Genomic DNA, 225540 nt, shown 5'->3' with positions numbered 1-225540 from the left:
GTCAGGCCCACAACGCCATGCTTGGCGGCCACATAGGCGGACTTGCTGGCCGAACCGACCAGCCCATGGGCGGACGCGATGTTGATGATTCGGCCCCACTTCTGCTTTTTCATATGGGGCAAGGCGGCGGCCGTGCCATGGAACACCGCCGACAAGTTGAGCGCGATGATGGCGTCCCACTTCTCCGGGGGGAAGTCCTCGATCAACGCGGTGTACTGGATCCCGGCGTTGTTCACCAGGATGTCGATACGTCCGAACTGCGCGACCGTGTTGTCCACGAGCTGGCGCACCGCCGGCCCGCTGGACAGGTCGGCGCCGTCGTAGGCCGCCTTGATGCCATGCGCCAGGGCAAGACCTGCGCGGGTCTTTTCGATCTCCGCCGCGTCACCAAAGCCGTTCAGCACGATGTTCGCGCCCTGCGCGGCCAGCGCCGTGGCGATACCCAGCCCGATACCACTGGTGGATCCGGTGACGACCGCGACTTTTCCTTTCAGCATGATGACTCCTTGGCGGCAAACGTTGGGGGATTCCCGATTGAACGAAAACGACCGCGCCGACCGTGCGACGATCCGGCGATAGGCCGCGGTGGATCAAGGCGCCCCGGAAGTGTAGCCCTGCACGCGTCCGGGTTGCACACGCTCCACCAGCTTGATCAGTATGGGCACCACCGCCATGGAAATGGCCACCACCACCGATATCAGGTCGCGGTGCGGCGCGCTCAGCAAACCGTTGTCCCACGCTTCGTTGAAAATCGCGAAGCCGAACTCGCCCCCCTGCGCCAGCGCCATGGCGAACGGCAGGCGGTGGTACCGGGGCAAGCCGGACACCCGCGCGATGCCATACAGGATGAGGCCCTTCACCCCCAACAGCGCGGCCACGCCGCAGGTGATGAAGCGCCAGTGCACCTGCACGACCTCCAGGTTCACCGACATGCCGACGCCCAGGAAGAACAGCCCCAGCAGCAGGCCCTTGAAGGGTTCGATGGAGGTTTCCATGGCGGGGCGATACTTCGACTTGGCCAACAGCACGCCAACCAGGAAGCCCCCCAGGCCGGCAGACAGGCCGGCATGGTCGAACAATTGCGCGGTGCCGATCACCACCAGCAGCGTCGCGGCCGTGAACAGCTCCTGCAACTGCGCACGCTCCGCCCAGCTGATTACCCGCAGGCGGTAGCACACCAGCACGACGGCCACGGCGATCAACGCCGAGACAAAAGAAGGCGCCTTGGTGCCGCCTCCGCCAAGAACGCCGAGCAGAATCAGGATGGGAATGGCCGCCATATCCTGCAGGAGCAGCACGCCCAGCGCCGTGCGACCCATGGGGGTTCGGCTCAGATTCCGCTCGTCCAGCAGGCGCATGGCCACCGCCGTGGAGGAAAGCGCCAATGCCAGCCCGCAGATGACGGCACCGTGCAACGACATGCCGATAAGATGGCGCAACAAGCCGCCTATCAGCAGCGACAGCATCAGGGCGCAGGACACCATCTGCAGGATGCCGACACCGAAGACTTCGCGCCGCATCCCCCACAGCCGGGAAGGCTCCAACTCCAGCCCGATGACGAACAGCATCATGACGACGCCCCATTGGGAGATGTCGACGATGGCGGGCACGTCGGTCACCAGTTGCAAGCCGTAGGGACCGATCACCATCCCCGCCAGGAGATACCCCGGGATGGTGCCCAGCCCCAGTAGCTGGGTCAGGGGCACGCACAGAACGGCGGACAGCAGGAGGACGACGACGAGTTCCATGAGCGGCCTGGTGGAGCGGACAACACATTCTGACAAAAAATTACGCAGGCGGGCGCGTCGCTAATGGAGGAAAGCGCGCCGTGCCTAAAGTGGTCCGCGCGGACCGCCCGCCCCCGTGGCCGTACGTACACATGCCTGGAAATTGCTGGTAGAATAGCGGGCTTTGCTGAAACGCGCGCGCTTTATAGCACGAGTTACCCCGGCAAAGGCGTAGCAGGCCATCCTGGCTAGCCGCAGACATCCGGGGGTCAGCACCAAGGCAGTATGCGGTAGACATCTTGCGCTTCGACTGGAACGAGAGATGCCCTACCAGGATGTAGTACCCGCAAGTACCCACGGCGCCTGTTGATCACCCCGCCCTGGCCTGATCGGTGTATGCAATGCATGCCACCGCCCGCAGGCCAACCGAGGAAGCCGCCGCGGTTCAGAGACGTCACGGAGAGGTGGCAGAGTGGTCGAATGCGCCGGACTCGAAATCCGGTATACGTTTAGGCGTATCGTGGGTTCGAATCCCACCCTCTCCGCCAGATTGCAAAGCCCTGACTTCCCAGTCAGGGCTTTTTTCATGGCGATCGATCCGAGATTCCGTCGGTGCGCCCATCGGCCGGTGCGTGCCAATCGGCACGCACTGCATTTTTACGACTGGGTGGAGTCCAGGGAAGATCCCTAGCCGCGATGACGGCCCACGACGAAGTCGTCGATGATCTGGCTGGGCCGTTTCCTAGCGCCTTGGGGGTCGATGACCGGGCCGAACAAACGATCGAACAAGTCCATCTTCCAGTGCTTCACCGAGTAGCCGCGATAGGAATCGTGATAATCGACGCGATAATCGGAGCCTCTGCGATCATCCTCCACGGGCTTGTAGACGGAGAACACGTCGCCGGACGCCGGGGTCCCGAACATTTCGGCGCGCAGGCCGTCGGCCTGGATCACCGTGCCGCGCGGATCATAGGGACGGGGAGCGGAACTTATGCCAGTGGTGCGGTTCTTCACCGTATAAAACATCAGGTCGCCGTTGCCGGTGAACTCGATTTCGAAGCATCCGCGTGCGTGAACGTCGGCCTTATTCCCAAGGAATACGGCATCGCCTTTGACGGGACCACCGCTGTTGTGCACAGGACGGGCTTCCCACTCGTTCGTGGCGGCGAAATACGGTTTACCCGGCTGCAGGTCGGCATCGACGGAGTCGAAATCGAATTGGCGTTCGATCCAGTTCTCGGCCCAGGCACGATCCCGCGTATGTCCATGGTTTGATTCTCCTTGAAGGACCTGCTTGACTAGGTCGTCGTAATTGCCGGAGTTCTTCAGGCGTTCGATGGCAGCCTGCTGCAGGGCGCCATACAGGCCGCTTTTCCTGGTTTCGGCGATCACGAAATCGAACGCCGCCCATCCGGCTGGCTTGGAACCGGATAGCACGGAGGGATCGTCCTTCATGCGCTGGACCAAGGTGTGCAATGCCTGTTCCGCGCGCTTGAGCAGCGCGACCTTGTCCTGGACGTGCGTCGTCGCGTCCGAAGGAATGCCGCCCATCGCGCCTGGCGGGAATCCGGCGCCCCGACCGACTACGGGCTGGCCCGAGGCCGCAAATGACGGCGCTTCGTAGGAGGCGAATGCATACTGAACGCCACCCTGGGCGTTTGCCGGCACCTGGGGAAGACTCTTTGGTCCTGGCAAGGCATATCCCTGCGCCGGGCTGATGGCTGTGATAGACATATCGGAGTTCCTTATTCATGCATCGGTAGTGATGCGCGAATAGGTGGACCATCGCGATACACCGTTCTACGTTAAGAGGTCCGAATTCGCGAGGGCCAGATCCGCGCACATTCCCCCGTCGGCCTATTTCCCACCCTCCCGCATGTATTCCGCCAGTACCACTGCGTGGTTATGGACCTCGTCATGGGCCCCACCCGCTCAATGGTCTCGATGATCTGACTATCCAGGAACCTCGACTTCTTCATGCTGTAGAACTCCTCAATGAGAAAATTCCACTTCTGACTTCACCGCTTTTGCGGGGGATTACCACGCCAGTCACGACCTGGTGGCGGCGGTGGCTACTTCGTCTCTTGGACTTTGCGCTTGCGCCAAAGATATAGCCCGCTAAGCAGGATAACGATCATGATCAGGTCCAACGCGGCCCAGATGATCTTGAGCGGTAGGCCGGCGGTATCACCATAGTGCAGCGGTCGCGAGAACTGCAGCACACGCAGGTACCAGGGCATTTCCAGGACCGCCGTCAATCGGCCCGTACGCGCGTCCACCAGGACACCGTCAAAGAGGTGGGCGGCCAGCGGCGTTGCACCCTTGGCCCACAGCAAGTAGTGATGGGACAGGCCCAGGCCGGCATCGGGGAAACGCAGGGACTCCACGAGACGGCCGGGAACAGCGGCCTTCGCGGTGGCGTAGGCCTGTTGCACCGAGGCCAGTTGCGAGGAGCCGGGGGCCGGATTCCCGCCAGCCATGGCCACGGCAGTCCGGACGTCGTGGGACAGCCAGTAGCGGAACAAGGGAACCGCCAGTTCGTGGATGGCGCCGGTGACGCCCATCATGAGCGTCCAGACCAGCGTGACGATTCCCAGCAGATTGTGCAGGTCCAGCCATTTCAGGCGCGGGGCCCGCGCGGCACGGACGGTGCCAAACGGGGTTTTCTTCATGTACGGATGATAGAGGACGGCGCCCGATATCACCGCCACCGCCAGGAGCAGCGCCATGAACCCAAGATATAGCTGGCCGGGAAGGCGGGCGTAGAGGTCGATGTGCAGGCGCGTCATGACGTTCATGATGCGGGTCCCCGGACCTTCGCCGGCGCTGTCCATCGCCTGCAACAGCAGGCCTGTACGCGCATCGTACTGCAGCCGGATCGGGGATGCCCCGGACGGGGCCTCGTGGCCGGGTCCCAGCGCCATGATGACGCTGGCAGAGTCCCGGGCGACTTCGATCTCTACGATCCGGTGCGTGGGATAGCGTTGAAGAGTCTGGTCCACCAGACGATCGAGCGTAGGGGGGGACGTACCCGGCGTGACGCTCGGCCAGGACGGCGGAGCGTCCAGCCAGTCGACGATTTCGTCACGGAAGATCAAGGGCAGGCCCGAGACGCAGACCACCAGCATGAAAAGGGTACAGGCCAGGCTGGTCCACTTGTGGACCAGATACCAGGCCTTGCTGCGCACCGCCCGCGTGGGCAGTGGACTTCCGGCGGGCCGCCGCACTAGAACTCCGCGGTGACGGACAGCAGTACCGTGCGCGGCGCGGCCACCGTCAGGCCTTCGCGCGCGGCCGACTGCCAATAGCGCTTGTTGAACACGTTCTCCACCGTTGCCCGCAAGGTCACCGGTGTACGGTTGATGTTCATCGCATAGCGCGCGCCCACGTCGAAGCGGGTCCAGCTGGGGATTTGCTGCGTGTTCGCCGCATCGACGTATTGCGAGCTGGTGCGCAGCACGCGTGCCGTCAGGGTCAGGCCCTGCGCAAAAGGCGTATCCCACTCCGCGGAGGCGTTGAATTGCCAGCGCGGCACAGCTGGCGCGACATGGCCGTCGTTCACGCCGCCCTCCGTCTTGGTCAGGACACCGGCGGTGTAGGCCATACCACCCAAGAGCCGCACACGGCGTACGGGCTCGCCCTGCACCAAGAACTCCACGCCGCGGTTGCGCTGCTCGCCGGCGGCCTGGTAGCGCAGCGTCACCGGATCCAGGTAGGCGCTGGGCTGCTCGATCTGGAACGCGCTCAAGGTGGTCGCCACGGTGCCGAAGTCGTACTTGACGCCGACTTCATACTGCTTCGATACGTTGGGCTTGAAGGTCTCGCCGGCGTTCACGGCTTCCGCCGGTGCGGTGCCGCCCTGGCTCAGGCCTTCGATGTAGTTGCCGTACAGCGCCAGTTGCTGGGTAGGCTTCACCGTCAGCGCGATCGCCGGCGTGACAGCGGATTTTCCGTAATCCGATAATCGCTCGCCGGTGGCAGGGGCATAGTTCACCGATTGCACGCGTTGCTGGCGCAGCCCCCCGGTCAGTTGCACCGCGCCGTCCATTGCCGAGAGCGTGTCGGCCAGTGCAATGCTGTACAGCCGTGTCTCGCTGGTCTTACCCAGGTCGTTGGGCATGGCGATGGACGGCTTGGCCAGATCGGCGGGATCGTACAGGTCGGAGAACACGGTCGACGAACGCACGCGCGCCGACGAATAGTCGATGTCGAGGAAGCTGGCCGAGAGCACCGGCTCGTGCGCAATCGGGCCGGTATCGAAACGCCCGCGGATGCCGACCTCGCCGGTCTTGCTCCAAAGTCTTTCGTTCAGGCGGGCGGGCACAGAGCCTATCGTGCCGGCCGGGTCGAGCATGAGCCAGGTCGTCTGCAGGCTTTCGAAATCGTGCTTGCGCGCGCCCAGCGCCCCGTACACGGTCCAGTCGTCGGAGAGGTCGTATTCGGCGCGCACGTCGCCGGTCCACTCCTTCGCCTTCCAATAGGTCCAGTCGGGGAAGAAGTTACGCTTCGGATCCGGCGCGTGGCCGATGTCTTCGCCCGGAGGGGGCGGAAATAACAGACCGCTGCGCGCGTCGGTCACGCGGTTCTGGTAATTGATGTCACCCTCGATGCGGAAGCGGTTGCCGCGATAGTCCAGGCCGAGCGATAACGCGCCCATGTCCTCGCCGGCACCGGATATGTTCATGTCGCCGCCGCTGCGCAGCACATTCAGGCGCATGCCGGTGCGCTGGTCTTCGCCGAAACGGCGCGCGATATCCGCCTGCACGCCGAACTGGCTGTTCTCGATATAGGACAGCGTGACACGGTTCAGGGGATCGGCGCCGGCGCGCTTGGGCACCAGGTTGATCGAGCCGCCAACCGAACCGAACGGCGCCATGCCGTTGAGCAAAGCGTTGGGACCGCGCAAGACCTCGACGCGCTCGATGCCGATCAGCGAGGTGGCGTTGCGGGGAGAGATGCCATAGAGGCCGTTGTAGGCGACGTCGTAATTGAACAGCGTGAAGCCGCGGATGTTGAACTCGTCGCGGCCTGCGCCGCGCGAATAGGTATTGCGCACCGAAGGGTCGTTGAGCAGAACGTCGCCGATGTTCTGCGCCTGTTGGTCCTCGATCAGCTTGGAGGTGTACGAGGTCACGCTGAAGGGGGTGTCGAGGAAATCCCGATCGCCCAGCAGACCGATTCTGGCGCCGCGTGCCACCTCGCCGCCCGGGTAGGGTTCGTCGGCCGCCGCGGCGGCCGAGGCGGTCACCGACACGGTGGGCAAGATCGCCTCGGCGTGCGCGGGCCGCAATGCATAGCCGCCGTCGGTCTGGCGCACAGCTTCCAGGGCGGTGTTGTCGAGCAGTATCCGGAATGCGCCCTCGACGGTATATGCGCCGCGTACTCCGGGACTGGTTTTGCCGGCCGTCATGGCCGCGGGCACACTGAGAAGGATATCGGCCTGCTGGGCGAAACGGCTCAAGGCGCCCGCCAGGGGGCCCGCTGGGACGTCGTAGGCGTGAGTTGGGGCCGCTGCGGCGGCGCGTCCGCTGGCTTGCGCATAGACCGTGGCGACGCCGGCGTCCGTCATCAGGATCGCGCCGAGCACGGTCTTGCGCGCCATGCGGCCGACGGCGGCAGTGCGCGGCAATAGGCGGGAGGACAGTCCCAGGTGGACAGGTTGCGGCAGGCGGCGCATTGAACGGCTTTCCTTGGAATGGAGGTGGGCAAGGAGAGGTCCGCCGCTTGCGGGCATGGGGCGTCGGCCGGCCGTCACGGACGGGTATCGCCATATGGGCGTGGCAGGGCTCCGCGGGGTCCTCTTTCCCTGTTAATCGAACGAGCAGAGAAAAAGCGAACCGTGGCGTGAATTTTTCGGGAGCGTGCTCACCTGGGCTCGAGCGTCACCCACCATGGCAGCGTGCGCTGGACGCGTATCGGCAACTCCCGCTCGAGCATGGCCAGCGTCCGATCCATGTCGTTGGCCGGATAGCGGCCGACGACGCGCAGGCCGGCGACGCGGGGATCGACGCCTGTATACCCGGGGTGATAGCGGCCCAGTTCCGCGATGAGATCGGCGAGGGACAGATTCTCGGCCAGGATCACGCCGCGAGACCAGGCTTCGCGCGCGGGGTCGGCGGGGACGGCCATGGAGATGCCGTCGGCGGTGTAACGCGTTTGTTCGCCGGCACGCACGAGCGCAATGCGGCCGGCCAGGTTCTCGATGCGCACCTGCCCGTCATAGACCGCCAACAGGACATCGTCATCCGCCTGTCTTACCGTGAAACGGGTGCCCAACGCCTGCAGCCGACCGTAGCGGGTATCGACGAAAAAAGGACGTTGCCGGGCATCGTTGCCCGTTTCGACGAGGATTTCGCCACGGACCAGCGTTATCAGGCGGCGATCCTGCCTGAAATGGACATCGATGGCGCTGCGGGTGTTGAGCCGGACGCGGGTATCGTCGGCGAGGATGATCTCGCGTTGTTCGCCGACTCCGGTGGCATAGTCGGAACGCCACGCGGTCACGACGGCGGGCAAGGGCGTGAGCCGCCAGGCCAGCCAGCCCAGGAGCCCCACGCCGCCCAGCGCCAGGACGCGGCCGGCGGCCTGGCGGCGCGACGGCGCGCGGCGGGAGGCCACTTGTACCGCTTTCTCCGCGGCTTCGCGCTCACCATCGTTACGCAGCAGCGCAAAGCGCCGGCTTACAGCCTCGACGTGCGCCCAGGCGCGTCGATGTTCCGGCCGCGCGTCCAGCCAGCGTTGCCATGCGGCGTGCTGCCCGAGGCCAGTCTCGGCATCCTGCAATACCGCATACCACTCGGCAGCCACTTTCAGGCTTTCATAATCCGCTTGCACGGAGCGGTCTTCGGCAAAGACCGGCGGAAGCGAGGCCACCATGGCTAGGACCTGTGTGCACTGGAAGAAGTCAGCCCGGCATCGATCAGCGCGAGGTGCAGCATGGCCCGAGCCAAGTACTTCTGAACCATGCGCAGGGACACGCCCATATGGTCGGCGATCTCCCGCGTCGAAAGCCCATGTATCTGAGCCTGGATGAAGGCCGTGCGTACCGTTTCCGGCAGGCGGCCGAGCCACTCGCCGACCTCCATCAGGGTTTCGATGACTAGCGACTGGTGTTCCGGGGAAGGCACGTAGGCGACAGGTCGGGCCGCAAGGCATTCCAGCCAGGCCTGCTCTACTTCTCGCCGCCGCCAGAGATCCGTGCATAGACCCTGCGCCATGGCGCGCAGGTAGGCCCGCGCAGCGCCCCCGGTGGCAAAACCGTCGGGCGCCGGCTTAAGGATCAGGCGCAGGAAGGCGTCGTGCGTCAGATCGGCTGCGTCCGCGGCATTACCCAGGCGGCGCCGCAACCATCCCAGCAGCCAGCCGTGATGATCTCGGTATAGGGCGCTCAAATCTTGGTGCACAGGGGGCATGACGACAGACATCGGGCGAAAACCCTGGCGCAGCGCAAGCCGAGCCAAATAGAAATAGGAATAGTTATTGTTTATAACTGAAATTTCCTGTTTCGGGCAATGCCTCGTACGGGGCGGATCAGCCCGCGATCGTTACGGCCACTTGGGATAAAGACCCCATGGGCCGCCTTCGAACATTGCATTGAACATCCCACTACAGCGGAACGACGCGCCTGGCATATGCCCAGCGCCCCTTCTATCGGCGGGGCTGCTTCGCCATCTCCTCGCGCATATATTCCGCCAGCAGCACCGCTTGATTGTGGAATTCATCGTGTGCCCCATAGAGCAGGGTCACGCGGCCGTGGGCGACGAGATGACGCAGTTGCGCGACGGCTTTCTCGTTGCCGGCCAGTTCGGCGCGGTAGCGGTGCCGGAACTCCTGCCACCTGGCGGGGTCGTGATTGAACCACTGGCGCAATGCCGGACTGGGCGCGATGTCCTTCAGCCACAGCGCCAGCGCCGCGGTCTGCTTGCGCACGCCGCGCGGCCATAGCCGATCTACCAGGACCCGCGTGCCGTCGTCGGGATCGACGGGCTCGTAGATGCGCTTGATGCGGACATCGTGGGATGCGTGGGCCATGGACGGTCCCTCCTGCATTGCAGCTTCCGATCATTCCGCAATTCTGCAGTACGATGCGTGCCACCATGGCTAGAACACTACGCTTTTTCGCCACGGCTGCTTGCCTGATGCTGGCCACGCACGCGGCGCTCGCCGATCCGCGCTACGAGGCGTATCACAGTGGCGTTTATCTACGCTTTCTGAACACGCCGGAAGGCAACGTCGCGCGGACGGCTCCGCCGACGTTGGGACTGTCCTTCGGCGGTCCGTCAGTGCGCGCCGTGATGGATACCGGCTCGACCGGCATCGTGGTTTCGGCCACATCCATTCCGGGTGTGGAGCGGCTTCCGCAGCTCGGCCCCGGCACCCTCAGCTACTCCAGTTCCGGACGCATCATGCGCGGACACTGGGTGATGACGGCGGCGACGATCAGCGGCGCGAATGGCGCACACGTCACGACACAGCCCATGCCCGTGCTGGCCATCGACCGCATCGACTGCTTCAGCAATGCACGCGACTGCGAACCCACCGACGATCCGCGCCACGTCGCGATGGTCGGCATCGGGTTTGCCCGGGAAAGCGACCATCAGGCGCAAAGCACGCCGGACAAGAATCCTTTCCTGAATCTGCCGGGCATGGGCACCATGGGCCAGCCAGGCCTGGCGCGGCGCGGCTATGTCGTCACGCGGGAGGGCGTGCATGTGGGTCTGACCGTGGCGAACACACGCGGCAGCTACCGGTTCATCAAGCTGGACAAGGCGCCGGACGGACGCGACTGGAAGCCGCTGCCTGCTTGCATCACGGTGGCCCGGACGCAGCCAGCCTGCGGCACGGCCCTGGTCGATACCGGCGTCACGGCCATGTACCTGACCGTGCCGCCCGACCGCGCCGCGACCCGGACCGAAGCCGGCGCAACAGGCAGCCGCACGCTCGTGGCCGGCACCCCGGTCGGTATCCGCTTCGGACCGGACGACGGCCCGCAATCGCCGCGCTATGGCTTCACGGCGCAGGACCGGAACGATCCGGTGGCGCCGTCCCGCATCGTCCTGGTAGAGGGCCACGACAGGCCGACCTTCGTTAACACCAGCGTCCATGTGCTCAATGCCTTCGACTACCTGTTCGATGCCGATGGCGGCTACGTCGCCTTCCGCCGCCTCCCTCCAGGCGCGTCACAGGGTGGGATCGCGCAATGATGAAAATCAGCAGCCTCACGGCACTCGCACCGATGATGACCCGTACTATCGCCGCGATGGCGGCGTTCGGCCTGCTTCACGGGACGTCGGCCATGGCGCAGCCGGCCGGTGCCGGCCTGATGAAGGCCTGGCCCAAGGACGGACCCTGGTTGACCGAATTGCGCCGCGACGCCGACGGCAGCCATACCTGCATCACCGGGGCCGCGTTCAGTTCTCCGCATGCCTTCGTGCTGGAAATCGCCAGCCGGCCTGACATTTTCGCGCTGATGCTGATCGACAAAGAGGCAGGCGGGACTGGCGCCTCGCGCTTGGCGGTAACCCTGGACGGCGCGGAAGTCGCACGGTTGCCGATCGAGGTATCCGGCCCCGCGCGGCTGACACGCGCCGACGAGAGCACGGAGGTGCGTGCGCTTTTGCCGCGGCTTGCACAAGCGCATTCCGCGGGCATCGCGATTGGCGATACGACGTATGAAATCCAGCCCGGCGGACTGGCCGAGGCTGCGCGCTCGCTGGCCGCATGCGAACAGGAGGCCGGTATAAGGCCCGGCACGGCCGGTACGGGCGCGCAAGGGCGGACGCACTGACGCGTTATACCTGCATCGCAACGGCGAGCAACGGCTTGGCCCATTCCGGCGTGCGCCGGAGATCCGCCACGGCCGTCGGCCAGCGCACTTCACCCTTGGCCATGTCCAGCAACAGCCGTGGGTCTGGAACCGCGGTACCCGGCGGCGCTTCGGCGCTGTTGTCATACACGCGCAGGTACGCCAGGACCGGCATCAGGCCGACCAGGTTTGCGCGCGCGGTGATGTAGCGCTCGCGGATGCGGACTTCGGGAATGTCGTGGCCGCCCGCGGATACCCGGGCCCGTACTCGCGCGATGTGCTGCTCGGGGGAGCTCAATCCGCAGAACCACATGGCAACGTCGTGGGACGCCGCGGCGGCCTTCAGCCGGGCCGCGATGGTGTTGCCGCCCAGGGTGGTCTCAAAGGCGAAATTCCTGTTCTGGAGTACGGCCTCGTCGAGCCGCCGCACGCCTTCCTGCCACGCGACGGCATTGGCCTGCGCCTGTGTCGCGCCAGTGACTGCCATCCATTCCCGCGCATAGGTGTCGGGATTGAACCAGGCCAGCCCGGCCTGCCGCAGCAGGTGGCCGCCGACCGAACTCTTGCCCGCGCCATTGACGCCGGCAAGCACATACAGCAGCGGCCTTGCCATCAATAGCCGGTTCCGGCCTTGACCTTACCGTCCAGTTGGGCGGGCTGGTCGAAAAGACGGCGCAGGCGGTCGCCGGCATCGGGAGCGTCGAGCTCGGACAAATGCGTATCGAAGCGCTGGCGCAACATATCCAGTGCCGACGGCATATTGGAATTGGCCGCCTGGAGGGCCTGCACCATGGCGCGGTATTCGTCCGTGGAGAGAATCACCGCCTCGGGCTGGTTGTGGTTGGTGACCACCATTTTTCCGGTGCGCATGACACTGCGCATCACGCCACGCCAGCCCTGCTTCTTGACATCCGAGGCCGGTGTACGAGGCAAGGCCTCGATGGCGTCGATTCGAAGTGGAAGTGCCATGGCGATGCTCCTGTGGAAGGCTGCGGACCATTTTACCCATTTTGGGAAAAAAGGGTAAATTGGCCCTTCTGGCTCACCTTAAGCTGGCAACGTCACCGTCCCCACATTACCTGCCCACCCAGCATGCAACCCGCAGCCGCCCCGGAATCGCTCCAGCGCCCTCTTACCGCGATCGCCGAAGGCGACCCCATGGCTTGACCCTGGCGGATCGTGCACGTCACCGGATTCGCGGCGGTGCCGGCGTCGATGATGCCCTGCCCTGCCAGGTATCCCCATAATGCCGAGGCGGCGATGCCGGTCGCGGCGTCTTCCGGATAACCCGAGGCCTTGGGAAATTGACGCGCGTGCGCGGTCGGTGCCAGCACCCCGCCTTCACCGTCGAAGGCGTAGGGATACAGACCCGTGGAACCGATTGCTTCGCACACTGACTCGATCGCCGCGAAGTCCGGCCGCAGGGCATTCAGGGTGCGAACGTCCGGCAGGCGCACCAAAGTCTTCATCCGGCTGGTTGCCGCGTTGACCATGTCCAGCGCGTCGGCTGCGCCATCCGGGTCCGGCAGGCGCAGCACGCGCGCCACCGCCTGCCGCGCCGCTGCATCCAGGGGTTGTGTCCTCACGGCCGGCTGCGAAATCCATACGGTTCCCGTGTCATCTTCCCACTGGGCATCGACAACGCCACTGGCGGCTTCCACCGTGGCCTGGGCCGTCGCCCAGCGGCCCCATTGGCGCAAGGCCCAGAGCGCGCCGACGGTGGCATGTCCGCACATCTCCATTTCGTGCAGCGGCACGAAATAGCGCAGCCGCAGGTCGCAATCCGGCCGGCCCGTGGGCAGGATGAACGCGGACTCATAGCCATGGTCGCGCGCGACGGCACGCATGGCCTCCGTATCCATCCCGCGCGCATCGGCGACCAGGGGTACCGGGTTCCCGCCCTGTCCGTCCTGTACGAAGACCCGAATCAGAACCACTGCGTGCGGAGCTGGCCACTCCGGGCGCGCGGGTAGATGGGCAGGCTCAGCGAAGGCCTGGCCTGGCGAAATAGAACGATCAGTCAACGACAGCTCCCACGGATTGGGCGATTTCACCCCAGAACGGCACGTCATGCGCCACACGGTCGGCCAGCGCCTGGGCGCTGCCGGGTTGAACGGTCACCCCTTTGGCGGCAAGGTCGGCAGAGACGGCTGGATCCTCCAGCGCTCGCTGCAGGGCTTGGCTGAACCGGTCGACGATGGTCCCCGGCGTGCCTTTCGGAAACGCGATGCCGTACCAAAGGGACTGGTCGATGCCGGCCATGCCCTGTTGGGCGAAGGTCCGGACCTGGGGCAGCAGCGGTGTCGGCGCCGTGGTGGCGACCGCCGTCAGCTTGCCCGCCCGGACGTACGCCGTCAGCCCGACAGGGTTGTCGAACATCATATCGATCTGGCCGCCGATCAGGTCGGTGTAGGCGGGCGCAGCGCCGCGATAAGGGACATGCACCAAGGACAGCCCGGCAAGCTTCTGGAATTTCTCGCCCAGCAGGTGCGAAACCGTGCCCACGCCCACGGACCCGAACGTGCCATTCGGCGAGCGCCGCGACAAGGTAGAGACCAGGGATCGGACGTCGGCAGCCGCCACTGCCGGATTGACCGCCAGCACATAAGGCGATGTGCCGATCAGGCCGGCATAGCTGAAATCCTTGGCGGGGTCATAAGGCAGATGCTTGTACACGCTGGCGCTTACGGCATGCGTGCTGGTCGTCACCGCCAGCGCGGTATACCCGTCGGGACGCGCCCGCGCCACGAAGGCCGAGCCCACCGTTCCGCCCGCACCGCCGCGGTTGTCGATGATGACCGGCTGTCCCAGCAGCTTGGCCAGGGGAGCCTGCACCGCGCGGACCACCAGGTCGGTGCCGCCCCCCGGCGGGAACGGCACCACGAGCGTAACGGGTTTGACCGGCCAGTCCTGCCCCATGGCCGGCGTACTGGCAAGCAAGGCCGCCACGGCGATAAGCGTGCCGCGCGGGAAACTGGAAAGTGACGACATGAGAGCCCCTCCTGGCGCTGTTTGCCGCATGGTAGGGTCGTGCCGTCGCCACTTCCAACCCGGATGCGACAGCCGGTGATCCCGAACACGACAAGGCCAGGCGCGATACGCAACACGACGTCCCGCACCGCTTCACGTCTTTACAATGGCTGTTCCACCCTGGCAAACCACTCCGTCGTCGTCGGCTGCACTTCCCCTCGTCCTGCCCGCGGCGCGGCGCAAGTACCCGCGCGGCATAACGGAAGGACGCGATATGAACATACAAGCACGGATGTCCCCCAAGCTGCCGCTCGCCGCCCAGGCGGGGTTCGCGCTTCGCGTGGACCGTCAGGCTCCGTATGCAATGCAGTGGCACATGCACGACTGCATGATGCTGCTGTGGCCGCGCAGCGGTGCATTACAAAGCGCGTGGATGGATCCGCAGGCCGGCATGGCCGCCGATACGCCCGCGCCGGCGATCCTGCCGCGGCGCATGACGCTGGCGCGGGGATACGCGCTTCTGCTGCCAGCCGCCACCCCGCACTGCACCCGCTCGACAACGCAACGACAGCAGCATGGCGAGCTGTATCTGACACCGGAGTTCGTGCGGAATTGCGCAGCGCATGGACTGCTGCGACTGGACGCCGCGAGTGTAAGCATGCTGGACGCGTTATTGGCGCCGGCCATCAGCATGCGCAGCGCCGCCCTGCTGGTTCCTGCCGTCGTGGCACAGTTGGCCATGAGCCGGCCGGCGGCATGTCCGCGACCGGAGTTGCCGCCGTCACGCCGTATGGCCACGATGTTCCGGCAGGCCATCGATGACGGACATACCCCGCCCACGATCGAGCACATCGCCGGCGTTCTCGGCGTATCGACGCGCCACCTGCAGCGCTGTTGCCAGCAGGAGTTCGCCATGACGCCGGTCAGCTTGAGACGCACTCTGTTCGTGCGCGAGATTCGGCGCCTGCTGAAGGCGGGTTACGCACCTTCGAATGTCAGCGCGCGGTTCGGCTTTGCTCACAGCGGTCACTTGAACCGCCTGCTGCGCGGTGTGGACGGCTGATGGTGCCGATACGCGGACTGGCACTACCCGTCCCGGTTATCCGCCACGGTTATCGGCCACGTGGGCGCGCCACCGCCTCGACGAGGCGCTGGCACGCCGCGTCGTGCCGCCGCGTCTATCAGCCCTTTTGCTCGCCGCCGCCGTCGACGTCCGCGGTGGCGGTTTCCCGCTCCCCGGCCCGCTCATCGGAGGTCGTGTCGTCCTTGCTGGTCCTGGTCGCATGCCGCTTGGCGGCGGCCAGCTTGGCCTCATGCGAGTCGAAGCGATGCGCCTTTCCCATCGCGTGTGCGGCGCGGCCCCCTTGCGCCGCGATCCCTCGCAGCATCTCCGGATCCATCGCTGCAAAGCCCCTCGGCTTGCGTTCCCCTTTGCGTTCGTCGCTCATCGTGCGCCCCCATTGGTAAGTAACTTCGATAAGGCAACGGACGTGCCCACGCGGCGTATTCGAGGGATTCCCCTTGCCTGAGGCCTGTCACCCAAGGACGGTGCATACCCCGGCAGTTGGTCTTCCGACCACGGTCGTAGACGCACGGTTCGCGCGGCGCTCGCCCGACGGCGGGGGCGCCCGCTTTAGCAGTGAAGTTACGGATCGGCACCGCTTACCGCTTTTGTAGCGCTTACGGAATACATGCAATAAACGATCGCTGCCAAGGCCTTCCCTGCGGCCTGCCATCCAGCCGCTGCGGCCCGCAAAAAAACAAAAATTCCCGGCGTCACTTTTCGATGGACAGGCGACCCAATCCGCACGCAAACACGTTGGCGCGGGCGGTCTTTCATTCCTGTGGATGGTCCTTAGGGTGGGGAGTACGGACCCGCTGCGTCAGGTCTCTCGTTACTTAATATGTATCCCCTGCCTGAGGCGCGGCAGTGTGCGGCGGGTCGGGGCCCCCGCAAAGCAGTCACGCTACGGCTGGGCGGACGTATGGCCGCGCTGCTGCTGAGGTTACGAATTGAAGCAGGTCGGTTAGGGACGTTCAACACTGCAGTGCTAATTTCCTTCGCGGGTCGAACCGTTGTATTCATTGCAGCTGGTACGTTCTAGACCCACACACGAGCCTTCAAAGGCCACCGCTCACGCAGTGGCCTTCTTTTTTGGATTTTTACTTCTGCTTCGTGCCGGATTTGGCGTCATCCTTGATGTCTTGCGCCTGGTGGCGGGGATCCTCGCCGGAGAAGCCGCCATAGCTGCTTTGGCCAGGATCGGCACTGCGGCTCCGGATCGGTTCATCGGACGCCGCGGGATGCGCCCCTTCGCCCTTGGAGGGCAGAGGTTGCTTGGGGGTGGAATCGTGGCGCTTGTCGTCGTTCATCGATATCTCCTTGTAAGGCCCTGCGCCGCGCAGTGGCAGGAATATCGATGCAAGGGTCGTACCGGCACCCGCGTTTCAGGGCGTCGCGGGGAACTCCAGCTCCCGGCCTCCCAGCGCGGTCAGAAATTCCGTCACGCGTTGCGCAGCCTCGGGATCATGGCAATCGGCGATAACCAGCACGGGCCCGCCGATGCAGGGATTCTTGAATTGCTCGGCGTATTCGCCCGTCTGCTTGCCGTCATGAAGCTTGTTGCCCGTCACGAAATTGCCCTGTGTCGGCCCCGCCTCGTCGTCGCGCAGCTCGACGCGCGCCTCGATCAGGTCGGCGGCATGCCGGTGCACGACGCCATCGCGGGCACGCATGGCGTCGTCATAGGTTTCGAAGCGGAGTATCACGATGGTGTCCATGGCCGTCCCCTCAATGCAGTTTGACGCGCGGCTGGGACCGCCGTGTCAGCAGGCGCGCCAGCGCCAGGGATATCGTCCGTGACAGACCCAGCACGGTGCGGTGATGCATCAGATGCAGACTGGCGTACATCCAGCGCGCGATGGTCCCGCTGACGAAAAAGCCGCGCCCCAGCAGCGCCCCCATCAGGCTGCCGACTCCGCGTTCGCGCCCCAGCGCCACCAGCGACCCGCGGTCCTTATAGACGAACGGCGCACGGGGTTCCGCCCGGCCCGCGATGCGGGCATCCAGGCGGCGTTTCAGGTAGGCCGCCTCCTGGTGCGCCGCCTGCGCGCGCGCGGGGACCGTGCCTCCGTCGGCGCGTGGCGCAGCGGCGCAGTCGCCAAAGGCCAGGATGTGCGGATCCTGCGTTTGCAGAAAGCCATCCACTTCCAGTTGGCCGACGCGGTTGCGCGGCAGGTCCAGCGAGGCAAGTACATCTGGCCCTTCGATGCCCGCCGCCCACATGCAAAGGTTCGCCGGAAAGGTGCGGCCGTCCTTGGTGACGACCGTATCGGGCGTCACTTCCGACACCAGGCAGCCTGACTCTATCGCCACCCCGAGGCGCGTCAGGCGCTCCTGCGCGGCGCGCGCGAGCCTGTCCGGCAACGCCGCCAGGATGCGAGGAGCGCCTTCGATGATGCGGATGGCAAGATCCCGGCCCGGATCGAAATGCGACAGGCCGTATGCGGCCACCAGCCGGCTTGCCTCGTGCAATTCGGCCGCCAGCTCCACGCCCGTGGCGCCGCCTCCCACAATGGCGATATGCAGCTTGGCATCCGGATCGCGGGCCTTGGCCTGGTCCACCTTCACCATGGCCTGCAGCATTGTCAGGCGGAACTGCTCGGCGGATTCCGGCGTATCGAGCGTGATGGCGTATTCGCGCGCACCCCGCGTCCCGAAGAAATTGGATGTACTGCCGACCGCGACCACCAGCGTGTCGTAGGGGATATCGCGTTCCGGAAGCAGTACATCGCCGCTGGGCGTCGGCACGGCCGCCACGCGCACCATGCGGCGCGCGCGGTCGACACCGCGCATCGCGCCCAGGACGAAGCTGAAATGCGATAAGTTCGCCAGCATCAGGTAGGACAGCCCCTCCTGCTGCACATCGAGGGTGCCGGCGGCGGCCTCGTGCAGGGTCGGCTTCCAGATATGCAAGGTGCGGCTGTCGATCAGGGTGACATGGTGGCGGCCATGTTTGCGCCCCAGCTCGGTGGCGAGCTCGAGACCGCCGGCGCCGCCGCCGACGATCACCACCCGGTGTGGTGCCGTCGCGGCCTGGCGCTGGAGCGGGAACCCGCCCTCCGGGGACGCACGATAGGGAGGCTGAGCGCTTTCGCGCAAAAGTGCTGGAGTATCGGCCATCGGAACACCTTGACGCGGGCGCCGCTAGTCGGGCGGCGCGAATAAGGGACCGCGCGGCGAGCGGTCCGCTCGCCGCGCAATCCTTCGCGTCCAGCAAATTGTGTTCCGGTGGCGCTGTGTGCCCGCCGGGGCATCGCAGTACCGGCAGGCCCGCGGGATGGCGGCAGCCCCCTTGGCCCGCGGTCTCAGCCGCCCCCGGGGGACGCCTTCGCCGTCTGGGTCGTCTCGCTCCACCCACCACCGAGCGCCTTGTACAACTGCACACGGTTGAGCAACGATGCCAGCCCTGTCTGCACAAGGGCGAGTTGGGCGTCGAAGTAGTCGACCTGCGCGCTCTGTACTTGCAGATAGCTGTCGACACCGCCGCTGTAGCGCAGATTGGACAACTCCAGGGTGCGAGCCGAGGAAGCCTCCAGGGCGCGCAGCGATTGCACCTGCGCGCCGTAGGTCGCTTCGCCGGCCAGCGCGTCTGAGACCTCCTGGAAGGCCTGCTGGATGGACTGCTCGTACTGCGCCACGGCAATGCGCTCCTGCGCCCGCGCCACTTCCAGGCCGGCGCGGATGCTGCCCCCGGCGAAAATCGGCGTGGTGATCGACGGCGAGAAACTCCAATAACCGTTGCCGCCTTTGAACAGGTCCGACAAGGAAGGACTGGCCACGCCAAATAAGCCCGTCAGCGAAATGGTGGGGAAGAATGCCGCGCGTGCCGCGCCAATATTGGCGTTGGCCGCGCGCAGGCTGTTCTCCGCCGCCAGGATGTCGGGACGCCGTTCCAGCAGCGCCGAGGGCAAGCCGGTCGGGATGGACGCCAGGACCTGGGCATTGTCGAAGGGAGCCGGCGGCGGCAGATCGGCCGGCAACGGCGTGCCGACCAGCAACACGAGCGCATTGAGCGCCTGTGATTGCGTGCGCGCCAATTGCGCCAGATCGGCCGAAGCGGAATCCAGCAGGGACTTGGACTGGTTCAGGTCCAGCTCGGACGCGACACCACCGTCGAAGCGGCGCTTCACCAGGTCATAGGACTCCTGGCGCGAGTCCAGGGTCTTGCGTGTCAGGTCCAGCTGCACCTCGGCGGCGCGCAGGTTCAGATATGCCTGGGCCACTTCGCCGACCAGGGAAATCTGCACGCTGCGCTGGGCCTGCTCGGTGGCGAGAAACTGCTGGTATGCCGCCTCGGACAAGCTGCGCAAGCGACCGAACAGATCGATCTCGAAGGTCGTCAGCCCCAGTCCCGCCTGGTACTGGCTGCTGATGGACTGGCTGTCCGGCCCGCCCGGACGCAGGTCGCGCGGCAGTCGCTGCCGCGTTCCCTGCACACCGGCGCCGATGGCCGGCCACAACTGGCCCCGTTGCTGGCCCCACTGTCCGCGCGCGACTTCCACACGCTGCACGGCGACGCGCAGATCACGGTTGTTCTGCAGTGACAGGGCAACCAGGGCCTGCAGGCGCGGATCGCGGAAAAACTCGCGCCAGCCGATGTCCGCGGCCGCCACGTCACTGGCCCCCGACAGCGCCGCAGCGGGCTGCGTGCCGGCCGTCGATGCCTTGTCGTACCCGGAATACACGATTTTCGGCTGTTCCGGCCAGTCGGCCTGGATGGGCGCGGCTGGCCGCTCATACGTCGGCGCCAGGCTGCACCCCGCCAGGGCCGCCGTCATGGCCGTACCCAGCGCCGTGCGCCGAATGGATACCAGGGCGTTCATCATTTGCCCTCCTGACCGTCGGCGGCGGGCGTGGCTGTTCCAGCTTCCCGGGCCCGCTTCGCCGCTTGTTGCGCTTCAAATTCCCGGGCTTCCGCACCCAGCAGGCGCGGCTTGGTCTTGAACAGGCCCAGGACCACCACGAAGAACGTCGGCACGAAGATCACCGCGAACGGCGTCGCCGCGAGCATCCCGCCCAGCACGCCCAGGCCGACCGCACGTTGGCTGGCCGCGCCCGCGCCCGTGGCGATGGCCAGCGGGATGACGCCCAGGATGAAGGCCAGCGACGTCATCAGGATGGGACGGAAACGCAGCCGTGCCGCTTCGATCGTCGCCTCGTAAAGCCCCGCGCCGCGCGCGTACTGGTCCTTCGCGAACTCCACGATAAGAATGGCGTTCTTCGCGGCCAGGCCGATCACGGTCACCATGCCGACCTGGAAATACACGTCGTTGGACATGCCCATCGCGCTGACCAGCGCCACCGCGCCCAGCATGCCCAGCGGCACCACCAGCATGACCGACAGCGGGATCGCCCAGCTCTCGTACAGCGCGGCCAGCACCAGGAACACCACCAGCAGCGAAAGCCCCATCAGAATCGGTGCCTGGCCCGAAGCCTGGATCTGCTGATAGGACAGGCCGTTCCACTCGTAGCCGAAGCCGGGCGGCAGTTGCGCCACCAGGTCCTGCATTTCCTGGATGGCCTCGCCGCTCGTATGCCCCGGCGCGGCGTCGCCGCTGATGCGAATGGCCTCGTAGCTGTTGTACCGCACGATCTGCACCGGGCCCTGGCCCCATTTGGCCGTCACGAAGCTGGACAGGGGCACCATGCCGCCTTCGTTATTGCGGGCATTCAGCTTGAGGATGTCTTCCACCTGCATCCGGTACGGCGCATCGGCCTGCACCCATACGTTCTGCATGCGGCCGAAGTTGGGGAACTTGTTGATCAGCGCGCTGCCCACCGCGGTCGACACCAGCGTGGCGGCCTCGCCGAAATTCACGCCCAGCGCCGCCGCCTTCTCCCGGTCTATGGTCAGGCTCAGTTGCGCGCTCGGTCCCAGGCCGGAGATCCGCACCTGGGACAGCACGGGACTCTTCATCGCCATACCCATCAGCTGCGCCGTCGCGGAGGCCAGCGCATCGGTGCCGGCGTTGGCGCGGTCCTGCAGCCGGAAGTCGAAACCCGTGGCATTACCCAGGGACGAAATGGCGGGCGGAATCACGGTGAAGACCATGGCGTCATGGATGCCCATCAACAGATGATTGAGCGCCCCGAATGCGACGGCCTGTGCAGAGTCGTTGCGAGCCTTGCGTTCGTCGAAATCCTTCAACGTGGTGAACGCGATGGCGGCATTCAGGCCGTTGCCGTTGAAGCTGTAGCCCTGCACCGCGATGATGTTCTCGACCTGGGGCTGCGACAGGAAATACTGCTCGACCTGCTCCAGCACATCCACCGCGCGATTGGCGCTGGACCCGGACGGCAGCTCGATGTTGCTGATCACGTAGCCCTGGTCTTCCTCGGGCAGGAAGGACGAAGGCATGCGGAAATACAGCCAGCCCAGCAGCAGGACCAGGATCAGGTAGACCAGCATCATGCGGCCGCCCTTGTGCAGGATGCGCGATACCCAGTTCTGGTAGTGGTGCGTCCCGCTCTCGAAACGGCGGTTGAACCAACCGAAAAATCCGCGCCGCGCATGGTTGTGGTCCGGCGGCAGCGGCTTCAGGATGGTGGCGCACAAGGCGGGCGTGAAGCTCAGCGCGAGGAAGGCGGAGAAGAAAATCGACACCGCCATGGCCACCGCGAATTGGCGATAGATGACGCCGACGGATCCGCCCATGAACGCCAGCGGCAGGAATACGCTGACCAGCACCAGCGTAATGCCGGTGATGGCACCGGTAATCTGCGGCATCGCCCGCGAGGTCGCCTCCTTGGGCGACAGCCCTTCCGTGGCCATGATCCGCTCGACGTTTTCCACCACCACGATGGCGTCGTCCACCAGGATGCCGATCGCCAGCACCATGGCAAACATGGTCAGCACGTTGATGGAAAAGCCCAGCGCCAGCATGACCGCGAAGGCGCCCAGCATGGCCACCGGCACGACCAGCGCCGGAATGATGGTGTAGCGCACGTTCTGCAGGAACAGGAACATGACCAGGAACACCAGCACCATGGCTTCGAGCAGGGTATGGATCACATCGGTGATCGAGACCTCCACATAGGGCGCGGTGTCATACGGAATGGCGTACTGGATGTTCGCGGGAAAGTAGCTGGACAGCTGCTGCATCTGGGCCCGCACGCCCTTGGCCGTGGCCAGCGCGTTGGCATCGGGCGACAGGATGATGGCGAACGCGGCGGTCGGCTTGCCGTTCAGGCGGGCGCCGAAGAAGTAGTTGTCCGCGCCGATCTCGACGCGCGCGACGTCGCGCACCCGCACCAGCGAGCCGTCCGTATTGGCGCGCAGGACAAGGTTGCCGAAGCCTTCGACCGTCGCGAGTTGGCCGTTCGCGATCACGGTCGCCGTGGTGCGCTGGTCCCGCGGGTTGGGCGGACCACCCATATTCCCCGCCGCGATCAGGACGTTCTGCTGGCCGATCGCCTGGTTGACGTCCGACATACTGAGGCCGAAACCCACGAGTTTCTGCGGATCGACCCAGATACGCATGGCGCGCGGCGCCGCGAACAGTTGGAACTGGCCGACGCCCGGCACGCGGGACACCGGGTTCTGGATATTGCGCGTCACATAATCCGCCAGCGCGGTCTGGTCGAGGCTGCCGTCCGTCGACGACACCGTGACGATCATCAGGAAGCCGGTACTGGTCTGCTGGAACTGCAGGCCTTGCTGCGCCACCGCGGCGGGCAATTGTGCCGTCACGTTGGCCACGCGGTTCTGCACGTCCACCTGCGCCAGGTCGGGATCGCGTCCGGGCGCGAAAGTCGCCGTGATGGTCGACTGCCCGTTCGAATCGCTCACCGATTCGTAGTACAGAAGGCCCTTGGCGCCGTTGAGCTGGTCTTCGATCAGGCTGGTGACGGAGTCGGCGACTTCCTTCGCCGACGCGCCCGGATAGGTTGCCGTGATTTCGATGGCTGGCGGCGCAACGTTGGGATATTGCGAGACCGGCATGTTGGGAATCGCCAGGATCCCGGCCAGCAGGATGAACAGGGCGACAACCCAGGCAAAAATCGGTCTATCGATAAAAAATTGCGGCATGAGGGCAGACCCTGGAGACGATGCTCGTGAAGCAAGAGCGCGGCGCCATGCGCCGCGGCTCCATTACGACTTCTGTCCGGACGGCTGCGCCGACGGAGCGGGCTGGCCTGCGGGTGCCGGCCCTTGCCCTTGTTGCGGGGCAGGGCCTTGTCCGGGCTGCCCCTGCGGCGCGCCTTGGGCGGGCGCGCCCCGCCCGGCCGCCGGTGCGGCCGGCTGTCCGGCATTCCATTGCGACACCTTGACGGGCGCGCCTGGGCGGACCTTCTGGAAGCCCTCGACCACCACCACATCGCCTGCCTTGAGCCCGCTGTTGATGACCCACCGGCCCTTGATGGCTTCGCCTGTGGTGACGCTGACCTGGTCGATCTTGCCGTCCTTGACCAGCATCAGGCTTTGCGTGCCGTCCGGGGTGCGCTGCAAGGCCTGCTGGGGCACCAGCAACGCCTGGTCGTCGATACCCTGGGTAAGCCGCACGCGCACGTACATGCCCGGCAACAACACCTGATCCGGGTTGGGGAATTCGGCGCGCAGGTTCACCTGGCCGGTGGTCGGGTCCACCGTGATACCGGTGAAGAGCAGCTTGCCCGCATGCGCATATTCGGAACCGTCTTCCAATACGATCTGCGCCTGGGCCGCGTCGTTGCCTATCTTCTGCAACTGGCCTCCCGCGAAGGCTTTGCGCAATGCTGCAAGATCCGTCGTGGACTGGGTGAAGTCCACATAGATCGGATCGAGCTGTTGAACCAGGGCCATCTGCGTGGCGGAAGAAGCCTCGACCAACGCGCCTTCGGTCACCAGCGGTTTGCCGATGCGGCCGCTGATGGGCGATACCACGTCGGTATAGCCCAGGTTGATCGAGGCGCTTTGCACATTGGCCTTCGCCGCCGCGACAGCCGCGTCGGCCTGGCGATAGCTGGCCACCGCGTTGTCGTATTCCTGCTTGCTGACGGCATTCGCCTTGACCAGCGGCGCATAGCGGTCGGCCAGCGCCTTGGCGCTGAACAGGTCCGCCTGGGCCTGCTTCAACTGGGCCGCGGCCTGGTCGTAGGCCGCCTTGTATTGCGACGGATCGATCTTGAACAGCAGATCGTTTTCCTTGACGTCCCCGCCCTGCTTGAAGGTGATCTTCTGCACGATGCCGGTGACGCGCGCGCGGATCTGGGCGTCGCGCACCGCGTCCACGCGGCCTGGCAGATCGGCGATGCGCGGCGTGCGCTCGGGCTGCACCGTAATGACGCTGACCTGCGGCGGACCGGGGTTCATTTGCGGGCGTTCACCACAACCGGCCACCAGCAATGCGCCGAGGGTTGCAATAATCAGCGGCTTTGCTACGCGCTTGGAAATACCTGGGGGCGCAAAATGCATGGATTCCTCTCGACACCGGCATTCACGCTATGCCGTTTCTTCGATGAAACGGGCGCGAAAAGCCGGCGTCCAGGGGCCAAATGCACCCTTCGCCTCCATCCCCTTCGCCCCGTCGAGCCGGCGCTAATGTAACTCATCCCGGAAAATGTCACCATATTAGGTCGAACTGTGTCGATATAGCGCCACATTGCGAACACGTCAGGCGGCCTGCCTGACGGCAGGCGGGACGCCCTTCCGGTTACCGGTCGGGCAAAAGCAATGGCCGGGCGCTCCGCCCGGCCATTGACCCGCAACACCGCTCGAACGCCACGCGGGCGATGCTAGTCTCGCGTCTGGGTTTCCAGCGCGCGGTTGACGCGCAGCGCGAGCAACGTGCAGGCGACGCCCGACAGCAGGTAGACGCTGACCGCCGCCAGGCCGAACCGGACGGACAGGCCCAATGCCACCAGGGGCGCGAAGGCCGCGCCGAACAACCAGGCGAAATCCGAGGTCAACGCCGCGCCGGTGTAGCGGAATCGGCGGGCGAAATTGGCCGTCACCGTGCCGGAGGCCTGTCCATACGACAAACCCAGCAGGACGAAGCCGATCAGGATGAAGGCATCCTGCGCCACGGTGCCGCCGTCCAGCAGCCACGGCGTGCACACACTGAACACGCCGATCAGGCAGGCCAACAGGCCCAACGTCGTCCGGCGGCCGATATGGTCGGCCAGCCACCCCGAGGCGATGGTGCCCAGGATGCCCAGCCCGGCGCCCACCACCTGGACAGTCAGGATGGCGTTGATCGACTGGGTCGACTGCAAGGCCAGCCAGGACAGCGGGAAGATCGTCACGAGGTGGAACAAGGCATAGCTGGCCAGGGCCGCGAAGGCGCCGATGAAAATGTTGTAGCCCTGCGTCTTGATCATGGCCGCCGTGCCGATGGGTTCGAGTTCGCCCTCTTCTAGCAGTTGGGTATATTCGTGGGTCACGATGAGCCGCAGCCGGGCGAACAGGGCCACGACATTGATGGCGAAGGCAACGTAGAAAGGATAGCGCCATCCCCATTCGGAAAAGTCGTCCGCGCTCAGGCCCGTATGCAGGTAAAGGAACAGCCCGCCGGCCAGCAGGAAGCCGATGGGGGCGCCAAGTTGCCCGAGCATGGCGTACCAGCCGCGCCGCTCCGGCGGCGCGTTCAAGGCTAGCAGGGAAGGCAGGCCATCCCAGGCGCCGCCGTTGGCCAGGCCCTGCACGCAGCGGAATACCGCGAGCAATACGATCGCGCTTTCGCCCAGGCTGGCATAGCTGGGCAGGAAGGCGATGCCCGCGGTGGCGGTACCCAGCAGGAACAGCGCCGCCGTCAGTTTGAACCCCCGCCCCCAGCGCCGTTGGACCGCCATGAAAATGGCCGTCCCGAAGGGCCGCGCGATGAAAGCGAAGGAAAAGACGACGAAGGAGGCCAGGATGCCCTCCAGGCGCGTCAGGAATGGGAAGAAAACCTGGGGGAAGACCAGGACCGAGGCGATTCCGTAGACGAAGAAATCAAAGTATTCGGATGCTCGACCAATAACGACGCCGACCGCGATTTCTCCGGGGGCGACTTTGGAATGGTCGGCCGTGGTAAGCCTGGCGTCGTGCTCGAGGCTGCTCGAGGATGGGTGGGTGTATCCGGCCGTCATGGACATCTTGTTTCCTCGCGATTTGCTGATGCAGCGGTCTCGACGGACCGCTTTCTTCTGTGTTTACTACCACGCGGGCGTGCATTTTTACTGAAAATTGCTCTGCTTTGCGCCCAACAGGCCTTAGCATGGCATGACTTTTGGGCGACCGCCATAGGTGGGACAAAATGTCCACTTTCCGCAGTGCGTCAAAAATTGTACATTTCGCGTGTTTTTCTCTTCGCTGCTTACGTGGCGCTTACGCGTCCCGCCTAGCTTCCGCCCTATCCCTGTTTAGGCTTTCGTCGTCCGGCATGTCATCCTCCAAGCCCTCCCGCGGACTGCTCCTGCTTCCCCTCTTCGCCCTGCTTGCCCTGCTGGGCGGCTGCCAGGCGGTGGTGATGTCTCCGTCCGGGGATATCGCCGCGCAGCAGCGCGACCTGATCATTATCTCCACGGTGCTGATGCTCATCATCATCGTCCCGGTCATCATCCTCACGCTTGTTTTCGCCTGGCGCTACCGCGCCGCCAACACCGAGGCGAAATACGACCCGGAATGGCACCATTCCACGGTGGTCGAGCTGGTGATCTGGTCCGCCCCCCTCCTCATCATCATCGCGCTGGGCGCGCTGACCTGGGTCAGCACCCACAAGCTGGACCCCTACCGCCCCCTGGATCGCATTGCGGAAGGGCATGAGCTGCCCACCAACGTCAAGCCGCTGACGGTCGAAGTGGTGGCGCTGGACTGGAAATGGCTGTTCCTCTACCCGGAACAGGGCATCGCCACGGTGAACGAGCTCGTCGCGCCCGTCAACCGGCCCATCCAGTTCAAGATCACCTCGTCGACCATGATGAACTCGTTCTTCATCCCGGCCCTGGCCGGGCAGGTCTATGCGATGCCGGGCATGGAAACCCAGTTGCACGCGGTCATCAACAAGGCCGGTGTCTACGAAGGCTTTTCCGCCAACTACAGCGGCGCCGGGTTTTCCGACATGCGCTTCAAGTTTTATGGCATGACGTCCGCGGATTTCGAAAACTGGGTGCAGCAGACGCGCCAGGGCGGCGGAGAACTTACCCGCCCGGTGTACCTGAAGCTGGAGCAACCCAGCGAAAAAGACCCGGTGCGTCGCTATGGCAGCGTGGCGCCGGACCTGTACGACGCCATCCTGAACCGCTGCGTCGAGACCAACCGCATGTGCATCAAGGACATGATGGCCATCGATGCCAAGGGTGGCCTGGGTACGTCCGGCACGTACAACCTTGCCACCAATGCGACCACGCGCGTGCGCCTCGGCCTGGCCGACACATCCGCCCGCAATTACGTGGGTGCCGTATGCACGCCCGGCAACCCGGTAGGCGCGGGAGTCCTCGACAACCGCGTGCCGCTGTAAAGCCGTCCGTTCCTCTATTCGCCAGCGCCTCCCGTCACGGGAATCGAGATGTTTGAAAACCTAGACCTGACCAAACTGCTATTCGGCCGCCTTTCCCTGGAGGCCATTCCCTATCACGAGCCCATACTGGTCGTGACCTTCATCGTGGTGGCGCTGGGAGGCCTGGCGCTGCTGGGCGCCCTGACCTACTACCGCGTGTGGGGTTACCTGTGGCGCGAATGGTTCACCAGCATCGACCACAAGAAGATCGGCATCATGTACATCGTGCTGGGCATCGTGATGCTGCTGCGCGGATTCTCCGACGCCATCATGATGCGGCTGCAGCAGGCCGTCGCCTTCGGCGACGTGGCCGGATACCTGCCACCGCACCACTATGACCAGATCTTCACGGCGCACGGCGTCATCATGATCTTCTTCGTGGCCATGCCGCTGGTCACCGGATTGATGAACTACATCGTGCCGCTGCAGATCGGCGCCCGCGACGTCGCCTTCCCGTTCCTGAACAACTTCAGTTTCTGGATGACCGCGGGCGGTGTCGTGCTGGTGATGATGTCGCTGTTCGTGGGCGAATTCGCGAAGACGGGCTGGCTGGCGTATCCGCCGCTTTCCGGTATCGCGCAGAGTCCGGACGTGGGGGTCGACTACTACATCTGGGCGTTGCAGGTCGCTGGCCTGGGCACATTGCTATCCGGCATAAACCTGCTGGTGACCATCGTCAAGATGCGCGCACCGGGCATGCGCCTGATGAAGATGCCGGTGTTCACCTGGACCGCGCTGTGCACCAACGTCCTGATCGTCGCCGCCTTCCCGGTGCTGACCGCCGTGCTGGCCCTGCTGACGCTGGACCGCTACGTCGGCACGAACTTCTTCACGAACGACTTCGGGGGCAACCCGATGATGTACGTGAACCTGATCTGGATCTGGGGCCATCCCGAGGTGTACATCCTGATCCTGCCGGCGTTCGGCGTATTCTCGGAAGTGGTGTCCACCTTCAGCGGCAAGCGCCTGTTCGGCTACGCCTCCATGGTGTACGCCACGGTGGTGATCACGGTGCTGTCGTACCTGGTGTGGCTGCATCACTTCTTCACCATGGGTTCCGGGGCGAGCGTCAACTCGTTCTTCGGCATCACGACGATGATCATCTCGATCCCGACGGGAGCCAAGATCTTCAACTGGCTGTTCACCATGTACCGCGGCCGCATCCGCTTCGAGGTGCCGATGCTGTGGACGGTGGGCTTCATGATCACGTTTGTCATCGGCGGCATGACCGGCGTGCTGCTGGCGGTGCCCCCGGCGGACTTCGTGTTGCACAACAGCCTGTTCCTGATCGCGCACTTCCACAACGTGATCATCGGCGGCGTGGTGTTCGGCATGTTCGCCGGCATCAACTACTGGTTCCCCAAGGCCTTCGGCTACAAGCTGGATGATTTCTGGGGCAAGTGCTCGTTCTGGTTCTGGCTGGTGGGCTTCTGGGTGGCCTTCATGCCGCTGTACATCCTGGGCCTGATGGGGGTGACGCGGCGCATGAACCACTTCGACGACTCGTCGCTGCAGATCTGGTTCGTGATCGCCGCGTTCGGCGCTTTCCTGATTGCCCTGGGCATCGCCAGCTTCCTGATCCAGCTGGTGGTGAGCTACCGTCGCCGCGAGCAGTTGCGCGACGTCACCGGCGACCCCTGGCATGGCCGTACGCTGGAATGGTCGACGTCCTCGCCGCCGCCCGCGTACAACTTCGCCTTCACCCCGCAGATCCATGATGGCGACGCGTGGTGGCAAATGAAGCAGCGCAACTTCCGCCGTCCGACCGAAGGGTTCATTCCGATCCACATGCCGAAGAACACGGCTGCCGGCATCATCCTCGCGGGCCTGAGCACGGCGCTGGGCTTCGCCATGATCTGGCACATGTGGATCCCGGCCGTCGTATTCTTCGTGGCCCTCCTGGCCGTGGCGATCGGCCATACCTTCAACTACAAGCGCGATTACTACATTCCTGCGGACGAGGTCGTTCGCGTCGAAGCCGAGCGTACCCGTCTGCTAGCCAACCATGTCTAAATCTTCCGTCATCATGCAACCCGGCGCCGCGGCGTCGGCGGAGCCCCTCAGCTTTTACCTGACCGAGGAACATCACCCGAAGAACGGCACGCTGCTGGGCTTCTGGGTGTACCTGATGAGCGATTGCCTCATCTTTGCGTGCCTGTTCGCGGTGTACGGGGTGCTCGGCCGCAGCTACGCCGCCGGCCCCTCGGGCGCCGACCTGTTCGACCTGCCCCTGGTGGCCTTGAACACGTCCATGCTGCTGTTGTCCTCCATCACGTATGGCTTCGCCATGCTGGAGATGCAGCGCAACCGCCTGGCCGGCACGCAGATCTGGCTGCTTGTCACTGGCCTGTTCGGCGCGGTCTTCATCGGGCTGGAGCTGTACGAATTCGCCCACCTGATCCACGAAGGCGCCGGGCCGACGCGCAGCGCTTTCCTGTCGTCCTTCTTCACACTGGTCGGCACGCACGGCCTGCACGTGACCTGCGGCATCATCTGGTTGATCACGCTGATGGTGCAACTGGGCCGCTATGGCCTGACTTCCGCCAACAAACGCCGCCTGATGTGCCTGTCGATGTTCTGGCACTTCCTGGACGTTGTCTGGATTGGCGTCTTTACCTTTGTCTACCTGATGGGAGTGCTGCCATGAGCACGCATACCGGCACACTGGGCCATGGCGACCACGGCCATGACCATGACCACCACGACCACCATGACGATCACGACGACGGCGCCAGCCACAGCACCTTCAAGGGGTACATGACCGGCTTCGTGCTGTCGGTGATCCTGACCGCCATTCCCTTCTGGGTGGTGATGGGCAAGGTCTTCGAGGACTCCAGCACGACCGCCCTGGTCATCCTGGGCCTGGCGGCGGTGCAGATCGTGGTCCATATGATCTACTTCCTGCACATGAACGCGCGCTCCGAAGGCGGGTGGACCATGCTGGCGCTGATCTTCACACTGGTGCTGGTCGTCATCACACTGAGCGGCTCGCTGTGGGTCATGTACCACCTGAACGTGAACATGATGCCCACCATGCAAGAAATGAAGAACATGCCTTGACGACGCGGCAACCTCGTTCCTCCACCGCCCAGCCGGACGCCGCACCGCGCGTCCGGCGCCGCCCGGCCACACTGGTGTGCCTGGCGGTTGTGGCGGTTTTGCTTTTTTCAGGCTTCTTCGCCCTCGGCACCTGGCAGGTCCAGCGACGCGCCTGGAAGCTGGACCTGATCGCCCGCGTGGACCAGCGCGTCCATGCACCCGCGGTCGCCGCGCCCGGTCCGGATCGCTGGCCGCAGGTCAGTGCCGACAGCGACGAGTACCGGCATGTCGCGCTGGTGGGCCGTTACCTGTACGCCAAGGAAACGCTGGTGCAGGCCAGTACCGCGCTGGGCAGCGGCTATTGGGTAATGACGCCGTTGCGCCAGCCCGATGGCGCCGTGGTACTCGTCAACCGCGGTTTCGTGCCGGGCGACCAGCGCGACCGCATCGCCCATCCGGACACCGCGGCCAGGACCGACACAACGGTCACCGGACTGCTGCGCGTCACCGAACCGCACGGCGGCTTCCTGCGCCGCAACGATCCGGCCGGCAACCGCTGGTATTCGCGCGACGTCCAGGCCATCGCGGCCGCGCGCGACCTGTCCGATGTAGCGCCCTACTTCGTGGATGCCGCGGCGGATCCCCACGCGGCGCCGGACACATGGCCGGTGGGCGGCATGACGGTTATTGCCTTTCACAACAGCCACCTGGTGTACGCCGTGACGTGGTACGCGCTGGCGCTGATGGTGGCGGGCGCGGCGTTCTACACCGTGCGCGAAGAGCGCCGCCCGCGGCGGCCGGGCTAGCGAATACACTGGGCCGCAGGGAGAACGCGAAGATGACGCTTACGACGGAGCCGGCGGCGCTCGGCGCCGGGCCGCCGGCCCACCCACCCCGCCGCCGCAGACACGACACTACCGGCCACAAGAATATGCAGCAGCTGATCCAGCTGCGCTGGATCGCCGTGCTCGGCCAGGTCGCCACCATTTACGTGGTGTCCATGGGTTTCGGCGTACCGCTGCCGCTGAACCAGATGCTGCCCGTGCTTGGGGCGCTGGCCGTCTTCAACATCGTAGGCATGCTGCGCCTGCGGCTCGCGCCCGAAGTCACCAATAGCGAACTGCTGGTGGCGATGCTGGTCGATGTCGGCATGCTGACTGCCCAACTTTACCTGAGCGGCGGCGCCACCAATCCCTTTGTTTTCCTCTACCTGGTGCAGGTCACGTTGGGCGCCGTGCTGCTGCGGCCCTGGAGCACCTGGACCCTGGTGGCGGTCACGGCATTGTGCTTCATGCTGCTGGCCGCGGTGGGGCGTCCCCTGACGCTCCCGCTGGACCATGGAAACGGACTGGCCAGCCTGTACGTGCAAGGCATGCTGATCTGCTTCGCCCTGAACGCGGCCCTGATCGTTGTGTTCATCACGCGCATCCATGGCAACCTGCGCGCGCGTGACGCCCACCTGGCCCACCTGCGCCAGCGCGCGGCGGAGGAGGAACACATCGTGCGCATGGGACTGCTCGCCTCCGGGGCCGCCCACGAGCTGGGTACGCCGCTGGCGACCATGGCGGTGATCCTGGGAGACTGGCGGCATATGAAAGCAATCAAGGGCGATTTGCAGCTGTTGCAGGAAGTGGGCGAAATGCAGGCCGCGGTGGCGCGCTGCAAGTCCATTGTGAGCGGCATCCTGCTGTCGGCGGGGGAGGCGCGCGGGGAGGCGCCGGCGCAGACCACCGTGCATACCTTTCTGGACGACCTCGTCAATGACTGGCGGCTTACCCGCGCTGCCGGCGACCGCTTGCGCTACCGGAACACCTTCGGCGAAGACCTGCGCATCGTCTCGGATTCCGCCCTCAAGCAGATGATCTGTAACGTGCTGGACAATGCGCTGGAGGCCGCCCGGCACGACATCGAGCTGCACGCCGCCCGCGACAATGACACGCTGAGCCTGGAAATCGCCGACGACGGCCCCGGTTTCGCGCCGCAGATGCTCGCCACCTTCGGCAAGCCTTATCAATCCAGCAAGGGACGCCCGGGCGGCGGCCTGGGGCTGTTCCTGGTCGTCAACGTGGCCCGCACCCTGGGCGGCACCGTGACCGCCGACAACCGGCCCGAAGGCGGCGCACGGGTCACGCTGCGGCTGCCCCTGTCCGCCATCACGCTGGAAGATGGAGAGGCGCATGCCACAGCCGCCTGACGCCCCCGTGCGGGACAGCGCAGACGAACGGCTGCTGCTTATCGTCGAGGATGACGAGACCTTCGCGCGTACGCTGGGCCGTTCTTTCGAACGCCGGGGCTATCGCGTGCTGCACGCCACCGGCCTGGAAGGCGTCATCGCGCTGTTGCCCGATCACAAGCCCGACTATGCGGTCGTGGACCTGAAGCTCAAGGGCGAGGCATCGGGCCTGGCCTGCGTGCAGGCTTTGCATGCGCACCATGCCGACATGGTCATCGTCGTATTGACCGGCTTTGCCAGCATCGCCACGGCGGTGGAGGCCATCAAGCTGGGCGCGCGCCACTACCTGGCCAAGCCCTCCAACACCGACGACATCGAGACCGCGTTCGGGCGCGACCGCGGCGACGCGGAGGTCGAACTGACGGATCGCCCCACTTCCATCAAGACCCTGGAATGGGAGCGCATCCACGAGACGCTGGCCGCCACGGGGTTCAACATATCCGAGACTGCGCGCCGATTGGGGATGCATCGCCGCACCTTGGCGCGCAAGCTGGAAAAACAACGGGTGAAATGAGCGGCGGCGGCGTTCCAGCCGCCTCACCCGCCCTGCCACGCGCCTGCGCCGCCGGCGCGCTCGACGGCCGCCGCACACGCCTAGTGGCGCGTTTCCCCCTGCAGCCACCGACGCTTGTCGCGCATCGGCGCCGTGCCGAAGAGGCGGCTGTACTCGCGGCTGAACTGCGACGCGCTTTCGTAACCGACATGGTGCGCCACCACGGCGACGTCCGTATCGCTCATGAACATCATGCGGCGCGCCTCCTGCAGGCGTAGCTGCTTCTGGAACTGCAGCGGACTCATCGCCGTCACCGCCTTGAAGTGATGATGGAAAGAGGAAGGACTCATATGGGCATGGCGCGCCAGGTCCTCGATGCGCAACGGCCGCGCGTACTGCTCGCGCAATAGGCGTATGGCGCGCGCGATGCGGTGCGTATGGCTGTCCTTCATGGCAAGCTGCCGCAGCGCGGCACCCTGTCCGTTCATCAACAGCCGGTACAGGATCTCGCGCTTGACCATGGGCGCCAGGATGGGAATATCCGTGGGCGTCTCCAGCAAGCGGAGCAGCCGCAGCACGCCGTCCAGCAGGCTATCGCCGATGCGGTTCACATACAGTCCCCGCGACGCTTCATGATGCGGGGAAGGCGGCAGGTCGACGTCGCGGATCAGGGCGTCGATGTCCTCGATATCCAGGTCCAGGCGCAGGCCCAGGTAGGGCTCGGAGGGATGGCTCACCGTCACCTTGCCGATCACGGGAAGATCCACGGAAGACACCAGATAATGCAGAGGATCGTATTCATAGACCTCGCTGCCTACCAGCAGCCGCTTGGATCCCTGAGCGATCACGGCGAAGATCGGCATCTGCAGGCTATGGTGCGGTCCGTCTGGACAGGTGATGCGGTGCAGGTGCAGGCCGGGTACGGCTGTCGACATCGTGCCTTCCAGCGTTCCGGTGAGGCGCTCCAGCAGGCACACCAGTTCGCGCCGCGGCGCGCACAGCGGGGCCGCTTCCGCGGCATCCCCGCTCTCGCGGGAAAGGGAAGGATCGGTAATTTCGTTCAAGCCCATGGATGGTCACCGGAATGGAGCGGCGCCGGCATCGGCGGCGGCGCACAGCCTGCCGGGGCGCGTGGAATTTTGTGCAATGCAAGCATAGCGCCAGATGTTTTACAGGAAAGCGATATCCCTGCTGCCAGCATTGCTGCTGGAGGATCAGGCAGCAATCGAACAGTATTGAGCACCCATGGGCCCGCGGGCGGTCGCATACTTTGGACACATCGCTTCGCGTCCACCGACTTCAAGGAGTCCTTCCCATGCGTTACAGAAAATTCGGCAGCACCGGCCTTTTCGTCTCTGAGCTATGCCTGGGGACCATGACCTTCGGCGGTGAAAGCGGCACCATGTACGGGCAAATCGGCAACCTGGCCCAGAAGGATGTCGATACGCTTGTCGGCGCCGCCGTGGATGCCGGCATCAATTTCATCGATACCGCGAACGTATACGCGGATGGCCGTTCCGAAATGCTGACAGGGCAGGCTTTGAGGAACCTGAATATCCCGCGCGAAAACGTGGTGGTGGCATCCAAGGTGCTGGGCGAAACCGGCACCCGCGCCGTCAATTCGCGCGGACTGTCCCGCTTTCACATCATGGAAAGCGTCAAGGCGTCGCTGAAGCGCCTGCAACTCGACCATCTGGATCTCTATCAAGTACATGGCTTCGATCCCGCCACACCGATCGAGGAGACCCTGCGCGCGCTGGACACTCTGGTGCAGCACGGGCACGTGCGCTATGTGGGCGTATCGAATTGGGCGGCGTGGCAGATCATGAAAGCGCTGGGCATCTCGGAACGCCTGGGACTGGCCCGCTTCGAGTCGCTGCAGGCCTACTACACGGTGGCGGGCCGCGACCTGGAACGCGAGATCGTGCCCTTGCTGCGCAGCGAAGGGTTGGGCCTGATGGTCTGGAGCCCGCTGGCCGGCGGCCTGCTGAGCGGCAAGTACGGCCGCGACAAGCAGGCCGAGCAAGGCAGCCGCCGCACCACCTTCGATTTCCCCCCAGTGAACCGGGATCGGGCCTTCGACTGCGTCGACGCCATGCGCGGGATCGCCGAGGCGCACAAGGCCTCGGTGGCACAGATCGCCTTGGCGTGGCTGCTGCATCAGCCCGCAGTGACCACAGTCATCATCGGGGCCAAGCGCATCGACCAGTTGCAGGACAACGTGGGTGCCGCTTCGATTCAACTGACTGAAAGCGAACTCGCCACGTTGGAGGAAGTCAGCGCGCTGCCCGCCGAGTATCCGGGCTGGATGCTCGAACGGCAGGGCGGAGTGCGCCAGCGCCTCCTCGCGCACGGAACGCTGGCGTGAGGATCGCCTGCACCGGAACGATGCCGTGGTGACGCGGACGGACGGCAGTCGCCCCCGTCCGGCCCTACCGAAGCCGCGCGCCCGCCCGGCGCTCCCCCGCAGGCCACCGCACATGCTGTGATAAGGTAAACAGGGACATTTCGAGGAGGACTTCGAATATGGACCTTGTTCTGTCTTTGGAACATCCCTGGTTCGTGGTGGCCGGGAGCGCCCTGGCCGCCGTGGCCATCGCCATGGCGGTCCACCGTATCGGCGCAATGGTTTTGCGTCGCCTGACGCGCCATCGCCCCCTGCTCGGACGGATGGTGCGCGACGGCTATACGCCGGCCCGCTGGACCATTATCGCATTTGCCCTGCAACTGGTGTGGCAAGGCGCGCCGGACACCCTCCACGGCATTGTCGGTACGCGCGACATCACGCGGCTGGTTTTCATCGGCACGGTCACATGGCTGCTGGTACGCTGCTGCACGGCCATCGGCCGCGGCGTCGTCGCGCTGCATCCGGTCGACGGCGCCGACAACCTGACCGCTCGCCGCATTCACACGCAGACACAGGTGTTGATACGCTGCGCCAACTTCGCCATCCTGCTCGTCGGTGTGGCGGCCATGCTGATGACCTTTCCCGAAGTGCGCCAGATCGGCGCCAGCATCATGGCCTCGGCTGGACTGGTCGGTATCGTGGCGGGGCTGGCCGCACGTCCCGTGCTGGGCAACCTGATCGCCGGACTGCAGATCGCCATCACGCAGCCGATCCGTATCGACGATGTGCTGATCGTCCAGGGCGAATGGGGGCGGGTGCAGGAAATCACGGGCGCATACGTTGTCGTCCGGCTGTGGGACGAACGGCGCCTGATCGTGCCGCTGCAGTGGTTCATCGAGAATCCCTTCCAGAACTGGACACGCAGCACCGCCAGCCTTATCGGTTCGGTGTTCCTGTGGCTGGATTACCGCATGCCCCTGGAACCGCTGCGCAAGGAACTGGAGCGGTTGTGCGAGGACACCGATGAGTGGGACAGGCGCGTTTGCGTGCTACAGGTGACTGATACCAGCCCGCAGGCCATGCAGGTACGCGCACTGGTCAGTGCGAGCGATTCCAGCAAGGCCTGGGATCTGCGCTGCAAGGTCCGGGAAGGGTTGGTCGCGTATGTGCAGCGCCATCATGCGGACTGCCTGCCGCGGCTGCGTGCCGAACTGGGCAGCAGGCCCGACGTCGGCGGTCGCGCAGCCCATCCGCCGCGCGAGCTCTCGTCCCCTACGGTCTAGCGGCGCGCGCCTCCGTTCCGTTCAATATGCGGCGGCCGCGCGCGGCGTCATGACCGATAGAGGTTGCTCCAACTTGTATCGCTCCAGCGCGCGCATGCCCGCGGCCGCGGCCTCCGATGCGGATTCGCAATATCCGTCGCTTGCTACCAATGTCCCCTTTCCATGTTCCTTCGACAGCGCGAGATAGATATACCAGCCGTAATCGCCCGAGGCAGTTTGATCCACGTCGAGCGTGAGCCGGTATCCCTCGCCCATCGTCATATAGAGTTCCATGTTCTCCCCTTAGACACTGCGCTTCTATAGCATGCCGACGACGGGGCGTGGAACCGGAAAACTCCCTCTTGACTCGGCAACATGCCCGACCTCCGCGCATGCCATGTTAGTCCAGCCGCGCGCGAGGGCCAGCCTCTCCCTTGGGTGGCTCAGCTGTCAAGCAACGAACAGCACGATGCCCTTCCGATCATTGCTGATTTTTCGTTTTCTTTCGAAACATTCGCGCGTGCTTATAACGAATGCGGGTGATACGGTTGCACTGTCGTTCGCAATTGCCAATAAGCTGTACGGGCATCGCGGGCGGCCACACGTGCTTGTTTACGCCACGGCTTCGGCCGTGGCTTTTTCATATGGCAACACATGGGATGCAGCCTGCGCGGGTAATTTGCAACCAGTCGCAATAAGTAGCGGTTCTGCAACGGACCACGGGTGAGGGCGACGCTACCGGCCGGGGTCGCTACTTATACTTTGCCCACTTTCGGGATGGCTTCCGTTTCTCGTCTGTTCCGGGTGCTAGTGTCTTTCCGCAACGCAAAAGACGGCAGCGGAACAGCCCGGGGAATATCCGCCCCGATCGATAACCCGTCAAGCAAACCGGGCGCTTCGCGGAACGGAGACACCGCGATCGAACGATGAGGTCCATGTGCAAAGAGTAGGCAGCGTAGTGATCGTCGACGATCATCCCATGATCCGTTTCGCGGTCAGAACAATACTGGAGCAGAATGGCTGGGAAGTCGTGGCCGAAGCGTCGAGCGGCGTCGACGCATTGACTGCGGTGCGCCAGCACCATCCCGACCTGGTCATCCTGGATATCGGCATCCCGAAGATGGACGGCCTGATGGTAATCAGCCGCTTGCGGGGCGATAGCCAGGACCACAAGCCCGGCATCGTCGTCCTCAGCGCGCAGAATCCCGACCACCTCGCGGCTCGCTGCCTGCACGCGGGCGCCACCGGCTTCGTCTACAAGGGCAAGGAGCTGCAGGAACTGGTCTGCGCGGCCAAGGCGGTCCTGCAAGGCAATATGTACTTCCCCAGTGTGGCGCTGCACCCCTGCGGAGACCGCGGAGCGGCGCTCAGCGAAACCGCATTGATCGAGCAGCTATCGGATCGCGAACTGGTCGTCCTGCAGCATCTCGCTCGCGGCGCGCTGAACAAAACGATCGCGGCGACGCTTATGCTCAGCGAAAAAACGGTCAGTACCTACAAGAGCAGACTGCAGGAAAAGCTGAACGCCGCCACGCTCCTCGAACTGACGGATATCGCGCGGCGCAACGGCCTGGTGTAACGGCATGCGCGATGTCATGCGCAACCGCGCGGCCGGGCTGGTCCTCTCCATGCTGTTCGTCTGCGCCCCCATTGCATTGACCATGCTGGGACCGGACGACGCGTACTTCGACGACGACGGGCAGGCCGAGGCCCTCGTCACGCTGGCCGTCAAGGAGTGGCGCAACCTCGATCCCTCCACGGCAGCTATCGCAGTGCTGGGCGCGATGCTGACGGCCTGGAACGGGTATCTGAGGTCCGCCCGGCGCGCCGCTGAATCGGCCAACCGCGCGAAAAGCGATTTCGTGGCGACGATCAGCCACGAAATCCGCACACCCCTGAACGCCATCGCAGGCATGCTGGAGCTGGCGCAGAACAGGACCCTGGCCCCCGACGATGTGCAGGAATGCCTGCATATCGCGCACTGTTCGGCGCAGGCCCTGCTCGGCCTCATCGGGAATGTCCTGGATGTGGAGAAGATCGAGCACGGCAAGCTGACGTTGGCTCCCGAAGACACCGATCTGGTCGAACTGACGCAGGGAGCAGTGCGCATCTTCGAAGGGTTGGCGCACGGCAAAGGCATTGCCCTGCGCCTGCGCGTAAGCGAGAACGCGCGCGTCGCCGTTCAGGTAGACCGGGGCCGCTTCAAGCAGGTCGTGTCCAATCTGGTCAGCAACGCCGTGAAGTTCACGCATGCGGGCCACGTCGAGGTGCGCGTCGACGCGCGTCCCGCGGACGAGGCGCACCTGGCTGTCACGATCGAAGTCGTCGATACGGGCATGGGGATCGAGGCGGCGGACCAGCGCAAAGTCTTCGCGCCGTATACGCAGACATACGGTGGCGCCCGCGTCCCGGGCGGCACCGGCCTGGGACTGTGCATCGCGCAACGCCTGGCCCGGCTGATGGGCGGCACCCTGAAGCTGGAAGGAGCCCGCGGTGTGGGTTGCACCGCCCGCTTCGCCTTTGTCGCCGCCCGGGCGCGCCTGCCCGCCAGCAGTAGCGAGGTCCCGCCGCACTCGGACGGCGCGGCCTCGCCGCTGCGGGCCCTCGTCGTCGATGACAACGCGGCCACCCGCACGTTGCTGCGCAAGCAATTGGAGCGACTGGGCCATCGCGTGGTTCAGGCCGGCAGCGGCAACTCGGCCTGGCGGCTATGGCGCGCGGGCCTGTACGACCTGGTGGTGACCGATTGCAGTATGGTCGATGGCAGCGGCTATGCCCTGGCCCGTCGCATCCGCGACTGCGAAGCGCACCGCCGGCGCCTCCCCTGCACGATATGGGCCTACACGGCCAATGCGCAGCATAGCGAGGTCGAGCGCTGTCGCCAGGCGGGCATGGACGCCTGCCTGTTCAAGCCCGTGACGCTGGAGGGGCTGCGCCAGAAGCTGGCGCAACGGCTGCCGTGCGCGCAGCCGACATCTGGCGCGTGTCGCGAAGATCCCGGTTTCGACCTCGGCGCCATCGCGGCGCTGGCGGACGGGGACGCGACATTGGCCGAGCGCTTCCTGGCCGAGCTGCTCGACGCGAACGAGCGCGACGGCGCGGCGCTCGAGGACGCGTTGCGGGCGCAATCCCCGCGGGCCGTCAAGGCGGTACTCCATGCGATCAGCGGCGTCGCCCGCATGGTGGCCGCGACATCGCTGGCCAACGCCTGCATGGCCGCCCAGGATGCGCTGGACAGCGGCACGGCGGTCGACACCGGAACGGACATCAACCTGGACACGCCGGCCGGCGACCGCCGGGCCGGCCCCAGTGCGCGGCCCGACACGGGCGCGGCCAACGACCCAGCCGAAGCGCCGTGCAGGGCGGTCCTCGAGGAATTGGCCGCGTTGTCGCGCTCCGTACGCGTCTGGCTCGATACGGCGCCGGATGACAGCGACTACGCCTGATCCACCTCCATCAAGGAGGCCGGCACGAATACCGTGCCCGCCATCAGCCTGCGGGCGCTGCGGCTCAAGGTCACCTTGGTGACGGCCCACTGCCCCGCGCGTTCCTGCGCCTCGGCGCCGACGCGCAGCCGTCCGGATGCGTGTCCGAAACACAGGCTGGCGCGCGCGCCGCCGAGAATACGGCTGACGATGGTCCCGGGCACCGCCGCGGCCGCGGCGATCGCGACGGCACCCGTGCCGGTCATCGCGTGATGCAGCTGGCCCATGGACATGATGCGCGCGACGACATCGATCTGCGCGGCCCCGACCGGACTGCCGCTGGACGCGACATAGTCCACCGGCGGCCCGAAGAAGGCCAGCTTGGGCGTATGCTGCCGCGTGCTGCTTGCCTCCTCCGCTGTGCGCGCTGCGCCCATCGCCACCGCGGCGTGCGCACGTACGGCCTCCAATCTGGCGAGCAGCGGCGCGTCGCCGTTCACACGGGCCTGGTTCTCCGTGCCTGTCAGCCCCAGCGCCGCGGCGTCCACGAACACCGCGGGATTTCCTGCATCGATCAGCGTCGCCTCGATCGTCCCCACGCCGGGAACCTCGATCCTGTCGATGGGTCGGCCCGTCGGGAACATGCCGGCGCCGTGCGCATCGCCCGCCGCGCCGGGATCGAGGAATGTGATCGGGATCTCCGCGGCAGGGAAGGTCACGCCATCGAGCTCGAAGTCCCCCAGCTCCTGCACCTGCCCATCCCGCATCGGCACTTGCGCGATGATCCTGCGCTGGATGTTGGCCTGCCAGATGCGTACCGTGGCAACGCCGTCCGCGGGTGCCTGCACCAGGCCCCGGTGGACCGCGAAAGGGCCGACCGCCGACGTCAGGTTGCCGCAGTTACCGCTCCAGTCGACCAGGGCCTGGCCGATGGCCACCTGCCCGAACCAGTAATCGACATCGCAATCAGGACGGCTGCTGGGGCCGACGATGACAACCTTGCTGGTGCTCGATGTCGCGCCGCCCATGCCGTCGATCTGCTTTCCATAGGGATCGGGGCTGCCCGCCACCCGCAGCAGTACCGCGTCACGCCGTGCCGGGTCGGCCGGCAGATGGTGCGGAAGAAAAAAGACGCCCTTGCTCGTGCCGCCTCGCATGTAGAGGGCCGGTATCTCGATTTGTCTCGCTACGCTGTTCATCGACGTTCCACAATGTAAAGGACGACGTGCCGGACGCGGCGAGCGCCATCCGGGCTTGCCAGGATGCCGCCGCGGCCGCACGATGTTACTTCCGCCGCCACCCACGGCAAAGGGCGCCATGGCACCACATGGCATGGGCTTTGCTGCCGCCGCTGGTTTGCTGTCCCACGCCGATGCCGGCTGCGCCCGGTGAAGGAGTACGCACAATGGACCACGCCACGACGCCCGCACAGGCGAAGCCGCTCGACGATGGCGAAATCGAGGCCCTGGACGCCTACTGGCGCGCCTGCAACTACCTGGCTGTGGGAATGATTTACTTGCGCGCAAATCCCCTGCTGCGTGAACCGCTTGCGGCCGAGCATATCAAGCGCCGGCTGTTGGGGCATTGGGGGTCCGACCCCGGCCAGACCTTTGCGCTGGTCCACCTGAATCGGCTGATCCGCCAGCACGATCTCAACGTGATTTACCTCGCGGGCCCGGGGCATGGCGCGCCAGCCACGCTGGCCCATGCCTACCTGGAAGGCCGCTATTCCGAAATCTATCCGGACCGCAGCCAGGACGCCGACGGGATGCAGCGCTTCTTCCGCCTGTTTTCCTTTCCTGGCGGAATAGGCTCGCACTGCACGCCCGAAACGCCGGGCTCCATCCATGAAGGCGGCGAGCTGGGCTATAGCCTTTCCCACGGTTATGGCGCAGTGTTCGACAATCCGGACTTGATCGCGGCCGTGATGATCGGCGACGGCGAAGCGGAGACCGGCCCGCTGGCCACGTCCTGGCATTCCAACAAATTCCTGAATCCGGCGCGCGACGGCGCCGTGCTTCCCATCCTGCACCTGAATGGCTACAAGATTGCGAATCCGACCATCCTGGCCCGCATACCGCACGAGGAACTGACTTCGCTGTTGGAAGGCTACGGCCACCGCCCTTATTTCGTGGAAGGCGACGACCCCGAACGGATGCATCGCGAGATGGCGGCCACGCTGGAGCGCTGCATCGATGAAATCCAGGAGATCCAGCAGCGCGCCCGCACCGGGGGCGACCTGCGGCGCCCGCGCTGGCCCATGATCGTCCTGCGTTCACCCAAGGGGTGGACCGGGCCGAGGATGGTAGACGGCCACCACGTTGCGAACTTCTGGCGCGCGCACCAGGTTCCGGTCACGGACCCGGCCACGAATCCCGAGAGCCTGAAAATCGTGGAAGACTGGATGCGCAGCTATCGGCCCGAGGAACTGTTCGACGAGCGCGGCGCGCCGGTGCCGGGGCTGCGCGCGCTGGCGCCGTGCGGCGACCGCCGCATCAGCGCCAACCCGCACGCCAACGGCGGCCTGCTGTGCAAGGACCTGGACATGCCGGCCTTCCGCGGCTACGCCGTCGATGTCCCTGCCCCGGGACAGCGCTATCTTTCATCGACGCAGGTGCTGGGCGGCCTGCTGCGCGATGTCATGCGACGCAACATGACGAACTTTCGCCTGTTCGGCCCCGACGAGACGGCGAGCAACAAACTGACGGCCGTCTACGAGGCGTCCCCGAAGACCTGGATGGCTTCCATGCTGCCGGAAGACCAGGACGGCGGGGAACTGGCGCCCGACGGCAGGGTCATGGAAATGCTTAGCGAACATACCCTGGAAGGGTGGTTCGAAGGCTATGTGCTGACCGGTCGCCATGGCTTTTTCGCCAGCTATGAGGCATTCGTCCACGTCATCGACTCGATGTTCAACCAGCATGCGAAATGGCTGGAGAAGGCCAAGCTGGAGCTGGCGTGGCGCGCGCCCATCCCCTCTATCAATATTTTGATCACCTCCCTGGTCTGGCGCCAGGACCACAACGGCTTCACGCACCAGGACCCGGGATTTCTCGACGTCGTCTGCAACAAGAGCCCGGAGATCGTCCGTGTCTACCTGCCGCCGGACGCGAACTGCCTGTTGAGCGTCGCCGACCACTGCCTGCGCACGCGCGATTATGTGAACGTCATCGTCGCGGACAAGCAGCCGCACCTGCAATACCTGGACATGGATACGGCAGTCAGGCACTGCACCAAGGGCATCGGCATCTGGGAATGGGCGTCGACCGACCAAGGCGCGGAGCCCGATCTCGTCATGGCCTGCGCCGGCGACGTGGCCACCATGGAAGCCCTGGCCGCCGTGCAGATACTGAAGGACAAATTCCCCGGACTGAAGATCCGCTTCGTGAATGTGGTGGACCTCTTCCGCCTGCTGCCGGACACCGAGCACCCGCATGGCCTGCCCGATCGCGACTTCGATACCCTGTTCACCATCGGCAAACCGGTGATCTTCAATTTCCACGCCTACCCCGCGCTGGTGCACAAGCTCACGTACCGGCGCCACAATCACGACAACATCCATGTGCATGGCTACCGGGAGCGCGGCAACATCAACACGCCTTTCGAGCTGGCCATCGTCAACGAGGTGGACCGCTTCCACCTGGCGATGAAGGCCATCGACCATGTGCCGGAACTGCGGCTGCGAGGCGCCCATGTGAAGGAATGGCTGCGCGACCAGATCATTGACCACCTGGAATTCGCGCACACCGAGGGCATCGATCGCGACGACATCCGGGACTGGACCTGGACCTCCTGATCCACCGAGAGCCTAGCCGTCATGCCATCCCACGCAGCATCGATACTGGTATTGAACAGCGGCTCGTCATCGCTGAAGTTCGCGGTGTTCGACCGCGGCCCGGACGACGAGAAGACCCTCATCGAAGGCAAGGCGGAAGGCATCGGCCGTTCCGACGGCCGCTTGCGGATCAGGAATGCGCAAGGGGGGACGATCCACGACGAAGGCCATGGCATGGCCACGCAGGCCGACGCGCTGGCGACCCTGGGGCGCACGCTTGGCCAGGCGATGGGCGCGCCCCCGGCCGCCATCGGACACCGTATCGTGCACGGCGGCCCCCATCTACGGACCCATCAGCGCCTGACGTCCGCCGTCATCGCGCAGTTGCACCAGGCCGTGCACTTCGCGCCCCTGCACATCCCGGTCGCACTGGCGCTGATCGAACAGGCGCAAGCGACCTGGCCGGAGGCGCCGCATTTTGCCTGCTTCGACAACGCCTTCCATCGCACCCTTCCACCCCGCGCGAGCCGGCTGCCGCTGCCGGACCGGTACGGGAACGCCGGCGTGGTGCGGTACGGGTTCCACGGGCTTTCCTATGAATCGTTGGTCCATCGACTGGGGCCCGACCTGCCGCCGCGCGCCGTCTTCGCGCACCTGGGCAATGGCGCCAGCCTGTGCGCCGTCCAAGACGGCGTATCCGTGGATACCTCCATGGGCTTCACCCCGACAGGCGGCATACCCATGGGCACGCGCAGCGGTGACCTGGACCCCGGCGTGCTGCTTTACCTGATGCGCACCGAAGGCCGCAACGCCGACGACCTGGAAAACATGCTGAACCAGGAGAGCGGACTGGCGGGGCTGGCCGACGGCGAGAGCGACATGCAGGCGCTGCTAGCGCGCTGCGCGGCGAACGACGAACGCGCCGAACTGGCGGTGGAAGTCTTCGCCACGGCCGTCCGCAAGCAGATAGGCGCCTATGCCGCGCTGATGGGCGGTATCGATCTGCTGGTGTTTACCGGCGGCATCGGCGAGCACAGCGCCGACATCCGCCGCCGCATCGTCGCGGGACTCCAGTTCATGGGCATCGGGCCCGCGGTGCCCGGCCCGGGCGTCATGGTGGTTCCCACAGAGGAAGAGCGGCAGATGGCGCGCCACTGCCGTGCCCTGATGCTGAAGCCATGAGCGCGCGCGGCCGCAAGCCCGTTGCCGGCGCGGCGGTAAAGCAGCAGGGCGAGCCGGCCATGGGCATGGCCCGTGCTGGGATTTCCGCTCCAGGCCTGATGAATATCCTCCTCTTTTCTTATCCAGAAGGAGCGTGACATGACTCACCCGCAGAACGACGATACCCCCAAGCAGGCGGACGACCAGCGCCGCGAATCGCAGCGCAGCCACGGCGATGAGCAGCATCGCACCAAGAAAGACGGCCACGCGACGCAACTGGGCACGGGAATGGACCAGAACAGCAGCCGTCAGCAGGGCGCGGGCGCACGCCGGCAACGCTGACCGGCATGTCCGCCGGAACTGCGCCGTATCCGGACATACGCGACTGAACCTGTACGGGGATGCGGGCGGGCGCTATGCTTGCCCGCATCGACGATCAGGCCCGATGCCGCATCGGGGGAAGCCATATGTTCGGATTGGATGCCTTGACCTTGGCCCGGATACAGTTCGGGTTCACGATTTCCTTCCACATCATCTTTCCCGCGATCACCATCGGGCTGGCCAGCTACCTCGCCGTGCTGGAAGGCCTGTGGCTGACCACCCGGCGGCCGCTGTATCGCGAGCTGTATCACTTCTGGCTGAAGATCTTCGCCGTGAACTTCGGCATGGGGGTGGTCTCCGGGCTGGTCATGGCGTACCAGTTCGGCACGAACTGGAGCTACTTCTCCAGCTTCGCCGGAGGCATCACCGGCCCGCTGCTGGCCTATGAAGTCCTGACCGCCTTCTTCCTGGAGGCCGGCTTCCTCGGCGTGATGCTGTTCGGCTGGAACCGCGTCGGGCCAGGCCTGCATATGCTTTCGACCGTAATGGTCGCCATCGGCACGCTCATCTCCGCTACCTGGATACTGGCCTCCAACAGCTGGATGCAGACGCCGCAGGGCCATGAGATCATCGACGGACGCGCGGTGCCGGTGGATTGGCTGCGGGTGATCTTCAACCCTTCTTTCCCGTACCGGCTGGCGCACATGGTGGTCGCCGCCTACCTGAGCACGGCGCTGCTGGTGGGCGCCAGCGCGGCCTGGCACCTGCTGCGGGGAAACGCTACCCCGGCAGTGCGCAAAATGTTGTCCATGGCCATGTGGATGGCGCTGCTGGTGGCGCCCATCCAGGCCATGATCGGCGACATGCACGGACTCAACACCCTGCAGCACCAGCCCGCCAAGATCGCTGCGATCGAGGGCCACTGGCAGCAGCCCCCCGCCGGCGAAGGTGCGCCGTTGTTGCTGTTCGGCATTCCCGACATGGCCGCCGAAACCACGCGCTATCCCATCGAAGTCCCCCATCTGGGCAGCCTGATCCTGACCCACACCTGGGACGGCAAGGTGCCGTCGCTGAACGAGTTCGCGCCGCAAGACCGGCCCAACGCGACCGTGGTGTTCTGGACGTTCCGCATCATGGTGGGGCTGGGCGTGCTGATGATATTGCTCGGGCTCTGGAGCCTTTGGCTGCGCCGCGGCGGGCGGCTGTATACGCAGCGCGGCTTCCTGCGCTACGCGCTGTGGATGGGCCCGGCCGGACTCGTAGCCATACTGGCGGGGTGGATGACGACCGAGATAGGGCGCCAGCCCTGGATCGTGTATGGGATCATGCGCACCGCGGACGCGGTGTCGCCGCATGGCGCGGGACAGTTGGGCTTTACGCTGGCCCTGTTCGTGGTGGTCTATTTCATCGTGTTCGGCGCCGGCGTGGTCTACCTGCTGCAGCTGATCCGCACCGGTCCACGCCCCCATGACGACGCCGCTCCCCCGGAAGGCGGCCCCGGACAGGATCGTCAACCGATGCGGCCGCTGTCCGCGGCGCCGGACCGGCCACCGGCCCCATCCGCCGCATCCGCCGCATCGGCGACATCGACCACGGGAAGTTGAACAATGGGTATCGACCTTCCGCTGATCTGGGCCGTCATCATCCTGTTCGGCATCATGATGTACGTCATCATGGACGGCTTCGATCTGGGCATCGGCATCCTGTTTCCCTTCTTTCCGCGCAAGGAAGACCGCGACATCATGATGAACACGGTCGCGCCCGTGTGGGACGGCAACGAGACATGGCTGGTCCTGGGCGGCGCGGGACTGCTGGCCGCTTTCCCGACCGCCTATGGGATCGTGCTGAGCGCTTTCTACCTGCCGATTATCCTGATGCTGATCGGCCTGGTCTTCCGGGGGGTCGCCTTCGAATTCCGCTTCAAGGCGAGTGAACGCCGCCGCCACTGGTGGGACAAGGCATTCATCGGCGGGTCCGCGCTGGCGACATTCGCCCAGGGCGTGACCTTGGGCGCCTATATCGGCGGCATCGAGGTGCGCGAAGGCAGCTACAGCGGTGGGGCATTCGACTGGCTCACGCCGTTCAGCGTGTTCACGGGCGTGGCTCTGCTGGCCGCCTATGCCCTGCTGGGCAGTACGTGGTTGGTCATGAAGACCGAAGGCGAGCTGCTGGCGCGGATGCGGGTGGTCGCCCGGCGCGCCGCCTGGGCCGTGGCGTCGGCCATCGCGGTCATCAGCATCTGGACGCCCTTGTCCGATCCGCGCATTGCCGAAAGGTGGTTCAGCCTGCCCAATCTGTTCTACTTCGCCCCGGTACCGGCGCTCGTCGCGCTATTCCTGTATCTGCTGATGCGGACGGTGGGGCGCGACGCCCATGCTGCGCCGTTCGTGTGCGCGCTGGCGCTCGTGTTCCTAGGCTACACGGGCCTGGGAATCAGCCTATGGCCCAACGTAATACCGCCCGCCACGTCGATCTGGGACGCCGCGGCACCGGCCCAGAGCATGGGCTTTGCCCTGGTCGGCGCACTCTTGATCATTCCCGTGATCCTGATGTACACGGCCTGGGGATACTACGTGTTCCGCGGCAAGGTGCGCAGCGGCAGCGGGTATCATTAAGCGTCTCCATGCTGGCTGCGCCCATGCATGGGCGCCTGATGGAAACACCATGCGAATGTGGAAACGACTGGGCTGGCTCCTGGCGATCTGGGCCGCGAGCGTCGCCGTGCTGGGCGCGGTGGCGCTGCTCGTGCGCTGGGCGATGGGCCTGGCCGGGCTGTCGGCGCCCTGATCCGGCGTCCGTTGTCAGCGCGTCATGGCGCGGGCGAAATCGCTCTGCACATAGTGCTCCATGATCTCGCGCCCCGTGGCCAGCCATACGCCCTCATGCCGGCAGATATATTCGAGCGCCGAATCGAGCGCCCCGATGCGATGCGGCAAACCGGTCACGAAGGGATGCACGGCGATCGCCATGACGCGCGCCGACGTTTCGCCTTCCCGATAAAGTACGTCGAACTGCCGCTTGATCATGGCTTCGAACTCGGGCACCGAGACTTTCATGTCGTAATAGGCCGGCACATCGTTCGTCTGCACGCTATACGGCAGCGACACCATGGGCGGCGCGCCGACCTGCATGGTATAGGGCTGGTCATCGTTGATCCAATCGCAGACATAGCGGATGCCGGCTTCGGACAGGTATTCCAGCGTACGCCAGGTTTCGGCCAGGCCAGGGCCCAGCCATCCGACCGGCCGGGTCCCGCACGCCTGCTCGATACGGTCGACCACGTCCATGATGGCCCGGCGCTCATGTTCCGGCGGCATTTCATCGAGGCGCAGCGCGTTCGTACCGCCGTGCCCCAGGAACTCCCATCCCCGGCGCGCCGCCTCATCGACAATTTCGGGATGGTGATCGCAGAGTTCGCTGTTGAGCGCGGCGCTCGCGCGTATGCCATAGCGACTGAGCGTATCCATCAGGCGCCATACGCCCACCCGGTTGCCGTAGTCGCGCAGCGACCAGTTGCGCACGTTCGGGATTCTGGCGGTGTCGCGCGGCACCCGCTCGTTCAGCCGCCCGGGCATCACGTCGTCCAGGCCGAAGAACTCGACGTTGGGGTTGACCCACAGCGCCAGGCGCGCGCCGCCCGGCAGCGAGAATCGCGGCCGGGCGGGCATGGGGATATAAGGGAAAGGGCCGTAGCGGCGCGGCTGCATGGAGACTCCTTCAGGCGCAGCAATGAATGAACGAACTCACTCCGCCTTGATGCCGGCTTCCTTGATGAGTTTTTCCCACTTGGTCCGCTCGGCCAGCAGCAGGCGCCCGAAGTCTTCAGGCGAACCCCGCACCACGTCCTGGCCCATCGCGATAAAGCGTTCCTGGACATCGGGCCGCTGCAGAACACGATTGAGCGCGGCATTGATCTGCCGGATGATGGCGGGCGGCGTACCGGCCGGCGCCACCAGGCCATTCCAGGTGGTGGCCGTGTAGCCCGGTATACCGGCCTGGATCATGGTCGGAACGTCCGGCAGGGCCGCCGTTCGCGCTTCATCGGTGACCGCCAATGCGCGCAGTCTACCCGCCTTGATCTGCGGCACGGCCAGGGGCAGCACGCTGAACATCATTTGCACCTGTCCGCTCATCACATCCTGGATGGCGGCCGGCCCTCCGCGATACGGCACATGCGTCAGGCGTATGTCCGCATCGCGCTCGAAAAGCGCGCCGGCCAGATGCAGCGACGTGCCGATGCCGGAGGATGCATAGTTCAGTTCCCCCGGATGCTCTCTGGCGTACTCGATGAGCGCCGCCACCGAATCGACGGGCAGCGCGGGATTGACGACCAGCACGTTCGGCACACTGCCGACCATCCCGATGGGAACGAAGTCCTTGGCGGGATCGAATGGCAGGCTCTGGTAAAGGCTGGCGTTGGTGACCAGGCCGGGCGCGGCCATGAGCAGGGTGTGGCCGTCGCGCGGCGCCTTGGCGACGAAGTCCATGCCCAGGTTGCCGCCTGCGCCCGGCCGGTTGTCCACGACAACGGGCTGCCCCAACTCCTCCGCCAGCCCCGGCGTGATGGTACGCAGCAGCACATCCGCGCCGCCGCCCGCCGGGAACCCCAGCACGATCCTGATGGGATGGTCCGGATACGCACCGGCCGCCGCCGCGCAGAAGAGCAGTACCAAGCCACAAAGCAAGCGACGCAGGATCATGACTTCTGCCCCTCGGAGGATTCGTCGACGGGATCTGGTATCTCCGGCGGTGACCAGAAAAATTCGGCCGTATACTGATAGCGGTCTTCACGGAAATAGTTGTCCGTCCAGCGGATGGGCCTGCCGTCCTGCAGATACGTGTTCGCCCGGACATGCATGACAGGCGCGCCCAGCCCGATTCCCAGCATCTCCGCGACATGGGGTTCGGCACGACCGACAACGACGGTATGGATGCTTTTTGCAATCCTCAGGTCGAAGTCGTTCCACATGATGTCGTGCAGACTGCGATGCGCGAACTCGTCCGCCGCCCGGTACATTGCCTCGGGCAGATAACTTTCCACGACAGACAAGGGCTCGCCGTCCAGGTAATTCATACGGACCAGCTTCAGGACCTGCGCGCCTTCCCTGAGCTGCAGGAACGCGGCTACCGCTGGCTTGGCCCCGACCAGTTCCACGGAGACGATCGTCGGCCGGCTATCCAGGGTGGCGTGCAATGGATCGGAGAGATTGCTGACATATTTGCTGGGGCGCGCTTCCCCCACCCGTCGCGTCCCCACCCCGCGCTGGCTGCTCAACAATCCTTCTCTTTTGAGCAGGCTTAGCGCATGCCTTACCGTGGTCCGGCTTACCCCGAACTCCCGGCACAGTGTTTGCTCGGTGGCGAGCTGGTTGCCCTGTCCCCATTCGCCCGCCTCTATCCGCCGCCGCAGGACCTGGGCGATCTGGTGATAGACGGGCACGCCAGCGGATAGAAACTGCGTAGACATTCGTATTTGTTTATTGAGTGACCCAGCTTTGAGGCTGCACGCCCTTGGAAACGTTGCATCAGGTTTCCCACCATCCGACCAGAGGAAGGCCCTTCGGCAATGGCTTATTCTGATTCCATCCCCATCGTAGAGGCGGCCGCCCTGTTCCAATCCTCCGATCGATCCGCTAAACGGCGCATCATCGGTGAAATGCGCGCTGCATGCCTTGATACGGGCATGTTCTACGTGGATGGGCACGGTCTCCCCCCGCGAATCTTACGGGCAGTCTACATGTGCTCCACAGGTTTTTTTTCTTTACCGGCAGAATTCAAAACACATGTTTCGGTGAACGCCGACGGGCAAGGCTATATCGCGGCGCGACGGTCTGTGTTCGACAGCGCAAAGACCACCCCGGCGGGCGAATTCCATGCCTTGGGCGCCGATGGGATGGCGGGCGACGCGGTGAAGCGCTCCACGGAAGCGATCCCAGCGCCCGGGCATGGCGACCACGGGGCGGCTGTAATGGAAAAGTACTATCACCACGTGCTGGGCATGGGCTCGATGCTGCTGGACGCCTTGTCGCAAGTTAGCGGAGGGGCGGACGCTTATCGCTGCATGGCGCAACACCCGATGCTTTATGCGCAATTGCTATCCCGTGCGCCCGCTTCGGCACCGCCGGCAGGCCTGGCCACCCCCCCCGCGCAGCCGATGGTCATCCTTTGGCGTGATGGGGTCCGGGACGTCCGCATCTCCGGCATAAACCGCATAGGCGCCGTTCCCGCCGATCCCCCGGGTCCCTTCGCCGTGAAGGTGGCCGACATGATGGCCCGCTGGGCCAGCGACCTGTTGGTGAGCGCGCCGCATCTCGTCCTCGACGAGGCTGGCAACAAGCACTATCGCATTCCGGTCTTTCACGACGCGGATGACGACACGCTGGTGGACTGCGTCGAACGCTGCGCCAGCAAAGGCGGGGCGGCAAACCGCGCCCGATTGATGTAACGGCGCGCGGACAGCCGAACCCCGCGCCGGCTGTCGCCAGGATGGAGTCGCCCCGGGGTATTGCAATTTCCTGTACTGATCGGTACATTGACGGAAACCGGTAGACGACTTCGCCGGTACCCCCTCACCGTCACACTGCCGCAGGTGCCCCATGAACTCACGCCCGCCATTGCCGCCCTTTTCCCGCGAGACCGCCATACAGAAAGTCCGCCTGGCCGAAGACGGCTGGAACACACGTAACCCGGAAAAAGTCTCCCTGGCCTATACCGAGGACACGGTGTGGCGCAACCGCGCCGAATTCGCGCGCGGCCGCGACGAAGTGGTCGCCTTCCTTACCCGCAAATGGAAAAAGGAGCTGGACTATCGCCTTATCAAGGAGCTCTGGGCGCATGACGGCAACCGTATCGCCGTACGCTACGCATACGAATGGCACGACGATTCCGGCAACTGGTACCGTTCGTACGGCAATGAGAACTGGCAGTTCGACGATGCCGGACTGATGAAATTCCGCCACGCCTCGATCAACGACGTGCCGATCAAGGAATCGGAACGCAAATTCCATTGGCCATTAGGTCCGCGACCGTCCGATCATCCGGGGCTGAGCGAACTGGGCCTGTAATCCAACCGGCACGCCGCTCGGGGCGTGCCTCCAGGGACACGTCTGCATGGGAAAAACCGTCGCCGAACGCCGGGACATCATCCCGGCACTCGCCGAGATATTCCGCACCTACGGATATGAAGGGGCCAGCCTGACCCGGATCACGGAAGGCACCGGCCTGGGCAAAGGCAGCCTGTATCACTTCTTCCCGGGCGGCAAGGAAGAGATGGCGACAGCCGTTCTGGCGCATATCGATGGCTGGTTCCAGCAGCACGTCTATGCGCCATTGCGCCGGCCTGCGGAGCCCGCGGAGTGCGTGGCGCAAATGTTCGACGAGGTGTCCCGCTATTTCCTCTCCGGCCGCAAAGTCTGCCTGGTTGGCATGTTCGCCCTGGGCAACGAGCGTGACCGCTTCGCGGAGGCGGTATCCGCCTACTTCCGCGATTGGGCGGCCAGCCTGGCGAGCACGCTGCAACGCGGCAATGTGGCGCCCGATCAGGCCCACGCACTATCCGAAGAAATTGTCGGGGGCATTCAGGGCGCATTGGTCATGGCACGCGCCTGGCGGGAGCCGCAGGTGTTCGCGCGGATTACCGATGCCTTGCGGCGCCATGCCATGGCGGCGCTGGACCGAAGCGGCCCGGCCGGCTGACGCTACTCGCCGAAAAGATTGCGCTGGATCTGGTCCAGGTGCGCCGTCATCAAGCCTGCCGCCTGGCTGGCGTCGCGATCGCGAAGCGCATTGACCATCGCCCGATGCTGGTGCTCATACTCGGCGCGGCGGGCCGGCGTTAATGAATTGCGCTTCAAGCGGCCCCATTCGCCCTGCTCCCGGACCTGGTTCATCAGGTCCAGTATCCGGATGAAGAACGCGTTATGGGTGGCCAGGGCAAACGCCTTGTGCAGGGCGCCATCCCACTGTTCGAATTCCTCGATGGTGGCCGCGGCCTCGGATTGCTCCAGGCAATGCGTCATCGCCGCGAAATCGGCTGCCGTCGCGTTGCGGGCGATCAATCCGGGCAGGAGCGGCTCGATCAGCCTGCGCGCTTCCATAAGCTCGGCCGGGCTGACGTTGGTATCGGACTGCGCGGCCGGCCCGGGCTGAACCAGTGCCTCGGCATGTTGCGAGACGAACGTCCCGCTACCGACGCTTTGGGTGATAAGGCCACGCTCGCGCAAATCGGCCAGGACCCTGCGCACCGAACCGCGCGAGGCACCGAAACGCACACTCAATTCGCGCTCCGGCGGGAGCTTGACGCCCGCCCGCAGGCGGCCGCCCAGGATCTCTTCGAGCAGGTGGCGCGCAAGCGCCTTGGCGCCCGGCGACCTCAAGGCCTGCTCTGCGGGCCGGCCGGCCGGCGCGACCGTGATATCCAACGTATCCATGCGCGGCAGCATATCGAAAGAGTACCAATTGGTCAATATCTCTCGGCTTTGGCGCTTGCGCACCACGCACATTGGTACTAAATTACGGGCCTATTTTGACCAATTGGACCCAGGAGTTTTCATGAAATTTGCCCAGCTTTCCCATCAGGGCCAGCGCGTAATTGCAGTAGTGGACACCGACAAAAGCCAGTTTTGGCCCGTTTCCGAGCTGGTGCCGGGCTTCTCCGGCGACATGGTCCAGTTGGTCCAACAATACGAAGAAATCAAAAGCAAATTGCAACCCTCGGGCGCCGGCAGAGCGCTGGAAGGCGCCCGGATCCTGGCGCCCATCGATCAACCTCGCCGCAACATCTTTTGCGTGGGGAAGAACTACCACGAGCACGCCGCTGAATTCAGCAAGTCCGGCTTCGACAGCAGCGCCAAAGAAGGTGAACACGCGCCGGAGGCGCCCGTCGTTTTCACCAAGCCTTCGACCACGGTCATCGGCCCGGGCGACAAAATCCCTCCGCACAGCAACGTCGCCAAGCAACTGGACTATGAGGCCGAACTGGCGGTCGTGATCGGCAAGCCCGGCCGCGGCATCAAGAAGGCCGATGCCTTCAAGCATGTGTTCGGCTACACCATCGTGAACGACTTCACCGCGCGCGACCTGCAAAAGCTGCATCGCCAGTGGTTCCTGGGCAAGTCGCTGGACGGCTTCTGCCCCATGGGACCGTATGTGGTGACGGGCGATGCGCTGAACGCAGAAAAACTCGACGTGAAATGCTGGGTCAACGGCGAACTGCGCCAGAACTCGAATACCTCCCTGTTGATTTTCGACATCCCCACGCTGATCGAAACCATTTCGGCCGGCATCGAACTCCAGCCTGGTGACGTGATCGCGACCGGCACGCCGGCCGGCGTCGGCATCGGCTTCAACCCGCCCAAGTTCGTCAAGTCCGGCGATGTCATCAAGATCGAGATCCAGGACATCGGCGTGTTGGAAAACAGCGTCGCCTGAATCCGGCGCCCTATATCAAAGATCGAGGAGACACCAGCGATGAAACCTGTTCTGCGCGGCCTGGCGGTCGCGGGACTGGCCGCGGTCGCGGCATTCGGCGCCAGCGCGCCGGCCGTGGCGGCGCCCTATCCCAACCATCCCGTTACCATCATCGTGCCATTCGGCGCCGGCGGGTCGGCCGACGTCTACGCGCGGGTATTGGCGCAGCACCTCGGCCAGGAAACCGGCCAATCCTTCGTGGTCGAGAACCGGCCTGGCGCCGGTGCGGTCATCGGCACGCAGTACGTTGCCAAGTCCGCGCCCGACGGCTACACGCTGTTGATGATGTCCAATACGCAGACCGTCAACGAGTCCTTGTTGCACAACAAGCCGTACGCGCTGATGCGCGACTTCGTCGCGGTCGCGCCGGTCAACGAGGCTCCGCTGGTCCTGGTCGTCCGCGACAACCTGCCCATCCAGAGCGTGCAGGAGCTCATCAAGCGCGCCAAGGAAAAGCCGGGCCAGTTGAACTATGCGTCCTCCGGGACCGGCACGCCCTACCATATGGCCGGCGAACTGTTCAAAAGCATGGCCGGCGTCGATATCGTGCATATCCCGTACAAGAGCAGCGGCGGGGCGCGCACCGACGTGCTGGGCGGACAGGTCGACATGATGTTCGACGCGGTCAGCACCATGGCGGATCTGATCCAGTCCAAGAAGGTCCGCGCCCTGGCCACGACAGGGACGACACGCTCCAACGTGCTGCCTGGCGTGCCGACCATGGCCGAGGCTGGCGTGCCGGGATATACAGCCACCATCTGGCTGGGCATTCTGGCGCCCAAGGGCACGCCCAAGGAGGTGGTGGATTTCCTGAACGAGAAGATCACGAAGATCGCCAGCCAACCCGATGTGGCGTCCGTCTGGGCGAAAAGCGGTGTCACGCCGATGAAGATGACGCCAGCCCAATTCACGGACTACCTGAACGGCGACATCGACAAGTGGGGCAAGATCGTCAAGTCGGCCAACATCAAGGTGGATTGAACGCCATGACGGACGGCGCGGGTATCTCGTTCACGCTGAACGGCCAGGCCGTGCGGCTGCAGGTGGAAAGCGAGCGCTGGCTGCTCGATGTCCTGCGCAACGACCTCGATCTCAAAGGCAGCCACTTCGGTTGCGGGTCGGGCGAATGCGGCGCCTGTTTCGTCCTGATCGATGACCATGCCGTGCCGGCCTGCAATACGCCCATGTGGTCCGTAGCGGGCAAGCACGTGGTGACATCCGAAGGGCTGGGTACGCCGGCGTGCCCGCATCCGCTGCAAACCGCGTTCATCGCCGAACAGGCTGCGCAATGTGGCTATTGCACCTCCGGCATGCTGATCGCCGGCGCAGCGCTGCTCAAACGCTGCCCGCAGCCCTCCGACGCCGATATCCGCGCCGGCATGGAGCGCAACCTGTGCCGTTGCGGCACCCACGTGCGTGTCATGCGCGCCATCCACCGCGCGCAGGCATCGTCATGACCGCGGCCACACCGCTACCCTTCAGCCTGCAAGGCAACCCACGCCTGTCGACCTGGTTGCGCATCGACGCCGCGGGTTACGTGGAGGTCCGCTCCGGCAAGGTCGAACTCGGCCAGGGCATCCTGACCGCCCTGGCCCAGATTGCCGCGGAAGAACTGGACGTCGACTTCACGCGCGTGCGCATGGCGCCCGCCAGCACGGCGGGCAGTCCGGACGAAGCCGTGACGTCCGGCAGCCTGTCGATACAGCACTCCGGCGCCGCGCTGCGCCACGCCTGCGCGCAGGCGCGTGCCATTTTCCTGGCGGAGGCCGCTGCGCGACACGGCGTGCCGATGGACGCGCTGCGGGTGCTCGACGGGGTCATCCATCATGGTGAGCGGCCGCTGGCCAGCTACTGGGACATGGACGGCGACACGCTGCTGGACTGTGCCCTGCATGGCGATGTCACGCCGAAGGAACGCGCCCGCTATGCCATCGTGGGTACGGCCCAGGCGCGTGCCGACATCGCCGACAAGGTGTTCGGCCGCTTCCGCTTCATTCACGACCTCGTTCTTCCCGGCATGGTGCACGGGCGCATGGTCCGCCCGCCCTCTCCTGCGGCCGAGCTGCTGGACTGGGACGCGGCGACGGTATCGGGCTGGAAGGGCGTGGTCGCCGTGGTGCGGGATGGCTCGCTGGCCGGCGTGATCGCGGATACGGAATCGCTGGCCGAACGGGCAGCGGCGGCCCTGGCCGCATCGGCACGCTGGCGCGAGAGCCCGACGCTGCCCGATGCCGACGCGCTGCCCGCGTGGCTGAAGACACTGCCCACCGTGGATCTGCGCCTGGGCGACGCCGGGGAAAATCCGCGGCCATCCGACGCCACGGCGCCTGCCACCAGGACGCTGCGCGCCGCCTATAGCAAGCCCTTCATCAAGCATGGATCGATCGGCCCCTCCTGCGCGGTAGCCCTGGCACAGGGCGCGAACCTCGAAGTCTGGAGCCATACACAGGGAATATTCAACCTGCGCAAGGACCTGAGCCTGGCCCTGGGCCTGGCCGAGAGCGCCATCGTGGTGCGGCATATGCAAGGCGCAGGCTGCTACGGGCACAACGGTGCGGACGACGTGGCCTTCGATGCGGCGTGGCTGGCAGGCCACTGCGCGGGCCGGCCGGTACGGGTGCAATGGTCGCGCGCCGACGAACTGAACTGGTCGCCGCTGGGGCCGGCCATGTCGATGGCGCTGCAAGCCGATGTCGATGCGCGCGGCCAGGTCACCGCCTGGCGCCATGAGCTCTGGAGCCCCGGCCATGGCTTGCGTCCCGGCCGCGCCGCGTCGCCGACCTTGCTGGGCAGCTGGTACCTGGCCAGCCCCTTCGAAAGACTGGCGTCGGTGGACGCGCCGCGTGCCGCCGGGGGCGGCGCCGATCGCAATGCGGAGCCCATTTATCGCTTCCCCGCCAGCAGCGTCGTATGCCATCGGGTGCTCGACGTCCCCATGCGCACGTCGTCGCTGCGTGCGCTGGGCGCCTACGGCAACGTCTTTGCCATCGAGTCCTTCATGGACGAATTGGCGCACGCGGCAGGCGTCGATCCGCTGGCCTATCGGCTCGCGCACCTGCAGGACCCGCGCGGCATCGCCGTCCTGGAAAAGGCGGCCGCCATGGCGCAATGGCCGTCCCGCAGCGGCCCGCCTGGCGAGGGCCAGGGCCGAGGGATGGGTTTTGCCCGCTACAAGAATACCGGCGCCTATTGCGCCGTCGTGGCGGATGTCGACGTGCAGGAGCGGGTCCGCGTACGGCGCCTGTGGATCGCGGTGGACGTCGGCCTGGCGATCAATCCGGACGGCGTACGCCAGCAGATCGAAGGCGGCGCGCTGCAGGCGGTCAGCTGGACATTGATGGAATCCGCCCGCTTCGATCGCATGCGCATGCTGGGCGACAACTGGGAACACTATCCGATGCTGCGCTTTCCCGATGTCCCGGAAGTCGACATCGCCATCGTCCAGGACGCCGGCGGCGATCCGCTGGGCGCCGGGGAAACCTCCCTGGGACCCACCGCGGCCGCGATCGGCAACGCGGTATTCGATGCCTTGGGCGTGCGCGTGCGCGACCTGCCCCTCACCTTCGAAAACATAACTCACGCCATGCAGGCCTAGCGCGCATATTGCCGCACTAAAGCCCGGCACTCCGACAAACAAGGAACGACATGAATCTCACGCTTTTCAGCGGCGGCGCCGCCAAGGCCGTGGCCACGGGGCTGCAGGCCGACTTCGAGCAACGCCACGGCTGCACGCTGGCCGCGACTTTCGGCGCGGTGGGCACCATGCGCGACAACCTGCTCGGTGGCGCTCCTTGCGATGTGGTCATCCTGTCCGAGGCTTTGATCCGGGATCTGGAGCGCCAAGGCCACGTAGTGCCGGGTAGCGCGCGTCCTCTGGGGCGCGTCGAAACCGGCGTGGCGGTTCGCACGGGCACCCCACCTATCGCCGTGGGCGACGGCGAGGCGCTGAAGGCGACGCTGGCCAAGGCCCAGGGCCTGTACGTGCCTCACCTGACGCAGTCGACGGCGGGCCAGCACATCGCCGGCATGTTGCGCAAATTGGGCCTGGAAGAGGCATTGGCCGGCCGCATTCACGAGTATCCAAACGGCGCCGTGGCCATGGGTGAACTGGCCAGGTCTTCAGGCGAAGACATGATCGGCTGCACCCAGGTGACGGAAATCCTGTACACCCCGGGCGTGACGCTGGTCTCCGAACTGCCACAGGGCTATGGCCTGAGCACGGTCTATACCGCGGCGTGCTGCACGCGCGCGGCCGATCCGGCGCTGGCGGCCCGCTTCGTGGAAGCGCTGGGCGGTGATGAATCCCTGGCACTGCGCAAGCGGGCGGGCTTCGTCATCTAGCCGCTCCGACCGTGTCAGCCCCGGTTAGCGGTGAAACACCCGCCGCATGGCGAGTGCGGCGGCCGTGCCGATCACCAGGGTGAAGAGAATGGCTGCGACGGCGAGGATGGCCGCGTGGTCCGCGAAAGGCCCAGCGGCGGTCAGATAGAGCACCCAAGCCCCGTTGACCACGGCGAGCAAGCCGCAACCCGTCACGGTCGCGCCGACGCGACGGGCGCGTGCGAAAAATGCACCGCCCAATATGGCGATGGCCACTATCGTGGCCATGCCCCAGAACAAATTTTCGTAGGCCATTGCACTGCCGCCGTCACCGAAAAGCGGCAGTGTAACGGCAATCAGCCGTGCGGATATTCCGGCTCGCCGTTGTAGCGCACGCCGCGGATACCCTGGAACAGTTGGCGGCAGTTGAGCTCCGCCTCGTCCTGCGACGTGAATGTGCGTCCGCCGACCATGGGCCAGCATTTCTCCGGGGCGTTTCCACCTATCCGGCGGGTCCACACCTGGACGCGGTATTTGCGATCGCCCTCGGCTGCCACCGCGCAACGAATACGAAAGCCATTGACCGTGCGAGTTTCCATGTGCCCCCCGGATAAGTTAGGCCCGCCGGCCGGGATGGCGGCGGTTGAGGCGCATTGTGCCGTCCGCATGGGACGCCTTTATTGCCGACTCGAAACAAAGAGCGATAAAGATTGTCCAAGTGCTTAACGCCTGCGGACTGGCAGCTGTGCGCCCATTTGTGCGCCACAGAGTCCCCTTTGTTAGGCTTTGTAAGTTGGCCGCCAAAGCCGGACTACCGGTCACTTGTTTCACCGGATTTCGGGGTGCGTTTTAGCCCGCAGAAACGAACCACTCAAAAATACCCAAATCCACAAATGCGCACAGGACGGCAGGCGGCGTGTAGCGGATTGTCGCCTTTTGCCCGGGCGTGGCGGCTGCACGGGGTACCGGTTTGGCCGACAATAGGGGTGTCAATTTACATCGCTGCCCGGCAGCAAAGGCAGGTGCAATCATGATGAAACGTTGGATAGTCTCCGGCCTCGGCGCCGCAGCCCTCCTGGCATCGGGCGTCGCGTTGGCCCGTGTGGATGTGGGCATCTCGATCGGCGTACCACCGGTGATCATCGGTGGCCCGGTCTATGCCGCCCCGGCCGCGCCCGTCTACGTCGCCCCGCCGCCGGTCTATGTTGCGCCCGCGCCTGTCTATGTAGCGCCGCGCCCCGTGTATGTAGCCCCGCGCCCGTACTACTACCCAAGGCCGGTCTATTACCATGGCGGCCCGCGCTACTACCGCGAACGCTATGACGGCCATGGGCATGGCCATGGCCGTGGCCACGGGCGCCACTAAACGCATGCCACCGGGCGTCATTCGCGCCCTCTCCCAAAAAAGAAACCCGCCTCGGCGGGTTTCTTTTTTGCCGGGTGCGCGCCGCTCAGGGACGCAGCACGGAGAGCCCACCCATATAGGGCTGCAGTACCTCCGGCACCAGCACGCTGCCATCGGCCTGTTGGCAATTCTCGAGCACGGCCACCATGGCGCGCCCCACGGCCAGGCCCGATCCATTCAAGGTGTGCACGAATTCCGGCTTGCCCGCGGCGTTGCGGAAGCGGCCCTGCATCCGGCGCGCCTGGAAGTTTTCGCAGTTGGAGACCGACGAAATTTCGCGCCATGCGTTCTGCGCCGGCAACCATACTTCGAGGTCATACGTCTTGGCCGAGTTGAAGCCCATATCGCCCGTGCACAGCAGCATCACGCGATAGGGCAGGCCCAGCAGCTGCAGCACGCGTTCGGCATGGCCAACCATTTCGTCCAGGGCGTCATAGGAGGTTTCGGGCCGCACGATCTGCACCATTTCCACCTTGTCGAACTGGTGCTGCCGTATCATGCCCCGCGTATCGCGACCGCCGCTGCCGGCTTCCGAACGGAAGCAGGGCGTATGCGCCGTCAGCTTCATGGGCAAGTCGGCATCGGCCAGGATGGTGTCACGCGCGACGCTGGTCAGCGTGACCTCCGACGTCGAGATCAGGTATTGGTCTTCGCGCACATAGGGCCGTCCTTGCGCATCCTCGCGCGGATCGTCATCGCCGCCGCCCTTGGTGACCCAGAACATGTCGTCCTTGAACTTCGGCAACTGACCGACTCCGTACAGGGTCGAACTGTTGACGATGTAGGGGGTATAGCACTCCGTGTAGCCATGCTGGCCGGTGTGCAGGTCCAGCATGAACTGCGCCAGCGCGCGGTGCAGGCGCGCCGCCTGGCCGCGCATGAAGGAAAAGCGCGCACCGGACAGCTTGGCGGCCAGGTCGAAATCCAGGCCCAGCGCCTCGCCGACCGCCACATGGTCCCTGGGCTCGAAAGGCAGGGGCGCCGGATTGCCGTCCGGTGCCGCGGCCCCGGGGATCCAGCGGCGGACCTCGACATTATCGTCGCTCGATGCGCCCACCGGCACGCTGGGATGCGGCAGGTTGGGCACGACGCGCAACAGCTCGGTCAGGGCCTCTTGGAGGCCGGCCAGTTCTTCTTCGAGTTCCTTCAGCCGGCCCGGCAGCGCCTGTGATTCGGCCATGACGGCGCTGGCATCCTGCCCCTGGGCCTTCAGCTGGCCGATCTGCTTGGCCAGCGCATTGCGCCGCGCCTGCAAGGATTCGGTTTCGGTCTGCACGGACTTGCGGCGCGATTCCAGCGCATTGAAGCGCTCCATGTCGAATTGCACGCCGCGGGTCTTGAGCCGGTCGACGACGGTTTGCAGGTCTTTGCGCAGCAGGGTGGGGTCAAGCATGATTCTCGGGGGACGGGGGTTGCGAATGGCAAAGCCGGGAAGGCTCTACCGCTTGTCGGTCCTGGCCTGGGCGTCGAGGTCGCGCAGGAAGGCCAGCTTTTGCTGGATTTTAGCTTCCAGGCCGCGGTCGGTCGGCTCATAGAAACTGGGGTTCATGCCGTCGGGGAAATAATGTTCGCCCGCCGCATAGCCATGCGGCTCGTCATGCGCATAACGGTAGGCATGGCCGTGTCCCAACTCCTTCATCAGGCGGGTAGGCGCATTGCGCAGGTGCGGCGGCACCGGGGCGCTGCCATTCTGCTCGGCAAAACGCCGCGCGGCGTTGTAGGCGTTGTACACGGCGTTGGACTTGGCCGCGCACGCCAGGTACACCACCGCCTGGGCCAAGGCCAGCTCGCCTTCGGGCGAACCCAGGCGTTCGTAGATATCGGCCCCGTGCAGGGCGATTTCCGTCGCGCGCGGGTCGGCCAGGCCGATATCCTCGATGGCCATGCGCACGATACGGCGCGCCAGATAGCGCGGGTCGGCGCCGCCGTCGATCATGCGGGCGAACCAGTAAAGCGACGCATCGGGATCCGAGCCGCGCACCGACTTGTGCAGCGCGCTGATCTGGTCGTAGAAGGCGTCGCCGCCCTTGTCGAAGCGCCGCAGGTTCTGCGACAGGGATGTTTCCAGCCATTCCGAGTCCACCGTGTCGCGATGGGCAGCCTGCGCCGACTCGGCCACGACCTCCACCGCGTTGATCAGCCGGCGCGCGTCGCCATCGGCCCAACCGGCGAGTTGGTCGCGGGCGCTGTCGTCGAAGCGGATAGGCGGGTCGTTCTGCGCCGTCGCGTTGAGCTCCTCGAGTGCGCGGTCGATGAGTTGCGCCAGTTCTTCGCGGGTAAGCGGTTGGAGTACGTACACCCTGGCCCGCGACAGCAATGCGGAATTCATCTCGAACGACGGGTTCTCGGTCGTCGCGCCGATGAAGGTGAACAGGCCGCTTTCCACATAGGGCAGGAAGGCGTCCTGTTGCGCCTTGTTGAAGCGGTGCACCTCGTCGACGAACAGAATCGTGCGCCGCCCCTGGCCTTGGGCCACCTGCGCGGTAACGACGGCGTCACGTATGTCCTTGACACCGCCCAGCACGGCGGAGATGGCGATGAACTGCGCGTCGAAACCATCGGCCATCAGTCGCGCCAGCGTGGTCTTGCCGACACCCGGCGGCCCCCAGAAGATCATCGAATGCGGCCGGCCGGACTCGAAGGCAACGCGCAGCGGCTTGCCCTCGCCGAGCAGGTGCGACTGGCCCACCACATCGGCAAGCGTGCGCGGCCGCAGCCGTTCGGCCAGGGGTACATGGGCCCGGAACGCCGGGTCCCCGGCGAACAGATCATTGCTCATTGGGAGAAAGCGGGATAAGGCGGAGTCGAGGGTGTATTACACCAGATATGGAAACCGCTGCTGGCCTGGCCTCTCCGGGAAAACCCCGGCTGGTTCTGTAAATTATTTTCAGGATAATTGAAAAACACCAAAAACCCGGTAAAAGTTTTCAGGATAGCCAATGCAGGACGCCTCCCTCTACCCGCCTCTCGATCCCTACGGCAAAGGCCTGGGCGCCCTGCCGGAGGGCGCCGCCCCCGCGGACGTGGGCCGGCTGGGCTGGAACCTGCTGGCCGAAGACGTCAGCCTGCCCGTCGCCGTCCTGTACGAATCCCGCGTCCGCCACAACCTGGGCTGGATGCAGGCCTTCATGCAGGCCTATCAGGTGCAACTGGCGCCGCATGGCAAGACCACCATGAGCCCCGCCCTGTTCCATCGCCAGCTCGATGCCGGCGCCTGGGGCATTACGCTGGCGACCGCCCCGCAGGTCCATGCCGCCTACCACCATGGGGTGCGCCGCATCCTGATGGCGAACCAGCTGGTCGGCAAGGCCAATATGGCCCTGACCGCGCAATTGCTGGCCGATCCCGCCTTCACGTTCTACTGCCTGGTGGACGACCCCGCCAATGTCGCGCAACTGGGCCGCTACTTCGCGGAACAGGGCCGGCGGCTGCATGTCCTGATCGAACTGGGCGTCGAGGGCGGCCGTACCGGCGTGCGCGACGACGTCGCGCTGCGGCGGGTCACCGACGAAATCGCGCGCTGGCCGCAATCCCTGGCGCTGGCTGGCGTGGAGATCTACGAAGGCGTGCTGTCCGAGGAAAGCCGCATCCGCGCCTTCCTGCAGCGCGCCACGGCGACCCTGCGCGCCTTGCAAGCCGACGGTGCCCTTACCGCGCAAGGCCCCGCCATACTCACCGGCGCCGGCTCGGCGTGGTTCGATGTCGTGGCGCAGGAATTCTCCGGCCTGGACATCGGCCGGCCGCTGGAAATCGTATTGCGTCCAGGCTGCTACCTGAGCCACGACGTCGGCATCTACCGCAGCGCGGCCGAACGCATCGGCCGCGAGAACGACGTGGCCCGCGCCATGGCGCCCGGGCTGCTGCCCGCCTTGCAGGTATGGGCCTATGTGCAGTCGCTGCCGGAACCGGGCCGCGCCATCATAGGCCTTGGCAAGCGCGACGCCGCTTTCGATGCGGGGCTGCCCGTTCCGGCGCGCCACCATCGTCCCGGCCGTTCGGCTCCCACGGACACACCGTCCGGCTGGGAACTGACCGCGATGATGGACCAGCACGCCTTCATGCGCATCGGCGCCGATAACGACATCCAGGTCGGCGACATGATCGGCTTCGACATTTCGCATCCGTGCCTGACTTTCGACAAGTGGAAGCAGGTACTGCTGGTGGACGACCACTACCGTGTCGTCGATATCGCCCAGACTTTTTTCTGACTCCGTTTTTTTCCGACTCCGTTTATCCCGCACGGCGGCGCCTGCCGTCCCGAACTTCTGGAGCACGCTAAATGAACGCATTGGTCTCCCGTCGCCGCGACGGGCTGAAAACCCTGTTGCTCGCCGCCGCGCTGAGCGTCGCCGCGTTGGGCTGTCCCGCCGGCGCCGCGCCGGTCAAAGGCGGCACGATCTCCGTCGCCACCATCGGTGAACCGCCCACGCTGGACCCGATGGCCAGCACGGCCGACCTGGTGGGGATCATCAGCCAGCATATCTACGAAACGCTTTACACCTTCGACGCCAAGTGGAATGTGACGCCGCTGCTCGCGGAGAAACTGCCCGTCATCAGCAGCGACGGGCTGACCTACACCATACCGGTACGCACCGACGTGACCTTCCACGACGGCAGCAAAATGACGGTGAATGACGTCATCGCATCCCTGCAGCGCTGGACGACCACGGCATCGCGCGGCAAACAGATCGCGTCCCTGATCGCGGGCATCGATGCACCGGACGACCACACGGTGCGCATCACGCTGAATCAGCCGTACGCACCGCTGCTGGCTTTGCTGGCGATGAACAACGGCGCGGCCGTCATCATGCCCAAGGCGCGCATGGCGGCGACGATCACCGAATACATCGGCACCGGCCCCTACATGGTCAAGGCACGCGTGCCAGACCAATACCTGCAACTGGCGCGCTATCCCGGCTACAGCGCGCGCAGCGGGGAACCCGACGGCTACGGCGGCGCGCGCATGCAATACCTGGACGAAATCCGTTTCGTGCCCGTGCCCAATGCCAATACCCGCGTGGAAAGCGCGGTGGCCGGCCAGTACGACTACGTCGACGCCATTCCGGTGGAGTCGGCCGCCAAGCTGAAGTCCGGCAGCTCGCAAGCCCTCTTGCTCAAGCCCTTCGGCTGGCCGCGGCTGGTGCTGAACACGCGCCAGGGCATCATGGCCAACGTGAAGATGCGCCAGGCGGTACAGCTGGCGCTGAACGAGGAAGACATGCTGGCGGCGGCCTTCGGCAGCACCGACTACTACGCGGTCGACGGCGCCATGTATCCCAAGGGCTATCCCTGGCACACGGACAAGGGCGCAAAGGCCGTCTACAACAAGGCCGATGCGGCGGGCGCCAAGAAGCTGATCGAAGCGTCCGGCGTCACCGACCGCACCATACGCATCCTGACCAGCCAGCAGTACGAATTCCATTACAAGATGGCCCTGGTCGCGGCCGAATATCTGAAGCTGGCCGGCTTCAAGGTGGACATGCAGGTTGTCGATTGGGCCACGTTGACACAGCGCCGCCAGGATCCCGCGCTGTGGGATATCTTCATTACGCACAGCCCTTTCCTGCCCGAACCGGCGCTGATCGATTTCCCGTCCAAGACTTCACCGGGATGGTGGGACACGCCGTTGCGCGACAAAGTCCTGACCGCCTTCAACCGCGCCACCACCCAGGATGAACGCGTGCAGCGCTGGGCCGACGTACAACAGGCCATCTTCGACGAGGTGCCCTTCATCAAGGTGGGCGACTTCAACGCGGTGGCCGCGAAGTCGCCGGCGCTGGAAGGCGTGACGGCCGCGCCGTGGCCGTACTTCTGGAATGCCTGGAAGGCGCCCAAGTAAGCCGCGCATCGAGGAAATCCCGTGCTGTCCTATCTGTTCAACCGCCTCGTCGGCCTGATCGCGGTCATGCTGCTGGTGGCCACGATCGTCTTCGTAATCATCCGCGTGACGCCCGGCGATCCGGCGGCCGTCATGCTGGGTCCCGAGGCCAGCCAGCAGGATATCGCGGCGTTGCGCACCCGGCTGGGGCTGGACCAGCCCCTGGCCGTCCAATACGCCAGCTGGCTCGGCCAGTTGGCGCGCGGCGACCTGGGCCAGTCCATCTTCCTGAACAAACCGGTCCTGTCCGCGCTGGCGGACCGCGCGGAACCGACGTTCTGGCTGACGCTCATGTCGCTCATCATCGCGACGGTCATCGCCTTGCCGGTGGGTATTCTGTCCGCCGTGAAGCGTGGCACCACGCTGGACCAGTCCGTCCTGAGCTTTTCGATGTTCACCTCCAGCGTGCCGAGCTTCTGGCTCGGGCTGCTGCTGATGCAGGTGTTCGCGGTCAAGCTGGGCTGGCTGCCCGTGTCCGGCTATGGCGGTCCGGATGCCTCGTTCGGTACGCGGCTCAGCCACCTGGTTCTTCCCGCGGTGGTGCTGGGTCTCGTCAATTCGGCGCTCATCACCCGTTTCATCCGCGCCAGCATGCTCGACGTCCTGCGCGACGACTATGTCCGCACGGCGCGCGCCAAGGGGTTGCCGGAGCGCAAGGTCATCGTCAAGCATGCGGTGCGCAACGCGCTCATTCCCATCCTCACCGTTCTCGGCCTGACCACGGCCCTGCTGATCAGCGGCGCGGTAGTGACGGAAACCGTCTTCGGGCTGCCGGGGGTGGGCAGCCTGGTGGTGTCCGCGGTTCTGCGCCGCGACTATCCTGTGATCCAGGGCGCGCTGCTCGTCGTCGCGGCGATCTATGTATTGATCAATCTCATCATCGACCTGCTGTACCTGCTGGTCGATCCGCGGATACGCTACTGATGACCATGGCTTCCTCCACGCATGCCGGCGGCGACCGCTGGCAGATCCTGCGCCTGCTGATGGCGCGCAAGACGGTGCTGTTGAGCCTCGTCGTGCTGATCGTGCTGGTCGCGGCCGCGCTGCTCGCGCCCGTGGTCAGTCCCTACGACCCGTACAAGCTGTCCATCGTCAATCGGCTCAAGCCCCCGGGCGCCGCGCACTGGTTCGGGACGGACGATTTCGGCCGCGATGTCTTCAGCCGCGTCATCTACGGCGGCCGCCTGTCCCTGACGGTGGGCTTCGCCGTGGTGATGCTGTCCAGCGTGCTGGGCATCGCGCTGGGCCTGCTGGCCGGTTTCTTTCGTCGTGCCGACAAATTCGTCTCGCGGCTGATCGACGCCATGATGGCCTTTCCGGATATCCTGCTGGCCATCTCGCTGGTCGCGGCGCTGGGCCCATCCGTGTTGAACGTGGTGATCGCGCTGGGCATCGTCTATACGCCCCGCCTGGCGCGCATCGTGCGCGCCTCGACCCTGGTGATACGGGAACTGCCGTTTGTCGAAGCGGCGCGCGCGCTCGGCGTGTCGACACGACGCATCGTTACCGTGCATGTGCTGCGCAACCTCGTCTCGCCCATCCTGGTGCAAGGCACGTTCATCTTCGCCTACGCAATCCTCGCCGAGGCTGGCCTGTCCTTCCTGGGCGTGGGCGTATCGCCGGACATCCCCACCTGGGGCACGATGATCAGCGCGGGCCAGCAATACATGGGCTCGGCCGACTGGATCATGATTTTCCCGGGGATCGCCATCGTGCTTTCGGTGTTGTCCCTGCAATTGGTTGGCGACGGGCTGCGCGACGTGCTGGACCCGCGCCTGCGCAAGGAGCTGTAGATCATGACGGCAAGCACACGCGACGTCGTCCTTTCCGTGGAAGACCTGAAGACCTCGTTTCACAGCCGGGATGGCATCGCGCGTTCCGTAGACGGCGTCACCTTCGACCTGGCACGCGGCGAAACCTTGGCCATCGTCGGCGAGTCCGGCTCGGGCAAATCCGTGACCAGTCTTTCGATCATGGGGCTGCTGCCCAAGCCGTCCGGCCGCATCGAGGCGGGCCGCATCCTGTTTCGCGACCGCGCCGGCGCGGAGCATGACCTGGCGCGCGCATCCGCGGCGCGCATGCAGGACATCCGCGGCAAGGAGATCGCCATGATCTTCCAGGAGCCCATGACCAGCCTGAATCCGCTGTACACCGTGGGTGACCAGATCGCCGAAGCCGTGCTGCAGCACGAAGGCGGCTCGCGCGCTGCGGCGATGGCGCGTGCCCTGGAGATGCTGGAACGCGTGGAGATCCCGGCCGCCGCGCGCCGCGTCAACGAGTATCCGCACCAGATGTCGGGCGGCATGCGCCAGCGCGTCATGATCGCGCTGGCCCTGGCCTGCAATCCCTCCGTGCTGATCGCCGACGAACCGACCACGGCGCTGGATGTGACGGTGCAGGCGCAGATCCTCGACCTGCTGCGTCGCCTGCAGGCCGAACTGGGCATGAGCATCCTGTTCATCACGCACAACCTGGGCGTGGTCGCCGAGATCGCGCACCGCGTGGCCGTCATGTACGCCGGCCGCGTAGTGGAGGATGCCGACGTCTATGCGCTCTTCGAGCGTCCCAGCCATCCGTATACCCGCGGCCTGTTGTCCTGCATCCCCACGGACGCCCTGCTGGCGAGCGGCGGCCGCCTGCAGGCGATCCCCGGCAACGTCCCCAGCGTCCTGGCCCTGCCGCCCGGCTGTACTTACGCGCCGCGTTGCGGCCTGGCGTCGGACGCCTGCACGCGAGCCGTGCCCGAACTGGCGGCGATACGCCCGCATCATCGCGCCCGCTGCATCAAGGTGAATCCCGCATGAATGCCGTCCCGCATGCCGTCCCGCATGCCTTCCACGATCCTGAGCCCCTGCTGCGCGTGCAGGACCTGCGTGTGCACTTTCCCACCTCTTCGCGCCGCGGCGCCCCGGTGGTCAAGGCCGTCGACGGCGTCAGCTTCGAGGTGCGCCGCAACAGCATCGTGGGGCTGGTGGGCGAATCCGGCTCCGGCAAGACCACCACGGGCCGGGCCCTGCTGCGCCTGCTGCCGGCGAGCGGTGGCCGCATCCTGTTCGACGGCACCGACCTCACCGCCCTCAACGAAACGGCGATGCTGCCTTGGCGCCGCCGCATGCAGATCGTGTTCCAGGACCCGTATGCGAGCCTCAACCCGCGCATGACGGTCGCCGAGATCATCGGCGAAGCCCTGGATACGCATGGCCTGGCGCGCGGCCGGCGCGCGGAACGCATCGCGGAATTGCTGACGCGGGTCGGTTTGAACGCCGACCACGCCCGGCGCTACCCCCACGAGTTTTCCGGCGGCCAGCGGCAGCGCATCGGTATCGCGCGCGCGCTCGCGGTCGAGCCGGAGTTCATCGTCGCCGACGAACCGGTATCGGCGCTGGACGTGTCGGTCCAGGCACAGGTCCTCAACCTGCTGCAGGACCTGCAGCGCGACCTGGGCCTCGCCATGCTGTTCGTGGCGCACGACCTGGCCGTCGTGAACTACCTGTGCGATGAGGTCGTGGTGCTGTACCTGGGCCGCGTGATGGAGCGGGGGCCGACCCGGCGTGTCTATGCCGCACCCCGGCATCCGTATACGCGCGCCCTGCTGTCCGCCGCCCCGGTGCCCGACCCGCGCGCGCCGCGCAACCGCATCCTGCTCAAGGGCGACATCCCCAGCCCCATGGATCCGCCGTCCGGCTGCGTCTTCCGCACCCGCTGCCCGCACGCCATCGACGCCTGCGCCCGGACCGTTCCGGAACCCACGTCGTTCGGCGGGGGGCACATGGTCGCCTGTCTGCGAGCCGGGGAACTGGCTTGACCCCGGAACCGCCATCGCCTTGGAACGCGCCATGAATACGATACGCGACATCGTCTACCAGATCCGCAGTTGCCGCGACACGCTGAGCGTTACCGAGCGCAAGGTCGCCGACGCCATCCTGGACGACATCGTCACCGCGGCCGGCGCGACCGTCGACCAGCTCGCCGGCAAGGCCGGCGTGAGCATCGCCACGATCTCGCGCTTCGCGCGTTCCGTCGGCTGCGAAGACACGCGCGACCTGAAGATGAAGCTTGCGCAGGCCAGCGCCGTAGGCACACGATTCCTGGACAGCGGCGTGCCGGCCGAGGAGAGCACCTTCTATGCGCGCATCTATGCCGATATCGAAAGCACGCTGCGCGCCCACCTGCCCATGTATACGGAGGCATTGTTCGAAGGCGCCATGGAGATCGTGCGCGGCGCACGCATGACCTATGTCTTCGGCATGGGCGGCGCCTCCGCCGTGCTGGCCCAGGAAATGCAGTCGCGCCTGGTGCGGCTGGGCTACCCCGTCGCCGCGTACAGCGACGCCGTCCTGATGCGCATGGTGGCAGCCACGCTGGACGAGCGCGATGCGGTCATCATGCTGTCGGCATCGGGCCTGACGCCCGAAATGCTGTCGGGCGCGCGCATCGTCAAGCAGTACCGTGCCCGCATCGTCGCGCTGACGGACGCGACCGCGCCGCTCGCCGAACTCGCCGACGTCGTCATTCCGGTCCGCACGGACGAGACCGACTTCATTTACAAGCCTTCCGCGTCGCGCTACGCGATGATGCTGGCCATCGACCTGCTCGCCACCGAGCTGGCCATGGTCCGGCAGGAGGAAACCCGCGACCGCCTGCGCCGCATCAAGCTGACGCTGGACGAATACCGCGGCGGGCCGAATCGCCTGCCGCTCGGAGATTGATTCGATGTACGACACCCTGATCGGCCCGGTCCGCGTCCTGGACGGCAGCGGCGCAGCCGAATACCGGGCCAATGTGGCGCTGCTGGACGGCCGCATCGCGGCCATCGGCGTGCCCGACGACACGCCGGCACGCGCGCGCGTCGACGGCGCCGGCCGCGTGCTGGCGCCCGGGTTCATCGACGTGCACACGCACGACGACACCAACGTGATCCGCACGCCCGCCATGCTGCCCAAGCTGTCCCAGGGCGTCACCACTGTCGTGGTCGGGAATTGCGGCATCAGCGCCGCGCCGGTCCGGCTGCGCGGCGCCCCGCCGGACCCCATGAATCTGCTGGGCGCCGAGGCCGACTTCCAGTACCCGAGCTTCGCGGACTACACCGCGGCCGTCGAACGCGCGCGCCCGGCGGTCAACGTCGCGGCTTTGATCGGCCATACTGCCCTGCGCAACAACCACATGGACCGCCTGGACCGGCCGGCTACACCGGGGGAAATAGACGCCATGCGCGCGCAGCTGCGCGACGCGCTGGCACATGGCGCGATCGGCCTGAGCACCGGCCTGGCCTATGCATCCGCCTTCAGCGCCGACACCGAGGAAGTGAAGGCCCTGGCCCAGACCCTGGACGAGTTCGGCGCGCTCTACACCACGCACCTGCGGTCGGAATTCGCGGAAATCCTGGAGGCCATGCAGGAAGCGTTCGACGTGGCGCTGCATGCGCGCGTGCCAGTGGTGGTCTCGCACCTGAAGTGCGCGGGCGCCGGCAACTGGGGCCGGACGACCGAGGTGCTGGCCCGCCTGGAAAAGGCGGGCCGCATGCAGCCGGTGGGCTGCGACTGCTATCCCTATTCCGCCAGTTCCTCGACGCTGGACCTCAAACAGGTCACGGACGACTTCGATATCGACATCACCTGGTCCACGCCGCATCCCGAACAGGCGGGTCGCAAGCTGGCCGACATCGCACACGACTGGAACCTGCCTTTGCTGGACGCGGCGCGCCGCCTGCAGCCCGCGGGCGCCGTCTATCACGGCATGCGCGAGGACGATGTGCGGCGCGTGCTGGCGCACCGGCTCACCATGATCGGATCGGACGGCCTGCCCAACGATCCGCACCCGCATCCACGCCTGTGGGGCGCCTTTCCGCGGGTACTGGGACATTACAGCCGCGACCTGGGCCTGTTCCCCCTGGCCGAGGCCGTGCACAAGATGACGGGGCTGTCGGCGGCCCGCTTCGGGCTGCGCGACCGCGGCCTGGTGCGCGAGGGGCAGTGGGCCGACCTGGTGCTGTTCGACCCCGATACGGTGATCGACCGCGCCACGTTCGACGCGCCCCTGCAGGCGGCCGCCGGCATCGATGCAGTGTGGGTCAACGGTGTGCTGTCGTACTCGCGGGGCAAGGCCACCAGCGAGCGCGCCGGCCGCTGGCTGCCGCGCCAGGGCGACCTGCGCGCCGGCTTCCCGACCGCTTCCGATTGATACCTGACTTGACGCAAGGAGCTTCCCTATGAGCACTATTCCCGGGCCCGACGCCAATGGCATCACGCGCTATGGCGCGGCAGGCAGCACGGGCGGCGGCGGCAGCCACATGCCCTTCTCCAGGGCCGTGGCGGCCGACGGCTGGCTGTACGTGTCCGGCCAGGTGCCGATGGCGGATGGCGAAGTGGTGGAAGGCGGCATCGTGCCCCAATCCCACAAGGCCATCCGGCAACTCATGGATATCCTCGCCGAGGCCGGCTACGGCCCCGAACATGTCGTGCGCTGCGGCGTCTGGCTGGCCGATGCGCGCGATTTCGCCTCGTTCAACAAGGTGTTCAAGTCGTACTTCGGCGAGCATCCGCCGGCACGCGCCTGCGTGGAATCGCGGCTGATGGTCGACGCCAAGGTCGAAATCGACTGCGTCGCGTACAAGAAGCCCTGAGGAGAAGCCCTGCGGGCACTTCCCGCCCTCGCTAGGGTTTGTCGACGACGACGGAAGCCCCGCCGAATTCGTCCAGCAGGCGGTCGATGAGCGGGCTGCGCGCGTCGCGGCGGCTGACGCCATAGGCGTCGGAGCGGGCCCGTGCGCCGGCGAGCGGGCGGAACACCGCCCCGCGCAAGGCGGAATGGCTCAGGGCCTGCGGCACCAGCGCGACCCCGAGACCCTGCGAGACCAGCGACACCACCGCCAGCCAGTGGCGCGCCTCGTGGCGTACCTGCGGCCGGAAACCGGCCTCGGCGCATATCGACAGGATACGGTCGTGGTAGTCCGGCGACACACCCTGCCCGAACAGCACGAAGGTTTCGTCGCGCAGGTCGGACGCCCGCACGCTGGCCCTGCGGCTCAGCCGGTGCCTGGCCGGCAGGCAGCACACAAAGGGTTCCGACACCAGCAGGCGGCTTTCCAGTTCCTGCGGCATGCGGCTGGTATGGACGAAGCCCAGGTCCAGTCCGCCCTGCATCAACTCGGTGATCTGTTCGGCCGAGTTCATTTCGGTCAGCTTGACCCGCACGCCCGGATAGCGCCCCTGGAAGCCGCGCAGCGCCTGCGGCAGGCCCCGGTACAGCATCGCCCCGACGAAACCGATGCGCAGGTGCCCGACCACCCCGGCCGCGGCATCCCGCGCTTCCACGGCGGCTTCTTCGGCCTGCGCCAGTATCTTGCGTGCCGAGGCGCGCATGGCGTGCCCCGCGGCCGTCAGGCGCACCTCCTTGCTATTGCGTTCGAACAGGCGGGCGCCGACGCTGTCCTCCAGTTGGCGGATCGCCACCGACAGGGGCGGCTGCGAGATCGCCAGCCGTGCCGCCGCCCGCCCGAAATGCAGTTCTTCGGCCAGCACGGCGAAATAGCGCAAGTGCCGCAACTCCATATTTTCCCCACCGGAATCAATCATTCAACGATATTCCGCTCAAATCGTACAAGACATATTCGATATTGGATACCTATGATCGCCAGGCCTAGAATGCGCCGATAAAAGCAGCCAGGAGACACCGGCAATGCATGACGCTGCCCGCCCCCACCCCGTTCCGGATCGCCGCGGCGACAACTTCTACACCAGCGACGCCGAACTGCGCGCCCTGCTGCCGCTGTACCTGCCGGCCGACCTGCTGGCCCACATGACGCCCCATTTCGAGCGGCTGGGCGATATCGCCGGGGGCGAACTCGACGAGCTGGCCGGCGCCGCCGACCGCAATCCTCCGACGCTGCGATACCGCAGCCGCAGCGGCCTGGACGAACAGCGCGTCATCAAGCACCCTGCCTATGTCGACATGGAGCGGCTGGCCTTCAGCGACTTCGGCCTGGCGGCCATGTCGCACCGCACGGAAACGCTGGGCTGGCGTGGGCCCATGCCGCCGACCGTGAAGTACGTCCTGACCTACCTGTTCGTGCAGTCGGAGTTCGGCCTGTGCTGCCCCGTCTCCATGACGGATTCCCTGGCCCGCACATTGCGCAAGTTCGGCAGCCCGGAACTGGTGGCGCGTTACCTGCCCCGCCTGGCTTCGCTGGATTTCGACGCGCTGGCGCAAGGGGCCATGTTCATGACCGAACAGGGCGCCGGCTCCGATATCGCCGCCACCGAGACGCTGGCGCGGCCGGCCGCCGACGGCACGTGGACCCTGCACGGCGACAAATGGTTCTGCTCCAATCCCGACGCCGATCTGGCCATGGTGCTGGCGCGCACCGAAGGTGGACCGCCCGGCTTGAAGGGCGTCTCGCTGTTCCTGCTGCCCCGCGAACTGGACGACGGCACGCCGAATCACTACCGCATCATCCGCCTGAAAGACAAGCTGGGCACGCGCTCCATGGCGAGCGGCGAAATCCGCTTCGAAGGCGCGGTGGCGTACCTCGTTGGCGAACCGGGCCGTGGCTTCGTGCAGATGGCGGACATGGTCAACAATTCGCGCCTTTCCAACGGCGTGCGCGCGGCGGGCCTGATGCGCCGCGCGGTCGCCGAGGCGGAATTCGTGGCACGCGAACGCAAGGCCTTCGGCCGCGCGCTGCAGGACATGCCGCTGATGCGGCGACAGTTGGACAAGCTGCGGGTGCCCGCCGAACAGGCCCGCACGATGGTGTTCCAGACCGCCCGCGCGCTGGCGCGATCCGATGCGGGCGAAGCCGGGGCCTACCCGCTGTTGCGCATCCTGACGCCCTTGATCAAATTCCGCGCCTGCCGTGACGCCCGCAAGGTGACGGGCGATGCCATGGAGGTACGGGGCGGCTGCGGCTATATCGAGGAATGGAGCGACCCGCGCCTGCTGCGCGATGCGCACCTGGGATCCATCTGGGAAGGCACCAGCAACATCGTGGCGCTGGATGTGATCCGCGCGGTGAAGCGCGAAGGTTCGTTGCCGGTGCTGCGCGCGCATAACGAAGGTTTGCTCGACGCCGCGGTGCTGGCTCCCGCCTTTGCCGCCGCACTGCGCCACGCGCTGCACGCGGCCTGCGCATTGGCCGAAACGGCCGCCCGCGAAGGCGGCGATGTGCTCGCGCGCCAGGCGGCGTCGGGGCTGTATCACTGTACCAGCGCCATCGCCATGGCATGGGAAGCCACGGCCTGCGGCTCCGCCGACCGGCTGCGCTGGGCGCAACAGGCATTGCGGCATCGCGTGCTGGCCCGCGATCCGCTATCGCCCGATGAATTGCCCGCCGCCTGGAACGCGTCACCCGCCAGGACGGGCGCGATGCCGGTGGCGTGACCCCGCTGGATCAGCCTTGCACCCCACCACACAACACAACAATATCCGGAGACAAACCATGCGCAAACGCATGTCCCTGTGCCTTGCCGCGGCTTGCGCCGCCATGGCTGCATTTGCCGGCCAGGCCGCGGCGGCCGAAACCTTTCCCGCCCGGCCCATCACGCTGGTGATCCCCTACCCTCCCGGGGGGCCCACCGACGCCATGGGCCGCACCCTGGCCGCCGAGATCGCGCACTATCTGCCGCAACCCATGATCGTGGAGAACCGCGCGGGCGCCAACGGCAATATCGGCGCGGAATATGTGGCCCGCGCCGCCGCCGACGGCTACACCCTTATGTTCGGAACATCCGGGCCGCTGGCCATCAATGCCAGTCTCTACAGCGAAATCAGCTACGACCCGGTCAAGAGCTTCGCGCCAGTGATCTATGTGGGCTACCTGCCGAACATCCTGGTAGTGAATCCCAGCGTGCCCGCCAGGACGGTGCCCGAGCTGGTCGCCTATTCGAAGAGCCATCCCGGCAAGCTGGCCTTCGCTTCTTCCGGAACCGGCGCGTCCTCACACCTGGCGGGTGTGATGTTCAATGCGATCGCCGGCACGGACTTCCTGCACATTCCCTACAAAGGCACGGGACCGGCGCTGAACGACCTGCTGGGCGGCCACGTCGCCATGAGCTTCACCGATGTCCTTACGGCCAAGCCCTATGTGGAATCCGGGAAGCTGCGCGCGCTGGGCGTGACCACGGCCAAGCCTTCACGCGCGCTGCCCGCGGTGCCCACCGTCGCCGGGCAAGGCTACGCGGGCTATGACGTCAGCGTGTTCTTCGGCATCGTCGCCCCCGCCGGCACGCCGGCGGACCGCGTCGCGATGCTGAACAAGGCCTTCGTCCAGGCGCTCGGTTCCGACAAGGTCAAGGCGCTGTTCGCATCGCAGGGACTGGAAGCGGGCACCGACAGCCGCCCGGCCGCGCTGGGCGCCTTCATCGCCGATGAAAAAGCCAAGTGGGCCAAGGTCATCAAACAGTCGGGCATCCCGATCAATTGAATCGCATACACCCATGACCGTTTCCGTATCGACCGGCGCCCTGGCCGGCATCCGCGTGCTGGATATATCGCGCATCCTCGGCGGGCCGTACTGCGGCCAGATCCTCGGCGACCATGGCGCGGATGTACTGAAGATCGAACCGCCGCAGGGCGATGACACCCGGACCTGGGGACCGCCGTTCCGCGACGGCGTCGCCTCGTACTATCACGGCCTGAACCGGAACAAGCGGATCCAGCACCTGGACCTCGGAACGGTCGCGGGCCGCGACCGCCTGCTGGAACTGCTCGCGCAGGCCGACGTACTGGTGGAGAACTTCAAGATCGGCACCATGGAACGCTGGGGCATCGGCTACGAGGCGCTGGCGCAGCGCTTTCCACGCCTGATCTGGTGCCGGGTATCGGGCTTCGGCGCGGACGGCCCCCTGGGCGCGCTGCCCGGCTACGACGCGGCCGTCCAGGCCATGAGCGGCATCATGAGCGTCAACGGCGAGGCCGGCGGCGAGCCCTTGCGCGTAGGCCTGCCCGTGGTCGATATGGTCACCGGACTGAACGCCGTCATCGGCATCCTGCTGGCATTGCAGGAGCGGCATCGCAGCGGCCGCGGCCAATTCGTGGAGACCACGCTGTACGACAGCGGCTTGTCCCTGCTCCATCCGCATGCCGCCAACTGGTTCATGGACGGCCGCACCCCGCAACGCACGGGCAACGCGCATCCGAATATCTATCCCTACGATATCTTCCGCACGCGCACCGAACCGCTGTTCCTGGCGGTGGGCAACGACCGGCAATTCGCCAGCCTGTGCCAGGTGCTGGAGCGCCCGGAGCTGGCCACGGATCCGCGCTTCGACCGCCCGGGCGCCCGCTCGACGCATCGGGTGGAACTGAAGCGCCTGCTGGAAGACGCGCTATCCGCCTTCGATGCAATCGACCTGGTGGATCGGCTGATGGCGGCGAATGTGCCGGCCGCACCGGTATTGGATGTCGAGGCGGCGCTCACGCATCCGCACACCGTCCACCGCGAAATGCGGGTGGAGATCGGCCCCGGCTACCGCGGCCTGGGCGCGCCCGTGAAACTGAGCCGCACGCCTGCTTCCTACCGCCACGCGCCGCTTACGCCGGGAACCGATTTCGATACGGACGAATGACTACATATTGACCACGTCCACCCCCTTGGGCGGGGTGAACTGGAAGTCCTGCGCATTGATTTTGGGATTCGGCGTGATGTTGGACAGCTCGACCCGCGTGGTCTGCCCGAAGGCGTCGAGCAGCTCGATGCGGGCGGGCAGGTTGTCCTTGAAGCCGATATCCACGCGCGAAAAGCCGGCGTCCGTGTTGCGCGGCTTGGCGCGCAGCCATTCCAGCCCGTCCCTGGCCGGCAGCGCCGACACATCGAAGGACTGTTCCAGCGATCCCGAGCCGAACAGGATGGCCGCGGGAGAAGTACCGATGGCCTGGTCCACCTTGCGCACCGTGACCTGCGCGAGATCAGGATCGTACTGGTAGACCTGCTTGCCGTCGGCGACGATCAATTGCTCGTAGGGCTTTTGTACCGCCCACTTGAACTTGCCGGGACGCTGGAACGTGAACGTGCCGGTCTGGGCGGGCCGGGGCTGCCCTTGCGGCCCGCCCGTGGTGGACTGGGTGAAGGCGCCGGTGGCCGCCGTCACGGATGCGACGAAGGCATGCAACTGTTCCTGTGCCGTCGCGGCCAGCGCCCAGGCCGGCATCAGGGCGATCGCGGCGGCGGCCGCGAGGCAACGCATTGCGCGCATCATGCTTCCTCCCGCGCCGCGGCCGGGACCAGGATTTCGCGGTTCCCGTTGGATTGCATGGCGGACACCATGCCGGACTGTTCCATTTGCTCCAGCAGGCGCGCGGCGCGGTTATAGCCGATGCGCAGATGCCGCTGCACCAGCGAAATAGAGGCACGCCGATGCTTCAGCACCACTTCGCAGGCCTGGTCGTACATGGGGTCGGATTCGCTATCGGTGAACCCGGTCACGCTGCCCACACCGTCGCCGGTTTCGCCTTCCACCCCGCCTTCGAGCAAGCCCTCGACGTAGTTCGGTTCGCCCTGCGCCTTCAGATGTTCGACCACGCGATGGACTTCCTCGTCGGAAACAAACGCCCCGTGCACACGCACCGGCAGGCCCGTGCCGGGCGGCATGTACAGCATGTCGCCCTGGCCCAGCAGCGTTTCGGCGCCCATCTGGTCTAGGATGGTGCGGGAGTCGATCTTAGACGAAACCTGGAAGGCGATGCGGGTCGGTATGTTCGCCTTGATGAGACCTGTGATGACATCGACGCTGGGTCGCTGCGTGGCCAGGATCAGGTGAATGCCGGCGGCACGCGCCTTCTGCGCCAGCCGCGCAATGAGTTCTTCGATCTTCTTGCCGACCACCATCATCAGGTCGGCCAGCTCGTCGATCACGACCACGATGGTGGGCAGCGGCTGCAGCGGTTCCGGTTGATCGGGCGTCAGCGAGAACGGATTCGGTATCGGCTCTTCCCGCTTGATGGCGTCGCGGATCTTGGTATTGAAGCCGGCCAGATTGCGCACGCCCATCTTGCTCATGAGGCGATAGCGCTTCTCCATTTCGGCCACGCACCAGTTCAGCGCGTTCGCGGCCTGCCGCATATCCGTGACGACGGGCGCGAGCAGGTGCGGAATGCCTTCGTAGACGCTCATTTCGAGCATCTTCGGGTCGATCAGGATCAGGCGGGTGTGCGAGGCGTCGGCCTTGTACAGCAGGGACAGGATCATGGCGTTGATCCCCACCGACTTGCCCGAACCGGTGGTCCCGGCGACCAGCAGGTGCGGCATCTTGGCCAGGTCGGCCACCACGGGATTGCCCGCGATATCCTTGCCCAGCGCCATCGTGACCACCGACGAGCCGCTGTGATAGGTCTGCGAGCCCAGGATTTCCGACAGCTTGACCATCTGGCGCCGCGGATTCGGCAACTCCAGGCCCATCAAATTCTTGCCGGGGATGGTTTCGACGACGCGGATGCTGACCAGGCTGAGCGCCCGGGCCAGGTCCTTGGCCAGGTTCACCACCTGGCTGCCCTTGACGCCCGTGGCGGGCTCGATCTCGTAGCGGGTGATGACGGGACCCGCTTGCGCGGCGACCACGGTCACGGATACGCCGAAGTCGGCCAGTTTCTTCTCGATCAGCCGCGACGTGAACTCGATGGTTTCCGCCGAAACGGTTTCCTGCATCACGGGCGGCGGGTCCAGCAGGCTGATGGTGGGCAGGTCGCCTTCGCCAGCCGGCGGCGAGAACAGCGTCTGCTGCTTCTCCCGCTCCACGCGGTCGGACTTGGGCACCACCGTGATGGCCGGCTCGATACGCACCGGCTGCTCATGCACAAGCTTTTCCTGCTTGGCGACGACTTGTTCGGTGCGCACCGCCTGCGCCACTTCGCCCAGCTTGCGGTCCTGCCGCGCGTCCACGGATTGCCGGGCACGGCGGAACAGGCCTTCGATCCAGGCGCCGACACGTTCGGCGATGGTCAGCCAGGAAAACGAGAAAAACAGGCTCAGGCCGATTGCAAGCAGGACCAGGAACGCCAGCGTGCCGCCGGTGAATCCCACGGCATTGGCCAATTGCTCGGCCAGGGCATGGCCGATGACGCCGCCGGCGCCACTGCCGCCGTCCGCGCTGCCGGGCAGGTGCGTGCCGCGCGAATAGAGCCGCAGGGCTTCCAGCCCCATCGAGCCCACCAGCAGCATGGCGAAACCGACGCCCTGCTCCCAGCGCACGCGCGGCAGCGGTTCGCCCGGCCCCACGGCGGCAGTGCGCAGGTGGCCCGCCAGGCGCCGATAGCCGGCGCGTACCCGGTGCAACAACAGGACGACCCACCACCAGGCCGAGAACCCGAAGAGATAAAGCAGGATATCGGCCAGGTACGCGCCCAGCGTGCCGCCCTTGTTATGGACGACGCCGGCCGGTACGGAGTGGGACCAGCCCGGGTCTGCGGAGCTCCAGGTGGCCAACACCAGGGTCAGCCACGCCGCCATTGCGGCAAAGAGTATCCAGCGGGCTTCGCGCAGCAGCGAGGAAATCCGGGTCTGCAATGGGGACGGCCCATTGCGGGTGTTGCGCGAGGCGCGCGGAGAAGCAGTTGAAATACGTGGCATAGGCCTCATTATAATTGGGCGTCCACTTAGCCTAGCGTGCCCGATGACTACTCCGAAACATGCCCAATTGCTGATACTCGGCTCCGGCCCGGCCGGTTACACCGCCGCCGTCTACGCAGCACGCGCGAACCTGAAACCCTTGCTCGTCACCGGTCTTGCCCAGGGCGGCCAGTTGATGACGACGACCGAGGTCGATAACTGGCCCGCCGATGTCCATGGCGTACAAGGCCCGGACCTGATGCAGCGTTTCCAGCAGCACGCGGAACGTTTTAACACCGAAATCGTGTTCGACCACATCGCCAGCGTGGATTTCTCGCAACGTCCCTTTACGCTGACCGGCGACACCGGCAACGTTTACACCTGCGATGCGCTGGTCATCGCCACCGGCGCGTCGGCCAAGTATCTGGGGCTGCCGTCCGAAGAGGCCTTCATGGGCCGGGGCGTTTCCGGCTGCGCCACCTGCGACGGGTTCTTCTACAAGAACCAGGATGTGGTGGTCGTCGGCGGCGGCAACACCGCCGTCGAGGAAGCCCTGTACCTGTCGAATATCTGCCGCAAGGTCACCGTGATCCACCGCCGCGACAAATTCCGCGCCGAACCGATCCTCATCGACCGCATGATGGAAAAGGTCCACAACGGCAACATGGCGCTGAAGCTTTTCTCGGAATTGGAAGAAGTGCTGGGCGATGACAGCGGCGTGACCGGCGTGCGCGTCCGCAACAACCAATCCGGACAGACCGAGGATATCGCCGCGACCGGCGCCTTCATCGCGATCGGCCACCATCCGAATACGGATATCTTCAAGGGCCAGCTCGACATGAAGGACGGTTACATCATCACCAAGAGCGGCCTGTCCGGCATGGCGACCATGACGTCGGTCCCGGGCGTTTTCGCCGCGGGGGACGTGCAGGACCATGTCTATCGCCAGGCCATCACCAGCGCCGCCACCGGATGCATGGCCGCCCTGGACGCACAACGGTGGCTGGAGAATGCGGGGCAGTAAGGCCGGCCTGGGGGACCTGAAGCGCCTGCACGAGCAGGCGCAGGCCCAGCGCCGCCAGCAAACGGAAGCCGCACGCGCCAAAGCCGAAGCAGCCGCCGCAGCCGCGGCCCAAGCCGGGGCCGGCCGCGCTGCGCGACGCACCGATGCGCCCACCGACGCGCTGGACGACACGCGGGCCTTGCAACGCGCCTTGGGCGCGGTCACGCCCTTGCGGGCGCCCCAGCGCGTGCTGCACACGCCGCGCCGCGACCCTGACGCCATCCCTGTGCAACGCCGTGCGGCCGCGCTCGGCGAAACGCCCGGGCGCGCCGATGCGGGCGTTTCCGACGGCGGTGTCACGCATCTCCTTTCCGAAGGCGGCAGCGCGTACGTCCGCGCAGATGTCGCACCCGATACCGCCCGCAGGCTGCGGCGCGGCGAATGGCGCGCCGGCGCCGAGCTCGACCTGCACGGGTTGCGCGTGGAACAGGCGCGGCACGCCGTGCTGTCCTTTATCGACGAATGCGTGGAGCACGGCATACGGTGCGTGCGCATCGTGCACGGCAAGGGCTATGGGTCGGAGGGACTCACGCCGGTGCTCAAGGACAAGGCGCGCGCCTGGCTGGTACAGCGGCCCGATGTGTTGGCGTTTTCGCAGGCGCCGGAGCGCGAAGGCGGCGCCGGCGCGCTGCTGGTCCTGTTGCGGCAGGCCGCCGAGGCACGCAGATGAAATGGGTCTATCTGGCGACCGCCATCGTGGCGGAGATCATTGCCACCAGCGCCTTGAAGGCTTCCGACGGTTTTTCGCGGCCCTGGCCCGCCATCCTCACGGTGGCGGGATACGGCGTGGCCTTTTACTTCCTTTCCCTGACCCTGCGCGAGATTCCCATGGGCGTGGCGTACGCCATCTGGTCCGGCGTCGGCATCGCGCTCATCTCCCTGGTCGGCGCACTGTTCTTCGATCAACGCCTGGATGCGCCCGCCCTCATCGGGATGGCCCTGATCGTGGCGGGCGTTATCGTGATGAACGTGTTTTCCCGCACGGTAAGAGGCTAGCCCCCTTCGGCCCCGGCGGGCGCCTGGCGCTCGCGGGCGCCGTCGGCGACCGCCACGTCCGGTGGCGACGCGCGGCGCGGATCGCGCACATAATCGACCAGGGCTTCCGTGGCCGGATCGGGTCGGGGCGTAAGCAGGGACACCAGCACGATGGTGAGGAAGGCGGCCGGCGCGCCGAAAATACCGGCCGCCACCGGCTGGATACCCCACCACAGCGCCATGGGCTGGGTCATGGGAATGCCGAAGACGAGTTCGCGCAGCCAGGGATGGGTGTGCGCCATATAGGCGAAGGTCACCGCCAGGCCCACTGCCATGCCCAGCGTGGCGCCCCACTTGTTGGCGCGCTTCCAGAATATGCCCATGACCAGCGCGGGGAAGAAAGAGGAGGCCGCAAAGGAGAACGCCGCCGACACCATGATGAGGATGTCGGCGGGACGCCGCGCCGCGACCCAGGCGGCCGCGAACGCCACCACCAGCAACAGGATCTTGGACGCCATGACCCGGCGTGCCGACGTCATGCGCGGGGACACGACGCGGTACCACATGTCGTGGGACAGCGAATTGGACAGCGTCAGCAATAAGCCGTCCGCCGTGGACAGCGCCGCCGCCAGGCCGCCTGCGGCCACCAGGCCGGAAACGACGTAAGGCAGGCCGCCGATCTCCGGCAGCGCCAGCACGACCACATCGGCCCCCATGTGGATTTCGCCGAGCTGTACGATGCCGTCGCCATTCACATCCACCACGTCCATGAGCGAGGGACTGATGGCGCTCCAGGCGGCGATCCAATCCGGCAATTCGCTGAAGCGCGCGCCCACGACGTGGGTGTAGACGACATATTTGACCAGGATGGCCAGCGCCGGCGTAAGCATGTAGAGCAGCAGGATGAACAGCACGGTCCAGCAGACCGAGCGCCGCGCCGCGGCCACCGATGGCGTCGTGTAGGAGCGCATCAGGATATGCGGCAAGCCCGCCGTGCCCAGCATCAGGCACAGCACCAGGGCAAGGAAATTCGCGCGTAGTTCGCCCTGGCTTTCTCCGCTGGCGGCGGGATACGGCAAGGCTTGCGGCACGGGCGGCTGGGCGCGCGCGTGGAAGTCCATGCGCGCGCGATACCAGCGGTCCCTTGCCTCTTCCACACTGGCCGGATACGCGGCCAGTTCACGCTCCACCGAGCGTATCTCCAGCATGGGCGCATCGGCGGCGTTCAACTGCGCCAGATGGTCGCGCAGGCGCGCCTTTTCGGTGACCCAGGAGCCTGGCAGCGTACGCAGCAGGGTGTCCATGCGGTCGGCGCGGGCCTGCCAATCGCGGCGCACGGCCCGTTCAGCCGGATCATCCTGCAGACGGCTTTCCTGCTGGACCACCTGCTGCAGGGCCACGCCGGCGGAGAGCTGCGGCACCGCCATGCCGGTGAACTTGATCGACAGCCAGATCACCGGCACGACATAGGCGATGATCAGGATGATGAACTGGCCGACCTGGGTCCACGTCACCGCGCGCATGCCGCCGAGGAAAGAGCAGACCAGCATGCCGCCCAGCGCCAGGAAGATGCCGAGTTCGAATGAAATCCCCGTCATGCGGGTGGTGATGATGCCCACCCCGTAGATCTGCGCGACCAGATAGGTGAATGAACACAGTACCGCGCAGGCCACGCCGGCCAGCCGGGGCAGGTGCCCGCCGTAGCGGGCGCCAAGGAAATCCGGCAGCGTGTACTGGCCGAACCGGCGCAGATACGGCGCCAGCAGCAGCGCGACCAGGACATAGCCCCCGGTCCACCCCATGACGTAGGCCAGGCCCGCATAGCCGCTGACGTACAAGGTTCCCGCCACGCCGATGAACGAGGCCACGGACATCCAATCCGCCGCGGTGGCCATGCCGTTATAGAAGGCGGGCACGCGCCGCCCGGCGACGTAGTACTCGACGGCATCGGAAGTCCGGCAGACGATCCCTATGCCGGCATACAGGCTGAAGGTCACCAGCAGGAAGATATAGCCTATCCAGTTGCGCGGCATGCCCAGGACCTCGAGCAGCGCCAGCACCAGGATGAGCAGTCCGAAGCCTGCCGCATACAGCACATAGACACGCCGCAGCCGCAGGTCGAATTCCCGTGGGGTCTTGCCGCCGAACAACATCAGCCGTCCTGCAATCCGGTGGAGAAAACGGCAACGTGGCGCCGGCCTGGACCGCGGGCGGTCATGCGGACGTCACTTCGGATCGGCAGAATATCAGTCCTGGGCATCGACGCGATTCATGATGCGTGCATAGGCGACGATGATCAGCAGATACGCCAGGGGCGCGCCATAGGCGGCCATCCAATAGGAAAACGGCCATCCCAGGAAGGAAAAGGTCAGGCGGGCGGCGAAATAGGAAGGCACGAAGGTCAATACCGCCCACAGCACCAGCAGGGATACGATGAGGCGGGCATTGCGCCCCCAGTAGCCGGGGCGGTCGGGAACAGGGCCGGAATCGCGATCAGCTTCGCGATCGGCTTCGGATAAGCGCGACATCGGCATACAGGCCATCCCAGATGCGGGCATCGGCCCGGCCCCGGGCGATGCGGACCCTGAATGCGACAACGGCTGGCACTGCCTGGTGCCAGCCGTTGTGCGTTTGCTTTTCTTGGTACAGCTTTTATGTACCGGTGCCGCCCGGTTTCTGCCCTTTTGTGGGCATTTGTCTCCTCACCTGCATGGAACGGGATTCTGCACCATATCCGGGAGGGGAACACTAGGGGTATGCCCTAGGAAGGGGCATTCATCTAGTTCTACGAAGCACCAGGATGGTGCAGCGGCGCGTTTGTCGTCGAATGACCGCGCCGAAACCCCACTTTCGCGTCGACCGTAAACGTGCGTCGACTCGTCCGCCATCGACCGCCCAAAGCCGGCGGCCCGCACGAATTCCGGCAGGCCGGCCCGCCCCGGCACCGCGGGGTGGCATGTTGGCCCTCTATCCGGGCGTATCCCACGGTCCATCGCCGCTGTTCACTGCGCTTTTATAACCCCCTTCCATACGGCCGATTTATACGGCGTTTACACCGCCCCGCCGAAGCTTTATCCCGTTTTTACGGCCATCTCCCTAAGCTGCGGGTGTCCGCCGGCGAGCGCCTGCATGCCGGCATTGCCGCCACCGGCACCCGCTTTCCGGAGAAAACATGGACACCCTCTACCTTGCCGCATTCGCCGCCATGGCCGGCCTGAGCATGGCCCTGGCCGAGTTCTGCGATGCCCTGCAAAAGGGAGATCGCTCGTGAACTGGCTGTACCTCATCAGCGGCGCCCTGGCGCTGTGCCTGTTTATCTATTTGCTCGTCGCCCTGTTCCAGCCGGAGAGATTCTGATGAACGCCCGCTATCTGGGCCTGGTGGCCTGCCTGCTGGTTGTGCTGCTCATGCTCGCGCCCTGGGTGGGGCGATATATCCGCGCCGTCATGGAGGATGGCCAATCGCGCTGGTCGGCCTGGGGCCGGCCGCTTGAACGGCTGATCTACCGCGTGGCCGGCGTCGATCCCGCCAGCGAAATGGGCTGGAAGCGCTACGCGCTGGCCGTACTGGCCTTCAGCATCCTGGGTGTCGCGGCGGTGTATGTCCTGCAGCGCGCGCAGGGGCTGCTGCCTTTGAATCCGGCCGGATTAGGCGCCGTTTCGCCCGATTCATCGCTGAATACCGCCGTCAGTTTCGTCACCAACACGAATTGGCAAGGCTATGGCGGCGAAGCGACGATGAGCTACCTGACGCAGATGCTCGCCCTGACCGTGCAGAACTTCACCTCCGCGGCCACGGGCATCGCGGTGGTCCTTGCGCTGATCCGCGGTTTCGCTCGGCACAGCACCCAAACGGTTGGCAACTTCTGGGTCGACATGGTGCGCGGCACGCTGTACGTGCTATTGCCCATGGCCTTCGTGCTGGCCATCGTCCTCGTCGGGCAAGGTGTCATCCAGAACTTCAGTCCCTACCGGGAGGTGCCGCTGCTCGAGCCGGTCGCTTACACGCAGCCGAAAACCGATGCCGCCGGCCAACCCGTGCTCGACGCGCAGGGGCGTCCGCAGCTCGAAGCGGCGACAGCACGCACCCAGACGATCGCCATGGGGCCGGTGGCCTCGCAGGAAGCCATCAAGATGCTGGGCACCAATGGGGGCGGCTTCTTCAACGCGAATTCGGCGCACCCCTACGAGAACCCGACGCCCCTGTCCAACTTCCTGCAGATGCTGGCGATCCTGATGATTCCTGCGGCGTTGTGCTTCACCTTCGGCCAGATGGTGGGCGACCGCCGGCAGGGGATGGCCGTACTCGCCGCCATGGTGGTGCTCTTCATCGCCTTTGCGCTGTCCACGGGCCATTACGAATTCCACGCCAACACGATGCTGGCGCAGGCCGGCGCGGACAGCACGAGTTCCGCCCTGGCGCCCGGCGGGAATATGGAAGGTAAGGAAGCGCGCTTCGGCATAGGGCCCAGCGCCCTGTTCACGACCGTGACCACGGCGGCTTCCTGCGGCGCGGTCAACAACATGCACGACTCGCTCACCGCGATGGGCGGGCTTTCCCCGCTGCTCCTGATGCAATTGAGCGAAGTCGTATTCGGCGGCGTCGGCTCCGGCCTGTACGGCATGCTGGCCTTCGCCATCCTGGCGGTATTCATTGCCGGCCTGATGATAGGCCGCACGCCGGAATACCTGGGCAAGAAGATAGAGGCCTACGAAATGAAGATGACGTCCATCGTCATCCTGGCCACGCCCCTTCTTGTACTGGTGGGAACGGCCGTGGCGGTCTCCATGGCGGCCGGCAAGGCCGGTGTGCTCAACCCGGGCACGCACGGTTACTCGGAGATCCTGTACGCGCTGACCTCGGCGGCGAACAACAACGGCAGTGCGTTCGCCGGACTGTCGGCAAACACGCCCTACTACAACGGCCTGCTCAGTGTCGCGATGTGGTTCGGCCGCTTCGCCGTGATCGTACCGATCCTGGCGATGGCCGGTTCGCTGGCGGGCAAGCGCCGGCTCCCTGCGGGACCGGGCACCATGCCGACAACGGGCGCGCTGTTCGTCGTCCTCCTTATCGGCGCCGTTCTGCTGGTGGGCGCGCTCACCTACGTCCCGGCGCTGGCCCTGGGCCCCGTGGCCGAACATCTGCAACCCTGATCAGGCTGAACAATCATCATGGCCAAGCATACGACCAGCGACGCGGCGGCCGCCGTTGCCGCTCCCGCCCTGCCGCATGACGCGACGGGCCTGCCTTCGCCGCGTACCTTCCGCTTTTTCTCCCGCTCCCTGCTCATGCCCGCGCTGGCCGACAGCGTGCGCAAGCTGGCGCCATCGACGCAGTTGAAAAACCCCGTCATGTTCGTGGTGTACGTGGGCAGCATATTGACCACTTTCCTGTGGGTCATGGCCCTGCGCGGCCAGGCCGAAGCGCCGGCAGGCTTCATTTTCGGCGTCGCGGTGTGGCTGTGGTTCACCGTGCTGTTCGCCAACTTCGCCGAAGCGCTGGCGGAAGGGCGCGGCAAGCAGCAGGCGGCATCCCTGCGCGGACTGCGTACGACGGTGACGGCGCGTGTCCTGCGCGATTTCCGCGACGCCGACGCCGCCGGCGCCCACCCGGACGCGTATCGCCAGCGCGGCGTCGCACGCGCTTCCGGTGACCTGCGCAAGGGCGATGTCGTGCTGGTCGAGGCCGGCGAGACCATTCCCGGCGACGGCATGATCATCGCCGGCGTCGCCTCGGTGGACGAAAGCGCGATCACCGGCGAGTCCGCGCCGGTGATACGCGAGTCGGGCGGAGACTACTCCTCGGTCACGGGCGGCACGCGCTTGCTGTCGGACTGGCTGTTCGTGCGCATCGCCGCCGACCCGGGCGAGAGCTTCCTGGACCGCATGATATCCATGGTCGAAGGCGCCAGGCGGCAGAAGACGCCCAACGAGCTGGCCCTGACCATACTGCTGATCGGATTAACGGTCGTGTTCCTGCTGGTCACCGTCACGCTGTTGCCCTTCTCGATGTACTCCGTAGAGGTCGCCAAGGTCGGCCAGGCCGTCACGGTTACCGCACTGGTCGCACTGTTGGTCTGCCTGATCCCGACCACCATCGGCGGCCTGCTCTCGGCCATCGGCGTGGCCGGCATGAGCCGCATGATGCAGGCCAATGTCCTGGCCATGTCGGGGCGCGCGGTGGAAGCTGCCGGCGACGTCGATGTGCTGCTGCTGGACAAGACCGGAACGATCACCTTCGGCAATCGCCAGGCCGCCGCCCTGCTGCCGGCGCCGGGCGTGACGCCGCGCGAGCTGGCCGACGCCGCACGCCTGGCCTCGCTGGCGGATGAAACGCCGGAAGGGCGCAGCATCGTGCTGCTGGCCGACAAGGCCTTGCCGGCGCCGGCGCGCGCCCTGCCGGATATGGCGTTCGTCCCCTTCAGCGCTCACACGCGCATGAGCGGCGTCGACCAGGGCGACCGGCGCGTCCGCAAGGGCGCGGTGGACGCCATCCGGCAATGGCTGGCCGACCAGGGCGTCGCCATGGACGAGGCGGTCATCCGCGCGGCCGACGATGTGGCGCGGCGTGGCAGCACGCCGCTGGCGGTGGCCGACGGCAAGCGCGTCATGGGCGTGGTCGAACTGAAGGACATCGTCAAGCCCGCGATCAAGGAACGTTTCGCCGAACTGCGCCGCATGGGCATCAAGACCGTCATGATCACCGGCGACAACACGCTGACGGCGGCGGCCATCGCGGCCGAAGCCGGTGTCGACGACTACCTGGCGCAGGCCACGCCCGAGGCCAAGCTCAAGCTGATACGGACGTATCAGGCCGAAGGCCGCCTCGTGGCGATGACCGGAGACGGCACGAACGACGCCCCCGCCCTGGCCCAGGCGGACGTGGCCGTGGCAATGAACTCCGGCACCCAGGCGGCCAAGGAAGCCGGCAACATGGTGGACCTGGACTCCAACCCGACCAAGCTGATCGAGATTGTGGAGATCGGCAAACAGATGCTGATGACGCGCGGCTCCCTGACGACCTTCAGCGTCGCCAACGACGTGGCGAAATACTTCGCCATCATTCCCGCGGCCTTCGCGACCGTCTATCCGCAGTTGGGCGTCCTCAACGTGATGGGACTCACCACGCCGGCATCCGCCATCCTGTCCGCGGTCATCTTCAACGCGCTGATCATCGTCGTGCTGATCCCCCTGGCGCTCAAGGGCGTGCGCTACCGCCCGTTGGGCGCCGCCGTGCTGTTGCGCCGCAATCTCATCATCTACGGCCTGGGTGGCCTGCTGGTGCCGTTCGCCGGCATCAAGCTCGTCGACATGATTCTGGCGGCGCTCGGCTGGGCCTGAACCCGCATCCCCGCCCTTCGAGGTAATTCATCATGAACTCGCAAGCAACATCCCCCACGCAAGGCAGCCTGCTGCGTCCCGCCCTGGTCGTCTTCCTGGCCCTGTCGATCCTTACCGGGCTGGTCTATCCGTATGCCGCGACGGGGGTCTCGCAAGTCCTTTTTCCGCACGAAGCAAACGGTTCGATGATGGAGGTGGACGGCCACGCCGTCGGCTCTTCGCTGATCGGCCAGCCCTTCAGCTCGCCCCGCTACTTCTGGGGCCGCCTGTCCGCGACCGCGCCCATGCCCTACAACGCGTCCGCATCGGGGGGCTCCAACCTGGGGCCGCGCAATCCCGCGCTGGCGGACGCCGCCAAGGCGCGCATAGAGGCGTTGCGGAGCGCCGACCCCGGCAATACCGCGCCCATCCCCGTGGACCTGGTCAGCGCCTCGGGCAGCGGCCTGGATCCGGACATCAGCGTGGCGGCCGCGAATTACCAGATCAATCGCGTGGCGCGCGCGCGGAACATGAGCGCACTGGAGGTCGCGCGGCGCGTGAACGCCCATACCCGGCGCCCCTTCCTGGGCTTGTTGGGAGAACCCGTCGTCAATGTGCTGGCATTGAACCTGGACCTCGATGGCGTGCGCGCCTCGCGTTGACCGCTGCGTGCGGGCCAGGCTGGTGGCCACGAAACCGCCGTGGGGCTCTGCCGACATACCGCGCCGGCCCCGAACCGCCACAACCGGACCGGCGAAATGCCGGCTGCGCGGCGTATAGTGAGCACTGCTCGCCACCCTCCATCCATGCCCGCCACCGCCCCGGAACGCCCCGATCCCGACACCTTGCTGCGCGACATCGCCGGGGCGGCCCGACGCGCCGCGCGGGGCCGGTTGCGCCTGTATTTCGGCGCATCGGCCGGCGTCGGGAAAACCTATGCCATGCTCGCCGCCGCGGCGGCGCAGCGCCAGGGCGGCGTCGACGTGCTGGCCGGCGTGGTCGAGACCCATGGCCGCCGCGAGACCGCCGCCCTGCTCGACGGAATCCCGGTGCTGCCGCGCGTGGACCATGCGTATCGTGGCCATGTCCTGCAGGAGTTCGATCTGGATGGCGTGCTGGCGCGCCGCCCCGCGCTGGTGCTGGTGGACGAGCTCGCGCACAGCAACGCGCCGGGCGCGCGCCATGCCAAACGCTGGCAGGACGTCGAAGAACTCCTGAACGCCGGGGTGGACGTCTGGAGCACGCTCAATGCACAGCACCTGGAAAGCCTGAACCAGGCGGTCGGCACCATCACGGGCGTGCCGGTCTGGGAAACCGTGCCGGACCGCCTGTTCGATGCGGCGGACGAAGTCGTACTGGTGGACCTGCCGCCGGACGAACTGCTGCGGCGGCTGCGCGACGGCAAGGTCTACCTGCCGGAACAGGCGCGCCATGCGGCGCGCAACTTCTTTCGCAAGGGCAACCTGATCGCGCTGCGCGAGCTGGCGCTGCGGCGGCTGGCGGACCGGGTGGACGACGATGTCCAGGCCTATCGGCGCGACCGGGACGTGCAGGCCGTCTGGCGCACGCGCGAAGCCGTGGTCGCCTGCCTGGCCGCGGACGAAGAAGCGGAATACGTGGTGCGGTCCGCGCACCGACTGGCCCAGCAATTGGACGGCGAACTGCATGTCGTGACGGTGGAGACGCCGAGCCTCATGGCGCCGTCGGCCGGACAGCGGCTGGCACTGCAGGCGGCGCTGGCCGTGGCGCGCGACCTGGACGCCCGGGTGGAGACACTGGGCGGGACGGACATGGTGCAGGCGCTGGTCGGCTATGTGCGCCGGCACAATGTCACCAAGGCCGTTATCGGCCGCACGCGCGCAGCGCGCGGCCACGACCTGCGCGGACGCGCGGGGCGCTGGCTTGGCGCCCTGCTGACCCCGGCGGCGTTGTGGCGCCGCCGCAGCTTTGCCGACCTGCTGGCCGCGGGCTGTCCCGAAGTCGACGTCATTCGCCTGTCCACGCCATCACAGCCCGCCGCGGTCCGCACACCGTCGAAGCGGCTGGGTATACCCCCCGGCGCGGCCACAACCGCGCCGCCGCGCCTGGCAGGCTACGCCTGGGCCCTGGCGTATTGCGCGGTGGCCACCGCGATTTCGGCGGCGGCCTACCCTGCCCTGCACCAGACCAACATCGCCATGTTCTACCTGCTGGCCGTCATGGGCGTGGCGCTGCGCCACGGCCGCGGCCCCGCCGCCTTCGCGTCGGTGGTCAGCGTGGCGGCCTTCGACTTCTTCTTCGTGCAGCCCTTGCGTTCCTTCGACGTATCGGACGTGCAGTATCTGGTGACCTTCCTCGTGTTGCTCGCGGTGGGGCTGCTGATCGGCCAGCTGACCGCGGGCCTGCGCATGCAGGCCCAGACCTCGGTGCGTCGCGAAAGCGTGGTCCGCGGCCTGTACGAATTCGCGCGTGATTTGTCTTCCTCGCTGCTGTCCGAACAGATCGTGGCATCCGCTTCGGCCTACCTCCACGCGGCCTTCGGCACGCCTTGCGCCCTGTTGCTGCCGGAGCAGGACGAGCGCCTGTCCCGCGCGGGCGATACGTCGCTGCAGGTGGAGTCCGCGCTGGCCCAGTGGGTCTTCGATCATGGACAGGCCGCCGGTTGCGGCACCCAGACGTTGTTCAGCAGCACGCTGCTGTACCTGCCTTTGAAAGCGCCGATGCGCACGCGCGGCGTGCTGGTGCTGGAGCCCCCTGGCGGCACGTCTTTCGCCGCATCGCAAGACCGCCCCCACCTGGAAGCCTACGCCACCCTGATCGCCATCGCGCTCGAACGCGTCCATTATGTCGACGTGGCCCAGCAGGCATTGGTGCACATGGCGTCGGAACAACTGCGCAGTTCCCTGTTGTCGGCCATATCGCACGACCTGCGCACGCCGCTGACCAGCCTGATCGGCATGAGCGACACCCTGCTGCGCGATGCCGGTTCGCTGGCGCCGGCGCAGCGCGACATCGCCCTGGCCATGCGCGAGCAATCGCGCCGCATGCACGCCATGGTGGTCAACCTGCTGGACATGGCCCGCCTGCAGAACCGCGACGTCGTCCTGCGCAAGGAATGGCAGTCCGTGGAGGAACTGGTGGGCGCAGCCATTGCGGAGACGCGCGACCCGCTGCGCCGCCACCATGTGTCGGTGGCGCCGCTGTCCGACCTTCCGCTGGTCGAATGCGACGGCGTACTGATACAACGGGTCCTCTGCAACCTGTTGGAGAACGCAAGCAAGTACACGCGGGCAGACAGCCGCATTTACATCGATGCCCTGGCCCGCGGCGATGAATTCCTTATCCGTGTCGCCGACGACGGTCCGGGCGTGCCGGCTGGCCAGGAGACCGCCATCTTCCAGAAATTCGTGCGCGGCGAGCGGGAGTCCGCCACACCGGGGGCGGGCCTGGGCCTGGCGGTATGCCAGGCCATCCTGCAGGCCCACCAGGGCCGGATCTGGGTGGAGCGTGGCGACGCCCCGTATGATGGCGCACGTTTCGTCATATCGCTGCCGCTTGCGCGCGCGCCGGACATCGCGCCGGAAACCGTATCGCAGGCGTGAAGGGAAAGCATGTTCGAATTCCACCCGACCGTACTTCTCATCGAGGATGACGCCCATATTCGCCGCTTCGTCCGCACCGCGCTGCAGGACGAAGGCTGCGCGGTGTTCGAGGCCGACACCATGCAGCGCGGCCTGATCGAGGCTGGCACGCGGCAGCCCGACGTCGTCGTGCTGGACCTGGGACTGCCCGATGCCGACGGCATGACGCTGATCCGGGAACTGCGCACCTGGACCCAGGTGCCCGTCCTGGTGCTGTCGGCGCGCACCAATGAAACCGACAAGATCGCCGCGCTGGATGCCGGCGCCGACGATTACCTTGCCAAGCCCTTTGGCGTGGGTGAACTGCTGGCGCGGCTGCGCGTCCTGCTGCGCAGGCACGCGAAAGGCGGCGCGGGCAACCAGGCCGAGGTCGCCTTTGGCAATGTCCACGTCGATTTCTCGCGCCGCGTCGTGACGCGCGACGGGCGGCACGTGCACCTGACCGGCATGGAGTACCGCCTGCTGGCGGCGCTGATCGCGCAACGCGGCAAGGTGATGACGCACCGCGAACTGTTGCGCGAAGTATGGGGCCCTTCGCATGTCGAAAGCAGCCACTACCTGCGCATCTACATGGGACATTTGCGGCAGAAGCTGGAGGCCGACCCCACTCAACCGGTATTCCTTCTGACCGAAATCGGCGTCGGCTACCGCTTCGCCGGATGAGTCGCGGCCGGCGAGCGGGGCGCGATCAGCCACGGCGCAACACGCATTCTTCTGTCCTGCCTGTCGATCTCGCAAGGACCAGCGATTTTTATGAAGCGATTACACCGGGCTCCGGTCTTTTGAGTAGCCCTTTACGCGTTTCTTCCTATCGTCGCGCTTCTGGTGCAACCCGCGCAAACAGGAGAAACCGCATGCGCTTCGCCCTTCGCTTCCCACACGCCATGCCAGACCGGCGCCCCCGGGCGCCTATCGCCGTCCAGAGACGTACACGCACAGGCGCAAGGCTCAGGCGGAATCTGCTATGGCTCACATTGGCATGCACCCAGGCCTTGATGGCCACTGCCGCTCATGCCGACACGGCGTACGATACGGGTGCCGCGTCCGCGACGGAGAACGCGGCCAGCGGTGCCGCCATGACGCCGCCTTATACGCTGACCGCCAACCTTACGCTTGCGACGCAGTATCGCTACCGCGGCCTGATGCAGACGGACAATAAGCCAGCCATCCAGGGTGGCTTCGACTTCACGCACCCCAGCGGCTTCTACCTTGGCAACTGGAATTCGAACATCAGTTGGCTATCCGACAGCAATCCCGATGTCTCGGCGCCGGTCGAGATGGATTTCTATGGCGGATACCGCGGCAAGCTTGGCGCAGACCTGCCATTCGACCTGGGCGCGCTGAAGTACTACTACCCCGGCGACTACCCCAGCGGCTACACCAACCCGGACACGACCGAACTTTATGGCGCCCTGGGCCATGGATCGACCTCGTTCAAGTACTCGTATGCCGTGTCCAACCTGTTCGGCTTCGCCAAAAGCAAGGGGAGCCAATACTACGACCTGAGCGGCAACTACGAGCTGGGTATCTGGGCCCTTACGCTGAACGCGCATATCGGCTACCAATACGTGCGCAACGTGGACCACGCCTCCTACTATGACTGGAAACTGGGCCTGACCAGGGACCTGGGCAATGCCCTGGCGGTTTCCGTCGCCTACATCGGCACCGACGCCGACCGTGGCGTGTACACCAACGCGCGGGACCGGTTCATGGGTCGCGGCACTGTGCTGGCTTCCCTGACCAAGACGTTTTGATGCAAGGCGCTGCGGCGCCTGTCCGAACCGCCATCCCGGCGGGCGCCGCGCTATTCGGCCTCGGCCTGCTCGGTGAACATATACCCCCAGCGCCGCACCGACCGCAGCGGCAAGGGCATGCCCATGGCCTGCGCCTTGCGGCGCAGGCGGCTCACCATGACGTCGACACCGCGGGGAGACGATGCCGGATGGTCGCCGCTTTCGCCGCCGGACGGCGCCAGGGCGCTCAGGTCGCCGCGCGCCAGGCTGCGGCTGGGCGCGGCGAACAATGCCGAGATGAACTTGCGCTCCAGCGTCGTCAGGGCAAGACGCTGCCCCTGCGGTGACACCAGGGTCCAGCCCCCCTCCCGCAGGCGCCACCGGGACACTGCAGGCGGTTCGAGTGCGGGAGCCGGGTCCGGCTGCGGTGGCGCAACACCGCCAGCGGGCATGGCGGCCTGGGTAGTCTCGTCAAGCTGCGCCAGGGACTCGGCCAACGCCTGCACCGTAAAGGTCAGCCTGCGCAGGTCCGCTTCCAGTTGCATCAGCGTGGCCTGCAACTCGCGATGGGGTAGTAGTAGGGCGTTCACCAGGTTGCTTTTCGCTGTTCACGGCACGTTGTGTACGAACTCCACCCGTCGGCCCGAGGGCCGGACTCCCACGCCGGCCGACCGCCAGCCATGGCGCATGCCCCGAGTGTGGATGGAGAGGTTATGTATCATAAGGATACATTATGGCAAATTCTAAACGATTTGACACTATGAAGTTCTTAGGGACCGGCGAACTAAAATGCAAGACCATCGCCGCATCAGGCTAAGGACGCCCGTCCACATGTTGACCACCCGGCTCAAGGAAGCACGGCTTCGTGCGGGCCTTTCCCAGGAAAGGCTGGGAACGCTTGCGGGACTGGACGAGATGTCCGCCAGCTCGCGCATGAATCAATATGAACGCGGGAAGCACACACCCGGGTTCTTCCTGATCGAACGTCTCGCCGCGGCGCTTCGCATGCCCGCGGCGTGGTTCTATACGCGCGATGACGACATGGCCGAACTGCTGCTGGCCTACCATCGCCTGCCGCCGGCGCAGCAGCGCGAAGCGGTGGCCTACGTGCGCGGACTGGCCGCCCTGCACGCCGCCTCTGTTCCTGATGTCGCCGTTGGCGTCGCGGCCCCCGGCGGCGATCCGGCCGGCCACCAGGACGGAAATCAGGAGGGCCAGGGACGCTGAGCCTGACCATCCAGCCACCGGACGAGAACAGACCCGGCAAGCGCCCGCCCACCGGCCGCTCCCTCGGTTCCGGTTTCCGACGCCGGCCCGGAACAGCCCCGCCGAAACCGGGCAGACCCTACATATTGGCTACCATCACCTTGCCGAAGCCGGAGCAGGACACCTGCTCCGCGCCCTTCACCAGGCGGGCGAAATCGTACGTGACCTGCTTGGCCAGGATGGCTTTTTCCATGCTGGCGACGATCATGTCCGCCGCCTCGATCCAGCCCAGGTGGCGCAGCATCATGGCGGCGGCCAGGATCTCGGATCCCGGGTTGACGTAGTCCTTGCCGGCATACTTGGGCGCTGTGCCGTGGGTGGCCTCGAACATGGCCACCGAATCCGACATATTGGCGCCCGGCGTGATGCCGATGCCGCCGACCTGCGCGGCCACCGCGGCGGAAATATAGTCGCCGTTCAGGTTCATGGTGGCGATGACGTCGAAGTCCCGTGGCCGCAGCATGGACTGCTGCAGGAAAGCATCCGCCATCACGTCGCGCGCGACGATCTCGCGGCCGGTCTTCGGATTCCTGAAGCGACACCATGGACCGCCGTCGATCTGCTGTGCGCCGAACTCCTCACGCAGCAGCTCATAGCCCCAGTCTCGAAAGCCGCCCTCGGTGTAGACCATGATGTTGCCTTTGTGGACCAGCGTCAGCGTGGCGCGGTCATGGTCGATGGCATATTGCGCGGCCTTGCGCACCAGGCGCCGCGTCCCCTCGCGGGAGACGGGCTTCAGGCCGATGGCCGAGGTCTCCGGAAAGCGCAGGTGCTTGACGCCCAGGCGGGTCTGGACGAACTCGATCAGTTCCCGGGCCTCCGTCGAACCGGCCGCGTACTCCAGGCCCGCGTAGATGTCCTCGGAATTCTCCCGGAAGATAGCCATATCGGTCTTTTCGGGCTCGCGCAGCGGCGCCGGCACGCCGCGGAAATAGCGCACCGGCCGCAGGCATACGTAGAGGTCCAGCTCCTGGCGCAGCGCCACGTTCAGGGAACGGATGCTGGTTCCCGCGGGCGCGGCGAGCGGCCCCTTGATGGACACCACGTATTCCCGCAGCGCGTCCAGGGTTTCCCCGGGCAGCCATGCGTCCGGTCCGTAGAGGTGCCTGGCCTTGTCCCCGGCATAGACCTCCATCCAGTGGATGCGGCGCGCGCCGCCGTACGCTTTGGCGACGGCGGCGTCCACCACGTCCTTCATGACGGGGGTGATGTCGATGCCCACGCCATCGCCCTCGATGAACGGGACGATGGGTTCGTCCGGCACATTGAGCGTAAAGTCGGCGTTGACCGTGATTTTGCGGCCCCCATCGGGGACCTGGATGTGCTGGTACGACATGGACGCTCCGAATCCTGCAGTCATGTGCCCGCCATTCTATATCCGCGGGGCGGCCATGCGCGGCAATACCAGGCGGACGAATGGGTAAAATAGCGCGTTGCCCTGCCCATGCGGTACCGCCATGTTCAATCCATCACGCGAGCAGGTTCGCGAATTCTTTGTCGACGCCTGGCGCAAGCACAAGGGCGGCCAGGTATTGACCCCGCTCGAGTCCATCGCCATCGACTGGATCATCGAGCATCCCGAATATCACGGCGACCTCGAAAGCGTCGAGGCGCTTGCCGCGGAATACCCGGTCGAAAAAGGCCGCACCAATCCTTTCCTGCACCTGTCCATGCACCTGGCGATCGCCGAGCAACTGTCGATCGACCATCCGCCCGGCATACGTGCGGCGTACCAGCGCCTGGTCGCGCGCAGCGACGCGCATCACGCCGCGCACGAAATCATGGAATGCCTGGGCCAGGTCGTCTGGGAAGCGCAGCGGCTGGGTACGCCGCTGGACACCGACACGTATATCGACCTTATCCGCCAGCGCGCGGAGCGTTAGCGGCCCGGTCGCGCGCGGCTGGTAGCGAGCCGCCCTCATGCCCCCGGGGCCGCCGCCGCGGCAGCGCCCGGACCTGGCATCGGCTGGCGATAACCGGCCGATGCCCGCTTATTTGCGAACGGCCAGGTCGCTGGGCAGGCTGGACAGCCAGGCAGCGACGTTGTCGATGTCGGTATCGCTAAGTTGTGCCGCGAACGCGCCCATGATGGGATTCTTGCGGATGTTCGCGGTGGCCGCGGTGCCGGCCGCACCACGCTTGTAGGCCCGCAGCGCGTGCTCGAGGTAGTCCTCGTGCTGGCCGGCCAGAATCGGGTACGACGGATCGGTCGCGGTCTTGGCGTCGGCCCCATGGCAGGACGCACAGTTGAATTTTTCGAATACGGCCTTGCCGGCGGCCAGATCGCCCGCGTGCGACGCGGCGGCGCCCAGGCCCAGCAACAGCCCGGCGAGGGTCACGATGTAGCGTTTCATGGATGCCCCCGTCATTTGAGATTCGAGTAGTACGCGGCAAGATCCGCAATGTCCTGGTCGGACAGGGTGCCGGCGATGGCGTCCATGGTGGGATGGGAGCGCTCGCCCTTCTTGTATGCGTTCAACGCGCTCTCGATGTACTTGGCGTTCTGGCCCGCAATCATCGGAACATGGTAAAGCTCGGGAAAGCTGGCCTTGTAACCGGGGATGCCGTGGCAACCAATGCACATGGACACCTTGTCGCGGGCGGCCTGGGCATCGCCGCCCTTGGCGGCATCGGCGGCGTGCGCGGCGCCCGTTGCCGCACAGGACAACAGGACAGCGAACAAGGACGCCGTGGGCATTACAGTGGTTCGCAACTTCATGAATTGGCTCTTGATGTGGCTGTTTTGGTTGCTGGAACTTCTGGATTCGCTTGCAGAGCTGCCGCGGACCGGCCTCCCCCGGGCCGCAAACCGGACGATTGTACGATAATTGTTCCATCGCCAACGAAGGGGCTGCCCTGCCCCGCGCCAACCGAGGCCGTATCCCCATGCCCGCCGCTTCCTCCAATGCCGCATCTGCCGCCCGCTTCGAAGGCACCGACCGCTATGTCGCCACCGAAGACCTGAAACTGGCCGTGAACGCCGCGCTCACCCTGCAGCGGCCGCTGCTCATCAAGGGAGAACCCGGCACCGGCAAGACCATGCTGGCCGAGGAAGTCGCCCGCGCGCTGGGCCGCCCCCTGATGCAATGGCATATCAAGTCCACCACCAAGGCGCACCAGGGCCTGTACGAGTACGACGCCGTGTCGCGCCTGCGCGACTCGCAATTGGGCGATGAGAAAGTCCGGGATATCCGCAACTACATCGTGCAGGGCGTCCTGTGGCAGGCATTCGAAGCGCCCGATCCCGTCGTGCTCCTGATCGACGAAATCGACAAGGCCGACATCGAGTTTCCCAACGACCTGCTGCGCGAACTCGACCGCATGGAATTCCATGTGTACGAAACGCGCCAGACCATCGCCGCGCGGCATCGCCCCCTGGTCATCATCACCTCGAACAACGAAAAAGACCTGCCCGACGCCTTCCTGCGGCGCTGCTTTTTCCACTACATCCGCTTTCCGGACCGGGAAACGATGCGCGATATCGTCGGCGTGCACTTTCCGGAGCTGCGCGCGGATGTGCTGCGGGCGGCCCTGGACACATTCTTTGCCCTGCGCGATGCGCCCGGCCTCAAGAAAAAGCCATCCACCTCCGAATTGCTGGACTGGCTGCACCTGCTGCTGGCCGAAGACATTCCCGCCGGCGAAATCGAAGCGCACGCCGCCACGGCCGTGCCCTTGATGGCCGGCGCTCTGCTGAAGAACGAACAGGATATGCATCTGCTGGAACGGCTGGCCGCCATGACGCGCACCAGCCAGCGGCGCTAGGCCCGCGCCTGTTCATCGGCGTACCGCCATGCTGATCGACTTCTTCTACCATCTGCGCAGGCATCGGCTGCCGGTTTCGGTTCAGGAATACCTGACCTTGCTGGAATCGCTGCGCCATCCGCTGATGGCGCCCACGCTGGATGACTTCTACCACCTGGCGCGCGCCACCCTGGTCAAGGACGAGACGCTCTTCGATCGCTACGACCAGGCGTTCGCCGCGTATTACAAGGGCATCGCGGCCACGCTGCCGCCCGGCAAGGAAGTCCCGCTGGACTGGCTCATCAAGCAGTTCGAACGCACGCTCAGCCCGGAAGAAAAAGCCGCCATCGAGGCACACGGCTGGGACAAGCTGATGCAGTTGTTCAAGGAACGGCTGCAGGAACAGACCGAACGGCATGCCGGGGGCAGCAAATGGATCGGCACCGGCGGCACGTCAGCGTTCGGCAACGGCGGATTCCATCCGGAAGGCATCCGCGTGGGCGGGGAATCCGCGGGCAATCGCAGTGCCGTGAAGGTCTGGGATATGCGCCAGTTCCGTGACTACGACGACACGCTGGAACTGGGCACGCGCAACTTCAAGGTCGCGCTGCGGCGGCTGCGGCGCTTTGCCCGGCAAGGCTCCGAACTGGAGCTGGACCTGGACGACACCATCGCCAGCACGGCGCGCAACGCGGGGCACCTGGACCTGCGCATGGTGCCGGAGCGGCGCAACACCGTGAAGGTGCTGATGCTGCTGGATGTGGGCGGCAGCATGGACGACCACATTGCGCGTGTCGAGGAGCTTTTTTCGGCCGCGCGCAGCGAGTTCCGCCACCTGGACGTCTATTACTTCCACAATTGCCCCTATGAGCGGCTATGGCAAAGCAACCGGCGCAGGCAGAGCGACAGCTTCGAGACCTGGGACATCCTGCGCCGCTACAACGCCGACTGGCGCCTGATCATCGTTGGCGACGCCACCATGAGCCCCTACGAGATCCTGCAGCCGGGCGGGTCGGTAGAGCACATGAACAAAGAGCCCGGCGCCGTCTGGCTGCAGCGGCTGCTGGAGGCCTGGCCCAAGGCGGCATGGCTCAATCCCGAACCCACCGCGTCGTGGCCTTATCGCCAATCCATCGCGCTGCTGCGCGAGATGATGCACGACCGCATGTACCCGGTCACGGTCGCCGGCCTGGAACAGGCCATGCACATGCTTTCGAAATAGCTGCGCGCACGTCAACCGTCCACCGGATGCCCGGGCGTATCCAGCAACAACTGATAGAAGACCAGGTCCAGCCAGCAGCCGAACTTGAAGCCGGCCTGGCGGATGGTGCCCGCATGCGTGAAGCCCAGCTTTTCGTGCAGGGCGCAGCTGGCATGGTTGGTGGAGTCGATGGCGCCCACCAGCATGTGGTAATCCTGTTCGCGTGCCCGTTCGATCAAGGCCCGCAGCAGCCCGATGCCCACGCCTCGCCCGCGGTGCCGCTTGTCCACGTATACCGAATGCTCGACGGAATACTTGAACGCCGGGTAGGCGCGAAAGGTGCCGTAGCTGGCGAATCCCATGAGTTGCCCGTCCTCATCTTCGAAGCCGATGACCGGGAAATCGCCCTTGCGCTTGACCTCGAACCACGCCTGCATGGATTCCGCGGTACGCGGCTTGTAGTCGTACAAGGCCGTGGACGTCAGGATGGCGTCGTTGAAGATGTCCAGGATGGCGCCGGCGTGGCGCTCGAAACTGCAATCGACCAGGATCATGGAGTACTCGCTCAGTCGGGGAAGGCCCGCCGCGGACCGGCTGCGCGGCAGGCCCGCGATATCGGCGCCGGCGAACGCCTATTTCGGAGCGGCCATCACCTCTGAATCGAGGCGGGACCGCGGAAAGGCATTGTCCGAGCTGGGCACGAACTCGGCGACCATGGACGGATCGCCATGGTAGACAAAGTAGCGGACGTTCTTCATGCCCGATTGCCGGACCACGCGCGCCAGGGCGCTTACATCATTCATGCTGAGGGCTGGATCCACGAGTACCGCGACGGGCGTGTTGGCTCCGCGGGCCTTGTCCTTGGCGACAGCGGCCAGCGCCTGGCCGAGCTGCTTGCCGTCCAGCCGGCGCGTGTCGGCGTCCACGGTGTACTGGGGCGACTTGGCGCCCTTCGCCGGCGGATGGGCATCGACCACCACTGGGCCGGCCGCCAGGGCGGCGGCGCTCAGCGTCCAACCGGCGACCAGGAGCAGGATCTTCTGGGGAAACTTCATCTTCAACACTTTCATTCCTCGTAAAGCGGTGTGCGCGCGCCGGGACCCGGCGCGGCGCGGTTGGAAATATACCGCGCCCATTGTCCCGTCCAGGGTATACACAGCCGTCCGATTCTGCCAGGGGCACCGCCAGCATTGGAACCTATCGGAACGTATACACTCCAACAACTTCGTCCATCTCGCCGGGAATCCGCTCCATGCGCATGTATCCGCCTGCATTGTCGCGCCACCTGAAAACGCTGCTGTTTTCATCGTTCATCGCCTTCCAGGCCAGCGCCGCAACCCTGCCCGAGGGCACGACCGAAGTGGGCTCGGTCGAAGGCATTACGGAATTCCGCTTGAACAACGGCTTGCGGGTGCTGCTGGCGCCGGACGAGTCCAAGCCCACCACCACCGTCAACATGACCTACCTGGTCGGGTCGCGCAACGAAAACTACGGCCAGACCGGCATGGCGCACCTGCTGGAACACCTGATGTTCAAGGGTACGCCGACGACCCGCAACGCACTGGGTGAATTCTCGCGCCGTGGCCTGGCGGCCAACGGGTCGACATCCAGCGATCGCACCAATTACTTCGCCAGCTTCGCCGCCAACCCCGAGACCCTGGATTGGTACCTGGGATGGCAGGCCGATGCGATGGTCAACTCGCTGATCTCGCGCGAGGACCTCGATTCCGAAATGACGGTGGTGCGCAACGAAATGGAAAGCGGCGAGAACAGCCCTTTCCGTATCCTGATGCAGAAAATGGAAGGCGCGGCCTTCCAGTGGCACAACTATGGCAAGGACACCATAGGAGCGCGTTCGGATGTCGAGAACGTCGACATCGGCCAGTTGCAGGCGTTCTACCGCAAGTACTACCAGCCCGATAACGCCGTGCTCATCGTCGCCGGCAAGTTCGAGCCCGAACAGGCCCTGCGCACGATCAGCCAGACCCTGGGCAAGGTGCCCCGCCCCAGCCGCGCGCTGCCGCCGGAATACACCGTGGAACCGGTGCAGGACGGCGAGCGCGAAGTCACGCTGCGGCGCACGGGCGGCACGCCCCTGGTGGCAGCCATGTACCACATCCCCGCGGCGGGCAGCCCGGACTTCGCCGCTTTCGACCTGGCCACGGTCATGCTGTCGGACACGCCTTCGGGGCGGCTGTATCACAACCTGGTGGCGCGCAAGCTGGCGTCGGCGGTCTTCGGCTTCACCATGGAGCAACTCGATCCCGGCCTGGCCATGTTCGGCGCCCAGCTGGAACCCGGCATGAACCAGGACGCCTCGCTGAAGGCCCTGACCGGGACGCTGGAATCGCTGCGCAAGCAGCCGTTCACGCAGGAAGAGCTGGAACGCGCCCGCAGCAAATGGCTGCGCGATTGGGAGCAGACCTACGCCGACCCCGAGAAAATCGGCGTAGCGCTGTCCGAAGCCATCGCCAGCGGCGACTGGAAGCTGTTCTTCCTGCAACGGGACCGTATCCGCAACGCCAAGCTGGCAGACGTCCAGCGAGTGGCGGTGGACTACCTGGTGCCCAGCAACCGTACCGCCGGCCGCTACATCCCCACCGCCACGCCGGTACGCGCGCCCGCCAATACCCGGGTGGACCTCGCGCCGGTGCTGAAAGACTACAAGGGCGATCCCGGTTATACGCAGGCCGCCGCCTTCGACCCGAACCCGGCCAACATCGACAAGCAGACGCTGCGGCGTACGCTGGAACTGCCCAATGGCAAGGTCGACCTTGCTCTGCTGTCCAAGCCCACTCGCGGTCACCGCGTCCGCGCGCGCCTGCTGGTGCAGTTCGGCAACGTCGATACCCTGCGCGGGCAACGCGCCGTGGCCGACGCCGTCGCGGACATGCTGGACCGCGGCACCGCCAAGCTGTCGCGGCAGGCCATCCAGGACCGCTTCGATGAATTGAAGGCCGACGTCAATTTCAGCGGGTCCGGCACCAACCTGTCGGTGTCCATCTCCACCACCCGCGATAACCTGCCCGCCGTGATCGCCACCGTACTCGATGTAGTGCGCAACGCGAATTTCCCGCAGGCCCAGGTGGAGGAATACAAGGCCCAGGCCATCACCGCGATCCAGAACGCGATGAACGAACCCTCCGCCCTGGCCCTGCGCGCGCTGGCGCGAGGCGACAATCCCTGGCCGAAGGACGACATCCGCTACGTCCCGAGCTTCGAGGAATCGCTGGCGAGCGTTCGCACCCTGTCCCACGATGTGCTGGCGCGCTTTCACGCGAAGTTCTACGGCGCCGGCACGGTGGCGTTCTCCGCCGTCGGCGACTTCGACGCGGATGCGGCACAGGTCGCGCTCAAGAAGGGGCTGGCCGGCTGGAAGCGCGGAGCGCCCTACACCCGGGTGCCGGAGCCCTACCACGCGGTGACGCCCGCCAACTTCGAAATACCGACGCCCGACAAGGCCAATGCGTTCTATGCCGCGCGCATGCCGCTGAACCTGCAGGACACCTCGCCCGACTTCACCCCGCTGTACATGGCGAACTTCCTGCTGGGCACCTCGGAAACCTCGCGGCTGTGGGAGCGCATCCGCGAAAAGGAAGGTCTGTCCTATAACGTGCGCAGCAATCTGTCGGTGTCCTCGTTCGAGCCGGACGGCCACTGGACGCTCTATGCCATCTATGCGCCCGAGAACCGGCAGAAGCTGGAGCAGGCCTTGCGTGAGGAACTCGCCCGCGTGCGCAAGGACGGCTACACGGAGGCGGAAGTGCGCGATGGCATCGCGGCGCTGCTGAACTACCGCAACCTGGCGCGCGCGCAGGATGACGTCCTGGCCAGCACCTGGATCGACTACATCCGGCGCGGCCGCACTTTCGCGTGGTCGGCCGACATGGACCGGAAGATCGCCGGACTTACCGCCGATGCCGTGAATGCCGCGGTGCGCAAGTATCTGGACCCGCAGGCCTTCAGCACCGCGGTCGCCGGCGACTTCACCAAGGCAAAGAAGTAGTAGCGAAGAAGTGCAAAGGGCGCGGCCGTGCCTCGGTCCGCGCCCCTTCCGTTCCTGGCCCCGGCAGCGCCAGGGCCCGTTGACTGATCACGCCCTGATCACGCCCCGATCAAACCGTGGGCACATCCCGCAGGCGCGGGCCGCCCAGCGGCGTGTCACGCAGCCGCATGCCGGTCGCGTCGGCCAGCGCGTTGGCGACCGCCGCCGACGCCGGGCCTTGCGACGCCTCTCCCGCGCCCAGGAAAGGCATGCCCGGACGGTCTATCAGGTGCACCTCGATATGTTCGGGGACACTGGAAAAGCGCAGAATGGGATAGGTGCTCCAGTCGAAGCTGGTGATGCGGCGCGTGTCGAAGCGCACCTGCTCGTACAGTGTCCAGCTCGCCGACTGGATAATGCCGCCTTCCACCTGGTTGCGCACGCCGTCGGGGTTGACGATCTGCCCGCAATCGATCGCCGCCACCGCGCGGTGGATGTGCACCTCCCCGGTGTCGCGGTCCACGGACAGGTCCATGGCGATGGCCAGGTAGGCCATCAGGTTCTTGTACTGGGCAAAGGAGAAGCCCATGCCACGGCCCGGCTCGCGCTTGCGGCGCGGATCCCAGCCGAACTGGCGCGCGGCCAGCTCGATCACGTCGCGCCCGCGCGGATCCTGCAAATGCCGCAGGCGGAACTCGACCGGATCGGCCTTGGCCGCGAGCGCAAGCTCGTCCATGAAGCTTTCGATGGCGAACACGTTCAGGTAGGCGCCCAGCGACCGCATGGCCGACACGCGCAGCGGCATATCGGGAATGAAGTGATGCAGCACCTTGGTGTTCGGGAAGGCATATAGCGGGATGCTGTTGCGATCGCCGCCGCCCTCCGGCATGGGGATGGGCTTGGGCGGCGCGGGGATGAACGGCTGGGCCAGCGCCCAGGTCGGCATCAGCCGGCCGGCGTTTTCGATCCGCTGGTTGTGCGAGTTGCTCCATATCTCGTACTGCCAGTCCACGATATGCCCCGTGGCGTCCAGGGACGCCTGTACCTCGGTAATCATGGCCGGACCGGACGGCTCCCAGGTGTGTTCCTGGTCGCGCATCCACTGCACGCGCACAGGACGTCCGGGCACGGCCCGCGCGATCAGCGCGGCATCGGCCGCCACGTCATCGGCGCCGTTGTGCCCATAGCACCCCGACCCCTCCACATGGATGCAGCGCACATTGGCCGGCGGCAGCGACAGCATCTCGGCCAGGCCGCCGCGCAAAGGAAAGACGCCCTGCGTATGCGTCCACACCGTCATCGTGCCGTTCTCGAACTGCGCCACCGCGCAGGACGGGCCGATGGAGCCGTGCGTCAGATAGGGCTTGGTGTAGCGGGCCTTCAGCGTCTGGGCTGCCGGCGCGGCGGGCCCTGCCTGGTCGGCCACCCGGATCTCGCGCGACGGCAGCTTCTTCAGGACATCATGGATCGTGCCGGGCGCGGGCAGAACGGCGCTTTCCTCCCATTGCGCGGAGGACGACAGCGCGCGCATGGCCGTGATCGCCTGCCATTCGTCCTGGGCGACGACAGCCAGGTAGTTGCCATCGCGCACCACCGCGACCACCCCCGGCATGGCCCGCACGCCGTCGATGTCCGCCTTGATCAGGCGCGCCCCGTACGAGGGCTGCCGCACCACGCGCGCGTGCACCATGCCGGGCAGCCGCATGTCCTGGACATAGCTGGCGCCCCCGGTCACCTTGCCGGGAATGTCCACGCGTTGCAGGGGCTGGCCCAGCACGGTATGCGTGCGGGGATCCTTCAAGGGCGATACGGCTTGCGCGGGCCGATGCAGGTCCAGCCCGGCCACGGCCTGTCCGTAGCTCAGCCGACGGCCGTCGGCGGCCACGACGACGCCGTTGGAGACCTTCACCGTCTCCACGTCCACCCCCAGCCGCGCGGCGGCCGACTGCACCAGCAGCGCACGCACCTGTGCGGCGGCATTCAGGATGGCCGTGCCGCTGTCGGCCAGGGAATGGCTGCCGGCGGTGTAGCCCTCGTTGGGAGTCAGCCCCGTATCCGCGGTAATCAGGTGCACGGCCTCGGGCGCCACGTCCAGTTCTTCCGCGGCGATCTGGATGAAGGCGGTACGCACGCCCGTGCCCAGTTCGGCCTTGCCGGTGAACACGGTGAGCCGGCCGGTGTCATCCAGCCTGATCCACGCGTCGAGCATGGGCGTGGTACCGAGGCTGCCCGGCAGCTTCGGACCCTTGGCGGTTTCCGCGGCCAGCGCCGGCAGGCCGGGCAGCAGGGAGAACCCGACGGTGATGGCGCCGGCGACCAGGAAACGCCGGCGCGCGGGATCGTCCGGCAGTTGTTGGGACGGATTCATTTCGCCCCTCCCGCGAGGGCCACGGCATGGCCCGGGTCGTCGCCGGCGGCGCGCAGGTTGGCGGCCGCCTCGCTGATGGCCGCGATGATCCGCATATGCGTGCCGCAACGGCACAGGTTGGGCTCCATATGCGCGCGGATCTCCGCCTCCGTGGGTGCGCTGTTGCGATCCAGCAGCGCCTGCGCCCGCATCACCATGCCGGCGATACAGTATCCGCATTGGGCCGCCTGCTTGTCGATGAAGGCCTTTTGCAGGGGGCCGGGATGCTCGGCGCTGCCCAGGCCCTCGATCGTGCGTACCGGGCGGCCCTGGATCGCCGAAACCGGAAACTGGCAGGAGAAGACCGGCGCCTGGTCGACGATGACCGTGCATGCGCCGCACTGGCCCATGCCGCAGCCGAACTTGGCGCCATTCAACTGCAGGTGATTGCGCAACGCGTACAGCAGCGGCATCGAGGGGTCGATGTCCAGGCTGTGTGCGACGCCGTTGACCGTCAATGTAATCATTTGGACTGGTCCTCCTTGCGGACTTTGGCGACCATGTCTTCCGTCGCCGGCCAGGCAGGACGCTGCGCGATATTCACGCGCAGGTAGGCCAGCACGTCGGCGATCTGGCCGTCGCTCAGGGTCTGCGCGAAAGCGGGCATGTAGTGGGAAGCGGAAGATCCCCGCAGGGGTATGCCCTGCAGGATCAGGTTGATGGCGTTGCGCGAGCTATCGGCATTGACGACCGAGCTCAGGGCCAGCGATGGCCGCCCGCCAATGGTCGTCATGGGCGCGGACGCGGCATGGCAGGCCGCGCAGGTGGCGCTGAACAGGGCCGCCCCGCGCGTCAGGCGCTCGGCATCGGCCCGCGATGCGTTCAGCGACACGGCCTGGGCCGGCGCGGCGTCCCGGGTGGCCGCCCCGGTTGGCGCCTGGGCAGGTGACGGCGCCAGGGCCGGCGTGGACGAGGCCTGGGCTTGCACCGGCGTATCCGCCGGCGCCTGGGGGTCCAGCGACAACAGATACACGGCCATCGCGCGCACATCGCTTTCGGACACCAGGCTCAACGCGCGGGTCACCGGCTCCATCGGACCGGCGGCTGCCCCGTGCTCGCTCGCCAGCCCCGTACGCAGGTAAGAGGTCAGTTGGGCAACCGTCCAGGGACGCTGCCCATGGCCGAGCGCATTGAGAGGCGGCACGTCCCAGCCTTCGATATGCCCGCCCGCGAAAGGCTTGCCGCCCTCTTCAGCGCCCAGGGCATTCATCGGCGTGTGGCAGGCGGCGCAGTGTCCGGGACCTTCGACCAGGTAGCGGCCGCGCAGCCATTCGGCGCTCTGCGTAGTGTCCTCCGGCAAGGGCCCGGGATGCAGGAAGAACAGGTTCCAGCCGGCGATCAGGGGCCGGTATCCCAGCGGGAAGACCAGGTCGTTATCGCGCGGCGGCGCCTTGGCCGGCGTGCGCGTCATCACGTAGGCGTACAGGTCCTTGATGTCCTGGTCGCTCATGCGCGTGAAATGCGGATAAGGGAAGGCGGGATACAGCAGATGGCCGTCGCGCGCCACGCCTTCGCGCATGGCGCGGGCAAAGGCCGCCAGCGACCATCGCCCTATGCCGGTGTCCGGATCGGGGGTGATGTTGGTGCTGTACAAGGTGCCGAAAGGCGTTTGCAGGGGCGTGCCGCCCGCATAGGGCTTGCCGCCCGCGGCGGTATGACAGGACAGGCAATCGCCCAGCGCGGCCAATTGCGCCCCACGGGCCACCGAGGCGCTATCGAAGGAGGCCGGCGCGGGGGGATCGACCGGCTCGATGGCGTTGCGCCACGCGAATGAACAGGCCGCGACGCCGCCTGCGATCACGAGCGCAAGCACGGCCGCGGCGATAACTCTTCCTTTCATCCCGCCCTCTTCAAGAGAAAACCCGTGTGGGGCGAAATGTAGCGCCGGCCCCTGACATCTGAATGAAATCGCGCGCCAATTCCACGATTTGGATATTGCCCCCTCCTCCGCTCAGGGCGCCGCCGCGCGCAGGGGGCCGCCTCCGGACAGCGCGCAGCGCGTGATGGCCTGGACAACCTGGTTCAGCGCCTTGCTCAAAGGCTTGTCCTTGCGCAGGGCCAACGCCAACTCCCTGCCCAGGCCCGGCGCAAGAGGCCGCACCACCAGATCGGCGCGGTGGGCCTTGCCTGTCACGGCCATTGCCGGCAGCACGCTGCACCCGAGCCCGGCGGCAACCATTTCCTTGATGGCCTCGACGCTGCCCAGCTCCATGACCGGCCTGGGCGCCAAATCGGCCTGCCGGAACCAGCGGTCGATCAACACCCGGGTATTGGCCCCGGGCTCGAAAAGAATCAGGGGCAGCCTGGCAAGGCTGCGCGGCGTCGCCTTGCCGCGGTCCGGCAACATGCCCGGCGGGCCGACGGCGACGAAGTCTTCCGCCGCGACCGGCATGACCGCCAGGGAACCGCGTTCCGGTATGGGCAGCGTGACCAGCGCCACGTCGACGGCATTGCTCTCCACCGCGGCGATGAAGTCCGCGGTATTGCCGGTACTGACCAGGACGGACAGGTCCGGAAACTGGCGCCGCAGCGTGCCCAGGACGGGCGGGAGCAGATGGATGGCGGCCGTCGCCCCCGATCCGAGGCGGACCTGGCCACGTGTCTCGGTGGAATACTGCGAGACAGCCTCCAGCGCCCCTTCGATCGCGCCGTCGATGGCGTGGCGCCATCGCAGCAGCTCCGCCCCGGCCGCGGTGGGCGCGGCCCGGCGGCCGACGCGTTCGAGCAAGCGGACGCCGCAGCGCCGTTCCAATTGCTTGACCTGCGCGCTGATGGCCGGCTGCGACACGCCCAGGCGGTCAGCGGCCGCGGAAAAACTGCCGAGTTCGGCCACCAGGGCGAAAGCATGCAGGTGGGCGAGATTGAGGTCTGGCATAGGGCCACGCACGGTCACGGACGTCGGCAGAGGCTAGCATGGCGCGGTCCCCGGAAGCTATCCGGCCCGGCACGCCGCGTCGGGAAACACGACGATGGCCATGTCCTCCTTCGTATAGATGCGATACGCCTGGCGCCTGACCGCCGGCACCGCGGCGCAAGGGGCGCCCGCATCGCTGGACGCAAGGAAACGCAGGTCGCTGCCCGCGTGCCGCAGCGCATCGCCCGCCCAGCCCCACCCCGCTGTCAGGTACACCGGAACCAGCACGTCGAGCAAAGGGTACTTGCGGATATCGTGCTGCACCACCGGTGGCCGCGGGGCGTGGCCGCGCAACGTATAGCGCCGCACGCCGGCGCTGTCGGCGAGCCCTGACAGATCCTGTGCGATGTCCGCCGTCAGGCGATCCTCGTAGGCCTTCTGCAGGCCCAGGGCGTTGCCATACGCGGCTGCGAAGACGAACAGGCCATACGCCGGCGCGGCCAGCACCGCGACGTGCCAGCGCCGCTCCACGCGCCAGCGCGTCAACGCGCACGACACCGCCAGCAAGGCGGCCGAAGCCAATGCGCCGACCCCGACCATGACGCGTGGCGCGAACACCGGATCCCGCAGTATCAGCATCGGGCCCCAGGGCAATACGGCCGTCCCCAGCACGACGGCGACGGGACCAAGCGCCAAGGCGAGCCGCACGCGCGGCGGGCTGGCCGCCCAGTGGGTCCCCGCATAACGGATGGCGGCGCCCAGCGCCAGCACCACCCCGGCCACGGTAAGCATCCATGGCAAGGCCGCCCAGGACGTGGCGGTGTAGGCCGTCACATAGCGCCAGAACGCGGCCAGATTGTGCAGCATGACCGGCCAGGCCTGCGCCACGTCCGGCAACTGTTGGTGAGAGGTGGCGTAATGGCCCTTTACCGTCGCGGCCATGATGCCGCCGTACAGGCCGCAGGCGACCAGCAATTGCAGTATCCGTACGCCCGCCAGCGCCAACAGCGCACGCGGCGCGCAGCACCTTGCCTGTTCGTGGATGAGTTCCGCGAGCGCGAAGACCAGGAAGACATTCAAGGCCGGCTGGTAGAGGCACAGGCTGGCCAGGATGCAGGCCATGCCAGCCACGCCGCGCCACCCCCGGGCCACGGGCCCGACCACCGCCAGGGCCGCCAGCGTCACGGCCAGCGACATGGTCAGGGAATCGAACTTATAGGAAAGGTTCTCCAGGAAGAAAGGCTGGGCGACCAGCGGGGCCACGATCAGGGGAGCACGCCAGGTCCCGCCAATGCCGAAACGCCTGGCCACCTGCACCGCCAGCATGGCGAACAGCAACAGCGCGGCCACCTGCGGCAGCGGCGATAGATCGGTCAGCGGCGTACCGAGATTGAAGAGCTCCATGACCACGTTGGCCAGCGGGCGGCCGTCGGAGCTCCACCCCAGGTAGCCGGCGTACGCCCGCCCCAGGTCATCGATGTAGAACCGGTCTGCATGGAGAATCGGCCAGATGGCCAGGCCGTAAAGCGACAGGGCGGCAAGAAAGACAGGGCGGCCGGAATAATTTCTGCAAGGCATCAACGGTGGCGGAATGACGAAGGACGGGTGCGTGAGGCGCCGTGGGAGGCGCAAAGTTCCACAGGTCCGCTGTCGATGGCCTGAAATCCCCGCGCCGGCATATGGCATCCTTTTTGGCCGGCCCAGGCCGGGAGTAACATCGCCACACCCGGGGCTTGCCCCGCCGTCCGTCCATTCCCGGAGCGATTCGTTGAAATACCGCAAACTTGGCCATACCGACATCGACGTCAGCCTGATCGGCCTGGGCACCATGACCTGGGGCGAGCAGAATTCCGAGGCGCAGGCCCACGAACAACTCGACTACGCGCTGGCGCACGGCGTCAACCTGGTCGATACGGCGGAAATGTATCCCGTGCCGCCCAAGGCCGAAACCTATGGCCGTACCGAAACCTTCATCGGCACCTGGCTGGCCAAGACCAAGCGCCGCCAGGACATCGTGCTTGCCAGCAAGATCGCCGGCCCGGTGCGCGACCCCAAGCGCCCCGGCCACATCCGCGAAGGCAAGACCTTCCATGACCGCAAGAACCTGACCGCGGCGCTGGACGCCAGCCTGAAGCGCCTGCAAACGGACTATCTGGACCTGTACCAGTTGCATTGGCCGGACCGCACCACGATGACGTTCGGCCAGGCCGTCTATCCCTGGGTGAAGGATGACCACACCGTACCGATCGCCGAGACGCTGTCGGTACTGCAGGACTTCGTGCGCCAGGGCAAGATTCGCCACGTGGGCGTGTCGAACGAAACGCCCTGGGGCGTGGCGCGGTTTCTCAAGCATGCGGAGGTCGACCACCTGCCGCGCATCGTGTCCATCCAGAACCCCTACAACCTGCTCAATCGGACCTTCGAGATGGGCTTGTCGGAATTCAGCCACCACGACGGCGTCGGCCTGTTGGCCTATTCGCCGCTGGGCATGGGCATGCTGACCGGGAAGTACGAAAACGGCGCGCGCCCCGCCGGCGCCCGTCTCTCGCTGTTCACGCGTTTCACCCGCTACAGCAACCCGCAGGCGGAAGCCGCCACGCAGGAGTATGTCGCATTGGCGCGGCAGCACGGCCTGACGCCCACGCAGCTTGCGCTGGCATGGGTCAACCAGCGCCCCTTCGTCACCAGCAACCTGATCGGCGCGACCAACCTTGCGCAGCTCAAGGAGAACATCGAAAGCGTCGACGTCACGCTGCCGGACTCCGTGCTCGCCGCCATCGACGCCATCCACGCGCGCCAGCCGAATCCCGCGCCGTGACATGCTGCGCTGCCCGGTCTGCATCGGGCAGCGCATGAGCGCGTACACAGCGTTACCCTCGCCAGCCCTTCCATTCAAGCCCGCCTCCAGACGGTGGCACGCCCGCGCTTCGCCCACACATATTGATTTCAAATCAAGATTGACCAATATCGACAGCCAGCACTAGTCTAGGTGCTCCCGCGTGCGCTGGCCCTCGGGCCCGCCGCGCGCGCTCCCGCCCCTCCCTTGCACCCCATGTGCGACGAGTACCGATGACGATCCTGGATCAAGGCCCCGACCTGTCGGCCCGCGTGGCAGGCGTCCTGCCGCGCCAGCGCGGCCTGTACTACGGCGGGGCGTGGCATGCGCCACGTTCGGGCGCACACGCCCGCAGCCGCAGCCCCGCCACCCAGGAAGACCTGGGTTCCTACGCCTTGGCCGGCGCCGAGGACGTCGACGCGGCCGTCGCGGCGGCGGCCGCGGCCTGGCCCGCCTGGCGCGATACGCCGGCCCTGGCCCGAGCGGACCTGCTGCGCCGCATGGCGGCCATCGTGCGGGAGCACGCCGGCGAACTGGCATTGATCGACGCCGCCGACTGCGGCAATCCGGTACGCCAGATGGTCGACGACGCAGTGTTCGCGGCCACGCAACTGGAGTACTTCGCGGGCCTGGCTTTGGAATTGAAGGGCGAGACCATCCCCACCGCGAATGGCTCGCTCGACTACACACTGCGCGAACCGCTGGGCGTGGTCGCGCGCATCATTCCTTTCAACCACCCCTTCATGTTCGCCGCGGGCAAGGTCGCCGCGCCGCTGGCCGCCGGCAATACCGTGATCCTGAAGCCGCCCGAACAGGCGCCGCTGTCGACACTGCGCCTGTTCGAACGGATAGAAGGACTTTTTCCGCGGGGTGTCCTGAACTGCCTGACCGGCGACCGCTCCACGGGCGCGGCGCTGGTTGCCCACCCCGACGTGGCGGCGGTCGCGCTGATCGGCAGCGTGAATGCCGGCCGGGCCGTCATGCGCGGCGCGGCCGACGGCCTGAAGAAGGTATTGCTGGAGCTCGGCGGCAAGAACGCCATGCTGGTCTATCCGGATGCCGATCTGGAAAAAGCCGCGCTGGGCGCGGTGCGCGGCATGAATTTCACGTGGTGCGGCCAATCCTGCGGGTCCACCAGCCGGCTGTTCCTGCACGAGTCCGTGCACGACGAGGTGCTGGCCCGCATCGTCGACCTGACCGGTTCGCTGCATCGCCCCGGCCTGCCGACCGATACGCGCACGACCATGGGCGCACTGGTGTCGCGCGAGCAACTGGACAAGACGCTGGACTTCATCGCGTCGGCGCAACAGGAAGGTGCGGTCCTCGCCCATGGCGGCCATCGTTGCGACACGGATGCATTGCGCCATGGCTACTTCGTCGAACCGACGATCCTGGCGAACGTCACGCCGGACATGCGGGTGGCGCGCGAAGAGGTGTTCGGCCCGGTGCTGGCCGTGCTGAAGTGGTCGGACGAGGACGCGCTGTTCCGGGCGGTCAACGGCGTGGACTATGGCCTGACGGCGTCGATATGGACATCCAGCCTGCGTACCGCCCACCTCGCGGCGGCGCGCGTCCAGGCGGGTTACGTCTGGATCAATGGTTCGTCGGCGCACTTCACCGGCGCGCCTTTCGGCGGCTACAAGCGCTCCGGAATCGGCCGCGAGGAATGCAAGGACGAATTGCTGGAATTCACGCAGATCAAGAACGTCAACGTCACGCTCGACTGACAGGCAGGCCAACCGACATGAATACGCACGACGACCGCGCCGGGCGGCGCTGGGGCAGCGACTATCTGGCCGAACTGCTGCGCCATATCGGCCTGGAATACGTGGCCCTGAACCCCGGCGCCAGCTTCCGGGGGCTGCACGACAGCCTGGTCAACCACCTGGGCGATGAGGCGCCACGGATGCTGACCGTACTGCACGAGGAGCATGCGGTGGCCATCGCGCACGGCTATGCCAAGGTGGCGGGCCGGCCCATGGGCGCCATCCTGCATGCCAATGTGGGGCTGATGCACGGTTCCATGGCCATCTTCGACGCCTATTGCGACCGGGTGCCCGTGCTGGTTTTCGGCGCCACGGGACCTGTCGATACCGCGCGGCGCCGCCCCTGGATCGACTGGCTGCATACGTCCAAGGACCAGGGCGCGCTGGTGCGATCCTTTGTCAAGTGGGACGCGGAGCCGGCATCGCTGGAAGGCGCGCGCGATGCGGTCATGCGCGCTGCGCAGATTGCCACGACGCTGCCGCAGGGACCCGTCTACGTGTGCTTCGACAGCGCGCTGCAGGAAGCGCCTTGCACCGGGGCGCCGCCCCTGCTGCCGCTGCGGCGGCACCAGGCCCCGCCGCGGCCCGGCCCGGGCGAGCGCGCGGCGCGGGATATCGCGCGACGCCTGCGCGACGCGCGCCGTCCCGTCATCCTGGCCGGCCGCGTGTCCCGCGACGAGGAAGATTGGCAGCGCCGCGTCGCCCTGGCCGAACACTGCGGAGCCACCGTGCTGACAGATTTCAAGGTGGGCGCGGCCTTTCCGACCTGGCATCCCTTGCACGGCGCGGCGCCCGCGTACTTCATGTCCGAGGAAGGCCTGGCCATTCTGCGCAACGCCGATGTGGTCGTCAGCCTGGATTGGGTCGACCTGGCCGGCACGCTGCGCAGCGCCTGGGGAGCGCGCGAGGCGCCGGCGCACGTCGTCCAGGTATCGCTGGACCAGACCTTGCACAACGGTTTCGGCGGAGAGCACCAGGGCCTGGTCGGCGCCGATACCTACCTGATGTGCGACCCCGACGAGTTCGTCACACAGACCCTGGCCGCCCTGGCGGCGCTGGGCGCGCCGCGCATGCCGGCGCAATCGCCCCCGCCCGCACATGCCGGCGCCGAGGACGCCGGTCAGCCCCGTCCCGGGCCCGCCGACCGCGGGCAAGCGGCCGCGCCGGCGCTGCAGGACAGGAATGAGGAGGACGACGCCGACGGCATACCGTTGTCCCGCTTCGCCGCGATCATAAGCCAGCGCCTGCAAGCCGCCGCGCCCGCTTGCCTGATACGGACCAACCTGGGCTGGCCGGGGGACGCGCACCCTTTCTCGCACCCGCTGGATTACCTGGGCTATGACGGCGGCGCCGGCGTCGGCTCCGGCCCCGGCATGTCCGTGGGCGCGGCGCTGGCACTGAAAGGCGGCCCGCGGCTGCCCGTGGCGGTGCTGGGCGACGGCGACTTCCTGATGGGCGCCACGGCGCTATGGACAGCCGTACGCTACGGCATTCCGCTACTGGTGATCGTGGCGAACAACCGCTCGTTCTTCAACGACGAAGTGCACCAGGAAAAGGTCGCATTGACTCGCGGCCGACCGGTCGAAAACAAATGGGTAGGGCAACGCATCGAGACGCCGGACATCGACATCGCGGCGCTGGCACGGGCGCAGGGCGCGCTGGCCTGGGGCTCCGTCGCTGCCGCGCCGCGGTTCGCCGCCGTGCTTGATGAGGCCATCGCGGCGGTGCGCCAGGGCCAGGTCGCCGTCGTCGACGTCCGGGTCGCCCGCGAGTACAGCAAGGCCATGGCGCGGGCCCTGGCGCGCGGCGAATAACACACGGGCCGTCCGGATCGGGGCCAGCGCGTATCGCCGATGTGGGCGCACCTCGACGCCCGTCAGCCCAGCCCGCGATCCCACGCCGCCGCGACTCAGGCCGGCCCGATATAGCGCGCCCGCGGCCTGACCAGGAAGCCCGCCAGCCGCTGTTCGAAGGCATGGGCGACCCAACCGGCGGTGCGCCCCACCGACATCAGGGCGCCCGACGCGCCCGGGGGCGCCCCCAGCACCGCGGCCAGCACCGCCAGTCCCAGGGGCAGGTTGGGCTTGAGGCCCAGTTCGGCGCAGGCCAGGTCCACGCATTTGATGGTGGTCCTTCCCCGGGCGCCGGCCGGGCGTATCTCACGCGCCAGTTCAAGCAGCAGCGTGGCGCGCGGATCGCCCTCCGGATAGAGCGGATGGCCGTATCCGGGTACCGGGCTCTTGCGGGCAAGCAGGCCCTTCACGATGTCCAGGTAGGCTTCCGGCGTGCGTGCCTGCGCCAGCGCCGCTTCGGCTTGCTCGCATCCGAGTCCGGTCAGCATGCCTTCGAAAGCGCCCAGGGCCGTGGTGACGCAGGAAAACACGTCCGCGCCAGCCGAGGCCGCGATGCGCGCCGCGAAGGTGGCCGGCGCCAGCTCATTGTCGGCGCTCAGGATCAATGCCGCGTCCAGCGCCCGCAGATGCGCCGGCGTGGGCGCGATCCCCATGTTGTCGGCCAGGATGGCGGCAATGGACTGCGGCGTCTCGTTCAGGCCGTACCGGGGCGACGCCGCCAGCAGGCCGGTCGCGGCGGCCATGGCCTGGGTCATCTGGCGGGCGGCCAGCACGGGCGCGCCCAGCGTCAGCTCCGGGTTGCGTCCCAGGCTGGCGGCGAAGGTTTCGACCGCCACCGACAGCAGGCGGCGGGCATGATTGCGGCCCGCCATCTGAGCGATGCCGTCGGCCAGCGCCTGGAAGCCCGCGCCGGGCCGAGCTGGCGGCCATACCACGCCGGCGTCGGGCAGGATGCCGTTCCACAGCAGCTCCGTGCAGTCTTCGAAGGAGCGGTGGCTGCGCACGAGGTCGGCCGCCGGCTTGCCCCGATAGCGCGGCCCGTCCGGCCCGATGGCGGTGATCGCGGTCTGCATGACGGCATTGCCGCCCCAGCGGATCATCCGTTCGCCGCCTGCTCCCGCGGTAGAACGTCCCCGCCCGCGCGCGGCCAGCGCATCCAGGTCCTCCACGTAATACAGATTGCCTTTGCCGCCGACCGCCGGCACCACCCTTACCCAGCCCCGGCTGACGTAGGCGTACAGCGTCTGCATCTTGATGCCCAGGCGCTCGACGGCGGTCCGGGCGTCCACCAGCGTCCCCGCCGGACGCTCGGACACGCTGTCCGGCGCGGCAGTTTCAGGGGCCTTCCTGCGGCGGTTTTCCATGCGGCGAATCTCCTCCGGGCCTCGGGCCGCCGCTCCGGCGGCGACGCCTGACGGCCTTCGCCTTGATTGTAAATCAATCTATACATAGGTTGATTTCAACCCTACGATGACATCGCGTTCCATAAAACCAAAAAAGCCTTGGAGACACACATGTCCACCGTTCGCGTCCACCCGACCACATTGCTCCGGCGCTGGGCCGCCGGCCTAGGCCTGTCGATCGCGCTGGCCGGCGCGAGCCAGGCCGCGTACCCCGAACACCCCGTCACGCTGGTATCGGCCTTTCCCCCTGGCGGCAGTACCGATGTCATCGGCCGCATGCTTGCGCCCAAGCTGGGCGAGCTCTTCCAGCAGACCTTCATCGTGGAAAACCGCGCCGGCGCTTCCGGCAATATCGCCAGCGAATATGTGGTGCGCTCCGCGCCCACGGGCGAGGTGATCCTGATCGGCAACAACACCATGACGGTGAACGCCGCACTGGGCGTCAAGCAGAACTTCGACCTGCAGAAAGACCTGACGCCCATCGCCGCCATTGCGGAGACGCCCGTCGCCCTGGCGGTCAACACCAAGCTGCCGGTCAATACCGTGCAGGAACTCATCGCCTACGGCAAGGCGCACCCAGGCACGCTCAGCTTTTCCTCCTGCGGCACCGGCACCGCGCAGCACTTCGCCGGCGTGGAGTTCGCGCATCGCGCCGGGATCGACATGGTCCATGTGCCCTACAAGGGATGCGCGCCGGCGCTCAGCGACGGCCTGGGCGGCCAGGTCCCCGTCATGTTCAACGCCATATCCAACCTCAGCCCGCAACTCAAGAGCGGCAAGATCCGCCTCCTGGCCGTGGCGACGAAAAACCGCGTGCCCTTCCACCCTGAAGTACCGGCCCTGGCCGAACTGCCGGGCTTCCAGGACTACGACTTCGCGGTATGGCTTGGCTTTTTCGTCAGCGCCAAGACGCCGCAGCCCATCGTCGACAAACTGCGCAAGGAGTTCCTGGCGCTGGCGCGCAGCAAGGAAACGCAGGATGCATTGAGCGCCCGGCTGTTCGTGCCGCTGGCCATGGATGGCCCGCAACTGCAGCAGCAGATCGCCACCGAGCTGGTCAAGTGGAAGAAGCTGGCGGACGAATATCGCATCACCGTGGATTGACGACCCCCATGAGCGCCTCGATCCCTCGCCTGCAACTTGATGACATGCCATCGGACCTGGCCGAATACCTGGGCCCGCGGGTGCGCCGGCTAGGCTACCTGGGCGAACTGTTCCAGGTGGCCGGCCACGCGCCGGACGTACTGCTTGCCTTCATGCGCTTTACCGATGCGCTCAAGCAGGCCTTGCCGGATAACCTGGCCGAGGTCGCGGTCCTGACCACCGCGACGCTGATGGAGAACGCGTACGAGCGCAACCAGCATGAACGCCTGTGCGTGCGGCTGGGCCTGGACCACGACTGGATACGCGAGGTCGAGCGGCTGGCCCCCGATGACGCGCCGCGCTTGTCCCAGGCGGAACAGGCGATCCAACGCTACGTCATCGCCGCCCTGGACAGCCGTGGCTTGCAGGCCCAGGCGCAATTCGACGACCTGGCTGCGCGATTGCCTGCGGCGCAGGCCGTCGCCGTCGCCCTGCTGGTCGGCCGCTACGTCACGCACGCCCTGGTCGTGAACACCTTCCGGCTTACTCCGCCCGTTCCCTCCATATGGGACGACGGCTTCGGAACCCCGCAGGCCGCGCCGGGCGGCGCGCGGGGTTCGCAACGACAGGAACCATGATGACTGCAGACCCCATCTGGATCACCGAGGCGCAGGTCACCGCCCTCCTCACGCTGGCGCAGGCCATCCCGGCGCTGGAACAGGGCCTGCACTGGCAGGCACAGGGCCAGGCCGAAAGCATGCCGAAGACCATGCTGCAGTTCGGCGGCGGCAACCTGCACGCGCTGGGCGCCCGCCTGGGCGACTACGTCGGCACCAAGACCTGGGCGCATACGGAGGGCGGAACGTGTCCCCTGCTCTTGCTCTGGAATGCCGCCGACGGCCAGTTGGCGGCCGTCATCGAGGCCTTCGCGCTGGGCAATCTGCGCACGGGCGGCACCACGGGCGTGGCCACGGACTGGCTGGCGCGGCCGGATGCGCAGGTCCTGGCGATGGCGGGTACCGGCAAGCAGGCCCTGTCGCAGGTGGCGGCGGTACTTGCGGTGCGCGACATACGCGAAGTGCGGGTATACAGCCCGACCGCCGCCTCGCGCGAGGCCTTCGCCCAACGCATCTCGCAGGAGTTCGCCGGCCGCAAGCTGCAGGTCCGGCCCTGCGCCAGCATGGCCGCCGCCTGCCAGGGCGCGGACGTCGTCACCCTGGCGACGCGCGCGCGCGAGCCTTTCCTGGACGCGGGCATGCTGGCCCACGGCTGCCATGTGAACGCCATCGGCGCCATCGCGCCGGACCGCGAGGAGTTCCGCCAGGACGTGTTCGACCGCGTGGACGTCGTCGCGGTCGACGACCTGTCCAGCGTACGCAACCTGTCGCGCGAATTCCGCACCCGCTACGGCGAGTCGTGGCACGCCGTGCAGACCCTGTCGCAACGTATCGAGGCGCGGGCGCGCCGGCCGGCGTCGGCCGACGTAACGCTGTTCAAGGCCATGGGCATGGGCGTGTCCGACCTGGCGCTGGGCGTCGAGCTGCTGGCCCGCGCCCGCAGCCAGGGCGTCGGACGCGCCATGCCGGCGCCCGTCAAGAGCAAGCCACGGTTTTTCGACGCGCCGGTCGTCGCATGACGACACGCGCGACGGCCGATCACCGCCGAGATATGACACTTCAGGAACGACACCGGAGACTGACATCATGAGCGAATTTCACCGCGACTTTGCCCGCGTCAATGGCAACTTCGTCGACTGTGGCGGCTTGCCGCCCGGGTCCACCAACACGCAATGGGCGCCCATCGTCGTGACGAAGGAAGAAATCGACGCCGAAGTCGAACGACTGGCATCGTCTCCCCTGCCCTCGTCGGGCCGGCGCGAGTCCCTGATCGTGCACCCTTCGGCACGCGACTTCGCGCCGGGCATGGCCCCCGGCATCCAGGTGCGCCTGTCCGTGCTCAAACCGGGCGAGCGCACCGAGCCGTTCCGCCACAACGCCACCGAGGTCAACTTCTGCATACGCGGGCAAGGCGTCTGCGAAGTCGGCGGCCAGCGCATCGCCTTCCGCCAGTACGACGTCTGGAACCATCCCAGCTACGCGCACTACAGCCACCACAACGACGGCAAGGACCTGCAAGTACGGCTGACCTACTCCAACGTCCCCCTGCTGCAGTTCATGGACGTCTATGTGACGGACACGGCCGCGCCGGGCGAGACCAGGCCTGCCGCCACGCGCGAGGCGCAGGACGATCCGCGCCGCCGCAATCCTTTCGGCATGTTCCCGATTACCGACGACGGCGGACTCCTGATGCCGTACGAGACGCTGATCAATCCCACCGCGGTGGAATCGCGCGCCCTGCACTTCGCCTGGGACAAGGTGAAGCCGCAGCTGGACAAGCTGGAAGCGCTGGGCAAGGAATACATCGGCCGCCGCCTGTACATGTACTACAACCCGGCGACCGGCCGCTTCAATGGCATTACCCCGAACTTCTTCGCCACCATGACGATCCGGCCGCCGAAGATCATCGACCGCCCGCACCGGCATGTGTCGGCGGCGATCAACTATTACTTTTCAGGCAGTGGCTACAGCAGCGTGGCGGGCAACCGCTATGAATGGAAGGCCGGCGACCTGATGCTTTCGGCGCCGGGCTGGGCCGTTCATAACCATGCCTCCTATGACGACTACGTCTACGAACTGACCGTACAGGACCAGCCGCTGAACATCTACATGGAGTCGCTGCTCTGGCAGGAGGACCTGCACCATCCCGCGGCCGTGCTGGGCAAGCAGGAAGGCTTCATCACCAACCGCAAGGCGGCCTGAGTCCCCGGGAGCAAACCATGATCGAGATTCAGGACGATGTGCTGCGCGGGTCCATCCCGCCCATCGTCACGCCCTTCAAGAACGGACAGGTCGACTACGACCGCCTGGCCGACCTGATCGACTTCCAGGCCCGCAACGGCACGCACGGCGTGCTGATCAATGGGACCACCTCCGAACCGTCGACGCTGACCATCGAGGAACGCAACCGCGCGGTCAGTGTCGCGGTCCAGGCGGCGCGCGGCCGCCTGCAGGTGGTCGCCGCATCCGGATCGCAATCGCACGCGGAAACGGTGGCCTTGACCGAACATGCGGCGCGCGCGGGCGCCGATGCGCTGCTGGTGGTCACGCCCTACTACATCCGTCCGCCGCAACGGGGCGTCGCCGCCTACTTCATCGATATCGGCCGCCGCGTCGACATCCCGCTGATGATGTATCACATCCCGGGGCGCACGGCCTTCCGCACGGACATGGCGACACTCGAGGAGATCGCCGGGGCCCTGCCCCACTTCGTCGGCATCAAGCATGCCGTGGACGACCACTCCTTCGTCACCGAGATGCTGCACCGGTTCGGTCCGGCCTTCCGGGTCTTCGTGGGACTGGAGGAGTTCACCTTTCCCATGATGTGCCTGGGCGCGGGGGGCACCATGAACGCCGTCGCCAACGTCGTACCGCGCGACGTCGCCCAGCTTTGCAACCTGGTGCGCGCCGGCCAGCTGGAAGCCGCCCGCGCGCTGCACTTCAAGCTGTTCGAGTTGATGAAGATGGTCTTCTGGGATACGAATCCCATACCGCTGAAGTACCTGATGAAGCGGCTCGGCCTGCTCGAACGCAACGAGCACCGCCTGCCCATGGTGCCCGCCGCGCCGGAACTGGAACGCCGCGTGGACGCACTGGTCGAGCGCCTGGGCTTGACGGCGCAGTAGGCGAGGTAGTGGAAGCAGGCGGAGCAGGCGCAATGGCCACGGTAGCCGCAGCCGGACCCGCCCGCCGCTACAAGGCGGGCGGGCCACCCGCGAAACGCCGCATGGCCAGGAACACCGCCAGCGCCAGCGCGCAGAAGACCGCCATGCTGCCCGTGACGGCCAGCACGCCGCTGGCGGGGAACAGGCGGCTGACCAGCGCGCTGGCAAAGGCGCCGATGCCCATCATCAAGGCGTTCATCATGGCGGCGGCCGCGCCGGCCATCTCGCGCAGCGGCTGCAAGGCCCCTTGCTGGGTGCTCGGCGTGATAAGCCCATAACAGAACGCATTAACGATGAAGAACGGCGCCAGGTTCCACGCCGTGACGGCATGCGCCAGCGTAAGCACCAGCATGACCAGCGCCGAGCACAAGGCGATGCTCAAGCCCACCTGGATCAGCCGGTCGCCGGAGACATACCCCGCCATCCTGCCGCTCAGGTAGGATGCCAGCATGATGCCGCAGGCGCCCAGGCCGAACAGCAGGCCGAACGACCGCGGGGACATCCCCAGCACCTCCATGAGCACCAGCGAAGAGCCCGTCACGTAGGCGAAATGGCTGCCGAAGCCCAGCGCGCAGATCATCATGTAGGCCAGGCACGCCGGCTTGCGCAACAAGGCCAGGTAGGCGCGTGCCACCGGCGCGGGCGGCGGCCGCTGCCCCACGGGATGCCGCAGGCGCGGCGCGGATTCTTCCAGGCCCAGCCACACCACGGCCAGCATCACCATGCCGGCCACGGTCATCATGGCGTAGATCCAGCGCCAGTTGCCGATGTCCAGCAGGAAGGCGCCCACCGACGGCGCCACCATGGGCGCGATGACGCGTATGACGGCGATGTGCGACAGCAGTTGACGCACGCGCGCGCCCTCGAAATGGTCCCGCACCAGGCTCATGGCCAGCACCGACCCCGCTCCCGCGCCGGCGCCTTGGACCAGGCGCCAAAGCAGGAAGGTGGAGATGGAGCCGGAGAACGTGCATCCGGCGCCGCCGAGCGTATAAAGGGCGCAGCCGAACAGCAATAACGGCCGGCGTCCCCAGCGGTCCGAGAGCGGACCGTACACCAGCGGCGCGATGGCGAAGCCGACGAAAAAAATGCTAAGGCTCATCGCCACGCGGGCCGGGCCGGTACCCAGGTCGCGGGCCACGGCCCCAAAAGCCGGCAAACCGACGTCGATGGACAACGAGGCGAACGCCGCCAGCGCGCCGCAAAAAAGGATGAAGGCGAACGAGTGTGGCGAAATGCGTAGACGCGGGGTCATCGAAGGCGGAAACGGCGAGTCAGCGAACGGCGTCCGTTACGCCGTGCGGTCCCACGGCGGGAAAACAAAAAGCCCCATCTGGGCGATGGAGCTTCCTGATAACGGACTGGGCCGCAGTATAAGCGCAGGACCCGCGCCCTACCTCGGGCGACACCTCCGCGCTACTGGCGCACGCCTTCCGCCTGAATGTGCAGGACGGTCTTCATATCGAATCCGTATTCCTTGCCGGCCGCAACCCCGAAATCGCTGCGATCGAAGGTGGCCGTGGCTTCCGTCCCGCACACCTCCTTCTTCAGCATGGGATTCTGATAGCACTTGAAGGAAAGCAGCCGCAGGGTTAGCGGACGGGATACGCCATGCAGCGTGAAGGTGCCGTCGACTTCCACCGGCTTGCCCTCTTTGAACCGCACCTGGTTGCCCTTGTAGGTCGCCGTGGGATATCGCGCGATGTCGAAAAACTTCTCCGACCGGAGGTTCTCGTCGAGCTTGGCGTGACCGGTGTTCACCGAGGCGAGGTCGATCGTCACGTCCACCGTCCCGCTGCCGGCCTGCGCGTCCAGCACCACCGTACCCTGCGTCTTGTTGAACTTGCCGCGCCAGATGGACGCGCCGCCGAAATGGTCCGCCTCGAAGCTGGGAAAGGTGTGATCGGGATCCAGTTCGTACTTCACCGGATCGGCCACGGCGGCCACCGGCAGCAGGACCGCGCCCAATACGACGCGGGATAGATTCAGACAGCGCATGAAAGAAACCTCCAGAGCAAAGGCAGTTGACGGGGGATAAGGGAACCGGGAAGCATGGGGGCCGCGCATTGCAAGGACGCAGGCCGGGCCACCAGCTGACCGCGAGCTTACAGTGATCGCCATTGATTCGACATTGTCCGAATGCCGCCATCCGAAGAGGAGTCGTGCCGGCGATCGCTTTCGGGCGGCAAGCTGGCCGGCTCTCGACTCGGACATCGAGGGATCGCCGCCTCGCGCTTTGTTTATTACCGCTTGGAATATTGTTACGCCGCCATATGCTTTGTGGAAAAATAGGCGCCCTGATACAGTGCACGTCGGATGAGTCCTACCCGTCCCCCTTTTGATACCGTATGTGGAGCACGAGATGAAACGGATAACCTCGATCATGCTGGGCGCGCTGCTGCTGTGTGCCGGCCTCTCGGCCGCTCATGCCCAGTCCGACCTGGCGCAGATCAAATCGGCCGGCGTCATGCGGATAGGCACCGAAGGTACCTATGCCCCGTTCAGCTATCACGACGCGTCCGGCCTGACCGGCTTCGATGTCGACATCGGCCGCGAGATCGCCAAGCGGCTGGGCGTCAAGCCCAACTTCGTTGAAGGCAAGTGGGACGGCCTGATCGCCGGACTGGACGCGGGCCGCTATGACGCCGTGATCAACCAGGTCGGCATCACCGACGCGCGCAAGGCCAAATACGATTTCTCCGAGCCCTATATCGCATCGCAAGCGGTATTGATCGTCCGCAACGACAACACCGCAATCAAGTCGTTCGCCGACTTGAAAGGCAAGCGATCCGCCAACACGCTGACGAGCAATTTCGGCAAGCTGGCGCAGCAGCATGGCGCCCAGGTGGTGGGCGTGCAGGGTTTCAACGAAGCCATCGACCTGCTGCTGTCGGGACGCGTCGATGCGACGATCAACGACAACCTGTCCTTCCTCGATTTCAAGAAGCACAAGCCGGACGCCAAGGTGCGGATCGCCGCCAGCGACAAGAGCGCCGAATTCAGCGAGTCGGGGGTGCTGCTTCGCAAGGGCAATCCTGACCTGGTCGCCGCGATCAACAAGGCGCTGACCGACATGAAGGCGGACGGCACGTACAAGAAAATCTCGGAGAAGTACTTCGGTACGGATATCTCCGCGTCCCCGCGCTGACCCTGCCCTGGCACCAAGGAAGCGACGCCGTGCCGGCCTGGCTGCAGCTGATGCTCGACTCATTCTGGCCCCTGCTTCGTGCGGGGCTGGTCTTCACCGTCCCGCTGACGCTTATCTCCTTCGCCGCCGGCCTGCTGCTGGCCTTCGTGGTCGCGCTGGTACGGCTGTTCGGCCCCCGGCCCGCCGTGGCCGTCGTCCGCTTCTACGTATGGCTGATCCGCGGCACACCGCTGCTGGTGCAGCTGTTCGTCATTTTCTACGGGCTGCCTAGTATCGGCATCGTGCTCGACCCGCTGCCGGCCGCGCTCATCGGCTTCACGCTGAACGTCGGCGCCTATAACTCCGAGGTCATCCGGGGCGCCATCGAATCGATCCCCAAGGGGCAGTGGGAAGCGGCGTATTCGCTCAGCATGACGCGCTGGCAGGCGATACGGCGCACCATCCTGCCCCAGGCGGCGCGCGTATCGGTGCCGCCCTTGTCGAACTCCTTCATTGCCCTGGTCAAGGACACCTCGCTCGCCGCCGTGCTGACGGTGCCCGAGATTTTCCAGGCCGCCCAACGCATCGCCGCCGTGACTTACGAGCCGCTCATCCTGTACACCGAAGCGGCGCTGATCTATCTGGTCTTCAGCACGGTGCTTTCGTCGGCCCAGGTGCGGCTGGAAAAGCGTTTTGGCAAGCACGCCCTCTTCGCCGGGAAGCAGCAATGATCCGGCTGGCTGGCATCCATAAACATTTCGGCGCGCTGCACGTCCTCAAGGGCGTGGACCTTGCCGTGCCTGAAGGCAGCGTCACGGCGCTGATCGGACCTTCCGGCAGCGGCAAGAGCACGCTGCTGCGTTGCGTGAATCTGCTGGAGATCCCGGAATCCGGCGAGCTGGAATTGGGCGACGCGCGCGTCTCGTTCAAGGCCGGCGCGCGCACGTCCACCGCGGCCATCCAGAGCGTGCGCCGGCAGACCGGCATGGTGTTCCAGAATTTCCAGCTTTTCCCCCACCGCAACGTCCTCGAGAACGTGATGGAAGGCCTGGTCACGGTCCAGCGATGGCCGCAGGCACGCGCGGCCGAGCGCGCGCGCGAGCTGCTTGCCAAGGTAGGCATGCTCGAAAAAGCCGACGCCTGGCCCATCACGCTGTCGGGCGGGCAGCAGCAACGCGTCGCCATCGCACGCGCCCTGGCGCCCTCGCCGCGGGTCATGCTGTGCGACGAGCCGACTTCCGCTCTCGACCCCGGCCTGGCGGCCGAAGTGGTGGACGTACTGAGCCAGCTCGCGCGCGAAGGCATGACCATGCTGATGGCCACGCACGATCTGCGGCTGGCGGCCAGCATCGCCCACCATGTAGTGTTCCTCGAGAACGGCGAGGTCGTCGAAGCCGGCGCCGCCCAGGACATCTTTACGCGCCCGCGCCAGCCCCGGACCGCCGAGTTCGTTGCCACCCTTACGCAAGGGCTGCCGCAAGGCTGGGGACAGCCGGCGGAGGGCTGACCCCGCGCCGCCACTGGCCGGGCGTCATTCCCATCCGCCCGGCGAAGGCGCGCCTGAACGCCGCCACGGACTGGTAGCCGACGAATGCGGCGACGGCTTCCGTGCTGATGGCCGGGTTCTTCAAGGCCTCCGCCGCGCGGCTCATGCGGATATCGGTCAGCAGATCGTAGGCGGAGCGGCCCAGCTTGTCCTGGAAGCGCCGCATGAAGGTCGCGCGCGACATGCTGCACAGACCGGCCAACTCCGGCAAGGTCCACGGCTTCGCGGGGTCGGCGAACATGGCGGACAAAGCGGGCGCCAGCCTGGGTTGCCCGGCCAGGGCCAACAGGCCCATCGGCGGGGCCGCTTCGCTGGCTGCCCGCAATACCAGCGTGAACAGCGCACACGATAAGGCGTTCAACATCGCGTAGCCGCCCACCGTGTCCGCATGCGCCTCCGCCTGCATGAGCCCGACCAGCGCCGACAGGTGCGCCGGTGGCAGGCTCGCGCCCGCCTGTCCAGGCATGGCCGCCGGCACCACCAGGCTGGCGGGCAGGTAATCGCGGACCAGGCGATCGTTAGGCGGCGCGACGAAGATCCTTCCGCACAGCATATCCAGGCGCGCGCCCTTGCCGGCGTTCTCGCTCACGGTCAGGCAGGCCCCTGCCCTGTCGCGCGCGGGCGACGGCCGGCGGCCGCTGCCGTCGTGCAGGAGATGCGGCGACCCGTGCGGCAACAGCAGGATATCGCCGGCGCCCAGCTGGCGAGTGCTGCCGTCCCGCGGATCCTCCAGGACGGCAGTGCCGGAGAGGACAACGTGGTAGGGAATGTCTCCCGCCCTGGATGGCCCTTGCGCGATGCGCCACGGCGCGCCATAGGCACAGCGGATTTCCAGCTGACCGGTCACGGTCATCATGTCCAGCAGTTGGCTGAGCCAGTCACGCTGCAGCATGGCCTTTCCCGTCAAATGAAACTATTGAGCATCTTAATGAGGAGATAAAGGCTCGGCAAGCTCAATCCGTGACTTTACAGTGGAGGCTCATTACCTGATCCAAAACCTGGATCCAACCCTCAACCGAAGGAATCCATCATGAGCCGCATCGCCATCCCCGCAGTCGAAACCGCCACCGGCGCCACCGCCGACCTCTACGCCAGAATCAAGAAAAGCGCGGGCGGCAAGCTGCCGAACCTGTACGCCACGCTGGGCTACCTGGCGCCGCAATCGCTGTCTGCCGTGCTGGACGCCGAAGCGGTGCTGGGCGCGGCAAGCCTCACCCGGCATGACCTGGAGACCATCAAGCTTTTGATGAGCGAATTGAGCGGTTGCGACTATTGTGTCGCAGCCCACAGCATGATCGGCAAGCTCGCTGGCCTCTCTCCCGACGTGCTGCGCAGCATCCGCGCCGGTGAACCGACCGGAGACGCCAAGCGCGATGCGCTCGTGCGCTTTGTGCGCGTGCTGCAGCAAAGCCGCGGCACCATCGCGCAAAACGAGGTGGACACCATTCGCGCCGCGGGCTACACCGATGCGCAATTGGCCGATATCGCGCTGACCATCGCCTTGATCACTTTCACCAACACCTTCAATCGGATCAACGACACCGAACTCGATTTCCCGCCGGTGCAGTAATCCGGAGAAATGAAACGGAAAAAGGAAAAGGCGGCCGGTGCCGCCTTCTCCCGTTCCCGTACTCGCTGGAAATTACTTCTTCATCGCATCCTTGCCCATGGCATCGCCCTTGCCCATGGCGTCTCCCTTGCCCATGGCGTCTCCCTTGCCCATCGCGTCGCCCTTGCCCATGGCATCGCCCTTGCCCATGGCGTCTCCCTTGCCCATCGCGTCACCCTTGCCCATGGCATCGCCCTTGCCCATGGAATCGTGCTTCATGGCGTCGCCCTTGCCCATGGAATCGTGCTTCATGGCGTCGGCGGCGTAGGCCGTACCGGCGCCCAGCGCCAGGCAGACCGACAGAACAGCAGCGGAATACTTCTTCATGGTGTAACTCCCTCGTGGATCATCGTGGTTGTGAATGCGCAGCAAGTCCGCGCGGTGAAAATCAACTTCCGCCAAACCAGTTGTAGCCCTGGTCTTCCCAATATCCGCCCGGGAAGGTGTTGGTCACGAAAATGGCCTGGATATGCTTGGGGTTCTTGTAGCCAAGCTTGGTCGGAATCCTCAGCTTCATCGGGAAGCCGTATTCGCGCGGCAATGTCTTCCCGTCATAGGTCAGGGCCAGCAGCGTCTGCGGATGCAGCGCCGTGGGCATATCGATACTGGTGTAGTAGTCGTCGGCGCACTTGAAGCCGACGTATTTGGCCGAGGTGTCGGCGCCCACGCGCCGCAGGAAGTCGGCAAACCGCACGCCGCCCCAGCGGCCAATGGCGCTCCAGCCCTCGACGCAGATATGCCGCGTGATCTGGTCGGTCTGCGCCATCGCGCGCAACTCCTCCAGCCGCCATGCCTTCCTGTCCGCGACCTGGCCCGTGACTTCAAGGCGATAGTCCGCCTCGTGCACGGTGGGAGCCTGGTCGATGTCGTAGAAGGCATTGAAGGGAAAGGGCCGGGTGATCATCGATTCCGGGTAGGTCGGCGCCATCGAGGTGGGCTCGAATATGGCTCCCTGCACGCGGTCGTTCCAGCGCGATATGGCCGTCAATGCCTTGCCCACGCTTTCGTTGTCGTCCAGCGAACAACCGGACAGCATCGCCAGGCCGCCCAGCGTAAGCCCACGGGTCAGGAAGGCGCGTCGGGTCGGCTCGGCGACCCTCGATGCCAGGATCTTCCGCGCCTCTTTCAATACCCCTTCACCGTCGACCGACGTGTCGATGCCGCGCTTGAATACCATGGCCATCCCCTTAGCGGCCGGTGACCATGGTGCGCAGCGTGCGGGGCACCAGCGCCACCATCACGACATGCACGACGATGAACGCCACCAGCAGCGACATCGCGACGAAATGGATACGGCGTCCGAACTCATAGCCTCCGAGCAGCGCGCTGAGCACGCCGAATTGCACCGGCTTCCAGATGGCCAGCCCGGACACCACGAGGGCTGCGAGATCCAGGATCACGAAGAGGTAGGCGGCGCGCTGGACCTGGTTGTAGTGGCGCGGATCCGCATGCGACAGCTTGCCGCGCACCGCCTCGATGCCGTCGCGCAGCACGCCTCGCGGCGACAGCGGGAAAAAGCGGCGCGCCATCCTGCCGCTGGCCAGATTGGCCCCCAGGTACAACAGGCCATTGACAGCCAGCAGCCACATCCCGGCGAAATGCCATTGCAGCGCGCCCCCCAGCCATCCACCCAGGGTGTACGCGTCCGGAAAGCGGAACGCGAACAAGGGGGAGGCGTTATAGACGCGCCAGCCGCTCATGACCATGATGATGACGGCCAGCACGTTAAGCCAGTGCGTGGCGCGCAGCCAGCCCGGCTGGATCACCGGCCTGGCCGGTGATGGGCTGGACAGCTTGGCGATTGTCGACATTGCCCCTCCAGGAAAAGTTCATTCGCTGGGCGGCATTGTGGACGGACCTCGTTCGCCAAGTCCTCACGTGAAGTTAAAAGAAACGTGATACTTGGACGGAAATGGTAGGCGGCGCCGTCAACGGCCAGGGGCCCCTTCGGCAACAAGTCGGGCCCACATGTCACGGCCATGAGTCAGCCATTAGTCAGCCATAAGTCACGGCCACAAGTTACGGCCACACGTCACAGCCGCAACTCACGGCTCTTACGCAGACCTCAAGGCAGACCTCAAGGCAGACCCCAAGGCAGACCACGGCGCCGGCGCCCCCTCACGCCGCCGGGTCGCCGGCCTTCAGCTTGCGCCACAAGGTGGTGCGGCTGATGCCCAGCGCGCGCGCGGCGGCGGCCTGGTTGCCGCCATGCGCGTGCAGCGCCTCGCGGATGTGCCGCACTTCCGCAGCGCGCTGCAGCGCGCCCAGGTGTGCCGGGGTGGCCGCCGTATCGGCGCCGGGCATGCGCTGCGCATCGACAATGGCATACGCACCGGACGGGTCGATGACCGCGCGCAGCACTGCTGGCTGCGGCACGGCGCCGGCCAGCAGGCATTCCAGCGATATCCGTTCGATGACGTTCTCCAGCTCCCGCACGTTGCCGGGCCAGGGATGGTCCATCAGCAGCGGCAGGGCCCCCGCCAGGGCGGCGCCGGCCAGCGCCGCCGCGCCCAGTCGCTCCAAGGCCGCGGGGAACAGCTCCGCGGCCAGCGCCGCGATGTCCTCCGGGCGCTCGCGCAGCGGTGGGACGCGCACATGCAGGATATGCAGCCGATAGAACAGGTCGTGCCGGAATGCCCCCTGGCGGGCCATGGCCGCCAGGTCGCGATGCGTCGCCGCGATGATGCGCACGTCCACCGGGATCGCGTCGATCCCGCCGACCCGGGTGATTTCCTTTTCCTGCAGGGCGCGCAGCAGGCGGGTTTGCAGCGGCAGGGGCATTTCCCCGACCTCGTCCAGCAGCAGCGTGCCGCCGTCGGCCGCCTCGAACAGGCCGGCCTTGCCCTGGCGTCGCGCCCCGGTGAAGGCGCCTTCCTCGTAGCCGAACAGCTCGCTTTCCAGCAATTGCTCCGGAAAGGCGCCGCAATTGATGGCCACGAACGGCCGCGCATGGCGTCTGCTGGCGCGGTGTATGCCTTGCGCCACCACCTCCTTGCCGGAACCGCTTTCACCCTGAATCAACACGGAGGCGTCGCTGTTGCGCGCCAGCACCTCGCAGCGATGCACCAGTTCGCGCATCGGCGCCGACACGGCCACCAGGCCATTGAGGGTGTAGCGCGCCGAACGCGATCGCCGGTGCCCATGGGCCCGCAGGCGGCCGACGGCATGTTCCAGCGGCTGGGAGGGATGCAGCGTCAGCACCGCGCCGGTCTGCGAGCCCGCCTCGTACAGCGGCACCGTATCGACGACCAGCGACTGGCCGCGCAGGTCTTCGATGCGGCCCAGCTCCGCCGCGCCGCGCGCCAGGACAGGCCCGGGTTGCAGCTCGGGCGCGGCGTCGGCCAGCGGCTGTCCCACTGCCCGCCCCGCCGTCGTCCCGATAATGCGGGCAGCGGCGGGGTTGATCGTCGTCACCCGCCCCTGCATGTCCACCGCGATGACCCCGTCGTTCAGGTGCCGCAGCACCAGATCGAGGCGATCGCGGCGGGCGCGCTCCTCATGTTGCGCCAGGGCAATGGCCAACGCAGTCTCCATGGCGGCGCGCACGGAATCCAGCGAGTAAAGCAGCACCGCCGTCAGGCCCGCCTTCCTGGCGTAGTCGGCGATCATGCCGGCCCCCACCACCGCCTCGATGCCGTCCCGGGTCAGCGCCTGCACGCATTGCTGTGCATCGTCGGGTGTTTCGTAGGCGCGCAAGTCCACGTCCATGCCGAAAACCTGGATGAAGCGGCGCAAGGCGGGGGAGACGTCCTGGTGCAGCACGACGGCGATGCGCCGGGACGAGGCGCGGGCGCGCGCCAGCGCCGCCATCAGGTCGTAGCCGCCGACCTGCACCAGTACCACGGGCACGGGCAGCCTGGCGCGCAGGAAAGCGCCATTGCTGCCGGAGGCCACGACGACGTCGCAGCGGCCCTGGGCAATCGCCTGCTGCAAGGCTTCGACGGCCGACTCGAAGGCGTCATGGAGCAGTTCGACCCGGGCGCGGCCGGAGAACTCGGGTGCGACAGACTGGAAACTTTCGAACAGCCCATACCCGGTCACCGCCTGGATGACTGGCAGGCGAGGCGTGCCCGCCGGCGCGGTGCCACCGGCCCGCGCGTGGAAGGGAGGAGACGCTGGGTGTGTCATGATGCGCCACAAAGTTGAAACACTGCATTTTCACCCATGGAACGACTGCACGCCTGACAAATAGCCGGCGCGCTCCGCCTCCCTATGTAGCACCACCCGTCGAAAACTGGCACCGCTTTTGCATGAAGCAGCCTGACTGGCATACAGACCAGGAACGACAGGAGACACCCCCTTGAGCCTTTCTTCCCTGCGCCACGCCGCGTACGCGGTCGCCGCGGCATGCGTTTTCACTCTGGCGAGCACCGTTGCCGCCCAGGCCGCGGACGCGCCCTACCCCAACCGCCCCATCCGCTTGCTGGTCGGGTTCGCCGCCGGCGGCAGTTCCGATACCGTGGCGCGCCTGATGGCGCCGGCGCTGAGCAAGGCGCTGAACCAGAACATCATCATCGACAACAGGCCGGGCGCCGGCGGCAACATCGCCTCCGACGCGCTGGTGAAAGCGGCGCCGGACGGCTACACCATCATGCTGGGCACCATCGGATCGCTCGCCGTCAACCAGCATCTGAGCAAGCTGTCCTACGATCCCGCCACCGACATGGAAGCCATCTCGCTCGCCGTGTCCTTTTCCAATGTGCTCGTCGTCAACGCCAACAGCAAGATCCACAGCTTCGCCGAGTACGTCGAAGCGGCACGCAGTCCGCAATCCAATCTTTCATTCGGCTCGTCGGGCATCGGCAGCAGCGGCCATCTGGCCGGCGAGCTGCTGAAGTCGGTCGCCGGCCTGCATAACCAGCATGTGGCCTACCGCGGCGGCGCGCCCGCCATGAATGACTTGCTGGGTGGGACGCTGGGCTCCATCTTCGCCAGCCCCACCGACGCGGTGCAGTTCATCAACACCGGAAAACTGCGCGCCATCGCGACCACCGGACTGACGCGGCTCGACGTGCTGCCCAATGTGCCCACCATCGCCGAATCCGGCTATCCGGGTTTCGAGGCCAACAACTGGTATGCCTTCATGGCGCCCGACAACACGCCCTCCGATGTCGTCCGCACCCTGAACGCCGCCATCGTGGCCACCCTGAAGGACCCCGAAGTGGCCGCCAAGCTGCGCAAGCTGGGGCTGGACCCCGCGCCCACCACGCCCGCCGAAACAGCCGCCTATATCCGCGACGAAAGCCGCAAATGGGGCGCGCTGGTGCAGAAAATCCAACTCAACGCCATATGAAACCTACTCCTACGCCTGACGCGCACCATGCCATCCACCATCGCTGAAAAAATTCTTGCCCGGCACGCGGGGCTGGACGAAGTCCGCGCCGGGGACATCGTGATCGCCGACGTGGACTTCGCCATGGTCCACGATGCCCGCGCCCCCAATGCCATCCGCATGGTCGACAAAATGGCGGCGACCAGCCTGCCCTTCGCGCCCCGCACGGCCTGGGTGCTGGACCACTATTCGCCGCCCCCCAACCTTGCCGCGGCCCAGACCCATACCGCGATGCGGCGCTTCGCGGACGAACACGGCAGCCCGCTGTACGACATCGGCGACGGCATCTGCCATCAGGTCCTGCCCGAAGGCGGACACCTGACCTGCGGCGACCTCGTCGTGGGCACCGATACGCATTCGGTCACCTACGGCGCCTTCAATGCCTTCGGCACGGGCGTGGAAGGCACCGACGTCACCGCCGTGATGGCAACGGGCAAGGTGTGGCTGCGCGTGCCGCAGAGCGCCCGCATCGAACTGCAGGGGCGCCTGCAGCCGGGCGTCTGGGCCAAGGACGTCACCTTGCACATGCTGGGCCGGTTCGGCGCCGAAGGCCTGAACTACCACGCCATCGAATACGTCGGCTCCGCCGTCGGCGCGATGGAGGTGGACGACCGCATGACGCTGGCCAACCACGCCGCGGAACTCGGCGCCAAGGCAGCCTTGCTGGAGGCCGACGACAAGGTCATCGCCTGGCTGGCCGCCCATGGCGCCCGCACGCCGCGCCCCGTATCCGCCGACGCCGACGCCCGCTACGCGCACCGGCTGTCCATCGACGCATCGGCGCTGGCGCCCCAGGTCGCGCGCAAGCACGAGGTCGACGATGTCGTGCCCGTGACCGAGATAGACCGGCAGAAAGTCCACTTCGCCCTCATCGGCACCTGCACCAACGGCCGCCTGGACGATATCCGCCAGGCTGCCGCCATTTTGAAAGGCCGCAAACTGGCGCGCGGCGTACGCATGATCGTGACCCCGGCCTCGCGCAAGATCTACCTGGCCGCCGCTCGCGAAGGCCTGATCGAAATCCTGACCGAAGCGGGCGCATCGTTCGAAGCGGCCGGCTGCGGTACCTGCGTCGGCATCACCAATCACCTGATTCCGGGCGACCGTGAAGTCGCGATCTCCAGCGCGAACCGCAACTTCCAGGGGCGCCTGGGCAATCACGATGCGGAAATCTGGCTGGGCTCGGCCGCCACGGTGGCGGCCTCGGCGCTTACCGGCTATATCACCGACCCGCGCACGGTCGACGGCGGCGAATGGAGGCCTGCCCATGCCTGAAACCATGCGGGACATCATCAGCGGTCCGGTCCATCTACTGGGCGACGACGTCAACACCGACCTCCACTGCTCGGGCAAATACCTGCCCGGCAAGGATGAAGCGCAGATCGCCGCGCAGGCCTTCGATGGCCTGTCGCCAGGCTTCGCCGGCCGCTTCCGTCCGGGCGGCATCATCGCCGCCGGGCGTCATTTCGGCATCAACTCTTCGCGTGAACAGGCCGTCCACATCCTGCACCGGCTGGGCGTGGCCGCCATCGTCGCGCCCTCGTTCGGCAGGCAGTTCTTTCGCAATGCGATCAACAATGGGCTTCTGGTGCTGGAGTGCGAAACCGCCGGCCTGGCCGACGGCGACGAGATCACCATCGACCTGGCGCAAGGGCGGTTGCTGGCGCCGCGCAGCGGTATGCAACAGGCCCTGCGTGCGCTGCCGCCGCAGATCCGCGCCATCCTGCAGGAAGGCGGGTTGATTCCCTTCCTGCGCAAGCATCCCGGCTGGAGGATTTCCGCATGAGCGCCGCGATAGCCCCGGCGGGCCCCGCACACCCCGGCAAAGCCGCCCGCCTGCGCCTGGCGCTGCGCGAGCGGCTGTCCCAGGCCGGGCGCACCGCGCAGACGCTTATAGCGCCCGGCGTATATGACGCGTATGGCGCGCGCATGGTGCAGCACGCAGGCTTCCAGGCCGTATATATGACGGGCAACGGCGTATCGGCGAGCCTGCTTGGAAAGCCCGACGTGGGACTGGTCGACTTGACCATGATCACCAGCCACGCCCGGCGGGTGGCGGCGTGCGTGGACCTGCCGCTGATATGCGACGCGGACACAGGCTATGGCGCCGCCGTCGGCATCCGCCGCACGGTGGAGGAGTTCGAGGCCGCCGGTGTCGCCGCCATACACATCGAAGACCAGCAATCGCCCAAGCGCTGCGCCCAATTCCCCGGCGCGCGCGACGTGCTGCCCTTCGACGTGGCGGTGACGCGCATCGCCGCCGCCGCGGCCGCGCGCGACCGCGCCACCGGCCTGCTGGTCATCGCCCGCACGGACTGCGCCGCCTCGCTCGGGCTGGACGAAGCGATACGGCGGGCGCAGGCTTTCGCGCGCGCGGGCGCGGACGCCGTTTTCGTCGAACTCAAGGCCCATGTACGTATCCTGGAGGACATCCGGGCGGTCACCGAGCGCGCCGGCGTGCCCTGCATTTTCAACCTCGACTCCGGCGGGCCACTGGCGAACCTGCGCCCCGCGGACCTGCAGAACCTCGGCATCGCCCTGGCAATCTATCCCGCGCTGCTGCGCAATGCGCTGGGCCACGCCATGCGCGAGGCACTGGCCCATCTGCGGGACGACGGCAACACTGCCGCCATGCGCGAACGGATGCTGAGCGCGGCGGAATACAACGAGTACCTGGGCCTGGCCGAAGTGGAAGCATGGGAGCGCAGCTATCCGGCGTGACGGACGCGCATGCGGCCGGCGTTATGATTGCGGCCTCAGCGGCTTCTCTGGTGGCGCCATGACCCGCATCCCTTACGCCCAGGCCTCCGTGTCCGGCCGTCCCATGCTTGCCGACGGCGGCATCGAAACGCGGCTGATCTATGAGTTCGGCGCAGACCTGCCGGAGTTCGCCTCGTTCCTGCCGCTTTTCCGCGACGACCGCGGGGCGCTGGAACGCATCTATCGCAGCTACCTGCGGGTCACCGCGGATAGCGGCCTGCCGATGCAGATCGGCACGCCGACCTGGCGCGCACATCCGGACTGCCTGGCGCGGCTGGGTTACGACGCGCCCGACGACCTTGCGCGGGTAAACCGCGAAGCGGTACGCCTGCTCGACGACCTGCGCGCGCAGGCCGGGCTGCAGGACCGCGTCTACATCGCCGGCGTGATCGGCCCGCGCCGCGATGGCTACGATCCCGCCGGCGCACCGGGCGCCGCCGAAGCCCGGGCGTATCACGCCCGCCAGGCCGAGGTGCTGGCCGCGTGCGGCGTCGACCTGCTGTATGCCCCCACCTTTGCCTGCGCCTCGGAATTGCTCGGCGTGGCCCAGGCCATGGCGTCTACCGGCCTGCCTTACGTCCTCGCACCCGTGCTGGGGGAGGACGGCCGCCTGCCCGACGGCACGACCTTGACCGATGCCATCGCCGCCGTCGACGCAGCGGTGGCGCCGCAGCCGCTGCACGTCATGGTCGGCTGCGTGCACCCCTCGCGCGTTCAGGCAATTGCCGCGAGGGGCCCGGCCGGCGCCTTGCCGGACCGCGTCGCCGGCATCAAGGCCAACGCATCGACCTTGCCACCGGATCAGCTGGACAAGCTGGGCCGGCTGGACGAAGGGGATTGCGAGTCGTTCGCGCGGCAGATGACGGCCTTGCGCCGCGACCACGGCCTGCGCGTGCTGGGCGGCTGCTGCGGGACCAATGACCGCCATATCGCCGCGCTGGCGGCATTGCTGACCGCAACGCCGGCATCTTGATACGCCCGCCGGCGTCGCGGCCGCGGTCCAGCCGCGACGCGCGGCGCATGCGGGCACGCCGCGACCGGCACGGCTTCCCGGCGCCGCCGATCGCAGTCAGCCGCCCAGCAACGCGGGCAACTCGTCCAGCTGCTTGATCATCATGAGCGGCCTTGTGCCCAATTCATCGAAAGGGCTGTCGTTGCGATTCACCCAACAGACCTTGAATCCGAAGTGAGCCGCGCCTGCGGCGTCCCAGGCATTCGAGGACACGAACAGGATCTGCCGCGCAGGCAGCGCCAGGGTCCGGCACGCCAGTTCGTAAACCTCGCCATGCGGCTTGAACACGCCGACGCTTTCCACGCTGAGCAAATGCGAAAAGTGCGGGCGCAGCCCTGCCCCGTCGACGACGCGGCCGATGGAAAAGGCCGAACCGTTCGACAGGATGGCCAGCGGCAGTCCCGTCGCCTGCAGCCGTCGCAGCGCCGCCGGCACCTCCGGATAAGGCGCCAGCTCCAGGTATGCCTCGCACAGCGTTGCGCGGTCCGCCTCGCTCAGCGGCAAGCCCAGGCGCTCGCAGGTATAGACCAGCGCATCGCGCGTGGCGTCCTCGAACGGGATGTACTGTCCCATCAATGTGCGCAGCCAGGTGTATTCCAACTGCTTCTGCCGCCACATCACGCTCATGTCCAGGCCGCGCCCGGGATAGTACCCGTCGCAGCGCCGCGCGACCGTATGCACGTCGAACAGCGTCCCGTACAGATCGAAGACGATAGCCTTCGCCAAGTTCATGATCGCCTCCCGGTTGTCGTCACAGCGCGGAATGGTCCTTAACCGCCTCGGCCAGCCTGGGCTTGAGCCCTGCGAACCGCTCGTCCAGCGACGCAGGATCCGCCCGGTTCTGGGCAATCATGGCCGCTCGCACCTCGCCACCCCGGATGACCTGCAGCGCGCCGCTTTCGATACCGGCCACGATGGCCTCGGCCACGGCGGCGGCCGGCTCGCGGACAAAACCCAGGTCCGGCCCCGCGCGCGAGGACTGCATCATCGGCGTATCCGTCGCGCCCGGATAGGCGGTCATCACATGGATGCCTTCGCCCTTCAGCTCGCGCCGCAGCGCCTCGCCGAAGTGCGATATCCCCGCCTTGACGGCAGCATAGGTGGTGTAGAACGGCACGCCGACAAGCGCGATGCCGGAGGCGACGTTCACCACCACGCCGTCGCCGCTGGCGCGCAGGCTCGGCAGCGCCGCCCGGGTCAGCAGGATGGGCGCCAGCAGATTGACGTCCACCATCTTCAGGATGTCGCCTTCCGCGGTGTCCTCCAGCCGCCCCGCGCGCACGCCGCCGGCATTGTTGATGAGGATATCCAGTCCGCCCAGCCAGGCCAGCGCCGCGGCCAGCGCGCGCTCGCGTCCCGCGGGCGTCGAGACGTCCGCATCGATGCCATCCGCCTGGCCGCCCTCGGCGCGCAGGGTCCCGGTGGCTTCACGCACGACCGCGGCGCGCCGCCCCACGACAAAAACCCGCGCCCCCTTTCGAACCAGTTCCGTGGCCGTGGCCAGCCCGATGCCGCTCGAGCCACCGGTGACCAGGACGCGCTTTCCCTGTACGTTCATGTTCCTGCACCTCACATGGATAAGTCAGCCCTGCACCCGCCCGTTCATGCGGCCGGCGGGAAGTTCGACGGAAACAAGGCGCGCTGCGCCTCCTCGTCGTTGTCCCGCTTGAACTCGATGTTTGTGCCGACCTTGCGGGCGCGCGCCACAGCCGGGCGCGCGTCGATGGCGTGGAACCAGCGCTTGATATTCGGGTAGGCGCCCAAGGGATCCGCGGCGCCCTTCATCACCATATGCGCCCGGTCCAGCCAGCCCCAGGCGGACATGTCGGCGATCGTGTATTCCTCGCCCACCAGGAACTGGCGCCCCGCCAGGCGGTCTTCCAGCACCTGGTAGTGACGCTCCGCCTCGCGGCGGTAGCGGTTCACGGCATAGTCCAGCCCGGCCGGCGCCGCATGCTGGAAGTGCACGGCCTGCCCGGAGAACGGGCCCAGCCCCGTCGCCAGGAACAGTAGCCAGGACAGCAGTTCCGGGCGGTCCTTGGGCTGGCCCTGGTAGCGGCCGGTTTTCTCGGCCAGGTACATCAGGATGGCGGTGGAATCGAACACCGCCGCCGGCTGCCCGCCAGGGCCGTCCGTATCCACGATCGCCGGCACCTTGCCGTTCGGGTTGACCTGGCGGAAAGCCGGATCATGCTGCTGGCCCTTCTTCGTATCGACCGGTATGACCTCGTACGGCAGGCCGGCTTCCTCCAGGAACAACGAAATCTTCGCGGGGTTGGGCGTCGGGTGGAAGTAGAAACGAATCATGTGCGCACATCCTTGTTGTCGAAAGCGCTGGCGGGTTGCCGGAGCGGACGGGCGCCCCCGCTCCCTGCTTCACGCCTGGTCCCGGACGGGGTGTCACGGCGCCGTGGCCGGAGCCACGTGCGACCAGCGTGGCATTGTGTTTTAAATCACTCGTTCTAAAATAGTCAAGCGTAGACTACCGACCAATCAAAAGTAGCCGCCTCACATGAACCACTATGGGCCGACCGAGAGAGTTTGACGAAGCCGAGGTGCTGGATGCCGCGGTCGACTGCTTCTGGTCCCAGGGGTACGAGGCGACATCGATCCGCGACCTTGCCAACCGGATGGGCTTGACGGGCGCCAGCCTCTACAACGCCTTCGGCGACAAGCGCGGCCTGTATCGCCGGGCGCTCGACCACTATATCGATGGCAGCTTTGCCGATCGCGTACGGCGCCTGGAAGGCCAGTTGCCGCCGCGCCAGGCAATTGGCGCCTTCTTCGCGGAAATCATCCAGCGCTCGCTGGATGATAAACAGCGCAAAGGGTGCATGCTGGTGAACTCCGCATTGGAGCTGGCGCCGCACGATGCCGAGTTCCGCGAGATCGTGACGGGCGTGCTCGCACAGATCGAAGGGTTCTTTCACCGCTGCGTCGTGGCCGGCCAGCGCGACGGCACCATCACCACATCCCAGCCTGCGGCCGATATGGCGCGGCTGCTGCTGGGTGTACACATCGGGTTGCGCGTACTGGCCCGGACCCGCCCTGAGCGGCCGCTGCTCGAAGGCATGATCAGGCCGGCGCTTGCGTTGCTCGATACTCAGGGCGCAGGCAAGGCGACGTCCCGCCGGGCATCGCGCAAGCCCTAGCGTTCCCGACCGGTGCGCATGTCGGCCAGGCGGACGGCCGCGGCCGCGCCGCCGGCGTCCGCCGCGGTGGCATCGCCGTGCGCCGGGTCGCGTGCTTCCTGCAGGAGCTGCTGGATGACCTGCTCCGACCTTTCATAGGCGCCCTCGCCGAAATGGTGGTAGCGGATATGCCCCTGCGCATCGATGAAGTAGTGCGCCGGCCAGTACTCATTGTTGAAGGCATTCCAGATGGTGAAGTTGTTGTCGAGTGCCACGGGGTAGACGATACCCAGGCGCTTGAGCGCCTTCGTCACGTTATCGACGTTGCGCTCGAAGGCGAACTCCGGCGCATGCACGCCAATGACGACCAGCCCCTGGTCCCGATACTTCGCTTCCCATGCCTTCACGTACGGCAGGGCGTGCAGGCAATTGATGCATGAGTAGGTCCAGAAGTCGATCAGCACCACCTTGCCGCGCAGCGAGTCCAGCGAGCGCGGCGGCGAATTCAGCCATTGCACCGCGCCGTCGATGGATGGCGCCGGGCCTTCATCGGGCAGCGGCGCTCGCGGCGCGGCGGCGGGCGCCGCCTGCGTGTCGGCAACCTTGATCGCGGACACCGTACTTTCCATCGCGGCGTCCGCGCGCGATGGCGCCCGAGGCTTGAGCCAGTCCACGAGTTGTTGCTCGATACCGTCCGTCGAAGCCGTGGACAACTGCGCCAGTACGCCCGTATCCAGGCCCAGCGAGATCGCCGCCACGCCTGCGATCATCGCGGCGCCCAGGCTACGGCGTATCCATTCCCCGGCGCCCAGCGTGCGTTTCATCGCCGTGAACAGCTTGCCGCCCACCCGCAAGGCCAGGGCCAGCGAGGTTGCCGCGCCGGCGGCATACGCCAGCAGCAAGGCGGTGGACCCGATACCCGGCCCTTGCAGCGCAGCCCCGGTCAGGACCAACCCCAGGATGGGGCCGGCACAAGGCGCCCACAGCAAGCCCGTGGAAATACCCAAAAGGAAGGAAGCCCGCGCACTGCCGCCTTCGCTCGCGTCGGCGGCGGCGGACAGCCGATTGCCGGCATGCACCAGCGGGCGGGTAAGCCGCTCCGCGACCCGCGGCAGCAGCAGCGCGACGCCGAATACGCCCAGCAGCGCCAGGGCAAGCCAACGCCCGTACTCGTTGGCCGCGACCGCCCAACCGCCCCCCACGGCGGCCAGCGTCGCGACCGCGGCGAAGGTCAACACCATCCCGGCCAGCAGGGACAGCGCACCGCGCCGGAACGACAGGCCCGCCCGCGAGAATACGAAGGGCAGCACCGGCAGGATGCAAGGGCTCAGGATGGTCAATGCACCGCCCAGGTAGGCAAGGACGATCAGCAACATGATGGACTCCGGATAGGGGCCGGCCGCGGGCCGGATGGGCACGATGGGCACCGGCGCAGGATATCGGCGCGCCGGGCCCGGAGTCCTCACGGAGAATTAAAGATTTGTTCAACAAGCCGGGTTTGCTGGTCGTAAAGCCGAAGTGGGGGCGGTGGGCGCGGCCGGCCTGATGGGCGCGGCGGTGGGAGTAATGGCGTGATGCGGTGATGGGTAATGGGTGATGGGTGCGATAGCCGAGCCGGGGTACGACCGCCGCCAAAAGTAAACAGCCCACCGCGATGGGTGGGCCGGGTGCATACGTGCCGACATCCACGAACGACTTGTCTACTACACGTCATGCCTGCTGACGGCCGTCAACGATGCATCATGCATTAAGGAGATCGCTGATGCGTTCCGGCGTAAATGGCATGGCGCGCAGCCGTTTCCCGGTCAGCGCGTACACGGCATTGGCGATTGCCGCACCCGTCATCGGCACCCCGATTTCCCCCGCCCCGGACGGCGCTGCCCCGGATTCGACGATGCGTACCGTGATCTCCGGGATTTCGTTCACGCGGAGCACCTCGTAATCGTAGTAATTGTTCTGCTGGATCTCGCCGCGCTGGACCGTAATGCGCTCCTTCAGCGCGCCCGACAGCCCGAACACGATGCCGCCCTCGGTCTGGGCGACCAGATTCTGCGGATGGATCGCGATACCCGGGTCGACCGCAGCCCAGAAGCGATGGACCCGGATCTGCCCCGACTTCCGGTTCAGGGATATCTCGGCAACGCCCGCGCCTATCGTCGTCTTGTACCCCGCGAAAGAAAGGCCGTGGGCGCGTCCTTCGGGCGGCTTGCCGAAGCCGGACATGGCGACGACGGCATCCAGGACGGCGCGCCCACGAGGACTCTTGGCGAGCAAACCCTGCCTGAAGGCCACGGGGTCGCTCTTTGCCGCTTCAGCGAGTTCGTCGATAAAACATTCACGCGCGAAGCAGTTCGGCCCCCACCCAATTCCGCGCCAGGCCGACACCCGCGTACGCCGTTCAAGAATGACGTGGTCGGCCATGAAATCCGGAATATCGTAATCAGCGCTCTCCGTGCCTTCCATCACCAGCACGTCACGATTCCTGGCGTTCTCCCAGCGGGACGGCGCGGCAAAGGCAAGAATCGACGGGCTGGCGACACGGTGATGAAACGCCACCACCTTGCCGTTCGCGTCCAGCGCCGCCTCGAGCTTATGGGCCGTCACAGGGCGAAGCCAGCCATTCTTCACATCGTCTTCGCGCGTCCACATGAGTTTCACGGGGCGCTTGACCTGCCTGGACAAGATCAAGGCATCGTGCAGATTGTCGCGCGCAAAGAAAGTCCGCCGGCCAAATGCGCCCCCCATCTGCATCGCATGAAAGCGGATGCGATCAGGCGTCGTCTGCAATGCCTGCGCGGCCGCTGCGATCGAAACGGACTGGCTTTGCGTGCCCAGCCAGACCTCCGCGCCCTTGCCGTCCGGGTCGACCGCGGCAATCGCGTTCAGCGGCTCCATCTGCCCATGGTAGGTGTACTCGGTCGTGTAAACGGATTCGAACCGCCGCTGCCGGGCCTCCTTTATGGCCGCTGCGGCATCCCCGCGCGATTCCCATGCCGTTGCCGGCCGCGCCGCGTCCTTGACGGCAGTGACCGTCGCAATCAGGTCGGCGGCACTGTCCGCAGAACGGAACCGCGATATCTGGCTCCACTCGACCTTCAACAGATCCCTGCCCTGCAGCGCCGTTTCCCAACGCTCGGCCAGGACCACCACCGAGTTCTTCAAGCGAACCACGTCCACCACGCCAGCCAGCGCTTTCGCCTCGGAATCCACGACGGCGACCGGCGACTCGCCCTCTACCGGAGCGTGCAGTTGCGCAGCGTAGACCATGCCGGGCAGGCGGACGTCCATCGAATAAACCGGTTCGCCACGGGTTTTCCCCGGAATATCGCGACGCCCGGGGTTGGTGCCGATCAGGCGATACGCGGATCGGGGCTTCAGGTCTGCCTCCGTAATCGCAGGCACATCATTGACGATAGCCGGCAGCGCCGCGACGTCGCCAAAACGCATCTTCCTGCCGCTGGGCGTATGGATAACCACACCCGGCTCCGTCGTGACTTCACTTGGCGGCACTTTCCACGCGCTTGCGGCCGAATACACCAGAATGCGCCGTGCACCAGCGCCAGCACGCCGCATGATGTCGAAGTAGCCGGCGACCGAGGAACTGCCCGCCGTAAACAACAGGCCACCCGTGTGCGGATTGCCGAAGATGGCCTGCGGGCCCTGGTCCACCTGCTCCACCCTGACCTTGGCCCAGTCAGCATCGAGTTCCTCGGCCAGGATCATGGGAAGCGAAGTCATGACCCCCTGCCCCATCTCGGTCGCCGCAAACCGGATAGTGACTTGATCGTCGCGACCGATGCTCACCCATGCATTGGCTGCGATCCCCTCTGCCTGTGAGGAATCCGGATTCCCACGCACAGCCTGCACGGCGCCCCCCGCCAATACGGCGAAACTCAAGGCACCCGCGGACCGAAGAAAGTCCCGGCGCGATACATTGACGGATTGCCTCACGATGACGCCCCTTCGGCCGCGCGTTGCACAGCGCGCACGATCCGCTGGTAGGTGCCGCAGCGGCACAGATTCGACGCCATGGTATCGACGATTTCGTCCCGGGTCGGCTGGGGATTCACCCGCAATAGTGCGGCGGCGCGCATGACCTGGCCGGACTGGCAGTATCCGCATTGCGGCACCTGCTCCGCCACCCAGGCCTTTTGCAGGGGATGTTGCCCATCGGGCGACAGACCTTCGATGGTGGTAACGGAGCGTCCTGCCACCGCTTCCAGAGGCATCTGGCAGGCAAAGACCGCGTCACCGTCCAGGTGCACGGTACATGCCCCGCACGCGCCGGCCCCGCAACCGTACTTCGTGCCCGTCAAACCGAGATGTTCACGCAGAATCCAAAGCAGCGGTGTCTGCGGACTTGCCGCCACGTCGACACTGCGGCCATTTATTGTCACGACAGCCATGAGGCCTCCTTGCGTTGATCGCTTACTGCCCGCGACAGCATCAGCGTAATGTTTTAAGGAAATCCACCAAGGCAGCCCGCTCGCCGGGATTCTGGATGGCGATGAGCATGCTTGTTCCGGGAATGGCCTGGCGTGGATTGGCGAGGAACCGGTCCAGGGTGGCGTCATCCCAGACTGTGGCCGCGCTCCGCATGGCGTCCGAATACCGCGCACCCTCTACGCTGCCCGCCTTGCGACCCATCACGGCAAACAGAGTCGGTCCAACGCCGCTCTTCCCGGGTTGCACCGCGTGACAGGACGCGCACCGTTGCTGGAACAGGCGCTTTCCGTCCAATTGCTGGGCGTGACCGGGCGCCGACCACGACGTCAGGGATAGGAAAAGAGCGGCCATTCCAAGGCCACGCCATCGATTGACGTACACGTCCACGACCCCCGTCTCTGGTTCTTCGTTATTCGTCGACAGGCTATCAGCGGCGCGGCAAAAGAAAATTCATGGGAATTGCCAGGACTATGCAATTCGGATCAACAATGGCCGGCTTAGGGGTCGTTGCAGCGCCGGTGATGCGGCCGAGGCCATTCGATGTGGCTCGGCTTCCTGGGGGCGCGTGGCGCATCCTGGATGTGGGCCGCGGCGTCCCGGGGCACGTGACGCATCGCGTCCACGCAGCGATAGACATTGCGGAGCGTGAACCGTCCGCAGCAAAAAGCCCACCGCGACGGGCGGGCTTGAATGGCGCAATGTTTCCTGGGCTAGTGCGGCCGGGATAACACCGCGCGTATGCGCGCCTTCAGGTACCGGCCCAACTTCTCATCGGTTGCGTAGACATAGCAACCTTTCATGCCGCGCGTCATCAAGGTGCGATACGTGTTCTTGATGATTAAGTCCGCCAACCGTGCAGCCTCGGTCGGGTTCTCCTTCGACATCTTCACGTAACCCTTCATGGTCTTGTCGTGCCGGTCACGGGCCCGGGGCACCGAACGCACGGTGTCGCCGTCCATCACTAGGTCAGGCCCGATGATGACGCCCACATAGTCGACTTCAAGCCCCTGGCAGGTATGGATGCATCCAACCTGGCGAACGGATTCGGGGGCGACTATCCACAGGCTCCCGTCCTCTTCGAGATTCCACTGGCGCTCGTAATCGCCAATGATCACATCGGCCAGCTTGGGATTCTTCCTGCTGTTCCAAGGCCAGCAATAACCCGCCACCACGCGTGCGCGATTGTTCTGGTTCTTTGCCTCGATCGCCGCGTGTAGCGCTGCCGGATCGTCGAACACCTGAAAGTCAAAGGGAATGCCGTCCAATACCTTGTTCGCCGTGGGACGGATTTGCAGGACGTCGTCCACCCACGCCAGATAACCGTCGGAGCCGGCACAACGGAATTGCGAGGTCAGCGCATACTCCTCAACCTGCGCCCCACGGGCCGCAGCAAACTCGCGAATGACCGCCTTGGAGCCCACATCCTTGAGCGTTACACGCTGGTCCTCGTCGATGAAGAAGATACTGCACTTCGCCGCATCGATGAGTTCCTTTACCTGATGCGTGCCGAGGTTCCCGTAGAAGCCACTTTTCTCGGTCAGCCGGTGCGCTTCGTCCACCACAAGCACATCGTAGGCATCCGGCTCTATTTCAGTGAAGGAACCAGACCCACCAAATAGATTCACAAGATGCGCATTCTCGGAAGTCTGGATCAGCTTGTCGCTGTACACGGCCCGCGGTGCGGCATTCTTGGATATATATTTGACGGTCAAACCGTCACGCAGCGCCGCAAGCAAGTTCACCGCAACCACCGACTTGCCCGTTCCCGGCCCGCCTTCAACGATCACCACCCGAGGCTTGCCCGAAGCGCAAGCTTGCCGGCACGCGGCCTTGGCCGCCTCGAAAACTTCCTTCTGATCGTCGATCAGCACAAACTCGCGGTTGCCTTTCAACAGCTTGACGACCACATCCGCAAGGGTCTTCGAAGGCTTCAGGCGTCCGTTCTCAAGGTCGAACAGCACCTGCCGGCCCCGTCCGTGGCCGATGTGCTGCTTGATGAAATGACGAAGCCGCTTCCGATCTTCATCCCCCTTCAAGAACAGAGGCGCGCGCTCGATATAGGGCTGGTAGCGGGGCGCGTCAATAACGGCGTCGGCGACGTAATTATGCAGATAGGCGCAGGGACGAAGCTGAAGACCACCGTCGTAGACCGCTTCGTTGAAGCTTTCCAGGAAAGCTGTGTAAGACCATGCCTGGTAACTGGGATGCACTCGTACATCATCCGCCCTGCGGCCCCCACGCAGCAGCACGAGCGCGTCCCGATCGGTCTCGGCGACCGAAGACCACTGTTTGAGCTCGACCACGATCAGGCGACGGGACCCATCGTCAGCATGCCCCGCAAGGATCACGTCGATACGCTTGGATGTTTGCGGCAGGATAAATTCGACGGCCACGCCCACGTCGTCGGCGATGGCCGGGTCTCGGAGTACGCGAGCAATGTAGCCTAGCGACTCGCGCCACGCTCTGACCTCGGACTTGGCGACCTTGCGGCTTGTCGCCGCCTGGTACCTCGCATGAATGACGTCTTCAATATCGCGGTCGTCGTAGTCGAGCAAAAATTCCTTCTTGTCGGCCTGGTAGACGATCATGGCTTCGGCAGCTGGTCGTACTTGGTGCTGACGCCACGCGAGGCCTCGACGGGATACTTGGCCGCGTTCGCGGCAAGCTTGCTTGCCACGGCCGCGTTGAGATCAATCTCCAGCACGTCCGCGAGCCGGATAAGGTAGAGGGCCACATCCGCAATCTCATCGCGGACCGCGCCGGCAGTTGTGGGGGCCGAAGCAGCGCCGTGGGAATCCGCCTCGGTCATCCACTGGAAGATTTCGGTCAGCTCGCCGACTTCACCAGAAAGGGCCATGACCAGATTCTTGGGCGAGTGAAACTGCTGCCAATCCCGCTCTTCGGCGAACTTCCTAAGCGCCTGCGCTGCACCGTCCACATTAACCAGACTCTTTTCCACGTTCGGCCCTCCGTTTAGGACCAATTGTAACCACCATCGTGCCAGGCAATGGTCGTCACCATGTGGCCTGCGCCGCAGAGCGAGTGCGCCTCGCCCCATGTCGCGCTTCCGTTCTTGGGCCAAATATCGGTTCCACCCTGATTTCGAACGCCTAGAGCTGTCCGAGCAGCATTCGCAACGGTTATCACGGCGTTTGCGGTCCCCGTTTGAGCCTGGCACCCTGCACCCTCGATGCCTGAAATGGGCACAGGCATCTGGGAGACCCCATTCATTCAGCGCCGGCGCCTCACGAACAACGGCCCGTAAATGGCCAAGGCCTCTTGTTCGGCGGCCAAGGCCTCTCGGAACAACGGCTGCCAGCATAGACGAGGTGCGCCGCAAAGATCCGCCGCGCACAATCGCCAAAAGCAAAAGCCCACCGAAACCGGTGGGCCAGGCGCTGAAAGGGGGGAAAGAATTCTGGTGGGCTGTGAGTGGCTCGAACACTCGACCTACGGATTAAGAGTCCCACCACCCGCAAATAGGTGAAATCGGAAAGCCCCGCTACATCAACGACTTGCGGGTGTAGCCACCCCGTCAACTGCGGCGGCTTTCCCATCATTTTGGCCTGTTTTTCACCTACTCCTGGCACGTTTCTGTCACGGTCCATCGGACCGAACCTAGAATGGGCCATCCAATATCACCGAAGGATGAACGTCAGCCATGCTGGCCCATGCCTCTGACACCGAATCAATGCGATTGTTGGTCAGCGCGCTCTGTGGCCTGGCCGTGCGCTTCATCACAATCGAAAAAGCCGCCCAAAGCACTGGCTACACGGCGGCCGCCATCCGCACCAAGATCCGGGACGGAATTTGGGCGGAGGGAGATGTATGGACACGGGCCCCCGATGGCCGAATCCTGATCGATATCGAGGGATACAACGCCTGGGCCAGCCGTGCGGCCGTCAGGCACCCCCAGAAACCTACCGGAAAGCTTGGCTCCAGGCCGCCCCCGCTCGCATAGAGCCAGGTCCACGGATCCCTGAAAGGATAGGAGACGCCCCGTGCACCTCAACTTTCGCCCCGTGATCTGGGTAACTTTGGAAAAAGCATCGGAATACACTGGCCGCTCGATCCATTCGTTCCGGCGGCTCATTCGCGACGGGCATCTTGTCGAGGGAACGCACTGGAAATGGTCCCCCGACAACCGCCAGCATATCAACCTGGAGGGCTATGACCGATGGGTAGCGGAAAGCGCGTCTAAGGGATCGACGCGCGGCAGACGAAGAAACCTGTCGTCAGCTGACAAGGCAAAAGGTGAAGCCGGTAGTGAATAAGCCACGCCGCTCTGGCACCAGAACTACCACGGCAGGCCCATGTCGTCGAAGCCCAGCGTGAGCTGATGCCACGGACGATCGACGGTCATCTTGTACGGGCGCCAGGGACCGGGTGAGAAGGTAGGATCGCCGATGATCGGCTTCAGGTCCGACTGCAGCGTCACGAGCCGCTTTGCCTCGTTGAACCGAAAGTAGCAGTAAGAGATGGAGATCCGAAGCGCCTCCGCGGCGATTCGCATGCTACTCCCGCACCGCTCCAGCAGATGAAAGTATGCCGCCGCCCTGGACTCGTGAGGCGTCACGGCACCGATCGGGACCGCCGCAGCCTCCTTCGCCATAAGCTGGGCCAATGGCTCGGCCGGCTCATTGCCCACATCAGCCCGCCGACGCATTGCCGGATGGTCCTCGGTGCTGACTTCTTCGCCGTCGATTGGCTTGTCGAGCTTTACCGCATAACGGACGACTGTTTCCGTGTACTTGACGAGATGCTGGTACAGGTGGCGAAGGAGACGTTCCTGAAACTCACGGTCATCGAAGTCTGGGGGCGCGCCGACCTTCTCGGCCATCCCGACAGCCAGCAGAAGCGCCTCGCTAGCCACGTCCTCGGGGCTGTGCTCACCACCCGTCGCGCGGGAGATTCCTCTGAACCTGGACCGATGCCGTCCCGCAAACCGTTCGTATGCTTCGAAGTCGATTGAAGACATCTGCGCAACCAATTGAAAGTCAATGGAGTTGGAGCTTAGACATGGGAGGCGGACCCGACAACGGGTTAGATAATCAGGTTAGATCCAACTATTGTTGTCCCACCGCTTTCCGTATAGCAGTCATGGCAACGGATCATCCTGCACAGTGATCATTCAATGCGGTCTGGTGGACGCAAACCGAGCAGAGGACGCCACTGTGTCGGTCAACCATAAGGCGGCTGACGGTGAAGCGGATCAAGCATGAGCATCGCCACTAGTGGCTGTCCTCGGACAACGCTGACCAAAAGAACTATCCGCCCGTGCCATGCGGGGATGGGACGTATCTGCTGGGACGGGTAGTGCATTTGCATCGTGAGCTCTAAGAACAGTTGCCAGGCGGACCCAGCCTATGACTTGCGCAATGGGTGCATCCGAAGTTGTTGTAGGCACAGAGCATGAGGTTGTGTTTACATTAAGCAGCAGCCGCTAGAAAGGCCTCAAAAGCTCGGCTCGGGTCACCCAATCTTTCGCTCAAAAACATAACTTCGGATCCTTTATATCTCCGCTGGGCCGTATAGTTCAACTGGTAAGACACTGACCGGGAAAATGAATACATATCGCGAATTTCCGGGGCGTCGTCGTAAGAAACGACCCAAGGTTGTCTGAACTTTTTCTGCCTTAACAATTTTGCGATACTTATGTGGTCTTCATGCTGATAGAAGTTCCGGTAGAGGCCTGACCCCTTAACATAATAAGGAGGGTCGAGATAGACTAGCGTGCGCGGCGGCAGGTCACTCTGAGCCCGAATCAACAGGTCAAGAGCATCCTCTTCATAGACACGAATGCGCCTCGCATGCTGCCCAATACGCTCCAAACGCATGCACAGTTCGTCTCTCAAAAATCGAGCATCGAGCTTGTACGTACCTTCTTGTAATTTCCCTCCGATCACGCCGGCTTTGAGTATCCCTGAGCGGTTCGTTCGGTTCAAAAAGAGGGTTGCGAAGCCTCGATGCAACTCGGTACCTTTAGCCGAGCCCAGCATGACAGAGCGCCAGTGATGCCACGCGTCGATAGTGACAGGCTCACGAGCCACCATATCTATTAGAGCTCGGCTTTGTCGTGTCGCTACCCGCCAAAAAACTGCCACAGCCGGATCAAAATCGTTGATGTGGATCGTCTCGACGACCTGGTCCATGAGCAGTGAAAGCGCCACACCAGCCCCCCCGGCATAGGGCTCCAGATAGTGCCCTCCCTCAAGATTGTTCGCACGTATGATGGACGCAATGAGCGGAGCAAAGCGAACCTTGCCTCCTGGGTAGCGCAGCGGAGAGTAGAGCTTGTTCGAATACATGCCTGAACTATAGCGGGAGAGCGAAAGCTTGGCCAGCCTATCGAAATAGCCGTGGAGCCGTGGCGGCGACAGCGGCATCGAAGGCCGCAACGAATTCCGCAACTTCTTGTGGATGTTCTCCGGCCCAGACCCCTAGGACATCCCATTCTTTAATTTCGTCCCAATGATCCTTCCACCAGGCTTTGCTAGCCTCTCTCGCTAGGTGACCACCGACCCCGCCGTCGAAAAACGTCTTGAGGATAAGGTCACTGGAGACATTTCTCTTCTTAAACTTTCGGCACATCTCTCTTTGTGCCCCATCGTTGGCAGTGGCAATTGCAAACAGAAACGCTCGAATCGTGTTTTCCGGCGACCTCTCAACACCTTTGCTACCTCGCTTGCAAGGAAGCTTTAGCGCATTCCCACGTTTTTTTGCTGACTCAGGAATGAGTGTATCTGCATCGACGACGAGCAATCGATCTCGAAAGACGGGGTCCTTGTCCGGCAGCGCTAAGAGATTTGATCCACCTACGCCGAGCGGGATTAGCTTCAAAGAGACGCCATGAGGTGACGCGATTGTCCGCCGCGATCCAGCTGGAAGAATTGCATTCAAAAATTGCGCTCCCTCAGCATCTTCGAAATAGACGCAAAGCGCGCGCTTACGCGCCCTGCGGGTCACCGGCTCCGGGACAAGATCCATGTCTCTCAAGATTGCGGCGAGGGACTGATCTTCAGCCAACCGCGGCGCGCGGGTGTCTAGCAAGTAGATGACCCTATCTGGGGCCTTCGAGTTGCCATCCCCGTCCGGATGTACCGCTTGTATTAGTGCGGGCGAATGGGTTGTAGCAATTATCTGCAACTGGAGTTTTCGAGCGTAATGCTTGAGGACTTCAGCAAGCCTCCCAATCGCGTGCGGGTGGAATCCAACATCCATCTCGTCGATCACCAGCAATCCGCCTGGATAATTATTCCCCAATTCACGTTTAAGTCGGTTGAACGAAGCGAGCGCAGTGGCGATACTACCCAAACTATCCTGACCCATAGAAATCGCTAGCGCGTCGTGCAACTCATAGCCGGGGTGAATAGCCCGTTTCTTGGCGCCTTTTATGGAATGTTGGGTGGCACCATCGTTAACGTTGGTTCCTATGATTACAGCGCTTACCACGTCCTTCATGACATGTTTATCTTGGACGTGCATGTCCGCAACGGTGCTAGTGACCTCACGTTCGTCTGCCTCGCCTATTGAGGCGAGCCTGCGCATGCCCAAAAAAATGGTAGGCAGAGGAATTTTCGCGTCTCTGCCCACCTCATCTTCCTCGTTTTTATCAACAGTGCGAGGAACAACACGCGCACGCTGATATTTTGCACGTCGCGTCAGGGCACACCTCTTTCTAACGTCGACGTTGCCGACCGCGGCTACTACTATCGGGGATGAATTCGGATCGGCCTGCGCAATATCAACCTCTGTAAGCCCAACGTAGACGATCCTTTCTATGTTCAAATAAAACAGGTCGCCGAAGTAGCTCCGTGGCCCTGCTTCATCTGTCAACCCGAACGTGTTGGTCAGCAGTCCGAGTATCGTGGATTTACCGATACCATTATGACCAGCGATTATGGTCATCCGATCGGCGAAATCTAACTTTAGTTCTCCAAGCTTGCGAAATGGAGGCTGCCCGAACTCAATTGATCGAACTCGAATCGCACACGGTGCCGAAGCGGCCATCTTATATATCCAAGGGGTCGACGATGACAAAGTGTAATGAACACATTGCGAATCGTAAACCCTCAAGGAGCAGACGACGTCGAGTGCCCAGTCCCCTATATTGCTGCTCCAGCCCCCCTAACCTCATCGTTTGCTTAGCCCAAGGCTTATCTACGTCATCGCTTTTGCCTCGGGCTGCGCCCCCTCACCTCTTCTCGTACGATGCGACACCAGTATTCCGTGCCACCCCATGGAGGACCGGGATTGCTCTAAGCGTGCGACGATCTCCGCATTCGCTGAACGCCCATTCTGCGCCGCTATCTCGTTGATCTTATCGCGCATACCGGGCGGCAGAGCCGACACCGCTTATAAGGTGTGGCGACTTTCTCTCGAGTTCGTCCGTGAGCGCTGGCCATGACTGCCACCGCGCGCCGCGAACCGTAGCAGGCGATGACGGCACGCATGTTGCTGAAAAAATGACTACTGATTTGGGTAGTAGAAAAAAACTCGGCCATCGGCTATCCGGCGTGTTGTCCCGCCTCCTATAGCGTGGCCGCGATGCCCTTAACTCGAGCCAGAAGGCGATAGCTGATCACATCGAGATCGTCCTTATGCCACGAGGAAATCAGATGCACGATATCGACTCGTTTTCCCAAGACCAAAGGCAATTTCTCCGGCTTCTTCTCGATGATGTCAAAGGGCCGACGACAGCTGCCGCCCTTCTTCGTATCATCGAGCAGCTGGCATATGCCTTGATGCCAGATCAGGATCAGGACCAGGACCAGGACCAGGACCAGGACCAGGATCGCAACATGGTGCCCCAGGATCTGCTAAACGATTTCGACGTGTGTATGGCCGCACTCCAGCACACCAAAATTGGAGCGCTTTACAACGAAAAATCGACATAACCTTATGCTGGCACGGGCGTGCAATTGATCTGCAGCTCAGTAATTTGGTCGCCATCGAGAAAGCCGTGAATTAGTCACCAACTGGCGGTGTCGGGCCAACGGTTTTTTCCCCGCGAACTCCTTTGAGAACTACGGCGCGGGTGCCGACCCATCGCTCAATCTCGGAGGCCCGCCATCCGACAGCCTTGCCGGTCAATCCTACCGGCGAGGGAAAGTCGCCTCGCGCGATCAGCTCGTAAATGGTGGTTTTCGATACACCGACGATTTTCACCAACTCCGAAATCCGATAGATCAATGGTTGAACCATGGCTGCTCCTTGTTCAGATGCAGATACAACCAGACTCGCTTCCCAAATCAAGTTCCAATTGCATCCGCGGGGTTAGGATTCTAAAGCTCCACAAAGGCCTAGGGACAATGGCGCCGCGGTAAGCCACCCTGGAGATGGTGGCACCTTTTGGCGGCCAGATTCGGCTGGGCCGGTGTCCGGTTTTGCACCCCCGTTCGTGCGCCGCCACCATCTTCCCGGCTGGGCGCCGTCTGCCGCCGGGGGCCGCCCATTGAATCTGAACTTCCGCCCGGTCGTTGGGTAATGCTGGAAAAGGCAGCGGAACGTCCGAAGACATTTTTCCTCATGATGGAGGCGGGACGGTGCACGCCGGTCTACCACGCGCACGCGGCAGAGCCCGTGGCATCGTGACCGGCATTCGGCCGGAGGGCGCGAACGGGCACCCGTCCGGCAACGTTGCCGGACCACCAAGCTGTGACGGTGACCCTGTAGATACTCAAGCCGCATACAAACAATTAAGGGGTGCAGCTAAGAGAACTTTGGTAAAGTCACTTTTCTAAATGAAACGTCCGCCTCTGATTTATCCTATTCAGCAGCGCGCGCAAGAGGATGGCCAGTATCACGTTTGATGTCTGGCACGATCAACGGAGACGCCATGGAGCAGAAGAGAAGCTGGAAAGAGCGCATCGGCGTAGTTCTTTTGTCCTTCGTTGCGGCTGGGGGAAGTGCGGCCGGCGTTCAGGCATGGCGGCACTATCAAGCCCGGAATGATTACACGGCAGCAGGCTTTCCATCGCAACGGAGCTTTGATGCCTTCAAGCGAGAATGGGCACGCGTCGAGGCCTTGCCACAGTACGCAGAGTGGCGACGTGGAAAGGGCGCTAACGGGACTAAAGAGTCCTATGCACAACTGGCTGCAGGTGGCATATCGAGGCTGCCCGACCAGGAACTCTTGCAAAGAGCAAAAATCCTCGTAGAGGTGATGGACAACTTGAGTTCCGGCGCCTGTGCTCGGATGTTCACAGGTGACATTTCAGGACAAGAGTCCTACCGCTCCGTTATTGACGCCGTGGAGCATAGTAAAGAGCCTAATGCTATAGACGCATGGGCGAGGATATCGGCGGATGCGGCAATAGCGAATCTCCTGTCCTATCCCGTGCCTGTCATCTCTGAGCAGGAAATCAGCCGTCAATTGGGCGCCGTCTTCGCGAGACTACCGGATGCTGAACGGGAGTCCATTTATGCGCTCGTCACGCATCCCTCGTCGCTTACGGATCGACAGAAGTGCGACAGCGGTATCGCTCTATATGAGACATTGATCGGAGCCAGCAGTCCGGCCAGAGAAATAGGGCTTCGTGCGGTCATGATGGATTAGCACCCAGATATGACTTGTCGGCGTCGCCGCATTGAGCTCATCAGTCATCCATCTGAAGCAGACCCTGCATGCCCCCTGCGACCTGGCGCTGCAGAGCGGGAGACCATGCGCGCTCAGCCAGGGAGCGGACGAATTCAGGATTGGTGAGCTTCCGGGCTGCCACATTCGCCATAAGAGGAACGGCAATGGCGCTCGTCAACGCCGGCACGTTGCCTGTGAGCGCCGAGGCGATCCCGCCAGCGCCCAGCAGGTTGGCGGCCATGGCACCGCTGGTCCCGGACGGATTCGCGAAGACCTTGGAGCCATCCCGCACATTCGAGGCGACCTTGGCCACGTTGTTCAACTGGTCGAGCAGCCCGTCTTTGCCGGTCCGGCCGAAAAGAGTCTGGCGCGCGGCCGGCGATAGTCGGTTCCAGTTGGTAAGGAACGTGCTGGTAGAAAATGCGTCGCCGGCATCATTTTGCTGGCCAGGCAGCGCGCGGCCCATCCGGCGCACTACCGCGGCGGCGAGCGCGCGGCGATTTTCCTTCGGCAACGCACTGACGACCCGGCGAAGAACCGTATCGCCGTCCGCGCTGCCCATCATGGCGGCGTTGAAAATCTTCTCCGGGGTGTCGCGGCCCGCGACGCTGTCGAGCGCTTCCAGGCGCCCCAACTGGTCCTTGCTGAACTTGTTGGCCCAGCGCCAGGTGTCCGTCGCCTCCGGGCCGGCCTTCTTTGCCGCGTCGCCCAGGTCTTCCGACAGCGCGGCATACAGCGCGCGCCACTTGTCCCGCGGCACGTCGGACGTGAAAGTATGGTTGTCGATTTCCTTGCCGACGAGGGTGCGCAGCTTCTTGATCGACTCGTAAGGCAGCGTCGCCGGCGCGCGCGGCGGTTGCCCGGGCAGCCGATGACCGTAAGGGATTGGCGCGGACGAAAGGTCGGAGTTCAGTGCCTTCTCGATGCCTTCGATGCGCCCATTCTTGAACATCGCCGACAGCGCCGGCGCACCGACGATGTCGGAGTTCAGGGCGTTCAATGCGGCCTTGGTACGTGCTACCGCGATTGGCGTCGACGCTGGTAGATACTGGTCGAGCTTATCGTACAGGTGCGTCTGTAGGCCCTTCACGCCCGCCTTGAAGTCGTCCAGGCCGCTGGCAATGGCTTCGCCTGCCTCGACAGTTCCAGCATTCGGCGTCAGGCCCTTTACGACGTCATCCACACCGCCAGAAATGTCGGCCGCCTGGTTGATTGCCTTCCGGTTCATAACGCCGGCCCCGCCGGGCGTACGCGAGAGGACGCTATCGAGCGCTTGCGCGATACGTCCCTGCGTCGCCTGGCCAACGGTCGGAGTCGTCCCCGCGGCATTGAAGGCGTCGATGTTGGCCAGCATGTTGGGCCGGTTCGCGTCGGTAGCTCCCAGCACGGCGCGGGTGGCTTGCCGGCCGAGGCCCAGAAGCATGGCGGGTCCAACGCCGCCCGCCAGCGCGGCGCCGACTTGGGCCATCGGACCTGCGCCAGATTCGCGCGCCGCACCGCCCGCTGCGCCGCTCGCGGCAGCGCTGGCCACCTGCGCGCCAGGTGCGGCCGACAGCAGCGATGCAATGCGCTGGCCGGCGGACGTCACCAGCGGGTCTACCACGCGACGCGCGGCCCCAGCAACACCGGCCGCCCCCGCCATGCTGCCGGCGACATCCTGCGCGACCCGTTCTCCGGCATTCTTCGGCTCGGGCAGCCCCAGGGCGGACAACGCGGCGCCGACATCAGCCTTGGGCAAATCCCCACCCAGCGCGTTGACCCCGCTTATCACGCCGTTCACAGCCGCCTCGGGGAGCGCGGCCAGGCCAGTGATGCCTGCGCGCGCCGTCAGCCCTATCTGGCGCGCCCATTCCTTGGGATCGTGGACACCGCGGAGGATGCCCGCCGCCCCCTCTCCCTGGCTCGGCTGAGCGCCCGGTGCCGACGTCGCCGGAGGCTCGCCAGCCATTTCGATCCGCATGACGCCGTCAGGCCCGCGGCTTGTTGTCGTGCCGTTGCCTACGCTGTCGAATTGGTCAAAAGGGTTGCCGCCTTGCGCTGGCGCGGCGCCCCGCTTTTCGTCGAAACGATCGAATGCGTTGGGCGCAGGCGCGGCGTCGGCACTGGGAAGCGCCGCGGCCGCGATGCTATCGGCGATGCCGCCGGCCTTGCGCACGACATCAGCGGCAGCCGCCAGCTTTCCAACGTAATCCGGATCCTCGGCATAACCGCCAGCCTTGAGCCCGCTCGCGAATTTCGTAGCATCCGCTCCGGCGCCGAGGGCGCTGCGATACGCCGGGTTGCCCCCGATCAGGTCGACATAGTCCAGCCCGAACGCTTCCGGCGACTCGTAGGTGCGGTACCGGTCGCGCGACCCCGTCATGTTGTCCGTCGCCGCCGTCCCGCCGCCAGAGAAGTCCTTGATGTTCCCCAGGTTGTTGGTGCCCGGGATAACGCTCTTGCCCCATCCCGTTTCTAGGCCCCATTGCCCCAGCAATACATCAGGATCGACGCCCAGCGCGTTCCCGACTTGCTTCGCAACCCCGGCGTACTGCTGCTTGAACTGATCCGGCGTGGCCATTTATTTGCTCCCAAGGACGCGCGCGGCCGCGCCGCGCCCATACTTCTGGTCGAACTGTGCCGCCAGGTTCGGGTTGTTTCGCAAATACTCAGCCGCGGCGGCGGGCACGGCGGCACCGGCCGAGGGCGCAGGCGCGCCCCCTCCGGCCGGCGGGGCAACACCATACTTCTGCTGATACGCCTGCTGCGCCCGGGAAATCAAGCCGTCCGCGTAGTCGGCCACTTGCTTGAGGCCCGCGCGCAATTGTGGCGTCGACGTCGTCGTATCGAGCGCGGCCAGATTGTTCTGCAGAAGATCCAATTCGCGTTCCGATATAGATCCGAGCGCCCCGCCGGTTTTGGATGCATCCCGCATCGCCTGCAACACCGAAAACCCGATCTGCGACTTCAGGGAATTGAGCTGATTCTTCAGGTCCGATTGCTTGCTGCCGGGGTAGCTGGGAGTATTGCCCCATATGCCGTCCAGCGTGGACAGGTCCGGATCCGCAGCCAGTTGACGTGCCAGCGTCCCCATGCGGCCAACGTCGGTCGAAATGTTGCCAAGGGCACTTTGATCGGCGATCTGCGTTTGCTGCCGCGCGCGCTCTTGTTGTTGAGCCGCGAGCGCTTCCTTCCCTTTGACCGGCGCGCCGTCTGAGCCGGTCAGTGGTGTCATGGTTCCCGACGCCAGGTCCGCGAGCACGAAGCCATCCGGGGTCTCGACGACCTGGGTCTTTGGCTGTGCAAAGTTCCTGCCAATGTTGGAAGGATCGTTGGCGTTGAACACGGTGCCATTCGGCGCGACGGTCGGCTTGGGGCCGAAAACGTCGTACATCGCCTTGTAGTTGGCGGCGTGTTCTGGATCCAGCGCGACGAGGCGGCCGTACTTCTCCGGCGTCATGCTTATACCGCCCGAAGACTGGGCGGGGGCCGATAGGGGAGCCCCAGGCGGCGCCCCCACCGGCGCCGAAAGGGGCAGCGATTGCGCGGCCGGAGGCGAAACAGGCGAGCCGGGGGGCGGCGCGGCCGGCGCACCTGCGAGCGGCGCGGCGCCAGGTACCGGCACTGCACTGCCCGCAGCGCCGCCTGTCAGGCCTGCGAGCTCCTGCATAACCGCGGCTTGGCGCGCCATTTCCAGCCGCTTGGCCTGTAGCTGCTGCGCAGTGAGTGCGCCCTTCAGAGAACTGTCGATCGAGCTGCTGTAGGCCTGCTGTGCGCCTCGGAAGCCTTGCGCCAAGCCTTGGCCGAGCGTGCGCGGCGTCGACGACCAGGCGCCAGCATCCAACAGGCCGGCGGCCATGTTCATCAATGCGTTGCCGCGCGCGCTATCCAGGCCCGACTGCCCAATGATCGGCGCCAGCATGTCGTCGCCCGATCCGCCGAGCAAGCCGCGCCAGGACGACATATCGGTATCAGCCATTTTGATCCCACCCATAGAGAAGGCCCAGCATCTGCTGTGGCGTGTACTTCGGTCGTTGAATTGTTATCTCAGGCTGCTGCAGCGATACCTGCGGCGTTTGCTGCGGCTGTCCCTGCTGCGCCATCGAATTGCCCATGCGGGCCAACTGCATGAACTGCTCGGCCGACAAGCCGCTCGATCCGGCTGCCGCCGGCAGCGTGGCGGCGCTGGTGCCAGTAGCCCCCATGCCCATGCCCGCGGTGCCGGTGCCGAGACCCTCCGCCAGCGGTGACGCATACGCCGCCGTGGTGTCGAACATGCCGTTCCCCAGCAGGCCGGTGCTAATCCCGCTACCCGCCCCGCCAGTACCCGCGCCGGTAGCGCCGGCCGTGCCCGCGCCCCCCGCCGCGCCGCCGGCACCCATCCCACCCAATAGCGCGCCGCCGCCGTAGACCGCACCCGCGAGCGCGCCAAGGGTGTCCACCGGCTTATTTGCGATCCAGTCCCCTGCCTTGTCGACGATGGGAATGCGTCGTACCGGGTTGATGGTCTTGTCGATCTTCTCGAAGGGTTGCATCACCTTCGATATACCGGAGTTGGCCAGCTCCGGAATCTTGTTGGACACCAGGTTGGTCCACTTATCGCCGAAGATCCACGACAGAGGGTCCGTGTACTTTTGGCCGAACGATCCGAGCGCGCCGATCGGCGACTGGTGGTTGTCGCCGTCCGCGCTGTTGCCGAGCAAGCTATCGAATAGCCCCATGACGATCCCCTACTTGCTCACTTGCCGTTCAAGACGCTGCAATTTCTGCGCCAAGCCCTTGGTGGCCGCCATGTTCACGCCGATCGCGTCCATGTACGGGATCATGTGTCCGTCGCCGCCGAAATTCTTTGCGAAGTCCTGGGCATACATGCCGACGTGCTTTCCCCCGCCGATGCCGAGATTGGGCTTATAGCGCCAGCTGTCCATCCGCGTGTCGCGCACCTTATCCGCGATGGCCTCGGTGTCGACCGGCGCCTTGTCCGTCTTCAGATCCTCGTCGGAGAAATAGCCCATGAGGCCGCCGAGGCCAGCGCCCAGTCCCTGGTACATACCGTTGTTCGTGAACATGCTGGTCACAAGGCCACCGCCCAGCGCCCCGCCCAATGCACTGGAGCCGCTATTCTGGTACATCGGCGTCGTCGTGGAACCGCCCATGTTCGGCGTCATGCCAAGGGCCTGCTCCAAGATGCCCAGCTGCTGCTGCGGATAGCCTCGCTGATCCTGGAACTGCTGATAATCCCAGTTGTTTTGGTTCTGAGCCTGCTGTTGCTGCTGGTTCCCGGTCTGCAGGACGGCGTTGCCGTTGTTAAGCTCGTTCTGTTGGTAGCCCGCGCCCAGCGTGCCCAATAGCCCGGCGCCCTGAAGGTTCAAGCCAGCGCCAGACAGCCCGGCAGCCTGGTTAGACTGCTGCGCCGTCAAGTTGCGATTGGCGTCGTTGTTGAACTGGTTTTGCGCATTGGAATACGCACTGTTGTTCAGGCTCGCCAGCGTCTGCGCCTGCACTTGCTGCGCGTTACGGTTGGTCTCGGCGTCCATCACGCCCTGCCGCGCGCCACCGAAGGCGCCCGCATTGGTTGCCGCGCCGCCGTTGTTCTGAAGCTGGATTTGTCGTTGCCGGTCCAGCTCGGACATTGTCGCGTCCGTCACGTCTTTGGTGTACGGGCTCATGTAGCCGGCCAGTGCATCCGGCGTCTGGCTTTGCGCGGAGACTTGCTGCGGCTGATAGGCCATGCCCGCGCCGGCACCTTGAATGCCTTGCCGTATCGCCTGGCCGCCATAGTTGTTCTGTGCGGCCTGCTGGACCATCCCAATGCCCAGGTTCTGAGACCCGTTCATCGGCGCGACACCCTGGCCAGAATATGGCTGGTAGGGCAGTCCCGCGACTTGCTGGGCCTGCTGATAATTCGACTGCCCGGCATCCTCCATCCACTGAGGAATGTCGTACTTTACGGTTTGAGTGCTGCTTCCGCCGCCGCCGCCGCCTTTACCCATTTTGGAGCTCCTTGCCGAGCACGGTCCATTTTGGAACGTACCCTAGACCCTTGAGAAAACTGCGCTCCCATCCGCGACGACCCGCAAGGGTCATCCGAGTGCAGCCCAAATCTTTGGCCCATGCCTCAACGCATGGCACCATCTCTTTGAGTTCGTCGAGGTCTCCGCCGGCAAGGAAAAACTGACATGCCTTCAGTCGCGGGTAGACAACTATCTCAGTCACTATCACGGCCCGCTTGCCGGGCCATAGCTGAAAGTGGCCCGCCTCTACACCGTCTTCGATGTCGCTAAGCGTGTGCGTGCCACCTGTGTATTGTAGGGCTGCCTCGATCCAATCGCTACAGTCCGCGAACTTTTCGCGCCACAAATCCATCACGCCACCGTCGTCGTCAATACGCCGGTGTTCGATACCGTCAGCGCGAACCGCGCGCCATTCGGGGCCATGAGAATGATGCGACCTTTCCCGATTTCCACGTCGGTCCCGCGCTTGAAGTTCTGTGCATCGGCCTGCGCCAACACGAGGTTGCGGCGAGACTCAGTGCTCGCGCTGTAGTTTGCTGGGGGGGTAGGTAGGTTCATCGTCCGCTCCCTGGTTGCGCGTCGAAACGCATGGTCCCGACTTGGAAAAGCACGTCCTGTAGCGCGTCGACTCGCATCTTTACCTGACGCGCGGAGAAGCGCATATCCATGTAGCCGTCCGGGCGCACCTGCGAATAGGGGCCAGCCATCAACTTTTGGCCCGTTGGTGTCATGCCGAGATCGAAGGAATATTGCACGCTGTCCGGGCCGCCGACGTTGGTGTCCGGAATTGCCTGGCTCACGTCCATGGTCATCTTTCCGGAACCGAAGTCGAGCGGACCGCTCTGCGCGTAGATGGTGCCCACGCGCGTGAGCCCAGCGTCCGTCCAACCCTGCTCATGCTGATAGACATTCCCGTCAGGCGCCGCGGCTATCGGGAATGGCCACGCTTCGCGGTCGGTCCATGCCGTGCGCGACAGCTGGCCGATTGACCAATGGTTCTCGCGATAATTCCAGATGACATAGCGGTCGTTCTCAAGGCTCTTTGCCGAGGGGTAAAACCACCATACCTCGCTGTACTGCGAGTTGATGCCGGCCTGCACCTTGGCGCCCTGCATCAGGTTGAGGTCATCGAAAACGTACTCTTGCACGTCGCAAGGAATCGCCCGAACGTTGCCGTCGTAGATGAAGAAATTTAGATTGCTCATCCAAACGCAAAAATCCAGCGTCGCGGCGTGGGCGCGTGGCCCAACCACGCCACAATTGGATCCGATGCGCTCGATGCCGTAGATCAGCGGCGGCCCTATGTAGCGCATGGCATGGACATCGGTGTCGGTGAAGATCAGCGACTCGCCAGTCATGCGCCGCCCCGACTGGGACAGGCCATTGGTGCGTAACCGCAGCTCGCCGGCTGAATTCGTGGCCTGCGGCGTCCACACGGTGTAGTCGCCCTGCGAGCACCACACGACGTCGCTCGGATCGCCGTTCGCACCAATGGCCACGACAAAATTCTCGTCCGTGACAAAAACCGACCGGCACTCCGTGGGTGCCGTAGCGTGAATCACTGTGGCCGGCCCCGTAGTCGTTGGATTCCACAAGAATATGCGTCCGTCCGCGGGCGAGCAGGCGATAAGAAACTGGCCGAAGTTGTCCAGCGCCCACACGGTGGCGTCAAGGATAAGGCCGCTGCTGCTGCGCTCGGTACCGTACGCTTCTTTTCCGTACTTGCTGGCACCGAACCCCAGCCCATACACCGAATCGGGACGCCCTGGCGCCAAATTGGCCGGCGTTATGTCGGTCGACTCGCCGCCCTCATTGACGTAAAGCTTCGAGTCGGTACCGATGGCGGCATGCCGGACTTCACGCAAATCGCGCCAGGTCAGCAACGCACGCGGAATGCCGGCCAGCGGCACCTTCGTCATCCGCTGCCAGCCGCCAACGGGTCGCAGCCGGCCGTTGTACCAACGAATCAGGTTCACGTCACGCCAGCGGCCTTTCGCTTCGTATTCGGTGCCGTTTCGGTATACCCCTGGCGGGATATCGAGCGGGAGCAGATCATCGGGCATCATCGCTTCCTTGTGTCACCCGCCCCCAGCCTTGGACGGCCCTGAAATCGTCGTTGATGGACTCAGCATCTGCTGCCAGCGCGTCATATTCTCGGCGGCATTCTTCGAGTACCAACCAGGGGGCTTGAGCGGTCGCCACATCGCGGCCGGCGGCGCGGGCTTCTGCGGCGGCGCGACGGGCGCCTGCGGCGAGCTGGCCGCGCAAGCTGTCAGCAACAAGACGCTGGCCAGCGAGGTCAGCTGCAGCTTTCTGGCGATCGATTGCATCCTGGGCACGTTCGGCCTCCATCTGTTGGGCCCAGGCCTGCTCCTGAGCGCGGTACTTCTCGGCCAGCTCGGCAGCAGCGGCCTGAGCTTCGAGCTGGGCCTGGGCGTGGCCCGCGGCGTACTGGGTATGCCCGTACCACTTCACACCGAACACGGCGGCCAGCGCCAGGGCCAGGCCGGCCGCCGCGGCGATCGCATACTTGGCCATGTGTTCACCTATCGGGGCGGGTTGGGGGACGACTGCTCGCAGACCCACTGATCCGCGTCGCGTCGATTCTGAAGCCCTGGGAGCGTTTGAAGACGGCCGGCCACCCTTCCCTTCACCCATGCGTCGTACTCCGCGCACGCGCCCGCGTAGTCGCCCGCGTTGAGCTTCTTCAGGAGGGTCGACTTGGCGAGGTTTCCGGCGCCCAGGTTGAACGTAAAATCGATGAGCGCCGCACGCTGCCAGTCCGTCAGGGGCACCTTGACCAGGCGACGGACTGCGGCGTCTGCCTCGGCCAGGTCCTGGGCCTTCAGCGCGTCGCATTCGGCATCCGAATACCGGCGGCCCGGCGTCACGCCGCCGGTGTGGCCCTCGCAGACCGTCCAGTAGCCGATCGGGTCGCGATATGGGAAGTGCTTGCGGCCTTCGAAGTGCGACACCAGCACGCCGGCGATGGCCAGCGCGCCGGCGCCCGCAGCAGCGGTTTGAAGCGCACGTTTCAGGGCGTCCGGGATCATGCTTCCTCGGCAATGCTGCGCCGCGCTTCGCGCCGCCATTTCCAGACAAGGTGTGCCGACTGCAGCGCGATATAGCAGAGCGTCGCAGCGATCACCCAATGATTCGGATCCGACCACCAGCCCGACGACATTGCAGCCGTCACAACCACGGGCGGAGTTGCTTTTAGGGCTTCTGTACCGAGTTCGTCAACTTGCATATCTCTCGCGCTCTCTACTCGGATTTCGGGACCAAATCGACGATTGCATCCGGAACTTCTGGCCAAATGACCCGCTTAGGAAACCCGGGTTGACCCGGTACGTCTCGCAGGCCCTGCCGGTACGCAATTGCGACCGCGATCCGCTCGGCATCCCGCAGGTCATTGGCCTTGTTCACGAGCACGTCGGCGACCCTCAGCCGAACGTTCCTATCCGAGCGAATACGGCGAGCCTGCGCAGCCTCGTAGGCGAGCGGAAGATATTGCGCGAGGATCGTCTGCAATTCCGCATCGGTCGGCCGGGGAACCGATTGCGTCCACCATGCCGAAATCACCGCGTCTTGCGGCTCGCGGGATTCAATTTCCAATGGCTGTGCCACGTCATAGTCCCGCCCCGGAACCAAGTCGGGAAACCGTTTCTGCAGGCAGTAGATCAAGTCTGTTTGGTCAAGCATTTCTTGTCCTCTTCCGCATGCGTTAGAGCGGGTTCAGGTCGCCCACGTACACGTTGCCGACATACATATTGAATGAGTTATTCCCGTCCCACTGCATGCGGATGGGCTGCCCGGAGTAGTTCACATACGACCCGACCGGCTGATAATTTCCAGGGTTGAAGTTGTTGGTGCTGTAGAGGCCGCCGATGTACTGGTTGTCGACATAGAGCTGCGCATTTGCGCCGTTCCAAGCGAAGGCGTACGAATGCGCGTCGGCAGCACGTGCATAGTTGCCCGCCGGCTGGTACGCGCCAGGATTGAAATTTCCGGTATCCCATGGCGTCACGCCTGCCCAAACCGGTCGTGCCCGCGGAAAGTTCACTTGGCCGCTATCGCTCACGACCAAGTTATATGCACTGTTGGCGCTATTGATGAACGCCAGCGATCCGTCGCCTTCCGTGCGAATCCGGGGCGCGGCGACGCCGGCACGTTGCACGACGAGGCCCACACCATTCGAGCAGTCAACGAGCAGCGCAGGCGCGTTCATCTGTCCGGCCAGGTTTCCGCCCGTGCGCGGGTAGTACGCGCCGGCGGCATCACTTCGCAATTGGTCGACGTACTGCTTTGGGGCTGCCTGCAATGCCGAGGTCGGGTTCCCCGGTAGCGTCAGAGCACCGGTCAGCGTGCCGCCTGCCTTGTCCAGCTTCGCAAAAAGCGCAGTGTCGATTGCGTCGAAGTTCGAGTTCAGCAGATCGCCCCACGTATCGGGGTCGCCGCCAACTTGTGGCTTCACTAGGTTGTAATGCGGGGTAAAGGTGTCGGCCATGTCGGTTCCCTTAAGCCATAACTTCGTACTGTGCAGGGGTCCAATCTCCGGAATCGTTCAGGCTCTCGGGCTCCCAATAGAGCCGATCCAGGATGGTCATATCAGTACTCGCGCCGAGGCTTGCGGTGCCCTCCTTGGTCACGAATCCATCGGCGGCACATAGCGAATCTCCGAAGAGTCCGGCAGTCGCCACGAACTCGCCGATCGTCCCGCAATCCACCAACGACACAGACTCGGAGTCGCTGAACCCCTGCCGTGTCACCAGACCCGCCACGGGTGCGCAGGCGCTTGGCGATGAAGCATCAGCGCTGGAAAATCGGATCGGATCCGCCGAGGTGATTTGATGGGAAATCGCTTGAATGGACAGTCTTCCGCGTAGCGTCAGAAGGACCGACAAGCCCATGTCGGAGGCCGAAGCCGTATCGACTATCCCTTGCGAATTGCGCTCACCCTCGCACGCTAGGTCCGACTCACCATCCAGCGCTGCGCCGGACCACAGTGTGGCGCCGCTGCTCGCTTCGCCACCGCTGTCCGCAGACCCCATTGCGGTCACGGCATACGTAGCGCCGCCCGATGCCGTCACGGACGACGAAGCATCAAGCGAAGCCGGCGTAATGAATGTCACCAGCACGCCCGCAGATGCGTCGCTCGTCGGTGCCAGCGCCGCGTAACCCCCCGTCGTCAGTTGGTCAACAACCGTGAGGCCAGCCGCTGCGGCAATGACCGCAGTGCCTGCGTACGTATGCGTGACGAACGCGTCGACGCCCGTGGGCATACTGTGCCCAGTGCTGACGGCTCCCGGGTTTACGTCCATTCCGGCCGGCCCTAGCTCAGGCTGATGGTTAGGCCCGAATCCGGGATCGTGAAAATGTCGCCAGTGGTGATAGTCTTCTGCACCTGCAGCAGCCCGTAAGCCAGCAGGTTGCCGCCCGTGACGGCGTCGAAGATCCCGACCGCGGTCAGCGTGCCCCAGTTGGCGGTCGCGGCCGGCCATACGAGCGCCGCACTGTTCGCCGCCACGCTGCTGCCCCCGTTCACCGAGGCGGGGTCAAATGTCGCCGTACGCCGGGAGTACGACCCGCCGGTAACCTCCGTGCCACCGCCGGAGAAGTTGGGCGCGACGGTGTACAAGGCCACATACAGGCTCGTAGGTTTCGTGAAGGCCGTAGCGCCGAAGACGTGATTCAGAACAGCGGACTGAAGGTAGCTCGTAAAGGCCGGCATGTCGCTTACTCCTAAAGAGTCAAATAGAGAGAAAAATTTCCAGGGCTGACCTGGAATATGTCGCCCGTGTTTACCGCCAGGCTTGGCGATAGGGGCGCAACAACAACGACGTTGCCGCCGGTGGGTGCGTCCATAACGCAGATCGAAGTGATGGTTCCCCAGTTGCCACCGGCCGGCGGCCAGGTCGGGGCCCCATTGCAGGCAACGCGCACCAGCGTACCGACCGTCAACGCGGTACTGAAATCCGCTTGCACCCTTACGTAGCCTGCGCCGCTAACCTCGACGCCGTTCAGGCCCGCCGTGTTGGGTGTAGTGGTGAATAAGCCGTACCAAAGATTGCTGGCGTTCGGCCCCGTGTAGGGCTGACCCGCCAGCACGGCATTTAGAAGCTTTGCGCAGACTCCCGCGACCATTCCCATCAGTAGCCCCTCGCACGCATGCGCAGCGGCGCGCCGGAGTGCATTGCACGGTCATCTGAAACGTTCAGCTTCTCCATGCCTTGATTGAACAGGGCCGCCCAGGTGGCCAGCCGCTCGTCATTCTTCAGGTATGGCGCCGAGTGCTGCAGCGCTCCATACAGGTACACGTCGGGACTCTGCCGAAGGAGCCAGTTGGACGGGTTGTCCGGGGACAGCGGGGGCAGCTTCGCAAAATAGACCATTTCGAACTCGTATTCCTGCGTCGGAGCCGGCAGGAACTTCATCTGCTCGCCGATGATCGCGTAATACTTCGGCAGATCGTGGCCCGGAAACATCCGCTCGCGGCGCGCGTACTCCCCGAGCTGGTGGATCGTCACGAGTTCGATTTGATGGACGCCATGCGGCGAGTTGGGAATGCTGAGGTCCAGCATTTCGATGTAATCGACTGGCACCGGCGCGTACGGGGTGCTTATCAGCGCCGTGGAAATAGCCACGGACCGTTGCGTGCGCCCGCGCTCATCCTTGTTGAAGTCGGCTTCGAATAGCGCGATGAACGACGGAATCGCGCCCGACAGGTCGCCGCGGTTCAGCCAATCGGCCATCGTCGCAACCAGGCCATCGTAGGTGTCGATCGCCATGCCTACACCTGGCCCGGTCGAGTGCGGAAGTGCCGATTCTCCGGATCGTTCAACCAAGCCTTGAATCGCTTGGGGTCCTTCAGGACGCCCCTTTGGCGGAGGTCCTGCAGCACCACCACCGGGATCCGTGCGACATGCTGCATGCCGTCGCCATAGCGTGCTCGCTCGTCCGTCGCAGCATACTGAGCCTTGTTCGCCTCGACGATCTGCTCGGCGTCCTGCTTCGTCTCGATGTACGCGACATCGCCGATCGGGTCGTAATGCCAAATCTCTTTCGTGCCGAGGAACGAATTGGACAGGAACGGGCGCTTTTCCATAGTGTGGGTGGGGCGGCTTTCGCCGCCCCCTCTCCTTACGCGGTGACGGTCAGATCGGCCAGGACGGCATGGGCCTGCTCGTTGTGCACCTTCAGGCCATACTCGACCAGCAACAGCCGCTTTTCCGAGTCGCCGGTCTTGGCCAGCGGAATGGTCTGGAAGCTGCGCAGGTACGCGACGGCGGCATACTCGGTGTCCACGAACAGCGCCGTACGCTCACGAGAAAAGCGATCCGGCACGATCGTGACCTCGCCGAAGTCGGACACGTACACGTCGGCCGCGCCGATGATCTGCGCCTGTTGGCCGGCCGGCACATCGCGGAAGCGGGTGGCGATGCCAGCAAACTTGCTGATTTGAGCCTTGTTGTAGGGGCCCACGATGACCATGTCGGTTTTGCCGCCGGAGGTCCATTGCTTTTGAATGGCCTCTTTGAACGCGTCTTCCGTGATGGCCACTTGGGTGCCATCGGTCGCGCCGGCATTCGGATAGCCCGAGGTGCCCCCCGACAACGTCGGGTTGGCGCCACCGGCGCCGCGTACGGAGTTGGTCCGGATGAACGCCTCGAAGCCCGCGGTCTTCCGCGGCGTGGCATCGTCGCCGCCAACCGCGGGCTGGTTGCCCGTCAGGATGGCCTCCATGTCGCGCTTGAGCTCGGACGCTCGCTTGGCCATCTGGTACGCCAATTCCGACCGGCGGCCGGCCTTGTTCACCGTTTCGATGGTGCCGGTAACGCTGACGGTCTTGCGCGAGATCTGCGTGTAGTTTCCGACACGGGTAGTCGGCGCGACCACTTGCGGCGCGGCATCGTCGCCTTCGACGGCGGCGTTATCCGTGTCGACCGACGCCAGCACGTCGGTTTGCCATTCGAAGTAGGTGCTCTGCGCCGTGGTCTTGCCGATATTCGACATGAACGGCGTATCCACCGGGGAAATGTTGTAGATAACGTCGGCCAGGTCCTCGCGGATGCCTTTGGCGTCGTAGGTGGTAACGGTATTGGTCGGGAGTGCCATTTTTCAGTCCTCGGGAAGTAGTTTTTCGAAGACCGAGGCGGCGTCTTTGACGGCACCGGTCTTCGCGAGACGTTGCTTCGCGCGAGTCGTATCCGTGGTCCTGGGTGTCCGCTCATTCGCGGATCCAGGCTGCGCAGGCTTGCGACCAGGACGCTGCCCGTTGGGCCGCATCGTGGCGCGCTTCTCTTGCAGTTGGCGGTAGCGCGCTGCGTCGCGCGCCATCAGCAATACCCGATGGTCAAACACCTGCTTCAGCTCGTCGTCGCTGTATCCGAGCTTTCGCCCGTACTCGACGATCAAGCGTTGATCGGCCGCACGCCTTTGGTCGTCCTTCCATTCAGGAAGCGCCTCAAGCGTCTTTTGCCGTTCAGCTTGCAAGTGCTGTTTCATCTGCAGTTGACGTTCCGCCTCGGCTTGCGCGTGCAATTCCCGCTGCGACACAGTCACCTGCTGTTGCTGCTCTCTCCAACTGCGCCATACCTCGCGCTGCCGGGCCCATTCGTTGGGGTCCTGCTGATACAGGGCGTCCCAGTCAGGCTCTTGCGGCGTGAGTTTCTGGATAAGCTCGTTTGCCTGCTGCAGAGCGGTTGCGTACTTCGCACGCTCTTGACGCGCTTGCTCGGCTTCAGCTTGAGCGGCTTGGCGCTCTTGAGCTACGACCTGAGTCTTGCGCGTGTAGTCCGCCGTGCGGCTGTAGCCCTGCAACAGCTCGTCGAGCGTCACCTTCAGGTCTTCGCCGTCGACCTTGACGGTAAATTCCTTCGGCTGCTCTTGGCCCTTGTCAGCGCCATCGCCTTCCTCGTCGGACTGCCCCGCGTCTTCCTCGTCGTCGTCGCCTTGCGAGTCGTCCAGGTCGGATTCATCGTCAAGGTCCACGTCTTCAAGGTCGTCGTCGGGCAATTCGGCCGTGTCGGGGTTGGGTTTCCCCTTTCCCTGATTGGCCGGCTGTGCCTCGCCCCCCGGTTGCTCCCCGTCTTCCACGGACAACAGATGGTCGAAGTGCTGTGCTGCGTCTTGAATCGCGTCGCCGGTTCCTTGCGGATTGCCGTTGGATTCGATCTGCATTCTATGTCACCTATTCGGTATGAAATTCGTGTGAGGGGGCGCTTAACCCGCGCGCCGCGGCTTGTTCAGGTACGGCGCCGCCAGTTTTCCGGCGTCAGCCGCGACGCGTAGATGCTTGACGAGCTCGTCATGCGCCTTGACCATCCGGAACAGGTATTCGCGCTGCTGTGCGTCGCCGTCTTCAGACTTCTCCCATTCCTCGACGTAGCGCGCGCGACACGCGGCAAGCGCCTGGATCAGCGTGGGGTTGTCGAGTAACTCTTGCGCGCGGCGGCCGCGTTCAATATCTCGCTGGCGGCTGGCCTCTTGGGCGTCTTTGTCCATTCGTCACATTCCTTGGAAGTCAGGTTGTTGTGCGGAAACTTGTGGCTGCGCGACAGCGCTGGCTGCCTTGGCTATATGGCCCAGGGTGGCGCGGTGGCTTTGTCCCTGCTGGTCCATTTCGGCCATCTGCAGCCGAATCGCAGCGTCGAGCGCCGCATCGCGCTCCTGCCCGGCGTATTTCAGTTCCAGCTCTTTGAGCCGGAGCATCGCGTCCATCGCGTTCTTCTGCTGCTCGCGTTGTTCCTGCGCGACGGCCTTGGCCTTGTCGAGTTCCAGGCGTTCCTGGGCGACACGAATTTGCCCTTGGGCCAGCATCAAGGTTGGATCGGGCGGCGGTTGCTGTTGGGCCGGCGGCTGGTATCCGTCCGGTACAGCGCTAAAGAAGCGCGAGCTATCGCGGAAGCCGGAAAGTTCCGTCATGGCGCGCAGCGCGTTCGCGTACTGCGACAGGGAGACAATGGGATTCGCCAGGCCCAGCGTTTGAAGGATCTGCTCCTGCTTCGCGACGATCTGACCGAGGGCCTGAAGCTTAGAGTCGACCGTGCCGGTGCCCAGCGCGATGTTGACCTTCACGTCCAAGTCGGCATTCCAGGCGCGGGGGTCCATCGTGACCCACTGGCCGCGGATTCGCACCGTGCGCGGACGGTCCTGATTCTGCACAACCAGATGCAAAATGCCCTTGAACAGCTTGCGCATTCCGTTGGCCAGGATGCGCGCTTGCAACTCCACCTTACCTTGCGAGCCGGATATGGACTGCTGCACCGCCAACTTGTTGGTGGACTGCAGCGAGTCCGGATCCAAGCCGAGCTGCGCGCGCGATACGCCCGTGCGCATTTCGCGGACATCGTCCAGGTATTCCAGCATCGGGAACGCCGCCTGACCCACAAACGGCGTCGCCAAGGGCTGCACCATGCCAGGCGCACGCATTCGAATTACGGCGCCGTTCTCGTTGTTCAGGACATCGTCGACGTTCACCTGGCCCTCGACGATGCCCATGCGCGGGTGAATGCTCTGCGCCAGGCTGTCGAGTGAATTGCGCCAGATAACCGTCTTGGTGCGCTGCAGGTCCATCGTGACATCCGCCAGCGACAGACCGAAGAACGTGTGCGGCTCGGGGTCGCACTGGAAATCGGCGAACGGCACATGATCGGCCGCCTCGTGGTGCACCACCTTGTAGCCGGAGCCCATGGTGCAGACCTTGCGAAGCTCCGCAATGCCGTCGCCGTCGTAATCGACCCGTACGTACGCCTCGACATACAGCACGCGCTGCGTGGCCGGATTGAGCGCATCGAAGCTGCCCACCGCGCGGGAGAACGGCTGCCGCTCGATGTACTCGATGTTGTTGTCGAGCTCGGGGCTGGTGACGAATGTGCGGACTTCGTCCTCGTCGTAGCCCATGGCCACGAGGTCGGAGACCGTTTTCATTGATCGATGCCCGACCAGCGCGCAATGATGCGCAGAGCGGGCCCGCCGATCGATAATGAATTCCTCCGGCGGGAGTGCCTCGATTTTTACTCGGCCGCGGGCCACGCGCCGCTTGATGCGCAGATCACGCAGCAGCGCCGGCGGCGGCATGGGCATGTCAGGCGCCAAGGGAATCTGTGCGGCGGTCTCGTCAGGGTACTCCGCGAGGGTCTCGATATCCTCGACCTCGTCGTCGTCCTGCAGCACCTGCATGCCGATGTCATCCACACCGGTGTAGGTTTCGGTCTTGACCTCGACGCTGTCGTCCCACCAGAATTTCGCGAATCCGACCTTTCGGATCAGTGCGTCCTTGAAGACGCTATGCAGGATCTCGAAGCCGTCGTTGTCCCGCTCGAAAACGTAGTTGGCATACGCCGTGGCCTGTTCGGCGAGTGCCGTTTGCCGCATGGCGGCTTGCATGTTCACGGCGCCGCTGGGCTCGTACTCGACGACGTTCTCCGCGCCGAAGAAGATGCGCATCAAGTCGGGAAGTTGGCCCAAGACCACATCGCGCACGTCGCTGGATACGACCTTGGACCGGCCGTCTTCCTCGTCGCCGTACGCGTCGCCGCGGTATCGCTTGGTGGCCTCCGCACGCTCCGGGCCGATTTCCATGTCGGTGAAGCTGACGGCGTCGTTGAGCTCGCCCTGAATGAGCGCGCCGAGCTCATCATCCGACATGCCGCCATCCTCGTCGCGCCGTGGCGCGGGGTTGTTGGCGGCGGCATTGGCCTCCGATGCGTCTTGCTCGGCCAGGAACTGCTCCAGGGCGTCGACGTCGTCGATGGGGATCGCGGATTTTCCCGGCATTTACTTCTTCTTTTTCCCCATGAGGCCCATGGCGCTATTCACGGGGGCGTCACGGCCGGAGGGGCCAGGGCCGCGGCCACCGCCCGTCGAATTTCCGTGGGGGGTGGGCGTCAACATCTGCTTGACCTTGGCTTTGCCGGCCGTCGAGCCGGTGTGCGTCTTCATGCTCTTTTTGAGCCATCCGCTCATCGCGGTTACTGCCTTGGGGTTGGTGCTTGCCATGTGAATCTCCGAGAACGATGAACCGGGGTTACTTCGATCCCGGATTGGTGGAAGGCGATTCGGCGCGCTGGCGCCCTTGCTCGCCCCAAAACAGGCAAAACGCATGGCCCGGGCTTTGCAGACCCGCCCACACGCGAAACATGCCGCGCAGGTCCAAGTAAAGGGTGAAGAACCGGCCGCCTTCGTTGATAGAAACGGTCCGGCGCGCCCAGGACACGTATGAAGTACCGCCAGCAAATTCCAACTTGGCCATGGGGATTTCCACTCGCTAGTTGATCGTGTAGCTGTAGAAGACGTTCGCGGCCTGCGACCACACGAATCGCCGAACGCTCGTCGGCGTCATGACGATGGTCTTCGTCCGCGTGTATCCGCCCGTTTGGGATGGGTCCGCCACAACTACGTCATCGGCGAAGAGGACCGGGACCGTCCCGCCGGTGGGCATGTAGGCGGCAATCGTGAACCGGTCTCCATCGCGCAACCCGTACGTGGAGGCGGATTGCACCGTCACGTTCATCGTGGAAACTGTCATGACCGCGAGCGTGTCGCCATCGGTCAACGTCTGAAGCGTCGCGGTCGAGTTGATGAGCTGCAGCTTGTGCTGCGGCGTGCGACCGTCCACATACGCCTCGGTCGCGATGACCGGATCGCCGGCGGTGTAGGCACTGAACGGGATCGCCGTAACGTCGCCGGACCCCTTCAGCTTCCCGGTGACGACCGGCCCAACCGTAGCGTCGTTCAAAGGAGGCGGCACGGTCGAGCAACCGGCCAACGCCAGGACCGCGAGGGCAAGGAGTTTGCGCATGGCCGGTCCTTACGCCGGGTCGGCTATATCGCCGATTGCCGTCAGTTGCTCGGCGATGGTGCCGGCGGCGATCGCGGTCCCGCCAGCGGTCGTAAACGCCGGCGCTTGGATCTTGGTCGCGTCGAAGGTGATATTGGCCGTGCCGTCGAAGGCCACCGAGTTGATGGTGCGAGCGGTCGCCAGCTTGGTAGCCGCCGCTGCAGTACCGTTTCCAGCCAAGGCGGTCGTGGCGGTCGTGCCGAGCGCCAGGTTGGACGTGCCCGCCCCGATAGCGGCACGGGCAGACGCTTGATCGGCCCCCGCGGCGACAACCGCCGGCTTGCCTGGGAGCGTGCTCCACGTTTGCCCCTGCTCCGAGGACTTCAGTTGCGCCGGATCCAGGCCCATGAGCTGCGCCTGGTTGCAGAAATCGCCTTGAATGCCCATCGCAAGCTCCTGTTTTCCTAAATCTTGGAAGTTGCGTCCTATCCTATGGGCTTAGGCTGTGGATAAGTTTCGCCGGAGGGGCTTTTTCCAGCTTGTCGAGTAGGCGCCGCCGTGTAACGCCGTCGCGGCGTCGCTCGCAAAGGTCAGAATGAATGCGTCGCCCAGGTCAGGGGATCGCCGGAGGCGCTTCTTGGTCTGGTCCTTCGACTCCGCGGCGATCCTGCCGGCGGAATCCGGGGGGAGATACCGCACGGACACCAGATCCGCGCATAGCGCCTCGTCCTTCGGCATGACGCAATCCCGCGCCTCAAACCACGCCTTGGCCTTGAACCACAATTCCGTCCGCAGGTTGCGGTATGTCGCCGAAATCGACGGCACTTCGGACACATTGATGCCGCGCACCGGCAAATCGAGCTCGCGCAGGCGATCGACGACACCGGCGCCCAGGCCGATCACGTCGACCAGGATTTCCACCGGGCGCCGCTCTACTGGCGTGGCGTCCCATTCGGCTTTCACCAGGCCCGCGGTCTGCATGGTGTCCAGCTTGGTCCACTTGCGCACTGGCTCGATGAGGGCATTGGCCTGGCGCTTCGCCAAGGCCGAGGCATCGTCGCCAAAACGCGCCACGTCGACGCCCCACACGATGGGCGCCGTCGCGACCGGCTGGATGTCACGCGACATCGCGTCCTCGACGAGCGCCAGCGGGATGATGGTGTCGTCGTCGGATCGGGGGAACTCGCCCAGGACGCGCACACGGTACGCGTTGGATTCCTCGCCGTAGGTTTCCGCGACCTCGCGGATAAAGTCCCGGGAAACGCGCTTGCTGTCCTCGCAGGACACGCGCATGGTGAACCACTGGGCCCGGTTCTTGTTGTGGGTGTCGTAGAAGTACCCGCTTGTGCGGGTAGGGTTTCCCAACAGGATGGTGATGGCGTTATCACCGGACATCGATCCAATGGCCGCCTCGAAAACCGCCTCGGGTACGCCGGACGCCTCGTCCGCCACCAGCATGACGTAATCGGCATGCACGCCCTGCAGCGCTTCAGGCTTCTCGGCGCGCGCCGTCCGGGCGGAGATAAATGCCTCGGTCGGGCTGGCCTTGAGTTCAATGCGCTCGGACTGGGGGTCTACCAGCTCCTGCAGCGCCGGCGGCAATTCAGCAATCCACCGCTTCAGCTCGGCGAAAAGCGCGTCGTATAGCTGCGAGCTGCTCGGCGCCGTCACCGGAATCTTGACCGTGTACCGGGTCAGGAAGTACCAGAGCATCGCCCAGGCGGCGAAGGTCGACTTCCCGACGCCATGGCCCGAACGAATGGAGATTTTCCGGTGCTTGGTGAGCGCGTCCAACGCCGTGCATTGCCATTCGTCTGGCTCGACGTGCAGCACTTCACGCACGAATCCGACAGGGTCATCGCGGTACGTGGCGATGAAGTCGAGAAACGGATTGGGTTGATTCATGCCCCCGATTCTGTGGGGGCTCCCCTGTGGATAAGCCGGGGCGGAGGGACGCTTACGCCGGCTGCTGCGCGAGGATGCGCTGGACGGCGACGTGGGAAATGGCGATGTCGTGCTTGATGCGTACCATCTGCGCGATGTCCCGCAGGCTGTAGCCTTCCATCTTCGAGGTGAGAATGGTTTTGATGGCTGCCTGCTCTTTGGGCTCGGGCACCAGCACCGCGTCACGGCCGGCGCCCTCCTTGCGAAAGCCGAACGGCGCCGTGCCCCCGATGTGGCCGCCCTTCGCTTTCTTCGCGCGCCGACCCTCGGCGGTCCGCTCAAGGATCCGCTCGCGCTCCATTTCGGCCACCGCGGCGAGGATCGTGAACATGAACTTCGCCATGCCGTTCTCCGTCACGGGCTCCGTACCCATGTCGGCCACGATGAGCTTGATGCCCTGCTCTTTCCAGAGTTTCGACTTGGCCAGGGCATCCGCCGCGTCGCGGAATGCACGATCGAGCTTCGCAACGATGATCGTGTCGCCCTTCTTCAACCGCTTGAGCAACTTGGCGCCCCCCGGGCGGTCCTCAAGAGGCTTGGCGCCCGACACGCCGGCATCGGCGATGACCTCGGCCAGTTCGTCGTCGTGGTAGAGCGCAACTGCACGTATGCGCCGCTCCTGCTCGTCCAGACTGGTGTTGTCGACCTGGTCGACGGTCGATACGCGGGTGTATCCGTAGCTGGCCATCAGTGCAGGTCCCCTTTGCGGGGCCCGATTTTTCCCTTGGCCTGGGCTTCCTTTTCAAAAAAGTCCATCGTGCGCGCGAACGTGGACTGCACGATACCGACGCACTCGGCCATCGTCATTTCCTGACCGTCCATGACGACCGTGCTTTTCATCTTCTCGGGGTTCAACAGCGGCATGAGCTCGCCGACCTTCCGGAAGTGATACCGCAGTTGGTCTATCAGCTCACGCGTCCCGACCTCTCGCGCACCCGCCGGTCTGTCGTTGTCGCCCAACTCGACCTCCTGCATGCGCGCCAGGCGCTCGGCATCCTGTTTGCTCATGTTGCCGAAGGGATTGGATTCCGTCCCATACAGCGCTTGGTAAACATGGTCCGGGTACACGTTGGCGCCGCCCTGGTCATCGATCACGAGCCAATGCCCCTGTGGGACCGAAATGCCATCTGGCGTCGTATGGATGCTGCTGAACGAGGGGGAATATCCCGCAGGCTTGGCCTTGCGCGCAACCGCGTCGACCTCGTCGTGATTGCTCCCCTGGTACTGCGCTGCGTGAGCCTTGCGCGGAATCGTCACGTCGAAATTTCCTCAAAAAATTTTCGGGGGAATCGACGGGAACGTGAGTGTGGGAGAGGCCATAGGACTGCCCCGCCATGGTGCCCACCCCGGGGGGGTCCGGCAACGTTGCCGCACCTGGGCCGCGCGCCTACCGAATGCCGCGCCGCGCCCTGCTCCGCCCCTCGTTCGCATCGTTGTGATGGGGCATTCTGCGCGCTGGTGCCTTGGTTTGTAAAGCCCTTTTAAGAGGCTTACATCATGCCGCCCTGAATGCTGCGCGTCGCTACTCGCCAGCGTGTTCAGCAGGCGCAGGAAGCGCAGGTATCTCCACTGCCTGAGCGGCCGGCAATGCCCCTGTACGGCCCGCAGACAGCGCGCGTACTGCATCCAGGTGCAGGGCATTGAGGTTGATGGTTACGCCGCCCTCGACGCGCTGGCCGAACTGCTCACGGTTCAGCCGTTCAGCCCGCCAGAATCGCGCCTTGGCCTGCATGTCGGCCTTGCGCAGCGCCTCGGCGACCAGGGGCGCGTCGTCGATCAGGTCCGATGCTTCCTCGACCAGGGCGAATGCGGCCCGCGTGCGCGCACGCGAGAGCGCTGCTCCGATGTCGGCATCTTCCTCCGCCAATTTCCAGAGCGAAGACTTCGACACGCCCAGCTTTTCCGCGATCACACGAGCGGGTAATCCCTCGGATTGCATGTCGATCCATTCGTCCAGGTGTCCGCGCAGCTTTGCGACGTCCTCGTGGTACTTCGGTTTGCCCGCCATCGTTATGCCCCTTTCTCGATTCCCAGTATTGCGTACAGCGTAGGGTATACCTCTGCTGCGCGCAGGGCTGCGACTCGGACAGCGGTGGGCAGCACCATTGCGTGACGATTGAGTAGTTCCTTGATGCGGACCCCTGCCTTGTCCGTAAACGGGGAGTTCGCTGCGTCTGCGTGCGCTGCCCGCTTGTTGCCCTTGTGGACTTCCGCGATGAAGATGCGGCGCACGTCCGGGGCTGACAGGCCGAATTGCTGCCCTACGTGTGCGATCGTGCATCCGTCCGCCAGCCGGGCGACTATCTGCGCATTCCGATCAATCGGGACAACTATCGCCATTCTCGGTTCCTTCCGGGTTTGCGCGTGGTGCGGCTTCGGATGCACGCTCGGCATGTAGGTATGCATGTAGGTATCCTTCCAACAACCAGACCTTCTCCCGTGCGTTGCTGTACGCGATGGTGCGCGCGGCGTGTACGTTGAAACCCAATGGGCTGACAGGGGAACATTCCCCCGTGACGTGAAAGCCATTGCGCAGCGTGAGCGTGCAAATGGTGACGTGCGTATCCGGGATCATGGTGAACGTCATGCCCTGGATAGCGGCGTCGATATCCTCGTTGCCCAGAAGGCCGGACGGTTGCTGTTCGTCTTGCATGGTTCCTCCAATGGCCGGGGCGCCTGCGCGCCGCCGGCCTGTGTCATCAGGTTGTGGGCTGGTCTTGCCCTTCGGGCTGTGCCTTGATGACGTGGGCATCCACGGATACCGACGCAGTCATGCCGCCAAAGAGTCCGGCGGGCGCGAGCGTGGCACGCTGAAGTGCCGCAACTTCGACATCGTGCGCAGACATGGCTGCCTGCCCAAGCTGATAGTCCATCCATCGCGCGTACTCGGTTCCCGCGGCGGGCGGCGTGCTATTGCCATCCCAGAGCGGAACGTTTTCACATGCGTGGGTTTGTCCCTTCGCGTCAAAGACCGTCAGGTTGACGTTATCCGGCGCGTTGACCTTAGCGATGATTGCAGCCAGCGGGCCAGGGCCGTGCATGCCGAAGCCAACGATGCTTTCGATTGTGTCCAGCATGCTTTGCTGTGCGGACGGATAGAAGTGAACGATTCGGCCAACGGTGGGTGTGATGGTGTACATGGTTGCTCCTTAGAAATGCCGCGCGCCACCATGGCGCGGCGACGATGGGTCAATGTCGATCAGAGGAAGGAGAGCGCAGGCGAACCACCCGGCAATTCCAAAGCGCGGTCGATCTTTTGAAGAGCCAGCTGCGTATTACGCAACCGCTCGCCGACTTCGAACATCTTGCGCGCCACCTCCGTTTCGGGAAGCTGCGTCGGCTGGCTTCTGCTCGCGGACTCGGTAGTTGGGCGCGAAACAGGGGCGAGCCGTACTCGTAGCTGCTCGACCCTTTCAGCGATGGAGTCCGCGATATAAAGCAAAATCTCCACGTGTTCGAAAACCTCGCCGCTGGGCGCTTCCGTTTGGCCGATCAGTCTTGAAAAGGATTGGTTGTCGGGATGAGGCATTGATGCTCCTGGGTAGTGTGGTCAGATGTACCCGGGCGAATACGGGCGCGGCTGGAGCAATTCGCCCAGCAGCTTCAAGACGCGCCCGGACTTCACGTCTTTCCCGGTGAATCGGAGAACGCGCCAGCCGGCGAGCATGGCGGCGTTGTATTTCTCGGTGTCCTTTACGAAACCGGCGCCGCGCGTATGACGGCCACCGTTCCACACGCCACCCTCGATTTCGACCGCAAGCTTCTCGGCTGGCCATGCGAAGTCGAAGCGCCAGCGGCGGCCGGGCATGAAGCGGTATTCACGGACGGGCGACTCAAACTTGGCGGCGCGGATTTGCAGCGCCAGCAATTCCTCAAGCGGACTCGGCAGCGCCTTGGCGGCCGGCTTCTGCGCGGTAGCGTTGCGCCGCCGCGTCATAGGGTTTGTCCCATCAAATCCGCAATATGATTTGCTTGACGTGGATACAAATCCGCAATATGATTTGCTCCATGGAACTCGAATTCGACCCGGCCAAAGACGCCCGCAACATCGCCAAACACGGCATCTCTCTGGCTGACGCTATGCTGGTCTACGAGAACCCGGGCAAAGTGACATGGCCGACCAATCGGGCCGACAGTCTGGAAGACCGGTTCATGGACATTGCGATGGTTGAGGTTGCTGGGGTTGTTCTGGTTCTGGTCTATGTAGTTCGCGGCAATGCGGTGCGTGCAATCTCGATGCGCCGCGCCTCGAAAACGGAGCGAAAGCGCTATGAAGAAGCACGGAAAAACTGATTGGGAACGGGTCAAGGCCGAAGCGGCGGCCGATGCGCCCATTGCGCATGACCGCACGACGGACCCGTATGATCCAAACGACGACGCGGCGGTTAACGCCTTTTTCGACAAGACGCCACCAGTGCGCCGACGCGGGCCGCAGAAGGCGCCGACAAAGCGCGTCGTGACCATGCGCCTGTCGCCCGATGTTGTGGACACGTTCCGGGCCACTGGCGACGGCTGGCATTCGCGCATCGACAATGCGCTTAAGGACTGGCTGAAGACGCACACGCCGGCGTGACACGCCATTGCTTAAACCCAGGTACGAATGTACCGGCGGAAACGTATGGGCAGAAAATTTGATAGCGCGCCCGACGCTGACAATCCGGAATGGACGGAAGAAACCTTTGAAAGGGCACTAACGTTCGACCAGTTGCCCGAAAGCCTGCGACGCAAATTGCAGTCCATTGGCGTGCGCAAGAACAGAGGCGTGGCGCAAACGCGCGAGATCAAGTCGTTGAAAGATTGGCTGCAGCGACGTCGCTGATGGTGTGAGATAACGTGTGTGTCGTCCCGTAGGCGCGCGGATCGAGGGCATGACGACCAGTGCGCTCGAATCCTGCCCGCCGTCCTATTGCCGCCAAACGGTCAGCTCGCTCGTTTCCTGGATCGCCGTTATGGCCTCGCACCCATTTGAAATTGGCGAAAACTCGCTGCTTTTGCTCCTCGAGCGCGACCCATAGATCTCGATTTAGCATGGGGGAGCCCTTTTTCATCCAATTCTTTGCTGCCCAGCCTTTTGACCATACCGTCAGCCCTTTCACGCTGTACTGCGAATCGCTATAGATGACTGCCATAGCGCCGGTCGGCAAGCTCTTCAGTGCTTCTAGAATCGCGGTGAGCTCCATTCGGTTATTCGTTGTCTGCGCTTGACCACCATGGCCTGAGGCGCCATCGTCTCGATGCCAGCCCCATCCCCCGATGCCCGGGTTAGGATCGCACCCGCCGTCCGTGTAGATGATGAAAGGCTTCGAGCCAATGTCGCTGCCGATAAGTTCGCTGGACGTATGGCTACGCGCGGATAGGTCTTCTCTGTTGTCCATATCTGTTTTCCTTTCACCATTTCACCCGAGCCCCCCCTACCCCCCGTGACGGAGGATCGGTTGGCTCAGGCTCACCGCCCATTACGGGCGCATCGACTTTCTGCGTGGCCGTTGCGACCCTCCACGCATCCCGAGGTCTCGATGTTCGCCAACCTCCCAGGTCGTAACGGAGTTGCACCGCCGCCGAATCTCGGCTCGCCTGGTACCCGTTTTGTGCGGCCGCTGGGTTACTCCGCGTGTTTTCGCTCTGAAGCCCATACAGGCCCGTGACATTTCCCCGGAGCAAAGGGGCGTTATCGTTACGGCATAGGAACTCCTGCCGCTGACTGGAATGGAGGCAGCGCCGTGTCCGTTGTATGGTGCGGCAACGTTGCCGCACCACCGGATTGAGACGATTCATCGTTAGCCACGGGGGCTGTTTGACTAGCGGCATGGCGCCAGCTTCTTGGTGCCTCTGTGAACTCGTCCAATACGTCGAGTAGCGAGAGCCGAGCGTCTGCAGATGTAAGGCGCTTGATTACTTCCAAGCTGGGACGCTTCCCTCTCCACCTCGTTGCGATCTGCCAGAGGTAGCCTGAATTGAGGCCGGCGGCGTCCGCAAACGCAAGCCTTTCGGCCGGGGTCAATGACTCATAGAGTTGAGAGAGGTTCATGAGCGAAAGCTTAGCAGTCGACTAAGCCATAAGTCAATAGCTGCCTGCTAAGATGTGGTTAGCGAACCGCTACACAGAGGGAATATGAAAACCGCTGCGCAGATCCGCCTACAAAGGCTTCGAATGTTGGTCCAGGAGACGGGATCAATCGCCGCTCTAAATCGGGCGACCGGCAAGCAGGACCGCGATTCCACTTACTCCCAGATCCTTAACGGATCTATCAGCAGTGCTACCGGCCGCCCCAAAGAGATGGGGGCGACGATGGCGCGGAAGATCGAGGAGCACCTAGGGAAGCCGTTAGGCTGGATGGACACTGATCCAGAGGATGCTAGGACGAAATGGCCGTTTATCGACATAGCGCCGAGCAGGTTTTCGGCGCTCCCCGATCGCGTAAAGGGGCGCATTGAAGAGCGCGTGTTAGCCATGATCGAGGAATGGGAGCGTAGTGAAGACACGATGACTGAACTGCAGAAAGCCGTGTCAGAGATGGAGGGAATCGCCGCCAGCGCGCACAGTCGCAAGCGACGCGCTTGATCTACGGATGGACACTCCGCTCCAAAGGTAACCTTGCACCGGATCTATTTGCCACTCGATCCGTGAGGCCTACATCAAACCACGTTCGGCTGCCCCGATATTGCATTCGCTATTGACCAATGCTTAGCTGGTGACTAATATTCCCATCTATGCAGCAGCCCGTTGGTAAGCCACCGATGCTCGCTGCGAACTGATTGATGGGGGTAGCCCCGTCCCATTCCTGGACCAGGGAGCAACATGTCAGAACATCACCAACCATCCACGCAACGCGGAGGCGCGACCAGCGTCCAAAGAGCAGCGCATATGCACGCCAATGCACCGACACCAAACGAAGCCGTACTCTCGCCACAAATTGCCTTAGAGGCCGCCGCAGAAGTCCTGCGCCAAGCCGGCGCTCTTTTCCACACCATACAAGTCGCCTTCGAGGCGGGGAAAGGCGGCGTCATTGATATCCTCACCTTGGCCGACATCGGCGCCGCGCTATGCGGCAATGCTGCTGAACAAACCCAGGAGAGCGCCGACGCTGAGTCGGCATGTCCAGGGTGGAAGCCCGCGCCGCTTGAGCCGACGTCAAAGATGTCCGTGATGGGGGCCTGCCAGATAAAGGGATACGACCGCAGCGGTGTATGCCATTGCGGGTGTGAGGACTTCCCGGACACGTGCGGTAAAGCGGATGCTGTCTATCGCGCAATGCTGAAGCACGCTCCGGAAGCATCGCGGGCCGGCGGCTTTTCAAGCCACGATCGGACAGAATATTGCGCACACGCCCAGCATGCTGGCGATGCGATCGCTGAATGACCCCGATAGACCACGAAACCGCCATAACGCGGCAGCACGCCGCGGCGCAGTGCTGGTGCCACGCGATCACCACGATCAACATGCGCATGGCGCTGTGCCCCACCTGCGGCAAAAAGCGCTGCCCGCACGCGACGGACCGCCTGAACCTGACCACGAGAAGCAACGAGCCAGGCCAGGCGGGTAATTTCCATTCCGAGCCGGCGGCTCAGAGGGACACGGATGCGCCCGCGCAGCAGTTCATCATGTTCCCCACGGGATGCTTGCTTCCGGCTGCGCAGGGCGACGAGGCAACTATCCGGATTTCCCGGACAGTTCAGTTATCCGGAAATTCCGGAGAACTGGCCGACCCAACTATTCGAAATTCTCTAATGGTTGGGCATGGCTACGAGCGGTCGGCGCTGCAACTGATTTCTGATATCGCGTCGGGCAGCAGGACTGTGAATAGCCAGCCACATATCGCCAAGATTGCGCAGGATGCCTTGTCTCGCCCGGGTGGCGGGATATCCGCATCGAGTCGCCCGGAAACCCGCCTGGGTACTGGCTCGGAGGGTGGCGGGATATCTCAGCCGCCCAGGGCGCGGGATGCGGAGCGCGCGCTGTGAGCAGTAGTGTATTCAGCAGGGGGGGAGGTTCGCGTATCGCTGGCGACCTTGGAAGCGATACGCGATGGAGTGCTTCATCAGCACGGGACACCAGCCGGAATGTTCGTCTACGGCGCGCGGCTCGGCGCCGTACAGGTGGATGGCACATGACCGCGCCATCCATCACGATGTCGCCTCATCCGCGCAATAGCCTGAACGGCCAGCCGCCATGCGGCTTGTTTAGTCGCAACAGGGCCGGAGACCATCCTGCTGGACCCGTGGATTCGATCCAGCTGGCGGACGCGTATATATCCGATGTATTGGCCAGTAGAAAGCCGCTTGACCACCGGCTTGATGTCCCGTGGACCCGAATTTGTGACGACATACATGGAAGGCTCCTTTTCGTTGAAGCCGCCACTCTAGGCCGTCGAACCTGGACTAAGCACACCCGCAAGATCCAACGATTGGCCATGTGTGGACCCTACCAGCCCGAGGGGACACAGCCGGTGAGCTCCGGATCACGCTGCGCGGCCCACGGCGGGTATGTGGGCGCAGGCGCGCGGACGGTTCCGCAGGGAGCAGCGTGATGGAGGCCGACGAAATAGCCCTCACCTTGCAGGAAGCTGCCCAGCGGCTGCACCTGTCATACAGCACCGTCTTTGCCCACCGCCGCAAGATCGGCTTCCGCATACCGGGATCCCGCGTTTGGCGGGTTTGGCCGTCCCAACTTGCGATCCTGACCGAAAAACGGTCCAATCTGACCCGGCTACATCTGCGGGTCGGTGGAGAAATTGAATGTCCATCTACCGACGCGATGGCGGTGAAATCTGGTGGGTCAACATCAGCCCGCCAAGCGGCCCGCGAATTAGACAATCTACTGGCACAGCGGATGAAAAAGCCGCGCAGGAATTCCACGACCGATTAAAGGCGCAGCTCTGGCGTCAAGAGAAGTTCGGTGAACGACAGGCCCGCGCATTCGAAGAGGCTGCCGTCCGGTTCCTACGCGCGTGCGAAGGTCAAAGCGACTACGGCACAAAGCTTCGTCATGTCGAATACTGGCTGGGGAAATTCAAGGGCCGCGACGTTCGCTCTTTGACCTACGACGATATTTCGGACAATCTGCCCACGCACAGTGTTCACAAACACAAGCCGGCCGCGGCGCTCAAGGGCGCCACGCTGAACCGCTATGTGTCGACCATCAAGCGCATGCTCAATCTGTGCGCCGAATGGGAGTGGATCGACAAACCACCCCGGTTCCCCGCCTTCATCGAACCTAAGAAGCGTGTGAGGTGGGAACCGCCGGAGGTGATCTATGAACTGGTGCAGGCCCTGCGTCTGCCGTGGATGAAGGATGCCGCCATTGTGGCCGTGGCCACCGGCATGCGCGAAGGGGAGCTTTTCGGCCTGCCGCCGCGCCAGGTCAGGCTGACGCAGCGCACCGCCTGGGTGGCCCACGACGACGCGAAGTCCGGCCGTGGACGTACCGTGCCGCTGAACGATGACGCAATGGAAATTTTGGAACGCCGCATGAAGACGGCAAGCCGGCTGGTCTTCACGCGCGGAGAACGGCTTACGGCACGCATTGCGCAGAACGACAGGCGCGACCTCGAGCGGGCATGCAAGGCGGTCGGCATCGAGGATTTCCACTGGCACGACCTACGCCACACTTGGGCGTCATGGCACGTGCAGCGCGGCACGCCGCTGATGGTCCTAAAGGAGCTGGGCGGCTGGGAAACAATCGAGATGGTGCAGAAGTACGCCCATCTTGCGCCAAGCCACATAGCCGCGCATGCGGAGACTGTCACGTTTCTGGCACAGCAGCGGGGGCAGGCAGAAAAAACGCCGCTGGACAGAGCGGCGTAGGCACTTGATATTGCTAGAGGAATTCTGGTGGGCTGTGAGTGGCTCGAACACTCGACCTACGGATTAAGAGTCCGCTGCTCTACCAACTGAGCTAACAGCCCGCTGTGCTACTGGCATCCCGGCAAAACCTGCCCGCCGGAGCCCGTGGCAACCGAGAGGCGAGATTGTACATGGATTTCCAAAACGATCAAATCCGGCCCCGCTCGGCAGCCGCATACCACTTTGGCAGTCATCCCTCCCTCGGCCTTTTGGAGGGGACGGAGTTATTATGCGCAACAATCCAGCCTAGAGCAGCGAACCGTGCGGCCCGTCGCGCGACCCTCCATGTTCCGAATCGACCTGCGCCGCCTCATCCTGTGGCTCTGCCTGGCCTCCGTCATGTTGGCGCTGGGCAACAGCTTCTACGCGAGCTACCAGGTTCAGCGCGATTTGCTGTTGAGCAACACCCTGCAAGGCAACCGCGCCTACGCGGCCAAGCTGGCGACCACCACGGAAAATTTCATCCGTACTGTCCAGCAGGAGCTTGCCTACAGCGCGTCCATGCTCTCCGACATGGCGACTCATCCACAGAAGGCGGGCGAGGAAACGCGTCGCCTGCTGCGCCAGAACGACCACTTCAATTCCGTCCTCATCGTCGATGCCGAAGGCCGCGTCACCGCGGTGGACCCGCCCGTCCCGGGCCTGCTGGGCGTGCGCCTCGAAAGCGAAGCGGCGCGCCTCGCGCTTCAGAGCCACCGGCCATCCATAAGCGAGCCCTATTTCGGACTGACAGGACGCTGGGTGATCCTGAATTCACATCCCATTTTCGATCCGGATGGTCGCTATGCGGGCTTCATCGCCGGGACTCTGTACCTGCACCAGGAAAACGCCTTGCACGACCTGCTCGGCGAGCATTACTACCGGGACGGCTCCTATCTATATGTGGTCGATCGGACCGGCAAGCTGATCTACCATCCCGACACCAGGCGTATAGGTCAATTGGCGGACCAGAATCCCGTTGTCCAGGCCACCATGCATGGCGAGAGCGGGGAACGGCGAGTAATCAATACGCAAGGAGTGGACATGCTGGCCGGCTATGCCGTCGTCAAGTCGACCGGATGGGGCCTGATCGCGCAGCGCCCTGTCGCCGGCACGCTGAAACGCATGGACGACCTGCTGTGGTTGACCGTGCGCAACACCCTGCCCTTGCTTGCCGTCCTGCTGATCTGCATAGGCTGGTTGTCCAAACTCATTGCCACGCCGCTCTGGCAACTGGCCAGCGCCGCCAAGCAGATGGACGACATGGATGCCTCCGACCGCATCCGTGGGGTGAGGTCGTGGTACTTCGAAGCCGCCCAACTCAAGCGCGCACTGCTGACAGGATTGGGCAGCATCAATCACAAAATACGCAATCTGCGTCGGGAGTCGACAACCGACGCGCTGACCGCCCTCCTCAACCGCCGGGGACTTGCCAAGGCGGTCGAGGAATTCGCCTCCAGCGGAATAGCGTTCGCCGTGGCCGTCATCGACATCGATAACTTCAAGTCCATCAATGACCACCACGGACACGATATCGGCGACGGCGTCATACGTGCGCTGGCGTCGATCATGCGGCACGGCTCCCGCAGCAACGATGTCCTGGCCCGGGCGGGTGGGGAAGAATTCACCATGCTGTTGCCCGCCACATCCCTGGAGGACGCGGTCCGCGCCGCCGAGCGCTTGCGCGTCAGCATGGAAACGACGCCCAACCCGACTGGCGGCGTCGTGACCATATCCCTTGGCGTGGCGCGTTATCCCGATCACGGCACCGACATCGATACCGTCCTGAAAGAGGCCGACAAGGCGCTGTACCAGGCCAAGAAAAACGGCCGCAACCTCACCTGTGTGGCCGATACGGGCGTCCCGAACGGTTATAGAGTCGTTGACCGCGCGGTGGGCTAGGCTCGGTCGAACGCGGTCCCTGCCTCGTTGTGCGGGCGAACCGGAACGTGCCGCATTGCGGAAACGGATGCTAGCGCTTGGAGCCCGGCGCGGCGGGTTTGGCGGGGGCTGCCTTGGATTTCCCGGGCGCCTTGGGCGGCTGCTGGATCTCCTGCAGCATCGTCGCGCACTGGTTCGCCGAGCTGTTGTTGCTCGGCACGATCAAGGCAAGCAGGCCCGCGGCCGGAGTCAGCACCGCCCCCAGGACCACCATGCCGGCTCCCCGCGCGGCCAATGGCCCGACCTTGACGCCCGCCTTCGGATCCTTGAGGGTCCCGGCCACATACAGCGGCGACCGCAGGGAGATAATGCGCAGTCCCTTGCTGTGGGGCGTAATGTCCAGGTCCATCTTCTCCGATTTGAAGTCGACCGAACCGCTGATATTCACCAGCGCGTTCTCGGTATCGAAGACGAAGAGACCCGGCGTGGCCAGCCCGTCCTTCAGATTCACGTCGGCGGCCGCGCAATTGATGGGCACTTCCTCGTCGCCGAAGAGTTTGGCGACGACATAGTTCCCCACATTCAGGCCAGCAAGCTCCATCAGGCTGCTGCTGATCACGCCATCGTTGATCAACAGCTTGGTTTCTCCCGTGGCCGTCCCCAGCAGCGCCGCCACGGAATTCCCGGTACCGCTCAGAGCCGCGTCGCCATTCAATTCGCCCAGGCTGCGCTTCATGCCTTCGAGCTTGGGAAATAGCTGCTGCAGCTTCAAACCGCGCGCCGATATCTTGGCACGCCCCTGCATCGGTGTTCGGGCGCCGTCCAGGCGGATGTCGGCATCGAGCCTTCCGCCGGCCATGCCGAAGCGCAGCGGCGCCAGGGACAGGACGCCGGCCTGGAGGACCACATGGGTCTGCAGATCCGTCAGCGGCAATTCGGCGGTCTGCACGATGCGCTTGGCCTTCAACGTCACGTCCGCGTCCATGTCTTTCCAGCGCTCGGTGCGGAATTCCTGGACAGGCAAGGCCTTGCCTGGCGGCTGGTCGGCCGGTGTGCTTGGGGTTTCGGCCGTCGGTTTGCCGGCCGCGCGTTCTACTTGCGCCACCTTGGCGCTGTCCGATGGCCGCTTCTTCCCGCCCGTCTCACCGGTGTCGGCGCCTACCAGCGGACCGAGGTCCGCGAAGCGCAGCAGATTGGAGGTGAAGTTGCCCTGCAATTTGGGCCGCGGCTTGCTGGCGGTATAGGTCAGGCTGCCATGGATATCGCTGTCGCCGACCTTGCCGTTGAAGCTCCGATACTCGTACACCGCGCCCTCCGCGGCTTGCAGCCGGGCCACCAACCTGCCGTCGGTGCTATAGGGCGGCGTATCGGGCAGCGCAACCCCGATAAGGGGATAGAGGTCGGCCATGCTGGCGCCAGCCAGGGTCAGCCGCAGATCCAGCGCCCCCAGGTTCATCGGATTGGTCAGCGTTCCGGCGACCGACGCCTTGGTCTGGCCCACCGCCAGCTTGACCTCCAGGGGGAAGGGATTGTTCGCGTCCTGCAGGGCCAGCATGCCACCCACCTTGCCTTCGCCGGCCACCTTCAGCCCCTTGTATTTGCCTTCGGCGCGCCAGCCGAAGACGTAGGCGGGCGTACCATTCCGGGCCGCACCATTTCCCGGCGTACCACTCCCTTGAGGCGCCTGACTTGCCGCACCCGCTTGGCCGGTCTGCCCGTCCCGAGGGGCCTGGCCATCCTGCCGGGTATTGCCATCCCGGGGGGGCTGGCCGTCCTGTCTGGCCTGGCCATCCTGCGGCGTCTCACCATCCCGTCCGCCTTGCCGCGCCGGTGGCGGCCCCTCGCCCGGCCCAGCGTCGCCAGCCTGCTTCGGCGCCAGCGCAGCTCCCGCAAGATTGGCAATCGATATGGGCTTGCCCAAGGGGTCGATCACGACCTGCACATCAGCCTGGCGGGTTTCATCCAGGTAGCCGACACGCCCCTTGTCGAAGCCGATTTCGTTTACGTCCAACACCCAGGCCGACGGTTCGCCCGTGTCGTCGCGGGTGAACTCCCAATTGGCCTTGCCATCGGCGCGGCGTTCGAGGTCGACCGATGGTTCGCCCAACTGGATTTGCCGCAGCACCACGCGATGGGACAGCAGCGGCAGCAAGGCAATGCGGAACTGGACCTGCTTCAGCGTCGCGAAATTGGGCGCGCGGCCCCAGTCGGTATTCCCGATGGAAATATCGTGCGCAGTCACATGCGCCCATGGTATCCACGCGCGCCAGCCCTGCTCGCCCTCGGGACGCCGCCAGTCCACCTGCAGGTCGCCGTTGATGGCGAAGGGACGCCCCAGCGCATCGGACGCCTTGCTGTCGATAAAGGGCTTGAAGCGGTTCCAATCCATGGTCGCCAACAGGACGACGGCCACCGCGAGGACTAAAATCACCCCTATGCCAATACCCGCGAGAATCTTGTACTTGCGCGCCATGCTTGCCTTTTCCTTTGAGAGGCATGCCAGAGCTTGCCCAACCTGGGCCGCAGGGGGCGCATTTTTCGTGCCGAGGTGGCCGCGGAACGTCCTCGTTACGCATTAACATTGCGCCCGGGACAGCAGGTCCCCTTCATAACCCTTGCGCCGGTGGATCCGATCGCCATCGGCCATTCTGAACGGGGCAGCGCGGCCGCCGGCCGTCCTGCCCGGGAGAGCCCATGCGGCAGTTGTCTCTGGTTTTCATCATCGCGGCCATGCTAATGCTGACCGCGAGCCGTCTCGCCCTGGCCACCTGGCAGCACGACCGCGTGCGCAACGCCGGAGGCCTGTGGCCCATCGTTCGCGGCGGTTGGCGTATTGACGCCCACGAGGTCGCCGTACTGGCCATTGCGCCGGCGGTTTTTTCCCCCTGGCTGGGTCATATCCCGCTGGCAGCGAGCATCACCTCGGTCTGGTTCCAATGTGCCTGGCTGTTATTGGTCTTCATGGAAGTCGCCACGCCGCCTTTTATCCTGGAATACGACGCCCGCCCCAATCGCCTTTTCGTTGAGTACCTGAAGCACCCGCGGGAAGTCTCGGGGATGTTGTGGCGTGGATTCAAGGCGCCGGTCGTGGGTGGATTCGTCGTTGTGGCGCTGGCCGCCTGGGCGGGGCACGGCCTTTTCGGCACGCCCGTCCCCGACGTACCGCTCACCTGGTGGCAAATGCCGCTGCTCAGCCTGGTAGCGCTGGCGGTCGGCATACTGGCCATACGCGGCACCCTGGCGCATCGTCCCATCAACCCGTCGACGGTCGCCTATTGCGCGGACGGCATGCTGAACATGCTGCCGCTGAACTCCCTGTACAGCGTCCTTTACGCTGTCTACAGCATGAAAAACGAGAAGTCGGCTTCGGCGGTTTACGGCAATATGCCGGAAGAGGAAATGCATGCGCAGGTATTGACGGCCGCCGGACTGACGCAGCCGCCCGCCGACCCACGCTACCCCAGCATGCATCTGCAGGTGCCGGAACGTCCGCGCGCCCGACCCCTGAACCTCGTCATCATTCTCGAAGAAAGCCTGGGCGCCCAATATGTCGCCAACCTGGGCGGCCAGGCCCTGACGCCATGCCTGGATGCGCTGTCGGAGCAGGGATGGAATTTCACCCGCGCCTACGCGACCGGCACCCGGTCCGTTCGGGGCCTGGAAGCGGTCGTCACGGGCTTCATGCCGACGCCCGCCCAGGCGGTGGTCAAGCTACCGGACGCGCAACGGGGCTTCTTCACCCTGGCCGACCTGCTGGGCCGGCATGGCTATCACTCCCGCTTCATCTACGGCGGCGAGGCGCATTTCGACAATATGAAGGGCTTCTTCCTGGGCAATGGTTTCGACCATATCGTCGATCGCGGGGAATTCGTCGATCCGCAGTTCATCGGCACATGGGGCGCCTCCGACGAGGATATGTTCAACCAGTTGCATCGGCTGCTGAGCGCCGATGCAGACCAGCCCACCTTCACCCTGGCCTTCACCGTCTCCAACCACACCCCTTGGGAATATCCGAGCGGCCGCATTGTCCCGGACGGCAATCCCGCGACCGTCGAGAATACCGTCCGCTACGCCGATTGGGCGCTGGGCCGATTCTTCGACCAGGCGCGCCAGTCTCCCTACTGGGACAACACCGTCTTCCTGATCGCCGCGGACCATGATTCACGCGTGTCCGGCGCCAGCCTGGTGCCGGTTCGTCATTTCCATATTCCGTCGGTCATTCTGGGCGCGGACATAGCGGCCCGCCGCGACGACCGTATCATCAGCCAGGTCGACCTGGCGCCCACGCTCCTTTCATTGATGGGCCTGGAAACTCGCCACCCGATGCTAGGCCGCGACCTGACCCGGCCGGCTGTGGAAAACGATCCGGGCCGCGCCATCATGCAGTACGGCGACAACTACGGCTATCTGAAGGGCGACCGTCTGCTGGTCCTGGGCCCGCAGAAAGCGCCCGTCCAATACCGCTACGGGCGGCCGGAAACCTACGAGCCCATGCCGGTGGAGCCGCCATTGGCCCGTGAAGCGCTCGCCCATGCCCTTTGGCCGAGTTGGGCGTACCGCGAGGGCCGGTACGCGCTGCCACCGCTGCATGGCGCGGCAGGCCGGGCGGCATCGGCGATCCGGTCCGGCCTGGAAGGCGTATAGCGGTCGAGGCGCCGCGGTCGCGGCCGGCTTGCGCCGTTCCGGCCGCGGGTCGGCGCGGCGTGCCGGAATCCCCTCCCAACGTGCCAAACCTTACTGTCGCGAAACAAGGCGAAACTTTTGTAACGACGCCTGGCGGGCGCGCCTGTGATTTCTGTTAATCGTGTCACACTACGGCCAGCAGAGCCCCCCAGGGCCGCATCGTCCGGACCTGTTTTTCGATAGAGTGATCTCCCCGCGTGTCGGCAGGGGTAAACGGCCGCAACGCCACCATCCCGCCAAGCCGCCAGTCCCCAGGAGAATGTGCCAGCATGACCGACAAAAGCCTACAGATCCTGATTGTGGACGACAACGAAATGGCGTCGGAACTGCTCTCGGAATTCGTCGAGCTGCTCGGCCATGGCGCCAAGACCACGGCCAACGGCGCCGATGCCATTGCCACATGCGCCGAGTACCGGCCGGACATCGTCATCACCGATATCGTTCTGCCCGACTTCGATGGCTATGAATTGGCGTCTCAACTCCGGGCAACTCTCGGGCGCGAGGTACGCATCATTGCCCTGAGCGGCCTGCCCCGCAACGGCGAACGGGCCGAGGCGGCCGCCTTCGATGTATGGCTGGAAAAACCCCTGGACCTGTCCGTCCTGGAACGCATGCTCGACGACCAGACCGGAGGCAAAACAGCATAATGCCGACCACCGCACTCGATCTACAAGCGATACAGGGGATCCAGTTCAAGGTGCTGGCGCACGTCTTTCCGGTCCTGCGGCACGATGCGCTGAAACCCCTGTCCAACGCCAAGCTGACCATTGTCCTGCTCGAAAAAGCGATCAGCAAAGGAACGATCGCGGCCACCGATCCGCCGCCGTTCGTCGGCGATCTGGACACCATGCTGGACGACAGCGTGGCGGCGATTCGTTTGCTGAACAACTGGTTCCAGGATGACAGCCCGCCCGTGGCGATCGATACCGTCGTTCAGGAATGCCGGCGCCTGGCCTTCTCGCAGCTATTGCTCACCGCGAAGAAAGTCCACATCGACGATTTCATCGAGGCGCCGGTCATGCCGCACCGCGCCGCCCGCTATGTCGTGATGACGTGGCTGATCCAGGCCATACACGATCTTCCGCCACGTGGCGCGCTGCACATCCAGCAGGAAGGTCCACGCGGATTGGTCGCGCATATCCTGCCCGCGCCGCCCGACGCGACCGGCCGGATCCTGCAGCCCGAGACCACGCCGCCCGTTTCGGAAAGCGATGTACAGGCTATCGCGCAGTTTTATGGATGGTCGATAGAAAAACGAAATGCCGGATGGATGCTCAACCTGCCACCCAACGGGAACGTGTGAAGCCGGGACGCGCCAACGCGCCCATGAAGCAGATCGTTAAACTGGTGTAGGTGCGCCCGCGCATCCCCTCTCGACATTCGCACCCAGCATGAGCGCCATGCCTCATTCCAACATCGGCTCTGAAGAACCGCCCATTCCGCTCAGCGTGCTGGGCATGGAAGCCGGTGAAGTTGTACCCGGCATGCAGGAACTCTGCCGCCTTACAGGCGTTTTTTTTGGGGTGTCGATGTTTGCGGTAACGTGGCTGCGGGACACTGTGCCGACCACGATATGGTCCAACGGACTCGACACGGAAACGGCCGAAAAACTCGCGCGATGGAGCCATCCTGCACTGCATTGTGCGCAGGTGGTGGTGATGAATACCGGCGCAGCCCTCTGTCCGTCCCGTGCCGGTTCCGACGAGCCGGGCATAGGCTTTTTTGCGGCGGCGCCACTGAGCCTGGCCGACGGCTCGCGCGTGGGCGCCCTCTGCATCGCCGACACGGAAGGCCGCGCGTTCTCCGAGGAGGACGGCGGGCGATTGCAGGACTTCGCCGCAGTCGCCAGCGAGGCCCTGCGCGGTCGCAAGACCCTGGCGGATGTGCGTCGCCGGGAACAATTGCTGGCGCGTGCCTTCCGGCTGGCGAAGGTCGGCGGCTGGGAATACAACGTGGCCACCGGTCAGTTGATGCTCAGTGAACAAGTGCTGGACATCTATGGCATGGATTCGTCCACGCAGCCCAGCCTGGATACCATCATGCGCCGCATCTATCCGGGCGACACCCTAATCGATACCCGGGAGGACTTCGCCCGGCTCATACGCGAAGGCAAGGGCTACGATTCCCGCCGGCGCATACAGCGGCTGGACGGCTCCTCGCGCTGGATACATGTGCTGGCCGAGCCGGAGTTCCACGACGGCAAGGTGGTTCGGGTACACGGCCTGGTCGAGGACATTACCGACGAGGTGGAGTCGCAACGACGGTTCCATGAACTCGCATATACGGACAAACTGACCGGTTTGCCGAACAGGGGCGCCTTCCTGCTCGAACTGGGACGGCATTTTGGGCGCCGCGACCGCATTGTTCTTACCGCCATCGACATCGACGGTTTCAAGGACGTCAATGACACCATTGGTCATCATGCCGGCGACCAACTGCTTACCGAGATCGGTCGCCGCATCACAGCCTATTTCCCCGTCGGCACCTTCGTCGCTCGCGTCGGCAGCAACGAGTTCACCGTCATCGCGGCCACCAACGACGCATTGATGGAAAGCATGGTGGAACAGGTCGACGAACTGCGGCTGCAACTCAAAGAGCCGGTGCACTATGCCGAGCATGCGCTCTCGGTGTCCGTGAGCATCGGGCTGTGCGAGGCGCCCGCCCAGGCCGCCGATGCCGACCAGTTGGTGCGCAGCACCGATATCGCCCTCTATCAGGCCAAGAAATCGGGAGGCGACCGGACCGTCGTGTTCGAACCCGATATGCGCAACAAGCTGCAGGAACGCGTACAGCTCCTGCGCGACGTGCGCCGCGGCATCGAGCGCCAGGAATTCATCCTCTATTACCAACCCATCTACGATATGCAGACGCAGGTGCTGTCGGGCTTCGAGGCACTGATGCGCTGGTCGCGGCCGGAAAAGGGTATCTTGCCCCCCAGCCATTTCAGCGCGGCGTTCGATGACCAGGTGCTGGCGCCGCAGTTGGGCGACGAAGCCTTGCGTGGCGCCTTCGCCCAGATGCGCACGTGGATGGATAAAGGTTTCGACTTCAAGCGGGTATCGGTCAATGTCGCCGCGGCGCAGTTCTACCCCGTAGACTTGGCCGCCCATATCCTGGGCCTGCTCGGTGAGTACGGTTTGAGTCCGGCACAGCTCAACCTGGAAATCACGGAAAGCGTCTACCTTGGGCAGGGCGCCGATGCGGTGGAAGACGCCCTGCGGGTATTGCATGACGCCGGCGTCGGCATCGCACTGGATGACTTCGGCACGGGGTACGCGTCGCTGTCGCAGCTCCAGCGCTTTCCCATCGATTCACTGAAAATCGATAAGTCTTTCGTGCAAAACCCCGATGCCGGTTCCATCGTGGATGCGATCATCGCGCTGGGCACGAGCCTGAACATGCAGACCGTAGCCGAAGGCGTGGAATCGCACGCCCATGTCGACATGCTGCTGAAGCGGGGGTGCCGTTACGGGCAAGGCTATTACCTGGGCAAGCCGATGCCCGCCGAGTTCTATGCGTGAGCCGGCGCATCGGGCCTCAGTCCGGTCGCGGGGATTCATCGACTGGCGCGCGGACCTCATCCTCTTCATCCCAGGCCGCGTAGCTGCTGTGGTCGTATAGCGCTGCCAGCGCCATCGATCGTCTCCACAACGCTTCTTCCACGCTTCTCTTGGCAGCCTCGATGGTGAAAGCGATGCCATTCTCGTGTGACGTCTGCCACCAATAGCCCATGTCGCGGATATTGTCGAACCAGTCGATCCTGCCATGGGTCTTGCCCGCCATATCGATGTAGCTCCACGACGAAATATTCGATACCCAATACATCGCCTTCATACTCGTGCACCTCGCCGCGTTTTTCCTCTCGCCCTTTTCGCAAAGGGCACTCGCGCGGGGGAATGGCCAGTCTGATGGAGGGAGGACACCAGGGATGAAGCCGCCGTATACGCGCGAGGCCGAGCGGCATTGTGGGCGGAGGCCGGGGCAGTGCCCATGCGACAAATCTGAGCGCCCGGCCCCAAGCGGAACCCCGCTGTGAAATTTCTCACACAAGACGTATTCGCAAGAGCCAAGAAATAAGCGTTCTCGCCTCGTTCAAGTAAATAATCAGACTGACTCTTGGCTCCCTCGATACACGGATTTTCCAAGGCAATACAGCGCCGTTAAACCGACGTTGAATGCCTCTGGATATCAGCGTCCGCAATTCGTGCGGCGGCATTGGGTATTGCGCCATACTGGTCCTCACCATGACCTTTTGGCTTCTCCATGCAATATCTCCATGACGACCATCAGGGCACCCCGGCGGCCCCGCCCCTTCCCTATGATGCAGCGGATACCACGGCGTCGGCCAGTGCCAGCCTCGCTGCCGCCACGGCGGCACGCGACCTTGTTTTTCGCGACTTGGTACAAAAACACTCCACCCGACTGCATCGATTCATCATCAAGCACATCGGCAATTGCCCTGAAGCAGAAGACCTCACGCAACAAGCGTTTCTCGAAGCGGCCAAGTCGTACCATAGCTTCCGAGGCGAATCACAGTTGTCCACATGGCTATACGGGATCGCGCTGAATCTGGTTCGCAACTATCTTTCGCGCGCTCCAGAATGCCGCTACTTTTTCGTCGGTGAAGACGCTTTGTGCGGCCATGCCTCGCCGGAACTCACGCCGGACGATGTCGCAGAACAAAACCAGACCTTGCGCCTGCTCGAAGAGTCTCTTGCCGAACTTCCCGAGAACATGCGTAGCATTCTGTTGATGATGGGTCTGAACGACCTCACTTATGAAGAAGCCGCGAGCCGACTGACCGTGCCCGTCGGTACGGTAAGAAGCCGGCTGTCGCGCGCCCGGGCCGCCCTGCGTACCAAGCTGCAGACCAAAGGCCTGCACCTGGACGCCTAGGCTACTGGTCGGTGCCGCCGCGTGGTGCGGCGCCCGCATGCGCCTTTCGCCACAATGGACCTTTATTGCCGTACCCGTGTAGCCTGCGGAGCCACCATGTGCAGGTCCGGCCCGAAGTTCTCCATATAGGCCGTCGGCCGTTCCCCCCCTCTCCACGTGGCGCCGAACAGGTCGCCCCACCTCTGCAGCGATTGGGGAATCAGCGGCGCGCCATTCACCTGGACGACCCGGGGGCGGATCATGAACATCCGCTCCCAACGCTTGGTCGTTTTCTTCTTGTGCGAGAACAGCACGCCAATTCCTGGGATATCGCCCAGGATCGGCACCTTGTTGACCGCGTCTCCGTCCGTGCTGCTGTTATATCCGCCAATCACCAATGCCTGGCCGTCGCCCACCAGCGCCAAGGTGCTGATCGTCGTCTTGTTTACCTGTGGCAAACCTTCGATGTAACTGTCTTCGCTCAGGCCGCCATCTTCGATATCGACTGTCAATTCGACCTGCGGCCCATCCTTGCCGTCGATATAGCGCGGCGTCACGCGCAGCGAGGTACCCACGGTGTAAGGTTGCGTGTACGCCACGCGCTCCCCCGTAGTCTTGATGAAGAATGTCCGGCTGAGGTCTATCAGCGCGCCCATATTGTCGGCCGTCAGGATGGATGGCCGGGAGAGGATGTTGGCATCATCGTTATTCTGCAGCGCCATCAAGCGCGCGATAAGGACGTCGCCGACGCCCAGTCCTATCATCCCAGGCGTGAGACTGTCGCCACGATCGGCCGGCTTGGGATTGGGGTAGCCATATCCGAAATCGGTATTGCCGGCACTGGCGCCCCACCGGACCCCAAGTTCCTTGGTGACGTTCGCCTTGACATCAACGATCATCGCTTCGATCTCGATCAGCGTGCTGGGAACATCCAGCTGCTGGATCAACGCCCGATACACCGGGATTCGCTCCGGAATGTCCTGCACGATGATGGCGTTCAGCCGTGGGTCCGACTGCACTGTCGCCTGACGCCGGCGCAGACCGTCCGCAAACGTTGGGGAGCGCGGCGGCGCGTCGGTGCGGTCGCTGGCATTGGCTGGAATCGCCGGTGCGCCGCCCGTTGCGGCCCCTTCTCCGTACATCGGCGACCTGTCGCGCAGCGGCGCCGCCAGGGATGCAAGCACCCCATTCCCAGGGCCGGGGCCACTTCCCTCAATGAGATTGCGCAATACGGTGGCCAGCCCCGGCGTGGTTACGGCCTGGTCACGATATCGAACGACACGATCATTGACCGATGCATATTTGAGCCGGAAGACCGCGACCTCCTGCCGTCCCGCCGTGGGCGGGAGGGCCTTGATGGTCCTCTCGATCAAATCGACATACTGCGGCGGGCCGGAGACCAGGGCGAGCCCCTGGTCAGGCAGTTCGCCCCAACCGAAGCGGTCATCGATAACGCCAAGCTTGTCCAGCGCCTGCCGCAGGCCAGCAATGGCACCATTGCCAACGCTGATGGTCTTGGTCACCATCGCGCTCGCCGGGCTGACAAAGAGCGTACCGGCGTAGACAAACCACGTTAATCCATACACGCCGGCCAGCTTGTCCATGAACTCGGTGGGCGTGGCCGCCGTGAACTTCCCGTTCACGACGCCCGCCACACCGCCGCCCAGGTGCAGCGACAGGCTGAACCCGCTGGCGAAGCGCTGCAAAACGTCCTCCAGCGTCTCCTGGTTTGCGAAGTAGGTGTAGGGCGCCATCGGCCAGGATGGCGCCGCGTCGACGTTCGTCAATATCGTCAGGGCTGCCGCGGTGACCACCAAACGCAGTACCGCCCTCCTGATATCGGTGCGAGGTCGAGTAAAAATGGTCATGCGTTTCATGGTGTCCAGAAGGTTCGTCATAGTCATTGGAAATCGGGCGGCACGGTCGTGCCTTCCAGCGCGAAGTCGCGCACCGCCCGCAGCACGTGCGCCACGGGAACGACGAGCTCGCTGGGGATGTAGTCGTTCTCGCGTGCGTCGGCCAACAGCGCTCGGGCCAAGGGCACATCGCGCATCACTGGCACGCCAAGCCGGCGCGCCATATCTATCATCTGCAAGGCCACGCCATCACAGCCCTTCGCGATCACGATCGGTAGCGGCGTCGTCGCGGGGTCGTAGCGCAAGGCCACGGCAACATGAGTTGGATTTACGACCAGGGCCGAGGCCTTGCGCACGGCAGATACCGCGCCGCTGGTGGCCATTTCCTGATGCAAGCGCTTGCGTGTCTGCTTGACCTCAGGTTGGCCCTCCATGTCCTTTTGTTCACGCGTCACTTCCTGCTTGGTCATCATCAGTCGGCGGTGCCGCTGCCAGCGCTGCCATCCCATATCGAATAAGGCGATAAGCAGGCAGAAAACGGCGGTATACAGCAGAAGCATCTGAAACAACGCGCCCATGACGGCGAGCATGCCATCCATGCCGGCATGCACGGCCTGCACCAGTGGATCGAGCCCCTGGCGCAACAACAGCACGGTCAACAGCGAAAAGCACACCATCTTCACCGCCGACTTCAGTACCTCCATCAGGTTTTTTGCCGAAAAAATGTTCTTGACGTTCGACACGACGTCCAGCTTCTTGCCGGATGGCTTGACCTTTTCCACCGCGATGACCAACCCGATCTGCACGAACTCCACGAACGCGCCGAACCCCAGGACGATAAGCAGCAACGGCCATATCACATCCACTGCCGCATCCATGGCCTGGTCCCCGGCCAGCCTTAACGCATGCGGGAAGTCGAGCTCGGCGAGGTTGGCCGGAACGAGCAACAGGCGCTCGAGATCCTGCACGATGTTGCGTCCGTCCCAAAGCACGTAGCAGAGCATCGCCAGTGTCAACATGGTCTGGCTGAAGTCGCGACTGTACGGAACGTCCCCCTTCTTGCGCGAGTCCTGCAACTTCTTGGGAGTCGGCTTCTCTGTTTTTTCGCCGCTCACCGGATTCGCCAGAAGTACGTCAGGACGGGAAGCGCCTCCCGGATGCGGTGGGTTTCCCCCGCCGCGTGCTGAAACAAGACGCCCACATAGAGCACGAGCACGAATAGGGCCAGTCCCGTCTTGATCGGCATGGCCAGGAAGAACACCTGCAATTGCGGCGTGAAGCGACTGGCCAATGCCAGCCCGCATTCGGCGAGCAGCATTATGACGACGACTGGCGCCGAGAACAGCAAGACGAGACGCATGAGTTTGTCGAGCTGCGAAAGAAGAAATGGAATGGCATCCTGATGCAGCGTCGGCCACCATTGCCACGGATCCCATACCCGGAAACTGTCATAGAGCAGGGAAAGCATGAGGGTAAGGCCACCACTGCCAACAAAAAACACGCCATAGGCGAGCTGCAAGAGAATCGCGATGGGCGTCGAGTCGGCCCCCATCGTCGGATTCAGTATGGCACCCATGCTGGCGCCGCGTTGATAATCAATGACGGTACCCACTGCCTCGACTGCCCAAAACGGAATCGCCACGAAGAATCCCAGGACCAAACCGATAAAGGCTTCCTTCGCCACCAGTAGCATCAGGCCGAAGATGGATAGCTCGGCGACCGCGGTGGAGGAGAACACTGCCGGAACGACAAGCAGCCCGAAGGAAAGGGTGAGCGCCCCGCGCAATCTGCCGGGCAGCAATTGTTTACTGAAGACCGGCAACATCAGGCACAGGACCACTATCCGCGGCTGGACGAGGACCAGGGTCAGCAGCCATTCCCTTATCGCGGCGTAGGTGCCGGTCGTAGTCATGGAGTTCCCCTGTCCCTAACGGATGCCACGAAGGACCCCGAATATCGACAAGGAATAGTGATAGATCTCTGCGCCTATCCACCCTGCGGCCAGCAACAAGGTCACGAAAACCGCCAGCAGCTTGATGGCGAACGACAACGTTTGCTCCTGGATCTGCGTCAGTGCCTGGAATAGCGAAAACAGGGTGCCCACGACCGACGCAACGACCAAGGGCGGCAGGGAAAGCCAGAAGACCAGATACAAGGCCTGCTTCAGGTAAGAGACCAGTTCGTCAACGCTCATGGTTCCGCTGCTTAGACATAGGAGAGGACCAGGCCCTGGATCAGCTTGGTCCAGCCATCCACCATGACGAAGAGGAAGAGCTTGAGCGGGATCGCGATGGTTACCGGCGACACCATCATCATGCCCATGGCCAGGAGGATATTGGAGACGATCAGGTCGATGATGATGAAAGGCAGATACAGGAGGAAGCCGACCTGGAATGCCGCATTCAACTGGGCGACCATGAAGGACGGGATCAGTATCAAGAGGTTATCTTCCTGCAATCCACGGGCGGCATCTTCGCCCCATAGCGCTGTGGCGTTGTCGATGAAGAACCGGCGCTGCGCGGGAGTGCTGTGCTTCAGCATGAAGGCCCGCATGGGCCCCAGCCCCCGGTCCACGGCCGCCAGCAGGTCGTCGAAGCGCTGCTCGGGCGCTTGCACCGCGCTCACCGCGGGATAGGCCTGCCTGACCTGTTCGACCACGTTACCCAGTACCGGCGCCATGACATACGCGGACAGGATCAGGGCCAGGCCGTTCAGTGCCATATTCGGCGGAACCTGCTGCACCCCGATAGCGTTGCGCAACAGCGCCAGAACGACAGAAATCTTCAGGAACGATGTCGTCATGACGATGGCAATAGGCAATAGCGCAATACACGCCACCACGACGATCAAGCTGACTGGATCGATTCCGCTCAGCGGCATGGCGCGGGTCGATCCAGATTGATGGTGTGAATACGGGCTCCGACCCGCCCGTCAATATCGACGAGCTCAGCGGTGCCGACCAGGGCACCGTTCGCCCGGACATACACCGGACCGGCATCGAGCCTGCGCTGCAGATCGAAAATCTCTCCAGGCCGCAGGCGCCGCAGTTCACTGAGTGTCAGCATCTGCTCGCCAAGATCGAAGCTGAGCTTGACCGTCAGCCTGTCCACATCCAGGCCGCCCGCGGGATCGCCCGCGCTGGCGTTCGCCTCCGAATCCGTGGGTGTCAGGCTTTGCTCCTCGGGGATCCCCCCGGCGTCCCAGGCCACGCGCGTAGCCACGAGCTCCTTCGACGGCATGCCGGCGTACCCGCCAGCCTCGGCGGCGTCGTCCTTGAATGTATCGCCCAACGTATCATCCATAACCAGCAAGCTCCATTCTTGTGTCACGACATAGCGGGAGTGGCCTTCCCCGCGGCAGGGCCGCACTCCCAACGCCTGGCCGTCCAGCGTGGTCAGCCAGACCCCGCCATCCGGGGCGACGAGGTTGTGGTCGAAAAGCAGGATGTCCCCCGGCGAGAGGGTCCGAATCGTCATCACCGGAATCTCTGCTTCACCGGCACGGGCGCGCACGGCGATGGGGATATGGTCGGGGCACTGTGCCGCGCGGCGAGGCGGCCAACGACGCAATGCATCGGCAAGCGATTGCAGCGCCGCATCATCGGCCGCGAGATGCGCGACGATCGTCCGCATCGTGCGCGGTTCATGCAGGGTCAGCCGCCAGACATGGACGCACGTTGGCACGGCGGCCCCGGTCACGGGCGGCACGACCTTTATGCCCGCGGACAGCTCTTCCATCCCGAGTACACCCAGGACGTCGCGGGCCATGGCCTCCATCGCGGCATCGAGAAACTCCTCGGGCAATTCACCGATATCCAGGTCGGGCAAACGCGCGGCCAGCCAGGCGTTGCACGCATGTGCCGGCACCCGCAACGACAGCGACGTATCCATCCAGTCGAACCACACCACGCGCCCTGGCGCCTCGCCCGGCGCCGCCGGGCCGCACGGTGCCAGGCTGAATTGCCATGTGGCAGCCGGCATATCCCCACTGCCCTGCGCCGGCAGCACCGCCTCCTGGTCGGCGCCGTGCCGGGCGAGAATGCTCAGCGCCTGTACCTGCCCGGCCGGAACACGCGCAAGCCTCGGCGAGCGCGGGATGGATTCGGTCACGGACGTCCTCCACGATCATCCGTGTTGCCGGACGAGGAAGGCGCATCGGCCGTTACCTCGACAAGCGCCCGCTCTTCCTGTCCAGGTACGGCCACCCTTAACAACACATCACGGGACAGTTCAGCCGCGACGCGGCGCGCAATCGGCCCGGCACCGTGGCAAAGCCGCAGCTGCGTGCCGGCATGCATACTGACAAAGACGACGGCAAGACGCCCCTCGTCCTCGTACACCGACAGCTGCGTGCCGGGCAGCACGTCGTTATCCAGGGTCATCCGTACCCCGCGTCCACCGCATTGCTGGCTCTGGACACAGACGCGCACGACGATGCCGCCGACAGCGTGTACCCCGGGCGCGCCCGCGGCGTCGGCATGACTGCCCGCGCGCGGGCCATCGCCGTGCCGGTCAGTTTGGCGGGGCGGGCCGACGCCGGCGCCGTCCATGCCTTCACTGCTGTTCTTCGCCGTACCGCCGTTGCGGCCGTGCCGGCCACGCCCATCGCTACCGTGCTCTGCCCCGCCGGCCTCTTCGCCGGCCGGCCATGCATGCGGACCCGCATCCAGGATAGACCTGAACAAGACGGTGTCCGCACGGGACGGCTGGTCGCGGCTCTGCAGCACGGCCGGCAACGCCGCGCGCAGCACAAAGCGCGCGGCGCGCTCATGCGCCAGGACCGCCGCCCTGGACAGACCGGCTGTGGGAGGAGTCGTGCCGGCCTGGACGAGTTTATTCATAGCGCGGACCTCCCGTGCCGCAGTGTGGCGATTTCGTCGAGCTCGTCGTCCGCACGCAGCGCGTCGGCGCGCGCGCATGCCGACGCATAGACGTTCAGTACCTTGATGGACTTCTGGGTCGCCCGTGAGGCCCTCGCGCTGGCCTGGCGCCCCTGGCGCAGTCCGTCCAAGGCCTTGTCCCAGGCCCGACGGGCGCTCTCCAGGCTGCGCTCCAGGGCGCGCGACCGCTGGCGCAAGGCATCCACTTTCTGCATGGCGCGCTCGACGGCCCGCCGATCCACGGCCTGGCCGAACAGCCCGGCGTAGATGGCCGCCTGCTCCTCTTCCGCCTGGCCCCGCCAATCATCGAGCTGGCGCTCCGCGCGTGCCACATCCGCCTGTGCCTGCGAGCACGCGCATTGCAAGGGCACCAGCGCGCGCAGCGCCTTGTCCTGCCGCAAACGACGTAGTGCCACGAGGGCCGACCGTACCTCGCTCATGTGTTCACCAGGCCTATCATGCGTTGCACCGTGTCCTCGAAACCGCCGTGGTCCTGCTCTGCCTGTCGCAGGAACTGCCGTATGTCGCCCATCTTGCGCACGGCCTCATCACCCATTGGGTCGTTGCCCGGTTGGTATTCGCCGATATTGAGCAGCAATTCGATCTCCGCATACTTCGCCATCAGCTCGCGTATTCGGCCCGCTGCATGAGCGTGTTCGGTGGAAACCACCTGGTTCATTACCCGGCTGGCCGAGGCCAGCACGTCGACCGCCGGATAGTGGTTCTCCGCGGCCAGTTTGCGCGACAGCACGACGTGACCATCCAATATCGACCGCACCTCGTCGGCCACGGGCTCGGTCATGTCATCGCCTTCCACCAGGACTGTGTAGAAAGCCGTGATGGATCCGCGGTTGCTCATGCCGGTGCGCTCCAGCAGGCGCGGCAGCACGGCGAACACGGAGGGTGGGAAACCGCGCCGCGTGGGCGGCTCTCCCGCCGCAAGCCCGATCTCGCGTTGCGCCCGCGCGAACCGGGTGACCGAATCCATGACCAGCAATACGCGCATGCCCTGATCCCGGAAATACTCCGCGATCGCCGTCGCGACGAATGCAGCCTTGACACGCTCCATCGCGGATTTGTCGCTGGTTGCGCATACCACGACGCTTTTTCGCAGGTTGTGCTCGCCCAGCTGCCGCTGGAGGAACTCGCCAACTTCGCGCCCACGCTCGCCGATGAGCGCGACCACGCACACGTCGACGTTGGCGCCGCCGACGAGCATACCCATCAGCGTCGACTTGCCCCCGCCTGCTGCCGCGAAGATTCCCAGCCGTTGTCCCTCGCCGCAGGTGAGCAGCCCATCGATGACGCGGATGCCCAGGTCCAGGGGATGCTCGATAGGTCTTCGATGCAAGGGGTGCGGCGCCGTACCGAGCACAGGATAGGTGTGCACGCTCACCAGCGGCCCACGCGCCGACTCGTCAAGTGGACGCCCCAGTCCGTCCAGCACACGGCCCAGCAGTTGCGGACCGACGGGGACCGTCAAGACGCCCGCGCTGGGCAAGACCTCCGTCTGTGTAGAGATCCCGCGTGTGTCGCCGAGGGGGGTAAGGAGGGCAGCGTCATCGGCGAAGCCGACGACCTCGGCCAGCACGTGTTCGTGATCGCCAGGGCTCTTCAGCGTGCAAAGCTGGCCGACGCGCGCGTCGGGAACGGCGGCGCGTATGATGGTTCCGGTCACCTGCGTCACCCGACCCACCAGGGATACAGGCCGCACATCGCGCAGGCGGGCCTGCAGCCCCGGGACGATGTGGTCAAACATCGGCGTCCGCCCCGGACGATGTGGAGGTCGGCGGCGGGGACGCCTGCTGCAAAGCGGACTGCATCGCCCTGACCTGTTCGGCCAGGCTGGTCTCCACAACGCCTATCGGTGATTCGATCCGGCACGCGCCGCGGGCGTAGCGATCGTCCGCAGCCACGTCGATGTCCCCCATGCCGGGATACGCAGAACGCAGCGTATCCATGTGTTCCCGCACCACTGCGGCATCCTCGGGATGGACGCGAAGCAATACATGCTTCTGCCTCCGGACCAGGGCCAATCCACTGCGCACCACTGCAAGGACGCGCTCACGGCTATCGAAGTCTGCGACGATCTTGCGCACTGACGTGAGCACGAGGTCGGCAATATCATGCTCAAGGCCGCGCAGGTAGGCATCTGTTTGCTCGGCGAGCCGGATCATGGCCGCCGCCTGCTCGTTTCGCGCCCTTGTGGTGCCTTCGGCATACCCCCGCTCGCATTCTCGCCGGTATGCGGCTTCGGCGTCGGCACGGATACGCCCGGCCCGAGCGCGCGCGACGTCGAGCAGCCCCTGTGCATCGACAACCGCCGCGTAGTCGGCGGCGCGCACGACTTTCCCCAGGGCGCTGATCCGAAGCGGCTCCGCGGGGTCGTCGCCTGGCGGGCTAGTCAGGAATGACATCTACGTACCTGTCCGTCATCAGCGCCGTGGCCAGTGACATCGCGACTTCATATTGCACCGGGACGCTGTCGGTCCTCCGAACGGGCAGCTTCAGCATGAAGCGGCGCGCGATCTCCGGTGGCACGGCAACAGAGATCGCGTACAGCGCGCCATATCCCAGGTCGTCGATCGTTTCGCGGGCCTCTGAGGCGTGGCTGAACGGATCGCCCGGGATGCCCGGGTACATCCCGGCACATTCCCGCGCCAACCGCAGCGTGTTCGCACCCAGTTCGGTCTGCAAGGCCCGGACCTCTGCACCCGAAATGGCATAGCGCAGGCGCGGGGCGCACAGCACCGCACCGATCCGTCGCGCCAGCGCCGACAACGCATGGCGCGGCAGTACCGCCAGGTCCAGGTGAGCGTCGCCCAGGTCCGTGACGGGACGATCCCACAGTTGCTCGCGCTGCAGGATTCGACGCGACCAATGCCGATGCCATGTACCGGCACGGTCCGGCATCGCGGTCAATGCCCTTTCGAACGCCTCGGACTGATAGTGGGCATACCGGGTCGGATGCAAGGTACGGCTGGGCAGGAAGTTGAACATCACCAGACGGCGATCGACGACAGACGGTAGCGGCATGGATTTCAAGCTTGCTCGAACCGGTCGGCATGTCGGGGCGCGCCCTCGGAATTGTGTGGGGCGGACGCCACACGCCGGCGGCGCCATGCCCAGATCCCAGCCCCTGCCGCCACGCATAGCAGCGCGATGCCGGCCGCCAGCCATACCGTCCATCGTCCATTCGCGGCCGGGGCGCGCGTCTGGCTGTCCCGCGGGGATGCAATGGATGTCGTGGTCACAACCGCGGGCCCGCTCGTGCGATACGCCGCGATCAGCACCACCGACACCCTATCCTCGCTCAAGTCCGGAATGGCGTGCGCGACGAGCGTCCTGATCTGCGGCCGCAACAGATCAAGGTTGTAGTCGGACTGGTGCTTGATGAACACCGCGGCGCTGGCTGGGGTCTTGATCGCCTTGGCCGGGTCTTGATCGGGCAGGACGACGTGTACCCGTGCCACCAGCACCCCGTCCATCTTGCTCAGGGTGTTTTCCAGTTCCTGGGACAGTGCATACAGGTAGCGCGCCCGCTCCTCCAGGGGCGACGAGATCATGCCTTCCTTGTGGAAGATGCGCCCCATGCCTTCGAACCGCTCTCGCGGCAGGCCGCGCCGGCGCAAGGCCTCCAGGGCTCGCGCCACGTCCGATTCGCTTACCGATATCGCAATGCCCGATTTCTTCGCGAGCTTCTCCGCGCGGATGTCCGACTCCAGCAAGGCGGCGAGGACCTCGTTCGCTTCGCTCTCGGTCGATGAGGAAAAAAGCTCGACGCGGGCAGAACAGGCGACAAGCAGCAGCAGGACTGGCAGCAGCGCTGCGCACCTCCAAAGGGCACGACGATGCAGCGCCCTTCCGAACTGTCGTATCTTGGTACCGGATGGGAGCAACCGGCGGGACATCCGCGTCACGATCACATCAGCCCTTGGCCAAGGTTTCTACGGTATAGGCACACTTGCCAGCGCACTTGCTCGCCAGGTCCGCATTGACGGAGAGTTTGCTTACGTCCTCCTGCCACTCCATCATGTTCTTCATGAATTCGGCACTGCCGAAGCGCATGGTCTGGAGTTCCTGCCCGCGCAGGCCTGCCCGCTGCCAAGTCGTCGATATGGCCCCCGCTACGTTGCGCACCGCCTGAACGAGCAAGTCCTTAGGCGAGACCGCGCTGCTTGCGTCAGCACCACTGGCTGCGTTGACGGTGGACGACGGATCGCCGGCCGGCGCCGGGCGCATCGAGGCACGAAGCCAGTCCACGTCGGATGGATCAGGCACGCGGGTAGGCATATCGGCCCGCGCATGGCGCGGAATTGTGGAAGAGATTGGCGCAAGCTTCAAACTAAACTCCTATATGACTCAACGCGCCGCGTTCCGGCGTTTCCATCATTCGACCAGACCGGCTATTCCTTGCCCGATTGCGCCAGGCCGCGTGCCCACTCTGCTGCCGCGCCCCCTTGCGCGATGGCGTCGGAGAACATGCGATCTGCGGCTGAACGATGTCCGCTATCGCGCAAGGCGATAGCCGAACACACCGTGACCAGGCCACGCTCGGCGCTTGTGGTTGCATCGATGCGATCGAGTAGCGCGGCCGCCTCCATGGACTTGCCGCAGATCGTCCATACCAGCGCAAGTCCGATCTGGACGTGGGGATTCCCAGGGCAAAGCAGCAGCAGGGATTGGAAGATGGTTTCGGCGGGGCGCAGCCGGCCAGCGAAGGCGCCAATGAAGGCAATCTCCGCCAACCGACGGGTGGTATCCGCGTTCCACAGCCGGCCTTCCGGTGAAGGTGTCCGCGACGACACAGGCACGCCATCACGCGCCCGGGGCGATTCGACGGACCGTGTCTTGATTGTGTTCATTGCACCGGCACCGGAGAGCATCACGCTGCGATGGGTATGGACGCCTGCTCGGTCAGGAAGCCGATGTAGCTTCCCAACAAGTCGACGGACTGCTTGAAGTTATTGGTGATGTCCTCGAGTCCGCGCTTGATATCGTCCTGCACCTGAGCGAGCTCATCGCGGGCCATGTTCAGAACTTTCTGTATTAGTTTCTGCGCGGAGTCCGCCATGTCCACGTCATAACGGGCGAAAGCCAAGTCCATACTGGACGCAGCCTGCGTCACCCCCAACACGCCAGATACCAGGCTGCTTCCGATCGACACATAACGGGCCGCGTTAACGAGTTCCGACGCATGCAGCCCCACCGTGCCGACGGCGCCGACGCCCGCGGTCGCGACAATCGAAATGGCCACCGTTCCGACCATGCCGACCACCGTGCCGGCCAGTTCTATCTTTTCCGCCGTACTCTTGTCGGCGCCCAGCAGCTCTGCGCCGCCACACCACAGCTTGCCCACAGCAGAGGGGTCCAGCAGGAACGTCAGAGACGCGACCATCAAGCCGCCGCCGATCAGGTTGCCCCACTTCTCTGCCGCGGTCTTGGGCATGTCCAGGGCACACAAGACTTTCGTAACGAGGCCACAGAATGACTTCGCGAGGTGGACGCCCGCGCTGGACAACACCGATCCGGCAAAGCCAATGACGGCCACGGCCAACAAGCCTGCGGTGGCCCCCGCCGTGGCGAAGGTCAGGATGCCGGCGGCCACCACGCCAAGTCCGGAAAGAACCGGGCCAAGATGTTTGCCCAGCCAGCCGAAGAATCCGGATACCTCGCTGCGCTTCTGCAGCTCGTCGCACCGTGCCTTGAAGTCGGCAATCTTCTCCCGTTGGACAGCCACATAACTATCCACCCGCAGTTTGGTATTGGTATACATCTCCGAGGTCTTGGACGAGAACCTGGCTTCATTCGCCCTTTCCAGCATGGCCTGCATCCGGCCCACCAGGCTTCCAATATCCATAACCATCAAGGGCGCATCGAGTACGGGTGCACCATTCTTGTCGCACACGCGGTCCCTTCCGTCACCCGTGTTCGCCGGTGCGCCATAGGCAACTGCCGAAGCCGGTGACTGGGGAATCGAGCCTGTGCCGGAGGACGCGGACGCGGGACGTTCGGTCGCCGAGCCCGCGTTCCCCTGCGGCAGCACCGCGCTCCGGCCATGCGTGGCGCCGCCGACATAAATGTTCTGCGTCATACCTGTCTTCCTGTGAGCTGCATGGATTCCCCCTACACCAAGACGTTACGCGCGTTCACGCGTTCGATCTCGACCAGGAGCTGGTTCACGTCATCATTGGCCTTGCGCGCCGCAGACAAGTCACTGCGCCTGCGCTGCGCCATGTCCGCTGACATTTGCGCGTTACCGTCACTCATTTGCCCTCCGAGATCGGCGGCTTTCCGGTTGACGTCGTGCGACGTTGCGAAAACGTCCCCCACTGACTGTGAGAACCGTCCCGTGGAATCCCCCAACTGCCGCGCCGCCTCGCTCTTGAAGCGCAGCGTATTGGCGGAATCAGACAGCTTCGTCGCGCGTTCGACGGCCGCATCGAAGCCATCCCGCGCGTTCTCCAGTCGCAGGCTGGCTGCGCCCCGGTCGGCCTGCGTTCCGGCGTTTTCCATCGCACTGGTCGCCCCTTTCAGCTCCGTCTTGGCTTGCCTTTGCAAGTCGACTGCCTTCAGGCTTTTCGTGGATGCGCGGGCCGCTCCGGCCACCTGCACTGCACTGCCAGCCATGGAGACCGCCAACGCCGCGACGCCGGTCCACAAGCGAGTCCAGGCGGCCGCCTTCTCTTCGCCATAGCTGGTCGCCGCGGCCGACAACCTGCTTTTCCGATTCATCTGCATATTTCGCAGGTCCTCCGCTAGCTGCTCGGAGGCTACTTCCATAGCTTCTTCGCCAACGATACGCTGGGCTTTCGCAATGATCGCGGCCATGGAAGCCGACGCCCCGCCTTCCATGGCCGCGCCGTCGAAGCCATGGGCTGGCGCCATCTGTGCGCCCGAGCCCACCTGCAATGCCGATATCGCCATAAAGTTCTCCCTTCTTTCTAGAGTAAAGAATCAACCATGCAGAATTCGCGTTGTGCGCAGCTTCGATGACACGGCTCGAGCTGCCGCTTTATGGGTGTCCCAGCCACATCCGCGCGACTCATTCCCTTTCGCGCCGAAGTAATTCGACCTGGCGCTGACAGTGACTCCTGACAGCTCCCTGGCTCACGTCGTGACACAAGGAAATGGCCAGTTCGAAGGCCTCCGCTGCGTCGGACCGCCTTCCCATCGCAAGCATGCATGTCCCCGCATGCATCACCGATTGGGGCTCGCCAGGATTCATGGCCGCGATCACGGTATACATTTGCAAGGCAAGCTCGTGTTCAGCCAGCATCTGGGTTGCCGCAGCCAAGGCTTTGATGTAGCGAGGATCCGTGTGGTCATAAAGGACCAGTTGCGCGAACAGGGATCTCGCCTGCTGATACTGTCCTTGTGCGTAGAGCGCGTGCCCCGCGGCATAGAGCGCCTCGCGCAAGTCGGCCGTCATTCCGAATTCGGGTCCGAATGGCTCGCCACATGCGAACAGGGACCGCAGCGTGGTGAGCAGATCAGTGTCCACATCCGTGCTCATGCCGCCCCCGTACACCCTGCGACGATCGCAGCGACGGCCCTACCCTGGTCAACCGCGGTCGCCGATGGTGCCCCACCACTGGGGATATCTCTTCGCTGATCGCGCATAACCAGACAAAGCCCACAGGACCGACGCAACATCACAGCGGTCCCGAGTTCCGGGCGACAGTCATTTCCAGCGAGCCCTGGGCCTTCACGATGTTCGAGACCATGGTTTCGCTTGCCTGGAACTTCCCGAGGATCTGGTTGATTTCGGAAGACTTCATGCCCTGTTCGGTGACCAATGCATCGGAACTTCCCGACAGGTCCGCCTGCAGACCTTCCAGATCGGACTTGGTGTAGTTCAGGTCGATCTCCGGTCGTCCCAGTTCTTTCAGCGCTGCATTGAGCGCCTTGTACGCCGGGTCCTCGGCCGTGATCTTGTCCGCCAGCTTGGGGTTGGGATTGTCTTCGTCCTTGCCGGGCAACAGCTTGCCAAGCAGTTTGGTCAACGCGGACTTCGCCGCCGTGTACTGCTTGATCTGTTTTACCTGTTCCTCGGCAGTGCGCGTTGCCTGCTCGGCCATTGCTCCATACAGTCCTTGCTGGACCTTCAGCAGCCGCATGACCGCGGCGTAGATTTCCCCGAATGATCTCGTGCGTGAGCCGTCGTCTTCCTGGCCTTCTGCATCCTTGATCTTGCGGTCGAGATCGTCGCCCTCTGCGTTCAGACGCTTGACCTCGGCATCGAGCGCACTGGCACGCCCTACCGGCTCGTCGCCGGAAGAGCCACCGAAGTTCGTGAACTTGTCGTAGATTTCCTGCGTCCCATACTCCGCAGCAGGGCCGTCCAGGATTGGATCGATGATGTTTCGCGCTTGCGGACTGCCACCAGGCACCACCAGACCAGTCATGCTTATATCCTTTTGCAAATTCGCGAGTCGACACGACCGACTCGCGAGGTAGGTGTCCCGGCGACGAATCGCGTTCCGCGATTTTGAACCGCGCGTTCAACACTTGATCTTATTTTTTGATCGGCAGGGAACCTTCCCGAAAGGCCGGCCACTACGATTGCCCGCTTTGCGCTGGATGCCTGGGCTGACTGCACCCGGCCCGCCGTTAGAACCCGGTCGCCGTCTCCAGGCATGGTCCGGAGACGTTGCATCCGACCAGCGCCGCGCACCAAGGAATCAGTAATGTCCATGCCGCTCGTCAATGCCACCAACGCCGTCCGCAGCCCGCAACCGGTGACGGACGGTGGCCCCTCCCTTTTTCCAGACAGGGCCTCCCTCAAAGGGCCGTCGCGCGGGAAACGCGCACCGGATGCGCCCGTGCCCGGCGCGCTCGCCGAATTCCTTGACCGCTATTGCATGGAAATCCGCATGTACGCGGACCTCGAACCCCAGGCGCACATGACCATTCTGCAGGACGCGGCGTTATGCGACGCGGTCTACCGACGCTCATGCAATGCGCTTCGCAATGCGGCCACGGAGGGGCAAGATGGCCAGCGGCTGTTCGCCGCCGCATTGGATGTCTTGGAGCGCGTCTCGGCGCTCAGATACCACGCGAAGGTCATGCGTAACACGCTGCGGCAAGGATGATGTCCAGGCCGCAGTCCGTTCTCCCGGCGGAGACCGTTCAATTGCTTCAGGTATTGGGCTTCCTATACCTGCAGAGCAACCGGGCGCATGAAGCCGCGGTGCTGCTGGAGGCCGCGGCGCACACCGGCCTATGCCAGGGCCGTGCAGCGATACTGCTGGCGCTGGCGCAACTTCGGTCCAATGCTCCGGAGCGCGCCTTGTCGACGCTGGACGACGCCGGGCCCGACGCCACGGCACGGCCCGCATACGGCATCGCGCGCGCACAAGTGCTATCCGCGCTTGGCCGCACTATCGAGGCGCGCCAGGTCTTGAGCGCCGCTTCCGGCTGCTTACCGTCCAAGCAGCTGCATGGCCGATAGGCAACATGCATCTTTCAGGCTGTACCCATGCAAGCGCTTCGACGCATTATCACCGCCGCCCTCGGACGGAACGACATCCTGCTGGCCGCCACGGTCATGGCCATCGTCTTCATGATGATCCTGCCTATGCCGACGGCCATCATGGATATGCTGATCGGCACCAACATCACGGTGTCATGTGTGCTGTTGATGGTGGCCATCTATCTTCCTTCTCCGCTGTCCTTTTCGTCGTTTCCCGCCGTCCTTCTTATCTCGACCTTGTTTCGCCTCGGAATCTCGGTATCCACGACGCGCCTTATTCTGCTGGACGGCGACGCCGGCCATATCATCGAGACATTCGGAAACTTCGTGGTGGGCGGCAACCTCGTGGTTGGACTGGTTGTATTTCTCATACTGACCGTCGTCCAGTTCATCGTTATCACCAAGGGATCTGAACGCGTGGCCGAGGTGGCCGCCCGCTTCTCCCTCGATGGCATGCCCGGCAAGCAGATGTCTATCGACGCCGATCTACGGGCCGGCGCCATTCAGATGGACGAAGCCCGTCGCAGGCGGTCCATCGTCGAGAAAGAAAGCCAGTTGTACGGCGCCATGGACGGCGCGATGAAGTTCGTCAAGGGCGATGCGATCGCGGGATTGATCATCGCGGCGGTCAACCTTCTGGGCGGGTTGTTTATCGGCACAGTCCAGCGCGGCATGTCCATGGGCGACGCCGCAACGACGTATTCCATCCTGAGCATCGGAGACGGTCTCATTTCGCAGATACCGGCCCTGCTCACCGCGATATGCGCCGGTATCATCGTGACCCGTGTCCCGACTGGCGACAAACCATCCAACGTTGGCAACGACATCGGCGCTCAAGTCACCGCTCACCCCCGTGCGCTCAGTATCGCCGCCGTCGTCGCTGTCGGCATGGGCCTCATTCCAGGCATGCCGACCCTCGTTTTCCTGACCCTCGGTACGGGGCTGGGCGCTCTGGGATTTGTCCTTATGCGTAATACGCGCGCCAAGCGCAAATCAGCTGCACCGGGATCGACCCTCGGGGACACTGGCGGCCATGCCGATGCCACGGACAGGCCGGCGCCTGGCGACGCCGGCTCTGCCTTTTCCCCTGCGGCTCCACTGGTATTGGAGGTCGCGCACGTATCCCTCGGATCCATAGGCGATCAAACCATCGCGGACGAGTTCCCTGCCGTGCGGTATGCGGCCTATCAAGACCTGGGCGTGCCGTTTCCGGACGTCCAACTGCGCGCCGCGAAGCACTTGCAGGAACATACCTATCAGATTCTGCTGTTCGAAGTGCCCATCGCACGCGGCGTATTGAGACCTGGATGGCTGCTGGTGCGCGAAGGACAGCGCAACCTCGAGGCGGCTGGAATACCGCATGAGCGCGACGTCGGCGCTCTGTCCAACGAATCGGCTTTCTGGGTCAGGCAGGAGCACGCTCCCACCATGACAAGCCTGGGCGTGCCGTATCTGGAGATGCACCAGGTGCCGAATTGGCATCTGTCCATTGTGCTGCGCAAGCACGCCTCGTATTTCCTCGGTATCCAGGAAACCCGGCTGCTTTTGACCGCGATGGAGGAAAAATTCCCTGAACTGGTCAAGGAGACGCAACGCGTGATGCCGATACAGAAGATCGCCGAGGTCCTCCAACGGCTCGTCTCCGAAGACATATCGATCCGCGACATGCGTGCCGTACTGGAGGCCCTGGTCGAATGGGCGCAGAAAGAGAAAGACACGGTGTTGTTGACCGAGTATGTGCGTATCGCGCTCAAACGCTATATCAGCCATAAATACTCGAACGGCCAGAACTTTCTTCCCGCCTACCTCCTGGCGCCGGACGTTGAGGATCTGGTACGCGACGCGATCCGGCAGACTGCGGCCGGGAGCTATCTGGCCATGGAGCCGGATCAATCCCAGGCCCTGCTCGACAGCATACAGCGCACGGTCGGGACGCTGAGCAGCACCGTGGCAAGGCCCGTCATGCTGACGTCAATGGATATCCGCCGATATGTGAGGAAGTTGATCGAGCAGGATATGGTGCACCTTCCCGTTCTGTCCTACCAGGAGCTGCTTCCCCAGATCAACGTGCAACCCCTCGCACGGGTGGATCTATGACTTGCGGCCGCGCGCCCTCTGAGCAGGCACCGTCATGAGCCAGACTCTGGAGCTCCGCGTGCTTACGGGCCTGCACCGCGGCGCACGGTGTCCGGTGCAGGACGGCGCCACCATAGGCTCGGACACCGAATGCGACATCGTGCTCGCCGACGCTGGAATTGCCGCGCACGCGGCGGCGATTCACATCGGCCCGGCTGCATGGTGCCTGCGGCCGGCCGGCGAAGAGACAGGCGCGGACACACCGTTGGCTTTCAATGCGGCAGGCCGGATCGGAACGGTCAGCTTGACAGTCTCAACCGTGGATACACCTTGGCCACAACATGTCGAGGCCACCTCGGCAGAGTCCTGCGCCAAGCAGGCCCGCAGCTCTGCCGACGACGGTCCACCGCCCAGGAGAGGCGGGCCGGACAATATGCCGCCCGGGCCGTTTCCGATGCGCGAAGGCAGGCGCACAGGAACGCTGTGGGCGGTCGCCGGTATCCTTGCCATCCTGGTATTCGGCGGCGTCGCGGTGGCTTCCTTTTCTCCGTCCGTTACGCCACGCCCCCTGCAGGGCGCGGCGCCGCCCAGCAGCGTCGCCGAGGCCTTGGACGCGACACGGCGTGCGCTGCGGCATCTGGGCCTGCAGGATCGCGTGTCGGCGTACCTGTCGGAAGATCAGCATGTGTGGGTGACGGGCTGGGTCCATGACGACGCCGAGCATGACCGACTCGCGGCCGCGCTGGCGTCGATATGGCCGGGCCCACTGCTGAAACTCGAGAACCAGGCGCGCGTACGTGACGAAATCGTATCGTTTGTGCGCGACCTCGACATCCGGGTCGCCGTCGATTATCAAGCCGCGGGGACTTTCACGGTACGAGGCATCGCCGCTTCCCAGGCGATCCGCGATGAAGCCGTCCAACGTTGGACATCTGCTATCGCAGGGTACGCTCCAGGCACGGCGCGGATCATGCTTGTGCCGGAGGTCGAAGCTGCTGTGCAAGCTGCGGCCTTGCGCGCCGATGTGGGAGAGATTTCCGTTGGATGGTCGGAGCAGAGAATCATCATCGGTACGACCGAGCTCGATGAAATGCGCAGGACGCGGCTGAACTCACTCGTCGAGACGCTGAACGACACCTATCTGAATGCGCTTGTCGTCACGAATACCGTTGAAGCACCGCCGTCTGCGCCGCCTTTCACCATCCATAGCGTCATCAGTGGCGACTCGCCATGGCTGATGCTGAGGGACGGAACAAAAGTCGTGATCGGTGGCACTTACGGCGGCTATCGCCTGACAGCTATCGAAGACGGCAGCATCACCTTTGAAGGTCCGCGCACGACCGTCATTCCTCGATAGAACCATACACTCCGCACATCCCATCATGCAGCCACTTTCATGAACTCAATGGCCCTTTCAACGGATCTGGCTATGGCCCTGACAGTGTTCGGCCACGATGCCACCCCCGAATCGCTCGCCAAGCTCGTCGCGCAGATGCAGCGCCTCGAACAGTCCGCGCAGGGTCTCATGCGTACCAGCTTGCCACCCGACGAATTCGCAGCTTTGCGCGCACTGTCGGATGCGGCGAGCGCAGCCCAGGATGTCCTGGCGCAGCGTGGCCCTGGCAGTGCGCGCGCGCGCAGCCCCGACTTCCACCTTGCTTCCACCACGAGGTAAAACCAGCATGACGATATCGCGTATACCCGACTCCGGATTCAGCCAGCTCATCAACGATACACGCAAGGCGGACGACATGTTCCAGCAGAACATGAATCTGGACGCTGTATCCGTACCGGACTATTTGGCCTACCAGGACATTGCCACGAGCGTACAGGTTCGCATGGGCTTGAAAACGACGGAGACCAAGTGGAAAGGCTCCGTGTGCAAGGAAGTCATCCGCAACTGCATTCCGTAATGACCGGGGCAGACGCATTCCTTAACCGCACCCCCTGACGCTCCCCTTGCGTGGCGGCGCGACGCCGCCGCCTATCGGGCCCCGGTTGCAAGATCGTCGAATCCTGCAACTGCCGCCCCGCCTCCCCTGGTATCGTCCTGGCGTTCCTGACGCCCACACGTACGCCTGCTGCCGTGCCCTCCCCTCTGAGTCCCGCAACGGCCATCCTGCCATGCGTCCCTCTGATAAACGGCCCAGGCAGGCACTGCCGCTGCGCTCCCGATAATAGGGATTCATATCTCAGTCGGTACAAATTATTCTGCTCAACTTAAATGCCCTCTTCTGGGAATAGCGAGATTTTCGGTGCTTGTCGAAAATCGAGCGCCGCGGCGCCGCCCAGAACCGCATAAGGTTTGTACCCATCCCGATACATTATCGCGCCGTACGGGCAATTAATTAGCACCGTGGAAATAGCTTACGTCTCTTTTACGGCGAAACGAACGGTTTCGTGTCGGCCGGCTGCAGAGAGGCATATTTGACTCCGACTCAATACAAATTCCGCATCGAATTGCCCTCGGATGTTCGATTTACACAAAAAAACTATAGTTATCATCCTTAGGCGGTAGAAATGTCGGTTCCAGTATGTTAATAATTGCTATACCAATGCACACCATAGTAACGGCGCTGTGACAGTGCATGCCTCTGGAGGAGGAGCAAATTATGGTGCTGAACAATACCGTTGAACGAAGCGGCCGGCTACTTTTGATCGATGACAGCCCGGCGGACCTCAGGCTCCTGGTACAGCTCTTGAGGCAGGAGAACTTCAAGCTAATGGTGGCCCTGAACGGGAAACAAGGCTACGAACGCGCGGTGGCGGACCCTCCGCCAGACGCCATACTCCTTGACGCATCGATGCCGCGGCTCGACGGGTATGCGACATGCCGGATGCTGAAGGAGAATCCGCGCACCGCCAACATCCCGGTGCTCTTCGTGACGGCGTCCGCGACATTGGACGAACGGCTGAAAGGATTCGGGGCGGGGGCTGTCGATTATGTGACCAAGCCGTACAGCCCGGATGATGTTCTGGCTCGTATCCGCGTCCAATTGCAGCGACGCCAAGGACCGCACGAGCCGGACGCCGGTGCGCAAATATCGCTGGCCGACAGCGCCCGTCACGACGGTAGACCGGGCCCCGGTCTTGGACCGCGCTCGCTGTCGATCTCAAACGAACATGCGATCGTCAACGCCACCACCCAGTACCTGTCTGAACATCTTTGCGACGCGCCCTCGCAAAAGCTGCTGGCCCGATTAATCGGGGTAAACGAAAAGCGCCTGACCAACGCCTTCCGGACGCTGCTCGGAAAAACGGTGCACGATTTTCTTCGCGACCAGCGTATGGATAAGGCAAGGACCTTGCTGCAGGACCGCTCCCTTACGGTGGCGGAAATCGCGGACCAATTAGGCTTTTCCAGCGCCGCGAATTTTGCATCAGCCTTCCGCCGTGAGCTGGGCTGCAGCCCGGTCGCCTTCAGGAGGGGGGTTGTGGGCGCCAACGGTATGCGGCTCGGCGCAGTTCAAGGCCGCCGGGACGATTGAAACTGCAATTTCAAAAATCCTTCGCGCAATTTCAAACGCCGCAGGATCCGCCACGCCTTAGGATAAAACCGACTTCGCACTCGCGCATGGCCCTGATGCGAATTCCCGGTGACCTAACCGCAAAGGACACGATGTGAACCTATCTTCCATGTCGCGGCCGACTCCCTCGGCCAAATCGCAGAATACAGAGGCTCGGACATCGTTGGAGCATGTCCAGCGCACCGTCAGCACTTTCCGGCGCCCTTCACACGTACTGGTCGTGTCGGACGACCCGCAAATGCTGCGCGCCACAGTCGATTTTCTGCGCAGCCAGTTGTTCCGCGTCACCCTGGCCTCCGGATGGCAAGGCTACTACCATGCCCAGGCCTGGCATCCGGACATCATCCTTCTGGATGCCGCGATGCGTGGCATGGATTCCTTCATGATGGGGCGACTGCTCATGCAAGCACCCGACACGAGTGCCATCCCGCTGATTTTCCTGCTTGATGAAGCGCGACAGAGTACAAGCAGCGAAGCCTTCGCGCTTGGTGCTGTCGATTGCATCACCAAGCCGCTTTATCCGGAAGAGCTGCTCGCCCGCATATCGGTGCACCTGCGTAATCGGCAGGGTCGAGTAATCGACGCAGGCTCCGCGGGCCACGCGGCGGCTGGCGATGATCACCTGCTACGCAATGCCCTCGCTGCGATCGCGCATGACGTTGGAGCCATACATACCGTCCGCCAGTTGGCACGCGAAGTGGGCACCAACGAGCGGAAGCTGTCGGCACTGTTCAAGGCGAAAATGGGAAAGTCCGCCCATAAAGTGATCTTTGGGCAGAAGATGGAAACGGCGCGCAGGTTATTGGCCGAAACCGGCATGCCGGTTCGGGATGTCGCCAACCACGTCGGTTTTCGCAGCGTTTGCAACTTTTCGGTCGCCTTTCACCGCGATCAGGGCATTACGCCCAGCGCTTACAGGCGCCGGTGCCGCACGGCGGCGCCGGAACAACCCTTCCCTTTCCAGGACGATGATGCCCATCCTGCGAACGCGGGCGATGGCGGAATGTCCTAGTGCAGCCAGGCGGCGGGCAGCTATCCGGCCCGCTCGGTTGGAGACAACCAAGAAACCCGTATTAACGAACCTTACACGGTACCGGGGTGACACTTATGGTTGCCACGCCAGCGAGTGTGGCGGCTTTTATGTCGCAGTGGCCAATGGCAGCCGCTTCGCATAGGGCGCATGCCCTTTGTTCAATGCTTGGCGCCGGCATGGCGCCGAAGCGCCACGCACAAGCGCCAACACAATGATTCGTGTCATCCTCGCAGACGACCATCCGATCGTTCTGCTCGGTATAAAACAGGTTCTGGAAGCAACTCCCGACATCCGCATCGTCGCGACAGCGGACTCCCCGGACAGCCTGGTTGATTGCCTTGCGCAGCACAGCTGCGACGTACTGGTGACGGACTTCTCGATGCCCGGCCAGGAGCATCCCGACGGCCTGGTCATGCTGCTGCGGCTGAAGGAGCGGTTTCCGGACGTCCGCATCGTAGTGTTGACCAAAATCGCCACGCCGGCGCTTATGTCACCCATCATGCAGACGGGGGTTCTCGCGCTCGTAGAGAAAAGCGCGGCGATCAAGGAGATCACCACGGCGGTGCAGCGCGCTGCAAGAGGACAAACCTATTACACCGACAATATCCAGCGCGAATTCGCCGCGCTGGGCGTGGTCCGAACCCGCGTGGCGGCTCCCGCCCAACTGTCGCCCCGGGAGACCGAGGTAGTGCGATTATTCGCCAGCGGGTATACGAACAACCAGATTGCCGAGATCCTTGGCGTAAGCGCCAAAACGACCAGCCGACAAAAGAAAGACGCCATGCGCAAACTGGCGGCGCGCAACGATGCCGAACTATACGCGCATGCCAAGGATATGGGTTTAATCTGAACGGACAAGCGCATAGTCGAACGCAACCGGCTCGACCAGGTCGAGACGTGGACGCGATGGATACAGCAGCAAGCCGAAGGTGGCCCGGAAGTAGCTGCGCGAAGGATCGAGTTGCGCGGATTCCACGCTGTCCGCGTACACCCGTGTGCCGGACTCCAGCCGAGCAAACTGTATTGTCGCGTCGATCCGGAAGCAGCCGTCCGGACGTCGCACGACATCAAAATGCAGCGATGCCGCCCCGCCCGGGATGAATGCAACCCCGTCGGCCATCCGAATCGGCGATTCCGCTCCCAATTGCTGGAGCCCGGCGCAGAGAGCACCCGAGGTCTGTTGCGTCATGATCCGCGTCAGCAGTTCAGCATACTCACCCGCCACTCGGCACAAGGCCCATACACCGGCTTGCAGCGCCGCAGTGCGAAGCGAACCGGCAAGTCCGGAGGGAAATGCGAAATACACTGGGCTACCGTCCGCCGACACCCCGCCAACTGAAAATGACACGCTAGGCCGGTCGATCGCGTCCGCATGAAATTGCCGGCCCAGCGATAGCGTCCGCGTCGCACCAGCCACATCCCTGACCTCGACCGGCAATAAGGGTTGCGCGCCGGGTAGGCGACATAGCTCCGCCCGCAAGGTCGCGCCATGTCGCGGGCCCAGCCCGCAGGGCGGTCTTCGCGACAAGGGATGGGCACCATCGGGTAGTACAGTGCTGGAGACTGTATCGGATGCCGGCGTAGCCGGTTGATTGGAAATGGATTCGGCGGAGCCATGCATGCGTTCGGACAGCGGTTCGGATACCACGGCCTCAACTTGGTCCAAGGGCACTACGGGCGCCCCCGAATACTTGATCGAGTCCAACAGACCTGCCAGCGCGGAATCACGGACCAACGGTCTATAGCGACCGAATGCTTCAGGCCCCGCCGATACGATGGCTTTCGCGCACAATGCATCGCAGTATGGCTCGAGCAGTGCGAGGGGAATCAAGTGGTGCGCGCCGAACCGGCTGCTGCCATCCAGACGACACCCAAGGCGCTGGAGAGCAGCTCTGGCTTCCTGTTCAGGATGCGCGGTTTCGCGCAGGGCTACCGCACACGCGGACAACTCGTCGTCAAGACGATCCAACATGCATTGAACGAGGGCTCGACACAGCAACGCCGGAATCCGCGCATCGCGCTCAGACTGGCGGGGTACGTTGGATCTTGGGGACAAGAGGCGGGACAGGCGCCGATACGGCGTTTCACGATCGTCGCCGGGCAGGTGGGACACCATCTGGACCAGGCGCTCGATCTGGGTGTCCGGCACCGCACGCAGCGCACGCGAGATCGGTTCGGTCCAATCGTCCCCGGAATCCAGGACAACCGCCAACCAATCGGAGAAGTCGTACAGCCTGCACCGCGATGCCTCGCTACCGTCGGCCCGGGCGAGCCCGTCCATCAGGCGGATAAGCGGCTCGGCGACGCGCCGATAGGCGAGCTCTCCATCGACCTTCCGAAACATCGCGGCGAGCAAGTTTTGTCCAACATCCAGGGGCACATCCTGCGCCGGACACAAGCAGGTCTCGTCCATATGAACCAAGATATTGGTCCGCAGGCGAACCAGGGCATCGGCGGAAACAGTGGACAAGCCAGCCTGCAGAAAGTTGTCAACGTGCTGCTCGAAAGGGTAATCCACCGGGGCAATTTGCAAGTCGATGATGGTCCGCCTCAACGCCACGGCAATATCGGGCGATGGACCACGCCCCCGTGGGG

221 protein-coding genes, 3 tRNA genes and 1 pseudogene (1 of these 225 cut by a window edge) are annotated in these 225540 nt (G+C 64.8%); 100 read left to right on the top strand and 125 right to left on the bottom strand.

Translation table 11 applies throughout. The features are described from left to right. Both BAU07_RS07260 and BAU07_RS07255 read right to left on the bottom strand, forming a co-directional pair. On the bottom strand, nt 1–497 hold the 5' portion of the coding sequence (locus BAU07_RS07260; RefSeq protein WP_066655387.1) for a 3-hydroxybutyrate dehydrogenase. It extends 286 nt beyond the left edge of the window; 497 of the gene's 783 nt are visible here — the first part of the coding sequence; the start codon lies at nt 495–497; its stop codon lies beyond the left edge, outside the window. A 93-nt stretch (nt 498–590) separates the two neighbouring features. Then, complete coding sequence (locus tag BAU07_RS07255; RefSeq protein ID WP_066655385.1) at nt 591–1748, bottom strand: cation:proton antiporter domain-containing protein; 1158 nt, start codon at nt 1746–1748, stop codon at nt 591–593. A 437-nt stretch (nt 1749–2185) separates the two neighbouring features. On the opposite strand from BAU07_RS07255, the gene BAU07_RS07250 reads away from it, so the two are divergent. Continuing rightward, nucleotides 2186–2275: transfer RNA gene (locus tag BAU07_RS07250), tRNA-Ser, on the top strand. Between the two features lie 139 nt (nt 2276–2414). Here BAU07_RS07250 and BAU07_RS07245 read toward each other — a convergent pair. The 6 genes from BAU07_RS07245 to BAU07_RS07220 form a co-directional block, all read right to left on the bottom strand. After that, the gene (locus BAU07_RS07245) at nt 2415–3461 is read right to left on the bottom strand and encodes a hypothetical protein (RefSeq protein WP_157122098.1); all 1047 of its coding nucleotides are present in this window, start codon (nt 3459–3461) and stop codon (nt 2415–2417) included. 338 nt (nt 3462–3799) lie between these two features. Further along, nucleotides 3800–4954, bottom strand: coding sequence for a PepSY-associated TM helix domain-containing protein (locus tag BAU07_RS07240; protein ID WP_066655382.1), 1155 nt, complete (start codon nt 4952–4954; stop codon nt 3800–3802). Continuing rightward, nucleotides 4954–7404 (bottom strand): TonB-dependent receptor, encoded by a 2451-nt coding sequence (locus tag BAU07_RS07235; RefSeq protein ID WP_084025470.1) that lies wholly within the window; start codon nt 7402–7404, stop codon nt 4954–4956. The genes BAU07_RS07240 and BAU07_RS07235 overlap by 1 nt, the downstream gene beginning before the upstream one ends. 188 nt (nt 7405–7592) lie before the next feature. Beyond that, the gene (locus BAU07_RS07230; RefSeq protein WP_066655381.1) at nt 7593–8603 is read right to left on the bottom strand and encodes a FecR domain-containing protein; all 1011 of its coding nucleotides are present in this window, start codon (nt 8601–8603) and stop codon (nt 7593–7595) included. Nucleotides 8604–8605: 2 nt separating this feature from the next. Next, complete coding sequence (locus BAU07_RS07225) at nt 8606–9151, bottom strand: sigma-70 family RNA polymerase sigma factor (RefSeq protein ID WP_066655380.1); 546 nt, start codon at nt 9149–9151, stop codon at nt 8606–8608. A 223-nt stretch (nt 9152–9374) separates the two neighbouring features. Further along, a complete protein-coding gene (locus tag BAU07_RS07220) occupies nt 9375–9758 on the bottom strand; it encodes a DUF488 domain-containing protein (protein ID WP_066664998.1) in 384 nt (127 codons plus the stop codon). Between the two features lie 65 nt (nt 9759–9823). Between BAU07_RS07220 and BAU07_RS07215 the strand changes: the two genes are divergently transcribed. Beyond that, nucleotides 9824–10930, top strand: coding sequence for a hypothetical protein (locus BAU07_RS07215; RefSeq protein ID WP_198168881.1), 1107 nt, complete (start codon nt 9824–9826; stop codon nt 10928–10930). Beyond that, nucleotides 10927–11514 carry a hypothetical protein gene (locus BAU07_RS07210; RefSeq protein ID WP_066655377.1) on the top strand — a complete coding sequence of 196 codons (588 nt, stop codon included), beginning with the start codon at nt 10927–10929 and terminating at the stop codon, nt 11512–11514. The genes BAU07_RS07215 and BAU07_RS07210 overlap by 4 nt, the downstream gene beginning before the upstream one ends. A 4-nt stretch (nt 11515–11518) precedes the next feature. On the opposite strand, the gene BAU07_RS07205 is transcribed toward BAU07_RS07210, so the two are convergent. The 4 genes from BAU07_RS07205 to BAU07_RS07190 all read right to left on the bottom strand — a co-directional run bounded on the left by BAU07_RS07205 (nt 11519) and on the right by BAU07_RS07190 (nt 14523). Next, the gene (locus tag BAU07_RS07205) at nt 11519–12145 is read right to left on the bottom strand and encodes a zeta toxin family protein (RefSeq protein WP_066655375.1); all 627 of its coding nucleotides are present in this window, start codon (nt 12143–12145) and stop codon (nt 11519–11521) included. Further along, a complete protein-coding gene (locus BAU07_RS07200; protein WP_066655363.1) occupies nt 12145–12501 on the bottom strand; it encodes a type II toxin-antitoxin system prevent-host-death family antitoxin in 357 nt (118 codons plus the stop codon). Before BAU07_RS07200 ends, BAU07_RS07205 begins: the two co-directional genes overlap by 1 nt. A 92-nt stretch (nt 12502–12593) precedes the next feature. Continuing rightward, nucleotides 12594–13469, bottom strand: coding sequence for a PhzF family phenazine biosynthesis protein (locus BAU07_RS07195; RefSeq protein WP_066655359.1), 876 nt, complete (start codon nt 13467–13469; stop codon nt 12594–12596). Between the two features lie 79 nt (nt 13470–13548). Then, nucleotides 13549–14523, bottom strand: coding sequence for a Bug family tripartite tricarboxylate transporter substrate binding protein (locus BAU07_RS07190; RefSeq protein ID WP_066655358.1), 975 nt, complete (start codon nt 14521–14523; stop codon nt 13549–13551). A gap of 253 nt (nt 14524–14776) precedes the next feature. Between BAU07_RS07190 and BAU07_RS07185 the strand changes: the two genes are divergently transcribed. Next, a complete protein-coding gene (locus tag BAU07_RS07185) occupies nt 14777–15565 on the top strand; it encodes a helix-turn-helix transcriptional regulator (RefSeq protein ID WP_066655357.1) in 789 nt (262 codons plus the stop codon). Between the two features lie 118 nt (nt 15566–15683). Here BAU07_RS07185 and BAU07_RS07180 read toward each other — a convergent pair whose 3' ends face one another. From BAU07_RS07180 to BAU07_RS07145, 8 genes are all read right to left on the bottom strand, one after another. Next, on the bottom strand, nt 15684–15950 hold the full coding sequence (locus BAU07_RS07180; RefSeq protein WP_157122095.1) for a KGG domain-containing protein: 267 nt from the start codon (nt 15948–15950) through the stop codon (nt 15684–15686). Nucleotides 15951–16665: 715 nt separating this feature from the next. Continuing rightward, entirely contained in the window at nt 16666–16875 is a 210-nt protein-coding gene (locus tag BAU07_RS07175; protein WP_066655353.1) for a hypothetical protein, read from the bottom strand. A 75-nt stretch (nt 16876–16950) separates the two neighbouring features. Next, complete coding sequence (locus BAU07_RS07170; protein ID WP_066655351.1) at nt 16951–17283, bottom strand: hypothetical protein; 333 nt, start codon at nt 17281–17283, stop codon at nt 16951–16953. 10 nt (nt 17284–17293) lie between these two features. Beyond that, nucleotides 17294–18685, bottom strand: coding sequence for an NAD(P)/FAD-dependent oxidoreductase (locus tag BAU07_RS07165; protein WP_084025466.1), 1392 nt, complete (start codon nt 18683–18685; stop codon nt 17294–17296). A gap of 185 nt (nt 18686–18870) precedes the next feature. Next, nucleotides 18871–20388 carry an efflux transporter outer membrane subunit gene (locus tag BAU07_RS07160; RefSeq protein WP_066664992.1) on the bottom strand — a complete coding sequence of 506 codons (1518 nt, stop codon included), beginning with the start codon at nt 20386–20388 and terminating at the stop codon, nt 18871–18873. Then, nucleotides 20388–23594, bottom strand: a complete 3207-nt coding sequence (locus BAU07_RS07155; RefSeq protein WP_066655349.1) for an efflux RND transporter permease subunit — start codon at nt 23592–23594, stop codon at nt 20388–20390. Before BAU07_RS07155 ends, BAU07_RS07160 begins: the two co-directional genes overlap by 1 nt. A gap of 63 nt (nt 23595–23657) precedes the next feature. Further along, nucleotides 23658–24959, bottom strand: a complete 1302-nt coding sequence (locus BAU07_RS07150; protein ID WP_066655348.1) for an efflux RND transporter periplasmic adaptor subunit — start codon at nt 24957–24959, stop codon at nt 23658–23660. A 320-nt stretch (nt 24960–25279) separates the two neighbouring features. Then, nucleotides 25280–26620, bottom strand: coding sequence for an MFS transporter (locus BAU07_RS07145; protein WP_066655346.1), 1341 nt, complete (start codon nt 26618–26620; stop codon nt 25280–25282). 287 nt (nt 26621–26907) lie between these two features. Between BAU07_RS07145 and cyoA the strand changes: the two genes are divergently transcribed. Genes cyoA through BAU07_RS07110 form a run of 7 tightly spaced genes read left to right on the top strand, consistent with a single transcriptional unit; the run spans nt 26908 to nt 33809 of the window. Then, nucleotides 26908–27984 carry a ubiquinol oxidase subunit II gene (gene cyoA / locus BAU07_RS07140; protein ID WP_066655345.1) on the top strand — a complete coding sequence of 359 codons (1077 nt, stop codon included), beginning with the start codon at nt 26908–26910 and terminating at the stop codon, nt 27982–27984. A 48-nt stretch (nt 27985–28032) separates the two neighbouring features. Then, nucleotides 28033–30036: a cytochrome o ubiquinol oxidase subunit I gene (gene cyoB, locus BAU07_RS07135; RefSeq protein WP_066655343.1), complete on the top strand. Its 2004-nt coding sequence runs from the start codon at nt 28033–28035 to the stop codon at nt 30034–30036. Further along, nucleotides 30029–30670: a cytochrome o ubiquinol oxidase subunit III gene (gene cyoC / locus BAU07_RS07130; RefSeq protein WP_066655341.1), complete on the top strand. Its 642-nt coding sequence runs from the start codon at nt 30029–30031 to the stop codon at nt 30668–30670. The genes cyoB and cyoC overlap by 8 nt, the downstream gene beginning before the upstream one ends. Further along, a complete protein-coding gene (gene cyoD / locus BAU07_RS07125) occupies nt 30667–31083 on the top strand; it encodes a cytochrome o ubiquinol oxidase subunit IV (RefSeq protein WP_066655340.1) in 417 nt (138 codons plus the stop codon). The genes cyoC and cyoD overlap by 4 nt, the downstream gene beginning before the upstream one ends. Further along, nucleotides 31080–31868 (top strand): SURF1 family protein, encoded by a 789-nt coding sequence (locus tag BAU07_RS07120; protein WP_084025464.1) that lies wholly within the window; start codon nt 31080–31082, stop codon nt 31866–31868. The genes cyoD and BAU07_RS07120 overlap by 4 nt, the downstream gene beginning before the upstream one ends. Nucleotides 31869–31900: 32 nt before the next feature. Further along, entirely contained in the window at nt 31901–33256 is a 1356-nt protein-coding gene (locus tag BAU07_RS07115; RefSeq protein ID WP_084025462.1) for an ATP-binding protein, read from the top strand. Then, entirely contained in the window at nt 33240–33809 is a 570-nt protein-coding gene (locus BAU07_RS07110; RefSeq protein WP_066655338.1) for a response regulator transcription factor, read from the top strand. Before BAU07_RS07115 ends, BAU07_RS07110 begins: the two co-directional genes overlap by 17 nt. An 80-nt stretch (nt 33810–33889) precedes the next feature. Here BAU07_RS07110 and BAU07_RS07105 read toward each other — a convergent pair whose 3' ends face one another. Continuing rightward, entirely contained in the window at nt 33890–34858 is a 969-nt protein-coding gene (locus BAU07_RS07105; protein WP_066655336.1) for an AraC family transcriptional regulator, read from the bottom strand. 245 nt (nt 34859–35103) lie between these two features. Between BAU07_RS07105 and BAU07_RS07100 the strand changes: the two genes are divergently transcribed. Both BAU07_RS07100 and BAU07_RS07095 read left to right on the top strand, forming a co-directional pair. After that, a complete protein-coding gene (locus BAU07_RS07100) occupies nt 35104–36156 on the top strand; it encodes an aldo/keto reductase (protein ID WP_066655334.1) in 1053 nt (350 codons plus the stop codon). 158 nt (nt 36157–36314) lie between these two features. Further along, a complete protein-coding gene (locus BAU07_RS07095; protein ID WP_066655332.1) occupies nt 36315–37418 on the top strand; it encodes a mechanosensitive ion channel family protein in 1104 nt (367 codons plus the stop codon). Nucleotides 37419–37439: 21 nt separating this feature from the next. On the opposite strand, the gene BAU07_RS07090 is transcribed toward BAU07_RS07095, so the two are convergent. After that, entirely contained in the window at nt 37440–37691 is a 252-nt protein-coding gene (locus BAU07_RS07090) for a hypothetical protein (RefSeq protein ID WP_066655331.1), read from the bottom strand. Nucleotides 37692–38334: 643 nt separating this feature from the next. On the opposite strand from BAU07_RS07090, the gene BAU07_RS07085 reads away from it, so the two are divergent. Together BAU07_RS07085 and BAU07_RS07080 are read left to right on the top strand one after the other, a co-directional pair. Next, nucleotides 38335–38976, top strand: coding sequence for a response regulator transcription factor (locus BAU07_RS07085; RefSeq protein WP_232338261.1), 642 nt, complete (start codon nt 38335–38337; stop codon nt 38974–38976). A gap of 4 nt (nt 38977–38980) precedes the next feature. Further along, on the top strand, nt 38981–40843 hold the full coding sequence (locus tag BAU07_RS07080) for an ATP-binding protein (RefSeq protein ID WP_066655330.1): 1863 nt from the start codon (nt 38981–38983) through the stop codon (nt 40841–40843). Here the strand turns inward: BAU07_RS07080 and prpF are convergent. Next, nucleotides 40834–42021 carry a 2-methylaconitate cis-trans isomerase PrpF gene (gene prpF / locus BAU07_RS07075; RefSeq protein WP_066655325.1) on the bottom strand — a complete coding sequence of 396 codons (1188 nt, stop codon included), beginning with the start codon at nt 42019–42021 and terminating at the stop codon, nt 40834–40836. The genes BAU07_RS07080 and prpF overlap by 10 nt on opposite strands. Nucleotides 42022–42227: 206 nt before the next feature. On the opposite strand from prpF, the gene BAU07_RS07070 reads away from it, so the two are divergent. From BAU07_RS07070 to BAU07_RS26725, 6 genes are all read left to right on the top strand, one after another. Further along, nucleotides 42228–44618: a phosphoketolase family protein gene (locus BAU07_RS07070; protein ID WP_066655323.1), complete on the top strand. Its 2391-nt coding sequence runs from the start codon at nt 42228–42230 to the stop codon at nt 44616–44618. A gap of 21 nt (nt 44619–44639) precedes the next feature. Continuing rightward, nucleotides 44640–45779, top strand: a complete 1140-nt coding sequence (locus tag BAU07_RS07065; protein WP_066655320.1) for an acetate/propionate family kinase — start codon at nt 44640–44642, stop codon at nt 45777–45779. Between the two features lie 138 nt (nt 45780–45917). After that, on the top strand, nt 45918–46100 hold the full coding sequence (locus BAU07_RS07060; protein WP_066655319.1) for a hypothetical protein: 183 nt from the start codon (nt 45918–45920) through the stop codon (nt 46098–46100). 125 nt (nt 46101–46225) lie between these two features. Beyond that, on the top strand, nt 46226–47683 hold the full coding sequence (locus BAU07_RS07055) for a cytochrome ubiquinol oxidase subunit I (protein WP_066664984.1): 1458 nt from the start codon (nt 46226–46228) through the stop codon (nt 47681–47683). A gap of 3 nt (nt 47684–47686) precedes the next feature. Beyond that, complete coding sequence (gene cydB / locus BAU07_RS07050; RefSeq protein WP_066655317.1) at nt 47687–48694, top strand: cytochrome d ubiquinol oxidase subunit II; 1008 nt, start codon at nt 47687–47689, stop codon at nt 48692–48694. Between the two features lie 55 nt (nt 48695–48749). Beyond that, entirely contained in the window at nt 48750–48866 is a 117-nt protein-coding gene (locus tag BAU07_RS26725) for a DUF2474 domain-containing protein (protein ID WP_335617537.1), read from the top strand. Nucleotides 48867–48880: 14 nt separating this feature from the next. Here BAU07_RS26725 and BAU07_RS07045 read toward each other — a convergent pair whose 3' ends face one another. The 3 genes from BAU07_RS07045 to BAU07_RS07035 are packed head-to-tail and all read right to left on the bottom strand — an operon-like array spanning nt 48881 to nt 51546. Further along, nucleotides 48881–49786: a polysaccharide deacetylase family protein gene (locus BAU07_RS07045; RefSeq protein WP_084025458.1), complete on the bottom strand. Its 906-nt coding sequence runs from the start codon at nt 49784–49786 to the stop codon at nt 48881–48883. A gap of 36 nt (nt 49787–49822) precedes the next feature. Further along, the gene (locus tag BAU07_RS07040) at nt 49823–50779 is read right to left on the bottom strand and encodes a tripartite tricarboxylate transporter substrate binding protein (RefSeq protein ID WP_066655316.1); all 957 of its coding nucleotides are present in this window, start codon (nt 50777–50779) and stop codon (nt 49823–49825) included. Then, nucleotides 50776–51546, bottom strand: a complete 771-nt coding sequence (locus tag BAU07_RS07035) for a GntR family transcriptional regulator (protein ID WP_084025456.1) — start codon at nt 51544–51546, stop codon at nt 50776–50778. The genes BAU07_RS07040 and BAU07_RS07035 overlap by 4 nt, the downstream gene beginning before the upstream one ends. Nucleotides 51547–51645: 99 nt before the next feature. On the opposite strand from BAU07_RS07035, the gene BAU07_RS07030 reads away from it, so the two are divergent. The 3 genes from BAU07_RS07030 (at nt 51646) to BAU07_RS07020 (ending at nt 53774) form a co-directional block, all read left to right on the top strand. Next, nucleotides 51646–52524, top strand: a complete 879-nt coding sequence (locus BAU07_RS07030; RefSeq protein WP_084025455.1) for a 2-oxoglutarate and iron-dependent oxygenase domain-containing protein — start codon at nt 51646–51648, stop codon at nt 52522–52524. Between the two features lie 151 nt (nt 52525–52675). Continuing rightward, nucleotides 52676–53143: a nuclear transport factor 2 family protein gene (locus BAU07_RS07025; protein ID WP_066655313.1), complete on the top strand. Its 468-nt coding sequence runs from the start codon at nt 52676–52678 to the stop codon at nt 53141–53143. 46 nt (nt 53144–53189) lie between these two features. Continuing rightward, nucleotides 53190–53774 (top strand): TetR/AcrR family transcriptional regulator, encoded by a 585-nt coding sequence (locus BAU07_RS07020; protein ID WP_066655311.1) that lies wholly within the window; start codon nt 53190–53192, stop codon nt 53772–53774. A gap of 2 nt (nt 53775–53776) precedes the next feature. On the opposite strand, the gene BAU07_RS07015 is transcribed toward BAU07_RS07020, so the two are convergent. Next, nucleotides 53777–54508, bottom strand: a complete 732-nt coding sequence (locus tag BAU07_RS07015) for a FadR/GntR family transcriptional regulator (protein ID WP_066664980.1) — start codon at nt 54506–54508, stop codon at nt 53777–53779. Between the two features lie 121 nt (nt 54509–54629). On the opposite strand from BAU07_RS07015, the gene BAU07_RS07010 reads away from it, so the two are divergent. The 5 genes from BAU07_RS07010 to BAU07_RS06990 are packed head-to-tail and all read left to right on the top strand — an operon-like array spanning nt 54630 to nt 59888. Then, nucleotides 54630–55508: a fumarylacetoacetate hydrolase family protein gene (locus tag BAU07_RS07010; RefSeq protein WP_066655309.1), complete on the top strand. Its 879-nt coding sequence runs from the start codon at nt 54630–54632 to the stop codon at nt 55506–55508. A 39-nt stretch (nt 55509–55547) separates the two neighbouring features. Continuing rightward, nucleotides 55548–56528: a Bug family tripartite tricarboxylate transporter substrate binding protein gene (locus BAU07_RS07005; RefSeq protein WP_066655307.1), complete on the top strand. Its 981-nt coding sequence runs from the start codon at nt 55548–55550 to the stop codon at nt 56526–56528. Nucleotides 56529–56533: 5 nt separating this feature from the next. Further along, nucleotides 56534–57004: a (2Fe-2S)-binding protein gene (locus BAU07_RS07000; protein WP_066655304.1), complete on the top strand. Its 471-nt coding sequence runs from the start codon at nt 56534–56536 to the stop codon at nt 57002–57004. Next, on the top strand, nt 57001–59142 hold the full coding sequence (locus BAU07_RS06995; RefSeq protein ID WP_066655302.1) for a xanthine dehydrogenase family protein molybdopterin-binding subunit: 2142 nt from the start codon (nt 57001–57003) through the stop codon (nt 59140–59142). Before BAU07_RS07000 ends, BAU07_RS06995 begins: the two co-directional genes overlap by 4 nt. Nucleotides 59143–59192: 50 nt before the next feature. Further along, on the top strand, nt 59193–59888 hold the full coding sequence (locus BAU07_RS06990) for a molybdate ABC transporter substrate-binding protein (protein WP_066655301.1): 696 nt from the start codon (nt 59193–59195) through the stop codon (nt 59886–59888). A gap of 24 nt (nt 59889–59912) precedes the next feature. Here the strand turns inward: BAU07_RS06990 and BAU07_RS06985 are convergent, their stop codons facing one another. Continuing rightward, nucleotides 59913–60182, bottom strand: a complete 270-nt coding sequence (locus tag BAU07_RS06985; protein WP_066655300.1) for a hypothetical protein — start codon at nt 60180–60182, stop codon at nt 59913–59915. A gap of 41 nt (nt 60183–60223) precedes the next feature. After that, on the bottom strand, nt 60224–60466 hold the full coding sequence (locus BAU07_RS06980) for a hypothetical protein (protein WP_066655296.1): 243 nt from the start codon (nt 60464–60466) through the stop codon (nt 60224–60226). Between the two features lie 434 nt (nt 60467–60900). Here BAU07_RS06980 and BAU07_RS06975 point away from each other — a divergent pair, with 434 nt between their 5' ends. After that, complete coding sequence (locus tag BAU07_RS06975; protein WP_066664979.1) at nt 60901–61233, top strand: virulence factor; 333 nt, start codon at nt 60901–60903, stop codon at nt 61231–61233. A gap of 85 nt (nt 61234–61318) precedes the next feature. On the opposite strand, the gene serS is transcribed toward BAU07_RS06975, so the two are convergent. Then, nucleotides 61319–62665, bottom strand: coding sequence for a serine--tRNA ligase (serS, locus tag BAU07_RS06970; protein ID WP_066655294.1), 1347 nt, complete (start codon nt 62663–62665; stop codon nt 61319–61321). Between the two features lie 45 nt (nt 62666–62710). Further along, nucleotides 62711–64051 (bottom strand): replication-associated recombination protein A, encoded by a 1341-nt coding sequence (locus BAU07_RS06965; RefSeq protein ID WP_066655292.1) that lies wholly within the window; start codon nt 64049–64051, stop codon nt 62711–62713. 160 nt (nt 64052–64211) lie between these two features. Between BAU07_RS06965 and BAU07_RS06960 the strand changes: the two genes are divergently transcribed. The 9 genes from BAU07_RS06960 to BAU07_RS06920 all read left to right on the top strand — a co-directional run bounded on the left by BAU07_RS06960 (nt 64212) and on the right by BAU07_RS06920 (nt 73772). Beyond that, nucleotides 64212–65480: an amino acid deaminase gene (locus BAU07_RS06960; protein ID WP_066655290.1), complete on the top strand. Its 1269-nt coding sequence runs from the start codon at nt 64212–64214 to the stop codon at nt 65478–65480. Between the two features lie 71 nt (nt 65481–65551). Next, a complete protein-coding gene (locus tag BAU07_RS06955) occupies nt 65552–67111 on the top strand; it encodes an ABC transporter substrate-binding protein (RefSeq protein ID WP_066655288.1) in 1560 nt (519 codons plus the stop codon). Nucleotides 67112–67132: 21 nt separating this feature from the next. Beyond that, complete coding sequence (locus tag BAU07_RS06950) at nt 67133–68074, top strand: ABC transporter permease (RefSeq protein ID WP_066655284.1); 942 nt, start codon at nt 67133–67135, stop codon at nt 68072–68074. A 5-nt stretch (nt 68075–68079) separates the two neighbouring features. Continuing rightward, nucleotides 68080–68943 (top strand): ABC transporter permease, encoded by an 864-nt coding sequence (locus BAU07_RS06945; protein WP_415830294.1) that lies wholly within the window; start codon nt 68080–68082, stop codon nt 68941–68943. Between the two features lie 3 nt (nt 68944–68946). Further along, a complete protein-coding gene (locus tag BAU07_RS06940) occupies nt 68947–69954 on the top strand; it encodes an ABC transporter ATP-binding protein (RefSeq protein ID WP_066655280.1) in 1008 nt (335 codons plus the stop codon). Further along, complete coding sequence (locus BAU07_RS06935; protein WP_066655278.1) at nt 69951–70955, top strand: ABC transporter ATP-binding protein; 1005 nt, start codon at nt 69951–69953, stop codon at nt 70953–70955. The genes BAU07_RS06940 and BAU07_RS06935 overlap by 4 nt, the downstream gene beginning before the upstream one ends. A 31-nt stretch (nt 70956–70986) precedes the next feature. Then, nucleotides 70987–71859 carry a MurR/RpiR family transcriptional regulator gene (locus tag BAU07_RS06930; protein WP_066655274.1) on the top strand — a complete coding sequence of 291 codons (873 nt, stop codon included), beginning with the start codon at nt 70987–70989 and terminating at the stop codon, nt 71857–71859. A 4-nt stretch (nt 71860–71863) separates the two neighbouring features. Continuing rightward, nucleotides 71864–73330, top strand: coding sequence for an N-acyl-D-amino-acid deacylase family protein (locus BAU07_RS06925; protein ID WP_066655272.1), 1467 nt, complete (start codon nt 71864–71866; stop codon nt 73328–73330). A gap of 28 nt (nt 73331–73358) precedes the next feature. Continuing rightward, nucleotides 73359–73772, top strand: a complete 414-nt coding sequence (locus BAU07_RS06920) for a RidA family protein (protein ID WP_066655270.1) — start codon at nt 73359–73361, stop codon at nt 73770–73772. A gap of 31 nt (nt 73773–73803) precedes the next feature. Here the strand turns inward: BAU07_RS06920 and BAU07_RS06915 are convergent, their stop codons facing one another. Further along, nucleotides 73804–74700, bottom strand: a complete 897-nt coding sequence (locus BAU07_RS06915; protein WP_066664978.1) for a LysR family transcriptional regulator — start codon at nt 74698–74700, stop codon at nt 73804–73806. A gap of 127 nt (nt 74701–74827) precedes the next feature. Here BAU07_RS06915 and BAU07_RS06910 point away from each other — a divergent pair, with 127 nt between their 5' ends. From BAU07_RS06910 to BAU07_RS06900, 3 genes are read left to right on the top strand one after another with little or no spacing between them, the layout of a single operon-like run. Next, the gene (locus tag BAU07_RS06910) at nt 74828–76528 is read left to right on the top strand and encodes an acyl-CoA dehydrogenase family protein (protein ID WP_066655268.1); all 1701 of its coding nucleotides are present in this window, start codon (nt 74828–74830) and stop codon (nt 76526–76528) included. Between the two features lie 58 nt (nt 76529–76586). Continuing rightward, nucleotides 76587–77570, top strand: coding sequence for a Bug family tripartite tricarboxylate transporter substrate binding protein (locus tag BAU07_RS06905; protein ID WP_066655266.1), 984 nt, complete (start codon nt 76587–76589; stop codon nt 77568–77570). A 13-nt stretch (nt 77571–77583) separates the two neighbouring features. Then, complete coding sequence (locus tag BAU07_RS06900; RefSeq protein ID WP_066655265.1) at nt 77584–78714, top strand: CaiB/BaiF CoA transferase family protein; 1131 nt, start codon at nt 77584–77586, stop codon at nt 78712–78714. Here the strand turns inward: BAU07_RS06900 and lolA are convergent, their stop codons facing one another. Then, on the bottom strand, nt 78715–79341 hold the full coding sequence (gene lolA / locus BAU07_RS06895; protein WP_157122486.1) for an outer membrane lipoprotein chaperone LolA: 627 nt from the start codon (nt 79339–79341) through the stop codon (nt 78715–78717). It lies immediately after the preceding gene. Beyond that, nucleotides 79341–81710 (bottom strand): DNA translocase FtsK, encoded by a 2370-nt coding sequence (locus BAU07_RS06890; protein ID WP_157122092.1) that lies wholly within the window; start codon nt 81708–81710, stop codon nt 79341–79343. The genes lolA and BAU07_RS06890 overlap by 1 nt, the downstream gene beginning before the upstream one ends. Before the next feature lie 43 nt (nt 81711–81753). Here BAU07_RS06890 and trxB point away from each other — a divergent pair, with 43 nt between their 5' ends. From trxB to BAU07_RS06875, 3 genes are read left to right on the top strand one after another with little or no spacing between them, the layout of a single operon-like run. After that, nucleotides 81754–82713: a thioredoxin-disulfide reductase gene (gene trxB, locus BAU07_RS06885; RefSeq protein ID WP_066655262.1), complete on the top strand. Its 960-nt coding sequence runs from the start codon at nt 81754–81756 to the stop codon at nt 82711–82713. After that, on the top strand, nt 82700–83422 hold the full coding sequence (locus BAU07_RS06880) for a Smr/MutS family protein (RefSeq protein WP_066655260.1): 723 nt from the start codon (nt 82700–82702) through the stop codon (nt 83420–83422). Before trxB ends, BAU07_RS06880 begins: the two co-directional genes overlap by 14 nt. Further along, nucleotides 83419–83748 (top strand): DMT family transporter, encoded by a 330-nt coding sequence (locus BAU07_RS06875; protein WP_066655259.1) that lies wholly within the window; start codon nt 83419–83421, stop codon nt 83746–83748. The genes BAU07_RS06880 and BAU07_RS06875 overlap by 4 nt, the downstream gene beginning before the upstream one ends. On the opposite strand, the gene BAU07_RS06870 is transcribed toward BAU07_RS06875, so the two are convergent. Continuing rightward, nucleotides 83745–85880 (bottom strand): sodium:solute symporter family protein, encoded by a 2136-nt coding sequence (locus BAU07_RS06870; RefSeq protein ID WP_084025453.1) that lies wholly within the window; start codon nt 85878–85880, stop codon nt 83745–83747. The genes BAU07_RS06875 and BAU07_RS06870 overlap by 4 nt on opposite strands. A 93-nt stretch (nt 85881–85973) precedes the next feature. Next, nucleotides 85974–86261 (bottom strand): DUF4212 domain-containing protein, encoded by a 288-nt coding sequence (locus tag BAU07_RS06865; RefSeq protein ID WP_066655258.1) that lies wholly within the window; start codon nt 86259–86261, stop codon nt 85974–85976. Nucleotides 86262–86994: 733 nt separating this feature from the next. Here BAU07_RS06865 and kdpF point away from each other — a divergent pair. From kdpF to BAU07_RS06830, 7 genes are all read left to right on the top strand, one after another. Beyond that, on the top strand, nt 86995–87084 hold the full coding sequence (gene kdpF, locus BAU07_RS27105) for a K(+)-transporting ATPase subunit F (RefSeq protein ID WP_157122085.1): 90 nt from the start codon (nt 86995–86997) through the stop codon (nt 87082–87084). Next, nucleotides 87084–88880, top strand: a complete 1797-nt coding sequence (gene kdpA, locus BAU07_RS06855) for a potassium-transporting ATPase subunit KdpA (RefSeq protein ID WP_066655257.1) — start codon at nt 87084–87086, stop codon at nt 88878–88880. The genes kdpF and kdpA overlap by 1 nt, the downstream gene beginning before the upstream one ends. 18 nt (nt 88881–88898) lie before the next feature. After that, nucleotides 88899–91067 carry a potassium-transporting ATPase subunit KdpB gene (kdpB, locus tag BAU07_RS06850; RefSeq protein WP_066655256.1) on the top strand — a complete coding sequence of 723 codons (2169 nt, stop codon included), beginning with the start codon at nt 88899–88901 and terminating at the stop codon, nt 91065–91067. A gap of 32 nt (nt 91068–91099) precedes the next feature. Next, a complete protein-coding gene (kdpC, locus tag BAU07_RS06845; protein ID WP_066655255.1) occupies nt 91100–91708 on the top strand; it encodes a potassium-transporting ATPase subunit KdpC in 609 nt (202 codons plus the stop codon). Between the two features lie 144 nt (nt 91709–91852). Further along, a complete protein-coding gene (locus BAU07_RS06840; RefSeq protein ID WP_066655253.1) occupies nt 91853–94627 on the top strand; it encodes a sensor histidine kinase in 2775 nt (924 codons plus the stop codon). Nucleotides 94628–94636: 9 nt separating this feature from the next. Then, a complete protein-coding gene (kdpE, locus tag BAU07_RS06835; RefSeq protein ID WP_066655249.1) occupies nt 94637–95329 on the top strand; it encodes a two-component system response regulator KdpE in 693 nt (230 codons plus the stop codon). Between the two features lie 332 nt (nt 95330–95661). After that, nucleotides 95662–96420, top strand: a complete 759-nt coding sequence (locus BAU07_RS06830) for a TorF family putative porin (RefSeq protein ID WP_066655247.1) — start codon at nt 95662–95664, stop codon at nt 96418–96420. A 50-nt stretch (nt 96421–96470) separates the two neighbouring features. Here the strand turns inward: BAU07_RS06830 and BAU07_RS06825 are convergent, their stop codons facing one another. Further along, the gene (locus BAU07_RS06825) at nt 96471–96989 is read right to left on the bottom strand and encodes a helix-turn-helix domain-containing protein (RefSeq protein ID WP_157122083.1); all 519 of its coding nucleotides are present in this window, start codon (nt 96987–96989) and stop codon (nt 96471–96473) included. Nucleotides 96990–97230: 241 nt separating this feature from the next. On the opposite strand from BAU07_RS06825, the gene BAU07_RS06820 reads away from it, so the two are divergent. Continuing rightward, nucleotides 97231–97626, top strand: a complete 396-nt coding sequence (locus BAU07_RS06820) for a helix-turn-helix domain-containing protein (RefSeq protein WP_066655245.1) — start codon at nt 97231–97233, stop codon at nt 97624–97626. A 118-nt stretch (nt 97627–97744) separates the two neighbouring features. Here BAU07_RS06820 and icd read toward each other — a convergent pair whose 3' ends face one another. Beyond that, on the bottom strand, nt 97745–99001 hold the full coding sequence (icd, locus tag BAU07_RS06815; protein WP_066655243.1) for an NADP-dependent isocitrate dehydrogenase: 1257 nt from the start codon (nt 98999–99001) through the stop codon (nt 97745–97747). A 121-nt stretch (nt 99002–99122) separates the two neighbouring features. On the opposite strand from icd, the gene BAU07_RS06810 reads away from it, so the two are divergent. Continuing rightward, on the top strand, nt 99123–99548 hold the full coding sequence (locus BAU07_RS06810) for a DUF1841 family protein (RefSeq protein ID WP_066655241.1): 426 nt from the start codon (nt 99123–99125) through the stop codon (nt 99546–99548). A 108-nt stretch (nt 99549–99656) separates the two neighbouring features. Here the strand turns inward: BAU07_RS06810 and BAU07_RS06805 are convergent, their stop codons facing one another. Then, nucleotides 99657–100019, bottom strand: a complete 363-nt coding sequence (locus BAU07_RS06805) for a c-type cytochrome (protein ID WP_066664974.1) — start codon at nt 100017–100019, stop codon at nt 99657–99659. A gap of 11 nt (nt 100020–100030) precedes the next feature. Further along, a complete protein-coding gene (locus tag BAU07_RS06800) occupies nt 100031–100384 on the bottom strand; it encodes a c-type cytochrome (protein WP_066655239.1) in 354 nt (117 codons plus the stop codon). 167 nt (nt 100385–100551) lie between these two features. Here BAU07_RS06800 and BAU07_RS06795 point away from each other — a divergent pair, with 167 nt between their 5' ends. Both BAU07_RS06795 and BAU07_RS06790 read left to right on the top strand, forming a co-directional pair. Beyond that, a complete protein-coding gene (locus BAU07_RS06795; protein WP_066664971.1) occupies nt 100552–101430 on the top strand; it encodes an AAA family ATPase in 879 nt (292 codons plus the stop codon). A 28-nt stretch (nt 101431–101458) separates the two neighbouring features. Continuing rightward, nucleotides 101459–102631, top strand: coding sequence for a vWA domain-containing protein (locus BAU07_RS06790; protein WP_066655234.1), 1173 nt, complete (start codon nt 101459–101461; stop codon nt 102629–102631). Between the two features lie 11 nt (nt 102632–102642). Here the strand turns inward: BAU07_RS06790 and BAU07_RS06785 are convergent, their stop codons facing one another. Next, nucleotides 102643–103164: a GNAT family N-acetyltransferase gene (locus BAU07_RS06785; RefSeq protein WP_066655233.1), complete on the bottom strand. Its 522-nt coding sequence runs from the start codon at nt 103162–103164 to the stop codon at nt 102643–102645. A 78-nt stretch (nt 103165–103242) separates the two neighbouring features. Continuing rightward, nucleotides 103243–103665, bottom strand: a complete 423-nt coding sequence (locus BAU07_RS06780) for a hypothetical protein (RefSeq protein WP_157122080.1) — start codon at nt 103663–103665, stop codon at nt 103243–103245. A 203-nt stretch (nt 103666–103868) separates the two neighbouring features. Between BAU07_RS06780 and BAU07_RS06775 the strand changes: the two genes are divergently transcribed. Continuing rightward, complete coding sequence (locus BAU07_RS06775; RefSeq protein WP_066664969.1) at nt 103869–106616, top strand: M16 family metallopeptidase; 2748 nt, start codon at nt 103869–103871, stop codon at nt 106614–106616. A 109-nt stretch (nt 106617–106725) separates the two neighbouring features. Here BAU07_RS06775 and BAU07_RS06770 read toward each other — a convergent pair whose 3' ends face one another. From BAU07_RS06770 to BAU07_RS06750, 5 genes are all read right to left on the bottom strand, one after another. Further along, nucleotides 106726–108963: a xanthine dehydrogenase family protein molybdopterin-binding subunit gene (locus BAU07_RS06770; RefSeq protein WP_066655226.1), complete on the bottom strand. Its 2238-nt coding sequence runs from the start codon at nt 108961–108963 to the stop codon at nt 106726–106728. Continuing rightward, nucleotides 108960–109469, bottom strand: coding sequence for a (2Fe-2S)-binding protein (locus BAU07_RS06765; RefSeq protein ID WP_066655225.1), 510 nt, complete (start codon nt 109467–109469; stop codon nt 108960–108962). Before BAU07_RS06765 ends, BAU07_RS06770 begins: the two co-directional genes overlap by 4 nt. Further along, nucleotides 109466–110842, bottom strand: a complete 1377-nt coding sequence (locus BAU07_RS06760) for a cytochrome c (protein ID WP_066655224.1) — start codon at nt 110840–110842, stop codon at nt 109466–109468. Before BAU07_RS06760 ends, BAU07_RS06765 begins: the two co-directional genes overlap by 4 nt. Nucleotides 110843–110953: 111 nt before the next feature. After that, nucleotides 110954–111877 carry a LysR family transcriptional regulator gene (locus BAU07_RS06755; RefSeq protein WP_066655223.1) on the bottom strand — a complete coding sequence of 308 codons (924 nt, stop codon included), beginning with the start codon at nt 111875–111877 and terminating at the stop codon, nt 110954–110956. Nucleotides 111878–111934: 57 nt separating this feature from the next. Continuing rightward, the gene (locus tag BAU07_RS06750) at nt 111935–113434 is read right to left on the bottom strand and encodes a glucosyltransferase domain-containing protein (RefSeq protein ID WP_066655222.1); all 1500 of its coding nucleotides are present in this window, start codon (nt 113432–113434) and stop codon (nt 111935–111937) included. A gap of 190 nt (nt 113435–113624) precedes the next feature. On the opposite strand from BAU07_RS06750, the gene BAU07_RS06745 reads away from it, so the two are divergent. From BAU07_RS06745 to BAU07_RS06735, 3 genes are all read left to right on the top strand, one after another. Further along, nucleotides 113625–114674, top strand: a complete 1050-nt coding sequence (locus BAU07_RS06745; protein ID WP_066655220.1) for an NADP(H)-dependent aldo-keto reductase — start codon at nt 113625–113627, stop codon at nt 114672–114674. Nucleotides 114675–114925: 251 nt separating this feature from the next. Continuing rightward, a complete protein-coding gene (locus BAU07_RS06740; RefSeq protein WP_066655219.1) occupies nt 114926–116419 on the top strand; it encodes an aldehyde dehydrogenase family protein in 1494 nt (497 codons plus the stop codon). Between the two features lie 17 nt (nt 116420–116436). Then, the gene (locus tag BAU07_RS06735) at nt 116437–118272 is read left to right on the top strand and encodes a thiamine pyrophosphate-binding protein (protein ID WP_066655218.1); all 1836 of its coding nucleotides are present in this window, start codon (nt 116437–116439) and stop codon (nt 118270–118272) included. Between the two features lie 95 nt (nt 118273–118367). Here BAU07_RS06735 and BAU07_RS06730 read toward each other — a convergent pair whose 3' ends face one another. Beyond that, nucleotides 118368–119675 carry a citrate/2-methylcitrate synthase gene (locus BAU07_RS06730; protein WP_084025447.1) on the bottom strand — a complete coding sequence of 436 codons (1308 nt, stop codon included), beginning with the start codon at nt 119673–119675 and terminating at the stop codon, nt 118368–118370. Nucleotides 119676–119825: 150 nt separating this feature from the next. Between BAU07_RS06730 and BAU07_RS06725 the strand changes: the two genes are divergently transcribed. From BAU07_RS06725 to dapA, 5 genes are all read left to right on the top strand, one after another. After that, complete coding sequence (locus BAU07_RS06725) at nt 119826–120818, top strand: Bug family tripartite tricarboxylate transporter substrate binding protein (protein ID WP_066655217.1); 993 nt, start codon at nt 119826–119828, stop codon at nt 120816–120818. A gap of 8 nt (nt 120819–120826) precedes the next feature. Further along, the gene (locus tag BAU07_RS06720) at nt 120827–121435 is read left to right on the top strand and encodes a carboxymuconolactone decarboxylase family protein (RefSeq protein WP_066655215.1); all 609 of its coding nucleotides are present in this window, start codon (nt 120827–120829) and stop codon (nt 121433–121435) included. Further along, on the top strand, nt 121432–122433 hold the full coding sequence (locus tag BAU07_RS06715; RefSeq protein WP_066655214.1) for an ornithine cyclodeaminase family protein: 1002 nt from the start codon (nt 121432–121434) through the stop codon (nt 122431–122433). Before BAU07_RS06720 ends, BAU07_RS06715 begins: the two co-directional genes overlap by 4 nt. Nucleotides 122434–122500: 67 nt before the next feature. After that, entirely contained in the window at nt 122501–123616 is a 1116-nt protein-coding gene (locus tag BAU07_RS06710; RefSeq protein ID WP_066655213.1) for a cupin domain-containing protein, read from the top strand. A gap of 17 nt (nt 123617–123633) precedes the next feature. After that, nucleotides 123634–124539, top strand: coding sequence for a 4-hydroxy-tetrahydrodipicolinate synthase (gene dapA, locus BAU07_RS06705; RefSeq protein WP_084025445.1), 906 nt, complete (start codon nt 123634–123636; stop codon nt 124537–124539). Between the two features lie 67 nt (nt 124540–124606). Here the strand turns inward: dapA and BAU07_RS06700 are convergent, their stop codons facing one another. Beyond that, entirely contained in the window at nt 124607–125833 is a 1227-nt protein-coding gene (locus BAU07_RS06700) for a multidrug effflux MFS transporter (RefSeq protein WP_066655211.1), read from the bottom strand. Nucleotides 125834–125994: 161 nt separating this feature from the next. Further along, entirely contained in the window at nt 125995–126576 is a 582-nt protein-coding gene (locus BAU07_RS06695) for a YceI family protein (protein WP_066655209.1), read from the bottom strand. Between the two features lie 385 nt (nt 126577–126961). On the opposite strand from BAU07_RS06695, the gene BAU07_RS06690 reads away from it, so the two are divergent. The 3 genes from BAU07_RS06690 to BAU07_RS06680 are packed head-to-tail and all read left to right on the top strand — an operon-like array spanning nt 126962 to nt 129212. Further along, nucleotides 126962–127726: an amino acid ABC transporter substrate-binding protein gene (locus BAU07_RS06690; RefSeq protein WP_232338321.1), complete on the top strand. Its 765-nt coding sequence runs from the start codon at nt 126962–126964 to the stop codon at nt 127724–127726. 29 nt (nt 127727–127755) lie between these two features. Then, nucleotides 127756–128436 carry an amino acid ABC transporter permease gene (locus BAU07_RS06685; protein WP_066655206.1) on the top strand — a complete coding sequence of 227 codons (681 nt, stop codon included), beginning with the start codon at nt 127756–127758 and terminating at the stop codon, nt 128434–128436. Continuing rightward, on the top strand, nt 128433–129212 hold the full coding sequence (locus tag BAU07_RS06680; protein WP_066655201.1) for an amino acid ABC transporter ATP-binding protein: 780 nt from the start codon (nt 128433–128435) through the stop codon (nt 129210–129212). Before BAU07_RS06685 ends, BAU07_RS06680 begins: the two co-directional genes overlap by 4 nt. Here the strand turns inward: BAU07_RS06680 and BAU07_RS06675 are convergent. Further along, nucleotides 129166–130143 (bottom strand): AraC family transcriptional regulator, encoded by a 978-nt coding sequence (locus BAU07_RS06675; RefSeq protein WP_066655199.1) that lies wholly within the window; start codon nt 130141–130143, stop codon nt 129166–129168. The two genes, BAU07_RS06680 and BAU07_RS06675, sit on opposite strands and share 47 nt — an antisense overlap. Nucleotides 130144–130281: 138 nt before the next feature. Here BAU07_RS06675 and BAU07_RS06670 point away from each other — a divergent pair, with 138 nt between their 5' ends. Beyond that, complete coding sequence (locus BAU07_RS06670) at nt 130282–130821, top strand: carboxymuconolactone decarboxylase family protein (RefSeq protein ID WP_066655195.1); 540 nt, start codon at nt 130282–130284, stop codon at nt 130819–130821. Between the two features lie 72 nt (nt 130822–130893). Here BAU07_RS06670 and BAU07_RS06665 read toward each other — a convergent pair whose 3' ends face one another. From BAU07_RS06665 to prpR, 4 genes are all read right to left on the bottom strand, one after another. After that, nucleotides 130894–131187 carry a pentapeptide MXKDX repeat protein gene (locus BAU07_RS06665; protein ID WP_066655194.1) on the bottom strand — a complete coding sequence of 98 codons (294 nt, stop codon included), beginning with the start codon at nt 131185–131187 and terminating at the stop codon, nt 130894–130896. A gap of 61 nt (nt 131188–131248) precedes the next feature. Continuing rightward, complete coding sequence (locus BAU07_RS06660; RefSeq protein ID WP_066664963.1) at nt 131249–132037, bottom strand: molybdopterin-dependent oxidoreductase; 789 nt, start codon at nt 132035–132037, stop codon at nt 131249–131251. A 10-nt stretch (nt 132038–132047) separates the two neighbouring features. Continuing rightward, nucleotides 132048–132671, bottom strand: coding sequence for a cytochrome b/b6 domain-containing protein (locus BAU07_RS06655; RefSeq protein WP_066655193.1), 624 nt, complete (start codon nt 132669–132671; stop codon nt 132048–132050). 307 nt (nt 132672–132978) lie between these two features. Further along, a complete protein-coding gene (prpR, locus tag BAU07_RS06650) occupies nt 132979–134988 on the bottom strand; it encodes a propionate catabolism operon regulatory protein PrpR (protein WP_084025443.1) in 2010 nt (669 codons plus the stop codon). 172 nt (nt 134989–135160) lie between these two features. Between prpR and BAU07_RS06645 the strand changes: the two genes are divergently transcribed. The 5 genes from BAU07_RS06645 to BAU07_RS06625 are packed head-to-tail and all read left to right on the top strand — an operon-like array spanning nt 135161 to nt 139925. After that, entirely contained in the window at nt 135161–136153 is a 993-nt protein-coding gene (locus BAU07_RS06645) for a Bug family tripartite tricarboxylate transporter substrate binding protein (RefSeq protein ID WP_066655191.1), read from the top strand. Nucleotides 136154–136180: 27 nt separating this feature from the next. Continuing rightward, nucleotides 136181–137467 (top strand): 3-isopropylmalate dehydratase large subunit, encoded by a 1287-nt coding sequence (locus tag BAU07_RS06640; protein WP_066655189.1) that lies wholly within the window; start codon nt 136181–136183, stop codon nt 137465–137467. After that, nucleotides 137460–137978 (top strand): LeuD/DmdB family oxidoreductase small subunit, encoded by a 519-nt coding sequence (locus BAU07_RS06635; RefSeq protein WP_198168879.1) that lies wholly within the window; start codon nt 137460–137462, stop codon nt 137976–137978. The genes BAU07_RS06640 and BAU07_RS06635 overlap by 8 nt, the downstream gene beginning before the upstream one ends. Further along, nucleotides 137975–138913: an isocitrate lyase/PEP mutase family protein gene (locus tag BAU07_RS06630; RefSeq protein ID WP_066655186.1), complete on the top strand. Its 939-nt coding sequence runs from the start codon at nt 137975–137977 to the stop codon at nt 138911–138913. The genes BAU07_RS06635 and BAU07_RS06630 overlap by 4 nt, the downstream gene beginning before the upstream one ends. Nucleotides 138914–138971: 58 nt before the next feature. After that, nucleotides 138972–139925 (top strand): homocysteine S-methyltransferase family protein, encoded by a 954-nt coding sequence (locus tag BAU07_RS06625; RefSeq protein WP_066655185.1) that lies wholly within the window; start codon nt 138972–138974, stop codon nt 139923–139925. Between the two features lie 96 nt (nt 139926–140021). On the opposite strand, the gene BAU07_RS06620 is transcribed toward BAU07_RS06625, so the two are convergent. From BAU07_RS06620 to BAU07_RS06610, 3 genes are read right to left on the bottom strand one after another with little or no spacing between them, the layout of a single operon-like run. Then, on the bottom strand, nt 140022–140696 hold the full coding sequence (locus tag BAU07_RS06620; RefSeq protein ID WP_066655184.1) for a haloacid dehalogenase type II: 675 nt from the start codon (nt 140694–140696) through the stop codon (nt 140022–140024). 19 nt (nt 140697–140715) lie between these two features. Further along, nucleotides 140716–141522 (bottom strand): SDR family NAD(P)-dependent oxidoreductase, encoded by an 807-nt coding sequence (locus tag BAU07_RS06615; protein ID WP_066655181.1) that lies wholly within the window; start codon nt 141520–141522, stop codon nt 140716–140718. 44 nt (nt 141523–141566) lie between these two features. Next, nucleotides 141567–142271, bottom strand: a complete 705-nt coding sequence (locus BAU07_RS06610) for a glutathione S-transferase family protein (protein WP_066655178.1) — start codon at nt 142269–142271, stop codon at nt 141567–141569. A gap of 215 nt (nt 142272–142486) precedes the next feature. Here BAU07_RS06610 and BAU07_RS06605 point away from each other — a divergent pair, with 215 nt between their 5' ends. Beyond that, nucleotides 142487–143116 carry a TetR/AcrR family transcriptional regulator gene (locus tag BAU07_RS06605; protein ID WP_066655173.1) on the top strand — a complete coding sequence of 210 codons (630 nt, stop codon included), beginning with the start codon at nt 142487–142489 and terminating at the stop codon, nt 143114–143116. An 8-nt stretch (nt 143117–143124) separates the two neighbouring features. Here the strand turns inward: BAU07_RS06605 and BAU07_RS06600 are convergent. The 7 genes and pseudogenes from BAU07_RS06600 to BAU07_RS27100 all read right to left on the bottom strand — a co-directional run. Next, a pseudogene (locus BAU07_RS06600) lies at nt 143125–144471 on the bottom strand (cytochrome c biogenesis protein DipZ); the annotation flags it as partial. Nucleotides 144472–144835: 364 nt separating this feature from the next. Further along, complete coding sequence (locus BAU07_RS06595; RefSeq protein ID WP_198168878.1) at nt 144836–146977, bottom strand: xanthine dehydrogenase family protein molybdopterin-binding subunit; 2142 nt, start codon at nt 146975–146977, stop codon at nt 144836–144838. Nucleotides 146978–147042: 65 nt separating this feature from the next. Further along, nucleotides 147043–147501 carry a (2Fe-2S)-binding protein gene (locus tag BAU07_RS06590; RefSeq protein ID WP_066655172.1) on the bottom strand — a complete coding sequence of 153 codons (459 nt, stop codon included), beginning with the start codon at nt 147499–147501 and terminating at the stop codon, nt 147043–147045. A 40-nt stretch (nt 147502–147541) separates the two neighbouring features. Then, nucleotides 147542–147928 carry a c-type cytochrome gene (locus tag BAU07_RS06585; RefSeq protein ID WP_232338260.1) on the bottom strand — a complete coding sequence of 129 codons (387 nt, stop codon included), beginning with the start codon at nt 147926–147928 and terminating at the stop codon, nt 147542–147544. A gap of 323 nt (nt 147929–148251) precedes the next feature. Continuing rightward, a complete protein-coding gene (locus tag BAU07_RS06580) occupies nt 148252–150129 on the bottom strand; it encodes a DUF2075 domain-containing protein (protein WP_066655164.1) in 1878 nt (625 codons plus the stop codon). Further along, entirely contained in the window at nt 150126–150500 is a 375-nt protein-coding gene (locus BAU07_RS06575) for a nucleotide pyrophosphohydrolase (protein ID WP_066655163.1), read from the bottom strand. Before BAU07_RS06575 ends, BAU07_RS06580 begins: the two co-directional genes overlap by 4 nt. 460 nt (nt 150501–150960) lie before the next feature. Continuing rightward, nucleotides 150961–151041, bottom strand: a tRNA-Lys gene (locus BAU07_RS27100). 501 nt (nt 151042–151542) lie between these two features. On the opposite strand from BAU07_RS27100, the gene BAU07_RS27095 reads away from it, so the two are divergent. Continuing rightward, nucleotides 151543–151815 carry a hypothetical protein gene (locus BAU07_RS27095; protein ID WP_157122061.1) on the top strand — a complete coding sequence of 91 codons (273 nt, stop codon included), beginning with the start codon at nt 151543–151545 and terminating at the stop codon, nt 151813–151815. Nucleotides 151816–151838: 23 nt separating this feature from the next. On the opposite strand, the gene BAU07_RS06565 is transcribed toward BAU07_RS27095, so the two are convergent. From BAU07_RS06565 to BAU07_RS27785, 4 genes are all read right to left on the bottom strand, one after another. After that, nucleotides 151839–152519: a hypothetical protein gene (locus BAU07_RS06565; protein WP_157122058.1), complete on the bottom strand. Its 681-nt coding sequence runs from the start codon at nt 152517–152519 to the stop codon at nt 151839–151841. Nucleotides 152520–152970: 451 nt separating this feature from the next. Continuing rightward, complete coding sequence (locus BAU07_RS06560; protein ID WP_232338259.1) at nt 152971–153927, bottom strand: DNA adenine methylase; 957 nt, start codon at nt 153925–153927, stop codon at nt 152971–152973. Further along, the gene (locus tag BAU07_RS26715; protein WP_084025439.1) at nt 153887–155551 is read right to left on the bottom strand and encodes an AAA family ATPase; all 1665 of its coding nucleotides are present in this window, start codon (nt 155549–155551) and stop codon (nt 153887–153889) included. The genes BAU07_RS06560 and BAU07_RS26715 overlap by 41 nt, the downstream gene beginning before the upstream one ends. Before the next feature lie 150 nt (nt 155552–155701). After that, entirely contained in the window at nt 155702–155872 is a 171-nt protein-coding gene (locus tag BAU07_RS27785) for an Arc family DNA-binding protein (protein WP_084025438.1), read from the bottom strand. Between the two features lie 287 nt (nt 155873–156159). Here BAU07_RS27785 and BAU07_RS06555 point away from each other — a divergent pair, with 287 nt between their 5' ends. Beyond that, nucleotides 156160–156438 carry a hypothetical protein gene (locus tag BAU07_RS06555; protein ID WP_066655157.1) on the top strand — a complete coding sequence of 93 codons (279 nt, stop codon included), beginning with the start codon at nt 156160–156162 and terminating at the stop codon, nt 156436–156438. A 70-nt stretch (nt 156439–156508) separates the two neighbouring features. Here the strand turns inward: BAU07_RS06555 and BAU07_RS26705 are convergent, their stop codons facing one another. After that, the gene (locus BAU07_RS26705; RefSeq protein ID WP_084025436.1) at nt 156509–156745 is read right to left on the bottom strand and encodes a helix-turn-helix transcriptional regulator; all 237 of its coding nucleotides are present in this window, start codon (nt 156743–156745) and stop codon (nt 156509–156511) included. A gap of 634 nt (nt 156746–157379) precedes the next feature. Here BAU07_RS26705 and BAU07_RS06550 point away from each other — a divergent pair. Beyond that, on the top strand, nt 157380–158099 hold the full coding sequence (locus BAU07_RS06550) for a hypothetical protein (RefSeq protein ID WP_066655155.1): 720 nt from the start codon (nt 157380–157382) through the stop codon (nt 158097–158099). Between the two features lie 40 nt (nt 158100–158139). Here the strand turns inward: BAU07_RS06550 and BAU07_RS06545 are convergent, their stop codons facing one another. The 32 genes from BAU07_RS06545 to BAU07_RS06400 all read right to left on the bottom strand — a co-directional run bounded on the left by BAU07_RS06545 (nt 158140) and on the right by BAU07_RS06400 (nt 182775). Then, a complete protein-coding gene (locus BAU07_RS06545; RefSeq protein ID WP_066655153.1) occupies nt 158140–160680 on the bottom strand; it encodes a glycoside hydrolase family 73 protein in 2541 nt (846 codons plus the stop codon). Next, a complete protein-coding gene (locus BAU07_RS06540) occupies nt 160681–162078 on the bottom strand; it encodes a hypothetical protein (RefSeq protein ID WP_066655151.1) in 1398 nt (465 codons plus the stop codon). It abuts the gene before it with no gap. Next, nucleotides 162071–162820, bottom strand: a complete 750-nt coding sequence (locus tag BAU07_RS06535; protein WP_066655150.1) for a hypothetical protein — start codon at nt 162818–162820, stop codon at nt 162071–162073. The genes BAU07_RS06540 and BAU07_RS06535 overlap by 8 nt, the downstream gene beginning before the upstream one ends. 9 nt (nt 162821–162829) lie before the next feature. After that, a complete protein-coding gene (locus BAU07_RS06530; protein ID WP_066655149.1) occupies nt 162830–164092 on the bottom strand; it encodes a tail fiber domain-containing protein in 1263 nt (420 codons plus the stop codon). A 372-nt stretch (nt 164093–164464) separates the two neighbouring features. Next, nucleotides 164465–164671 carry a hypothetical protein gene (locus BAU07_RS26700; protein ID WP_084025434.1) on the bottom strand — a complete coding sequence of 69 codons (207 nt, stop codon included), beginning with the start codon at nt 164669–164671 and terminating at the stop codon, nt 164465–164467. After that, entirely contained in the window at nt 164668–166179 is a 1512-nt protein-coding gene (locus BAU07_RS06520; RefSeq protein WP_157122055.1) for a hypothetical protein, read from the bottom strand. Before BAU07_RS06520 ends, BAU07_RS26700 begins: the two co-directional genes overlap by 4 nt. Next, nucleotides 166166–166651, bottom strand: coding sequence for a hypothetical protein (locus BAU07_RS06515; protein WP_066655146.1), 486 nt, complete (start codon nt 166649–166651; stop codon nt 166166–166168). Before BAU07_RS06515 ends, BAU07_RS06520 begins: the two co-directional genes overlap by 14 nt. Before the next feature lie 8 nt (nt 166652–166659). Next, nucleotides 166660–167166, bottom strand: coding sequence for a lysozyme (locus BAU07_RS06510; protein ID WP_066655143.1), 507 nt, complete (start codon nt 167164–167166; stop codon nt 166660–166662). Next, nucleotides 167163–167363 (bottom strand): hypothetical protein, encoded by a 201-nt coding sequence (locus BAU07_RS26695; protein WP_084025432.1) that lies wholly within the window; start codon nt 167361–167363, stop codon nt 167163–167165. Before BAU07_RS26695 ends, BAU07_RS06510 begins: the two co-directional genes overlap by 4 nt. A 14-nt stretch (nt 167364–167377) precedes the next feature. Beyond that, entirely contained in the window at nt 167378–167815 is a 438-nt protein-coding gene (locus tag BAU07_RS26690) for an XkdW family protein (protein WP_084025430.1), read from the bottom strand. A 22-nt stretch (nt 167816–167837) separates the two neighbouring features. Continuing rightward, complete coding sequence (locus tag BAU07_RS06500; RefSeq protein WP_066655142.1) at nt 167838–168620, bottom strand: hypothetical protein; 783 nt, start codon at nt 168618–168620, stop codon at nt 167838–167840. A gap of 10 nt (nt 168621–168630) precedes the next feature. Further along, a complete protein-coding gene (locus tag BAU07_RS06495) occupies nt 168631–169395 on the bottom strand; it encodes a hypothetical protein (RefSeq protein ID WP_157122052.1) in 765 nt (254 codons plus the stop codon). 50 nt (nt 169396–169445) lie between these two features. Further along, a complete protein-coding gene (locus BAU07_RS06490) occupies nt 169446–169844 on the bottom strand; it encodes a phage tail fiber protein (RefSeq protein ID WP_066655136.1) in 399 nt (132 codons plus the stop codon). Nucleotides 169845–169855: 11 nt separating this feature from the next. Next, a complete protein-coding gene (locus BAU07_RS27090; protein ID WP_157122049.1) occupies nt 169856–170263 on the bottom strand; it encodes a phage tail fiber protein in 408 nt (135 codons plus the stop codon). Continuing rightward, complete coding sequence (locus BAU07_RS06485; protein WP_066655134.1) at nt 170263–170901, bottom strand: phage adaptor protein; 639 nt, start codon at nt 170899–170901, stop codon at nt 170263–170265. Before BAU07_RS06485 ends, BAU07_RS27090 begins: the two co-directional genes overlap by 1 nt. A gap of 2 nt (nt 170902–170903) precedes the next feature. Continuing rightward, nucleotides 170904–171218, bottom strand: a complete 315-nt coding sequence (locus tag BAU07_RS06480) for a hypothetical protein (RefSeq protein WP_066655132.1) — start codon at nt 171216–171218, stop codon at nt 170904–170906. Between the two features lie 35 nt (nt 171219–171253). Further along, entirely contained in the window at nt 171254–172228 is a 975-nt protein-coding gene (locus tag BAU07_RS06475) for a DUF5309 domain-containing protein (protein ID WP_084025428.1), read from the bottom strand. A 3-nt stretch (nt 172229–172231) separates the two neighbouring features. Continuing rightward, the gene (locus BAU07_RS06470; RefSeq protein ID WP_066655130.1) at nt 172232–173293 is read right to left on the bottom strand and encodes a hypothetical protein; all 1062 of its coding nucleotides are present in this window, start codon (nt 173291–173293) and stop codon (nt 172232–172234) included. 42 nt (nt 173294–173335) lie between these two features. Next, nucleotides 173336–173617, bottom strand: coding sequence for a hypothetical protein (locus BAU07_RS06465; RefSeq protein ID WP_066655128.1), 282 nt, complete (start codon nt 173615–173617; stop codon nt 173336–173338). Nucleotides 173618–173620: 3 nt separating this feature from the next. Then, on the bottom strand, nt 173621–175891 hold the full coding sequence (locus tag BAU07_RS06460; RefSeq protein ID WP_066655126.1) for a portal protein: 2271 nt from the start codon (nt 175889–175891) through the stop codon (nt 173621–173623). Further along, complete coding sequence (locus BAU07_RS27085; protein WP_157122046.1) at nt 175892–176113, bottom strand: hypothetical protein; 222 nt, start codon at nt 176111–176113, stop codon at nt 175892–175894. 28 nt (nt 176114–176141) lie between these two features. Beyond that, complete coding sequence (locus tag BAU07_RS06450) at nt 176142–176366, bottom strand: hypothetical protein (RefSeq protein WP_066655122.1); 225 nt, start codon at nt 176364–176366, stop codon at nt 176142–176144. A gap of 15 nt (nt 176367–176381) precedes the next feature. Continuing rightward, nucleotides 176382–176915: a hypothetical protein gene (locus BAU07_RS06445; protein WP_066655120.1), complete on the bottom strand. Its 534-nt coding sequence runs from the start codon at nt 176913–176915 to the stop codon at nt 176382–176384. 9 nt (nt 176916–176924) lie between these two features. Continuing rightward, nucleotides 176925–177341, bottom strand: a complete 417-nt coding sequence (locus BAU07_RS06440) for a hypothetical protein (protein ID WP_066655118.1) — start codon at nt 177339–177341, stop codon at nt 176925–176927. A gap of 51 nt (nt 177342–177392) precedes the next feature. Then, nucleotides 177393–178799, bottom strand: coding sequence for a terminase large subunit domain-containing protein (locus tag BAU07_RS06435; protein WP_066655112.1), 1407 nt, complete (start codon nt 178797–178799; stop codon nt 177393–177395). A gap of 52 nt (nt 178800–178851) precedes the next feature. Then, the gene (locus tag BAU07_RS06430; RefSeq protein WP_066655111.1) at nt 178852–179526 is read right to left on the bottom strand and encodes a recombinase family protein; all 675 of its coding nucleotides are present in this window, start codon (nt 179524–179526) and stop codon (nt 178852–178854) included. Then, nucleotides 179526–180095, bottom strand: coding sequence for a hypothetical protein (locus BAU07_RS06425; RefSeq protein WP_066655110.1), 570 nt, complete (start codon nt 180093–180095; stop codon nt 179526–179528). Before BAU07_RS06425 ends, BAU07_RS06430 begins: the two co-directional genes overlap by 1 nt. A 265-nt stretch (nt 180096–180360) precedes the next feature. Next, the gene (locus tag BAU07_RS06420) at nt 180361–180846 is read right to left on the bottom strand and encodes a terminase small subunit-like protein (protein WP_066655108.1); all 486 of its coding nucleotides are present in this window, start codon (nt 180844–180846) and stop codon (nt 180361–180363) included. 309 nt (nt 180847–181155) lie between these two features. After that, nucleotides 181156–181491 (bottom strand): Gp49 family protein, encoded by a 336-nt coding sequence (locus tag BAU07_RS26685; RefSeq protein ID WP_084025426.1) that lies wholly within the window; start codon nt 181489–181491, stop codon nt 181156–181158. 46 nt (nt 181492–181537) lie between these two features. Further along, nucleotides 181538–181978, bottom strand: a complete 441-nt coding sequence (locus BAU07_RS06410; RefSeq protein ID WP_066655105.1) for a hypothetical protein — start codon at nt 181976–181978, stop codon at nt 181538–181540. A 59-nt stretch (nt 181979–182037) separates the two neighbouring features. Continuing rightward, nucleotides 182038–182367, bottom strand: a complete 330-nt coding sequence (locus BAU07_RS06405) for a hypothetical protein (protein WP_066655103.1) — start codon at nt 182365–182367, stop codon at nt 182038–182040. A gap of 21 nt (nt 182368–182388) precedes the next feature. Continuing rightward, a complete protein-coding gene (locus tag BAU07_RS06400) occupies nt 182389–182775 on the bottom strand; it encodes a PDDEXK family nuclease (protein ID WP_066655102.1) in 387 nt (128 codons plus the stop codon). Nucleotides 182776–182846: 71 nt separating this feature from the next. Here BAU07_RS06400 and BAU07_RS06395 point away from each other — a divergent pair, with 71 nt between their 5' ends. From BAU07_RS06395 to BAU07_RS27080, 3 genes are read left to right on the top strand one after another with little or no spacing between them, the layout of a single operon-like run. Continuing rightward, nucleotides 182847–183131, top strand: coding sequence for a BrnT family toxin (locus BAU07_RS06395; RefSeq protein ID WP_066664950.1), 285 nt, complete (start codon nt 182847–182849; stop codon nt 183129–183131). Continuing rightward, entirely contained in the window at nt 183109–183411 is a 303-nt protein-coding gene (locus BAU07_RS06390) for a BrnA antitoxin family protein (RefSeq protein ID WP_066655100.1), read from the top strand. The genes BAU07_RS06395 and BAU07_RS06390 overlap by 23 nt, the downstream gene beginning before the upstream one ends. Nucleotides 183412–183456: 45 nt before the next feature. Then, complete coding sequence (locus tag BAU07_RS27080; protein ID WP_066655098.1) at nt 183457–183657, top strand: hypothetical protein; 201 nt, start codon at nt 183457–183459, stop codon at nt 183655–183657. On the opposite strand, the gene BAU07_RS26680 is transcribed toward BAU07_RS27080, so the two are convergent. Beyond that, nucleotides 183620–184213, bottom strand: a complete 594-nt coding sequence (locus BAU07_RS26680) for a ribonuclease H family protein (protein WP_084025424.1) — start codon at nt 184211–184213, stop codon at nt 183620–183622. The two genes, BAU07_RS27080 and BAU07_RS26680, sit on opposite strands and share 38 nt — an antisense overlap. A 737-nt stretch (nt 184214–184950) precedes the next feature. Here BAU07_RS26680 and BAU07_RS06380 point away from each other — a divergent pair. From BAU07_RS06380 to BAU07_RS06365, 4 genes are all read left to right on the top strand, one after another. Further along, nucleotides 184951–185400: a hypothetical protein gene (locus tag BAU07_RS06380; RefSeq protein WP_157122043.1), complete on the top strand. Its 450-nt coding sequence runs from the start codon at nt 184951–184953 to the stop codon at nt 185398–185400. A 303-nt stretch (nt 185401–185703) separates the two neighbouring features. After that, complete coding sequence (locus BAU07_RS06375; RefSeq protein WP_066655094.1) at nt 185704–186198, top strand: hypothetical protein; 495 nt, start codon at nt 185704–185706, stop codon at nt 186196–186198. Beyond that, nucleotides 186195–186800 (top strand): hypothetical protein, encoded by a 606-nt coding sequence (locus tag BAU07_RS06370; RefSeq protein ID WP_066655090.1) that lies wholly within the window; start codon nt 186195–186197, stop codon nt 186798–186800. The genes BAU07_RS06375 and BAU07_RS06370 overlap by 4 nt, the downstream gene beginning before the upstream one ends. 774 nt (nt 186801–187574) lie before the next feature. Further along, entirely contained in the window at nt 187575–188642 is a 1068-nt protein-coding gene (locus BAU07_RS06365) for a tyrosine-type recombinase/integrase (protein ID WP_066655088.1), read from the top strand. A 25-nt stretch (nt 188643–188667) separates the two neighbouring features. On the opposite strand, the gene BAU07_RS06360 is transcribed toward BAU07_RS06365, so the two are convergent. Next, nucleotides 188668–188743 (bottom strand) — tRNA-Lys (locus tag BAU07_RS06360). Nucleotides 188744–188966: 223 nt separating this feature from the next. On the opposite strand from BAU07_RS06360, the gene BAU07_RS06355 reads away from it, so the two are divergent. Beyond that, complete coding sequence (locus tag BAU07_RS06355) at nt 188967–190562, top strand: sensor domain-containing diguanylate cyclase (RefSeq protein ID WP_066655086.1); 1596 nt, start codon at nt 188967–188969, stop codon at nt 190560–190562. A 70-nt stretch (nt 190563–190632) separates the two neighbouring features. On the opposite strand, the gene BAU07_RS06350 is transcribed toward BAU07_RS06355, so the two are convergent. Continuing rightward, the gene (locus tag BAU07_RS06350; protein WP_066655084.1) at nt 190633–193014 is read right to left on the bottom strand and encodes an AsmA family protein; all 2382 of its coding nucleotides are present in this window, start codon (nt 193012–193014) and stop codon (nt 190633–190635) included. Between the two features lie 221 nt (nt 193015–193235). Here BAU07_RS06350 and BAU07_RS06345 point away from each other — a divergent pair, with 221 nt between their 5' ends. The 4 genes from BAU07_RS06345 to BAU07_RS06330 all read left to right on the top strand — a co-directional run bounded on the left by BAU07_RS06345 (nt 193236) and on the right by BAU07_RS06330 (nt 198745). Further along, a complete protein-coding gene (locus BAU07_RS06345; protein WP_066655081.1) occupies nt 193236–195185 on the top strand; it encodes an LTA synthase family protein in 1950 nt (649 codons plus the stop codon). 308 nt (nt 195186–195493) lie between these two features. Next, nucleotides 195494–195871 (top strand): response regulator, encoded by a 378-nt coding sequence (locus BAU07_RS06340; RefSeq protein WP_066655079.1) that lies wholly within the window; start codon nt 195494–195496, stop codon nt 195869–195871. Continuing rightward, entirely contained in the window at nt 195871–196527 is a 657-nt protein-coding gene (locus BAU07_RS06335) for a hypothetical protein (protein WP_066655077.1), read from the top strand. The genes BAU07_RS06340 and BAU07_RS06335 overlap by 1 nt, the downstream gene beginning before the upstream one ends. Nucleotides 196528–196624: 97 nt before the next feature. Beyond that, the gene (locus BAU07_RS06330) at nt 196625–198745 is read left to right on the top strand and encodes a sensor domain-containing phosphodiesterase (RefSeq protein ID WP_066655075.1); all 2121 of its coding nucleotides are present in this window, start codon (nt 196625–196627) and stop codon (nt 198743–198745) included. A gap of 16 nt (nt 198746–198761) precedes the next feature. Here BAU07_RS06330 and BAU07_RS06325 read toward each other — a convergent pair whose 3' ends face one another. Beyond that, nucleotides 198762–199058, bottom strand: coding sequence for a hypothetical protein (locus BAU07_RS06325; RefSeq protein WP_066655073.1), 297 nt, complete (start codon nt 199056–199058; stop codon nt 198762–198764). Between the two features lie 429 nt (nt 199059–199487). On the opposite strand from BAU07_RS06325, the gene BAU07_RS06320 reads away from it, so the two are divergent. Then, entirely contained in the window at nt 199488–200120 is a 633-nt protein-coding gene (locus BAU07_RS06320; protein ID WP_084025420.1) for an RNA polymerase sigma factor, read from the top strand. A 62-nt stretch (nt 200121–200182) separates the two neighbouring features. Here BAU07_RS06320 and sctC read toward each other — a convergent pair whose 3' ends face one another. From sctC to BAU07_RS06230, 18 genes are all read right to left on the bottom strand, one after another. Then, nucleotides 200183–201976 (bottom strand): type III secretion system outer membrane ring subunit SctC, encoded by a 1794-nt coding sequence (gene sctC / locus BAU07_RS06315; protein ID WP_269465835.1) that lies wholly within the window; start codon nt 201974–201976, stop codon nt 200183–200185. Between the two features lie 23 nt (nt 201977–201999). Continuing rightward, on the bottom strand, nt 202000–203070 hold the full coding sequence (gene sctU / locus BAU07_RS06310) for a type III secretion system export apparatus subunit SctU (RefSeq protein WP_066655065.1): 1071 nt from the start codon (nt 203068–203070) through the stop codon (nt 202000–202002). After that, nucleotides 203067–203867 (bottom strand): type III secretion system export apparatus subunit SctT, encoded by an 801-nt coding sequence (gene sctT, locus BAU07_RS06305; RefSeq protein WP_066655063.1) that lies wholly within the window; start codon nt 203865–203867, stop codon nt 203067–203069. Before sctT ends, sctU begins: the two co-directional genes overlap by 4 nt. Before the next feature lie 15 nt (nt 203868–203882). Beyond that, nucleotides 203883–204149, bottom strand: a complete 267-nt coding sequence (sctS, locus tag BAU07_RS06300) for a type III secretion system export apparatus subunit SctS (protein WP_066655061.1) — start codon at nt 204147–204149, stop codon at nt 203883–203885. Between the two features lie 11 nt (nt 204150–204160). Then, nucleotides 204161–204829 (bottom strand): type III secretion system export apparatus subunit SctR, encoded by a 669-nt coding sequence (sctR, locus tag BAU07_RS06295; protein ID WP_084026022.1) that lies wholly within the window; start codon nt 204827–204829, stop codon nt 204161–204163. Then, nucleotides 204826–206064: a type III secretion system cytoplasmic ring protein SctQ gene (gene sctQ / locus BAU07_RS06290; RefSeq protein WP_066655057.1), complete on the bottom strand. Its 1239-nt coding sequence runs from the start codon at nt 206062–206064 to the stop codon at nt 204826–204828. The genes sctR and sctQ overlap by 4 nt, the downstream gene beginning before the upstream one ends. Beyond that, nucleotides 206061–206795: a hypothetical protein gene (locus tag BAU07_RS06285; protein ID WP_066655055.1), complete on the bottom strand. Its 735-nt coding sequence runs from the start codon at nt 206793–206795 to the stop codon at nt 206061–206063. The genes sctQ and BAU07_RS06285 overlap by 4 nt, the downstream gene beginning before the upstream one ends. Beyond that, complete coding sequence (sctO, locus tag BAU07_RS06280; RefSeq protein ID WP_066655051.1) at nt 206792–207274, bottom strand: type III secretion system stalk subunit SctO; 483 nt, start codon at nt 207272–207274, stop codon at nt 206792–206794. Before sctO ends, BAU07_RS06285 begins: the two co-directional genes overlap by 4 nt. Next, the gene (gene sctN, locus BAU07_RS06275; protein WP_066655050.1) at nt 207271–208593 is read right to left on the bottom strand and encodes a type III secretion system ATPase SctN; all 1323 of its coding nucleotides are present in this window, start codon (nt 208591–208593) and stop codon (nt 207271–207273) included. The genes sctO and sctN overlap by 4 nt, the downstream gene beginning before the upstream one ends. Beyond that, nucleotides 208586–209251, bottom strand: a complete 666-nt coding sequence (locus tag BAU07_RS06270; protein ID WP_084025418.1) for an HrpE/YscL family type III secretion apparatus protein — start codon at nt 209249–209251, stop codon at nt 208586–208588. The genes sctN and BAU07_RS06270 overlap by 8 nt, the downstream gene beginning before the upstream one ends. Next, nucleotides 209235–209870 carry a SctK family type III secretion system sorting platform protein gene (locus BAU07_RS06265; RefSeq protein WP_066655049.1) on the bottom strand — a complete coding sequence of 212 codons (636 nt, stop codon included), beginning with the start codon at nt 209868–209870 and terminating at the stop codon, nt 209235–209237. Before BAU07_RS06265 ends, BAU07_RS06270 begins: the two co-directional genes overlap by 17 nt. Nucleotides 209871–209875: 5 nt before the next feature. Then, on the bottom strand, nt 209876–210745 hold the full coding sequence (sctJ, locus tag BAU07_RS06260) for a type III secretion system inner membrane ring lipoprotein SctJ (protein WP_157122040.1): 870 nt from the start codon (nt 210743–210745) through the stop codon (nt 209876–209878). 16 nt (nt 210746–210761) lie between these two features. Then, nucleotides 210762–211178, bottom strand: coding sequence for a hypothetical protein (locus tag BAU07_RS27075; RefSeq protein ID WP_157122037.1), 417 nt, complete (start codon nt 211176–211178; stop codon nt 210762–210764). A 62-nt stretch (nt 211179–211240) separates the two neighbouring features. Beyond that, on the bottom strand, nt 211241–211699 hold the full coding sequence (locus BAU07_RS06250; RefSeq protein ID WP_157122034.1) for a tetratricopeptide repeat protein: 459 nt from the start codon (nt 211697–211699) through the stop codon (nt 211241–211243). Between the two features lie 20 nt (nt 211700–211719). Then, nucleotides 211720–212928, bottom strand: a complete 1209-nt coding sequence (locus tag BAU07_RS06245; protein ID WP_066655045.1) for a hypothetical protein — start codon at nt 212926–212928, stop codon at nt 211720–211722. Nucleotides 212929–212960: 32 nt separating this feature from the next. Beyond that, complete coding sequence (locus BAU07_RS06240) at nt 212961–213761, bottom strand: hypothetical protein (protein ID WP_066655044.1); 801 nt, start codon at nt 213759–213761, stop codon at nt 212961–212963. A gap of 118 nt (nt 213762–213879) precedes the next feature. After that, a complete protein-coding gene (locus BAU07_RS06235; protein ID WP_198168877.1) occupies nt 213880–214338 on the bottom strand; it encodes a SycD/LcrH family type III secretion system chaperone in 459 nt (152 codons plus the stop codon). A 151-nt stretch (nt 214339–214489) separates the two neighbouring features. Beyond that, nucleotides 214490–215242, bottom strand: coding sequence for a hypothetical protein (locus BAU07_RS06230; RefSeq protein ID WP_066655042.1), 753 nt, complete (start codon nt 215240–215242; stop codon nt 214490–214492). A gap of 282 nt (nt 215243–215524) precedes the next feature. Here BAU07_RS06230 and BAU07_RS06225 point away from each other — a divergent pair, with 282 nt between their 5' ends. From BAU07_RS06225 to BAU07_RS06185, 9 genes are all read left to right on the top strand, one after another. After that, entirely contained in the window at nt 215525–215929 is a 405-nt protein-coding gene (locus BAU07_RS06225) for a hypothetical protein (protein WP_066655041.1), read from the top strand. A gap of 41 nt (nt 215930–215970) precedes the next feature. Next, nucleotides 215971–216288: a hypothetical protein gene (locus BAU07_RS06220; protein ID WP_157122032.1), complete on the top strand. Its 318-nt coding sequence runs from the start codon at nt 215971–215973 to the stop codon at nt 216286–216288. Between the two features lie 27 nt (nt 216289–216315). Then, nucleotides 216316–218406, top strand: coding sequence for a type III secretion system export apparatus subunit SctV (sctV, locus tag BAU07_RS06215; RefSeq protein ID WP_066655039.1), 2091 nt, complete (start codon nt 216316–216318; stop codon nt 218404–218406). Nucleotides 218407–218440: 34 nt separating this feature from the next. Continuing rightward, nucleotides 218441–219742: a type III secretion system inner membrane ring subunit SctD gene (gene sctD, locus BAU07_RS06210; protein ID WP_084025412.1), complete on the top strand. Its 1302-nt coding sequence runs from the start codon at nt 218441–218443 to the stop codon at nt 219740–219742. Between the two features lie 39 nt (nt 219743–219781). Further along, on the top strand, nt 219782–220060 hold the full coding sequence (locus BAU07_RS06205) for a hypothetical protein (protein ID WP_157122029.1): 279 nt from the start codon (nt 219782–219784) through the stop codon (nt 220058–220060). A 7-nt stretch (nt 220061–220067) separates the two neighbouring features. Beyond that, on the top strand, nt 220068–220298 hold the full coding sequence (locus BAU07_RS06200; protein ID WP_066655033.1) for a hypothetical protein: 231 nt from the start codon (nt 220068–220070) through the stop codon (nt 220296–220298). 699 nt (nt 220299–220997) lie between these two features. Then, the gene (locus BAU07_RS06195; RefSeq protein ID WP_066655031.1) at nt 220998–221873 is read left to right on the top strand and encodes a response regulator transcription factor; all 876 of its coding nucleotides are present in this window, start codon (nt 220998–221000) and stop codon (nt 221871–221873) included. A 133-nt stretch (nt 221874–222006) separates the two neighbouring features. After that, a complete protein-coding gene (locus tag BAU07_RS06190) occupies nt 222007–222924 on the top strand; it encodes a response regulator transcription factor (protein WP_157122023.1) in 918 nt (305 codons plus the stop codon). A gap of 232 nt (nt 222925–223156) precedes the next feature. Next, a complete protein-coding gene (locus BAU07_RS06185) occupies nt 223157–223795 on the top strand; it encodes a response regulator (protein WP_066655023.1) in 639 nt (212 codons plus the stop codon). Here BAU07_RS06185 and BAU07_RS06180 read toward each other — a convergent pair. Further along, entirely contained in the window at nt 223787–225463 is a 1677-nt protein-coding gene (locus BAU07_RS06180; RefSeq protein ID WP_157122020.1) for a hypothetical protein, read from the bottom strand. The two genes, BAU07_RS06185 and BAU07_RS06180, sit on opposite strands and share 9 nt — an antisense overlap. Nucleotides 225464–225540: the final 77 nt, after the last annotated feature.

Origin of the sequence: Bordetella flabilis (genome assembly GCF_001676725.1) — a bacterium.
Classification (GTDB): Bacteria; Pseudomonadota; Gammaproteobacteria; order Burkholderiales; family Burkholderiaceae_B; genus Bordetella_C; species Bordetella_C flabilis.
Note: the sequence above shows the minus strand (reverse complement) of the source record. Positions and strands in the feature narration are given on the sequence as shown.

Coding starts and splice junctions, on each gene's coding strand:
- BAU07_RS06975 (WP_066664979.1), top strand. CDS start 60,901: ATGAAACGTTGGATAGTCTCCGGCCTCGGCGCCGCAGCCCTCCTGGCA.
- BAU07_RS06225 (WP_066655041.1), top strand. CDS start 215,525: ATGTCCATGCCGCTCGTCAATGCCACCAACGCCGTCCGCAGCCCGCAA.
- BAU07_RS06985 (WP_066655300.1), bottom strand. CDS start 60,182: ATGGCCTACGAAAATTTGTTCTGGGGCATGGCCACGATAGTGGCCATC.
- BAU07_RS26690 (WP_084025430.1), bottom strand. CDS start 167,815: ATGCTTGACCAAACAGACTTGATCTACTGCCTGCAGAAACGGTTTCCC.
- BAU07_RS06625 (WP_066655185.1), top strand. CDS start 138,972: ATGACCCGCATCCCTTACGCCCAGGCCTCCGTGTCCGGCCGTCCCATG.
- BAU07_RS06905 (WP_066655266.1), top strand. CDS start 76,587: ATGCGCAAACGCATGTCCCTGTGCCTTGCCGCGGCTTGCGCCGCCATG.
- BAU07_RS06340 (WP_066655079.1), top strand. CDS start 195,494: ATGACCGACAAAAGCCTACAGATCCTGATTGTGGACGACAACGAAATG.
- dapA (WP_084025445.1), top strand. CDS start 123,634: ATGATCGAGATTCAGGACGATGTGCTGCGCGGGTCCATCCCGCCCATC.
- prpR (WP_084025443.1), bottom strand. CDS start 134,988: ATGACACACCCAGCGTCTCCTCCCTTCCACGCGCGGGCCGGTGGCACC.
- BAU07_RS06400 (WP_066655102.1), bottom strand. CDS start 182,775: ATGACGCGGCGGCGCAACGCTACCGCGCAGAAGCCGGCCGCCAAGGCG.
- BAU07_RS06880 (WP_066655260.1), top strand. CDS start 82,700: ATGCGGGGCAGTAAGGCCGGCCTGGGGGACCTGAAGCGCCTGCACGAG.
- BAU07_RS06380 (WP_157122043.1), top strand. CDS start 184,951: ATGAAAACCGCTGCGCAGATCCGCCTACAAAGGCTTCGAATGTTGGTC.
- sctV (WP_066655039.1), top strand. CDS start 216,316: ATGCAAGCGCTTCGACGCATTATCACCGCCGCCCTCGGACGGAACGAC.
- BAU07_RS06750 (WP_066655222.1), bottom strand. CDS start 113,434: ATGCCTTGCAGAAATTATTCCGGCCGCCCTGTCTTTCTTGCCGCCCTG.
- BAU07_RS06430 (WP_066655111.1), bottom strand. CDS start 179,526: ATGGCCAGCTACGGATACACCCGCGTATCGACCGTCGACCAGGTCGAC.
- kdpA (WP_066655257.1), top strand. CDS start 87,084: ATGAACGCCCGCTATCTGGGCCTGGTGGCCTGCCTGCTGGTTGTGCTG.
- sctS (WP_066655061.1), bottom strand. CDS start 204,149: ATGAGCGTTGACGAACTGGTCTCTTACCTGAAGCAGGCCTTGTATCTG.
- BAU07_RS06440 (WP_066655118.1), bottom strand. CDS start 177,341: ATGGGCATTCAAGGCGATTTCTGCAACCAGGCGCAGCTCATGGGCCTG.
- BAU07_RS06545 (WP_066655153.1), bottom strand. CDS start 160,680: ATGGCCACGCCGGATCAGTTCAAGCAGCAGTACGCCGGGGTTGCGAAG.
- BAU07_RS06345 (WP_066655081.1), top strand. CDS start 193,236: ATGCGGCAGTTGTCTCTGGTTTTCATCATCGCGGCCATGCTAATGCTG.
- BAU07_RS06490 (WP_066655136.1), bottom strand. CDS start 169,844: ATGCCGGCCTTTACGAGCTACCTTCAGTCCGCTGTTCTGAATCACGTC.
- BAU07_RS06365 (WP_066655088.1), top strand. CDS start 187,575: ATGTCCATCTACCGACGCGATGGCGGTGAAATCTGGTGGGTCAACATC.
- BAU07_RS07205 (WP_066655375.1), bottom strand. CDS start 12,145: ATGGCAAGGCCGCTGCTGTATGTGCTTGCCGGCGTCAATGGCGCGGGC.
- BAU07_RS07165 (WP_084025466.1), bottom strand. CDS start 18,685: ATGGCCGATACTCCAGCACTTTTGCGCGAAAGCGCTCAGCCTCCCTAT.
- BAU07_RS06740 (WP_066655219.1), top strand. CDS start 114,926: ATGACGATCCTGGATCAAGGCCCCGACCTGTCGGCCCGCGTGGCAGGC.
- cyoC (WP_066655341.1), top strand. CDS start 30,029: ATGTCTAAATCTTCCGTCATCATGCAACCCGGCGCCGCGGCGTCGGCG.
- BAU07_RS06680 (WP_066655201.1), top strand. CDS start 128,433: ATGATCCGGCTGGCTGGCATCCATAAACATTTCGGCGCGCTGCACGTC.
- BAU07_RS06265 (WP_066655049.1), bottom strand. CDS start 209,870: ATGCCGCTACCGTCTGTCGTCGATCGCCGTCTGGTGATGTTCAACTTC.
- BAU07_RS07185 (WP_066655357.1), top strand. CDS start 14,777: ATGAACATACAAGCACGGATGTCCCCCAAGCTGCCGCTCGCCGCCCAG.
- cyoA (WP_066655345.1), top strand. CDS start 26,908: ATGTCATCCTCCAAGCCCTCCCGCGGACTGCTCCTGCTTCCCCTCTTC.
- BAU07_RS06555 (WP_066655157.1), top strand. CDS start 156,160: ATGCACGATATCGACTCGTTTTCCCAAGACCAAAGGCAATTTCTCCGG.
- BAU07_RS06620 (WP_066655184.1), bottom strand. CDS start 140,696: ATGAACTTGGCGAAGGCTATCGTCTTCGATCTGTACGGGACGCTGTTC.
- BAU07_RS06780 (WP_157122080.1), bottom strand. CDS start 103,665: ATGAAGTTTCCCCAGAAGATCCTGCTCCTGGTCGCCGGTTGGACGCTG.
- BAU07_RS07150 (WP_066655348.1), bottom strand. CDS start 24,959: ATGCATTTTGCGCCCCCAGGTATTTCCAAGCGCGTAGCAAAGCCGCTG.
- BAU07_RS06925 (WP_066655272.1), top strand. CDS start 71,864: ATGTACGACACCCTGATCGGCCCGGTCCGCGTCCTGGACGGCAGCGGC.
- kdpC (WP_066655255.1), top strand. CDS start 91,100: ATGAACTCGCAAGCAACATCCCCCACGCAAGGCAGCCTGCTGCGTCCC.
- BAU07_RS06910 (WP_066655268.1), top strand. CDS start 74,828: ATGCATGACGCTGCCCGCCCCCACCCCGTTCCGGATCGCCGCGGCGAC.
- BAU07_RS07190 (WP_066655358.1), bottom strand. CDS start 14,523: ATGTCGTCACTTTCCAGTTTCCCGCGCGGCACGCTTATCGCCGTGGCG.
- BAU07_RS06375 (WP_066655094.1), top strand. CDS start 185,704: ATGCACGCCAATGCACCGACACCAAACGAAGCCGTACTCTCGCCACAA.
- lolA (WP_157122486.1), bottom strand. CDS start 79,341: ATGCGCGCAATGCGTTGCCTCGCGGCCGCCGCCGCGATCGCCCTGATG.
- BAU07_RS07105 (WP_066655336.1), bottom strand. CDS start 34,858: ATGGGCTTGAACGAAATTACCGATCCTTCCCTTTCCCGCGAGAGCGGG.
- sctJ (WP_157122040.1), bottom strand. CDS start 210,745: ATGTCCCGCCGGTTGCTCCCATCCGGTACCAAGATACGACAGTTCGGA.
- BAU07_RS06695 (WP_066655209.1), bottom strand. CDS start 126,576: ATGCGCTGTCTGAATCTATCCCGCGTCGTATTGGGCGCGGTCCTGCTG.
- BAU07_RS06590 (WP_066655172.1), bottom strand. CDS start 147,501: ATGGCTGTCGTGACAATAAATGGCCGCAGTGTCGACGTGGCGGCAAGT.
- BAU07_RS06930 (WP_066655274.1), top strand. CDS start 70,987: ATGAATACGATACGCGACATCGTCTACCAGATCCGCAGTTGCCGCGAC.
- BAU07_RS06560 (WP_232338259.1), bottom strand. CDS start 153,927: ATGCCGCTGTCGCCGCCACGGCTCCACGGCTATTTCGATAGGCTGGCC.
- BAU07_RS07180 (WP_157122095.1), bottom strand. CDS start 15,950: ATGAGCGACGAACGCAAAGGGGAACGCAAGCCGAGGGGCTTTGCAGCG.
- BAU07_RS07160 (WP_066664992.1), bottom strand. CDS start 20,388: ATGAACGCCCTGGTATCCATTCGGCGCACGGCGCTGGGTACGGCCATG.
- BAU07_RS07115 (WP_084025462.1), top strand. CDS start 31,901: ATGACGCTTACGACGGAGCCGGCGGCGCTCGGCGCCGGGCCGCCGGCC.
- cydB (WP_066655317.1), top strand. CDS start 47,687: ATGGGTATCGACCTTCCGCTGATCTGGGCCGTCATCATCCTGTTCGGC.
- BAU07_RS06405 (WP_066655103.1), bottom strand. CDS start 182,367: ATGCCTCATCCCGACAACCAATCCTTTTCAAGACTGATCGGCCAAACG.
- icd (WP_066655243.1), bottom strand. CDS start 99,001: ATGTCGTACCAGCACATCCAGGTCCCCGATGGGGGCCGCAAAATCACG.
- BAU07_RS06840 (WP_066655253.1), top strand. CDS start 91,853: ATGCCCGCCACCGCCCCGGAACGCCCCGATCCCGACACCTTGCTGCGC.
- BAU07_RS06630 (WP_066655186.1), top strand. CDS start 137,975: ATGAGCGCCGCGATAGCCCCGGCGGGCCCCGCACACCCCGGCAAAGCC.
- BAU07_RS07230 (WP_066655381.1), bottom strand. CDS start 8,603: ATGGTGGCCTCGCTTCCGCCGGTCTTTGCCGAAGACCGCTCCGTGCAA.
- BAU07_RS06325 (WP_066655073.1), bottom strand. CDS start 199,058: ATGAAGGCGATGTATTGGGTATCGAATATTTCGTCGTGGAGCTACATC.
- BAU07_RS27080 (WP_066655098.1), top strand. CDS start 183,457: ATGGGCAGAAAATTTGATAGCGCGCCCGACGCTGACAATCCGGAATGG.
- BAU07_RS06710 (WP_066655213.1), top strand. CDS start 122,501: ATGAGCGAATTTCACCGCGACTTTGCCCGCGTCAATGGCAACTTCGTC.
- BAU07_RS06730 (WP_084025447.1), bottom strand. CDS start 119,675: ATGGAAAACCGCCGCAGGAAGGCCCCTGAAACTGCCGCGCCGGACAGC.
- BAU07_RS07210 (WP_066655377.1), top strand. CDS start 10,927: ATGATGAAAATCAGCAGCCTCACGGCACTCGCACCGATGATGACCCGT.
- BAU07_RS07040 (WP_066655316.1), bottom strand. CDS start 50,779: ATGATCCTGCGTCGCTTGCTTTGTGGCTTGGTACTGCTCTTCTGCGCG.
- BAU07_RS06690 (WP_232338321.1), top strand. CDS start 126,962: ATGCTGGGCGCGCTGCTGCTGTGTGCCGGCCTCTCGGCCGCTCATGCC.
- BAU07_RS07020 (WP_066655311.1), top strand. CDS start 53,190: ATGGGAAAAACCGTCGCCGAACGCCGGGACATCATCCCGGCACTCGCC.
- trxB (WP_066655262.1), top strand. CDS start 81,754: ATGACTACTCCGAAACATGCCCAATTGCTGATACTCGGCTCCGGCCCG.
- BAU07_RS07045 (WP_084025458.1), bottom strand. CDS start 49,786: ATGCAGCCGCGCCGCTACGGCCCTTTCCCTTATATCCCCATGCCCGCC.
- BAU07_RS06775 (WP_066664969.1), top strand. CDS start 103,869: ATGTATCCGCCTGCATTGTCGCGCCACCTGAAAACGCTGCTGTTTTCA.
- BAU07_RS07090 (WP_066655331.1), bottom strand. CDS start 37,691: ATGGAACTCTATATGACGATGGGCGAGGGATACCGGCTCACGCTCGAC.
- BAU07_RS06820 (WP_066655245.1), top strand. CDS start 97,231: ATGTTGACCACCCGGCTCAAGGAAGCACGGCTTCGTGCGGGCCTTTCC.
- BAU07_RS06940 (WP_066655280.1), top strand. CDS start 68,947: ATGACGGCAAGCACACGCGACGTCGTCCTTTCCGTGGAAGACCTGAAG.
- BAU07_RS06960 (WP_066655290.1), top strand. CDS start 64,212: ATGCAGGACGCCTCCCTCTACCCGCCTCTCGATCCCTACGGCAAAGGC.
- BAU07_RS06475 (WP_084025428.1), bottom strand. CDS start 172,228: ATGGCACTCCCGACCAATACCGTTACCACCTACGACGCCAAAGGCATC.
- BAU07_RS27785 (WP_084025438.1), bottom strand. CDS start 155,872: ATGCGCGATAAGATCAACGAGATAGCGGCGCAGAATGGGCGTTCAGCG.
- BAU07_RS06390 (WP_066655100.1), top strand. CDS start 183,109: ATGAAGAAGCACGGAAAAACTGATTGGGAACGGGTCAAGGCCGAAGCG.
- BAU07_RS06485 (WP_066655134.1), bottom strand. CDS start 170,901: ATGGCGATCGACACCTACGATGGCCTGGTTGCGACGATGGCCGATTGG.
- BAU07_RS06240 (WP_066655044.1), bottom strand. CDS start 213,761: ATGGCGATATCGGCATTGCAGGTGGGCTCGGGCGCACAGATGGCGCCA.
- BAU07_RS06510 (WP_066655143.1), bottom strand. CDS start 167,166: ATGATCCCGGACGCCCTGAAACGTGCGCTTCAAACCGCTGCTGCGGGC.
- BAU07_RS06195 (WP_066655031.1), top strand. CDS start 220,998: ATGGTGCTGAACAATACCGTTGAACGAAGCGGCCGGCTACTTTTGATC.
- sctD (WP_084025412.1), top strand. CDS start 218,441: ATGAGCCAGACTCTGGAGCTCCGCGTGCTTACGGGCCTGCACCGCGGC.
- BAU07_RS07170 (WP_066655351.1), bottom strand. CDS start 17,283: ATGGACACCATCGTGATACTCCGCTTCGAAACCTATGACGACGCCATG.
- BAU07_RS06770 (WP_066655226.1), bottom strand. CDS start 108,963: ATGAATCCGTCCCAACAACTGCCGGACGATCCCGCGCGCCGGCGTTTC.
- cyoB (WP_066655343.1), top strand. CDS start 28,033: ATGTTTGAAAACCTAGACCTGACCAAACTGCTATTCGGCCGCCTTTCC.
- BAU07_RS07155 (WP_066655349.1), bottom strand. CDS start 23,594: ATGCCGCAATTTTTTATCGATAGACCGATTTTTGCCTGGGTTGTCGCC.
- BAU07_RS26715 (WP_084025439.1), bottom strand. CDS start 155,551: ATGGCCGCTTCGGCACCGTGTGCGATTCGAGTTCGATCAATTGAGTTC.
- BAU07_RS06735 (WP_066655218.1), top strand. CDS start 116,437: ATGAATACGCACGACGACCGCGCCGGGCGGCGCTGGGGCAGCGACTAT.
- serS (WP_066655294.1), bottom strand. CDS start 62,665: ATGCTTGACCCCACCCTGCTGCGCAAAGACCTGCAAACCGTCGTCGAC.
- BAU07_RS06875 (WP_066655259.1), top strand. CDS start 83,419: ATGAAATGGGTCTATCTGGCGACCGCCATCGTGGCGGAGATCATTGCC.
- BAU07_RS26725 (WP_335617537.1), top strand. CDS start 48,750: ATGTGGAAACGACTGGGCTGGCTCCTGGCGATCTGGGCCGCGAGCGTC.
- BAU07_RS06915 (WP_066664978.1), bottom strand. CDS start 74,700: ATGGAGTTGCGGCACTTGCGCTATTTCGCCGTGCTGGCCGAAGAACTG.
- BAU07_RS07070 (WP_066655323.1), top strand. CDS start 42,228: ATGGACCACGCCACGACGCCCGCACAGGCGAAGCCGCTCGACGATGGC.
- BAU07_RS06765 (WP_066655225.1), bottom strand. CDS start 109,469: ATGATTACATTGACGGTCAACGGCGTCGCACACAGCCTGGACATCGAC.
- BAU07_RS06655 (WP_066655193.1), bottom strand. CDS start 132,671: ATGTCGACAATCGCCAAGCTGTCCAGCCCATCACCGGCCAGGCCGGTG.
- cyoD (WP_066655340.1), top strand. CDS start 30,667: ATGAGCACGCATACCGGCACACTGGGCCATGGCGACCACGGCCATGAC.
- BAU07_RS06540 (WP_066655151.1), bottom strand. CDS start 162,078: ATGGCTGATACCGATATGTCGTCCTGGCGCGGCTTGCTCGGCGGATCG.
- kdpE (WP_066655249.1), top strand. CDS start 94,637: ATGTTCGAATTCCACCCGACCGTACTTCTCATCGAGGATGACGCCCAT.
- BAU07_RS06980 (WP_066655296.1), bottom strand. CDS start 60,466: ATGGAAACTCGCACGGTCAATGGCTTTCGTATTCGTTGCGCGGTGGCA.
- BAU07_RS06335 (WP_066655077.1), top strand. CDS start 195,871: ATGCCGACCACCGCACTCGATCTACAAGCGATACAGGGGATCCAGTTC.
- BAU07_RS06480 (WP_066655132.1), bottom strand. CDS start 171,218: ATGGAAAAGCGCCCGTTCCTGTCCAATTCGTTCCTCGGCACGAAAGAG.
- BAU07_RS07175 (WP_066655353.1), bottom strand. CDS start 16,875: ATGAACGACGACAAGCGCCACGATTCCACCCCCAAGCAACCTCTGCCC.
- BAU07_RS26685 (WP_084025426.1), bottom strand. CDS start 181,491: ATGCAAGACGAACAGCAACCGTCCGGCCTTCTGGGCAACGAGGATATC.
- BAU07_RS06515 (WP_066655146.1), bottom strand. CDS start 166,651: ATGGCCAAGTATGCGATCGCCGCGGCGGCCGGCCTGGCCCTGGCGCTG.
- BAU07_RS06370 (WP_066655090.1), top strand. CDS start 186,195: ATGACCCCGATAGACCACGAAACCGCCATAACGCGGCAGCACGCCGCG.
- prpF (WP_066655325.1), bottom strand. CDS start 42,021: ATGAACAGCGTAGCGAGACAAATCGAGATACCGGCCCTCTACATGCGA.
- BAU07_RS06580 (WP_066655164.1), bottom strand. CDS start 150,129: ATGATCGTCTACCAGGCCGACAAGAAGGAATTTTTGCTCGACTACGAC.
- BAU07_RS06285 (WP_066655055.1), bottom strand. CDS start 206,795: ATGAATAAACTCGTCCAGGCCGGCACGACTCCTCCCACAGCCGGTCTG.
- BAU07_RS07080 (WP_066655330.1), top strand. CDS start 38,981: ATGCGCGATGTCATGCGCAACCGCGCGGCCGGGCTGGTCCTCTCCATG.
- BAU07_RS07245 (WP_157122098.1), bottom strand. CDS start 3,461: ATGTCTATCACAGCCATCAGCCCGGCGCAGGGATATGCCTTGCCAGGA.
- BAU07_RS26705 (WP_084025436.1), bottom strand. CDS start 156,745: ATGGTTCAACCATTGATCTATCGGATTTCGGAGTTGGTGAAAATCGTC.
- BAU07_RS06945 (WP_415830294.1), top strand. CDS start 68,080: ATGGCTTCCTCCACGCATGCCGGCGGCGACCGCTGGCAGATCCTGCGC.
- BAU07_RS06610 (WP_066655178.1), bottom strand. CDS start 142,271: ATGATTCGTTTCTACTTCCACCCGACGCCCAACCCCGCGAAGATTTCG.
- BAU07_RS06465 (WP_066655128.1), bottom strand. CDS start 173,617: ATGGACAAAGACGCCCAAGAGGCCAGCCGCCAGCGAGATATTGAACGC.
- BAU07_RS06660 (WP_066664963.1), bottom strand. CDS start 132,037: ATGGTATTCAAGCGCGGCATCGACACGTCGGTCGACGGTGAAGGGGTA.
- BAU07_RS07065 (WP_066655320.1), top strand. CDS start 44,640: ATGCCATCCCACGCAGCATCGATACTGGTATTGAACAGCGGCTCGTCA.
- BAU07_RS06205 (WP_157122029.1), top strand. CDS start 219,782: ATGAACTCAATGGCCCTTTCAACGGATCTGGCTATGGCCCTGACAGTG.
- BAU07_RS06865 (WP_066655258.1), bottom strand. CDS start 86,261: ATGCCGATGTCGCGCTTATCCGAAGCCGATCGCGAAGCTGATCGCGAT.
- BAU07_RS06530 (WP_066655149.1), bottom strand. CDS start 164,092: ATGGGTAAAGGCGGCGGCGGCGGCGGAAGCAGCACTCAAACCGTAAAG.
- BAU07_RS06640 (WP_066655189.1), top strand. CDS start 136,181: ATGCCATCCACCATCGCTGAAAAAATTCTTGCCCGGCACGCGGGGCTG.
- BAU07_RS06790 (WP_066655234.1), top strand. CDS start 101,459: ATGCTGATCGACTTCTTCTACCATCTGCGCAGGCATCGGCTGCCGGTT.
- BAU07_RS06665 (WP_066655194.1), bottom strand. CDS start 131,187: ATGAAGAAGTATTCCGCTGCTGTTCTGTCGGTCTGCCTGGCGCTGGGC.
- sctC (WP_269465835.1), bottom strand. CDS start 201,976: ATGAAACGCATGACCATTTTTACTCGACCTCGCACCGATATCAGGAGG.
- BAU07_RS07035 (WP_084025456.1), bottom strand. CDS start 51,546: ATGTCTACGCAGTTTCTATCCGCTGGCGTGCCCGTCTATCACCAGATC.
- BAU07_RS06185 (WP_066655023.1), top strand. CDS start 223,157: ATGATTCGTGTCATCCTCGCAGACGACCATCCGATCGTTCTGCTCGGT.
- BAU07_RS06420 (WP_066655108.1), bottom strand. CDS start 180,846: ATGGCGGGCAAACCGAAGTACCACGAGGACGTCGCAAAGCTGCGCGGA.
- BAU07_RS06200 (WP_066655033.1), top strand. CDS start 220,068: ATGACGATATCGCGTATACCCGACTCCGGATTCAGCCAGCTCATCAAC.
- BAU07_RS06320 (WP_084025420.1), top strand. CDS start 199,488: ATGCAATATCTCCATGACGACCATCAGGGCACCCCGGCGGCCCCGCCC.
- BAU07_RS07235 (WP_084025470.1), bottom strand. CDS start 7,404: ATGCGCCGCCTGCCGCAACCTGTCCACCTGGGACTGTCCTCCCGCCTA.
- BAU07_RS06470 (WP_066655130.1), bottom strand. CDS start 173,293: ATGCAGATCGAATCCAACGGCAATCCGCAAGGAACCGGCGACGCGATT.
- BAU07_RS07220 (WP_066664998.1), bottom strand. CDS start 9,758: ATGGCCCACGCATCCCACGATGTCCGCATCAAGCGCATCTACGAGCCC.
- BAU07_RS06800 (WP_066655239.1), bottom strand. CDS start 100,384: ATGAAGTTGCGAACCACTGTAATGCCCACGGCGTCCTTGTTCGCTGTC.
- BAU07_RS06955 (WP_066655288.1), top strand. CDS start 65,552: ATGAACGCATTGGTCTCCCGTCGCCGCGACGGGCTGAAAACCCTGTTG.
- BAU07_RS06245 (WP_066655045.1), bottom strand. CDS start 212,928: ATGACGCAGAACATTTATGTCGGCGGCGCCACGCATGGCCGGAGCGCG.
- BAU07_RS06670 (WP_066655195.1), top strand. CDS start 130,282: ATGAGCCGCATCGCCATCCCCGCAGTCGAAACCGCCACCGGCGCCACC.
- BAU07_RS06460 (WP_066655126.1), bottom strand. CDS start 175,891: ATGCCGGGAAAATCCGCGATCCCCATCGACGACGTCGACGCCCTGGAG.
- BAU07_RS06635 (WP_198168879.1), top strand. CDS start 137,460: ATGCCTGAAACCATGCGGGACATCATCAGCGGTCCGGTCCATCTACTG.
- BAU07_RS07025 (WP_066655313.1), top strand. CDS start 52,676: ATGAACTCACGCCCGCCATTGCCGCCCTTTTCCCGCGAGACCGCCATA.
- BAU07_RS07015 (WP_066664980.1), bottom strand. CDS start 54,508: ATGGATACGTTGGATATCACGGTCGCGCCGGCCGGCCGGCCCGCAGAG.
- BAU07_RS06350 (WP_066655084.1), bottom strand. CDS start 193,014: ATGGCGCGCAAGTACAAGATTCTCGCGGGTATTGGCATAGGGGTGATT.
- BAU07_RS06830 (WP_066655247.1), top strand. CDS start 95,662: ATGGCCACTGCCGCTCATGCCGACACGGCGTACGATACGGGTGCCGCG.
- BAU07_RS06720 (WP_066655215.1), top strand. CDS start 120,827: ATGAGCGCCTCGATCCCTCGCCTGCAACTTGATGACATGCCATCGGAC.
- BAU07_RS06395 (WP_066664950.1), top strand. CDS start 182,847: ATGGAACTCGAATTCGACCCGGCCAAAGACGCCCGCAACATCGCCAAA.
- BAU07_RS07225 (WP_066655380.1), bottom strand. CDS start 9,151: ATGTCTGTCGTCATGCCCCCTGTGCACCAAGATTTGAGCGCCCTATAC.
- BAU07_RS06230 (WP_066655042.1), bottom strand. CDS start 215,242: ATGACTGGTCTGGTGGTGCCTGGTGGCAGTCCGCAAGCGCGAAACATC.
- BAU07_RS26680 (WP_084025424.1), bottom strand. CDS start 184,213: ATGGACAACAGAGAAGACCTATCCGCGCGTAGCCATACGTCCAGCGAA.
- BAU07_RS07005 (WP_066655307.1), top strand. CDS start 55,548: ATGAAACCTGTTCTGCGCGGCCTGGCGGTCGCGGGACTGGCCGCGGTC.
- kdpB (WP_066655256.1), top strand. CDS start 88,899: ATGGCCAAGCATACGACCAGCGACGCGGCGGCCGCCGTTGCCGCTCCC.
- BAU07_RS07030 (WP_084025455.1), top strand. CDS start 51,646: ATGGCTTATTCTGATTCCATCCCCATCGTAGAGGCGGCCGCCCTGTTC.
- BAU07_RS26695 (WP_084025432.1), bottom strand. CDS start 167,363: ATGCAAGTTGACGAACTCGGTACAGAAGCCCTAAAAGCAACTCCGCCC.
- sctT (WP_066655063.1), bottom strand. CDS start 203,867: ATGACTACGACCGGCACCTACGCCGCGATAAGGGAATGGCTGCTGACC.
- BAU07_RS06500 (WP_066655142.1), bottom strand. CDS start 168,620: ATGGCCGACACCTTTACCCCGCATTACAACCTAGTGAAGCCACAAGTT.
- BAU07_RS06715 (WP_066655214.1), top strand. CDS start 121,432: ATGATGACTGCAGACCCCATCTGGATCACCGAGGCGCAGGTCACCGCC.
- BAU07_RS06900 (WP_066655265.1), top strand. CDS start 77,584: ATGACCGTTTCCGTATCGACCGGCGCCCTGGCCGGCATCCGCGTGCTG.
- BAU07_RS07000 (WP_066655304.1), top strand. CDS start 56,534: ATGACGGACGGCGCGGGTATCTCGTTCACGCTGAACGGCCAGGCCGTG.
- BAU07_RS06520 (WP_157122055.1), bottom strand. CDS start 166,179: ATGATGCCCGATGATCTGCTCCCGCTCGATATCCCGCCAGGGGTATAC.
- BAU07_RS07010 (WP_066655309.1), top strand. CDS start 54,630: ATGAAATTTGCCCAGCTTTCCCATCAGGGCCAGCGCGTAATTGCAGTA.
- BAU07_RS06935 (WP_066655278.1), top strand. CDS start 69,951: ATGAATGCCGTCCCGCATGCCGTCCCGCATGCCTTCCACGATCCTGAG.
- BAU07_RS06495 (WP_157122052.1), bottom strand. CDS start 169,395: ATGCCCACGGGCGTCGACGCGTTCGTCACGCATACGTACGCAGGCACT.
- BAU07_RS06270 (WP_084025418.1), bottom strand. CDS start 209,251: ATGTCATTCCTGACTAGCCCGCCAGGCGACGACCCCGCGGAGCCGCTT.
- BAU07_RS06565 (WP_157122058.1), bottom strand. CDS start 152,519: ATGTCTTCAATCGACTTCGAAGCATACGAACGGTTTGCGGGACGGCAT.
- BAU07_RS06725 (WP_066655217.1), top strand. CDS start 119,826: ATGTCCACCGTTCGCGTCCACCCGACCACATTGCTCCGGCGCTGGGCC.
- BAU07_RS06700 (WP_066655211.1), bottom strand. CDS start 125,833: ATGACCCCGCGTCTACGCATTTCGCCACACTCGTTCGCCTTCATCCTT.
- BAU07_RS06995 (WP_066655302.1), top strand. CDS start 57,001: ATGACCGCGGCCACACCGCTACCCTTCAGCCTGCAAGGCAACCCACGC.
- sctO (WP_066655051.1), bottom strand. CDS start 207,274: ATGAGCGAGGTACGGTCGGCCCTCGTGGCACTACGTCGTTTGCGGCAG.
- BAU07_RS07215 (WP_198168881.1), top strand. CDS start 9,824: ATGGCTAGAACACTACGCTTTTTCGCCACGGCTGCTTGCCTGATGCTG.
- BAU07_RS07100 (WP_066655334.1), top strand. CDS start 35,104: ATGCGTTACAGAAAATTCGGCAGCACCGGCCTTTTCGTCTCTGAGCTA.
- BAU07_RS07255 (WP_066655385.1), bottom strand. CDS start 1,748: ATGGAACTCGTCGTCGTCCTCCTGCTGTCCGCCGTTCTGTGCGTGCCC.
- BAU07_RS06550 (WP_066655155.1), top strand. CDS start 157,380: ATGGAGCAGAAGAGAAGCTGGAAAGAGCGCATCGGCGTAGTTCTTTTG.
- BAU07_RS06890 (WP_157122092.1), bottom strand. CDS start 81,710: ATGCCACGTATTTCAACTGCTTCTCCGCGCGCCTCGCGCAACACCCGC.
- BAU07_RS27090 (WP_157122049.1), bottom strand. CDS start 170,263: ATGGGAATGGTCGCGGGAGTCTGCGCAAAGCTTCTAAATGCCGTGCTG.
- BAU07_RS07110 (WP_066655338.1), top strand. CDS start 33,240: ATGCCACAGCCGCCTGACGCCCCCGTGCGGGACAGCGCAGACGAACGG.
- BAU07_RS06535 (WP_066655150.1), bottom strand. CDS start 162,820: ATGGGGCTATTCGATAGCTTGCTCGGCAACAGCGCGGACGGCGACAAC.
- BAU07_RS06330 (WP_066655075.1), top strand. CDS start 196,625: ATGCCTCATTCCAACATCGGCTCTGAAGAACCGCCCATTCCGCTCAGC.
- BAU07_RS06435 (WP_066655112.1), bottom strand. CDS start 178,799: ATGAATCAACCCAATCCGTTTCTCGACTTCATCGCCACGTACCGCGAT.
- BAU07_RS06870 (WP_084025453.1), bottom strand. CDS start 85,880: ATGTTGTTCGGCGGCAAGACCCCACGGGAATTCGACCTGCGGCTGCGG.
- BAU07_RS26700 (WP_084025434.1), bottom strand. CDS start 164,671: ATGAACCTACCTACCCCCCCAGCAAACTACAGCGCGAGCACTGAGTCT.
- BAU07_RS06445 (WP_066655120.1), bottom strand. CDS start 176,915: ATGCGCAAACTCCTTGCCCTCGCGGTCCTGGCGTTGGCCGGTTGCTCG.
- BAU07_RS06755 (WP_066655223.1), bottom strand. CDS start 111,877: ATGCCAGACCTCAATCTCGCCCACCTGCATGCTTTCGCCCTGGTGGCC.
- BAU07_RS06355 (WP_066655086.1), top strand. CDS start 188,967: ATGTTCCGAATCGACCTGCGCCGCCTCATCCTGTGGCTCTGCCTGGCC.
- BAU07_RS07145 (WP_066655346.1), bottom strand. CDS start 26,620: ATGTCCATGACGGCCGGATACACCCACCCATCCTCGAGCAGCCTCGAG.
- BAU07_RS06450 (WP_066655122.1), bottom strand. CDS start 176,366: ATGGCCAAGTTGGAATTTGCTGGCGGTACTTCATACGTGTCCTGGGCG.
- BAU07_RS07060 (WP_066655319.1), top strand. CDS start 45,918: ATGACTCACCCGCAGAACGACGATACCCCCAAGCAGGCGGACGACCAG.
- BAU07_RS06805 (WP_066664974.1), bottom strand. CDS start 100,019: ATGAAACGCTACATCGTGACCCTCGCCGGGCTGTTGCTGGGCCTGGGC.
- BAU07_RS06250 (WP_157122034.1), bottom strand. CDS start 211,699: ATGAACACAATCAAGACACGGTCCGTCGAATCGCCCCGGGCGCGTGAT.
- BAU07_RS06605 (WP_066655173.1), top strand. CDS start 142,487: ATGGGCCGACCGAGAGAGTTTGACGAAGCCGAGGTGCTGGATGCCGCG.
- BAU07_RS06920 (WP_066655270.1), top strand. CDS start 73,359: ATGAGCACTATTCCCGGGCCCGACGCCAATGGCATCACGCGCTATGGC.
- BAU07_RS06965 (WP_066655292.1), bottom strand. CDS start 64,051: ATGAGCAATGATCTGTTCGCCGGGGACCCGGCGTTCCGGGCCCATGTA.
- BAU07_RS27085 (WP_157122046.1), bottom strand. CDS start 176,113: ATGGCAAGCACCAACCCCAAGGCAGTAACCGCGATGAGCGGATGGCTC.
- BAU07_RS06990 (WP_066655301.1), top strand. CDS start 59,193: ATGAATCTCACGCTTTTCAGCGGCGGCGCCGCCAAGGCCGTGGCCACG.
- BAU07_RS07055 (WP_066664984.1), top strand. CDS start 46,226: ATGTTCGGATTGGATGCCTTGACCTTGGCCCGGATACAGTTCGGGTTC.
- BAU07_RS06615 (WP_066655181.1), bottom strand. CDS start 141,522: ATGAACGTACAGGGAAAGCGCGTCCTGGTCACCGGTGGCTCGAGCGGC.
- BAU07_RS07095 (WP_066655332.1), top strand. CDS start 36,315: ATGGACCTTGTTCTGTCTTTGGAACATCCCTGGTTCGTGGTGGCCGGG.
- BAU07_RS06760 (WP_066655224.1), bottom strand. CDS start 110,842: ATGAAAGGAAGAGTTATCGCCGCGGCCGTGCTTGCGCTCGTGATCGCA.
- BAU07_RS06795 (WP_066664971.1), top strand. CDS start 100,552: ATGCCCGCCGCTTCCTCCAATGCCGCATCTGCCGCCCGCTTCGAAGGC.
- BAU07_RS06675 (WP_066655199.1), bottom strand. CDS start 130,143: ATGCTGCAGCGTGACTGGCTCAGCCAACTGCTGGACATGATGACCGTG.
- BAU07_RS06785 (WP_066655233.1), bottom strand. CDS start 103,164: ATGATCCTGGTCGATTGCAGTTTCGAGCGCCACGCCGGCGCCATCCTG.
- BAU07_RS06410 (WP_066655105.1), bottom strand. CDS start 181,978: ATGTACACCATCACACCCACCGTTGGCCGAATCGTTCACTTCTATCCG.
- sctN (WP_066655050.1), bottom strand. CDS start 208,593: ATGTTTGACCACATCGTCCCGGGGCTGCAGGCCCGCCTGCGCGATGTG.
- BAU07_RS06810 (WP_066655241.1), top strand. CDS start 99,123: ATGTTCAATCCATCACGCGAGCAGGTTCGCGAATTCTTTGTCGACGCC.
- BAU07_RS07200 (WP_066655363.1), bottom strand. CDS start 12,501: ATGGCACTTCCACTTCGAATCGACGCCATCGAGGCCTTGCCTCGTACA.